164 protein-coding genes and 1 pseudogene (2 of these 165 cut by a window edge) are annotated in these 230,686 nt (G+C 35.5%); 82 read left to right on the forward strand and 83 right to left on the reverse strand.

Features of this window, described 5'->3' with window-relative positions; genetic code table 11:
* The 4 genes from AC1RRQ_RS11235 to AC1RRQ_RS11250 all read right to left on the reverse strand — a co-directional run.
* Positions 1-3,168: the 5' portion of a DUF6443 domain-containing protein gene (locus tag AC1RRQ_RS11235; RefSeq protein WP_493023115.1), read on the reverse strand. Its footprint begins 975 nt before the window's first position; the window shows 3,168 of its 4,143 coding nt (coding positions 1-3,168); the start codon lies at positions 3,166-3,168; the stop codon falls past the left edge of the window.
* A gap of 260 nt (positions 3,169-3,428) precedes the next feature.
* Positions 3,429-3,899: a hypothetical protein gene (locus tag AC1RRQ_RS11240; RefSeq protein WP_493023116.1), complete on the reverse strand. Its 471-nt coding sequence runs from the start codon at positions 3,897-3,899 to the stop codon at positions 3,429-3,431.
* An 8-nt stretch (positions 3,900-3,907) separates the two neighbouring features.
* Positions 3,908-7,006, reverse strand: coding sequence for an RHS repeat domain-containing protein (locus AC1RRQ_RS11245; RefSeq protein ID WP_493023117.1), 3,099 nt, complete (start codon positions 7,004-7,006; stop codon positions 3,908-3,910).
* A 368-nt stretch (positions 7,007-7,374) separates the two neighbouring features.
* A complete protein-coding gene (locus AC1RRQ_RS11250) occupies positions 7,375-8,316 on the reverse strand; it encodes an aldo/keto reductase (RefSeq protein ID WP_493023118.1) in 942 nt (313 codons plus the stop codon).
* A 421-nt stretch (positions 8,317-8,737) separates the two neighbouring features.
* Here AC1RRQ_RS11250 and AC1RRQ_RS11255 point away from each other — a divergent pair, with 421 nt between their 5' ends.
* Together AC1RRQ_RS11255 and AC1RRQ_RS11260 are read left to right on the forward strand one after the other, a co-directional pair.
* The gene (locus tag AC1RRQ_RS11255; protein ID WP_493023119.1) at positions 8,738-10,330 is read left to right on the forward strand and encodes an eCIS core domain-containing protein; all 1,593 of its coding nucleotides are present in this window, start codon (positions 8,738-8,740) and stop codon (positions 10,328-10,330) included.
* Between the two features lie 166 nt (positions 10,331-10,496).
* Positions 10,497-12,092 (forward strand): eCIS core domain-containing protein, encoded by a 1,596-nt coding sequence (locus AC1RRQ_RS11260; protein WP_493023120.1) that lies wholly within the window; start codon positions 10,497-10,499, stop codon positions 12,090-12,092.
* A 15-nt stretch (positions 12,093-12,107) separates the two neighbouring features.
* Here the strand turns inward: AC1RRQ_RS11260 and AC1RRQ_RS11265 are convergent, their stop codons facing one another.
* From AC1RRQ_RS11265 to AC1RRQ_RS11340, 16 genes are read right to left on the reverse strand one after another with little or no spacing between them, the layout of a single operon-like run.
* Positions 12,108-12,956 (reverse strand): bestrophin-like domain, encoded by an 849-nt coding sequence (locus tag AC1RRQ_RS11265; protein ID WP_493023121.1) that lies wholly within the window; start codon positions 12,954-12,956, stop codon positions 12,108-12,110.
* 28 nt (positions 12,957-12,984) lie between these two features.
* Entirely contained in the window at positions 12,985-14,340 is a 1,356-nt protein-coding gene (locus tag AC1RRQ_RS11270; protein ID WP_493023122.1) for an ATP-binding protein, read from the reverse strand.
* Positions 14,331-18,074: a contractile injection system tape measure protein gene (locus tag AC1RRQ_RS11275; RefSeq protein WP_493023123.1), complete on the reverse strand. Its 3,744-nt coding sequence runs from the start codon at positions 18,072-18,074 to the stop codon at positions 14,331-14,333. The genes AC1RRQ_RS11270 and AC1RRQ_RS11275 overlap by 10 nt, the downstream gene beginning before the upstream one ends.
* A gap of 28 nt (positions 18,075-18,102) precedes the next feature.
* Positions 18,103-21,075, reverse strand: a complete 2,973-nt coding sequence (locus AC1RRQ_RS11280) for a baseplate wedge protein (protein ID WP_493023124.1) — start codon at positions 21,073-21,075, stop codon at positions 18,103-18,105.
* A gap of 32 nt (positions 21,076-21,107) precedes the next feature.
* On the reverse strand, positions 21,108-21,953 hold the full coding sequence (locus AC1RRQ_RS11285; protein WP_493023125.1) for a hypothetical protein: 846 nt from the start codon (positions 21,951-21,953) through the stop codon (positions 21,108-21,110).
* Positions 21,954-21,958: 5 nt separating this feature from the next.
* Entirely contained in the window at positions 21,959-25,816 is a 3,858-nt protein-coding gene (locus AC1RRQ_RS11290; protein WP_493023126.1) for a baseplate J/gp47 family protein, read from the reverse strand.
* A gap of 8 nt (positions 25,817-25,824) precedes the next feature.
* Complete coding sequence (locus AC1RRQ_RS11295; RefSeq protein WP_493023127.1) at positions 25,825-26,232, reverse strand: GPW/gp25 family protein; 408 nt, start codon at positions 26,230-26,232, stop codon at positions 25,825-25,827.
* Positions 26,233-26,235: 3 nt separating this feature from the next.
* Positions 26,236-26,535, reverse strand: coding sequence for a PAAR domain-containing protein (locus AC1RRQ_RS11300; protein WP_493023128.1), 300 nt, complete (start codon positions 26,533-26,535; stop codon positions 26,236-26,238).
* A 16-nt stretch (positions 26,536-26,551) separates the two neighbouring features.
* Positions 26,552-28,348, reverse strand: coding sequence for a type VI secretion system tip protein VgrG (vgrG, locus tag AC1RRQ_RS11305; protein WP_493023129.1), 1,797 nt, complete (start codon positions 28,346-28,348; stop codon positions 26,552-26,554).
* Positions 28,349-28,354: 6 nt separating this feature from the next.
* On the reverse strand, positions 28,355-29,020 hold the full coding sequence (locus tag AC1RRQ_RS11310; RefSeq protein WP_493023130.1) for a CIS tube protein: 666 nt from the start codon (positions 29,018-29,020) through the stop codon (positions 28,355-28,357).
* Positions 29,020-29,184 carry a DUF5908 family protein gene (locus AC1RRQ_RS11315; protein WP_493023131.1) on the reverse strand — a complete coding sequence of 55 codons (165 nt, stop codon included), beginning with the start codon at positions 29,182-29,184 and terminating at the stop codon, positions 29,020-29,022. Before AC1RRQ_RS11315 ends, AC1RRQ_RS11310 begins: the two co-directional genes overlap by 1 nt.
* Before the next feature lie 22 nt (positions 29,185-29,206).
* Positions 29,207-29,662: a phage tail protein gene (locus AC1RRQ_RS11320; protein WP_493023132.1), complete on the reverse strand. Its 456-nt coding sequence runs from the start codon at positions 29,660-29,662 to the stop codon at positions 29,207-29,209.
* A 3-nt stretch (positions 29,663-29,665) separates the two neighbouring features.
* Positions 29,666-30,121, reverse strand: coding sequence for a phage tail protein (locus tag AC1RRQ_RS11325; protein WP_493023133.1), 456 nt, complete (start codon positions 30,119-30,121; stop codon positions 29,666-29,668).
* 33 nt (positions 30,122-30,154) lie between these two features.
* The gene (locus tag AC1RRQ_RS11330; RefSeq protein WP_493023134.1) at positions 30,155-32,095 is read right to left on the reverse strand and encodes a phage tail sheath family protein; all 1,941 of its coding nucleotides are present in this window, start codon (positions 32,093-32,095) and stop codon (positions 30,155-30,157) included.
* A gap of 17 nt (positions 32,096-32,112) precedes the next feature.
* Entirely contained in the window at positions 32,113-32,943 is an 831-nt protein-coding gene (locus AC1RRQ_RS11335) for a hypothetical protein (RefSeq protein WP_493023135.1), read from the reverse strand.
* An 8-nt stretch (positions 32,944-32,951) separates the two neighbouring features.
* The gene (locus AC1RRQ_RS11340) at positions 32,952-33,524 is read right to left on the reverse strand and encodes a Pvc16 family protein (RefSeq protein WP_493023136.1); all 573 of its coding nucleotides are present in this window, start codon (positions 33,522-33,524) and stop codon (positions 32,952-32,954) included.
* A 298-nt stretch (positions 33,525-33,822) separates the two neighbouring features.
* On the opposite strand from AC1RRQ_RS11340, the gene AC1RRQ_RS11345 reads away from it, so the two are divergent.
* From AC1RRQ_RS11345 to AC1RRQ_RS11355, 3 genes are all read left to right on the forward strand, one after another.
* Positions 33,823-35,814 (forward strand): glycoside hydrolase family 18 protein, encoded by a 1,992-nt coding sequence (locus tag AC1RRQ_RS11345; protein WP_493023137.1) that lies wholly within the window; start codon positions 33,823-33,825, stop codon positions 35,812-35,814.
* Positions 35,815-35,959: 145 nt separating this feature from the next.
* The gene (locus tag AC1RRQ_RS11350; RefSeq protein WP_493023138.1) at positions 35,960-40,159 is read left to right on the forward strand and encodes an eCIS core domain-containing protein; all 4,200 of its coding nucleotides are present in this window, start codon (positions 35,960-35,962) and stop codon (positions 40,157-40,159) included.
* A gap of 233 nt (positions 40,160-40,392) precedes the next feature.
* A complete protein-coding gene (locus AC1RRQ_RS11355) occupies positions 40,393-40,788 on the forward strand; it encodes a GNAT family N-acetyltransferase (RefSeq protein WP_493023139.1) in 396 nt (131 codons plus the stop codon).
* A gap of 4 nt (positions 40,789-40,792) precedes the next feature.
* On the opposite strand, the gene AC1RRQ_RS11360 is transcribed toward AC1RRQ_RS11355, so the two are convergent.
* Entirely contained in the window at positions 40,793-43,168 is a 2,376-nt protein-coding gene (locus AC1RRQ_RS11360; protein ID WP_493023140.1) for a TonB-dependent receptor, read from the reverse strand.
* A 197-nt stretch (positions 43,169-43,365) separates the two neighbouring features.
* Between AC1RRQ_RS11360 and AC1RRQ_RS11365 the strand changes: the two genes are divergently transcribed.
* Together AC1RRQ_RS11365 and AC1RRQ_RS11370 are read left to right on the forward strand one after the other, a co-directional pair.
* Entirely contained in the window at positions 43,366-44,940 is a 1,575-nt protein-coding gene (locus tag AC1RRQ_RS11365) for a histidine kinase (RefSeq protein ID WP_493023141.1), read from the forward strand.
* The gene (locus AC1RRQ_RS11370; RefSeq protein ID WP_493023142.1) at positions 44,937-45,632 is read left to right on the forward strand and encodes a LytR/AlgR family response regulator transcription factor; all 696 of its coding nucleotides are present in this window, start codon (positions 44,937-44,939) and stop codon (positions 45,630-45,632) included. The genes AC1RRQ_RS11365 and AC1RRQ_RS11370 overlap by 4 nt, the downstream gene beginning before the upstream one ends.
* A gap of 36 nt (positions 45,633-45,668) precedes the next feature.
* Here the strand turns inward: AC1RRQ_RS11370 and AC1RRQ_RS11375 are convergent, their stop codons facing one another.
* The 4 genes from AC1RRQ_RS11375 to ppk1 all read right to left on the reverse strand — a co-directional run bounded on the left by AC1RRQ_RS11375 (position 45,669) and on the right by ppk1 (position 53,502).
* Positions 45,669-47,063 (reverse strand): aldehyde dehydrogenase family protein, encoded by a 1,395-nt coding sequence (locus AC1RRQ_RS11375; protein ID WP_493023143.1) that lies wholly within the window; start codon positions 47,061-47,063, stop codon positions 45,669-45,671.
* A 109-nt stretch (positions 47,064-47,172) separates the two neighbouring features.
* On the reverse strand, positions 47,173-48,603 hold the full coding sequence (locus AC1RRQ_RS11380; RefSeq protein ID WP_493023144.1) for an AcvB/VirJ family lysyl-phosphatidylglycerol hydrolase: 1,431 nt from the start codon (positions 48,601-48,603) through the stop codon (positions 47,173-47,175).
* 61 nt (positions 48,604-48,664) lie between these two features.
* Positions 48,665-51,292 carry a bifunctional lysylphosphatidylglycerol flippase/synthetase MprF gene (gene mprF, locus AC1RRQ_RS11385; RefSeq protein ID WP_493023145.1) on the reverse strand — a complete coding sequence of 876 codons (2,628 nt, stop codon included), beginning with the start codon at positions 51,290-51,292 and terminating at the stop codon, positions 48,665-48,667.
* A gap of 191 nt (positions 51,293-51,483) precedes the next feature.
* A complete protein-coding gene (gene ppk1 / locus AC1RRQ_RS11390; protein WP_493023146.1) occupies positions 51,484-53,502 on the reverse strand; it encodes a polyphosphate kinase 1 in 2,019 nt (672 codons plus the stop codon).
* 488 nt (positions 53,503-53,990) lie between these two features.
* On the opposite strand from ppk1, the gene AC1RRQ_RS11395 reads away from it, so the two are divergent.
* Positions 53,991-55,292 carry a beta/gamma crystallin family protein gene (locus AC1RRQ_RS11395; RefSeq protein WP_493023147.1) on the forward strand — a complete coding sequence of 434 codons (1,302 nt, stop codon included), beginning with the start codon at positions 53,991-53,993 and terminating at the stop codon, positions 55,290-55,292.
* A gap of 81 nt (positions 55,293-55,373) precedes the next feature.
* On the opposite strand, the gene AC1RRQ_RS11400 is transcribed toward AC1RRQ_RS11395, so the two are convergent.
* From AC1RRQ_RS11400 to AC1RRQ_RS11410, 3 genes are all read right to left on the reverse strand, one after another.
* On the reverse strand, positions 55,374-55,787 hold the full coding sequence (locus tag AC1RRQ_RS11400) for a ribonuclease E inhibitor RraB (protein ID WP_493023148.1): 414 nt from the start codon (positions 55,785-55,787) through the stop codon (positions 55,374-55,376).
* A 230-nt stretch (positions 55,788-56,017) separates the two neighbouring features.
* Positions 56,018-57,373: a DUF3108 domain-containing protein gene (locus AC1RRQ_RS11405; RefSeq protein ID WP_493023149.1), complete on the reverse strand. Its 1,356-nt coding sequence runs from the start codon at positions 57,371-57,373 to the stop codon at positions 56,018-56,020.
* 208 nt (positions 57,374-57,581) lie between these two features.
* On the reverse strand, positions 57,582-58,412 hold the full coding sequence (locus AC1RRQ_RS11410) for a M57 family metalloprotease (RefSeq protein ID WP_493023150.1): 831 nt from the start codon (positions 58,410-58,412) through the stop codon (positions 57,582-57,584).
* Between the two features lie 479 nt (positions 58,413-58,891).
* Here AC1RRQ_RS11410 and AC1RRQ_RS11415 point away from each other — a divergent pair, with 479 nt between their 5' ends.
* The 13 genes from AC1RRQ_RS11415 (at position 58,892) to AC1RRQ_RS11475 (ending at position 73,544) form a co-directional block, all read left to right on the forward strand.
* Entirely contained in the window at positions 58,892-61,600 is a 2,709-nt protein-coding gene (locus AC1RRQ_RS11415; RefSeq protein ID WP_493023151.1) for a S8 family peptidase, read from the forward strand.
* A gap of 436 nt (positions 61,601-62,036) precedes the next feature.
* Positions 62,037-62,312: a hypothetical protein gene (locus AC1RRQ_RS11420; protein ID WP_493023152.1), complete on the forward strand. Its 276-nt coding sequence runs from the start codon at positions 62,037-62,039 to the stop codon at positions 62,310-62,312.
* Between the two features lie 12 nt (positions 62,313-62,324).
* Positions 62,325-62,795, forward strand: coding sequence for a hypothetical protein (locus AC1RRQ_RS11425; RefSeq protein WP_493023153.1), 471 nt, complete (start codon positions 62,325-62,327; stop codon positions 62,793-62,795).
* A gap of 87 nt (positions 62,796-62,882) precedes the next feature.
* Complete coding sequence (locus tag AC1RRQ_RS11430; RefSeq protein ID WP_493023154.1) at positions 62,883-63,464, forward strand: TetR family transcriptional regulator C-terminal domain-containing protein; 582 nt, start codon at positions 62,883-62,885, stop codon at positions 63,462-63,464.
* A gap of 54 nt (positions 63,465-63,518) precedes the next feature.
* Positions 63,519-64,010: an acyl-CoA thioesterase gene (locus tag AC1RRQ_RS11435; RefSeq protein ID WP_493023155.1), complete on the forward strand. Its 492-nt coding sequence runs from the start codon at positions 63,519-63,521 to the stop codon at positions 64,008-64,010.
* 344 nt (positions 64,011-64,354) lie between these two features.
* Positions 64,355-65,485: an NAD(P)/FAD-dependent oxidoreductase gene (locus AC1RRQ_RS11440; RefSeq protein ID WP_493023156.1), complete on the forward strand. Its 1,131-nt coding sequence runs from the start codon at positions 64,355-64,357 to the stop codon at positions 65,483-65,485.
* On the forward strand, positions 65,478-66,188 hold the full coding sequence (locus AC1RRQ_RS11445) for a methyltransferase domain-containing protein (protein ID WP_493023157.1): 711 nt from the start codon (positions 65,478-65,480) through the stop codon (positions 66,186-66,188). Before AC1RRQ_RS11440 ends, AC1RRQ_RS11445 begins: the two co-directional genes overlap by 8 nt.
* Positions 66,185-67,237, forward strand: a complete 1,053-nt coding sequence (locus AC1RRQ_RS11450) for a type III polyketide synthase (RefSeq protein WP_493023158.1) — start codon at positions 66,185-66,187, stop codon at positions 67,235-67,237. The genes AC1RRQ_RS11445 and AC1RRQ_RS11450 overlap by 4 nt, the downstream gene beginning before the upstream one ends.
* Positions 67,238-67,254: 17 nt before the next feature.
* Complete coding sequence (locus AC1RRQ_RS11455) at positions 67,255-67,692, forward strand: 3-hydroxyacyl-ACP dehydratase FabZ family protein (RefSeq protein WP_493023159.1); 438 nt, start codon at positions 67,255-67,257, stop codon at positions 67,690-67,692.
* Positions 67,689-68,963: a beta-ketoacyl-[acyl-carrier-protein] synthase family protein gene (locus tag AC1RRQ_RS11460; protein ID WP_493023160.1), complete on the forward strand. Its 1,275-nt coding sequence runs from the start codon at positions 67,689-67,691 to the stop codon at positions 68,961-68,963. The genes AC1RRQ_RS11455 and AC1RRQ_RS11460 overlap by 4 nt, the downstream gene beginning before the upstream one ends.
* 4 nt (positions 68,964-68,967) lie before the next feature.
* On the forward strand, positions 68,968-69,222 hold the full coding sequence (locus AC1RRQ_RS11465; RefSeq protein WP_483095664.1) for an acyl carrier protein: 255 nt from the start codon (positions 68,968-68,970) through the stop codon (positions 69,220-69,222).
* Positions 69,219-69,746, forward strand: coding sequence for a 4'-phosphopantetheinyl transferase family protein (locus AC1RRQ_RS11470; protein ID WP_493023161.1), 528 nt, complete (start codon positions 69,219-69,221; stop codon positions 69,744-69,746). Before AC1RRQ_RS11465 ends, AC1RRQ_RS11470 begins: the two co-directional genes overlap by 4 nt.
* Positions 69,747-69,956: 210 nt before the next feature.
* A complete protein-coding gene (locus tag AC1RRQ_RS11475) occupies positions 69,957-73,544 on the forward strand; it encodes a T9SS type A sorting domain-containing protein (protein ID WP_493023162.1) in 3,588 nt (1,195 codons plus the stop codon).
* An 87-nt stretch (positions 73,545-73,631) separates the two neighbouring features.
* Here AC1RRQ_RS11475 and AC1RRQ_RS11480 read toward each other — a convergent pair whose 3' ends face one another.
* Positions 73,632-74,507, reverse strand: coding sequence for a class I SAM-dependent methyltransferase (locus AC1RRQ_RS11480; protein ID WP_493023163.1), 876 nt, complete (start codon positions 74,505-74,507; stop codon positions 73,632-73,634).
* A 103-nt stretch (positions 74,508-74,610) separates the two neighbouring features.
* On the opposite strand from AC1RRQ_RS11480, the gene AC1RRQ_RS11485 reads away from it, so the two are divergent.
* Together AC1RRQ_RS11485 and AC1RRQ_RS11490 are read left to right on the forward strand one after the other, a co-directional pair.
* Positions 74,611-74,949 carry a winged helix-turn-helix transcriptional regulator gene (locus AC1RRQ_RS11485; protein ID WP_493023164.1) on the forward strand — a complete coding sequence of 113 codons (339 nt, stop codon included), beginning with the start codon at positions 74,611-74,613 and terminating at the stop codon, positions 74,947-74,949.
* Between the two features lie 84 nt (positions 74,950-75,033).
* Positions 75,034-76,641, forward strand: a complete 1,608-nt coding sequence (locus AC1RRQ_RS11490) for a class I SAM-dependent methyltransferase (RefSeq protein WP_493023165.1) — start codon at positions 75,034-75,036, stop codon at positions 76,639-76,641.
* A 119-nt stretch (positions 76,642-76,760) separates the two neighbouring features.
* On the opposite strand, the gene AC1RRQ_RS11495 is transcribed toward AC1RRQ_RS11490, so the two are convergent.
* The 3 genes from AC1RRQ_RS11495 to AC1RRQ_RS11505 all read right to left on the reverse strand — a co-directional run bounded on the left by AC1RRQ_RS11495 (position 76,761) and on the right by AC1RRQ_RS11505 (position 83,301).
* Positions 76,761-77,543: a polysaccharide lyase gene (locus tag AC1RRQ_RS11495; RefSeq protein ID WP_493023166.1), complete on the reverse strand. Its 783-nt coding sequence runs from the start codon at positions 77,541-77,543 to the stop codon at positions 76,761-76,763.
* A 366-nt stretch (positions 77,544-77,909) separates the two neighbouring features.
* Positions 77,910-79,910 carry a RagB/SusD family nutrient uptake outer membrane protein gene (locus tag AC1RRQ_RS11500; protein ID WP_493023167.1) on the reverse strand — a complete coding sequence of 667 codons (2,001 nt, stop codon included), beginning with the start codon at positions 79,908-79,910 and terminating at the stop codon, positions 77,910-77,912.
* 13 nt (positions 79,911-79,923) lie between these two features.
* Entirely contained in the window at positions 79,924-83,301 is a 3,378-nt protein-coding gene (locus AC1RRQ_RS11505) for a SusC/RagA family TonB-linked outer membrane protein (protein WP_493023168.1), read from the reverse strand.
* 363 nt (positions 83,302-83,664) lie between these two features.
* Between AC1RRQ_RS11505 and AC1RRQ_RS11510 the strand changes: the two genes are divergently transcribed.
* On the forward strand, positions 83,665-84,024 hold the full coding sequence (locus AC1RRQ_RS11510) for a hypothetical protein (protein ID WP_493023169.1): 360 nt from the start codon (positions 83,665-83,667) through the stop codon (positions 84,022-84,024).
* An 82-nt stretch (positions 84,025-84,106) separates the two neighbouring features.
* A complete protein-coding gene (locus AC1RRQ_RS11515) occupies positions 84,107-85,108 on the forward strand; it encodes a TQO small subunit DoxD (RefSeq protein WP_493023170.1) in 1,002 nt (333 codons plus the stop codon).
* A 93-nt stretch (positions 85,109-85,201) separates the two neighbouring features.
* On the opposite strand, the gene AC1RRQ_RS11520 is transcribed toward AC1RRQ_RS11515, so the two are convergent.
* The 4 genes from AC1RRQ_RS11520 to AC1RRQ_RS11535 form a co-directional block, all read right to left on the reverse strand.
* Complete coding sequence (locus tag AC1RRQ_RS11520) at positions 85,202-88,144, reverse strand: Ig-like domain-containing protein (protein WP_493023171.1); 2,943 nt, start codon at positions 88,142-88,144, stop codon at positions 85,202-85,204.
* A 570-nt stretch (positions 88,145-88,714) separates the two neighbouring features.
* Positions 88,715-89,206: a GNAT family N-acetyltransferase gene (locus AC1RRQ_RS11525; protein ID WP_493023172.1), complete on the reverse strand. Its 492-nt coding sequence runs from the start codon at positions 89,204-89,206 to the stop codon at positions 88,715-88,717.
* 138 nt (positions 89,207-89,344) lie between these two features.
* Positions 89,345-89,797: a hypothetical protein gene (locus AC1RRQ_RS11530; RefSeq protein ID WP_493023173.1), complete on the reverse strand. Its 453-nt coding sequence runs from the start codon at positions 89,795-89,797 to the stop codon at positions 89,345-89,347.
* 116 nt (positions 89,798-89,913) lie between these two features.
* Positions 89,914-90,549: a hypothetical protein gene (locus tag AC1RRQ_RS11535; RefSeq protein ID WP_493023174.1), complete on the reverse strand. Its 636-nt coding sequence runs from the start codon at positions 90,547-90,549 to the stop codon at positions 89,914-89,916.
* 435 nt (positions 90,550-90,984) lie between these two features.
* On the opposite strand from AC1RRQ_RS11535, the gene gnd reads away from it, so the two are divergent.
* The 12 genes from gnd (at position 90,985) to AC1RRQ_RS11595 (ending at position 107,850) form a co-directional block, all read left to right on the forward strand.
* Positions 90,985-92,394 carry an NADP-dependent phosphogluconate dehydrogenase gene (gene gnd, locus AC1RRQ_RS11540; RefSeq protein ID WP_493023175.1) on the forward strand — a complete coding sequence of 470 codons (1,410 nt, stop codon included), beginning with the start codon at positions 90,985-90,987 and terminating at the stop codon, positions 92,392-92,394.
* 27 nt (positions 92,395-92,421) lie between these two features.
* Positions 92,422-93,954 carry a glucose-6-phosphate dehydrogenase gene (gene zwf / locus AC1RRQ_RS11545; RefSeq protein WP_493023176.1) on the forward strand — a complete coding sequence of 511 codons (1,533 nt, stop codon included), beginning with the start codon at positions 92,422-92,424 and terminating at the stop codon, positions 93,952-93,954.
* Positions 93,935-94,651 (forward strand): 6-phosphogluconolactonase, encoded by a 717-nt coding sequence (gene pgl, locus AC1RRQ_RS11550; protein WP_493023177.1) that lies wholly within the window; start codon positions 93,935-93,937, stop codon positions 94,649-94,651. The genes zwf and pgl overlap by 20 nt, the downstream gene beginning before the upstream one ends.
* 111 nt (positions 94,652-94,762) lie before the next feature.
* Positions 94,763-95,446: a response regulator transcription factor gene (locus AC1RRQ_RS11555; RefSeq protein WP_493023178.1), complete on the forward strand. Its 684-nt coding sequence runs from the start codon at positions 94,763-94,765 to the stop codon at positions 95,444-95,446.
* Positions 95,443-96,810, forward strand: a complete 1,368-nt coding sequence (locus AC1RRQ_RS11560) for an ATP-binding protein (RefSeq protein ID WP_493023179.1) — start codon at positions 95,443-95,445, stop codon at positions 96,808-96,810. The genes AC1RRQ_RS11555 and AC1RRQ_RS11560 overlap by 4 nt, the downstream gene beginning before the upstream one ends.
* A 648-nt stretch (positions 96,811-97,458) precedes the next feature.
* A complete protein-coding gene (locus AC1RRQ_RS11565; protein ID WP_493023180.1) occupies positions 97,459-98,169 on the forward strand; it encodes an MgtC/SapB family protein in 711 nt (236 codons plus the stop codon).
* A gap of 2 nt (positions 98,170-98,171) precedes the next feature.
* Positions 98,172-98,732, forward strand: a complete 561-nt coding sequence (locus AC1RRQ_RS11570; protein WP_493023181.1) for a manganese efflux pump — start codon at positions 98,172-98,174, stop codon at positions 98,730-98,732.
* Positions 98,733-98,743: 11 nt separating this feature from the next.
* Positions 98,744-101,443, forward strand: coding sequence for a magnesium-translocating P-type ATPase (gene mgtA, locus AC1RRQ_RS11575; RefSeq protein WP_493023182.1), 2,700 nt, complete (start codon positions 98,744-98,746; stop codon positions 101,441-101,443).
* Between the two features lie 10 nt (positions 101,444-101,453).
* Positions 101,454-102,596 (forward strand): efflux RND transporter periplasmic adaptor subunit, encoded by a 1,143-nt coding sequence (locus tag AC1RRQ_RS11580; protein ID WP_493023183.1) that lies wholly within the window; start codon positions 101,454-101,456, stop codon positions 102,594-102,596.
* 160 nt (positions 102,597-102,756) lie between these two features.
* On the forward strand, positions 102,757-105,870 hold the full coding sequence (locus AC1RRQ_RS11585) for an efflux RND transporter permease subunit (RefSeq protein WP_493023184.1): 3,114 nt from the start codon (positions 102,757-102,759) through the stop codon (positions 105,868-105,870).
* Between the two features lie 10 nt (positions 105,871-105,880).
* Entirely contained in the window at positions 105,881-107,173 is a 1,293-nt protein-coding gene (locus tag AC1RRQ_RS11590) for a TolC family protein (protein WP_493023185.1), read from the forward strand.
* 11 nt (positions 107,174-107,184) lie between these two features.
* Entirely contained in the window at positions 107,185-107,850 is a 666-nt protein-coding gene (locus tag AC1RRQ_RS11595) for an outer membrane beta-barrel protein (protein ID WP_493023186.1), read from the forward strand.
* A gap of 223 nt (positions 107,851-108,073) precedes the next feature.
* Here the strand turns inward: AC1RRQ_RS11595 and AC1RRQ_RS11600 are convergent, their stop codons facing one another.
* Complete coding sequence (locus AC1RRQ_RS11600) at positions 108,074-108,640, reverse strand: porin family protein (RefSeq protein ID WP_493023187.1); 567 nt, start codon at positions 108,638-108,640, stop codon at positions 108,074-108,076.
* Between the two features lie 73 nt (positions 108,641-108,713).
* Complete coding sequence (locus AC1RRQ_RS11605) at positions 108,714-109,451, reverse strand: hypothetical protein (RefSeq protein ID WP_493023188.1); 738 nt, start codon at positions 109,449-109,451, stop codon at positions 108,714-108,716.
* Positions 109,452-109,698: 247 nt separating this feature from the next.
* Between AC1RRQ_RS11605 and AC1RRQ_RS11610 the strand changes: the two genes are divergently transcribed.
* The 7 genes from AC1RRQ_RS11610 (at position 109,699) to AC1RRQ_RS11640 (ending at position 118,432) form a co-directional block, all read left to right on the forward strand.
* The gene (locus AC1RRQ_RS11610) at positions 109,699-110,802 is read left to right on the forward strand and encodes a sensor histidine kinase (RefSeq protein WP_493023189.1); all 1,104 of its coding nucleotides are present in this window, start codon (positions 109,699-109,701) and stop codon (positions 110,800-110,802) included.
* Positions 110,799-111,566 (forward strand): LytR/AlgR family response regulator transcription factor, encoded by a 768-nt coding sequence (locus AC1RRQ_RS11615; protein ID WP_493023190.1) that lies wholly within the window; start codon positions 110,799-110,801, stop codon positions 111,564-111,566. Before AC1RRQ_RS11610 ends, AC1RRQ_RS11615 begins: the two co-directional genes overlap by 4 nt.
* A 361-nt stretch (positions 111,567-111,927) precedes the next feature.
* Positions 111,928-112,452, forward strand: coding sequence for an acetolactate synthase small subunit (ilvN, locus tag AC1RRQ_RS11620; protein WP_493023191.1), 525 nt, complete (start codon positions 111,928-111,930; stop codon positions 112,450-112,452).
* Positions 112,453-112,768: 316 nt separating this feature from the next.
* Positions 112,769-114,463 carry an aspartate-alanine antiporter gene (gene aspT, locus AC1RRQ_RS11625; protein ID WP_493023192.1) on the forward strand — a complete coding sequence of 565 codons (1,695 nt, stop codon included), beginning with the start codon at positions 112,769-112,771 and terminating at the stop codon, positions 114,461-114,463.
* A gap of 33 nt (positions 114,464-114,496) precedes the next feature.
* Complete coding sequence (aspD, locus tag AC1RRQ_RS11630) at positions 114,497-116,143, forward strand: aspartate 4-decarboxylase (protein ID WP_493023193.1); 1,647 nt, start codon at positions 114,497-114,499, stop codon at positions 116,141-116,143.
* Positions 116,144-116,171: 28 nt separating this feature from the next.
* Positions 116,172-117,221: a type II asparaginase gene (locus tag AC1RRQ_RS11635; RefSeq protein ID WP_493023194.1), complete on the forward strand. Its 1,050-nt coding sequence runs from the start codon at positions 116,172-116,174 to the stop codon at positions 117,219-117,221.
* A gap of 17 nt (positions 117,222-117,238) precedes the next feature.
* Positions 117,239-118,432 carry a porin gene (locus AC1RRQ_RS11640; RefSeq protein ID WP_493023195.1) on the forward strand — a complete coding sequence of 398 codons (1,194 nt, stop codon included), beginning with the start codon at positions 117,239-117,241 and terminating at the stop codon, positions 118,430-118,432.
* 38 nt (positions 118,433-118,470) lie between these two features.
* On the opposite strand, the gene AC1RRQ_RS11645 is transcribed toward AC1RRQ_RS11640, so the two are convergent.
* Together AC1RRQ_RS11645 and AC1RRQ_RS11650 are read right to left on the reverse strand one after the other, a co-directional pair.
* A complete protein-coding gene (locus tag AC1RRQ_RS11645) occupies positions 118,471-119,043 on the reverse strand; it encodes a DUF417 family protein (RefSeq protein WP_493023196.1) in 573 nt (190 codons plus the stop codon).
* A gap of 66 nt (positions 119,044-119,109) precedes the next feature.
* A complete protein-coding gene (locus tag AC1RRQ_RS11650; protein ID WP_493023197.1) occupies positions 119,110-119,955 on the reverse strand; it encodes a helix-turn-helix domain-containing protein in 846 nt (281 codons plus the stop codon).
* A 211-nt stretch (positions 119,956-120,166) separates the two neighbouring features.
* Between AC1RRQ_RS11650 and AC1RRQ_RS11655 the strand changes: the two genes are divergently transcribed.
* Entirely contained in the window at positions 120,167-121,624 is a 1,458-nt protein-coding gene (locus AC1RRQ_RS11655) for an FAD-dependent oxidoreductase (protein WP_493023198.1), read from the forward strand.
* Positions 121,625-121,747: 123 nt separating this feature from the next.
* Here AC1RRQ_RS11655 and AC1RRQ_RS11660 read toward each other — a convergent pair whose 3' ends face one another.
* The 3 genes from AC1RRQ_RS11660 to AC1RRQ_RS11670 all read right to left on the reverse strand — a co-directional run bounded on the left by AC1RRQ_RS11660 (position 121,748) and on the right by AC1RRQ_RS11670 (position 125,383).
* Positions 121,748-123,760 (reverse strand): M56 family metallopeptidase, encoded by a 2,013-nt coding sequence (locus tag AC1RRQ_RS11660; RefSeq protein ID WP_493023199.1) that lies wholly within the window; start codon positions 123,758-123,760, stop codon positions 121,748-121,750.
* Positions 123,757-124,119, reverse strand: coding sequence for a BlaI/MecI/CopY family transcriptional regulator (locus AC1RRQ_RS11665; RefSeq protein ID WP_071637605.1), 363 nt, complete (start codon positions 124,117-124,119; stop codon positions 123,757-123,759). The genes AC1RRQ_RS11660 and AC1RRQ_RS11665 overlap by 4 nt, the downstream gene beginning before the upstream one ends.
* Before the next feature lie 484 nt (positions 124,120-124,603).
* Positions 124,604-125,383 (reverse strand): polysaccharide deacetylase family protein, encoded by a 780-nt coding sequence (locus AC1RRQ_RS11670; protein ID WP_493023200.1) that lies wholly within the window; start codon positions 125,381-125,383, stop codon positions 124,604-124,606.
* A gap of 223 nt (positions 125,384-125,606) precedes the next feature.
* Between AC1RRQ_RS11670 and AC1RRQ_RS11675 the strand changes: the two genes are divergently transcribed.
* The 4 genes from AC1RRQ_RS11675 to AC1RRQ_RS11690 all read left to right on the forward strand — a co-directional run bounded on the left by AC1RRQ_RS11675 (position 125,607) and on the right by AC1RRQ_RS11690 (position 131,928).
* Positions 125,607-126,299, forward strand: coding sequence for a response regulator transcription factor (locus AC1RRQ_RS11675; protein ID WP_493023201.1), 693 nt, complete (start codon positions 125,607-125,609; stop codon positions 126,297-126,299).
* Positions 126,289-127,656 carry an ATP-binding protein gene (locus tag AC1RRQ_RS11680; protein WP_493023202.1) on the forward strand — a complete coding sequence of 456 codons (1,368 nt, stop codon included), beginning with the start codon at positions 126,289-126,291 and terminating at the stop codon, positions 127,654-127,656. Before AC1RRQ_RS11675 ends, AC1RRQ_RS11680 begins: the two co-directional genes overlap by 11 nt.
* 273 nt (positions 127,657-127,929) lie before the next feature.
* Positions 127,930-131,145: a TonB-dependent receptor gene (locus AC1RRQ_RS11685; RefSeq protein WP_493023203.1), complete on the forward strand. Its 3,216-nt coding sequence runs from the start codon at positions 127,930-127,932 to the stop codon at positions 131,143-131,145.
* 165 nt (positions 131,146-131,310) lie between these two features.
* Positions 131,311-131,928, forward strand: coding sequence for a DNA-3-methyladenine glycosylase (locus AC1RRQ_RS11690; RefSeq protein WP_493023204.1), 618 nt, complete (start codon positions 131,311-131,313; stop codon positions 131,926-131,928).
* Between the two features lie 146 nt (positions 131,929-132,074).
* Here the strand turns inward: AC1RRQ_RS11690 and AC1RRQ_RS11695 are convergent, their stop codons facing one another.
* Positions 132,075-132,473, reverse strand: a complete 399-nt coding sequence (locus AC1RRQ_RS11695) for a hypothetical protein (protein ID WP_493023205.1) — start codon at positions 132,471-132,473, stop codon at positions 132,075-132,077.
* Between the two features lie 528 nt (positions 132,474-133,001).
* On the opposite strand from AC1RRQ_RS11695, the gene AC1RRQ_RS11700 reads away from it, so the two are divergent.
* The 6 genes from AC1RRQ_RS11700 (at position 133,002) to AC1RRQ_RS11725 (ending at position 139,719) form a co-directional block, all read left to right on the forward strand.
* Positions 133,002-135,389 carry a TonB-dependent receptor gene (locus tag AC1RRQ_RS11700; protein WP_493023206.1) on the forward strand — a complete coding sequence of 796 codons (2,388 nt, stop codon included), beginning with the start codon at positions 133,002-133,004 and terminating at the stop codon, positions 135,387-135,389.
* Positions 135,390-135,513: 124 nt separating this feature from the next.
* Positions 135,514-136,128 carry an HmuY family protein gene (locus tag AC1RRQ_RS11705; RefSeq protein ID WP_493023207.1) on the forward strand — a complete coding sequence of 205 codons (615 nt, stop codon included), beginning with the start codon at positions 135,514-135,516 and terminating at the stop codon, positions 136,126-136,128.
* Positions 136,129-136,138: 10 nt separating this feature from the next.
* Positions 136,139-136,936, forward strand: coding sequence for an HmuY family protein (locus tag AC1RRQ_RS11710; RefSeq protein WP_493023208.1), 798 nt, complete (start codon positions 136,139-136,141; stop codon positions 136,934-136,936).
* 15 nt (positions 136,937-136,951) lie between these two features.
* Positions 136,952-137,698 (forward strand): SGBP N-terminal domain-containing protein, encoded by a 747-nt coding sequence (locus AC1RRQ_RS11715; protein ID WP_493023209.1) that lies wholly within the window; start codon positions 136,952-136,954, stop codon positions 137,696-137,698.
* A gap of 78 nt (positions 137,699-137,776) precedes the next feature.
* Complete coding sequence (locus AC1RRQ_RS11720; RefSeq protein ID WP_493023210.1) at positions 137,777-138,451, forward strand: hypothetical protein; 675 nt, start codon at positions 137,777-137,779, stop codon at positions 138,449-138,451.
* Positions 138,452-138,690: 239 nt separating this feature from the next.
* Positions 138,691-139,719: an SGBP N-terminal domain-containing protein gene (locus AC1RRQ_RS11725; protein ID WP_493023211.1), complete on the forward strand. Its 1,029-nt coding sequence runs from the start codon at positions 138,691-138,693 to the stop codon at positions 139,717-139,719.
* Between the two features lie 131 nt (positions 139,720-139,850).
* Here AC1RRQ_RS11725 and AC1RRQ_RS11730 read toward each other — a convergent pair whose 3' ends face one another.
* The 12 genes and pseudogenes from AC1RRQ_RS11730 to AC1RRQ_RS11785 all read right to left on the reverse strand — a co-directional run bounded on the left by AC1RRQ_RS11730 (position 139,851) and on the right by AC1RRQ_RS11785 (position 153,862).
* Positions 139,851-140,654 (reverse strand): DUF2490 domain-containing protein, encoded by an 804-nt coding sequence (locus AC1RRQ_RS11730; RefSeq protein WP_493023212.1) that lies wholly within the window; start codon positions 140,652-140,654, stop codon positions 139,851-139,853.
* Positions 140,655-140,801: 147 nt separating this feature from the next.
* Positions 140,802-141,266 (reverse strand): annotated as a pseudogene (locus AC1RRQ_RS11735) (IS1595 family transposase); the annotation flags it as partial.
* A gap of 122 nt (positions 141,267-141,388) precedes the next feature.
* Complete coding sequence (locus AC1RRQ_RS11740) at positions 141,389-141,766, reverse strand: hypothetical protein (protein ID WP_493023213.1); 378 nt, start codon at positions 141,764-141,766, stop codon at positions 141,389-141,391.
* Between the two features lie 187 nt (positions 141,767-141,953).
* Positions 141,954-142,769 (reverse strand): hypothetical protein, encoded by an 816-nt coding sequence (locus AC1RRQ_RS11745; RefSeq protein WP_493023214.1) that lies wholly within the window; start codon positions 142,767-142,769, stop codon positions 141,954-141,956.
* A gap of 97 nt (positions 142,770-142,866) precedes the next feature.
* The gene (locus AC1RRQ_RS11750) at positions 142,867-144,276 is read right to left on the reverse strand and encodes a TolC family protein (protein ID WP_493023215.1); all 1,410 of its coding nucleotides are present in this window, start codon (positions 144,274-144,276) and stop codon (positions 142,867-142,869) included.
* Between the two features lie 2 nt (positions 144,277-144,278).
* Positions 144,279-147,431, reverse strand: coding sequence for an efflux RND transporter permease subunit (locus tag AC1RRQ_RS11755; protein WP_493023216.1), 3,153 nt, complete (start codon positions 147,429-147,431; stop codon positions 144,279-144,281).
* Positions 147,432-147,461: 30 nt separating this feature from the next.
* Positions 147,462-148,601, reverse strand: coding sequence for an efflux RND transporter periplasmic adaptor subunit (locus AC1RRQ_RS11760; RefSeq protein ID WP_493023217.1), 1,140 nt, complete (start codon positions 148,599-148,601; stop codon positions 147,462-147,464).
* A 172-nt stretch (positions 148,602-148,773) separates the two neighbouring features.
* The gene (locus AC1RRQ_RS11765) at positions 148,774-149,526 is read right to left on the reverse strand and encodes a LytR/AlgR family response regulator transcription factor (RefSeq protein WP_493023218.1); all 753 of its coding nucleotides are present in this window, start codon (positions 149,524-149,526) and stop codon (positions 148,774-148,776) included.
* Between the two features lie 5 nt (positions 149,527-149,531).
* Entirely contained in the window at positions 149,532-150,617 is a 1,086-nt protein-coding gene (locus tag AC1RRQ_RS11770) for a sensor histidine kinase (protein WP_493023219.1), read from the reverse strand.
* Between the two features lie 254 nt (positions 150,618-150,871).
* Entirely contained in the window at positions 150,872-151,918 is a 1,047-nt protein-coding gene (locus AC1RRQ_RS11775) for a beta-ketoacyl-ACP synthase III (protein WP_493023220.1), read from the reverse strand.
* Positions 151,919-152,089: 171 nt separating this feature from the next.
* Positions 152,090-152,923, reverse strand: coding sequence for a universal stress protein (locus tag AC1RRQ_RS11780; protein ID WP_493023221.1), 834 nt, complete (start codon positions 152,921-152,923; stop codon positions 152,090-152,092).
* A 693-nt stretch (positions 152,924-153,616) separates the two neighbouring features.
* Positions 153,617-153,862: a hypothetical protein gene (locus AC1RRQ_RS11785; protein WP_071637585.1), complete on the reverse strand. Its 246-nt coding sequence runs from the start codon at positions 153,860-153,862 to the stop codon at positions 153,617-153,619.
* Between the two features lie 284 nt (positions 153,863-154,146).
* Here AC1RRQ_RS11785 and AC1RRQ_RS11790 point away from each other — a divergent pair, with 284 nt between their 5' ends.
* Positions 154,147-154,479, forward strand: coding sequence for a hypothetical protein (locus tag AC1RRQ_RS11790; RefSeq protein ID WP_493023222.1), 333 nt, complete (start codon positions 154,147-154,149; stop codon positions 154,477-154,479).
* 68 nt (positions 154,480-154,547) lie between these two features.
* Here AC1RRQ_RS11790 and AC1RRQ_RS11795 read toward each other — a convergent pair whose 3' ends face one another.
* The 3 genes from AC1RRQ_RS11795 to AC1RRQ_RS11805 form a co-directional block, all read right to left on the reverse strand.
* Entirely contained in the window at positions 154,548-155,240 is a 693-nt protein-coding gene (locus AC1RRQ_RS11795) for a CPBP family intramembrane glutamic endopeptidase (RefSeq protein WP_493023223.1), read from the reverse strand.
* Between the two features lie 74 nt (positions 155,241-155,314).
* Positions 155,315-155,905, reverse strand: a complete 591-nt coding sequence (locus AC1RRQ_RS11800; RefSeq protein WP_493023224.1) for a Crp/Fnr family transcriptional regulator — start codon at positions 155,903-155,905, stop codon at positions 155,315-155,317.
* Positions 155,906-156,019: 114 nt separating this feature from the next.
* Positions 156,020-157,303, reverse strand: a complete 1,284-nt coding sequence (locus AC1RRQ_RS11805) for a leucine-rich repeat domain-containing protein (RefSeq protein ID WP_493023225.1) — start codon at positions 157,301-157,303, stop codon at positions 156,020-156,022.
* A 265-nt stretch (positions 157,304-157,568) separates the two neighbouring features.
* Here AC1RRQ_RS11805 and AC1RRQ_RS11810 point away from each other — a divergent pair, with 265 nt between their 5' ends.
* The 4 genes from AC1RRQ_RS11810 (at position 157,569) to AC1RRQ_RS11825 (ending at position 163,875) form a co-directional block, all read left to right on the forward strand.
* Entirely contained in the window at positions 157,569-157,928 is a 360-nt protein-coding gene (locus AC1RRQ_RS11810) for a hypothetical protein (protein ID WP_493023226.1), read from the forward strand.
* 237 nt (positions 157,929-158,165) lie between these two features.
* Complete coding sequence (locus AC1RRQ_RS11815) at positions 158,166-159,272, forward strand: efflux RND transporter periplasmic adaptor subunit (protein WP_493023227.1); 1,107 nt, start codon at positions 158,166-158,168, stop codon at positions 159,270-159,272.
* 28 nt (positions 159,273-159,300) lie between these two features.
* Positions 159,301-162,417 carry an efflux RND transporter permease subunit gene (locus AC1RRQ_RS11820; protein WP_493023228.1) on the forward strand — a complete coding sequence of 1,039 codons (3,117 nt, stop codon included), beginning with the start codon at positions 159,301-159,303 and terminating at the stop codon, positions 162,415-162,417.
* Positions 162,418-162,420: 3 nt separating this feature from the next.
* On the forward strand, positions 162,421-163,875 hold the full coding sequence (locus tag AC1RRQ_RS11825; RefSeq protein ID WP_493023229.1) for a TolC family protein: 1,455 nt from the start codon (positions 162,421-162,423) through the stop codon (positions 163,873-163,875).
* Between the two features lie 274 nt (positions 163,876-164,149).
* Here AC1RRQ_RS11825 and AC1RRQ_RS11830 read toward each other — a convergent pair whose 3' ends face one another.
* The 3 genes from AC1RRQ_RS11830 to AC1RRQ_RS11840 form a co-directional block, all read right to left on the reverse strand.
* A complete protein-coding gene (locus tag AC1RRQ_RS11830) occupies positions 164,150-164,758 on the reverse strand; it encodes a 5'-methylthioadenosine/S-adenosylhomocysteine nucleosidase family protein (protein ID WP_493023230.1) in 609 nt (202 codons plus the stop codon).
* Between the two features lie 355 nt (positions 164,759-165,113).
* The gene (locus tag AC1RRQ_RS11835) at positions 165,114-173,375 is read right to left on the reverse strand and encodes a T9SS type A sorting domain-containing protein (protein WP_493023231.1); all 8,262 of its coding nucleotides are present in this window, start codon (positions 173,373-173,375) and stop codon (positions 165,114-165,116) included.
* Positions 173,376-173,409: 34 nt separating this feature from the next.
* Positions 173,410-180,381 carry a leucine-rich repeat domain-containing protein gene (locus tag AC1RRQ_RS11840; RefSeq protein ID WP_493023232.1) on the reverse strand — a complete coding sequence of 2,324 codons (6,972 nt, stop codon included), beginning with the start codon at positions 180,379-180,381 and terminating at the stop codon, positions 173,410-173,412.
* A 305-nt stretch (positions 180,382-180,686) separates the two neighbouring features.
* On the opposite strand from AC1RRQ_RS11840, the gene AC1RRQ_RS11845 reads away from it, so the two are divergent.
* Positions 180,687-181,244: an ATP-binding protein gene (locus AC1RRQ_RS11845; protein WP_493023233.1), complete on the forward strand. Its 558-nt coding sequence runs from the start codon at positions 180,687-180,689 to the stop codon at positions 181,242-181,244.
* A gap of 32 nt (positions 181,245-181,276) precedes the next feature.
* On the opposite strand, the gene AC1RRQ_RS11850 is transcribed toward AC1RRQ_RS11845, so the two are convergent.
* The 6 genes from AC1RRQ_RS11850 to AC1RRQ_RS11875 all read right to left on the reverse strand — a co-directional run bounded on the left by AC1RRQ_RS11850 (position 181,277) and on the right by AC1RRQ_RS11875 (position 190,704).
* On the reverse strand, positions 181,277-183,100 hold the full coding sequence (locus tag AC1RRQ_RS11850) for an alkaline phosphatase (RefSeq protein ID WP_493023234.1): 1,824 nt from the start codon (positions 183,098-183,100) through the stop codon (positions 181,277-181,279).
* 393 nt (positions 183,101-183,493) lie between these two features.
* On the reverse strand, positions 183,494-185,029 hold the full coding sequence (locus AC1RRQ_RS11855) for a RagB/SusD family nutrient uptake outer membrane protein (RefSeq protein WP_493023236.1): 1,536 nt from the start codon (positions 185,027-185,029) through the stop codon (positions 183,494-183,496).
* Positions 185,030-185,049: 20 nt separating this feature from the next.
* On the reverse strand, positions 185,050-188,433 hold the full coding sequence (locus AC1RRQ_RS11860) for a SusC/RagA family TonB-linked outer membrane protein (protein ID WP_493023237.1): 3,384 nt from the start codon (positions 188,431-188,433) through the stop codon (positions 185,050-185,052).
* 126 nt (positions 188,434-188,559) lie between these two features.
* A complete protein-coding gene (locus AC1RRQ_RS11865) occupies positions 188,560-189,477 on the reverse strand; it encodes a FecR family protein (RefSeq protein ID WP_493023238.1) in 918 nt (305 codons plus the stop codon).
* Between the two features lie 115 nt (positions 189,478-189,592).
* A complete protein-coding gene (locus AC1RRQ_RS11870; protein ID WP_493023239.1) occupies positions 189,593-190,150 on the reverse strand; it encodes an RNA polymerase sigma-70 factor in 558 nt (185 codons plus the stop codon).
* Positions 190,151-190,458: 308 nt separating this feature from the next.
* Complete coding sequence (locus AC1RRQ_RS11875; RefSeq protein WP_493023240.1) at positions 190,459-190,704, reverse strand: hypothetical protein; 246 nt, start codon at positions 190,702-190,704, stop codon at positions 190,459-190,461.
* Between the two features lie 433 nt (positions 190,705-191,137).
* Here AC1RRQ_RS11875 and AC1RRQ_RS11880 point away from each other — a divergent pair, with 433 nt between their 5' ends.
* The 8 genes from AC1RRQ_RS11880 (at position 191,138) to AC1RRQ_RS11915 (ending at position 199,537) form a co-directional block, all read left to right on the forward strand.
* The gene (locus AC1RRQ_RS11880) at positions 191,138-191,731 is read left to right on the forward strand and encodes a hypothetical protein (protein ID WP_493023241.1); all 594 of its coding nucleotides are present in this window, start codon (positions 191,138-191,140) and stop codon (positions 191,729-191,731) included.
* A gap of 409 nt (positions 191,732-192,140) precedes the next feature.
* Positions 192,141-192,485 (forward strand): hypothetical protein, encoded by a 345-nt coding sequence (locus AC1RRQ_RS11885; RefSeq protein ID WP_493023242.1) that lies wholly within the window; start codon positions 192,141-192,143, stop codon positions 192,483-192,485.
* A 460-nt stretch (positions 192,486-192,945) separates the two neighbouring features.
* The gene (locus tag AC1RRQ_RS11890) at positions 192,946-193,449 is read left to right on the forward strand and encodes a DUF4625 domain-containing protein (protein ID WP_493023243.1); all 504 of its coding nucleotides are present in this window, start codon (positions 192,946-192,948) and stop codon (positions 193,447-193,449) included.
* 8 nt (positions 193,450-193,457) lie between these two features.
* Positions 193,458-195,650 (forward strand): TonB-dependent receptor, encoded by a 2,193-nt coding sequence (locus tag AC1RRQ_RS11895; RefSeq protein WP_493023244.1) that lies wholly within the window; start codon positions 193,458-193,460, stop codon positions 195,648-195,650.
* Between the two features lie 35 nt (positions 195,651-195,685).
* Entirely contained in the window at positions 195,686-196,591 is a 906-nt protein-coding gene (locus AC1RRQ_RS11900) for a DUF4625 domain-containing protein (RefSeq protein ID WP_493023245.1), read from the forward strand.
* 42 nt (positions 196,592-196,633) lie between these two features.
* Entirely contained in the window at positions 196,634-197,848 is a 1,215-nt protein-coding gene (locus tag AC1RRQ_RS11905) for a hypothetical protein (RefSeq protein ID WP_493023246.1), read from the forward strand.
* Between the two features lie 143 nt (positions 197,849-197,991).
* A complete protein-coding gene (locus AC1RRQ_RS11910; protein WP_493023247.1) occupies positions 197,992-198,579 on the forward strand; it encodes a TetR/AcrR family transcriptional regulator in 588 nt (195 codons plus the stop codon).
* Positions 198,580-198,730: 151 nt separating this feature from the next.
* A complete protein-coding gene (locus AC1RRQ_RS11915; RefSeq protein WP_493023248.1) occupies positions 198,731-199,537 on the forward strand; it encodes an SDR family NAD(P)-dependent oxidoreductase in 807 nt (268 codons plus the stop codon).
* Positions 199,538-199,633: 96 nt separating this feature from the next.
* Here the strand turns inward: AC1RRQ_RS11915 and AC1RRQ_RS11920 are convergent, their stop codons facing one another.
* Positions 199,634-200,692, reverse strand: a complete 1,059-nt coding sequence (locus AC1RRQ_RS11920) for an NAD(P)-dependent alcohol dehydrogenase (protein WP_493023249.1) — start codon at positions 200,690-200,692, stop codon at positions 199,634-199,636.
* A 295-nt stretch (positions 200,693-200,987) separates the two neighbouring features.
* Between AC1RRQ_RS11920 and AC1RRQ_RS11925 the strand changes: the two genes are divergently transcribed.
* The 3 genes from AC1RRQ_RS11925 to AC1RRQ_RS11935 all read left to right on the forward strand — a co-directional run bounded on the left by AC1RRQ_RS11925 (position 200,988) and on the right by AC1RRQ_RS11935 (position 203,115).
* On the forward strand, positions 200,988-201,551 hold the full coding sequence (locus AC1RRQ_RS11925; RefSeq protein WP_493023250.1) for a Crp/Fnr family transcriptional regulator: 564 nt from the start codon (positions 200,988-200,990) through the stop codon (positions 201,549-201,551).
* Between the two features lie 354 nt (positions 201,552-201,905).
* Positions 201,906-202,232: a DMT family transporter gene (locus tag AC1RRQ_RS11930; protein WP_493023251.1), complete on the forward strand. Its 327-nt coding sequence runs from the start codon at positions 201,906-201,908 to the stop codon at positions 202,230-202,232.
* Between the two features lie 436 nt (positions 202,233-202,668).
* A complete protein-coding gene (locus AC1RRQ_RS11935) occupies positions 202,669-203,115 on the forward strand; it encodes a GNAT family N-acetyltransferase (RefSeq protein WP_493023252.1) in 447 nt (148 codons plus the stop codon).
* Between the two features lie 6 nt (positions 203,116-203,121).
* Here AC1RRQ_RS11935 and AC1RRQ_RS11940 read toward each other — a convergent pair whose 3' ends face one another.
* Positions 203,122-203,985, reverse strand: coding sequence for a LysR family transcriptional regulator (locus AC1RRQ_RS11940; RefSeq protein WP_493023253.1), 864 nt, complete (start codon positions 203,983-203,985; stop codon positions 203,122-203,124).
* 63 nt (positions 203,986-204,048) lie between these two features.
* Between AC1RRQ_RS11940 and AC1RRQ_RS11945 the strand changes: the two genes are divergently transcribed.
* Both AC1RRQ_RS11945 and AC1RRQ_RS11950 read left to right on the forward strand, forming a co-directional pair.
* Entirely contained in the window at positions 204,049-204,570 is a 522-nt protein-coding gene (locus AC1RRQ_RS11945) for a GNAT family N-acetyltransferase (protein WP_493023254.1), read from the forward strand.
* Positions 204,571-204,572: 2 nt separating this feature from the next.
* Positions 204,573-205,466, forward strand: coding sequence for a DMT family transporter (locus AC1RRQ_RS11950; RefSeq protein ID WP_493023255.1), 894 nt, complete (start codon positions 204,573-204,575; stop codon positions 205,464-205,466).
* A gap of 63 nt (positions 205,467-205,529) precedes the next feature.
* Here AC1RRQ_RS11950 and AC1RRQ_RS11955 read toward each other — a convergent pair whose 3' ends face one another.
* Positions 205,530-207,677, reverse strand: coding sequence for a catalase (locus AC1RRQ_RS11955; RefSeq protein WP_493023256.1), 2,148 nt, complete (start codon positions 207,675-207,677; stop codon positions 205,530-205,532).
* A gap of 273 nt (positions 207,678-207,950) precedes the next feature.
* On the opposite strand from AC1RRQ_RS11955, the gene AC1RRQ_RS11960 reads away from it, so the two are divergent.
* Complete coding sequence (locus AC1RRQ_RS11960) at positions 207,951-208,433, forward strand: hypothetical protein (protein ID WP_493023257.1); 483 nt, start codon at positions 207,951-207,953, stop codon at positions 208,431-208,433.
* On the forward strand, positions 208,420-210,999 hold the full coding sequence (gene ligD, locus AC1RRQ_RS11965) for a DNA ligase D (RefSeq protein ID WP_493023258.1): 2,580 nt from the start codon (positions 208,420-208,422) through the stop codon (positions 210,997-210,999). Before AC1RRQ_RS11960 ends, ligD begins: the two co-directional genes overlap by 14 nt.
* A gap of 5 nt (positions 211,000-211,004) precedes the next feature.
* Here ligD and ku read toward each other — a convergent pair whose 3' ends face one another.
* From ku to AC1RRQ_RS12000, 7 genes are all read right to left on the reverse strand, one after another.
* Positions 211,005-211,784, reverse strand: a complete 780-nt coding sequence (gene ku / locus AC1RRQ_RS11970; protein WP_493023259.1) for a non-homologous end joining protein Ku — start codon at positions 211,782-211,784, stop codon at positions 211,005-211,007.
* 115 nt (positions 211,785-211,899) lie between these two features.
* Positions 211,900-212,400: a hypothetical protein gene (locus AC1RRQ_RS11975; protein WP_493023260.1), complete on the reverse strand. Its 501-nt coding sequence runs from the start codon at positions 212,398-212,400 to the stop codon at positions 211,900-211,902.
* Positions 212,401-212,725: 325 nt separating this feature from the next.
* Entirely contained in the window at positions 212,726-213,571 is an 846-nt protein-coding gene (locus AC1RRQ_RS11980; RefSeq protein ID WP_493023261.1) for a helix-turn-helix domain-containing protein, read from the reverse strand.
* A 237-nt stretch (positions 213,572-213,808) separates the two neighbouring features.
* A complete protein-coding gene (locus AC1RRQ_RS11985; protein WP_493023262.1) occupies positions 213,809-215,038 on the reverse strand; it encodes a PQQ-dependent sugar dehydrogenase in 1,230 nt (409 codons plus the stop codon).
* Positions 215,039-215,194: 156 nt separating this feature from the next.
* Positions 215,195-217,399: a TonB-dependent receptor gene (locus AC1RRQ_RS11990; RefSeq protein WP_493023263.1), complete on the reverse strand. Its 2,205-nt coding sequence runs from the start codon at positions 217,397-217,399 to the stop codon at positions 215,195-215,197.
* A gap of 116 nt (positions 217,400-217,515) precedes the next feature.
* On the reverse strand, positions 217,516-217,902 hold the full coding sequence (locus AC1RRQ_RS11995) for a DoxX family protein (RefSeq protein ID WP_493023264.1): 387 nt from the start codon (positions 217,900-217,902) through the stop codon (positions 217,516-217,518).
* A gap of 145 nt (positions 217,903-218,047) precedes the next feature.
* On the reverse strand, positions 218,048-219,061 hold the full coding sequence (locus tag AC1RRQ_RS12000) for a zinc-binding alcohol dehydrogenase family protein (protein WP_493023265.1): 1,014 nt from the start codon (positions 219,059-219,061) through the stop codon (positions 218,048-218,050).
* Positions 219,062-219,349: 288 nt separating this feature from the next.
* Here AC1RRQ_RS12000 and AC1RRQ_RS12005 point away from each other — a divergent pair, with 288 nt between their 5' ends.
* The 4 genes from AC1RRQ_RS12005 to AC1RRQ_RS12020 all read left to right on the forward strand — a co-directional run bounded on the left by AC1RRQ_RS12005 (position 219,350) and on the right by AC1RRQ_RS12020 (position 221,840).
* A complete protein-coding gene (locus AC1RRQ_RS12005; protein WP_493023266.1) occupies positions 219,350-219,907 on the forward strand; it encodes a GNAT family N-acetyltransferase in 558 nt (185 codons plus the stop codon).
* 6 nt (positions 219,908-219,913) lie between these two features.
* Entirely contained in the window at positions 219,914-220,348 is a 435-nt protein-coding gene (locus AC1RRQ_RS12010; RefSeq protein ID WP_493023267.1) for a DoxX family membrane protein, read from the forward strand.
* 261 nt (positions 220,349-220,609) lie between these two features.
* Positions 220,610-221,446, forward strand: coding sequence for a sulfite exporter TauE/SafE family protein (locus tag AC1RRQ_RS12015; RefSeq protein WP_493023268.1), 837 nt, complete (start codon positions 220,610-220,612; stop codon positions 221,444-221,446).
* A complete protein-coding gene (locus tag AC1RRQ_RS12020) occupies positions 221,433-221,840 on the forward strand; it encodes a DUF1634 domain-containing protein (protein WP_493023269.1) in 408 nt (135 codons plus the stop codon). The genes AC1RRQ_RS12015 and AC1RRQ_RS12020 overlap by 14 nt, the downstream gene beginning before the upstream one ends.
* A 239-nt stretch (positions 221,841-222,079) precedes the next feature.
* Here AC1RRQ_RS12020 and AC1RRQ_RS12025 read toward each other — a convergent pair whose 3' ends face one another.
* The 3 genes from AC1RRQ_RS12025 to AC1RRQ_RS12035 all read right to left on the reverse strand — a co-directional run bounded on the left by AC1RRQ_RS12025 (position 222,080) and on the right by AC1RRQ_RS12035 (position 224,811).
* Positions 222,080-222,865, reverse strand: coding sequence for a PhzF family phenazine biosynthesis protein (locus tag AC1RRQ_RS12025; RefSeq protein WP_493023270.1), 786 nt, complete (start codon positions 222,863-222,865; stop codon positions 222,080-222,082).
* A gap of 80 nt (positions 222,866-222,945) precedes the next feature.
* Positions 222,946-224,361 (reverse strand): aminotransferase-like domain-containing protein, encoded by a 1,416-nt coding sequence (locus AC1RRQ_RS12030; RefSeq protein ID WP_493023271.1) that lies wholly within the window; start codon positions 224,359-224,361, stop codon positions 222,946-222,948.
* A 57-nt stretch (positions 224,362-224,418) separates the two neighbouring features.
* Entirely contained in the window at positions 224,419-224,811 is a 393-nt protein-coding gene (locus tag AC1RRQ_RS12035; protein WP_493023272.1) for a hypothetical protein, read from the reverse strand.
* A 159-nt stretch (positions 224,812-224,970) separates the two neighbouring features.
* On the opposite strand from AC1RRQ_RS12035, the gene AC1RRQ_RS12040 reads away from it, so the two are divergent.
* Positions 224,971-225,993, forward strand: a complete 1,023-nt coding sequence (locus AC1RRQ_RS12040) for an LLM class flavin-dependent oxidoreductase (protein WP_493023341.1) — start codon at positions 224,971-224,973, stop codon at positions 225,991-225,993.
* A gap of 257 nt (positions 225,994-226,250) precedes the next feature.
* Here the strand turns inward: AC1RRQ_RS12040 and AC1RRQ_RS12045 are convergent, their stop codons facing one another.
* On the reverse strand, positions 226,251-228,674 hold the full coding sequence (locus tag AC1RRQ_RS12045) for a TonB-dependent siderophore receptor (RefSeq protein WP_493023273.1): 2,424 nt from the start codon (positions 228,672-228,674) through the stop codon (positions 226,251-226,253).
* Positions 228,675-228,887: 213 nt separating this feature from the next.
* Between AC1RRQ_RS12045 and AC1RRQ_RS12050 the strand changes: the two genes are divergently transcribed.
* Positions 228,888-230,168, forward strand: a complete 1,281-nt coding sequence (locus AC1RRQ_RS12050; RefSeq protein WP_493023274.1) for an acetyl-CoA C-acetyltransferase — start codon at positions 228,888-228,890, stop codon at positions 230,166-230,168.
* 94 nt (positions 230,169-230,262) lie between these two features.
* Here the strand turns inward: AC1RRQ_RS12050 and AC1RRQ_RS12055 are convergent, their stop codons facing one another.
* Positions 230,263-230,686, reverse strand: the 3' portion of a protein-coding gene (locus AC1RRQ_RS12055; protein ID WP_493023275.1) for an FMN-dependent NADH-azoreductase. It continues 188 nt past the right edge of the window; only the last 424 of its 612 coding nucleotides appear in the window; its start codon lies beyond the right edge, outside the window; it ends in the stop codon at positions 230,263-230,265.

Genomic DNA, 230,686 nt, shown 5'->3' on the forward strand with positions numbered 1-230,686 from the left:
ATCTTTATATTGGTAAATATAATCAAAAGCACCCGAATTATAAGATACATAACCTTCTGGCTGCGAGAAAAACTTTAATTGGTTACCTTCATAAATAAAGCCTCCTGAATAATCTGTAATAATTCCTGCTCTTTTTTGTTGTTTAACCCCTTTAGCATCATATTCATAATTTATATTTTGCCCTCCAATTGTTATCTGTGTTGGTAAATTAAGATGATTATAACTTATAGCTGTAATTCCTTTATTGGTATCGGTTTTCATATTTCCGTTATCATCGTAGGTATAATCTATGGTAGTATCTGATCCGTTTCCTATAAAATCATCCTTAAATCCGTAAGTGTCATTTGCACTATCAGACACTATCAAGAGTTTGTTTCCTCCATCATAAGTATAAACAAGATTATCCATAGTACCAAAATCAGAAGAATTATTGATTGAAGGTACTCCCCCAACAATTTCACCTAATCTTAGAAGGCTGGTAATATTTCCATTTTTATCATAAGTCACTCCCTCATTAAATTTACTTAAATTATCAACGGCATTGGTTAATCTGTTTAAATTATCATAGGTATAGGTGTAACTTTTCAAACCAGCATCAGTATTTGCTGTTTTCCAAATAGTTTGACTTATATTTCCGTTGAATAATTTTTTACTGCTATCAGTAATATCATTGTAGTTAATCTGAAAGGCAAACAAATCATTTCCAATGGCATTAACATCATTAATATTTTTGAGCCATCCCCTAATATTATATTTAAAATCTACAGTCTGTAAACCCTGAGCTGTTTTTCCTCCTACTTTTTTACTAATTAACTGCCCTAATTCATCATAGGTATTTGCAACAATAATTTCAGGCGTAACTGCTCCATTAATCGCTTGTGTTTGTCTAGTTAATCTGCCTTCAGTATCATAAGTAAATGAATCCACTATTGTAGTTGTCAAACTATTTCTGGAATGTGTAGAAGTTGTTTCTAAAGTATTGCCAACAAAATCAAGTTGGTTTTTAATTGTGTTTACAGTGCCCTGAAAATCGTTTTTATTATAAGTATAAATGTTCCTGCCTTTATCATCATAATAGCTCCAGTTGGTTATCCAATCAGATTTTCCTAAAATACGTATTTTACTCCCTGTTGCGAGTCCTTTGGCATTTGTAATTGGTACAGGAACAGTAATTGGCAGAGGATCAAAATCATAATCATCATAATAGCTGATAGTAAGTAAGTTTATATTTGTATCATTGATATTTGGAAAGGCATTATTACTGTAATACACCGTTGTTCCGTTAATACTATTTGCTGTTTGTTTAGTTTCGTATACAGAAGTACTTGTGTCTGCAAGAAGCTGCATATCTGTACGTGTTATTTTTTGAGTATTTGTGTAATCGCCCGTATATACTGGTCTGCTAAAAACATCATATTTAGTAAACAACCATTTTTTATCTGTTCTTAAATTAGCATCCTGTGTAAGGATTTGTCTGTCGAGTTTATCATAGACAATATATTCCCATTCTTTCCCGGGTAATTTTTTCTCTACTAACCTATTTTTTTGGTCGTATTTGTATTGATAACATAAATCTTCCAAAACAGATCCGCTGTAATTAACAATTACTGCAGAGAATATACTTCCTGCTTTTGCATGAAATCCGTCTAACAAAGTAATAGAACCCGAAGCTTTGATATGCAATGAATTTCCTGGCTCAATTACCGCTCTTGACGTTGGATTTGTACTAATGGAAGTATTCGTATCTATAAATTCTACTGCTTTAGGAGGAATTACATAGGTTAAATTTCCGTAAAGATCATATACGTAATAAGTATCATGAGGAACTTGGGTAGAAATTACTGTTCCGCTTATATCTTTATAATCAGAATATACTCTTTTAAGTACAATGTGTCCATTTTTATCTTTAAATTCTTCGGTAGAATTATTTTTTCCGGAAACCCAATTTTCGTCGTAAGTAATTATTTTTTGAAGTTGACCTGCAGCATAAAATTCGTTATTAGGATTATTTATAAGAGCGATATCATATAGTCCTAACGTTGAGCTCCATGTAGCGGCGGCAGTAAAAAATCGTACTTCATTGTCAATGTTGGCCAAATAATCCATTTTAATTTCATGACCAGAATTTAACTGCCAATCCATTCCCGGTGCAGCTTGTTTTAAAACACGATTAAGCGGGGAAGATTCAAACAGCTTTTCAGAAAAGGGATTGATATTTGATGTATTCATACCTGGAAAATCACTTTCGTAATTTGTCGCATCATAGAATGTTTTTGTTTCACTTAATGCATTAGGTCTGTATAAACCGCAATTAGAAGCAGATGCATAAGACAAATATTCTCTAGCCGGACGTCCATAATTATCATACTCAAAATGTTTTATAATATCTTTACTTTGTCCATCTCCTCCGGCACGGACACCTATAATTTGTAAAGGTCTGCCTAAACCATCAGCGTAAGTAATGGTTTCTCTTTTTTGATTATTAGCTAATTGTGAAATACTAGCTGCACCCACTATTGGATTGATAGTATAAATGAAGTTTAAATCTGCTGATAAAAGACAGTTGTCATCGCTGTTGCTTACATATCCTACAGGCTGTTCACACGATACAACACTATTATTAGGATCTCCCAAACCATCTTCGTCTAAGTCTAAATACCATGTTGTCTGTGCTGAAAGAGTGACATTTACTGATCCCGAAATTGAACTCCAAACTCCTGCATCTGATCTGGCACGGATGTAATACACGCCACTGCCTTCATTAGCAATAAAAGTTGGTCCACTGCCCAAACTTGTAGTAGTACCATTAGGTTCTTTTCCCTGCCAATACCAAGTAATTCCGGCTGGAGGAGTTCCTGCCCTGGTTAATGTTGACTGTCCGCAAGATACATTAGTTATAGTTGGATTGTTGGGTTTTGGCAATTCTGTAGCAAATACTTCTAATTCTCCATAAAATAAATCCCAGCTGTTGTCTACCAAATATAAAATATTATCATACCCGGATTGATTCCATTCAATAGCGATATGGCGCGGGCTTATTAATTGTGACACTCCATCATAATGATCCCATGCATATATATCGCTGTTAATGCCTACGTCTATAATTGTAGGATTTCCGTAAAAGTCAAATAATATATTTCCGTAACTATCCTCCTCTACTTTTTTCATTTTACCCTTTTGAACTTGCCATGAAAAAAAATCAACATCTGTACTTCTCTGTCCGTTCATGGATATGAAATAGTCAAAGTCTGCGATCGAATAGACCTTTTGTTCTCCTACATATACATTTTTAGATCCTTGTATGGTAAGATTTTGAGCTTGAATATGACTGTTACAAAAGATTAATATTAAAATTACTGTCAGTTGTTTTAAACAGTATGCTGTGCCAAAGTTCTTTTTAATTAATTGTCTCATAATATTATTTACTATTAATTATTCGTTTTATTTAAGTACCATTTATGAAACAATCTTTTATCTTCTTTTGATTGATCTCCTCCTAAATTGAGTCTTAAACTAGTAGAACTAATTTTTTCGATGGTCTGGTTAAGCTCTCTTCCATTATCCATTTTTATGTATAATTTTTTTTGATCCTGTAATAGTTTCCAATTACCTCTTTTTTGCATACCCGGAGCTATTTCCAAGATCAACTGCCCATTTGAAAAAAAGCTTAATTTGCGCTGGCTGTATATCCTTTCTATTTTATCTCTTGTTTCATTATTAATTCTGCTATAATTGTTTTTCGAACTCGGAGCAATACTATCTGTACTTTTATTAAAGTCAAACTGCCAGGTTCCTACTAGCATCTCACTTGTTTTCTTTTGTTCTTTCTGAGCATTTGCAGATACTTGTATCATGAATAATATAAATACAGACAAAATACTTTTTACTATATTTTCCATACTAATTCTTAGTTTTTATAGTGATATACATTTTTGCTTAAAATCTTACCGTCTGCATCTTTAGTCTGCTTTAAACGATTAAATTCATCGTACTCATAAAAAGTGGTGTATCCTTTAGAGTCCGTTATACTGGTAATTCCAACTAACGGATCATAGGTATAGGTTGTTACCATCGCTTTAGAAAGAGCGCTGTTATTCCTAATATCATTTAATTTTAAGCGTAAAGTGTTTTCCGAAGCAGCAGAAACATCATTATTTGAAGCAGTTATAGCAGGATTTAATAAAGTAGTTAAAATTGCTGCAGCTTGAGTTTCTGTAAAATTCTCAATTTTTGCTATCGGATATTCATTCTGATACCCCCAGACATAATAAGTATGTGAATCATTCTTTTTTGAAATTTCTTGGGGTCTTCCATTTACAGAATAATTATAATATTGAAATTGATTATCAAATGAATTTGATGCCTTTGCTGTTTGAATAAATTCTGGAAGAAATATACCATCTGGTGTACCGTCTCTATTTAAGTCCCAATCTTTGTAAGAGGTAGCCTGTTTTGAATGGAAATTTCCATCTACCGTTACTTCTTTTTTAATTACCGGGCTGACTACATATCCGTTAACCATTTTTGCAGCGACGCTCTGGCTCAAAATTGTCGGATCGTTTATCGCACTTACAAAATCAAAAGGATATTTATAAGTAATAATTTGTTCCTTTTCTTCGCTGTTTTTTGTCTTTTCTTGTATTACTGAATTAATCTGATTTGTAATTGCAAGGGGATTATTGACATTATTTGTATAATAATAATTATTGACTGTCTCAAAAGGTTTTAATCCATTTACATCAAAAACTCTGCTTTCTTTTTTTATTAAATTATAGTCGTATAAATATTCTTTGTGAGCATTTGCGAAATAAACATGTGCCGATGCCGTTTTTTCGTCGCATATATTTTTAATTCTCTGGTAAATACATCTCAAATATTCAGACGAAGATTTTTCATAAAAATATTTATCTTCTTTAATCTTAACGTTATTTTGATTAAATGATGTAGAAGAAGTCAATTTTCCTCTTTCTAAAGAGAGGCTTGTTATGGGAAAATAGATACTTTCGTCAACTTCATTAGGATCGTTGTTAATATTATATTCTGCAATTGGCTGTTCATCCATATGCGTAAATCCATGTTCGTCCTGATCGTAATTAGTATATTTATTGATCGTGTAACCATTACCGTTTTCTACTTCTACAACTTCAGAATAGCCTATATGACTGCCATACGAATTGAATGCGTTTTCCAGAAGAGAATTAGAGCTAAAAATGTCATAACCAACTTTTGCTCCCTGTCCATCTGTTCCTACATATCCAAACCATTTATATTGCGAAAATCCGTTAAGAATTCCACTTGATGGAAGTACAGAAGGATCACCGCCAGTATACCCTTTTACATATAAATACCTCTTAGTATTAGGAGAAGGATTTATACCATCGTATGACCTAATTTCTTTTATTCTTAATCCGCCTGCAATTTTATTTTCTGAATAAGAAATTAAACCGTTGCGTTCCTTATTTACAACCTGCCTGTAATTATGTGATTCATAATCAAAAATAGTATAACCGCCAGTTGGGTAGGTTATTTTTTCTAATACCTCTGCTTTATAGCTTACTCCTGTCAGACTAGGTTCTCGAGATTGATAATAATTATCTATAGTTGCTGCTGGCGAACTAGTATTAAAAACAAATTTATTTGTACCAGAACCATTATAAAATCCCCAGTGATCTACCTGGTCAGAATTAAAATAAGGCATATTTGCCGGATTATAATCAAAACTATATTTCTGACTTTTTGTTTTTCCATTGCCAAGATCTTCAATTGACTTTAATTTCAATCTTGTTTCAGGTGAATTGGTATAATTAAACGCTATTTTTTTTATTAAGTTTCCATTTTTGTTAGACACAGTTATTGCATCTACCTGAACTCTGATATCTTCGCCACTGGCATATATATGAGGTACTTCAGACGTTATATTAGGCCAGTATTCAAAATCGTTATTATAATTTAGCTGTTTGCTTGAATTTTCAGAAATACCAAATTCAATGACAGCATTCTTAGAAGTGATCTTTTTTAAGTAAGCAGGAAACTGAAGAAATCCACTTACTGATTCGTCTTGAAAAGTTATCCATCTCGCAGAATAAGAGCAAGTCGCAACTGGAGGAACTCCCCAATTTCCAGCTCCTGGCGGCTTACCTCGAGTTGTTCTTTCGTAGTAATATTGATGGCCTATAGTAGTATTAATATAGGGCCAGTTTAGTTCTTGAGATCTATCATAATCAAATTCTATTACTTCTCCTGTTGTGGTAGTAATTTTAGACAATCTCCATGTATTTGGAATAACACCACCCTGATACTGTAATTGATAATCTACACTATATTCTGTCGCATATTTTCCACCAAAAGTATATTTTGTACCGTCGTCAGTAACTATAGTAAATTCATTAAAAAACATAGTCTGCTGGGCTCCACCATCATTCAATGCTCTAAAATAAAAAGGAGTTCTCAATTCCTGATAACTTCTGGCAAACCCCTTTCCTGTATTTTCAAAAATTATTTTAACATTCTGATCTGATTTTACTACCCATTGCCCCGTATGATTAAGATAAAAACTTCCTGAATAACCCAAAAAATTAAAATTAAACTCATCGGCGCTGACATCAATTTGATGTGTGGAACCTAAGCCTGTGTAGTATAAATCAAAGAGTGAATTATCATACCATGTTTTTCCGGCAAATGCCCCTTGATAGGTTTGCGGATTAAGCAAATTTATATTGTATCCATAACCGCTTAAATGTGAAATTAATGCACGCTCATCTTCTATACCTTTTACAGTTCTGGTAATAGCGCCTCCAGCAGAAAGCGTCCATCCTAATCCTGTCCACCCTGGTCTTTCATTTACTTTTAAAGAGCCTGCATGGTAGCTCATAGTAATTGGGATTTTCAATCCTCCGTCTTCTAATGTATAAAGCGGTATCTGAATGTTAGGCAATCCTGTAAAATTGTTTGTAGGTACACTTCCATACAGTCCTAAACTGGCCGCTTCCGGAGTGGGAATACTCAAGCTTTTGTCTTGGGTTTGGGACTGGACTGAAAATAGCCCCAAGAGAAATAAACACAATGATAAAGTAAAGTTTCTGTGCTTCATTTGATAATAATTGGTTTAAAGGTTAGTTATGTAATCGATTACAATTTATTTAAAAAAAATCTCCCCTTCAAGTTTTCAATATGAAGTACTATTTTGGTAGTTTTTTATTACAAATCTAAACTAAAATTAATGTGTAAAATACACTTATACACATTTTCACAAATAAGAAATGATATGTTAATTTTTATAAAAAACTGTTTGAAATAATCAAAATCATTAAAAAAACGCACAAAAAAAAGCCTGCTGATTAAAGAGGCTTTTTTTGAAAAAGATAAATGCATATTTTAACTCCATTCCGGAAACTGGGTTTTATTTAAGTCTAGTTTTTCAATCGCTTTCATATCAGCATCGTCAAGTTTGAAATCGAATATTTCAAGATTTTCTATAATATGTACCTTTTGAGATGATCTAGGAATAGCCACAATACCACGCTGTAAATGCCATCTAAGGCTTACTTGTGCAGTAGTTTTGCTGTGCTTTTTGGCAATCTGGGTTAATACTTCATTTGTAAAAAGACCGTTACGGCCTTCTGCAAAAGGCGCCCATGCCTCCATTTGGATGTTATGCTTTTTCAGCACATTATAATCATTCGTCTGCTGAAAATAAGCATGTGTTTCGATTTGATTTATAACGGGCTTTACCTGTGCATACGACAAAAGATCTGTTAATTGCGCGGGATCGAAATTGCTTATGCCAATAGCTTTGATTTTCCCGGCCTTGTATAGTTCTTCCATTGCTTTCCAAGATCCTTTTACATCGCCTCTCGGACGGTGTATCAGATATAAATCAAGATAGTCAAGTCCTAATTTTCTCAGCGTTTCTTCAAATCCTTTTTTAGCATTTTCATAACCAGCATCATCCACCCACAGTTTTGAAGTAACAAAAAGCTGTTTTCTGTCAATACCGCTTTGTTTTATGGCTCTGCCTACCGCTTCTTCGTTTCCGTATACTTTTGCAGTATCAATAAGACGATAGCCTGCCGATATTGCATCGGCCACAGAGCGCTGGCATACGTCGCCGCTGAGTCCGTAAGTTCCAAATCCAAGTATAGGCATTTTTAAACCGTTATTGAGCTTAACATCTGGAATGGCAGCGGCATTTTTATCTGTCAAAACATTTCCAAATAAATTAGGCATACCAAATATTCCCAAGTAAATTCCGGCAGCTGTAGTAGTTTGTAAAAAGCTGCGTCGGTTTATTTCATTTTTTTGGTTTTCAGAATTCATTTTTTTGTCTTTGGTCAATTAGTAAAAGTATATATCAAATTTAACAAACCAAAATACTGACATTAGTTCTTGATATTGACATTCTGGTCTGTTAAAAAAACCTATCAAAAACCAATCTTACCTATCTTTTAACAACACATAATAAAATCGCAGCCCAAATAAGTAATAACTTTTATTTTTCACTTACTATTCTCCAATCCAAAAAAGTATACAACAATCATGTATATATATAAATTCTCAATAACGAATCTGAAATAGACGGAGCAATTAAAATATATGGCTCCATTGACAAATAAAAAATACCTTACAATTGTTAAAATTAAGTGTAATGTATTATATTTGATATAGTTAACCCCTATTTCTACTACTTCTATAAGTATTGAAATTGGTTAAAGGAATATTAAAGTTAAAAAAGCAGACTATGAATTCTTATACCGACAAAATACAGCAAAATAAAAGACAAGCTGCGGCATATACCGTTACCCAAAAGAAGAATAACAGCGTTGCTCTATCCTATAGAGAAAAATCATCGGCAGCTGTTACTCAAATGCAATTGCAAGAAATTGCCAATAATAGTCTGCAGGTAAAGCAAGCCATGCAGCTGCAGAAAATGGCAAATGCTAATTTTTCGATGCCAATTCAGAAAAAGGGTGTTGAGGAAGAAGAACTGCAAATGAAAGCTATTCCCATTCAGAAAAAAAGTGTTGAAGAAGAAGAACTGCAGATGAAAGCTATTCCTATTCAGAAAAAAGGTATTGAAGAAGAAGAACTGCAAATGAAAGCCATTCCTATTCAGAAAAAAGGTGTTGAGGAAGAAGAACTGCAAATGAAAGCCATTCCTATTCAGAAAAAAGGTATTGAGGAAGAAGAACCTTTACAAGGCAAATTTGCTTTACCCATACAAAAAAAAGAAAATAACACGGGGTTGCCCGATAATCTAAAATCTGGTATTGAAAATCTTTCGGGTTATGCAATGGATGATGTAAAAGTGCATTACAACTCCGATAAACCATCGCAATTACAAGCTCATGCGTATGCTCAGGGAACGGATATTCATATAGCATCAGGACAAGAAAAGCATTTACCTCATGAAGCCTGGCATGTAGTCCAGCAAAAACAAGGACGTGTGCAGCCTACTTTACAAATGAAAGGCAATGTAAACATAAATGATGATGCAGGTCTGGAGAATGAAGCGGATGTGATGGGCGCAAAGGCTGTAACAGCTGGTGTTGACGTTACTCAAAGGAATGGGATAGAAAGATCGAATTTTTCTGAGGAAGGCCGCAAATATGCTAATCCGGTATCCAATGTGGCACAGCGTGGAGTAAACGAAGATATCATTGAGGCTAAAGGAGACATTAAAAACACAGACGGATACGCCAAAAGTGTATTGGCAGGAGTCACTGAATATGCTGAAAAAATTTATTACATTGACAGTCAAAAAACAAGTCATCCCGCTTTGCCTGCAGAAGTTATAGAAATGGCCGGAGGGCTTAAGGCTTGGGCAGCAAATTATTATAATAAAGCACAAGCTAATTTATATGAAGCGCAAAAAACCAATGATCATACAATCGTAGGACCAACTTTATCAAGATGGATTCTGGCAAGGTTAGGACAAGACACAGATAAAGAACCTGATATGCAATCACTCGAGGTTGGGCAGCACAGCGATGGGCAGGTTGCTTCAGATCGACGAGCAACCGAATTGAAAACTTGTACAACGACAGGTCAGCAAAATGTGGCAAAACTGGTACAAGAGGGATTGGCTCAGCTGCAAAAAAGAGAAGCAACAGGCAAGTATACAAGTCTTCTACTGACGGTACATAATGACCATCCTGCTAATAAATATCCATACACCGATACAGATGTCATAGATTTTAAAGATCAGGATGCTATAAATAATAAACTTATCGAGCGTATAGATGCTACTAAAAAAGGATCAGGTATAAAATTAAAGCTTGAGGTGAGGTTGGAACATAAGGGACAGCGTTACGCCACGGTCTTTTATAACTAAACCTAAATACGTTAAATTTTAAAGAAAGAGATATTTAATTTTGATCAATCTTCCATCTTAGATACCGTTACTGCTTATGAATATATTTACTCGTAAGAAGTATTTTTAATAAAATTAAACTGGAATTTCATATAGAACTCAATAATCAAACTTTTAAAAGCAAATTATGAATTCTTACGTTAATAAAGAACAGGAAAATAAAAATCAAAAGGCATTAAACGTTACTCAAAAGAAAAATAACGATAATGTTACTTCTGACTTTTCTAACCAACATCCCGCAGCTGCCCAAATGCAATTGCAAAATACCGCGAATAACAGCGAACAAGTAACACAAGCTTTGCAATTACAAGCTATGGCTAATACTAATTCTTCCCTGCCTATACAGAAAAAAGATATTGAAGAAGAAGAACCATTACAAGGCAAATTTGCTTTATCCATACAAAAAAAAGGAAATAATACTGGTTTGCCCGATAATCTAAAATCTGGTATTGAAAATCTTTCGGGTTATAATATGGATGATGTAAAAGTGCATTATAACTCCGATAAACCAGCTCAATTACAGGCTCATGCTTATGCGCAGGGAACTGATATTCATATCGCATCCGGACAAGAAAAACATTTACCTCATGAAGCCTGGCACGTAGTACAACAAAAACAAGGCCGTGTACAGCCAACCCTTCAAATGAAAGGCAATATTAATGTGAATGATGATGCTGGATTGGAAAATGAGGCAGATGTAATGGGCGCGAACGCGCTTTCGCTTGGGGTAGTACAAGGAAAATTAATGGAGTCTTCGTTAAATAATACCGCCGATTCACTTGTTGCATCCGCATCTGTTGCGGTTCTTCAGGGGCGTTGGCCAACTATGGGTGAAGCAGCAACAGGAGGGCTTGCTTTAGTTGGTAGTGGACTTGGATATCTAGCTGCTTCAGCTGCTACAGTTGCTGCAGCCCCCTACATTGCAGGTGGTGCATTGATTGGCGGCGCAATAGTTGGTGGTGGATTGATTGGTGGTGCACTTGGTTATGGATTGAGTCGAGGTGGATCATCAAATGATAACCAGACAGTTACAACTTCCACAAAAAAAACTGAGCCAGTAAAAACTAAGACAGAAAAAGCTAAGGGAGGAAGCGCTAAAAAGACCAAATCTGCAGTTACGAAAAAAGCTCCTCCAAAAAGCGAAATCCTGCAGGCAATAGCAACGGAAGCATCGAATGATATTGTACGGGAAAGGGCTGTTGATAATATCAATAAAAGGGCAACAATTTTTAAGAGAACAGCATCAAAGAGAGGGGTAACTCTAACGAGAGCTGATCTCGATCAGGTCGAAAACGCTTGGCATAAAGATAATTCCGATGCGGCACAATCTTCAATACCACAACATTTAGAGCTGTCGGAAGATGATGATGAGGGAGATTGGAGAGAGCAGCAAAGTCATCATCATAATAATAGCGGCCCGAAAGTGATATTCGATGTCAACACGGAATATGCACATTCAAAAAGGTTATTGAACTGGGTTAAGGCTCCAGACTCGGTAGGAACTATGGATCAACACGGAAAAGGCTCCTTTCTTGCGCATGAAAAAGAAAATCAAGCGAGAGCAGCTGCATTAAGTGGGCATATTAAGGAGGCAATTGAATATCTGACGGAGGCGAGAACAATACGCGCATCAGACTTTGGGGGGCAGTTTGCCCATAATAGTGGACATAGTAAGGCCGTTGATTTCATTGATAATCTCATCACTGATCTGCAAGCCGTTTAAAAGATTTCTTTATTATTACTTCTCCATCATCCCGGTTTGCTCCCACTCGATAATCTGGTTTATAGTTTTGCCAATGTCGATTCGCATTCTGCCATTAAAAGGATGATCTGAGAGTACGATGATGTAAAAAACCAGTGCGATAAAGGCGCCAATTAATCCGTTTATGATAATGTGCAGTGTTTTGTTTTCGATATTCATTAAATAAGCAAACAACATGATGATAAAACCGCCAAGCCAAAGCGGTACCCAGATATAAAAATCAATTTCGGAATCGACGGCCAGACTTCTTAAATTTCTGTACGTTCCCAAGTCATTAAGCTGTTTGAACATCGCTTCTATCCTTTCATTTCTATAAGTTACGGTGTCCCGCATCTGCTCCAGCGTTTTGTAAAAAGTATTAAATGATTTAACCGTTTTAGTATATCGATAATCTATGTATTCCGGAGATTCTTTTCCTTTGTTATTTAGCAATGAATCTTCTGTAATGACATTTTTTAAATAAAACATATAAGACTCTGTTAGTTTTTTCTTTTGCAAAAGTGCTTCCTGATTATTATCTGCGGGATAAAATTTAATATCTCGGTAAAGTCCTTTACACAAACTTGCTTCCATGTCTGCGTTTTGCTGGGCATCATCGTACTGGTCCCAAACCAGAAAAACGACAAATGCCAGTATTAACCCGTACAATCCGCCCGTCATTGCAAAACCATTTGCAATACCTTCGTTGTGCGATTTGCCAATTCCCAGTTTACTGTATTTCCGTACCAGATAAGTTCCCACTATTCCTGCTCCGGAAAATAACAGTATAAATAATGTGAGCATTAACAATGGATTCATTTTAAGCAATAAGTTTATTATGCCCATATTCTTATGGTTTAAATTTTATAATTATTTACTGGACTATTTTTCCTTCTTTACCAAATTCTCTCCTAATACTGCTTATAATATCTTTGTTTGTAACCTTGTTATCTCCTCGTTTTATAGCTGTAAGCGATACATATCTCAGTACGTTTATTATGGCGCCGCCTGCCAGTTCAAATTTTTGGGCAATTTCATCGAGATTGACATCGCTATCCAGAATAATATTTTCGGCGAAAGCTTTTTCCCATAGTTTCTTTCGCTGTAAAGCGCTTGGTATAGGAAAATGAATCATCGATTGAAAACGTCGGCTGAAGGCTTCATCCAGATTGGCTTTAAGGTTGGTTGCCAAAATAACAACTCCCGGAAAATCTTCGATACGCTGCAGTAAATACGATACTTCCTGATTCGCATATCGGTCATTTGAACTGCTGGTTTGGGTGCGTTTGCCAAAAAGTGCATCGGCTTCATCAAAAAACAAAATCCAGTTTTTATGCTCGGCCTGATCAAAAATATTGGAGAGGTTTTTCTCGGTTTCACCAATAAATTTAGACACCACCATAGATAAATCAATTCGGTAAACATCTAATTCCGTTGATTTTCCTAATAACGAAGCTGTCATGGTTTTTCCTGTTCCGGGCGGACCATAAAATAAAGATCTATAACCTGGTTTAATCTTTTTATGCAAACCCCATTCGTTTAGTAATTTTGGTCCGTAAATTATCCAGTCTTCAATTTCCTTAACTTCTGTCAGCGTGCTTTGTTCGATAACCAAATCTTCCCATACGGCCTGAGTTGTAATGAGTTTAGCCGGAAAATTGGCATTAAAATCTGGTTTATGCGAAGTTCCTTTTGTAAAGTAACTCAAATACTCCAAGGACAGCGTCAGCGCTCCGCTTAAAAAAGGTTCGTTTGCAGGACTGGGTTCAAGACTTAAAATATTAAACCTTTTAAATTTATGATGATCCGAGAATAACTCCGAAATTCTAAAACGTTTCTCAAGATTATTAGCTGCCAATACAAAAACTGCTGTTTCTCCTGTTGGTATAAAACCACCAAAATTCTGGCCTTTTAAACCGCCAAATTCTGTAAAACCTTTATCGTAAGCTGCATTTTTTATCAGGAAAACATCCAGCAATTTGGGCTGTATGTGCACTGCTAAGGCGAGCAATAAAATAATGCGTTCTGAAAAACTAATTTTATAATAGTTTAAAATTCCGGCGTATGGAGAATTATTTTTGGATAAATCAGGAGAAGGTATTTCTCTAATGCTGTTATAATCGCACTCCTCGTTCCAATATAATCTCATACTTACATTGATTATTTCTTCTAACCATTGCAATTCTGCAGTAAGTGTCTCTGCGTTTTGTTTTAAGATATCTAGCTCCATTCTACAAATATTGGTTCAGTCATCCATGAATTTTTAATAAAACTTAATCCCCAAGGAAGCGTTTGAAGCAATACATCAAAAGCTTTGTTTTCTACCACTAATGTCCAGCCTTCGCTCGATAAACATAAAGAACCGCTGCGCTGCAAAAAACTTTCCTGAAGTCCGGCAATCGAAGTATTCTTTAATTTTTCCCATTGCTGTGTTACTACATAAAGAAGTTCATTTGCCGTGTCCATTTCTAATTCGGTTAAAACAACGCCCAATGTTAAAGCTTCCTGATACTCTATACCGCATAAAATTTTATTAAGCAGTAAAGCATGTTCAGGAGTTGCCTGCTCATAATTAACCAGATATTGCAATAAATGCGGCGCTCTAAATTTGGCTTCATCATTAACAAATTCACCATTTTTTACTAAACCGGTACGATCAAACAAAGTACTCAAAAACGGATGTACTAAGACCAATCCGGCATTTTCTATGTATATCTTCTCCCCTTCTTTTAATTTTATGTTTTCATCTTGATAGATTATTTCTGATTCGGTTTTCTTTTCTTCGGTTATCGATGTATATTCTTCAAAATCAAGCTTCTTTAAAACCTCATCTTTAACATTGTACAGGATTTCATGTTTGTATTTATCCTGAGTAAGATAAGCTTGTGTATCTTTTTGCATAACTGTTATCCTATTTTCTAATGAAATATTGTTAAGCTGTTTTATCGCATCAGAAACTTTTATAAGCTGTTGGTAAAGGTGTTTTATATCCCAGTTTTTTTTATAATTTAAAAATGCTAAAAACCTATAAAAGAACATATTATTATTTTCTGCATTTTTTTGTGATGCCCAGTAAAAGCTAAATTCTCTAAAATACAATAACAGTTTTTCGCGTTCAAAAGAATCTTTAACGGCTAAATTCAGGATATAAATATGACTGGTGATGAGGTCCTGTAAGGTGTTATCTGCCAATGATTTTATCATCGCAGTAAATTCTGCGCCTTTGTAAATAGCGGCATAATGCGAAGTTGTATTCGCTAATTGCAGGACTTGTTTGTGCAATTGCTGCTTTGAAAGATCACTGCTCTGCTGTTTAATAAAATGGATAATTTCGTTTAGGTTTGTAAAGGCCTGATCTTGTTTCCAGATTTGTTTTATATAAACTAAAAAATCCTTCTCTTCGTATTCGCTAAGCAGATTTGCAATGTTTCGTCCCTGCTGATTACTTTGTTTTGAGAAGTTCGTATGCAGCGTCATTTTGGCTGCTGCCGATGCATTATCCTGACGCATAAGGTTATGCAGCAAATTCTGGTCTTTTTCGAAAATTACAATGACCAATCTCTCTATGATTTTTGCCATTACAGATTGATCGTCAATCTTTATATCATTTGGTAATTTGTTGTGAAGCAGATAGTATTTTAGAATATCATAAGCCTTGTCTATCAGGGTAGTCAATGACATTTTGAGCATATCGTTTGATTTCGTCAACAGCTTAAATTCATCGTATGAAAGTTGTTCGTTTCTTTCTAAATCACCGCCTGTAAGCAATGCATTTCTATCCAGAAACAAAACTGATTCATAAACTTCTAAAAGGTTTCTTTTCTGCTTAGCAGCGTCACTTATATGACTTTTTAGATGGGGTAATTTGTTTTCTTTAAATTGTATTGCGAAGAATTTCTCTAGTGTATGTTCTGATGTTCCTGTTTCGCTTTTCAGATAGTTTATTAAAATTGCATAAAAAAGCGGTACATCGAAGGAATTGAATTGTAATTGATGATACGTTTCCAATATTGACTTTAGCAAAAGACTACGTAAACGGTCTGTTGAAATACTCATTTCTGACATTTCTCCTAATCGCTGCAACTCGTTCCATATTTTTAAAACGCTTTCGTTCTCGGGAAGCACATTCAAAAGCTGTAATACCGATTTTGAGACGGCATTCAGAATTTCCTGCTTTTTAAAACCTAGTTGAACAGCTTGCTTCACAACCAATAAAGCAAGGGTTGGTTCTGCAATTACCAGTTCCTGAAATAATGCGGCTATAGTTGCTGCTTTTTGTTCTTTTGCCCACCAAGGTATAGTGCCTTGTGTGAACCAAAACAGAAATAGATCTTGTAATACAAGATTATCGGTATCTGTTTTATCTATTTGCTCTTTTGTACTTTTTTTTGTGTCTTTATGAACCGCTTCATGTTCTGATAGAAAGTTTTCTACATCAAGTTTGTTTATGGTGCTGTTTCGTATTTCGCCCAGAATTTCGGTAAAAATAAAAAACAGCGAAGACTGATCTTTTACAATTGCCTGAGCTTCTGCCATACCTTGCGCCATTAACAGCAACAACGTCTGGTAATCGATATTGTAATGCTGTGCCAGCTTTTTGATATTATTTTCTACAAACATTTTAGCACTAAACAAACTGCCATGCGAGGTAAAGAGAAAGGAAAAAATGAATTTTAGGATTGCTTTTTTTAATTCTTTCTCATTGGTTTTAATAACATTTTTTTTGTTCTGAATTTTTACCGTAGTTCTGTAATAGTTTATGATAAAATCAGAATTGGCAGGTTCCATAATGCGAATGATGTCTAACAAAGCTGTTTCTGGCGCAATAAGCATTAAGCGTTCTGTAAATTGCGTTATGTTTTGCTGTTTTCTAAATACATGAATAAATTCCTCCGGATGTTTTTTGATCATGGTATCTAACAGCAAACTGATTTTTTGAGGCGTATAATAACCATATTCTACAGGCAATGATCCAAAGAAGAAATAATAATGAAGGGCTTCAAAATGATTTTTTGTCACTTCTTTTTCTAAATAAACCTCAACATTTAAAGATTCGTTTGTTTCTAAACCTGTTTTGGTTTCTTCTCTAAGTTCTTTTATAAACAGCGTAAAATTTTTATCTGACGGAATTAAATCAGGATGGGTCTCAATAGCATCTGATAATAATTTTAATATACTCTCGTACGATACATTAAAATGAGATGCCATTTGAGTCAGCGTTCTTTTTACAAAAAGCCTGCGTTCAAAATGCCCGCCCATATCTACTAACAAATAGGTTAGAATAAAATACCATAAAGCTTGTCCAAATACTTTTTCCTGCGTTTTAATAATTTGTTTCTGCTTCTGGATCTTCACTACGTTATCGAAGTATCGGCTGATAAAATTGACTTGCAGCGGTATGATAAGTTTGATGACTTTTATAATTATTTCATCATTAAATTGCTGCGACAATCGCTTTCTTACCTGCTCCTCTACTCCGGTTTTTAAAAGCAAATCTTTTAGCTGTTCCGGGTTTTCGCTAAACAATTTTAAAAAAGTTTTATCGGGTTTTGTAAACACATCGCCACTCGCCCACCACGGCAGTGCGCCATTACTCAGGAAAAAATGCAGTAACTCGATACAGCTTACCAGAAAATCCTGAGTGTTTTCCGGTTTTTCATCTGTATTATTGATGCTGTGCAGTGTAGCATAATCAAATAAGGCTTTTTCTAATGCCTGCTCGTACAGCTCAGCAAATTCATCATCGGTAAACGGATAGGTCAATGTACCGATGTTTAATTCTAACTGGTCTATCTTAATAAAATGATGAGCATTTACGGTATTATCTAAAAGTGTGTTGGTAATGTCTCCTAATTTAGTTTTAAAAAGTCTGCTGAATTGTGCAAACACATCTTGTGTGGCAGATTTATCAAAAAATTCTACCTCAACAACCTGCTGTTGTATGATGTGTTTCTGGGTTTTCATTTAAAATTTCAGTCTTTTATTTTTGCTTTTATTTTTGTTTTTTGATGTCCGTTTCCCGAAGCCACTTTGTTAAGGCTTCACATGATTCTAATCTTGCTTCAGGGTCTGCATTGGTTTTAATTGCTTCCAGCCAGTCGAAATAAAGCGTTTCAAACTTTTGCATTCTCGAAATACCCAGCCATTTAAAATTTAAGGTTAAATAACCCGGTGCAATGGCTTTTATTAAATCCTCGGTAAACATTTTAAATTCCTTATCCTGAAAACGGGCTGGCCATGCCGGTAAAACAATAGTAGCTTTCAGGCTGTAAAAATTTTCATTAACAATCTCTCTGCCTGATAGTTTTGTATTAAGTTCAATACGAGGATATCTAAAGATTTTGTTTTCTTGCATTTTATGAATTTCGGCGATAATCTTTTTTAGATTCGGATCTAAATCTTGTTTTCTTTTGCTGAATACTGCTGTGTTTACAATACTAAAATGATGGTCGCTTGTAAATTTAACTTTGAAATCAAAATCGTTTCCAGGCGTTTTTTTTCCTAAGTTCAGTACTGCGGTTTTTAGTTTTGTCAAACGGTTTTCTCTTTCTTCAAAAGTGGTCCATTCGTCGTTTTTAAAAAGTATGCTGTCTTCACTTTCATAATAGCTGAACCCGAAATTATGCTGATCCAACTTAGGGCGCATTAATAAATGTTCTACCAAATGAAATCCTTCTGATTCTACACTTAGTTTCTTCAGAGATTCTATTACTTCATTCAGGGCATTAATGGCCTTACTTTTTATTTGATAACTGCCAATTACCTGCCATTTTTCTTCTGGGGTTATGATATCTTTTTGCGGCGGTTTGTATATAATGATGTATTTACCGTCTTTGGGAATTATTTTATAGTTCTCCCTCAGGATTCCAAATTCTAATACCGAGATTGTCTGCGAATTGAATATATAGGATTGATCTATAGTATCTGCCTCTAAGTTTTCGCCCAGTTCTATATTTTCTGCTGAATTGGTTATTACGGCAAGATTTTCATCATTAAATTCGATAATATCTATTTCCTGTTCTTCCTGAACTGCAGGCGCTGGTTTTACCGGTGTAATGGTATACTTTTTTTCTGTATTATTAAAAGTATCTGTCAGCCTTCGGCGCATCAGGCTTTCTTTTCTCGATTTAAACTTTGTCAGGCTTGGATATTCCAGGTGATTAATGTTGAGATATATTGATATTTTATACTCAAAACCAGACATCAGGTTTATTTGAGAGGAATAATCGTAGCCTTTTATTTTACCTTGGTCTATATGGAGTAAATGGTTTAAAACGTTTGCTTTCCATTGCAGCACAAATGTATCGCGCTCTAAACTGCTTCCTCCAATATAACTATTAAAATACTGCAGTATAGGATATATACTTAGCTTGCGATTAAAGCGTCCAAGCAAATGGTCTAATATTTTATTCTTTCTATCGGTATAGATTTCAGGAGTTTCTACAGCGCTTAGTAATGCTTTCATATAACCATTATCTTCGTCGCTTTGAAAATTTTCCCATTTCATTTCATTTACAAACGAAGCGCGATTATCGCCATTTTGATTGTATTCTTTTAATATATAGCGAATATCCGGAACGTTATAGAGATCTTGGGTATAATATGATTTTTGATTGCTTGTACTTAAATCTGTAGAATAGAGATTGCCAAGATTGGCTAACTGCGCCGAATAATTGGCAAGTATTTGTTCAAAGAAAAGCAAATAAGCTTTGAGTTGTTTTGCCGCTGCTTTGCGTTCTTTAGTTTCCGACTTAGATAATCCATTTTCTCTTAAGCCATAAACGGTAGGAAAATAGTTTTGTATCGAATAATAGGTTCCTACATCTTTGTAAGTACCTGCTTTTATGTTACGCTCTTGTTTCTTACCTGCAGAATCTTTTCGGACTTGCGTTTTTAATGGTTCTCTATGATCATACAATTCTAAAAAAAGCGCTTCGTTGATGGGAATACGGTAATCATCTGAATATAATTTTACATTTTTCAGAAAAGTATCTTTATCTAAAGAGGCAAAATGATCTTTCTTTAATTTAAACGGAAAACTATCTGTTTTTTCTACTTTATCAGCGTCATTGAGTGCTGTTTCTTCAGTATCAAAATGGTCTATATTCTCTATTGTTAAATTTTGAATATAGCTTACGCCATCTAATACCGTAATAGTATTCGTAACATCTATAGGATCTATTTCTGTTGCAATTGGTTTTAGCTCTCTTTCTAACAGTATTCCGTTGTTTAATAACGGGCCATCGTAAATTTGCTCTATGGTATAGCCCATATCCAGCAATTCGGATTTAGAATAAAATCGGATTTTGGGGTTTAACAGAGATTCTATCTTATTGTAAATTCTAAGCAGTATTTCCTCCGGAACTGAGGTGTATTTGATACTTATATTGGCATGAATTGCTATTTTCTGACATTTCAGGATAACAATATCTCCCATTATATCTTCGCAGATATTCCGTTTAGAAAGTGTTAGTTTTCTAATTTTTTCTTTAAACTCCTCCTCTGCTTCTTTATCTGTAACAAACTGATTAGTTATAGTTTCATTGGCTCTAACTACAATTCTATACAATCCTTTTATGTAATGATTGCTGTGTACAGACAGAATTGGATTGAACATGATGTTGTTTACTTCTTTGACTTTGTCTAAAATAATTTTTCTAAAGTCATTAACCGTTACAGGATTACAGGTCAGGATATGTTCTTTCTCAAAAAAAGAGTGCTGGTTTCTGTTTATGAGCCCTCTTGTATTGGTTAAAATATCTTCGGTACTTAATTTTGTTTTATAATGCAGATCAGTTAATGCAAAACACAACTGCTCTAACAGGGTAATTCCCGGATCATGAATATTATAGTCTGTCCATAGATGTCCTGTCAGCCTTTGGACTAAATCAATTGCCTGTTTTAAAATGACTTCAAAATCAGCTGCAGGATCTATGTTTTTATTTATAAACCGAGGTTCAATCATATTGTTAAGTATTCTATATTCTATCGTCGTAATTAAGTTCTCTTATTCTGGCTTTCCTTATCAACAAAACCATCTTGTTTCTTTGGATAATAGCAATTTAAGGGTACAAAAAGTTCATCGTCCCAAAGTTCACATATCGTATAGTAAATCATGGCTCCGGAACCAAAATTAGAGTTAGAACGCATTTGCAATTTGAAATTATGTGTAGTACCGTGCCAGCGTAAATTCAGTTTATTCCAAATCGACCAAAATGATCCGTAATACGCTCGGGTTTTTCTAATCTTAGATCGCGATTTTCCAAATGTGCTCAACGCTGTTGCATGCATCATAGAAAATTTTCCGGAATATTTTATTCCTGCGCGGGCTACGATTTCAAAAGCCTGGCAATTATCTAATTCCGGAGTTATATCGTGCCATTCTCCATTGGCCGGAATTTCTTTTTTTGTGTTGTAGGTTCCTGTTCTTCCTTTAGAAGCGGTGAAACCATTTACATCCAGTTTAAAATTGTTTTTACTTTTATTTCCTATTCCTAAACTTCCGTCGTTATGAAAGAAAAATGTTTTTTCTTCTTCTGTTGCTGCAGATTTGACAGTATCAGAACGGAATTTTAGACTTGGTTTGTCCAGTAAATCCTTTTCTACAAAGAAAAAAGGTTCTAAACGATCAATATTTTTGTAAAAAGTAATTAATCTGGATGATGTCCCTAAAGAGGTTATGCTATACCCGTTTTCCTCATCTTTAGATATTCCGTCATCATGTTGAATAATTACAGAATCTATCAGCGATTTAAAATGAGTTTCGTTAGGAATTCTTCCATTTCTAAAATATTCTATTAACTCCGCTCTTCCGTGTAATTTTTTTATCTCGTTGTCGGCCATGTCGTTTAAATGTTAGGATTAATAATAAAATTAAAAAGTTCATCGTCGTCGTCATACTCAGAATCTGAAGCATCGCTGCTTGGTATTCTTATGCCCGGATCTTCTTCTATTAAAAGTTCTTCGCCTACTATGTAATCTGCAATACCCAGCTGAACCGCCGTTTTATGAATGGGTTTATCGAGTACCTTTAGCACATGAAATTCTGAGGGCACAAATACCGAAGCTGGAGAAGAACATTCAATGTATTTGATATCTCCCAAGGCACTATCTGTCATTTTTGAAACCAGAATATCATCTGATGATTGTCTTTCTTTATAAAAATGAATCAGCGAAAATCCGGTAACATACTCAATATAAGGACGTGTTTTAATGAACAGTAATAAATCTGATTTGTAGATACGATCTCCTATTTTGAAATCATCATATTTATCATAAAGCCACGGTGCTATATAATTATTTATATCTTTGGTTAGTTTTCGCAGATAATTTCCGGAGTCTTCTTTGGCTTTATCTGTTAAAACAACTTCGCAGATTACTTTTACTCTTTCATAAATAGGGTTTCCAACTTCTATTGTTATAAATGGAGAAATGAGTTTGTCGAGAAATGATTTTACATCAAAAAGCGTTAATAAACTTACTCTGGGAACATCTTTAAAGGGATGATTGTTTCGGGATTCTTTAGGAATTAATACTAAATGTAAATTGGTTCCTTCTACAATTTCATAACCTTCTATTTCTGTATTAAAACTTTTTACCATCATAATTTCCGGGAAATTTTCTAATACAACTTGTTCAATATCTCTGTTTTGAACTGGTCTTTGTTTGTGTCTTAATCTTTCGCTTACTCTTGTATAGAACTTATCGGTACTTTCCGGCGCTTCTCCGTTAATAGAGCTGAACAACTGCCATAAAGCACTAACACCTTTTATTGTTTTTTCGAATCCTTTAATGGAATAAGGCGGAATAGAAAGTCCTTTTTTAGTATGATTTTCGGGTAAATATTTTCGTGTCGCTACAACGCCGTTACATGCAATTCCTAATAAATTGGGTTTCGTTGCAACGCCATTATAAGTTGTGGCTTTGATCCAAAACAAATCCGGATTCATTATTGTATTTCCTGATGGAATACTGGAAGGAGCAAAAAGCCTGATAATGCCTGAGCCCATAAAATCATTGGTAGTATCAAAAATAATGTCTTTGTCTGAAAAGGGAATCCAGGTATTGTTTTTAAGATAACTCCATATTAATTCTGTTTTTTCTAAGGTATAATGAAAACTGGAATCTTCGAACTTAAACAAAAGATTCAATTCTGATTTAGGTTCTACATCTTTTAAACCAATGCATAAGTTGTCGTAATCTAAAAACTCAGGCATAAATTTAGTCTGCTTTTTATACTTATTAGGATAGATGTAATCATACCCAAACGGATAATCATGAATAAGCTGTATTTTACAGTTTTCGCGATTTGCAGCTCCATCAAGAATTTCTGAATACTCAAGCGAATAATCTATCGCTATCGATTTTATAATGGGAATAATAGGCTGATTGGGCAAAGCTTGTTTTAATACTTTTTTTTTAGCCTGACTCATAACAGCTTCGGGAAAAATTTTAGTAAATACTTCTTGTCCAAATGTTTCTTCGGGAGAAGAAAGTTCTAACCTTAAAGTTCCGTCTACAGCAAATGGATTATTACTATCTGAAGGCACCAGCGATGGTTCATTAATAAAATCCAGTTTACTGAAATCTATTTTATCTATTACCGTAAAATCACTTAAAAAACCATTATTGTTAATGCTGAACAATTCTTTTCGCTGCTCATTCTTGGTATTTAAGTATAAGTTTTGTGTTTTTAAAGCTTTAAGATTAACGGCGAAAGAGTTGTTTCTAAAAGGCTCCGGATATTCTTTATAATAGGTTTCAAAACCTCCGTATTCTCTGGGTAAATTCAACCAGCTGATATTTATAGAGAAATCAGTTAAGTATCGATTAAAAACATTGGTATTCTTGATATCCAGAAACGAACCCAAGATAGGCTGCGGCCCAAATATCTGAAACGGACTTGTAGGACTTACTAAACCAATACTGTTTTGCAAGAGTAAAGAACGGAATCCTTTTGCTTCGCTTTTAATCGTAATACGTTCTATTATGATGTCCTGCAAAAAGCTGTACGCATAATGTTTGCTGAAATTATTCAGCCCTATACGGACTATTGGAAACTTAGAATCAAAATTAAGATTGTGAATTCCCTTATTGTAATTATCAATAGGTTCTTCTATAGCTTTCAATTTCAAAATAATTTCAATTGCTTCTTCTCCGCCTGGTGCTGGATCAAATTTTACAAAATATTTCTTTATGTTTTCCCAGCCTTTTGTTGAAGTGTAGGTTATAACAAATGCGCTTGATAAAAGTTCATAAATAATCGTTTCGATCGTTTTTGCCCCTTTTTCAGATTCATCTGTTTTATAACCATAATGATATTTATTTTCATTTATAGTATCTGTATACGAAGAAAAGTAATCCCGTACTGCTTCAAAACTTTTAGGTTCTAATTTGATTTTTATACTGATGGTTCTTTCTCCTTCCGGCAAATACAAAAGTGGCGATGCAATGAATATTCCTAAATTAGCATTATCCATTGTTCGCATATTGCCCAGTTTTCCCTGCTGATCTTCGCCAAGACAAGGCCATGAAATATAATTGTCTTTGTTTTTTTGATAATCAGCTACCGAAAAAACTTTTGGAGAAGCCTGATAAACCTGATTTTCAATTATATTGTCTATTTCAATATTCTTGGAAGCGACTTGTGCAAACTGACTGACAAAAATAGTTTTGGTCTCGGCTATTGTGGCAGCCGATAAAGTAATTGGATTATTTAACTCGTAAATTATAGGCTGTTCTTCATTCGGAATTTCTGCAATTAATAATTCCGATGGTGAAATTTCTAATCGCTTTATTCCTATTTCCGGTTCAATAATTATATTGAGCTGATCTCTATGTCCTTTTTTGGGTTTTAATTCTAAAACATCTTTATAATAATACTCCAGATGCCTGCGGTTAAAGTCATTAATTTTTACTTGTGCCGATTTATACAAATCCAAAAAACTTATTAATAAAGCGATCTGCGGTAAAAATTGAGCTTCTGCTATACTCTTTCTAGAAATATATGATTTTGATGCTCTTACCAAATCGTTAAATTTTGCAATAACAGATTCAAATAAGGCAGATAAATAACGAATAGATCCCGTTATTTTTTCTTTATTAGAACTCTCCAATAGTATTTCTAAACCAACGTCCTCTTTTTTTTTATGTCCTGATAACTTTGGAGACGGATCAGGATTTTTAAAGCTGATAAATACTAAAGAAGCTTCTTCGCAATAATTTTTTAATTTACCTGATTCATCATTTGTTGGCTCAATATTCATTAATACTTCTCCTATATCATTAGGCAGAGGCAAAGCATTTAATAAGTAATGCAGCTTTGATAATTGAGCAATTACATCAAATAAGTAATCAATTAATTTAGTCAATTTATCTAATCGTTCAGAAAGCAGATTACTATGGCTGTCGTGTTCAATTGCTTTTTTCAGGGTGCTGAACTGACCGCTGATATCTACCACATTTATTCTGCTGATTAATAATGCGGCGAGATAAGGATCGTTATACAGGAAATCTTCCCACGTTCCGTCTATCTCATTTGTTTGTGCATTATAATAATTAAACTGAGGTGCTATTTTATGAATATAACTGATCATTTCCGGAATATCCCTTGAATCAATTTTAAAATAATCAGGCATCAAAGTGTCAAGCATGCGCTGTGCCTGGCTAAGCCCTTGATTTGATGTCATGAATATTTCGGTGCTCATATTTAGTATTATAAATTAGTTCCCTCAAGCAGATAAAAGGGAAATACGATATTGTGTCTTGTGTTTGTTATAATGATTTTATAATTGACTTCTATATGCAGTACTCCGTCTAACTCGTTACGGGTGACTACTTTGGCATCAATAAAATCTACACGGGCTTCAAAATTTAAAATGGCCTTGCTAATGGTATTGTTTAAACCTGTAACAAAAGAGGCATCATGACGCTCGAACATAAATTTTCTGAGATTACAGCCATATTCAGGTCTCATTAATCTTTCGCCGGGATCTGTACTCAATAAAATGCGGAGACTTTCTGCAATATCTGTCTCATCTGATACCAATGTCACATTTTTGGTTTCTTTGCTAAACGAAGGGGGAAATTTCCATCCTGTTCCTAAAAATGATTTTAGTTCCATTCTTTACCCTCCTATCAAAACCGTGGGCATACCCAGTACAATTGAACCTCCGTGTGCTGTTGTATCGCCCATTCTGGCGGCAGGCATTCCACAGATAAGTACAGTAGAAGAACCTTTTACAATACTATCCGGCGGTCCTACACAAACGAGCATATCGCCTACTCGTGCAGCAGGCAGAGACCCTATTAAAACGGTTGGTGCACCGGCTACAATTGGGCCGCCTACATGTGGTATTGGCGGTAATCCAGGTGTTACCATTGGACAAGTGTGCATATCTGTTATTCGTGCGGCTGGGGCTCCCATATCTTTATATTTTAAATTAGTTTATCATTACTATTGCGCCTTTTACTGTCGTTTGTCCGCTGGCAGATATTTCTGCCGTAGCAGCTCCTTTAGCAACAAACCCTATACTGGCGTTATTGTTTATATTTAGACCCGTAGTTTTTACATCCATTTTAGCTTCAACCTCTACATTTTGTACTGCTGTTAAAGAAATTTTTCCTTTCGCATCCAGCACAATGTCCTTAAAGCTTTTAATAGAAATACCATTGGAGTCCATTGTAATCGAATTGGTATGCTGGTCTTTAATTTCTATAGATTTGGCATCATCACTAAAGGTGATATAGTTTCCTGCCGGTGTTTCTAATTTGAGTATCTTTTTCTCATCATCAAAAGTCATTTTAAGCTGACTTTTTGTGATAATTGTTTTGATGTAATTGTTATTATCTGCTGCTGTCGCTGCTGCTGCTTTGGAAGTACTGTATAATGATCCCAGAATAACTGGATAACGCGGGTCGTTTTCTAAAAATCCGATGATAACTTCATCTCCAACTTCTGGCAAAAAACCTGCTCCTGCAGTATTTGTAGCATGAAAATTGGCCATTCTCGCCCATATTCCGTCTTGATTTTCGGCATTGCTGGGTAATGTGATCAAAATGCGAAATTGAGAATCCGGATCGCCAAATATTTTTTTTACTGTCGCGGTTTGTAAACCATTAATGGGCGGCAGCTGACCTGAGGCATTAGGATAAGAGAAATTTTTATTCTCGTAAGCAAACTTCTCATCAAGTCCAAATTTTACTTTGGTAGTCCAGGTTCCGCTTTCTAAAACATGGTTGACCATCGTTACGTATGCATTTCCGTTAAAACGATCTCCTACTCCTGCTAATTCGATTATAGTATTGGGTTTTACTGTTCCATTGCCTATAAAACTTACCATTCCTCTTAAGGCGGCTAATCTTATTTTTAATAAACTGGCATTTCCCCAAACGGTTAAATCTTCATTTGTAAGCGGTGTATTTGAAGTCAGTTTTAACTCTTTTTGATTCAGTTTACCTGATAATGTTTTAGCACTCAAATTGCCTTGCTCGTTTAGAACAGGCTCAGCAGCACTCGATACTAATAGACTTTGCTGTTTAATATCCCAGCTGCTTACTTGTAAAGAGGTTGGCTGTTTTTCTGCAGATAATTCGGCATCAAATGAAAGTATAGATTCTCCGAAACCAATTCGTAATACGGCAGTTCCGTCTACTTTTGGTTTTCCAATTGTGATAGCATCACCATCTAATGAAATAACAAAACCATTAAAATCAGCACGTGCCAGTATAAAATCCCAATCTGTTGCCAGTTTTTGAAACATGGCTTCAGAAACTGGTGTAGTCGCATCAATTGTGGCACTTAAACCATAATTTCCGGCAATAACATTCATAATACCACTATCGGTTTTACTCGTAAATTGTGCTTCCATTTTATTGTAACACATGGTAACTGCTTTGTGCTTGCAAGTAATAATTAAGGCAAAAGGTTCTCCATCATTAATACGAATGGCTTGTTTTACAATTACACCTTTAAAAATGGACGTTTCGGCATCAGATCCATAACCTGCTGTAATTTCAATCGTATTTCCGGGAATCAAATCAGCACTGTCGCTGATAGGAAAATCAGTAGACTCTACTGTTCCATCAATAAGACAAATTTCGGCGTATGATATTCTGTTTAATTCATGCGTAATATTTACAGATTCTACAGGGTATGAATCTTTTATAGGGCTTCCATTTGCTTTAATCGTCAACCTTAAAGTAGGATCAGAAATATCTAATGGTGATTTTGCTGGCATTTACTATTATTTTTTTATTGGGGGAAAATACAATTGGTCTCCAGGTTTTATGGCATTTATACTAGTTAGGTTATTTATTTTGGCAACTTCCATATAATAAGAACTGTCTCCGTATATTCTAAAAGTCATTAAAGGCAGGGTATCTCCCGCTTTAACAGTCCGAATATGTGTTAAGTCCGGCGAACTCTTTTTAGCTTCTTTGGCTACGGTAACAAAATCAGATGTTCCGGATAACATAAGCTCAATTGAAGCCCGGAGCGCCGTTCCATCTTCTTTAAATAAATTATAGCTTACATTTAATGCTTTACAAACACAAATCATAGATAAACTTCCCCATACTATGGTGAGGTAATTAGGCCTGTGCTTTAAACCATTATAAGAATACGTAAGCTGCTTAATTTTTTTAATATAATCGTCTACGTCTAAAATCCCTTTTGGCAATGGCACAACTCCTGTACCATCGGCAATTAATTTCAAGGTCATATCGTTTCCTACCAATGCCTGAAAAATAAGGGTTCTATCGTTTTGCCCAATAACTTTTGATGCATTATACTGCGCCTTATATTTACGGGTATACGTGTTAGGATTAAACATGGCTTCTATAGGATCGCCTACAGAACTGGTGCATTCAGGATCAGAAAAAGCTTCAATTTTTAGTTTAAGTAATGCCATTATCGCTCTGATTTTTTTTCTAGTTTAGCCATAACTCTTTCTGTACACTCTTGTATAATTTGTCTTTTTAGATCTGATAAATTATGAGAATCTACAGCATCACCAGCTTTATTATCTTCAACGATATTAACTTTTATAACTAACTCACGAATTTCGATTGGCATGGCCTTAATTTTAAATAAATAATTAAAAAATTCTCGTAAAATAACTATACGATAACTCGAGTGTTTCTATAACGATAGCATTATCCTGAGCCTTTAAATCGGATACTTTTAAAGCAACGGGATAGGCACCGTTAAATGACCACGAAGCAATTGGAGCACTAGTCTCGTCTAATAAATTAACTATTACGGTTTTGGTAATAAAATTAAAAGACTCGATAGAATTTCTTGCCCACAAAACGAGTCCGGAATTTAATACCATTCCTCTTTTTAGAACTAAATTATCGTATTTAACAGGATTAGGTAAACGATGTTCGAATCGGTTTTCACCGCCTTCTTTTATGGTTTCTACTCCTAATTTTGCTCCAAGTCCGGTTACTTCCTGAAAACTTCCTTCGTAAACACCCGTAATTCCTACAACATTTACTTTAAAAGAAAATGCTGCAGGAAAAAATGGTGGTGTTTTTGCAACGTATGCCATTTATTACTTCACAATAGTTAGTTTTTCATGTGCTAGTTCTATTGATTCGACTGCTACTTCATTTCCGTCAGATTTCATATCCGTAACGGTAATCTTAACCGGAAAAGCATTGGCCAGAGTCCAGCTCATTGCCACTTCGTTTGTTTCGTCCAGTAAGCTTATGGTTATAGTCGATCTTTTATAGGTATTCATGGCAATAAGATTGTACTTATCCCATAATGCTTTATCTCCTAAAAACATCCCTTTTTTCAAAGTTACGTTTCCAAATTTTTGTATGCCGGGCATCTTTACTGTAGAGTATACTTTGCTGCTGCCTCCGCGATATTCTATCACCTGTGTCTCAGAAGATAAACCTGTTACCTCCTGAAAAATTAGTTCTGCATCGTCCCATTTTACCTGAAATGAAAATTTAACTAAAGGCCAGGTGGCCGCTGATTGTTTTGAACCATCGTCTGCCATAATAAATATATTTTAATTGATTATAGTTATAATTTAAGATTGCTGCATTTGCTGCTGGAATGTTATAATAATAAACTCCGCAGGACGTACAATTGCTACTTTTACAGTAATCAGCATTTTTCCGTCTAAAATATCTGTAGGTGTCATTGTAGAACCCAAACCTATCTGGACATCAAAAGCCTGCTCAGGAGCTGCTCCTGCCAAAGCGCCTTGTTTCCATAAATTGGTTAAGAAATTAGACATCATACTTTTTACCGTTACCCAGGTATTGGCATCGTTAGGTTCGAATACATAAGATCGTGTCGCTAATTTTAAAGACTGCTCGATCATGATTAAGGTTCTTCTAACGTTAATGTAGCGCCAATCCTGACTATTACCGTCTAAAGTTCTGGCTCCCCATACTAGAGTTCCAATACCTTGAAAAGAACGGATAACGTTAATGGATTTTCCTGCCACAACATCAACATTCAGACTTTCTTGCTGCTCACTTGAAATATTTATGGATGGTGCATTTACCATGCTTACAGATACATTTGCCGGAGATTTCCAAACACCTCGGCTGCTGTCTACAGCAGTATAAATACCAGCCATTGCAGCACTTGGAGGCAATTCATTTAATTTTGATCTGATTTCTTCGAGGATGTTGGTATAAGTTGGACTTGTAGCTTTTAATGATTGATGAAAGTTTAGTTTATCATTTTCTGAAGGGAAAAGTATTTTTTCTGAAAGATCATTAGTTGCTTTTGCTACTTTTTTCTCAGCAGCTTTCACTTTATCAGCATCGACTGCAGCGGCATTTTTAGCAGTTTCTAATTCTGCTTTTGCTGCTTCTAAAGCTTTTGCTGAAGTTGTTTTTGCTGTTTCCAAAGCTTCTTCGGCATCGGTTTTGGCTTTCTCCAATGCTTTTACAGCATCACTTGGGTCTGTATCTGCGATTAAATCTGCCACAGCTTTTTCGGCATCTTTAACTTTAGCATCATCAACCGGATCTGCATTTTGTGCCGCTGTTAAATCTGCTTTTGCTTTATCTATTGCTATTTTCTTGGTGTTGCCTTCTGCAAATTTGGCCTCTTGCAATGCTTTATCAGCCTTTTCGACATCTTTTATAGCTTTGAATACTGCAGGAGGAGCATCTTCTGCCGTCTCTTTTGCTGTTTTGAATATTTTAATAATGTTCAAAGCAGCTTCTTCTTTTTTAGGAAGGATAGTCGCGAGATCTATAGAATCATCTAAGTTTTCGAAAGTTATTTCACCTGGCTGTACTACTCCGGATTTCAGCCACGGATAATAAGCAGCTCCGTATTTTAAATCGTTCATTCCGATACCTTCACGGAAACTTGTAACAATAGGAGTTGTATCTTCAGAAGGTAATTGTTTTACCAAATCAAAAAGTCCAAAACGGCTTTGCATTGTGGCACAGTGACTTAAGATTTTAGTGTAAATGGAGTTGTAACATGCTTCTCCTAATACAATTGCATCCGGAACAACAACAAGCGTAGGTTCAAATTCTTTTTTTAGAATTTCAAAAGGATCTAATTTTGTTGTAGAGCCCAAAAAGTCATCGGCCTTAATCTCTAATGCTGCTTTATCCTTATAGGTATCAACAGTCAAGATATAACAAGGGCCTCCGCCATTGGCATAAAACAAGCGGATAGAATTAAACAAATACAGTGTATTGTCTTTGTTTATTTCGACTACTTTGTTTTTTCCGTCAAGCGAAAATGTTTCTTGTTTGATAGCCGGATTAGCATCAACAATTTTAAATTTTGCTTTAAATCCTCCTCCAAAGCGCTCTACATATTCTGCAAACGAGGTAACTCTGGTTGGAACATTTACTAATGATTTGCCATTCCATTCGGCTTTTTCAGTATAGCCGATAAAGACAGGAATAGCAGTTTCTACTGATACGGCAGAACTAGGAAAGGCGTTCTTTTCATCAATATAAACACCGGGGGTCATAGGGTTGTTTATCATAAATTATATGTGTTTGTTTAGTAAATAAAAATTTCTGAATAATACTTTTTATCGTTTTTATTCTCTATTATCGACGATATGTGCTTTGTGTCCGGAACCGGAAGCGCCTTAATTAAAACATTAAATGTGCTTTCGTCCTCTTTATAATGATCAACTAACTTAAAATACTGGTCAGGTCTTTGTTTATGACCAATCGGTGCTGCGGAAACAAAACTTATTCCCTCCCGATTATCCGGAAGTGTAATATTTCCGGGACCTTCAAATGCAACATCTTTTCCTATAATTGCTAATTGAGATAAATTTTTAAAATGATCACCCACAATTATATAACGCCAATAACTTTCTATCTCTCTAAAATGTACCACATATTGTGTCTGTAAATCATATCGCAATTGCAGCTCTATGATTCCAAACGGTTTTCTTAAAAACTTTTGCCCAAACGTATGCTCCTCAACAGTATCTTCTACTGATACAAATTCTTCATTATGTAAATTTTTAATACTAAATCTTTCCTTTTTGCCTCTAAAATTATTAAAATGATAAAAGTCTGAATCCCATTTTTTTGCCCCGCAATCTGTATAATTAAAAAAATACAGATCGTTTAATACGATATGAAACCGCAAAACAAAATCATCCAGAATATCAGTTCTTTTAATCGTTTCCTGATTATTGAATGAATTAAAAAACAGCTTAAAACCATTGCTAAATGATTTAAACAGAATCCCCGACCTTAAAAAAAAATGATGTGTCTCAGGATCTGGCTGTATGCTAAAACATTCTAATTTATTGCTTAAAAAATAGCGATGCTTAAATTCGACTTGTGTTAATATTTCGTATTCAGCAGTCACTATATTTCTTAATTAGTTTTACTTTGATTGTCAATTTTTGATACGCCCGGTCTAAATTCTCTCACTACAGATTCATCAAAATGCAGCAGACGGATTTTATACAAAACTGACGGCATATATTTTGCACCCAGCAGCGACCATAAATTACTTAAGCCATCCATACTCATATCTACAATCTCAATGCTTAACTTTTCCATTTTAGGATCCATGTTAGGTGTATTGCTTTTGGTAAATACATTTTTACCTTGAAAATAAGCCATTATAAACGATATAAAACGCAATGATTCTCCGTAATTATTACTGCTGAAATAGGCCGAAAACAAAACGTAAATATTAATTTGTAAGGGTGTATTTTGGTTTCCAAAAGAGTTTGTTGTTACTGCTTTTGAGGGTAATTTTTGTAATGTTTCTTTCTCTAAATTAACAAGTGTAATTACTATTTTATTTTCTCCCGGAATAGCAACTGTACCATCAGCATTAACTAACCCGGATAGTATCACTTTCTCTTCGGCGATGCTCAATTTCAGCTTAAAGAAGTCATTTAGTTCTTCAGACAGACATGTTAGAGCTTCGTAAATCATAGCAATTTCTTGTATTTTATAATATATTACTAATCAAATACATACAATTCAAACTTTAACAAACGTAATATTTCTTTTTCAAAAAAAAAATTTTTTACATGTAAAATAAATAATATTTTATTTACAAATAACATTGAAAATACATAATTTATTGACTTACAGATATTTAAATATTTTCATGTTAATTTATTATAAAAAAAATAACATAACTACAAATTTACAAACATATTAAAGTGTATTTTTGAGAAATTTTTAAACATTCAACAATAACAAATAATTAACCATTTTGCCCCCAATAATGCGTCTTATTTATATAATTATTATCGTGTTTTGCTCTTTTACCTGTACAATTTCTTTTGCGCAGGAAAAAAACAATGCTCCTGTAAGTAAGAAAAATGTAAGTATTGAGGTTCCCGCAGATACTGTTAAAATAAAAAAATCACTGCTTAAAAAAATTACCGATGCTTTTAAATTCAGAGCCAATTTTAGAAAGGGCGAAGAGCAGCGTATCATAGCCATTATTAACAGGCTGCAAAAACCAGAACAGCCCAGAGATACCACTGTAAATAATACCTATATTACCAACCATAATACGGTTCCTATAAGTACGATACAAAAACAAATTGACAGTTTGTTTCTGGATTTTACAACTTCTGTAGATTCTACTAAAATTTCAAATATCGACATCAATAATTTAGTAGATAAATTGCTGCCGATGGTTCAGAAAAAAATTGACCTCGAAAAAGAAGAAGAAAAAAGACAGGCCAAAATAAAGGAAATACGCGATCTGCTTCCCTATCCGTATGGAATTATGACGACTGTAAGTATAAATAACATACCGGTTAAAACCATAATCAGAAAAGTAGCCCGAAACAGCGAAGTATACGGATTTCATCCTCACTGGATGAACAAATATTATCTCAATTACAACTATAAAGCTTTAAATACTTTAATTTATTATGGCTATGAATTAAATGGAAAAACAGGCAGTTACAAAACACTCAACGGCTGGGATACGGCAGAAGTAATACCCAAAGCTAAAAGCGAAGGATGCAGAGTCCTTTTGTGCATCTTTGATAAAAGCCAAAAAAGCTTGGATGAGTTTCTTAAAAACAGAGATGCCCAATTACGTCTGATTGAGGAAACAAATTTTCTGCTAAAAGAAAAAAAAGCGGATGGAGTCAATATATTCTTTGAAAATTTTGGAGATCAAAACCGTAATAATTTTACTGAATTTATAAGTCTGCTTCATTACAAACTAAAAGAGGCAAATCGTTCCTATCAGCTCACGATTACACTTCCTGTAGTAGATCAATATCATAATTATGACATACAACAAATAGAACCGTTTGTGGATCGTTTTATTATAGATTTTTCCAGGAAAAACAATTACGGTCCTATAGCGCCTCTTAAAGGATCTGATTATAGTTTGGGTACTGGTCTTGACCGTTATCTCAATAGAAATATACCTCCTAAAAAAATTATCGCCTGCCTTACCTACGACGGGATACTCTGGCAGTATAAATCAAAAAGATCTGAATTTAAATTCTACAATACCATAGTCAAAAACTATTTAACGAAGTATACTCCGTCGTATGATAAAAACGATGGAGCATTAATAAACATTATAAAAAATAAAAAGGATACGATCAGCCAATTGTGGTTTGATGATATACAGACCATATCTGAAAAATATGATTTTATTTTAAATAAAGGCGTTGGAGGAATTGGTATATGGGGATTAGGCTCTGATGATGGAAGACCCGAAATGTGGAATGCCCTTATAGACAAAACGATGTACATTAAGGTTAAAACCACACTATTAAAACCGCCTGTCAAAGAAGGAAGGTTCGCTTCGTGGAAAAGAAGAATTTTACAAGAGATTCAATTATACAAGAAGCTTTTTAATCATCCTTGTGATTTTAATGAGGTAGACAAAAAAAATATGTTTTCTGATAATTTAATTATTATAGTTACAGAAATACTATTTGCCGCACTGGTTTTCATTGCCTTATATTGTTTAAAACAGAAAAAACAATTAGGCGATGACTGGACAAAAAGTAAGCTGTTTTACGGTATTTTAACTTTTTTGAGTGTTTTACTTACTATTTGTGTGGTATTATGTCTGTTTCTCAATCCCGGATTTGCCGGATTTGGATTGTCAACAACAGGAAAATGTGAAACCAGTTTTATAACTGTTTTAAAGATATTAGGCGGAGGATTTCTCATTGGTCTGCTTGCTATGAAATTTTTGATTTTTCCTCTCATAAAACCAAGGGAGGTTCCATAAAATTGCAGGTAGTAAAGCTTGAATTTGTCACTCCTAACCTATTTCAATTTTAATATGTTAGCTTTTTTGTGTTATAATTATTCTGTTACTTTTTCCTGTGTTCATTTTGGCTAAAAGTAATTGCAGTTTAAAATAAAAGTAAACAATGAATACTTACGCCGACAATAATAAAGAAAACAAGAAACAACAAACTCCTCCTATCCAGAAAAAAGATAATGGAGTTGCTGCTCTTCCTTTTGTAGATTCTCCGTCGGTTACAGCTCAAATGCAGTTACAAGAAATAGCAGACAACAGTCCGCAGGTAAAAAAAGCTGTTCAGCTGCAGGCAATTGCCAATACACATAATGCCGTTCCTGTACAGAAAAAAGCAAACGACACCGGCCTGCCCGATAACTTAAAATCCGGAATAGAAAATCTCTCGGGTTACAGCATGGACGATGTAAATGTACATTACAACTCCGATAAACCAGCAGAACTTCAGGCGCACGCCTATGCACAAGGCACTGATATTCATATTGCTTCGGGACAAGAAAAACATTTACCACATGAAGCCTGGCACGTAGTACAGCAAAAACAAGGAAGGGTAAAACCAACTTTGCAAATGAAAGGAGATATCCCCGTAAATGACGATGCAGGCTTGGAGAATGAAGCTGATATTATGGGAAATGAAGCTTTACAAGCTTATAATCATAATACTGTTTTTCAAGGGAAATTTCTTTTTCCGCAGGGTAATATCACATCAATCGCACAATTAGAAAAAACAGAATCAGCTGCTGCTATAACCACTAATCTGGCATGGGGATTAATGAAAGGCATATTACTAAAGGAAATCTCTGATGTTAGATGGCAAGTTATTATCACTCCTTTATTAAGAGCCGGAGATGCATTTATTGCAAGTACAGTTTCAGATTGGACTGGACTGTCGGCTCTGGTACCCGGAATAAATTATATGATTGTTGCTGTTAAAGCCGCTTTAGCAGTATGGGACATTGTACCAGATAATATAAAAACAGGTATCCTTTATCTTATTGGGGTACTTACCGCAAATACCCCATTAATAGGAAGCTCAACCCGCCTACAAGGATTAATAGTCAAAGGAGATGAAGGAGAAATTCGAGAAAAATTGCAAGGATGGGTAGACACAGCCAAATCTGCTGTAACTTACTTTACGCAGCCATTATCTTCTTTATACAGATATCTTATGGGATCCTCTGGAAAAGAGGTTGTTCCCGGTCCAAAAGCTCCAGAAGATACTATACCAACTAAAGAAGAAGCAGGAAAATTAATTAATCTTAATCTGCAGGTTATTACCTTGATGATGAATAATCTAAAACTGGGTTATGATTTTCAAACTGAAGCTCCCAAAGAAAAACAAGATCCAAAAGCTCCTGTTCGTGAAAAAGTTCCTGGATTAATTATTGAGTTTTTTGTGCAGCTGCATTTATTCAATCAAAATCTTCCTGATAGAAAAGGAAATGGAATGGATAAGTTGTTTTTTCCTTTTTCCGGCGAGTTTAGATATATAGCCGGTTCGCCAATTGTGATCAACTCTGAACCTAAATCCCTTTTAGGAAATACATTAGGAGTCGTTACTATTGATACTCTGGAAGTGACAAAAAGCGGCGTTAAAAAAGCAGAATTAGCTATTGAAGAATTAATTATTGGTAACGGAATTGTAACTCTTACAAACTCCAAAGGAAAAATTGACAACAAGCTGTTAACACTTCTAACAAATGCAGAATTAAACATTGCAGGTTACAACATAGGTGGTTCTATGGAATTACAACTAAATAACGGAAATTTCAATTCTCTCGCTCTAAAAAATGTTAATGAAAAAGGGAACTACAAACTTAAAGAATTCAGTATAAACAACTCATACAGCGGAACAACAGCGATAGAGATTACTAAACTCGATATATTAAAAGGTGCTTTATCTGCCGAAAAAATTGAAGCTGCGGGTGTAGTAGACAATAAGAAACTAAAAAGTTTTGACTTCACCGTGAAAAATTTCTTGTTAGATTTCTGGGGAAGCAGCGTAAATATTACAGGAGCACATCTATCGTATGTTGGAGCAAATCCTGCGGAAGAGATTGAAGAAAACATCTCCGGCGGAGCAAAGGAAATCGATGCCAATATTCATGGAGTTAATCTCAATTTAAAAGATCTCTCGCTTAATAAGAAAGATAATAAATACGAGTTCGCCAGCGGAAAAGTGAAGTTTAAAGACTTTGAAATACTAGTTGAAAAAGCATCTCTCCATAATGGAGGAATTCAAATTACAAAGGCGACTTTATCAATTCCTGAATATCAAATTGAAGCTTCTGTAGACAGTTTAAGCTGGAATAGTAACGGAATCGATTTTGAAGCTATTTCTTTATTGCTTCCTGGAAAAACTATTTCTCCTATTGACCAGGTTCAGTTGAGCAATATGAGTCTTGGATTTTCTAAAAAAGATGGATACAAAGTATCACTTACATCAGATATAAACGTAACACCAAATGGAGGTACCAGCCTGCTGGGTGCAGAAAAAGCGCAGCTTACACTGTCTAAAGAAGAAATTGCAGGAACTCTTGCTGAATTAAAAATCGACACTTCTATGTTTGAAGTATTGGTTAAAAACGCTGAATTCAATAAAAATAGAATTGGTGCAGAAGAAGCCGGAATTAGTTTTAAATCTAAAGAAGAAGGAAACGGCTATTCCAGTATGCTTCCTTCTTTTGATACGGGTCTGCTCGATTTTATCAAGCCAGATATCTCTCTTAAAGCAAAAGATGCTTATTTTAATAAAGGTAAAGGATTTTCGATTGGAGCTGTCAGCCCGGCAATAAATGCGTTTACAATTAATTTATTTGGTGTTGAAGCTACTGTTAATCCAGAAGAACAATCTATAATTATAAAATCATCCTTTACTTTTCCGGGAAGTAAACCTCCTGTATGGCCTTTTAGTATGAGTGTTCCGTTTCCTATTTTTATAGGCGTTGCAGGACATTTTGGTATAAAACTCGGCGGCGGCGTTACGCTTAATTTTGATGCAAAAGCGAAACGTGAAAAAGGAAAAAACAAACCTTACCAGTTTGAAGCTCATCCGGGAATTAAGGGCGATCTTTATCTTAAAATAAGTGCCGGAGTCGAATTAGGGGCCAGATTAGCAGTTGCCCTGCAAGCCAATCTTTATGCACAAGCCGGCTTAAATATTAGTACTACCGCTGATTTAACAGGATCATTATTATACATCGATTCAGAAATGAAGCAAAGTGATCCTCTTAAAATGTTATACGAATTAAAAAGCGCGATTACAGCAGAAGTTGGCGGAGAGTTAAGAGTAAAAGCATTCATGTTCTACGACAAACAACTTACAAGAGTTAAATTCAAAGACTGGACATTGGGCGAATGGACTAAAGCTGGTCAATTTGGTTCACTCCCTGATGGAAAAAGAAGTGAAGATACCAAAAAAGGAGCATTCAGTGATGCTATAACTGAACCAACCATGAATCACGAAGTTTTAGAAGGAGAAGAAGCTAAAAGATTACTGCTTTCTGCAAGAGAAAGAATAATAGGAAGTGGTCCTAAACGAAAAGAATTAATTACCAGTCTAACCCATGATGTTTCTGTACTGGCGTCTGACCTTCTTAAAAAACACCAAACCATAAAACGGGAGTTTGATAACAGTATGAATAAACTAATGGAAATTATTTTAAGAAAAGATGCTTTTTTCAGAAAGAATATTAATTCAGATAATGTAACAGCGCTGCTAAACACTTTTGACACCAAAAATAAACTAAAAGAAAAACAAGACGAAATTAGAAACAAAGGAGCTATCCTGGATAACTATGAAGCCGAATTAAATAAAATTCTAGGCCTTATGAATGATGTTGAATCTGGATTAGAAATTGTGGGACTGGAAGATGGTATAGGAACCAACAAAGAAAAAATTGATTCTCAAAAAGAACAAACTTCAACAATTGAAACAAAAATGGAATCATTAACTCCTCCTGAAATAGATGTTCAAAATTTAAATACAGAATTGAATCAGATGGGCGCAGAAGCTTTAAGTGTGAGTGTTTCATCGTCTATAATGACCAAAGCAAAATTCATAGAAATCTCTACAACTAAAGGTGTATTAGGCGGCGAAAATGAACGTAAAAGAGTAAAAGTTATCGACGACACACTTCAGGCTTATGACGCCGTTAGAGGAACAGACAAGAGTGCTCAAATTCCTATTTTAGAAAGTCTGTTAGAAAAACTAAGAACTTATATTGCTTTTAAATTTTCAAGCAGAACTCAGGCTGCTCTCCTGCTTCAATATCAGGTAGAACAGGCCTTAGACAAACTAAAAAGAAGTTAGTAAATTGTTACTTGTAAAAGATAAAATTCAAAATATCATCAGATTATAAAAATAACAATTTGAACTAATAATTCTATTTTTAGATTAAAAATTCTTAGTAATTTTAGCTACAGTTATTATACCTCCAAAAAATGCAATTTTCACCAGACGTATATACTATACGACAACTTCAAACAGACGAATGGCTTATTTATAAGCAAATGCGCCTGGAAGCACTACAAATAGAACCAGCAATGTTTAGAACCAGTATTCCGGAGGAAGCTGCTCTTACAGATACCGAATGGATAGAGCGTACAAAACATCCTAGAGCTGTTTTTGTGCTTTTAGAAAACGATATTCCTATTGGCATGACCAGTATTTTATTATTGACTGATGATGAAGCCTATTTAGGTCAATCTTATATTAAAAAAGAATACCGTGGAATTGGTCTCTCTTCGCTTTTATATCAAGCCAGAATGAAATGGGCAACTGACTTACAATTGAAAAAATTAAGCATCAGTCATCGAGAAAGCAATGTCGTATCAAAAGCTGCAAATCAAAAATTGGGATTTAAATACACTCATCGAGAAACAATGAACTGGCTTGATGGTACGCGCGAAGATGTCTTGTACTACACATTAGATTTATAAAAAATCAATTACGATTAGCACTAGCGGCCTGTCTGATTGCTTTAGGATCTGTTAAATTAAAACGATACACAAAACTAAGTCGGTAGCGGGCTGCGTTTGGCATGCTGTTTTCTCTAATATAATAATCCGTACCCGTTGTGGTGCTTTTGTTCTGGCGTAAGTCAAACGCATTGGAAACATCAAATACAATAGTAGCTTTGTCTTTTAATAACGTTTTGCTTAAACCAAAATCAAGCGATTGCAATGCATCGTTTTTTGTTTGTGCATTTTGCTGTGCGCCTCGAAAATTATAACGTCCCTGAAAACTGAATTTTGACGGCAGTTTTACCTGCGTGCTTAAACGTCCGGTAAAAGTTTGTCCGGAATAGTCAAGATTTTGGTCTTGATAATTTCCCTTTTGAGTAAAATGATAGAAATTCATTTCTAAATTGACCTGAAGCCATTTTAACGGATTGTATAAGGTAGAAAGTTCTATACCGCTGCGTATTTCATGCTGAATATTAATAGGCGTTGTAAAAAATATATCATTTTCACGATACGTAAAATCTTGAATATAACCACTCTCCCATTGATAATAAACGGAAGGATTGAGCGTAAACTTTTTCCATGTTTTAAGAAAAGCCAATTCAAACACATCAGAATAGGACGGATTCAAATCTGGATTCCCAATATATTGGGCATTCGAATCAGTCAGTTCGTTAAAAGGATATAAAGCATACAATGACGGACGATTAATACGCTTGCTGTAATTTAACTGCAAAGTCGAGGCTTCGAACTTATAACTCAAATTAACGGTAGGAAATAATCTATTGTACTTTTTATCATCGTTATAGGTATTTTTAATATCTGCAATCGAAACTTTGGTAAATTCTGTACGAAGTCCCAGCATATAATTAAATCTCTTAAACTTGTTGCTGTATTGCGCATAAGCACTTGAAATGGTTTCGGTATAATTGAGATCATTATCAATATCCTGATAAATTGACCAAATATTCCCTTCTTGCTGCTCAGCCAAAAACTGACTGGAAACTTTACGAATCTCGGTCTTAACGCCCACTTCAAATACCGAAACTGAATCGATTGGCATAATAAAATCACTCTGCAAAAGCAAATCTTTGCTGCTTCCTACTGAGTTGGTTCGAATGCCAGGATAAGCCAGTGTTTCCGGATCAATACGTTGTGTTAAAAGATTCCATTTTTTATCGCTGTTCCACCAATCGTACTGAACATCAATAGTCCATTTTTTTGATGGTTTCTTAAAAGTCTGAGTATAATTAAACTCAAATTGATTGTAATCTCTTTTTTCCAATGATTTTCCTTCTCTTGTTAAAAGACTGTCTCGTATATGGTTCGCATTGCTGTAATCATATAATAAACGGGTTTTATCATCATCTTTTGTGGCATTTTTCAAAAAAGCGGCGGTAATGGTGCGATGTTCATCAATATAATAATCAGCACCCAAATACATCAATTTGCCATCGTCGTGACGATCTTCATTTTGTACATGATTGAGGTAATTTGGAGTACCGTTATTCATAGTAGACTGATTAGAAGTATATAATCCCACATAATCAGAGGAACGGAGACCAAAATTGGAAAAAATATTGATTTTATCCGATTTAAAATTGATACTTGGATTAAGTCGGCTGTCATTTGGTGATCCGGCAACCAATCGAACCTGACCGCTGAAACCGTTTTTTTTGTTTTTCTTTAATACAATATTGATAATTCCTGCCGAACCCGAAGCATCATATCGAGACGAAGGATTGGTTATTACCTCTACACGTTCAATTTGATCGGCGGCAATTTGATCGAGAGAATTGCTTTGCGTTAAGCCAGACTGACGCCCGTTGATTAATATCAATACACTGCTGTTGCCGCGAAGACTTATTCCTCCCGTTGGGCTGACTGTTACAGATGGAACTCCGTTTAAAACATCGTGGGCAGAGCCATTCTGCGAAAGCACATCTTTTCCCACTTCAAAAACTTTTTTATCGAGTTTTAAACTTACACTGGATTTTTGTCCTGTAACTTCAACTGCGTTTAATTGTACAGCATCGGCTTGTAAAAGAATCGTTCCTAATGCTGTTTTTGGTTTTCCCGAAAGGATTTCCAATGTTTGGATGTAATTTTGATATCCGATATAGTTAAAAGAAACCGTCATTTTACCGTTTGGCAATTCTTCGAAATTAAAAATTCCCTTGTCGTCTGTTACGCCAACTGCAATTGTTTTTGAAGTATTATCTTGTATTGATATGGTCACATACGGAATTGCTTCTTTAGTTGCATTATCCTGAACTTTACCGGAAACAGCTGCTTTCTGCGCCAAGCTAAACATCGGAATAAATAAAATTAAAATACTGGTTATTAAGGTTTTCATATTTATTGGTTTTGATGATACAAGATTACTTCATTAAATAAATCGTCGTCCTTTAAAACATGCAAACGGCTCTACAAGCTTTCGAAATGCATTTGGGAATTCGATATTTATTTTATCTTTATCTTATGTATCGATCGCCCTTTTTTATCGTTTTAATCTTTTTATTGTTTTCGTCCTGTAAACAGTATACTGAGTATGTGAAATCTGATGTAACGTATTATGTTGATGATGATAAACCGCAGAATTTTCTGGGTCAGTCGGCAGATTCTATATTTAAAGTGGATATTGATGTCGAACTGCTTAACCGCGAAAATATTTACAGTCCGCTGGGCATACAAGTAACTGGTTTTGGTGCTTTTGATGTGTATTGGGACGGTGTTTTTGTGGGAAGAAACGGCAAAATGGCTAAATCCGGTCACGCCGAAGTACCAGGAACTGAATTAACGTATTACCAAATTCCCGAAAAATTAGCCAATATAGGCAAGCATACGGTAACTGTAACGGGAACTCAGGTTTATTTACGAGAATCGCAGCGAGGCATGAAAGTAAAACTGGAAAGCTTTTTAAGATTGCAGCGTGCACCACTGGTTGTCATGTCTTTTATGAATATTATGGCAGGAGCTTTTCTTATCGCCTCTATTTATTATTTTTTTCTCTATATAAACAGCACTCGAAAGAAAACAGCTGTTTTAGTTTTCGGAATAATCTGTCTGCTTTTCTTTTGCCTGCTTATAATAGAATACATCAAATTTTATATCGACATTCCGTATACCCACTTTTATACTCGGTTACAGATTGTTGGTTTGCTTACCTTTATAATTTCGATACTTGTTCCCTGGTATTTTATGCTGCAGTTTGACTTTAAAAGAAAACGCTTGTTTTTATTTCTTTTGTTTGCAAGTCTTCTCACGATTTATATGGTCTATTACGGTCATTATGATCAAACAGCAGTCTATTTTAGTTATGCCATGTGTGCTGTATCTTTAGTTATTGCAATCGATGCGGCATTCAGAAAAGTTAAAGGCGGTTTAATAGTCGTGATGGGTTTACTGGCAAGTGTAATTGTAAATCGATATATATTTTATGATTTTGGATTGTTTATCGCATTTACGATTATCGTTCTTTCTATGCTTTATCTGCATACTATTCGGGCGAAAGCTCTCGAAGAAGCTCATAACGCATCGTTATTGCTTTCATCGAGATTGCAGTTAGAACTGGTTAAGAAAAACATTCAGCCTCATTTTCTTCGTAATACACTGACTTCATTGATAGATTGGATAGAAGAATCACCGCAGCAGGGCGTTGTATTTATTCGTGCGCTGGCAGATGAATTTGATATTATGAATGCTATTGCCGAGGATACGCTGATTCCTATTCGGCAGGAAATCGAGTTGTGCCGAAAGCACTTAGAGGTAATGTCTTTTAGAAAAGAAATAAGTTATAATTGGGAAGAAAAAAATATTGATGCGAGTGAAGAAATTCCGCCTGCGGTTATTCATACTATTATAGAAAACGGAATCACGCACAGTCTGCCGCCCAAACAAGGCTCTATTACTTTCTCTTTAAGCTTTACCAGAGAAAAACTATACAAACAATATACCTTGTTAACGCTGGCAAAAAACCGAAACAGAAAGAAGGAAAACAGCGGCGGAACTGGTTTTAAATACATCAAAGCCAGATTAAATGAAAGTTACGGCAGTAATTGGCAGTTTGAATCTTTTCCTGTAGAAGAAGGATGGTGTACAACAATTAAAATTTTTGATAAAAAATGAAAATTCTAATTATTGAAGACGAAGCCCGAATTGCGAAACGAATCGAAAGAATGACCCGTGATTTTTTTGATAAAGAAGTTCAGATTCTGCTTAGCGATTCTGTTGAAAATGGGTTAAATACAATCGAAAAACAACAAATTGATTTACTGCTTTTAGACTTGAATTTGAATGGCGAAGACGGTTTTGAAGTTTTGCAGACAGTCGTTGCAAAATCTTTTCAAACCATTATTATTTCTGCTTATACCGATAAAGCTATCATGGCATTTAATTATGGTGTTTTGGATTTTGTTCCTAAACCTTTTGACGTAAACAGACTTACGCAAGCTTTTACCCGTTTTATAACACCTGAAAGAAAAAGCGAACAGGACATTCAGTTTTTAGCCGTAAAAAAAGCAAAAACGATTAAACTCATTCCGGTTAAAGATATTAGATACATAAAAGGCGCAGGAATTTATACGGAACTGCATTTATTCGACGGACGTATAGAACTACATGATAAGTCTATGGAATCGCTGGAAAAACTACTTCCCGGGGCATTCGAACGAATTCATAAATCTTATATTCTTTGCTGGCAGGAAGCAGATAAACTGATTGTAGAAACGGGCGGAAAATATAATATGCTGCTTAAAAATGGAGAACTATTGCCTGTTGGCCGTTCAAAATATAAAGAAATCAGGCATAAGATGATTTAATTTATGCCTGATCTAAAACAATTAGTTAGAATATTTTTATAAAAATTTACTTTTAAAAACCATTAGCTTTTCTCTTGTCATATCATTAATCGTATAAGAGATCCCTCCCATACCTAAACCCGAAGAATCTCTTCCGCCAAACGGCATCCAATCTACTCTAAAAGCAGTATTATCATTAATCATAACAGCTGTAGCGTTTAGTTTTTTTACAACATCTAAAGCAGTATCTATATTTTTTGTAAAGACTGCAGCCTGAAAATGTACTTCTAAAGCATTTGCTTTTTTTACAGCTTCATCTCTATCTGTAAAAGGATATATACAAACAACAGGACCAAAAATCTCGTTAGTTGAAACTTTAGATTTTTCTGAAGGATTAAATAAAATTGTGGGTTGGAAAGTAGTATCAGATATACGTTTTCCTCCATTTATTAATTGAGCTCCTTCTTTAACAGCTTCGTTAACCCATTCTTCAACACGATTTACTTCTTTGGGTGAAATAAGTGACCCGACATCTGTTGTTTTATCATACGGATTCCCGACAATTAATTTATCGGTTGTTTTGGAAAACTGTTCGACAAATTCATCGCAAATTTCCTTATTCACATAAATTTTCTGAACCGAAACACAAACCTGACCTGCATGATAAAAACCGCCTTTAACTAAATCAGGAATCATTTCGCTAAAATCGGCATCACTTTCTACAATAACCGGTGCTGCGCCTCCATGTTCTAATGCACATCTGGTTCCCGGAGATAATTTACTTTTTAACGACCACCCTACTTTTGCTGACCCTATAAAAGAGAAAAAATTAACTCTGGAATCTGTAACTAAAAATTCAGCTGTTTCGTTATCACATAAAACTATTTGCAGCCATCCTTCGGGTAAACCGGCTTCTTTTAAAATATCAGCAAGAGCAAGACCTGATAAAGGTGTATTGCTTGATGGTTTAAACAATACAGGACAGCCTGCTGCAACTGCGGTTGCAATTTGATGAACGGCTAAATTTAACGGGTGATTAAAAGCACTAACTGCGGCAACAACGCCTATAGGTTCTTTTGATGTAAAAGCAATTCTATTTAAAGAAGCTTCCGTAAGCGCCATCGGAATTTGCTCGCCTTTTATTTGTGCTATATATTCTGCAGCTAATTTAACTCCTTTTATCGCTCTAAGTACTTCTGCTTTCGAATCTTTATAGGGTTTTCCGCCTTCGCTTATCGCAATGTGTATCAGTTCTTCGATCTTGTCATTCATTAATAAAGCGGCCTTTTCTAATATTTCAATTCTTTTGTAAGCCGGAATCCAATTAGATTGGTCATTAAATAAGTTTTGAGCAATATTCAATCTATTTTCACTATCCTTTTTATTGATCAGCGGTAATTCTTTTACAAAACTTTGATCGTATGGGAACAGTATTTTTGTGGTATTTTCCATAATTATTTTCTTTTTAATAAGGCTGATTAAACATGCTGCTTATTAAGATTTGTTCCCTAAATTTAGTTTAAATTATCGATCATTACAATTTCTGTCGATACAATATCTATTATTTAACTTCTTTCAGAATGCTTTCAACTATTTTATTATAATCATTATTGTAATGATGTGAACCCGCTAATTGAATGGTTTTAATCCCTGATTGTAAAAAACGATTACGAACTTCTGCGTCTTCTTCACTGCCAAAAAAGCAAACCGGATTATACGATTTAATCTTCTTCATTTCTGAAATAACGTCATAATTATCCTTTGAACTTCCCAGGCTCAGCATATCGGCAATATGAATTTCAAAATCTGCTTTTACATCAGGAGACAAGGCATAAACTCCTTTTAATTTTTCTTTTACTGGTTCAGAAAAATTAGCTGCTGCAAAAGGAACAACCGAAGCTCCAAATGAATAACCAACTAGTATAAAAGTCTTTCTATTCCATTGCTGCAAATAATGTTCAACGGCTTTTGATATTGCCTCAGCGGTTTCTATGGGAGTTTTAGCATTCCAAAAATACTTCTGGGCATCTAATCCTATTACTGCAATTCCTTTTTCTGCCAGCCCTTCCCCAACAGACTGATCAAAACTTGTCCATCCGCCATCACCGGAAATTAAAAATGCTATGGGCTGCGTTTCATCTTTACTTCGCGTTGGAATTAAAGTTAGAGGCATTTCAAAAGCCAGAGGTGCAAGAGGCTGTTCTTTTAGTAAAGAATTTTGCTCTGATTTTTGTTTTGCATATTCCGGCGTGCTCAAAATTTCCTTATAAGCTTCAATAAATTGAGGCAGCCAGTTTTTAGTAACCGAAAATCCGTGTCCAACTTTAGCCAGCGTAATAAGCCTGCCTTGTTTTAGACCGTCCATATATTTTTTTGTATCGGCATAATTGCATACCTGATCTGTAGTTCCCTGCAGTACAATAAAAGGCGCTGTTAGTTTTTCTGTTTGTTCAAGATAAAAAGCTTTTCCCTCTTTTAAAACATGTGAAGTCAGTCCTGAACCGTCACACAGCGTCCTGTCAGTTTCTATATCAGGACAAAAACCCAAAGCGATTGCTCCGCTGAAAGTATTGGCAGGAGCTTGTGCCAGCATTCCGTAAACAAGAGTAGCACCAGAGGAATACCCCACTAACATTGGTTTTAAGTATTCATTCATTTTTACTTTTTTCTGCAAAATCATACTCAATTCTTCAAAATCTCCGGCTGGATAATAACATTTGACTTTTTCTTTCTTAATTGCCTTAAAATAATGCTGAATATCTATTCCAGCCACTAATGCACCCTGAGCAGCAATATTTTCAGCCATATCAACGACACCGCTGTTCCAGCCTCCATCGCCCGAAACAAACAAAACTACAGCAGTGGCAGGTGTTTTGGGTTTATAGATTGTGACTTTCCCAAAAGCACCTACTTTTATGGTATCGGATATTGAGGCAAATGCGTTGGAACTAAAAATAAAAACGGACAGAATGAGAATTATAATTTTATTCATTTTAATTACTTTTTAGCATTAAAAAATTAAACTACACTTTCTTGTTATACATTGCAGTACTTTATGGTTTTACTACTTTGTTTAAAACTATTGGAACCTGCAATAAATCGTAATCGTGAGAATATATTAGATATTTACTATACCATGCCGGCGAAAATTTTTCCTTAAAATCCCGCAGGCCTTTATAATGAGAAAAATACTTAATTCGCTCATAGGCAAATTTCATTGATTTTTCTGGAAATGTATCCGCTTCTTCTACCCCGCTCATTGCTGCTAACCCTAAATTAATGGAGGTATAACCTGCAGCTTTTAAATACATAAAAAGTTCCAACAAAAGAAAATCAATAATTCCGTTTGGGGCATCATTCGTTTTTCGGATTAAATCGTATGTTCCTTCTCCTTTTGCATAATCCGGAATAATATTTAAAAATGCCACAATCTTTTCTTCGGCGTTTTCTACCGTAATAATAGTCTGCTGTTTGAGTTCTTCCCAATCAAATTTTCCCTGCGAAAAAATAATTTCGTTACGGCCGGTACTCATAAGCCATTCATCACTAACTGATTTAATTTTCTGCAATAATCCATCCTTTATGGGTGCTGTATGAATAACAGCCGTAAATCCTTTTTCTTTTACTTTACTTATCGCATTACGAAGCGACTTTTTAGCACCGCCTTCCAGAGTAAATGCCGTTAAATCTACAACGGCTTCCTGCCCTATAAACAAGCTCTTTTTATGCAGTGAATGAAACACTGGCAGACTTTCTTCGGGAACACGATAATAAATACTTCTTAATCCATTTTCGTAACAATAAGTATCAAAGTCTGTTATACATTGTTTCCTATCGGCATCTGTTTCTGCAACTGGATTTTCGAGAACTACAGCAAAGTTATCGCTCACACGATAAGCAAGAAAAGATTGCTTATTTTCTGCTGTAAAAATGACTTTATCTCTATAGGTTTTAAAATAATCCAGAGCAGATTTTCCATATTGTTTTACCAAAGCAACAGCCAGCACAAAATCATCTTCTATTGTCTGTTTTTTGATCGTGTATGGTCTAATAAGCGCGAAAACTAAAAAACTTAAGGATAGAAATCCGCAGATATTTATTGAAAGTAAAAAGCGTTTAGCAAAATGATCCAGCGGCACTAAATCGGAACTTCCAATTAAAAAATAATTCTGAAGTCCGTATTTGATAGATTCAAACCAGTTAAAATCAACATTAAAATGTTTTTTATCTAAAAAATAAAATCCCAGAATGCTATATGCTAAAACGGCCGTGATGCTTATTAAAACCGTTTTAAAACCTATACTTTGTAAATGTGCATTGCTTTTGATGTAATATTCTTTTCGTGTAAAAATAAGGCTCGCTAAAACAATTATGGCAATTATGGCTTCTTCATAATCAATTGCTTTGGTTAAATGCCCAATAACCGAAATACCAGTTAAAAAAACAGCAGACCACCAGGCCGCACGCAATCCTTTGAGCAAAAATGCCGCATTTATAAGCATAAATAAACCTGCAGTTATCACAAAATAATTAGATGCTTTAATGGCCGAAATAGGAATGATATTTTCTAAAACATGCAGCCGTTCTGAAATAGCAGGTGTTAAAACGGAAACGATATTTATTAATCCTAAAACAAAAAGTAAAAAAGACGGTACAATGCGCATTAATAATTTATTGGCGCTAAACAAAAAAAGTGAGGCTCCTGCCAATAATGGAATCCAAAATTCAAAAAAACGATACAAAAAAGTAATCGCAATAGCATTGACGTTTTCAAAGCCAAATTGAATTAATATATAACTCATTGAAATTTCTATGGCGCCAAGTCCTCTGAGAAAAGGAGAAACAATCAAAAAGATGACCGAAATAATATACCCCATTATCGCAGCAGGCAATGAAGGCGGAAAACCCAATGCAATCATCGCTATATATAAGTGTGCAATTCCGGCAAATTCAATAAGAACTGAATAAAAAACAACCTCTAAAAACTTCTTTTTAATTATTTTGTTGCTTCTAAAATCGTCGATAAATATTTCTGCTGATGGGAAAAACTTTAGTATTAAACGGTATATCGCTCCTTTATTTAAAATCGAGATATAAATAAAAAACACCAGAATACTTAATCCTACTATTGCTGCAAAAGCATACCACTCGCCGGCTCCTATAGTTCCCTGAAAAACAGAATAAATCAAAGCAGGTATGGCCACAATAATTACAGAAAGAATCCCCACAAAACCATATATAAGTGAAGCAAAATGGATTTGAGTGGGTTTAACGCCGCTTTTTTCGATAGATTTAGTAAAAAAGGCTAAAGAGGAGATTCCTCCGGCCGGAAGAAATACGCTGACAAAGTTTCGCTTAAGAAATAAAATAACAGCCTGTTTAAATGAAATTTTGCTTTGAACTGCTTTAAAAGAAGCGAAATACATTAAACTCTGCAAAACAATATAAACACCGGCAAGCGCTATACCACATAAAACCCAGAAAAAAGCAGCATCGGTAATTACGTTTTTTACCTCTTTTAATTCTGAATGTTCGTGTTTAATAAACCAGATTCCAATTCCAAAAAAGAAAATGGTGAGTATAGATTGTCTGATAATTTTATCATTTTCCCGTAAAAAAGAAATTCCTTTTCTTTCTTTAAAAAAACTAACAAAACGGTTGGAAACGGCTGATACTTTCATATTTATACTGTAGAGAGAATAATTTGCTTATGAAAAACCAAAAATTGGACGTATATAAATGTACGATAATTTTTATTTTAATTACAAATCGCCTAAAAAATCATACTCAAAAAGTATGTATTAGTTCTTGGACTACAATTCATTATAACGCTGCAGCTTATTTCAAATCAGTTTTTCATCTGGTCTTTTCTTTATTCTTCATTATTCTCGGCAATCCAATGGTAAATTTCGGTTTGAGCACGCCTTGCCTCCTCAATATCCGAAATTTCGAATTCATTAGTTCCTTCACTGTTTATGATTCTTCTTTTTGTGTTGTCTTCTAATTGCAATTGAATGATTGTATTAATTGCTGCAATATGTTTTTCGTCGTATAACGGAAAAGCAACTTCTATTCTCCTGTTTAAATTTCGGCTTAACATATCTGCAGACGATAAATAGATTTTTTCTTTTCCATTATTTGCAAATTTGTAGATTCTGGAATGTTCTAAAAACATATCTACAATTCTGTAGATTTTTATATTCTCACTTGCATATTTAATTCCGGGTAACAAAGTACAAATACCGCGCACTATCAATGTTACATCTACGCCTGCCCTGCTGGCTTCAATAAGCTTGTCAATAATATCTTTTTCATCAACTCCATTTACCTTTAAAAATACTGCAGCTTCTTTACCAGTTTTTTTATTCTCAATTTCCTGATCTATTAATTCTATTAACCGCTCTTTCATATTAAAACCTGCTGCCAGAATATGTTTGGGTACATCTGCTTTTTTCTTGGTTTTTAAAAATGAAAAGACTTTTTTTAAGTCATCAGTATATTTTTTCTCCGAAGTAAAAAATCCAAAATCAGAATAGATATTTGCTGTGTTCTCATTAAAATTTCCGGTTGAGAGGTAATTATAGTACTTTTTATTTCCGTATTTATCTTTCATTGTTACCATTGCAACTTTAGCATGAACCTTTAAATTTGGCATACTCTGAATGATTTTAATACCTGCATTTTTCATTTCCCTAGACCAGAACAAATTGTTGTATTCGTCAAACCGTGCTTTAACCTCTACAAAAACAGTTACTTTTTTTCCGTTTTTTGCTGCACTTATCAAAGCATTTGCAATTAAGGATTGTGATGAAATGCGGTATAAAGTAATTTTTATTTCGGTTACATTTCGATTAATTGCAGCCTGATTAAAAAACTGAAGAACATAATAATACGATTGATACGGAAAGTGTAATAATTGATTTTGTTTGTCGATAATTTCAAAAACCGATTTTCTGCTTTCGAATGGAAGATGCTTGAGACCTGGATAATTTTCTCCTTGAAGATTAGGTTGCAGCGGATTTGGAAATTTAAATAAATCATACAAATTATGATGGCTTCCTCCTTTTATCATTTCATTATTATGCAGACGGAAAGCCTTTTTGCATATCGAAATGGTTTCGGCATCCATATTAGAATCATACAGAAATCTTGTCGCCGAACCTCGTTTTCGTTCTTCGATTTTGGCTTCAATTTTAGCTATTAAATCTCCCGAATTTTCATCTTCTATTAAATAATTTTCATCTCGGTTTAGTTTAATAGCATGGCAGGAAACCACTTTTCCGGCAGGAAATATAAAGGATAAGCAATTTTTTATTATGGTATCAATCGAAATAATATAATGTGTATCTCCTAGACTTTGTAATTGCTTGTATCGATCCAGTTTATCCGAAGGAATATTCAAATAAGCATAATTGTAATTCCCTGCGCTGTCTTTTAATTTTATCAGAAAGTACAAACTTCGGTTATGCAGAAAATACGTTTTAGGCTGATTTATCGAAATGTAAATTACCTGAATGTAGGACAGAATAATGCTTTTAAAATAATACTCGATCTCCTGCAAATGTTCATTTAAAAGCTCTTGATCTTCATAGTAAATAATATTATTAGATTCTAATTCGGGTACTATTGAATAATTCCAAATGGCTCCAAATCTGTTTTGTTGCAAATTGACTTCGTCTAAAATTTTAGTTAGAAGTTCTTTGTTCTTTTTTGAATTTTTAATGAGCAGTTTTCTGATTTTTACTCTAAAAAACTCATCTAAATTAGACGAATGTATGGCCAAGAATTTAATTCTTTCATATAATGAATTATTGAAGTCATCCGCTTCATCCAAGATACAATCGTTGAAAGAAAGCCATGAAATTTCTGAAGGTATAAGGTAATTTTGCACGTTTAATAAAATTCTATTAGTAAAGAATAAATAAATTACTGCTTTTTTAATGCACTTGTAAATTTGAGAATTAATAATTTAAAATATAAATGCAGACAAGCTGTTAACTATAATTTAATTGATTGATAACATATCTTAATTTTTATATTAATATCGCTTTAAGGCTTTTATATACGTTGGTTCAACTCCTATTTTACCAACTGTACCTCGATCAATTTTACTGCCATCAACAACAATAACACTCTTTTTCCTATTAACTTTTTGATAACGGTATTATAATATTGCTTAGATAGTACGATTTCTCTTTTAAGGTACTTATAAGCAGTAAGAATTATAATTCAAAAAAAGCCCATTTATCGACAAATTTTATAGAAAACAACCTTTCTCCCAATACTGATTACTTTTTATTTCTCAGTTGCTTATTGCAATTAAATCATTTATAAAAATCATTGAATTTAAATATGTTATAAACAATTAAAACCCAAATTATGAAAAAACAGAATCGAAAAAAGACGCTAGGTAAAGTTTTAATTATGCTGTTATCGGCAATTACATTCTCATGCCAGGACACGACATTAGAAGAATCAGAAACTACTGCGGTGGTAAAAGAAAAACTAAACACAAAAAAAATGAGTGTTGCTGCAACTTCTAATTTAGCCAGAAGATGGGCGCCTATTCATTACAGAGATGTAGACGCGACAGGAACTTATTCTGAAGGCGGGAAATCAGATTACATCACGGCAATTAATTACGACAATGACTGGGTTGGCGAAAACAACTGGAACAATCTTCCTGCTTATGCAAATTCTTTAGCCGCACATTGCTATTATTCAATAGTAGAATCGAATACACACTGGTTTATTACTTATGCTTTTTTCTCTCCACGAGATTGGACAGATAATCCTTTTTTGTATCAATTAGACCAGCATGAAAATGATCTCGAAGGTGTATTAATGATTGTAGAAAAAGACGGTTCTACGTATGGTTCTTTAAAAGGAGCTGTTACAGTAAGCCATTCCGACTTTTTCTCGTATGTACCATCTGGAAGTTCTTTTGTAACCGGATTAGAAAGCGTTGACGGAACTTTGCAAATGAGAGATTTTAACGGAGAACTGCATCCGGTTACGGCTCAGGATTCAAAAGGACACAGTCTTAAAGCGTGGCCGCAGCATGATATTGATGGTGATGGAATTATTTACTATCCGTCGCCAAACGGAACGGCACAAATTCCATCTGATAATTATGATACTTATGTAGAATATAAATTGGTTGATATTTTTGAAAACGGCGGCTTATGGGATCAGCGATTTAATACCGATTTGTTTTATAATGCTGGCGGAGGATTTAAAGGAAATGATTTTAAAACCGGAGGTGCCAATGCTCCTTGGGCGTGGAATGATGGAAATGATGCTGTTGTTCAAGGCGGCGAATTTGCAACAGATCCTGCAAAACTAGCTGATAATTATTTTGATGGTGTTGGCAATTTATCCCGTACTTATGTAGATAATAAATATAATCCTTCGGCTGGAGGTATTGTTACGGTATATCAAAATTGTAGTTATACAGGTTATGCAATTGCTTTGCCTACAGGAAATTATACTTTGGCTCAACTTAAATCTTATGGTATTGCAAACGATGATTTGTCCTCTGTTCGTTTAGAAAACGGTTACAAAATCACACTATACCAAAACGACAATTTTAGTGGAGAATCTGTTGTAATTACTGGCAATAACAGCTGTTTGGGTAATTTTAATGACAAAACCAGTTCTATTAAAATAACAGCTATATAATTTTACTTTTTATAGTGGATATAAAGCAAGAAACAACTTCGTTTTCTTGTTTTATATCCATTTATATTTTTAGATCTGCGTTTAGATATTCTTATTCAAGTCAGGAACAATCTGCCAGCTTTCAAAATTGCAGTCATGCTTATATCCTAATTCGCACATTTCAGAAACCCATTTACTAAGCGATTCATGCATCATTTTTATTTCCAGCGTTCTTCCTGAAATTGCAAATAAATTTTTGTTCTGTGAAGCAGGTCCATGATTAACGATGAAATTCATGCTTTGAATTTCTTCTTCTAATTTCTGTGCTTTTTCAAGAGTATCGGTGTAAAAAAAATAATCGATTTTGAATTCGTCTTCTTCTTCTACAGCGACATCTCGTAAACTTACAAGTGATTCTGTTGCTTGTTTTACATGCCTGATTTGATTGGCCGCAAAATCATTTTCAGAAACGTATCGTTTCTGTTTTTTAACATTTAAAAAACTTAGGATTTCCATTTTTGCTTTTACTAAAGGTTACTTTATCTAAAGCAAACATAGAAAAATATTATATCAGATTTTAGTTGGTAATCAAAACTTAACATTGAAAAACAGCTGTGTTGTATAGTTATTTTCTAAATAAATTAGATTATTTACTAATAAATTAGAATATATATCTACTAACAAAAAGAAGAAATTACCCTTTAAAATGCAGAATTAAATTTGTTTCAATTTTCTTAAGTTTTTAACTATTCCCTTAAGTTCACTTCTTTTTTTTCGCCATCCTTATCTATGGTTACGCGCTTCTCCACATTGGCCTTATCTACATAAGAGGCCCTGGCTGTACCATAATTTGTTGAAGAACCTGTATATCCCCAATAGTTATAATAATTGGTATAACCCGAAACATAGGAATAGTTATAAGAGTTTGAAAAATCAAAACTAGCCATAACTAAGTAGGTTCCCGGCATTAAATCTGCAAACTCAAAATGCCCCTGATCGTCATAAACTTTGGCCTTTTTAACCGAATAACCAAAATCAGCATTCAAAGGAACTTCAGGCATTTTTTTCTGTTTGCGAATTTTCTTATTGACTTCTAACCATTCTTCATAATAGGCTGAATCTGGAAAAAGTGTAATTTCTGTGCCCTTTGGTGCATATTGTTTCTTAGCTGTATTAACCAAACCACCTAATTTTTTACCCGAGTCTGATCGTGCATAGGCTGTACCAATAATGACACTATTACCTTTAGAAATTTGCTGTACGACTTGTTCTTTGTCAAATTTATTTTTTATTGGCTGATAGTCTAACTCCTCGTTAGTTGTAATCTCCCACATCCCTTTGCCCATAGACATTTCTCGCTGCCACAAACGATGATCCTTTTTATCAATGATATAATTATAGATGCCGCCGCTGCTTTCTTCAGAAACAGTAACAAGCCATGTTTCGTGTTTTCCTGTTTTTGGAGAATTATAGCTGAAACTTTTTACCTCTTTAATGGTGTAATATTCAATAAAAACATCAGATCCATCTGTATAATAAAACTGCGGAAAACGGGCTTTATATCCAACATCTAATGGCAGTGTCCCAATAAAATGATCTGTCCAGTTCCAGTCAATATAGGCTTCCTTTGGATTTAATTTCAGTTTTTTATCCTTTTTGGTTTTCTTCGAATAATAGTTCCCTGTAATAGTCTCACCAAAGTTGAGATTTATTTTTGCTTCTTTACCGTCGCTGGTATAACTAATAGGTTTTAGTGTTTGAGCGTCTGCCACAGTAGTACGCGCGCTGGTTCTCGAATTGTCTTTTGGAGTATAGGAATTCGTCAAACTTAATTGATTGTTTTCTGCAACAATATCATAAGTCAATGATCCCATCTTTGTCCAGCTAGTATCCTTGACATAATATACGGTGTAGAGGGATTTTTCGGGTTTGATATATTTAGTATTGATATCCTTACTGCCGGGTGCAACTGCCTTTTGACAAAATGCGGCAAAAGGAAACAGGCACATTACATAAAAAAGGTGTTTTACCAAGCCTGCTTTCGTGTTTTTAAAAAAAGTTAATTTATTAAATAAAGAACCATCTATATTGTTATCTCCCATTACATTTTTTTTGACTAAACGCAAATTTATCAACATCAAATACAAAAAACAATACCTGATTTCATGGTTATTTAGTTTAAAAATCATGTTTTTTGAAATTCAAAAACAGCCATATTAAATAAAAAGAAAGGCTGCTCCATAGAAATATGGAACAGCCTCTTATATTTTGTAAAGAGAACTCTAATTCAACTTTTTTAATTAAATAATTCTAGTATAAATAATTCAGGGCTGTAATATCATTAGCATTGAAAGCTCCTGTTTCGTTCGAACCGAAACATGCTCTCATGTATGACGTTGCATCATATCCTGAAGGTGTTCCCGGAATTTGGATTGCTCCAACTCCAGCCGTTCCTTCATTAGAATTCTGCCCGCAGCTTTGACGGCTGAACCAGTCTGTATGACGTAAACCAATACAGTGACCAATTTCGTGTGCTGCTACGTGTGCATTTACACCTGTTGAATAAGTATCTAATCCAGAGTACAATGTAACTGAATTAAAAGGATTTCCACCAGAAGGGAAACCTGCTACTCCGCCCGCAGAGCCAGTTTGTCTCCGGACAACAATGTGTGCTCCAGTAGTACTTGAACTAAATGTAAGCGTAAAATTAATAGACAATCCTAAATTGTTGTATCTATTAATTGCTGCTTGTAATCCAGCACGCATATTTGTAGTAAGCGCTGTTGTTCCAGTACCTGATAATCCAACCACTTTAATAGTTTTTGGAGCAGATACTAAATTAGTAGTACGGTATTGTTCTGTAGTAATACCTCCATGAAGATCCATTTTCTTTAATTGATCTGGGGTAATGATGATGTCTCCTTCTATCAGGAATGCATCTTCAGTTGTACCATCTAAATTGGTATTTTTAATTACCTGAACATCTTTATTATTTAGTGAAAGTGCACTAATTTTATTTAACACTTCTTGTGTTACTTTTAGAGATCCTTGATCTGATTGTACTGTTTCATCTTCTTTGTTACAAGAAAACAGTACTGCTGCCATAAAAGACAAAGCTAACATTGACTTAATTGTTTTCATAATAGGTTTTTTTTGGTTGTAAAAATAAGCTGATAAATTAGGGGTCTTTACAAAATATTAGTAATATTTATATCAAATTTATATATAATTTTATCTTAAAATACTTATAAAATATCAATTTAACAAAATTAACAGTTTTTGTTAAATATATAACATATCGTTTTTTCGTAATACTAATCTGATTATTACGTGAAGCCCAGTAAAATCAATAATTAAATACAAATCAACCTGTTAGATTAATAATTAGACACCAATTATTATTTTTTAATTGTATGCTCTAAAAAATGATTTTTCGATTTTCTATGCCGTTTAAAAAAGAAAAAGACCTTAAAAGAAGATATTCTTCTTACAGATTCTTAATATTCTGAAGGAATTAAAAACGTATAATTTTTTTTACAAATATTTTAATAACTTTGATTAACCTGCAGCAAATTTTACAATCCTTAACAATGTTATAATTGCCCTCACATCTATAGCAAATGAAGAAACAAATTACTTTTTTCCTCTTTCTGATAACAGCCATCAGTTTCTCCCAAAGTGCTGAAAAATGGCAGCACTACATCAAAAAAGAAAGCAAAACAGGATTTGAGAAATACTATCTTACCACTTTAGAAAATGCACATCAGAACCAATATAAAATTGTAAAAAAACTGGATCGTGATTTTTGTATAGTTGAATATCGAAGTTTAAAATCCAGCAAGACTCTAAAAAAGAATCTCCCGGTTAATAATTTATGGAAATTACCTTCCAATTTTTCAAATCATAAAGAGGACCAGCAATATATAATAGCAACTGACACGATCAATACCTTAATTAGTGATTTGAAAGTGCTGAATATTTCTGATTTTCAAATAGTCGATAATCATCTCGTAATCATAAAAAGTGATTCCAAAAAAATTATAGATGAGATTATAGATTTAAATAGTGTAATGGCTGTTTCTCAGGAATCGATGCGCCCTAAAAGTGAATCAAAAATAGTAGATCAAAATTTTAGTATCAATGCGGTAAACAAAGCCAATGCTGCTTTTCCGCTTTTAACAGGCGAAAACGAAATTGCATCCGTAAAAGATGATTTTTTTGATGTAAACGACATCGATTTACTAAACAAACACATTCTTTCATCAACACAATCTACCTTTGTATCAAGCCACGCAACCGCTATGGCTACTATCATTTCCGGCTTAGGAAATAGTTCTGTATTAGGAAAAGGAGTTGCCCAAAAGGCAAAATTACAATCGTCTGATTTTTTGAAAATTTATCCTGATGAAATAGAAACACTACAAGGAATAAGCGCTCAAAATCATTCTTATGGTACTGAGATTGAAAATTTTTACGGTTCACTCGCAAATGCTTATGATACGCAATTATTCTCAAATACCAATTTAACGCATTGCTTTTCGTCTGGAAATACAGGACTTCAGGGTTATAAATCTATTACGGGCAATTTCAAACAATCTAAAAACAGTATCGCATTTGGCTGTGTTGACCAAAACGAAGTCATTATGCCGTTTTCTTCAAAAGGCCCAGCCTATGACGGCCGAATAAAACCCGAATTAGTTGCCTTTAGCACGCAAGGAACCTCAAATTCTACCGCATTGGCCACAGGAATTATTACACTTTTAAAACAACATTATAAAGCTACAAACAACAAAGATTTAAGTAATGTACTTACCAAAGCCATTTTAATTAACAGTGCCAAAGATTTAGGCAACGCAGGTCCCGATTTTACTTATGGTTATGGCAATATTAATGCTTATAAAAGCTTAAAAACCATCAGCGAAAATAGATTCCTATCAGGTAATTTGGCGTCTTCTCAAACAAATTCACATAACATAACACTTCCTTCAAATGCAAAAAACTTAAAAATTACATTAGTATGGAACGATCTTGCTGCCGCAATCAACAGTAATATAAGTCTGGTAAACGATTTAGATCTGGAAGTTATTTCGGCTGACAACACCGCTTTTTTACCCTGGATTCTTAATCCTGAAACTCCTGATCAGCCAGCGGTAAGAGGAAAAGATAAAATTAATAACATAGAGCAAGTCACGATCGAAAATCCTGTATCCGGATCTTATACAATCAACGTTATGGGATCATACGTTTCGAATGCGTCTCAGGAATACAGCATTGCGTACGAATACGAACTCAAAAATCAATTTGAGTGGAATTACCCTGTTACGAATGATAATTTCCCTTATGATGGTAAAACGATTTCTCCGCTTAAATGGAGTTCTTCCTTTTCTGCCATTTCCGGACAATTATCTATTAGTTATGATAATGGGCAAACTTGGGAAATTATTGCAAATAATATAAATCTCGATAAGCAGCAATTTACTTATACCCCTGCAGAAAAAAAGTTTTCTAAAGCAAAACTAAAAATGACCATTGATAATATTGATTATATCTCAGATAGTTTTACAATTTCTTACGATTTAAATATCACTACCAGTTTAGTCTGCGATGGCACAACAGAAATTAATTGGGACAAACCTTCCGATGTTTCTTCTTTTAATATTTATCAGCTTACAGAAAATCAACTCGAATTTAAAGAACAAACAACAAACGCTAATTACGCCTATACCGACGGAAAAATTTATACCATTGCTCCTGTATTCAATAATAATGAAGGAATAAAAAGTGAATCCACTTTACAATACACAGAAAACTCCAATTGTTATTTTGAATTGGCTTTCGCCGAAGTTTATGAGGAAAACAAAATAAAGATTGATGCCAGTCTTTTCAGCTTGTACAATATCAAAAAGATTGACTTAGTAAAAATAAATAATGATACCGAAGATCTCATCAGTACCATAAATAATGTCGATTCAAAAACATTGTCTTTCCTGGATAATTCGCCAATAAAAGGCAGTAATAAATATAAAATAAATATAGTTTTAGAAAACAATAATGTAATAAGTTCCCACATTCTTGATGCCAGCTATATGGGCGATACTTTGTTCTTTTTATATCCGACAGTATTAACTAAAAACGAAGTATTGAATATTGAAGCCAAAAAAAATGCCGTTTTCTATCTATATAATATTAGCGGACAAAATATATTTACGTCTCCATTACTTTCTAATACTAACACCCTCAATCTAAAAAATACGGCCTCAGGAATTTATATCTATAAAATAAAGACCAGCCAGGGCGAAATACAAACAGGGAAAATTGCTGTTTTTTAAATTATTATTTCGATTTCCTCAGTCTAATAGCAAAAAAATGCTCTATTGTAGGTTTTATGCGTACAAAAGAAATTAAGCTGTTTAATGAAAAATGCTCCAGCGGAGCATAATATTTATAGCAATTATCTACCCCCTAATATCAAGCTCCAGCGGAGCGATATATATTGTTAAAAAATGTCGCTCCTATGGAGCTTTATGCGTAGGGATCTAAATTATGCTATAAATATACGGTTCCTCTGGAGCCTTACAATCAATAAAAAATTCGCTAATAGCTGGATTATTTAAAAATCACATCAAAATTTTTAATACACAAAAATGTAAATTCAATAAACAATTCCCATAATTATGTAAGAAATATTTTAATATAAATTGTACTTTTAGGTAAGCCTAATTTCAAATCAGGCTCATGTTAATCTACTAACTTAAAGCAATTTATATGACATTCCATAATTACCTAAACATAGAAGAAGATTCAACTTCATACGAAGAACAATTATTATTAAACTACGATGATTATTTAGAAGGCGGCTTTGCCATTATATCACCTAATCATTATAATCTGGAACTTGGAGAACTGGAAGAAGATCTTGACGATGATTTCGACTCTGAATACGATGAAAATGACTGGGAAGAAGAAGATAATGACGAAAACCTCGCAGGAGAATTTGGAGAAAATGAAGAACAACCCGGCACTTTTGAAATGCTGCACTAAAGCTTTATTGTAATGAAAAAATTTTCTATCCTTTTACTATCTGTTTTCTTTTTCTCCTGCCAGCAAAAAGAAAACAAAAATACTTCTGCAGCCACAACTGATTCAATTGCTGCCAAAACAGTTTCTGATAAAAATAAAGAAGAAAACAAACAAATTGGCGACACGATTGTCTTGAAATCTCAGGGTGAAAAAGGCGTTTTTACAGCCGAAGGTACTTTAGATTCAATTCATTCCAGAGCTTATCTTAAGTTTAACATTGAAGACCCGAAGGCATTAAAAGGAAAGATTACCACTCCTATTGGCGGAGGAAATATCCGCTTTAACCAAATTATTTTTCCCGATAAATCTTCAGACGGACCTTTTGGAATCGATTTAAATGTTCCAATTAAACAAAAAGGAAATTATATTCTAATAATCGGCCATTCTCAAATGGCTGATAATCCTTACTTCGGGAAATTCAAGGTAGAGCTTGGAAATAAATAAAGAATAATTCTCAAAATATTAATTTTTCTCAAATACCGATCGGTATTTGTATTATATTTGCTTGAATATTTTCATTTTAAGCGGATTATGAATACATCTGAATTTATACTAGACAAAGTAGCTCCTATTTTTAACAAACAAGGATACATTGGTACAAGCTTAACAGATATTACAAATGCAACCGGATTAACAAAAGGCGCTATTTACTGCAATTTTGCCAATAAAGAAGATTTAGCGCTGCAATCCTTCCAGTTAAATGTAAATTTAGCCATCGTACCGTTATTTAAACTCGTTGCTGCTACACAAGGAAGTATAAATAAGCTGCACGCTATCACAAACTACCAGCGCAGTTATTATGGTTTAGTTAAAGATCGTGGCGGCTGCCCAATGCTTCGCGCCGGAGTCGATACTAAATTCATCAATCCGTTATTGTTTAAAACGGCACAAAATCTATCTCATAAATTCATTACAGGTCTTACCAACATTATTACAGATGGTATAACCCATAATGAAATCCAGCAAAATACCGATCCCGATAAATATGCCAAACTAATTTTATCACTCATTGAGGGAAGCTCACTTTTAGCCTTTACCCACAATGATTCATCCTATATCTCAAATGCTATGGACTTTATAGACAGCACTATAATTAATCAAATCAAAGAATAAAAAATTTTTAACCCATCAGATACCGATCGGTATTTGATACAATACACTCAAAAAATGGAAAAAATATTAAAAACCAAAAGAAAAGTTCGATTTCAGGATTGTGATCCGTTCAATCATTTAAACAATTCAAAATACCTGGAGTATTTTATAAACGTCCGCGAAGATCAAATTGCAGAACATTACGATCTGGATATTTTTAAATACATGCGCAGCACAGGACTCAGCTGGGTTGTAGCATCCAATCAGATCAGTTATGTAAAACCGGCTTTTACAATGGAAACCGTATTGGTTGAGTCACAATTGATTCAGTATACAGATAATTTGCTGCTGGTTGAAATGAAAATGTGGAACGAAAACGAAACGGAATTAAAAGCAATTCTTTGGATTAAATTTATTCACTACGATATTCAGGCTAAAAAAACAGCCACGCATTCTGACGACTTAATGAAACTATTTCAATCCGTTGTTTTACCAGTAGATCAGCCTGTTTTTGAAAATAGATTCTTAGAAATTATTCAAGGTTTAAAAGCCAAAGTAAACATTTAATTCTTTTGTTTGATAATAACACGTCTGTTCCGTAGAGACGCACAGCAGTGCGTCTACGCCCGGCATATCCACAAAGCTGCACAAAACATGTCGATATACGTTGCGGAGACGCACTGCTGTGCGCCTCTACAATGTCAATCTGACTTGAATTTTGGAAATAATTATAATTTATAGATACAGATCGCACTCGCGCCTTACACAACGAATATCAAATAATCCCCGTTTCAAACCATTCGAAACTGGGATTTTTTTTCATTTTTTTAGAGTAATATTTTATTCAATTGAGATAAATTTTGTACCGATGCAATTACTTCTATTTGAGATTTAATACCTAAATTGGTAATATGAAAACAAATTGGGATGTACTCATTATTGGCGGGGGTTTAGCGGGTCTTACGGCCGCTATTCACCTATCTCAAAAGGACCTGAAAGTACTGCTGATAGAAAAATCAGACTATCCCCGACATAAAGTTTGCGGCGAATATATTTCGAATGAAATCCTGCCCTATCTTTCTTGGCTTGGCGTTGATATTTCGCAGCTAAATCCCACCTATATTTCTAAGTTTGAATTTTCTTCAAACGACGGAAAAAATGCACAGGCAGAACTACCTTTAGGCGGATTTGGCGTCAGCAGATATACATTAGATCATTTCCTATATCAAAAAGCATTGGCAGATAACGCTGTTATATTGAAAGATACGGTTACCAATATTGTTTTTGATCATGACATTTTCACGGTTACAACTTCAGAACAAACTTTAACTGCTAAAATAGTTTTGGGGGCTTTTGGTAAAAGATCAAATGTCGATCAGGTTTTAAATCGGAACTTCTTCCATAAAAAATCGGCTTGGCTGGCTGTAAAAGCGCATTATTCGGGTAATATCGACAATGATCTTGTCGCACTTCACAACTTTAACGGCGGTTATTGCGGTGTTTCTAAAGTTGAAAATGATATTATAAACATTTGTTATCTGGCCGATTACGCAACTTTCAAACAATATAAAAATATTGAAGAATATCAGCAAAATGTACTTTACAAAAACAAACATCTTAAATCTGTTTTTGAAAACAGTACGCTTTTGTTTGAAAAACCTTTAACCATAAGCCAAATCTCTTTTGATAAAAAACAAGCGGTAGAAAACCATATTTTAATGATTGGCGATACGGCCGGACTTATTCATCCGCTTTGCGGGAACGGAATGGCAATGGCAATTCACAGTGCAAAAATAGCATCGGAACTCATTTTAGATTTTTATGCTGATAAAAAAATATCACGAGAACTATTAGAAAAAAAATATCAAAAAGAATGGAATAAAAATTTCGAAAAAAGATTGTTTATGGGAAGAATTCTGGCCCGAATTTTAACCCATAAAACCATTACCAATATGCTGGTTTCCATAACAGCTTCATTTCCGGGACTGCTTCTCGCCATAATTAAACAAACGCACGGTAAACCTATTCCAGTCCATGATTAGTACGCAATATAGAACACAGGAAACCGAAATAATGGATGATTTTTCTCTTGAGGGAGAAGAATTAAGAGCTGCGCTGGATCAAATTGCCCGTATCAATCAATTATTGGGTGGCAATAACTTGACGCTCCACGGAATAAAAAGACTTTTAAAACAAACTGATATTTCAAAAACAATTACTATTGCAGATATTGGATGCGGCAACGGAGATATGCTTCGAATGCTGGCTGACTTTGGCAAAAAAAATAATCTCAATTTCAAACTTATCGGCGTCGACGCTAATGATTTTACTATAAATTATGCCCAAAATTTATCTGCCGAATACCCCAATATTGAATATAAGTGCATGGATATTTTTAGTGAAGATTTTAAAACCGTAAAGTACGATATTATTTTATGCACCCTTACCCTGCACCATTTTTCTAATGAAGAAATATTAAATATAATCACTACCTTTAATAAGAATGCCGAAACCGGAATCATCATTAACGACCTGCACCGCAGCAAAATAGCCTATCGGCTTTTTGAATTGATATGTGTTCTTTTTAATCTCAAAAAAATGTCGAAAGAAGATGGATTAGTCTCTATTTTGAGAGGATTTAAGAAAAACGAACTGGAGGAATTCTCTAAAAAACTAAATTTTAAAAACTATACCATAAGCTGGAAATGGGCTTTTCGTTACCAGTGGATAATCGCCAAAAAATGAGTGTAAAAATTATAACCGCTGCAAAACAGCTGCCGCAATATTCGCGCGAAACGGCAGACATAATCCCTATGCTGGAAGGCTGGCTGAGCGGACAAGACGAACGTTTTATTAAAAAAGTCAAAAAAATATTTGAAGGCGCCGCCGTAGACAAACGCTATTCTATAATGGATCCCGAAGAAGTTTTTACGACAACTTCCTTTGAAGAAAAAAATGATATTTATACCCGCGAGGTTATTCTTTTGGGCGAGCAAGTTTTGAAAAAAGCATTGGAAAAAGCCAATTGGGACCCGCAGTCACTGGATTATATTATTACGGTAAGCTGTACCGGAATTATGATTCCATCTTTGGATGCGTATCTTATTAATAAAATGAAATTGAGACAGGATATTGTGCGTCTTCCGGTAACCGAAATGGGTTGTGCTGCAGGAATTTCAGGTATTATTTATGCCAAAAATTTCCTTAAGGCTAATCCGGGAAAACGCGCTGCAGTAATTGCAGTAGAATCGCCAACAGCAACTTTTCAGCTTGATGATTTTTCGATGCCCAATATTGTAAGTGCCGCAATTTTTGGAGACGGAGCCTCTTGCTGTCTGCTATCATCGCATAAAGACGATCATGGCCCGGAAATACTAGACGAAGAAATGTATCATTTTTATGATGCCGAACACATGATGGGGTTTAAACTCACAAATTCTGGTTTGCAAATGGTACTGGATATTGAAGTTCCGGATACAATTGCGTCTCATTTTGGAGACATTATTCATCCGTTTCTTCAAAAAAACAATTTAGAAATTAAAGACATCGACCACATGATATTTCATCCCGGCGGCAAAAAGATCATCACTACTGTTGAAGCCCTTTTTGCAGGCTTAGGAAAAAATATCGACGATACTAAAGACGTTCTCAAACAATACGGCAATATGTCGAGCGCAACTGTTTTGTACGTTTTAGAGCAAATTATGGACAGAAAACCAAAAGCTGGAGAAAAAGGCTTGATGCTTAGTTTTGGCCCTGGATTTTCGGCACAAAGAGTTTTATTACAATGGTAATTATTAGATAAATAAAGATGAAATTAACCGATATTACAGCACTTCTGCCCTACAGCAAACCTTTTTTATTTGTAGATGAATTACTGCAGGTAGATGAAAACAGCGCTTCTGGAACGTATACTTTTAAGGAAGATCTGGATTTTTACAAAGGTCATTTCAAAGACAATCCTGTAACTCCGGGTGTTATCCTGACCGAAACCATGGCTCAGATTGGTTTGGTTTGTCTGGGTATTTATTTATTGGGAGATACTTTTAATAAAGATACCGTTGTCGCTTTTACATCGGCCGATATGCAGTTTTTAAAACCGGTTTATCCTAAGGAAAAAGTTACGGTAACTTCTCAAAAATTGTTTTTCAGATTTGGGAAATTAAAATGTGATGTTGTAATGAAAAACGAAGCCGGACAAGAAGTCTGCAAAGGCATTTTATCGGGCATGATTACAAATAAATTATGAGTAAGCGAGTTGTTATAACAGGTTTAGGCGTTGCGGCTCCAAACGGAGTTGGAATTTCTGATTTCAGCCATGCCATAAAAAACGGAATATCCGGAATTCGGCATGATGCTCAATTACAGGAATTGCAGTTTTCGTGTCAAATAGCGGGTCAGCCTCAAATATCTGAAGAACTTAAAGCACAATATTTTACTGAACTTGAACTTAGAGGTTTTAGCAGTACAGGTATTTTATACGGCGTTATTGCAGGAATCGAAGCCTGGAAAAATGCCGGACTGCCTATAGAAATTAACGAAAACCCGGATTGGGACAGCGGTACTATTTTCGGTTCCGGTACATCTGGCATTGATAAATTCCGCGAAAGCATTTATAGAATAGACGAATTGCAAGTTCGGAGATTGGGTAGCACCGTTGTAGCTCAAACCATGAACAGTGGCGTAAGCGCTTATTTGGGAGGCAAATTAGGCCTTGGAAATCAGGTTACCACAAATTCATCTGCCTGTGCCACGGGAACCGAAGCCATTTTAATGGCCTACGACCGAATACAATCCGGGCAGGCAAAACGTATACTGGCAGGAAGTACTGGCGATAGCGGGCCTTATATTTGGGGCGGATTCGATGCCTTGCGCGTCTGCAGTTCCAAATATAATGATAATCCTGAGCAGGGTTCTCGGCCAATGAGCGCCACAGCATCTGGGTTTGTACCTGGGAGCGGTGCTGGAGCTTTGGTTATCGAGGATTTAGAAAGTGCCTTAGAACGTAATGCTACAATTTATGCCGAAATATTAGGCGGAAGCGTAAACTCTGGCGGACAGCGCGGTAACGGAAGCATGACGGCACCAAACAGTACCGCTGTACAACGCTGTATTACAGATGCAATCAGAAATTCGGGTATTGAGGCTGATGCTATTGATGCCATAAATGGGCATTTAACTGCTACTACAAAAGACAGCCTGGAAATAGAAAACTGGACCAAAGCTTTAAACAGAAACGGAATCGATTTTCCGTACATCAATTCCTTAAAAAGCATGACCGGACATTGTTTAAGCGCTGCCGGAAGTGTAGAAAGTGTCGCCACGGTATTGCAGCTTCATGAAGGCTTTGTGTTTGGAAATTTAAATTGTGAAGATCTTCATCCGGAAATTACGGCTCTTATCGATTCTTCAAAAATACCTTTAAAAACAATTGACATTAATCCCACTATAATTGCCAAAGCCAGTTTTGGTTTTGGTGATGTAAATGCCTGCATAATCTTTAAAAAATTTCAAAAATAAACCTATGAACAAAGAAGAACTTATCGCAAAATTAAAATTGATCATAAAGCCTTACACAACTAATACAGAGGCGTATGAAAACCTGACAGAAGAAACAGATTTTATAAACGATCTGAGTATAAATTCGGCTAATCTGGTAGATATCGTACTGGATATCGAAGAAGCTTTTGATGTTGTAATTGATAATGCCGATATGGAACGAATGCTTGATGTTAAAACCGCCGTAGAAATCATAGAAACTAAATTAGCCCAAAAATGATTGGCAATGATGTGATCGATTTACTGCAATCCCGAAAGGAAAGCAATTGGCAGCGTAAAGGTTTAATAGAAAAGCTGTTTACCGCTGAAGAACAATTGCTTATTGCGACCACAGTAAATCCTGAACTTATGCTCTGGACACTTTGGAGCATGAAAGAAGCAGCTTATAAAGTCTACAATCGCAAAACCAAAATAAGAGCATATATTCCTAAAAAACTGGTTTGTTCTATAAAACCTGAAAACCTCAATCTTGAAAGCGGAAACTTTAACGGAAATGTCATTTGCTCCGGAAATATCTATTACACTAAAACGATTCTCTCTGCAGATTCTATTCATACAATAGCTGTCAGCAATTTAGACAATCTAAATGACGTAATAGAAATTGAAAAAACAGCTATTTTAAAAGACCAAAACGGTATTCCTTTTTTACTTTCTTCATCAAATAAAAAACAAGATATATCGATAAGTAATCACGGGCGTTTTGAAAAAGTGGTTACTATTAATTCTAAAAATAGAGGGAATTAACTATGTGATTTAAACATTTGAAATTAAATTCATCAGTAGATTTCAGGTACTCAACATGGAAAGATAAATTCTAGATCGAGCGGTATTGTTTACCAGTTCACCTAAAGAATAAATTATTTTAACAACTTCGTTTTAACAAGTATTATTTTTATATTTTTGACAGATAACTGTTAACATTTACCAAACCACAACCCCTTTATCATTTTATATATGAAAATAAAACTACTCCTGCTATTTTTTGTGTTTTCAATACCTTTTTATGGACAAACAGGATTTCAAGAAAAGATTGCTATAGGAGATCCTCATGCAACTTTGCGTCCGCAGTTAGTTCGAGTAGGTGATCTTGATGGTGATAAGGATTTAGACGTTATTACTTTTGGTTCAGAATTGAACTGGTATGAAAATGTTGATAGTTTAGGAAGCTTTGGCACAAAGAAAACCATTGCAGCAACAAACGGAGGTGCCGGAGCATTGTTTACTTTTGACTTTGATAAAGATGGAGATTTAGATGTACTGGTTTCAGTATCCAATAAATTAACTATTTATAAAAATAATGGCTCAGGAAGTTTTACAGCTGCACAAACTTTTACACTGGGTACAGCAAGCATAACTCCGGCTGTATTAAGTGATATAGATGGTGATGGTAATATAGATATTCTGTGTTATTATAGTAATAATGTGCCGCTTATAACGCAGCCAAAACTCGTATGGTTTAAAAATAATGGCAGTACATTTGGCCCGGAACAAGTTGTTACAAGTAATCGTGATGACTTACTAAATGGCTCATTACTGCATACTGATGATCTCGATGGCGATGGCAACCAGGATATTATCATTGGATATAGAGATTACAGCAAAATTGCCTGGCTTAAAAACACGGATGGAAAAGGTACTTTCAGCGCACCCAAAATTATAACTACTTCAGCTCGAGGCGTAAGCTCCATCAATACAGCTGATATTGATTATGACGGAGATAAAGATATCATCTATACTTCAACATACGACAATCAGGTTATAGGATATAAAAATCAGGATGGGTTAGGTAATTTTACTGATAAGACTATTATTCTGTCTAATGCACCCGAAACAAGTACTCTTTTAGTTACTGATATAAATAAGGACAATAAAGTTGATATTGTATATACCAGCAAAAATGAGATTGGATGGATGAACAATACAACTGGTTCTGGTGATTTTGGTGCTAAAAAAATCATTACCAATCAAGCTTATGGAGTAAAAGCTGTGGTAATGGGTGATATTGACGGCGATGGAAAAAATGATCTTATTTCTGCATCTTACGATGATGAGAAAATAGCCTGGTATAAAAATATAGATGAAAAAGGTACTTTTGGAAGACAAGAAATAGTGGCCAGAAGAATTCAAAACCCAACCAATGTGTTTCCGGGAGATTTTGATGGAGATCATGATATTGATTTGTTAGTAAGTTCTAAAGATGATGCTAAATTAGCATGGCTTGAAAATACTGACGGAAAAGGCTTCTATGGTAAACAGCACATTATTACCGAAAGTGTCGAGGTTGGTAATATTACTCCTTATTCTTATCCTGTAGATATAGACGGCGATGGTGACTTGGATATTGTTACTGTTAAACGCAACGTATTGTTTTGGTATGAAAATGATGGACTTGGTAATTTTAAAACGGAACATATAATTAACAATAAAACCACAGGAACTATAACTATAATTCGTTCTCAGGATATGGATGGCGACGGTGATATGGATGTCGTTTGCGGCGTATATGCTTCACACCGAATTTCGTGGTATAAAAATATTGATTCTAAAGGAACTTTTGGCTCTGAACTTATAATTACTGATACAGGAGGAAATAACGGTTCACTGACCTCTTTTGAAATTGCCGATATGGATGGTGACAAGGATATGGATATTATTGCCGCATCCTATACTGTTGATACCTATTATTATAAAAATACAGACGGATTAGGAAATTTTCAGGAAACACACATGTCGATTTTTGGACCTCTTTACTCTGTTTATCCTGCTGACATGGATGGTGATGGTGATAAAGACATTGTTGGAGTCAGTTTATCAGGCGGCTACCCTTTTGATGCAGTTGTTTGGTATGAAAACATTGATGGAAAGGGCAATTTTACAATTAAACATGACATTTCTACACTAACCATACAAGGAGTATCAATTCATGCCGCAGATATCGATAATGATGGTGATATGGATGTGTTTACAGCATCAGGCGATTCGAAGGCAGGACTTATTGCCATGTATGAAAACAAAGGGAAAGGTGTTTTTGCCCCAATGCAGATCATTCAACAGATCTCAAATTATTTTAAAGGCGTGTATGTCAATACTGCCGATGTTGACAATGATGGTGATATTGATGTTCTTGGTGTTTTGGGTTATGGCTCGACCATTGGTAAAGTTTCTGTATTTGAAAATCTGGGACCTTTGCATAATACCATACAAGGAAAAGTCCTGATTGATGCAGATTCAAACGGCTGCTCCAATGCGGATATAAAAGGAAGCAATCTTATGGTTATTTCAGATAATGGAAGCAATAGTTTTGCGACTTTTACAGATCAAAATGGTGCATTTACTGCTGCAACTACCGAAGGAAATTTTACGACCTCAATTACATCAAAACTGCCGGAATATTTTGCTGCAAATCCAAAATCGCATACTTTTAAATTTACAGGAATGAACAACTCCTATTCTGCCGATTTTTGCATTGCCCCTATTGGCCAGATAAACGATTTAAATGTTAGCTTGTATCCTGTAATAGAGGATCTTCGCCCTGGTTTCGGCACGCGTTATCGCATTGTTTACCGAAACATTGGTACTACAACATCAAACGGTGCTGTAAAGCTTGAATATGATAAAAGCAAGCTTAGCTTTTTGACTGCGACAGAAAATATTGCGTCACAAACCTCTGGTTCATTGACTTTTGATTTCAAAAACTTAAAACCTTTTGAAACTAAAACGATCGACTTAGAGTTCAAAGTTTTCGCACCGCCTGCAGTAAATATAAATGAGAAAGTTATTTCAACTGTAAGTATAATTCCTGATTCAGGAGATGATCACACTCAGGAAGATAATATCTTTATTATAGACCAGACTGTAATTGGTTCTTACGATCCAAATGACATTACGTGTATCGAAGGCAGTCAAGTTCCTATCGAAGAAGCTGATGAATTTCTTCATTACATCATCCGCTTTCAAAATACAGGTCCAGCAAGTGCTATAAACGTAAGGGTACAAAACGTTTTGGACAGCAAACTAGATTGGACTTCTATGGAATTAGAAAGTTTAAGCCATCCAGGAAAAGTGGAGATTAAAGACGGAAAGGAAATTAAATTTATCTTTGATAAAATCAACCTTCCGGACAGCACCAAAGACGAACCAAACTCACATGGTTTTATTGCTTATAAAATTAAGCCATTAAAAAATGTTGCCGCGGGAGATATTGTCAATAATAAGGCCGATATCTATTTTGATTTTAATCCAAAAATCATAACAAATACTGCTGCTACTAAATTTACAAATACATTGTCAGTTGCAGAAAACAATGCAAATCAATACAATATCTATCCAAGTCCAACAACTGGTCTTTTGAATGTACAAGCAAACGAGATGATCGAAAAAGTATCTTTAATTGATATTAATGGGCACGTTATTAAAGAGTTTCAATTTGATACGCCAGCATTATCTGCTCAATTAGATATAACGCATTTTGCGCAAGGTATCTACTTTTTAAAAATTAAATCTGATAAAGGGACTACCAACAGAAAAATTATTAAAAAATAACAATATTAGATTTTAGTCTAATTTTGCAAAAACAAAAAAAACTCTAAATTATTGATTTAGAGTTTTTTTGTTTAAAACTACTTTAAACTACAAAGCCTTCCTGCACACCACCACAATAAATTCAAAAGAAGATGCTTTAGCCTCATTTGTATATTCACTAATTTCAAATGTATTTTGAATACCATAAGCTTCAAATTCCTTTTGCACAGCATCTAAATCATAAAAGAAAACGGAAACCCCTTGTGCATTTTCAAAAGTATCTGGTGCAATCTCTTTTCCTTTACCGTAATTCGAAGCTTTTTTTGAAATTACCGAAAAAAATAGATAACCGCCGGGTTTTAACTGTTTATAACTATCATCTAGTAATTTAACCCTTTGTGATGCATTAAGCAGATAAAGAAGTCCATAACAAAAAACGGCATCATAAACAACAGAATTAAAAGGCATATCGGTTACAGATCCGTGAATAATTTCTACATCTCCCTTGTAATGATTTTTAGCAATGTCGATGGCTGTTTCTGATATTTCAATACCTGTAACATGCATTCCGTTATCTGTAAAAAGCTGTGCATTTCGTCCGTAGCCAAATCCCGGAACCAGAACATTTTTTATATTATTCTTTAAAAAAAGTTCATTGGCTATTATCGCAGAATGTGCTGGTTCAAATCCCCAGACTATCTGATTGGAACGGAAACAGCTTTCCCATTGTTCCTGCATTTCTTCTGAATCATTCTTATTATTTACACAAACCTTATCCGGAATAACTTTGCAGGAAATTCCAAATCTCTCCACCATTTTTATAATCTTTTCGTTATCAATATGCTCCCCTTCTATCCGCAATACACAATCACGATCGTTAAGATCAAAATTAATGGTGAAGTCTGCAAACTCTTTTCTAATTGCTTCCATTATTGTATCGGCAAGGTTTTGCTGTTTTATATTGGTTTTAAAAATTTCAATCATAACTTAATTTTTAGAAAAGTCAAAATTAGCTATATTTACTTTCCAAATGATAGTGCTTCCCTATTGGAAAGTGCTTTCCAAAAAGAAAGTGAATTAAAATAGTATGATACCACAAGAAAAAGATTGTTCGAAAGCGATGCTTTCTATCAAAGATGCATTAGAAGCGGTAAGCGGAAGCTGGAAACTGCTGATTCTCTATTCTCTATGTTCGGGGCCAAAACGTTTCACCGAATTAAAAAAAGAAGTAATTGGTATTACAGATAAAACGCTTGCCAAAGAGTTAAAAAACCTTCAAACGGATAAACTTATTAATCGTCAGGTTTATGACAGCATGCCGGTTCTAATCGAATATGAAATAACAGATCACGGAAGATCGCTCAATAAAGTTTTGTACGAGTTATGGAATTGGGGCCTTGCACATCGTAAAGAAGTTATTGGTTAAAAATTAAGTTTATATTTAAGAGACAAAACCCATAGATCTTCAATTAAAAAAATTCTTATCTTTAGTAAAATTCATTTTTTTACTATGACCGATAAATCTCAACTTAGAAGTTCCATTTTCAGGCATCTCGATGGTCTAGCTGTTGCGCCTGTTGCAATTGCCTTAAAGAAAAATGCCGTACTGGATTTTATTCTGAATAAAAAACAAGTTCAATTAACTGAACTTGCAACTGTTTCTAAAGCAAATGAAGGTTACCTGAATGTGGGTTTGAGAATTTTAGCATCTCAGGGATTTCTAAATTATGAAGTCGATAACCGTACGCAGGAAATTACAATCTCTGTAAATGAAAATACGCAAATTGCTTTTTCGATATTTTATCTTTATCAGGATGTTGTCGATTTATTGCAGTATTCCATTCAGTTTCATGCGAGATTATTTGATGATGCGCCTTTTAAAAAACTCAACGTTATTCTTGAAAAGTATAAAAAAAGATACGGAATTGAAGCTTCTAATGACGGCTTAACCAATACTATTCAGGAACAGATTTTAAAACATATTGAAGGCTATTTAATTGGACCTACAATAGTCCGTTTGGCAATGAACGGAATGTTTCACAAGTATTTTATGGAGACTTCTTTCAGACCGGAAGAGTTTCATAAATCGCCTGAAAACTTTAAAAAAATATTAGACTTTTTTGTACATCTTGGATGGTTTTTGGAAAAAAACGGTAATTATCAGTTTACCGAAATTGGATTGTTTTTTGCCAAGAGAGCCAGTGCTTACGGCGTTACGGTTTCTTACCTGCCGACATTTGCCAAGATTGAAGAATTGATTTTTGGTGATCCTGCTGTTTTAAGGATGGTAGCCGATGGCGAAAATGAAATTCACGTTGACCGCGAAATGAATGTTTGGGGAAGCGGCGGTGCTCATGATACTTATTTTAAAGTAGTCGATGAGATTATCGTTAAACTTTTTAATCTCCCAATTGAGGAACAGCCTAAAGGAATTTTAGATATGGGATGCGGTAACGGTGCTTTTCTGCAGCATATTTTTGAAGTAATCGACAGACAGACTTTACGAGGAAAAATGCTGGATGAATATCCGTTGTTTTTGGTTGGAGCAGATTATAATCAGGCGGCTTTAAAAGTTACAAGAGCTAATTTGATAAAAGCAGATATTTGGGCAAAAGTAATTTGGGGAGATATTGGCCGTCCGGATTTACTTTCGGACGATTTGAGAGAGAATTACAATATTGACCTGAAAGATTTACTTAATGTAAGGACTTTTTTAGATCATAACAGAATTTGGAAAGATCCGGAACATATCAACCAAAACAGAGTAAGTAAATCTACAGGAGCATTTGCTTACAGAGGAAAAAGAATCAGCAATAATCTGGTCGAAGATAATCTCTTGGAACATTTACAAAAATGGTCGCCTTATGTGCGTAAATTTGGTTTGCTTCTGATAGAATTACATACCATAAATCCGAAACTCGCAGCGAGTAATTTAGGTAAAACACCTGCAACTGCCTATGATGCCACTCATGGATTTTCGGATCAGTATATTGTTGAAATCGACGTTTTTAATGAGGTTGCTGCCGAAGCAGGATTATTTCCTGATAAATCCATTTTTAAAAGATTTCCGGATGCCGATATCGCAACGGTCAGCATCAATTTATTGAAAGGAAAATAATTTTTGAGGTACATTTTTAAAGTACAAACTAAAAATAATTAAAAGCCCACTTCCTGCGAAATGGGCTTTTTTTCTAGCATTATATCACTATCTAATTATTTTTAAAGTAAATTTAGGTATTAAAGAGCATCCCAAGATGCACTTGGATAATAAATAGAGCTTGTTACAGGAGCTGTCCAGTAATTTTGGCTTCCGCCGCGGAAAGTGTGAAGACTTACTGCATTTACATTACGTTTAGAATCGTTAGTTACCCAGCGAATAGATTGATTTAATATCTCAGTACCATTTACATAATACTTAACGTATCCGTCCGTATTTGATCCCGTATTTAACTTAACTGATATCTGGCAGTTGTATGTAACACCTTCTTGGATGTAGTATTTCTTTCCAAAATCATTACCAAATTGTCCTGGTTGATCTTTGTAATAAACATAAGGCTGTAAATAAGCACCGCTTCCTTTAGCCGTATTTGATCCGCTTGGGCAATACCACATAAATCTGGCACTTCCTCCGTTACCATCCCATCCTGGATCTCCTCCGGTATTTTGATCTCCAATTAAGATACCATAACCGCATTTACCGCCTCTGCTCCAATAAAATCCATTATTAAATTTTATTTGGAACCAAACCGTGTAAACTCCGGTTGACCAAACACCATACGACGTACATAATCCGCCTGGACATGATAACGTATTGGTTTGTAATGTAATTGTTCTGGCTCCAGCAGTACCTTTTGCCGTAGCTTTACTTTGTGAAGCTGCTGCAGCTTCATCTTTTTCAGCTGTTTGCTGCACTTCTTTGTTAACGCTTTGCGCTTCATTTGGATCTTGATCCTTTTCGCAGGAGCTAAATACTACTGCTGTAATAAATAATAAACTTGTTAATTTTAATAGGTTTTTCATTTTTTAAAACTTTTTAAGGTTAGTAAACAATTAATGGTTAGTAAATAATAGATAGTTATATCATTGGTACTGAAACAGAGAACTTTCTATAGTCCTCATAATCAATATCAATTGACATTACAAAGTTGATTAATAAGAATTTTCAGAGGGGGTAATTAAGTACGATTTTGGGTACACAAAAATCCAAGTAATGCGTTTTAGCCTTATTTTTTAGACTAAAAAAATGTTATCCATAAAAAAAGTGTAAAAAAATTATGTAGTATTTAAAACATCAAACAAAAAAGCGAGTCAAATAAATTAACTCGCTTTTTCTTTAGCATTCTATTATTTTATTTCTCAAACTTTAATTTAAGAAAGCAGATAGATTTAGATTTTACTTTCGTCTGCAACAGCATCTTCCCATTTATCCCAAACTTTAACAGCCGGATTATATCCATCATAACCATAGTTCTGACTTAATTGTCCTTTAATGTTAGGCTCAATAGCCAGTCTATATGGAATTGGCCAGTAATTATTACGCTTGTCCATCGTATAAAATTTTACACCTGGTTTAAGAGAAATACCTGCCGGATATTTGTTGTAAAGGGTATAATGTACAATACGCTGGTACCAGTAACTTCCGCCTGTCGCATCTGTTCCTGCTTGTTTATCCCAATTTTCTTTACTGTAAGTATGTCCCCATTCGTCTGGTTTTCCGCTCAAAGCCAAACAGTGTGAAATACGTTTTAACTCCACATTTCTCCATTCTTCAAGATAAAGCTCTCTACCTCTTTCTGCGCAAATATCACCAATAGTTACCGTAGTATACATTTGCGAAGCTTTTGCTCTTGCTCTTACTGCATTCACATCCTGAGCTGCTCCAGAAGCATTACCTTGATAAAAACGAGCTTCTGCACGTAATAAATAAGTTTCAGCTAAACGATATATGTACAAGTGAGCGCTTGCTCCTGCTGTAGCTCCCTGAAAATCATTTGCTGCAGGATTAGCTTCGGCCACAACATCATGCATAAAGATTTTATAATGTGGGAAATCATACCAGTCACGAATAGAATCTTGTGCTAAAAGCTTTCCAGATGCATCTTTCATTCTAAAACTTTGTCCAGCCCATGCCGCACTTCCTCCTGATCCCGGAGCATATTTAAGATCTTCCATATTTACCCAGTTTCCAACTGCGCTGTTGTGTCTTAAATCTACTTTATCTTCAATTTTATTTACAACCCACATAGGATGCTGTGAATAATAAGAACCACTGATTGTACCAATACCACGTCCTATTGCTCTTTGGTAATCGTATTTTGCATTGTAATTCACTTTATCATTCAATGGAAAACGCGGTGCCGCTGTTTTACCATCAGGAGTAATTAAATTGGCATCGTTCCAGTTAGGTCCAAAAACTCTCATAGAAGCAAATGATAAAAAGGATTGTGCTCCTCCATTTGGTGCTACCAGGATAGCTTCGGTATTTGCAGAAATCACTTTGTTTTCTGGTCTGTGTAAATCCCAGATTACATTTCGTGTAATTGGCCACGCAGTAGGATTTCCTCCCGGATCAAAAATACCTAAAGTATTCTGTACCAAAGAATACCCTGATTGATTAATCAAAATATTAGCTTGTGCTTCTGCTTCAGCAAATCTGCCGGATGCTAAGTAACATTTAATTAATAACTGACGACATGCTCCTTTGCTCACCATACCTACATATCCTATTTTTGCCTGCTCCGGCACATATTCTACAGCTTTCTCCATATCAGCCGTAATCATTTCGATAATAGCTTCTTTTTTAGTAGAATAGTAGCTTTGTTTTGGAGCAGTTAAGATTTTAGTAATCAACGGAATATCTCCAAATTGATAAACTAGGTTAAGATAACGGTAAGCTCTGTGAAAATAAGCCTGTCCGATGTATTTATTTTTAACTTCCTCAGATAACGTTTTTACATTCCCAATATACGTTAATACGGTATTCGCATTCTTAATACCTGTATAAGCTTCTGTCCAGTAAAAACCAAGGTAAACTGACTCACCAACGTCTCTTTGAAAAGGCCCGGTAGGAACAATAGTAGTGGCATAATCCGCAATATTACTTCCTGTATCTGTTTTTCCGTATTGTGCCATATCAGAGAAAATATACTCTGTACCAATAGGCACGCTTACCCCAGCAGCATTAAAATGTATATAATTGTTACGCAGCTGTTTATCACATAATGCTAAAGTCGCCTGTAATCCCGCTTCGGTAGAAAATGTAGATTCAGGTTGATAAATCGAAAGCGGATCTGCATCGAGAAAATCTTTCGAACAAGAACTAGACAACACTGCCAATGCCACAAAAGGCACCAGTATTGTCATTTTATTTTTTATATATGTTTTCATTGTTGGGTAATTATTATAGTTGGAAATTAAAACCTAAATTAAATTGTCTTGTAGCCAATCCTCCTGTTTCCGGATCTCCATAGTATTTCCATTCTTTAGAAGCAGACCATGTTGCTACGTTTTGAACCGAAGCATAAATTTTTATACTCTTAATATGTACACGGTCTAAAAGATCTCTAGGAAGCGTATAAGCCAGCGAAACATTGTCCAGACGAATAAAACTGCGATCATACAATTTTCCTGGTGCAACTGGAGTTCCAGCAGGTCCTTTAGCATCAAGACGTGCCCAATCGTTGGTTGGATTATCAAGTGTCCAATACGGATTTACATAAGGGTTGAAATTGAATTTATACAAACTTGAATCATTGAAAGTATTCATATAATTAGAGTCCAATGATTTGTGTCCCATATAAGAATACATACTGATACCTAAATCCCAATTTTTATAAATTTTGAAATCATTACGAAGTGACCACTGTACAGGAGGCGTTGAAGTACCTAAAAACTGTTTGTCTTTTTCGTTATAAACTGCTTTTTTATAAGGAACACCATCTGCATCTACAGCATCTACATCGTCTGCTGTATAGCTGTTTGCTACTTTTGGATCTCCAGGGCGCTGTCCGTATTTTTGAGCTTCTTTCCACTCGTCTTTCTGCCAGATTCCAGTTATTCTATAATCCCAAATTTGAGAAATTGGTCGGCCTATAAACCATCCGTTAGCCGAATCATCACCTTCTTTTTTTCCAATTACATTACCGCTGGCATCTTTAATATCTACCATGTTGCCGTATAAGGAAATAATTTTATTTTCGTTATACGATATTCCTAATGTAGTACGCCATTCAAAATTTGGTTTTCTAATATTAATGGTATTAATACTCACCTCAAAACCTTGATTTTGTACTTCTCCTAAATTAGTTGCAATTGATGAAAACCCCATAAAACCAGGCAGTGCCTGACTCATAATCATATCGTGGGTATTTTTTCTGTAAACATCGATATTAGCCGTAATACGATCTTGTAAAAAACCTAAGTCAAGACCAATGTTTGTTGAAGCTGTTTTTTCCCATACCAAATCTGGATTTGACATACGATCAAGCGATAAATACTTAATTTCAAGTGCTTTTCCTGAAGGATCTAAATACCCCATTGTTCCGGTATTTACTAAGTTTGCTAAAGAAATGTACGGATCATCAAGCGATCTGTTTCCGTTTTCTCCCCATGACAAACGCAATTTACCTGTAGACATTGGAGCCCAAGTGAACCAGCTTTCATTTTTAAAGTTCCATGCCACTCCAAAAGAAGGGAAAGTTGCATAAGGATTTGAAGCTCCAAATGCTGAGTATCCATCACGGCGAACAGTCGCTGTAAGCATATAACGATTATCAAATGAATAGAAAAGTCTTGCCATTAATCCATCTGCTGTTTCATGCGTGTCTTTTGATCTAAGCTCGCTATTTGCCATTGTTGCCGTATTCACAAGGTGAAACCCTAAATTATCTGTAGGCTGAATATTATAGGCATTCATTCCATCTGACCAGTAACGACGTTCTTCAGCTTCCTGAACAAAAGTTGCTATGATGTGGTGTTTTTCAGCAATTGTATAATCCCATGTTAATGTATTATTCAGGTTGTAATCAAAATTAATGGAGTTATTTCTATTTGCCCCAGTAGTAGCTGCAGGCCAGTTTGGATTTTTTGTTGATCTGAAATAACGATCGTGAAAAAATTGATAACGAGGCGCAATGTTAAACGAATAAGTAATACCCAAAGGCAGTGTTACTTTTGCATTAAAAATACTATTCAATATCGTATATCCAGTCTCTTTCTCCGTATATTGACGTTCGTAGTAATAATTATAATTCTGCCCTGAAACATTTTTCCCCATTGGCTGTCTTTCATAGTTGCCATCTGCATCTCTGAAGGTTCCAAATGGGCTGGTTCTCATCATGTTGTTAAACCCGGAACGTGTATCTAAAGAAGGCGTAATATCTCCGTCTGAACGATCCTGAAAATTAACGTTTGCTCCAACGTCAAGCCAGCTGGTAACTTTAGCATCAATTTTCATATTAGAACGCACTGATTTGTAATCGTTACCCACAATAGCTCCTTGTGCATTTAAATAACCAAAAGACATATAATAATTTACCTTATCGCTTGCTCCTGAAATACTCAAATTATAATCGTGATTAATCCCGGTTCTAAAAGAGCTGTTGCTCCAATCGTGTGTTTTATCTGCCAGGAAATTAGCCATAAGCGAAGGATCAAAATTCAATCCTAAACGTGCTCCCCATACTTCTTTCAAGCTTTTCCCGTTTGTTTGCGCAGGCGGCTGATAAGCCAACCATTGTGCTTCTGTAATACCCCATTTACCCAAATCATTAGGGTTTGCAAAATACCCCGGCCTGCCATTAGCAGTGGTTCCTGATATCCATGCTTCATATTGTCCGGTTGCTTTATTAACGCCATAAGTCTGAGCAGTTTCCCAATCTTCACGGTATTTTAAGTATCCTTCTGGAGAATACACGCTACGATAGGCGCTCTTATTACTAATCGTGGTATTGGTAGTAAAACTCACCATAGGTTTACCTGTTTTACCTTTTTTGGTAGAAATAATAATAACCCCAGCCGCTGCTTTTGCACCATACACAGATGCCGCCGATGCATCTTTTAAAATATCGATCTGGCCAATATCATCAGGGTTAATTTCCGAAAGTTCACCATAAAACTGCATTCCGTCTAAAATAATAAGCGGCGAACTGTGCACACCCTCTTTTCTAGGATCGTAAACAGAACCTTGACCACGAATCTGCATTCTTCCTCCTCCTTTTGCTGAAGGATCGTAACCTACATTTAATCCGGGAGTACCTCTCAAGATATCCTGAACCGTCTGCGGATTTTGGTTTGCCAATCTATCAGGCGATACCTGAACAATAGCTCCCGTTAAATCCTTTTTCTTCATTTTACCGTATCCTACAACTACTACTTCTTCTAATGAAGTGGTCGTTTTTTGCATTTTTACATTAACAGTAGTTTTTCCTTTTACGGCAATTTCAGAATTTACATAACCAAGAAAAGAGAATACTAATACCGAATTCTCATTTTCTACTTTTATAGTAAATTTTCCGTCAAAATCTGTCAGGACAGCATTTTTGCTTCCTTTTTCTAATATGGTTACCCCCGGGAGCGGTAACCCATTTTCATCATTAACCTGTCCGGTAATGTTTTTTTGCTGTTGTACTTTTTGAAAATCTGTTGTACGCTTAGAACTAACAGCATATCCATCAACTTGAGATAAAGAAAGTAAGACACAACACAGCATCATTTTCTTTTTCAAATTAAATCCAGATACGCAATTAGGACTTTTTTTAATCCTAATAAAATTTGTCATTTTTGGTTGGTAATTTGGTTAATTAATTAGTTAGTTTGAAGAAATCACAACCGACACAGGGTGAAATCGGTTTGTGATTTACCGTGCAAATTTGAATAATAATGGTTCTAAGGAGGAGTAATAAAATACGTTTTTGGGGATAAAATAATTTTGGATATATATTTTAAAGCCTTTTTGTCTTAAAAAAATGACAGAATCAAAAAAAATATTTAGAAAAAATACAGAATGTATAAATAATAAGTTTCTCAAGCTTACAATTCATTTTTATACAGAAAAACAGCTGTTTTGCAATTACCGCATTAACAACCTGTTTATAGTTTCCTATAAAATTTCTTGTTACATTTGAAATTAGAAGAAAAACGAATGCACTACCAGTTAAAAAATATACTCTACAGAACTATCATTATCTTGATATTATTCTTTGTGTGTCTTCCCTGCTCTGCCAAAAGAGAAATTAAACTGGTTTTGGATATTCCTGTAAACGAATTCAAAAACAACCAAAACAGCAATCTGTCTGTTACTTGTTTTATAACTAAACATAAAACAGTCAAAAAGGCTTTAGATTCTGTTAAGGATAAAGATTTAAAAAAGGATTTTTCATCTCATTTCTCTGATTTCCAAAAGGTCGTTGCTTCTTCTAAAATCCAAAGCACTTCTTTTTCTGAGAAAAAAGGGTTTCAAATTATTCCTATCTATTTATTACACGAACAATATCTGATTTGATTTTTTAATTGTAATGCTAGCATACTTCAATGATTCTGTTATTGAAGCTTTATCTATTTCTTATAATTAAATTCAAATTACAATGAACAATCAAACCTATTTATATAGCGGCATGTTCACCACGGCATTGCGCTGGGTGGCGGGCTGGACTTATTTTTCTGCTTTTTGGAGAAGACTTATCCTCGAAAACAAACTAAATCCGGATGAAGCAGGATATATTGGAGAAAAGTTCAACCATTTTCTGCCGCATGCATTGGGCATAAAACCCATTATAGAAAATCTGGTTTCTAATCCCGACAGTCTTTGGTGGGCAATGGTTTCTTTTACTATTATTGAAGGAATTGTGGGCCTTTTATTTATGCTCGGCCTTTTTACCCGACTCATGAGCATTGGTGTTTTTAGTCTTGCATTTGGTATTTTATTAGGTTCGGGATGGCTGGGAACAACTTGTCTTGACGAATGGCAGATAGGCGTTTTGGGTGTTGCGGCCGGATTTACCATTTTTATGTCTGGCGGCGGAAAATATTCGCTTGACGAATACTTCATCCAAAAAAATAAATCTTTTACCACTACAAAATGGTTCCGCTTTTTAGGTTCGGGGAATTTGCCGTTAAAAGATCAAACTAGCAGCAAAACAGTATTGATAGGTTCTATTTTTATTTTAGGGCTGACTTTATTCACCAATCAATATTTCCACGGAGGTGTTTATGGAAAATTACATAATCTTTCTGTACGGCCTCATGTTACCATCAGCGAGGCTTCTATTACAAATAACTCTTTAAACTTTACTGTTTTTAGAGATGAAGGTGCGGATGTTTACGGTTCTTTTCTTATTGGCATTGTATTAAAAGATGAACTCGGTAACGTTCTTTTTGAACAAAATCAAAAACAGCTTTCGAGTTTAACCAAAGAGCAAATTAAAAATTATTATACTGCGAAAGTGAAACCCGGTAAACACAGTTTAATTCTGCCATTGGGAGCAAAAGCAACATTAAATTTTCAAATTCCGAAACATGAAAAAGGAAAATATACATTGGAATTAACTGATATCAGCGGTGAAATCTGGACAACAATCATTCAATAAAAATCATTCTTAAACGAAATAATCCCTATGCATAAACACACAGGGATTATTTTTTATTCTGAATTTAGAATCCAGAGATTGTATTTTAGCTTTTTATTTCACAATTACTTTTTTAGAAACCTTAAAAGTATTAGAGCTGATTGTAACTACATAAATACCTTCAGCTAAATTATGATTGATTTTTGCAGATGAAGTAATTTTTTGAGCCAAAACCTTTCTTCCGTTTATATCCGTAACCGTTACAGTTGCAATATCGCCTGCATTTAATTCTGGCAGCACCACATTAAATTCATTATTGATTGCCGGATTTGGATAAATACTTACCAACGAATTTTCGGTCGCGACAACTTCGCTAAATTCTACTTTTTTTGATGTAGTACTTTGAAATTGCCATTGAGCGCTTTCCCAGTTGCTTTGAGCTCCTGCATATTGAGCAGATCCATTTAAGTTTTCGATATGAATCATACTTCCTGTCTGCCATCTGTTTTTAATTCTTACCCATGTAGCGTCAACATTTTCAGTAGACCATTGTGCGCTGTACCAGCCCGAAGAACCCACATTACATTGTACCGCTCCAGTTAAGTTTTCGATATTCATCATATCTCCTGTACCCACATTTTTTAATATAAAATAGGTTGCATCTACCACTACTTTTTCCCATTTGTAATTATTATTTGCTACAGTTGGGCCGTATCCTACATTGGCACCCGCATCATATAAATAATTACCAGTCCATTTGTTTTTAATCGTAAAATAAGTTCCTGTTGCTGTACTTACTGTAATTGCAGCTGTGCTTGTTTTATTTCCATCTGCAGTTGTTACGGTAATCGTGGCTGTTCCGTTAGCAACCGCTGTTACCAAACCTGAACTATTTACGGTCGCAACTCCAGTATTGTTTGAAGCATAACTAACCGCTTTATTCGTAGCATTTGACGGAAGAACCGTTGCAGTTAATTGCTGCGTTGCTCCTACAGCCAATGTTGCGGTTGTTGGACTAAGACTCACACTTGTTACTGCAACACTTGAAGAACTTACTGTTATAGCAGTCGTTGCCGTTTTAGCCCCATCCTGAGTGGTCACCGTAATTGTTGCAGATCCTGTGGCAACCCCAGTTACCAAACCTGAACCATTTACTGTTGCTACACCTGTATTGTTAGAACTGTAGCTTACTGTTTTGTTTGTGGCATTTGCCGGAGCAACTGTTGGTGTTAACTGCTGTGTAGTGCCAACTCCTAAAGTAACTGTTGCTGGTGCTAACGTAACTCCTGTTACCGCAACGGGCGTACTGGAACAGTTCGAAGCTGATGTCCATGAAAACGTTCCAATTGCATTCGTTTCTTCATTAACAGTTGCATTTCCGCCTCTATTAGAATAATTCATATTGCAATACGTACCATTTCCAGCTGGAGAGCCTGCTATAAGAACAAAAAAACCACGGCCCCAATTTCTGTTAAGTGCATTATTTCCAGGATATTCTTTACCTGTTCCGTTAATCGTTATGTCTTTGAAAGAAAGATTATAAATTCCGTCACCTGATCTTTTGCTTATCGAGATTGCATCATTTCTTGAATCTAAAATATCGATGCTGTAAAGCTGTACGTTTTTAACCTGAGATCCTGCATTAGTAGCACTAAAAATATCTATTGCCGGTACCGGATTGTTGTACGTATCATTAAAAGTACCGCAAGCTGTAATAGTTATATCATGTATTTCGTGCATTCCATCATTATTGAATGGCGCTCCCGGAAAATTATTGCTGACTCTGATACCTGCTTCCAGATTGTCTTTTATAATTAAATTGTAAGCTTTGTTATTTTTACCGCCATAAATCGCCAGTCCACAGGCACGCCAGCAGTTTTCTGAAGTATTGTATCGAAACGTATTATTGATACATTCTAATCCGTCTGCAGACCAAATCGCCTGATCGTCATCGCCATTATTTCTAAAATTACAATGCTCTACAATGGCATTTGCAGTTCCTTTACAAAGGTTAATTCCATCAGCATAATTGTTTCTAAAACGGCAGTGAGACAATGTAAAACCATCGGCAATTGCAGGACCTCCCGTATTGTATTGCGCAATCCAGGCACCGCATTCAAAATGTTCTGCCCAAATATTTTTTACCGTTGAACCAGACGTAAATACACCATTTATTGCTTTATATGAATTACTTCTTGAAGCCGAATTGGTCGTTAAATAAAGATCTGAAAACGAAATGTTACTTGCATTGGCACGTAATCCACCGTTTAAACTGCTTGTATTGGTAAAATTAATCTGGGTATACCACATTCCTGCACCAATTAATGATGTGTTAGCCGAACCAAAATACAATTCACGATTCACATTATAAACACCAGTTGGAACAAATATCTTTTTACCGCCGTTAGCATCAATAAAAGTTTGAAGATCACTGCCATTTCCAGTATAAGTCACAGCACCAGCTGGAGCTGTAACCGCTGTTGGAACCGGCTCCATCTCGGCAAAATCCAAATGAATATTTCCTGATTCTCTTACCAGTCTTAAAGTTCCTGAAGCTGGTATTTTACTAGGAAGTTTATAACGAACTTCATCAAAACGCATTCTAGGATTTTGATTCGTAATTCCGTTATTATTTGGATTTCCGTTGCTCCACAAATATTCCCATGACCAGGTAGAAGTCAAAGTAAGCGTGGTAATTTTTGTAGTTCCGTTATACACGCCAATGGTTCCGCTTTGTCCGTCGGGAACGCTGTAACGAATTACAAGTCCGTCAGCTGCTTCAGTAAGTGTCCATTGAACTGTTGCATTTGTCGCAGACATGTTAACGCACTGCTGATCTGTAGCTTCAGATTGAAGATCGGCTTGGTTATAAGATTTTGCAGTAGTGGTGCTTCCGTTAGACAACTGCCCTAAATTTGCTTCATATCTTTTATAAGGCGCATCATAATAGCCGCGCTGTGCATACAGATTTGAAGTTAAGAGCACAAAAAAGACCCCCATTATTACAGGCCAGCATTTGGCTTTTTTAAAAAAAGTAACATGTAATTGTTTTCTCATAATTTTCGGTTTTTAAGTTAGATATTCCTAGAAAAAGGACATATCGAAACTAAACCGAAAAAAGAGGTTTTAAAAAAGATGTAATAAAAATCAAGATTTATTCATCGTTAAAAAACAAATAATACATTAAAAACCAACAACTTATGATTTTTAACCAAATAAAAAATCAAGAATAAATATAGATAATAAACTTACATTTTAAGAGAAAACCAATATGGATTTAAAAAAATTAACATCATTTATAAAGACATTCTCTTTTTTTAAACTTTAAAATGAAAAATTATTTATTTAGAAGCTGAAAAATTATAAAATTAAGGATACAAAAAAATTTAATACATAGCGTGTAATTAATTTCAACACAATAACTATTATTGAATTTGTTGTTCAAACTCCAGCGGAGCATAATATTTATAGCAGTTATATACACCGTGATTTCAAGCTCCAGAGGAGCGAAACATGTTTGTTTAAAAATATGCCGCTCCGCTGGAGCTTTATGTGTGTGGAAATAAATTATTTCTATAAATATGATGCTCCGCTGGAGCCTTTTTTTCTAGTCGGAACTATTTTCTTTTATTCATTATCTATTCCGCTGATATCACGTCGCATTGTGGTAACTATTGGCTTAAATCCTGCTTTTTTATAAGCGTTTACTGCTGCTTCATTATCATGATACACTTCTAATCTGACCTCAGTTATTCCCTGAGATAAAACCCATTTATTAAGCTCATTGATCAATAAACCATTAAGTCCTTTTCCTCTAAATTCAGGATCGACATACATAAAACCAAGATATCCAAAAAGTTCGTGTTTTTGATACGGTTTAGCCTCCCGGATTTGAGCATACCCACAGCCCGCTAGCTGACCTTCGAATTCAATAACCAAAACTTCGGACTTGCTGTCAAGGATAAGTTTCGCAATATCATAATAAAATATTTCGCCTTCTTTTAATGTAGGATCAAAAGGTCTTTCTGCAATTACTAAAAACTGAAGAAATTCTGCAAGTCGTGGCAAATCAGCATTAACAGCTGGTCTAATTGTGATGTCTTTTCTATTTTCGTTCATATTTCAAATATATCGAAAATAAATGCTGCCAGAAAACCATTTTATGCTAAAACTTTTATCAATTATTATTTTAATAAAAACAAAAAACCTCCAAAATCAAATGACTCTGGAGGTTTCTGTATTTTATTGATATAAAAATTACATTTCGTTTAATTCGTTAAACTCGTGTAAAGATTTCAATGTGTTTTCGTAAAACAAGATAGCCGCGATAAGGTTTCCTTTATCAGAATAAGGCATCATTTTTCTTTGAAACTCTACTGTAGTATCTAAGAAAGTTGTAGTACCAACTGCTTGTGCATCTAATATTTTTTTGTGGTCACTATCGTCCGGAATACCTAAATCTGCCATTGTAACACCTGGTTTAGTAACCAAAGCAATATAAGGCAATGTTTTCACTAAAACTTTGATACGTTCAATGTACAATTCTAAAAGCTCTCCTTTTTGCATACCGCTCAATTCTTTTTGATCATGGTATTTACGGATAAGCGCTGTTGTACTGATAATACTTCTTGGAGCATTTTTTGCCTGCGCCGAAACAGCTGCAGTTGTCAAGAAGAAAAGGATACTTAATAGAATAATTTTACTCTTCATTTTCGTAGGATGTAATTGGTTCTTGGTTAGGACAAAAATATACAATTTAACTTAAATTACAACTTTATTTAATTTCTTTTTTTAGAAAACTTTAACACTTAGCCTTTCTGCGGTTTTTATGACTTGATTATTCTAAAACGTCCCGGATATTTTATCCAGATACTTTTCTTATTACCGTAATAATCCATAAATTCTTCACATACAAAAACTGCATGTGCGGTCGACCATGCCACTACACCGCAAAATTCGCTTCCGGATTGTCTTTTTAACTTTTGTATCTGCTTTCCTTTTATAAAACCTAAATATTTATAAATAGTAGGCGTATACACTGCCCCATCTTCTAAATCTTCTAAAGCCTGGTCAAAAGCGGCTTCCTTATCGATAATCTGCTTGTATTTTGCCATTACTGCGTAAGTCAGTATAGCGTATTCTGTAATTTTTTCGCTGTCGCAGTTGTCCTTAATATATACAAAGTCAGCAGAAACTTTGGCTTTGTCTATTTCAGATTGCTTTAAATTAAATGAAGCGTCGTTTTTAAGTGTTATTTTATACAAGCTGTCATTTATTGGTTCGGTTACAAAAAGATTATCTAATCCGTAAACATTTAAAGAAGCTTTAATAAAAGCAATCGACGAGCAATTGGTACGTTCACCCTGTTTAAAGCTTTCAAATATTTTATCTGAACTCAGTTGCGAGTACGAATTTGAATAAGCAAACATTAAAAATAAAAATAAGGAGGTAAACGATTTCATTGTCTTATATTTTTGGGGAACATACTAATTTTACAAATCTATAAAAATCAACTCATATTTTTTTTCACTTCTTAACTTTTATCAAAAATTGTAAAGGATCTTCGGTTTACTGTTAGATTTTTCTGAATTTAGTTAATTAATAGTGCTATTCGCGAACATTCAAATCGATAAATTTAAAAAGAACGTATAGAATGTACCGTTATTTTAAGTATATTTTTTACACATAAAAAAGTATCACAATAAAGCCTTAAAGTGAACTTATAATCTACTTCTATTTCATCATTTTTCTCTAACTTAGCACAGTAAATCTTAAAATATAAGATTAAAACAAACACTGTTTTTCTGCAAAGAACTGAATCAAAAAGCATTACCGTTTTTTCTCTTACATTTTTTCTGGAAAAACACTTTTATAATAATTTTAGTTAATTGAAAACTATGAACAAATTTGATTTTGGAATTGTTGGGCTCGGTGTAATGGGCCGCAACTTACTTTTAAATATTGCGAGCCATAACTTCGCGGCTGCAGGTTTAGATTTAGATACCGAAAAAGTCAACTCGCTGCAACAAGAAGCGGGTCCTGATCATACAATTGAAGCTACAACAGATGTAAAGCATTTTGTAGAGCTTATTCAACAGCCTAGAGCTATTATGCTGCTGGTTCCGGCAGGAAAACCTGTTGACAGCGCAATAGCAAGTTTACTTCCTCATTTAGATAAAGGTGACATTATAATTGATGGCGGTAACACTTATTTTACGGATACAGACAGAAGATTTCTGGAATTATCTGATAAAGGAATTCATTTCTTTGGAATGGGAATTTCAGGAGGAGAAAAAGGCGCAAGATTTGGTCCTGCAATGATGCCGGGCGGTGATCAAAAAGCTTACGAAAGACTTCGTCCTATTTTTGAAGCTATTGCAGCAAAAGTAGACGGCGAACCTTGTGTAGAATATTTAGGAAACGGATCTGCCGGAAACTATGTAAAAATGGTTCATAACGGAATCGAATACGGAATCATGCAATTGATTTCTGAGATTTACGACCTAATGAAAAGAGGTTATAATTTAGATGAAGATACAATTCAGAAAACTTTTGAAGAGTGGAATCAGACTGAAGACCTTAAATCATACCTAATCGAAATTACCGGAAATATCCTGAAACAAAATGATGAAGACGGAACGAGATTGATCAATAAAATCTCAGACTGGGCCAGATCTAAAGGAACAGGAAAATGGACTTCGCAAAATGCAATGGATTTACAAGTACCGGTTCCAACAATCGACGCTGCCGTTGTAATGCGCGATATGTCTAAAACAAAACCGGAAAGAATTGAAGCCGCTAAAAAACTGGTTTGGAACGCCGCCGAAACTAATGTAAATACAACCGAAGCAATTGCAGCATTAAAATCAGCCTTATACTTTTCTATTGTTGTGACTTACGCACAAGGATTAGCACAGCTTCATACGGCTTCTAAAGAATACAATTATGGATTAAATCTGGAAACTGTTGCCAAAATATGGCGCGGAGGCTGTATTATTCGTGCTACTATTTTAGAAGATTTCAGAAAAGCTTATGTTGCCAAATCTGATTTGCCAAACTTACTTTTAGACGCCGGAATCGCTTCAAAATTAAGTGAAAACCAGGCAGGAACAAGAGCCGTTATTCAATTTGCGGTTCAACAAGGATTACCTGCTGCAGGGCTAATGAATTCATTAGCTTATTTTGATGCCTACCGATCAGAAAACCTACCAACCAACCTAATTCAGGCACAACGTGATTATTTTGGAGCCCACACCTACGAGCGTATCGACAAAACAGGTGTTTTCCATACACAATGGTCTGAATAAACAACTATAAGCAACACAACACACACAATGAGTAAGTTCAAAAATATAAATCCAACAATTATTGTAATTTTTGGAGGAACCGGAGACTTGGCAAAAAGAAAACTCTTTCCGGCATTTCAAAACCTGTATCTCGACGGTCGTATGTCGGATAAATTTGAAATCATCGCACTGGGAAGAGCCGAAAAAACCAACGAAGATTTCCGCAGTTATGTATTAGAAAATTTAAACACCTTTTCAAGAAAGAAAGGACTTTCTGATCCCGAAACTCAAAAGTTTCTTTCTCACATCAGTTATCACAGTCTTGATATCGACAATGAAGAATCGTATCAAAGCCTAAATACTAAGATAAACAACATCGATCAGGCTTTTGGAGAACGTGCTAATCGTCTTTTTTACCTTTCGATTACACCTTCTTTCATTACTACGATTTCTAATAATATCAAGAAAATTGGTCTTGCGGCTAATCCAACGCAGGATCGTATTATTATCGAAAAACCTTTTGGTTACGATAAAACATCTGCAATTGAACTTAATGTAATGCTTTCGCAGACATTTAAAGAAGAACAGATTTACAGAATCGATCATTATTTAGGTAAAGAAACCGTTCAAAATATTCTTGCTTTCCGTTTTGGAAATTCGATGTTTGAACCATTATGGAGCCGTAACTTTATTGATTTTGTCCAAATTACAGTTGCAGAAGAAGTAGGCGTTGAAGAACGAGGCGGATTCTACGAAGGCGTTGGTGCATTAAAAGATATGATTCAGAACCATCTGCTTCAAATTTTATGTATGACTGCCATGGAGGCTCCGGCTTCATTAGAAGCAGATGACATCCGAAACCGTAAAGCCGATGTTTTAAAATCGATTCGACGTATTAAACCGGACGAAGTAGATCATTATATTGTAAGAGGCCAATACGACGCTGGAACTATAAAAGGAAAACCAGTTCCTGGATATCGTCAGGATAAAGGAATTGCTCCAGATTCGAATACCGAAACCTATGTAGCGATGAAAATTTATCTGGACAACTGGAGATGGCAGGGAATTCCGTTTTACCTGCGTACAGGAAAAAGAATGGAAGAAAAACAATCTTCTATAATCATACAATTTAAACCTGTTCCGCATTCCTCATTTTCTTATGGAAAAGAAGGTATGACACCAAACAGATTGATTATCAATATTCAGCCTGCAATGGACATTAAACTGCAGTTTATGACCAAAAAACCAGGTCTGTCACTTTCTTTAAGACCGGCAGAAATGATATTTGATTATTTTGCCTGCTCTACCATGTCGCCAGAAGCTTACGAAACCTTAATCGCCGATGCTTTGGCAGGAGATCCTACTCTATTTATGCGCTGGGATCAGGTAGAACAAGCCTGGGACGCTATTGATACCATTCAGCAGGTTTGGAAAACTACGGCACCAACAAATTTCCCTAATTACAAAGCAGGAAGCTGGGGACCTGAAGAAGCCGACGAATTATTGGCGCGCCAAGGACACGCCTGGATTCCAAATACACAAACAAAAGAAGAAATATTAGATGATACAGATTTACAATAATACCGAAGAAATTAATACTAAAGCAGCAGACCTTTTTGTAGAATCGGCACAAAAAGCAATTGCCGAAAAAGGAAAATTCACTGCTGTACTTACCGGAGGTTCTTCTCCAGCAGGTATTTACAAATTATTAGCTTCTGACGATTATAAAACAAAAATCGACTGGAGTAAAGTTTACATATTTTGGGGCGACGAACGCTGGGTGCCGCTTAATGATGATTTAAGTAATGCGAAAATGTCTTACAGTACTTTATTAAGCCACGTTCCTATTCCATCAGAAAACATTTTTGAAATGTATGCCGATGGGGTTACGCCAGAAGAGTATGCCGTTACCTACGAGCAGTCTATTAGAAAGGTTTTAGGCGACGAAGGAAAATTTGATCTTATCTTATTAGGAATGGGAGACGACGGTCACACGGCTTCTCTATTTCCGGGTCAGGAAGTATTAAGCGAACAAACCAAATGGGTTGACGCTTATTACCTTGCACCGCAAAGTATGCACCGCATAACGCTTACGGCTCCGCTGATTAACAAAGCCGAGAAGATTATCGTAGTTGCTTTTGGAGAGAAAAAAGCACCAGCTTTAAAAGAAGTAACAACCGGAGCGTACAATCCTGCACTTTACCCAATGCAGTTAATTAAACCTGTTTCTGGAGAATTACTATTTCTTGTAGACAAAAGTGCTGCAGGTACAAATTAAGAAATTGTTCTTGCAATCTAAATATCAAAGAGTTTATGTTTTTAGCATAAACTCTTTTTTTTGCCGTTATTTTTTCTGCTATTCTACATCCAAAACTATAACTTTGTATAGATGAAAATTTTAGTAGTAGAAGACGACTTTAGAGTAGCCGAGTTGATCCAAAGAGGACTCAACGAACATGGATTTTCGCCTACAGTAGCCTATGACGGTCTGTCGGGAAAAAAATTAGCCCTTAATAATCAGTACGATTTGGTTATTACAGATATTATTTTACCCAAACTCGACGGATTGGATTTATGTAAAGAATTACGCCAGATAAAACCGGATCTGCCTATAATTATGCTGACTGCCTTGGGCTCAACAGATGATAAAGTAGAAGGATTTGATGCCGGCGCCGATGATTATCTCACCAAGCCTTTTGAAATGAGAGAGCTTCTCGTTCGCATCCGGGCTTTACTAAAACGAAGCAATAATGGTACTGCCAACACCTCGGGATTTATTCTGAAATACGATGATCTCGAAATGAATCTGCAGACTAAAAGTGTCAAACGAAATGAGATTGAAATAAACCTTACACCCAAAGAATTCAAACTTTTAGAATATATGCTCCAAAATCAGGAACGTGTTTTATCCCGCACAGAAATTGCCGAAAAAGTATGGGATACACTTTTTGATACCGGAACCAATTTTATAGATGTTTATATTAATTATCTGAGAAAGAAAATTGATAAGGATTACGATAAAAAACTCATCCATACCCGTTCAGGAATGGGATTTATTTTGAAAGCAGAATGAAAATCAGAACCAGGCTGACTATATTATTTACCCTCGTTACTGCCACTATTTTATTGGTATTTGCTGCTATTATCATATACTCTGCAAAAGAAAACAGGGAAAAAGAGTTTTACGCCCTGCTGAAAAAAGAAGCTATTACCAAAGCAAATCTAATCTTAAATGCCGAAATAGACAGCAAAACGCTGCAAGACATCTACAGAAACAACAGAGCAACACTAAATGAAGTCGAAGTTGCCATTTATAATCCTTCTTTTAAACTTTTATATCATGATGCTGTTGATATAGATGTGGTAAAAGAAACCAAACCCATGATCGATGAAATCGCTAAAAAAGGCGAAATACAATTCTATCAAAAAGAATGGCAGGTTATAGGAACCACGTACATATTTCAAGGAAAAAAATACATTATTACCGCCGCTGCATACGATGGTTTTGGATATGTGAAAATTTATAACCTTATCGAAACTTGTATTGTTGTCTTCATCATCTCTATTTTGGTCCTTTTTATGGCGGGTCGTTTTTTCTCAAAGCAAGCCTTTGAACCCATTGTTAACATGACCGATAAAGCAAAAATGATTTCGGCTACAAATCTTGACTTAAGATTAGATGCTAACGAAAGTAAAGACGAAATCTCGGAGCTGGCCTCTACTTTTAATGAAATGCTGAACCGTTTGGAAAATTCTTTCGATTCGCAAAAACATTTTGTTTCTAACATTTCGCACGAATTACGAACGCCTCTTTCCGCCATTATTGCCGAATTAGAACTTTCAACTCATAAAGAACGTAATGTTGATGAATATAAACTAGTTATCCTAAACACTTTACAGGATGCAAAAAAACTGGCAAAACTCTCTAATAGTTTACTGGATTTGGCAAAAGCAAATTACGATCCGTCTGAAATTGCGTTTAAACAGGTTCGCATCGACGAAGTTTTACTAGATGCACGCCAGCAGGTTCAGAAATCAAATCCGAATTACAATATTGCCATTCATTTTGAAAATGATTTTGAAGATGATAATCAGATTTCGGTCAATGCAAACGAATATCTGCTAAAAGTCGCATTTGTAAATTTGTTTGAAAACGGTTGTAAATTTTCTGATGATAAACAGAGTTTGGTCTCCATTTCATTTGAAAAAAATAAAATCAAACTTAATTTTTCTGATAACGGAATCGGAATTTCAACAGAAGAATTAGAACATATTTTCACTCCATTTTATCGAGGCTCAAATAAAACCCACGCCGACGGAAATGGCATTGGACTTTCGTTAACAAAGAAAATTATTCAGCTTCATAAAGGAACAATTTCGGTTTCTTCAAAGAAAAATGAAGGAACAACTTTTACAGTACAGTTCAATTCGCTTTAATTTATAGGAATCGTTTTTAATTTATATGAATCGTTCCTACGGAACTTTATATAAACACGTATAATTATTTCAACGGATTGAAATCCGTTGCTACAATATTTTTCATTCCTACGGAATTTTATATTGATACGTTATTCTTTTTCAACGGATTGAAATCCGTTGCTACAATATTTTTCATTCCTACGGAATTTTTTAATGTTTCCTGAGACCGATTCAAAACAACTTTAAAAAAGAGCCAACGGCTCGGCTTATATTGTAGGGCCGGATTTTAATCCGGTTAAAAAATATTACGCAATAATTTTGAGAGCCGTAGGCTCGGACCATTTATTCTTCCTCTTTCTTCCCTCTATTTTCTTCCCTCTATTTTCTTTCTTCTATTCTCTTTCTTCTATTCTCTCACCTCCATTTACTATCATTTTTCAATCTGTTTTTTTGACACAAAAACGACTTGAATTTCTTTCTAATGAAATTCTAATTTTTTTCTAAAACATCTCTAATGGCCTTTTCTTTAAGGCTGGTCTAATTTTGCGCCGTGGTTATGAAACAGTACTCGCCGTTGTTTTTATATCATCAGAAATTAAAGCGAAAAAGACAATTACCCGGTTTTCAAAAATATTGAAACCCTATTAGAAGAAAAGGAGGCATACCATGATTACAACTTACGAATTTACAACCCGCATTGCACTTGCAGCAAGTTTAGGAGCAGCAATAGGAATCGAAAGACAATGGCGTCAGAAAAATGCCGGACTGCGTACCAACACCCTTGTTTCTCTTGGATCTACTGCTTTTATTCTGCTTTCTGTTTCATTGGGTAATGGAGCCGATCCAAGCAGAGTGGCCGCACAAATCGTTTCCGGAATTGGTTTTCTGGGAGCCGGAGTTATCATGAAAGACGGATTAAGCGTTCAGGGATTAAATACGGCAGCAACCATTTGGTGTTCAGCAGCAGTAGGATCTCTTACAGGAATTGGTTTGTACGGCGAAGCCATTATAGTAAGCGCCGCGGTTATGATTACACATGTACTGCTTCGCCCATTAGGCTTAACATTGAACCGATTACAATCTCTAAAATCCTTTAATATCCCAACAGATTATCTCTTTACCATAAAATGTAAAACAGAAGTCGAAAATCATCTCCGAGTAATGTTAATGCAGCATTTAGGCAACGAAGATTCACTGCTTTTAAAATCACTGACAAGCGATGACAATGATGATCCCTCAATAGCGATCATAACCGCAGAGATAAAGGCCATTACATCTCAGGACAGCCTAATGGAAAAAATGGCCAGCCGCTTAACGATTGAAGAAAAAGTTACAAAAGTGAGCTGGGAAATTATGGGAACTCAGACAGATCTTTAATCATGACATTATCCATTTCTATTGCAGTTCTTTTAATCACTTTAGGGATTACTGCAGATAATTTACTGCTGTCTAAAATGAGTGTGAATACGATTGCTTTTACCAAATCAAAAAAAGCAGTTCTGTTACAGCTTGTCTTGTTTACGATACAATTACAGGTTATAAAATACGGGTATTGGACTGCAGCATTAGTAACAAGCACCATAAAAAGTCAGGACAAATGGCTCGCGATAACCATGCTGTTTTCAATAGCCGTAAAGATGATTCAGGAATTTAAAGTAAAAGTAATACGAAACCATAAAACCTTTCCGGACTTAGACGACTTTTTAAACATTGCCCTTGCTTCATCAGTATATCTTTTTGTGCTGGGTTTTGCTTTAAGTCTCTTAAAGATTGAGCCTCTTACTATTTACAAAACCGTAATTCCATGTTTACTGTTTTTCCTTTTGATTGGCTGGTCTTTAAAATATTTCAATTCGGTTAAGGCCATTCAATTAATCAAAATTTCAGCCATAGTTATGATTTTCAGCGGAATCATAATTTTTTTAATCAATACTATTTAATAATTACAACAATGAGTGCAAAAGAGAAAATTAAGCACCCCTTCTATTCCTTGACAAACAACGGAATGAACGAAGGAACGACTACAAAATTGCGAAACGCTTCCCGAAGCGATTCTAATTTTGTCTATGCTATGCTCGAGAGTTCAGAAGCAGGAATTAGCATGCCAACTTCAAACGAACGTATTAAAAAATACGGCCCTAATGAAGTACAGCATGATAAAGCACCCTCATGGCTAAAGCAATTATTTAAAGCTTTTATTAATCCGTTTATTTTCATCCTGCTGGTTATAGCCATCATATCTTTTGTTGTAGATGTCTGGCTTGCTGCACCGGGAGAAGCCGATTATAAAACCATTATTATGGTGGCAGTTATGGTGCTTTTTAGTGCTTTACTACGCTTTTTTCAGGAGTTTAGAAGCAATCAGGCTGCAGATAAACTAAAAAGTATGGTAAAAACCACAGCAACAGTGCTTCGAAAATTTATGGGCAAAAGAGAAATTGCCATGACAGAACTGGTTCCGGGAGACATTGTTTTCTTATCTGCCGGTGATATGGTGCCTGCTGACTGCCGTATTATGCAAAGTAAAGATTTATTCATCAGCGAATCGATGCTGACAGGAGAAGCTTTGCCGGTAGAAAAAACATTTCTGCCCATTCGCGATGCCGATACTAAACAACCTGTAGAACTCAATAATCTTTGTTTTATGGGAACCAATGTTGTAAGCGGTACAGCAATGGCAATTGTGGTGGCAACCGGAAACCGAACTTATTTTGGAAGCATCAGTAAAACTATTCTGGGCAACAGACCAGAAACTGCTTTTGATATCGGGATAAACAAAGTTAGTTATCTCTTGATTCGTTTCATGCTGGTTATGGTTCCCGTAATTTTTCTGGTAAATGGTTTCCTAAAAGGAGACTGGATGCAGGCTTTATTATTTGCCATTGCCGTTGCAGTGGGATTAACTCCTGAAATGCTGCCTATGATTGTGACTGCCAATTTAGCCAAAGGCGCCATGAATATGAGCAAACATAAAGTGATTGTAAAACGATTAAATGCTATTCAAAATATAGGTGCGATGGATATTCTTTGTACAGATAAAACCGGCACGCTGACTCTGGACAAAATTGTACTCGAAAAACATTTAAATGTTCTGGGAACAGAAGACGACGAAGTTTTAAAATGGGCTTACCTGAATAGTTTTCATCAAACGGGATTAAAAAATATACTCGATAAAGCAGTTTTAGAGCATGTTGAACTTCATGATTATTTAAAAGTAGAAGAATACTTCATGAAAGTAGATGAAATTCCTTTTGATTTTCAACGTAGACGTATGTCAGTTATTTTGAAAATGAGAAACGGAAATCATCTTTTAATCTGCAAAGGAGCTGTCGAAGAAATTCTGGATTTGTGTTCTCACAGTTTCGATCCGGGCGAAGATAAAGAGCTTCACCTTGAAAACGACAAAGTAATCCCGATGGATAAAAAGATGCACAATACGGTTTTACAGACTTCTAAAAAGATGAACGAAGAAGGCTTAAGAGTTTTATTAGTTGCCATAAGAGAGTTTGACGGAAAACATCCTCTAACCTATTCTGTACAAGACGAAAACAATCTAACCTTAACTGGATTTATTGGTTTTCTTGATCCTGCAAAACCATCGGCAAAACCAAGTATTGCAGCGCTTCAAGGGTTAGGAATTGGAGTTAAAGTTCTTACCGGAGATAATGAAATCGTAACCAAAAAAATATGTAACGATGTTGGAATTCCGGTAAAAAACATTGTTCTGGGCACCGAATTAGAAACCATGACACAGCAGGAACTAACAGATCGCATTGAGGATGTTTCCATTTTTGCCAAATTGAGTCCACTTCAAAAAGTAAGAGTTGTAAAAGCATTACGCGAAAAAGGACACACCGTTGGGTTTATGGGCGATGGTATAAATGATGCCGCTGCGCTTAAGGAAGCCGATGTAGGTATCAGCGTAGACACTGCTGTAGATATCGCCAAAGAAAGTGCCGATATTATTTTATTAGAAAAAGATTTAATGGTACTGCGCAAAGGAGTTATTTACGGCCGAAGAACCTTTGGCAACATCATCAAATACATCAAAATGACCGCCAGCAGCAACTTTGGTAATATGTTCAGTATGCTTGGAGCAAGCGCTTTCCTGCCTTTTTTGCCAATGCTTCCGGTACAATTATTAACTCAAAATTTATTATACGATATATCGCAAACCGCTATTCCGTGGGATCGAATGGACGAAGACTTTTTGAAAAAACCTAAAAAATGGGATGCTTCAAGTATCCAGAGATTTATGTTTTTCATTGGCCCAATCAGCTCCATTTTTGACTTTGCAACATTTGCTCTGATGTTCTTTTACTTCAAAGCAAACAGCCCGGAACTCCAATCGTTTTTTCAAAGCGGCTGGTTTATAGAAGGATTGCTTTCTCAAACACTGATTATTCACATGATACGAACTAAAAAAATTCCATTTATACAAAGCTGGGCAGCAACACCTGTAGTGGCATTAACAACATTAATCATGCTGGTAGGTATCGCAATTCCGTTTTCGCCATTAGCACCTATGTTAAAAATGCAGCCGCTTCCGTTAAGCTATTTCCCATTTTTATTTGGCATACTAACGTGCTATTGCCTGCTTACACAATTTGTTAAAACATGGTTTATCAAAAAATTCAATCAGTGGTTATAAAATTAAACGTATGAAACTAAAAACTAAAAACAGTAAACAATTCGAATGCAAAAATCTCTTAGTAACACTAATTGCTGCGGCCGCATTAACTGCCTGTCACAATAAAACCGAAACGAAAGAAAACGAGTCTTTTTCTTTACAAGGCGATACCATTGTAGTTCCGGCAAAATCGATGATTGCTTCTAAATTAAAACTGGAAACCGTAAAAAATGAACCTTATGAATTTGAATTACAAACTGCCGGTACAGTGAAGGCAATTCCGAACTCGTATGCCGAGATTGCTCCGCCATTTTCCGGAAGAGTAACCAAAGTATATGTAAAACTGGGCATGAAAACCCAGGCCGGAACACCGCTTTTCGAAATGGTTTCACCTGATTTTACAGATGCACAAAAAAACTTCTTTCAGGCAAAATCCGGTTATCAAACTGCTAAACTTTCTTTAAAACGCCAGCAGGATTTAAAAGCTCACGGCGTAGGTTCTCAAAAGGATTTGGAAGAAGCAGAAACCAGTTTTGAAGTCAGCGAAAAAGAATACCAAAATGCCGCCGCCAGCTTAAAAATATTTGGGGTTAATATCAACAAATTAGTTTTTGGACAGCCATTAGTAGTTACTTCTCCCATTGCCGGAGAAGTAATTGCCAATGAATTGGTTATGGGACAATTTTTAAAAGAAGAAGATGCTCCCAAAGCCAAAATTGCCGATCTGAAAAAAGTATGGGTTGCGGGACAGATTAAGGAAAAAGACATTCGGTTTATTCATGAATTAGATAAAGCCGAAATTCAGGCTGGAGCTTATCCCGACAAGAAAATTACAGGAAAAATATTTCATGTTGATGAGATAATCGACGAAACGACCCGAAGCGTTCAGGTTTTAATTGAATGCGCCAATGCTGATCATCTGCTTAAACCCGGCATGTATGTATCTGTAAATTTTACCGATACACCCGTAAATACGCTGTTTGTTCCAGCAAAAGCGGTACTGCAATTCAACGACAAAAGTTTTGTATTTGTAAAATTAGCCGACGGAAAATATGCACGCCGTTATGTAGAAACCGGAGTATCACAAAACGGGAAAATAGCAATCCAGTCAGGACTCCAACCAAATGAAACTATTATAAGTGAAGGAGCCTTTTATCTCCTTGAAGCAAAATAATCTGGAAATTAACCCAATCCCGATACACATCGGGATCAAAGTTAAAATCATTAAAATCTTTTATCCCGATAGCTATCGGGAGTGGCCAAAAAAATCGTAAAGCAAGCAAGCACAAAACCTTAGAACCTTAGTATCTCAGAACCTCAGTACCTCAAAAAAAATGAAAAAAAATATATTCGAAACAACAATAGCAAAACGCTGGCTGATTCTGGCGTTATTTCTGCTCCTCTCCTTATTTGGCTATTATTCGTGGACACAGCTTTCGGTTGAAGCCTATCCCGATATTGGCGATGTCACTTCGCAGGTGGTAACACAGGTTCCCGGACTTGCCGCAGAAGAAGTCGAACAGCAAATTACGATTCCAATTGAGCGTGCCATTAACGGATTACCCGGAATGCATGTTATGCGAAGCAAAAGTACTTTTGGCTTATCTATGGTTACCATTGTTTTTGATGATGGTGTCGAAGATTACTTTGCCCGAGCCCGAATTCAGGAACGTTTAAACGATGTTGAATTACCTTATGGAGCAGCGCCTGGTTTAGATCCGCTTACCTCTCCTACGGGTGAAATTTATCGGTACATAATTGAAAGTAAAGGTTACGATCTGCGAAAACTAAGTGAATTACAGGAATATACAATTGTACCTCGTATAAAACAGGTTTCGGGTGTTGCCGATGTAACCAATTTTGGAGGAATCACAACACAATATCAAATTGAATTGGATCCGCGCAAAATAGAACAATACGGATTATCGCTGAGTGAAATAACCGAAACGATCGAAAAAAACAACGCCAATGTAGGCGGCAGCGTCATCAATCGCGGTGATCAGTCGTATGTAGTACGCGGCATTGGTCTGGTGAAAAATCTCGATGATATGGGCCGAATTGTAGTAAAATCTGTTAACGGAGTTCCGGTTTATCTAAATGATATTGGAAAACTTAAATACGGAAATCTGGAACGCAAAGGCGCATTAGGATATACAGATAAACGAGGCGTTGATTACTCGGATAATATTGAAGGAATTGTGCTTTTGCTAAAAAACCAAAATCCATCAGTAGTATTAAAAGGAGTTAACGAAGCCGTAGCCGATCTTAACAAAAATTACCTTCCGGAAGGCGTTAAAATTCATGCTTTTCTGGACAGAACCAATTTAGTAAACACTACTCTTACCACCGTTTCGCATACATTGCTGGAAGGAATGGCGCTGGTTATTATTGTATTAATTGTATTTCTAGGCAGTTGGAGAGGCGCGTTATTAGTCGCTATTACAATTCCTATTTCGCTTTTGATTGCTTTTATTCTAATGAAATTCACGAATATTCCGGCGAATCTGCTTTCGCTTGGCGCCATTGATTTCGGAATTATTGTCGACGGCGCGATCGTAATGATGGAAACTATTCTGAAAAAACGGGAAGATGACGAAACTAAAGAACTCACCGAAAACAGCGTTGCCAGCAGCGTAAAAAGTGTTGCGCGTCCCATTTTCTTTGCCACTCTTATCATCATCACAGCATACCTGCCATTGTTTGCTTTTGAAAGAGTAGAGAAAAAGTTATTTACGCCTATGGCATTTACTGTTGGTTATGCGCTTTTCGGTGCTTTATTGGTTGCTTTATTACTAATTCCGGGACTGGCTTATTTTATTTACCGAAAGCCTCAAAAAATGTATCATAACAAATGGCTGGATAAATTAACGAGCGCTTATCATAACCGAATTCAAAAAATAATGCAGGCACCTAAAAAGGTATTTGCGCCTTTAATAGCCGTATTAGCCCTTGCTTTAGTACTTACCATAACCGTTGGAAAGGATTTTTTACCGCCTTTAGACGAGGGTTCAATCTGGCTCCAGGTTTCGTTACCGCCGGGAATCACTTTAGAGAAATCTAAAGAAATGAGCGATAGCCTGCGTCACAGGACTTTAAAACACGAAGAAGTAACTTATATGATGGTGCAGGCAGGACGAAATGATGACGGAACCGATGCCTGGACGCCTTCTCACTATGAGTGCAGTGTGGGTTTGAAACCTTACAGCGAATGGAAATCAGGAAAAACGAAAGAAGACCTTATCAAAGAACTTGCGGCTGAATATGCGACTATGCCCGGTTATAATATTGGTTTTTCGCAGCCTATGATCGATGGTGTAATGGATAAAATTTCGGGAGCACACAGCGAATTGGTTGTAAAAGTATATGGCGAAGATTATAAAGAAACCCGACGAATTGCCGAAGACATCATCAAAACGCTGAAAGACGTTAAAGGTGCTGTTGATCTGGCTATCGATCAGGAACCGCCGTTACCGCAGATACAAGTAATTGCAGACCGTCAGAAAATTGCGCAGTATGGTTTAAATGTAGATGATGTATCTGAACTTATCGAAGTAGCTATGGGAGGAAAAGCCGTTTCGCAGATTTTTGTAGGCAACAAAGTCTATGATATTACAGCAAGATACAATGAAGAAAGCCGTAATAATCCGGAAAAAATAGGAAACTTAATGCTCACAAATTCAGAAGGCGTAAAAATTCCTTTATCACAAGTATGCGATATCAAACTCAATACGGGAGAAAGCACCATTGCCCGCGAAATGAACAAGCGTCATCTTACCGTTCGTTTAAACCTGCGAGGCAATGATTTGAGCTCTTTTCTAAAAGAAGCGCAAGCCAGAATCGAAAAAGAAGTAAAATACAATCATGACGAATTTAAAATAAAATGGGGAGGCCAATTTGAAAATCAGGAACGCGCCTACGGTCATTTGGCTATTATCGTTCCGTTAGCACTTGCCATTATGTTTGTACTGCTGTACGGTGCGTTTGGAAAATTCCGTCAGGCTGGATTGTTAATGAGTATCGTTCCTCTGGCATTATTTGGCGGAATGCTGGCTTTAAATGTTCGCGGTATGACTTTAAATGTTTCCTCGGCAGTAGGTTTTATAGCCTTATTTGGAGTCGCCATACAAAATGGAGTTATTATGATTTCACATATTAATCAGCTTCGCAAAAACGGAATGACGCTTATCGAATCGGTAACCAATGGTGCAAAACAGCGTTTCCGTCCTGTTTTAATGACAGCCACAGTGGCGGTATTAGGATTATTGCCTGCTTCCCTCGCAACAGGTATAGGCAGCGATGTACAAAGACCTTTGGCAACGGTTATTGTTTACGGACTTTTATTTTCTACTATCCTGACCCTTTTTGCTTTGCCTTCACTTTATTATCTCATCGAGAAAAAATTTGATTGGGCAGAAACCGCAAAACAACACGAAACTGATTCTCAATAAAACGATATTTATGATTAAAAATATAAAACAAAAATGGGTTATACTTTTGATATTGCTGGTTTTTTCGGCAGTATCAAATGCCCAGATTGATACGACATTCGTTTCGGTAAAAATGAACTATCCTGATTTTCTTTCTTTGGTCAGTAAAAATAATCTGGGATATGCAGCCGAAAAGTTTAATGTAGATATGGCACAGGCTAATACTGAAGCTTCAAAAGTTTTTCCGGATCCGGAACTGGCTGTAGGTGCAAGTGATAATGGCCAGCGCAGAATGCAGATGGGTTATGGTTTTTCTACCGAATTAAGCTGGACGCTTGAATTGGGAGGTAAACGAAAAGCCCGAATAAATGTAGCCAAAAGTACCACGGAACTAACCAAAACTTTGTTAGAAGATTATTTTAGAAACTTAAGAGCCGAAGCCACTTTAAATTATTTAACCGGATTAAAACAGAAACAGATTTTTAAAGTGCAGTTCAACTCGTATACAATCCTTAAAAACATTGCTGCTACAGACAGCATCCGTTTTAAACTTGGAAGTATTACGGAGATTGATGCCCGTCAAAGTAAACTGGAAGCCAATTCAATGCTAAATGACGTCTACCAAAGTGAAGCCGATTGGAAAACCGCTTTATTAGAATTGGGTACAATGCTGGGAAATCAAAAAGCAGATACGTTGTATTTACCTTCTGGTGATTTGACAAAATTTGAACGCCTATTTAATTTGAATGAACTTATCGTTACGGCTCAAAACAATAGAACCGACTTGCTTGCGGCTCTTAAAAACAAAAATGTCGCACAAGAAGTTTTAAAATTAACCAAAGCCAATAGAGTTTTGGATTTGGGATTGAGTTTTGGTGTAGAAAATGCTTCTGTTGTTACTAATGTCGTGGCTCCTACTCCATCTTCTAATGCCGTTTCTGCCGGGATTACGATTCCGCTTAAATTTTCAAATCAAAACAAAGGAGAATTAAAAGCTGCTGAATTTAGTGTACAACAAGCTGACGTTTTGTACAAACAAACGGATTTACAAATTCAAACTGAAGTTCGGAAAGCATGGTTTGCTTATCTCACCGCACAAAAACAAGTTAAACAGTTTGATACGGGTTTATTGGCTGATGCAAAAAAACTGCTGGACGGAAAAGTTTATAGTTACAAACGAGGTGAAACCACTTTGCTTGAGGTATTAAATGCACAGCGAACTTACAACGAAACACAGCTTAGTTATCACGAAACCCTGTACAATTATGCCGCGGCTTTAGTAGAACTGGAAAAAACAGCAGGTATCTGGGATATTAATTTTTAAAATCTGTAACAATGAAAAAAATCTATATAATCTTATTCCTGCTCTGTTCTCTCTTAAAAGTTAATGCACAGGAAACTGGACTTACTTTTGGAATTAGCGCTGGTATAAACGGATCCTCACTAAATGGGCAGAATGTAGACAGTTTATCAACAGGCGGAGCGCCAAAAAGCTTAACAGGACAAACCATTGGAATTACCCTTGACAATAAAATATCAAAATACTTTGGATTAAAACACGAGGTGTTTTACAGCCGAAAATTGATGTCGCTTCAATTAAATGATACGCTAAACGGCGATTATAAAAGTAAATTTAAACGCCAGTATATGGAATTATTTCCTGTCAGTCCTGCTTTTTATTACAAAGGAATACAGCTTTTTGCAGGTCCGTATATTGGAATTTTACTAAATGCTTCCTTACAACGCAAAGATGCCGACGGAAATTTATATATCGATACATCACTCTACGGAAACGGTACAACGCCAAGTAAATACAGCCAAAAAATGGATGCCGGATTTACCGCTGGTTTAAATTATGAATTCTCAAACGGTATTCGTTTAGGAGGCAGATACATTAAAGGATATGTTCCGCTTATTGAAAATGCCAATACCAAACCACAATGGAAAATTTACAACGAAAGTTTCTTTGTCACGATTGGCTATACTTTTAAAAATCCGTAAATAAATACCCTTTTTTTGCTCCAAAAAAAAAAACTCTAAATATATAATTTAGAGTTTTTTGGTTTCTGCTATATTAATTCAGTTTATAATTATTCGTTCGTTCAGTACTGCTCTCGCTTTTAAAATTAAAGCAATCACGGCACTTACTAGTATAAACAAAGAGATAAACAAGATTGCTAATACAACCAGCAGCCCTTTTATTATTTTCCAGGAATTCATTGTTTTAGAACAAACGAACAGACAATCCTGCCTGAATTTGCTGGCTGTTTGCTTTTTCGCCAAAGTTGCTCACATCAGAAAATCCCCAGATGTATCTTCCATAAATCGTAATGGGTCTTATATTGATTTCGGCTCCGGCAACAAAAGCGAAATCAGATTTTTTGAAAAGTTTTTTGCTGTTATTTAAAACACTTTGATTACCGCTGGCCAGAAAACTAAACTGCGGACCCGCCACAAAACTAATTAATCCTTCACTGTTTAAACGCAGTAACACTGGCACACTGACATAATTAAGGCTTTTTCCTCTTTTGAAAGCATTATCTAAAATGTCTTTATAATTATCTGTGATTTTAGTATTGGTCTGATTGAAAAGCACTTCTCCCTGAATACCTAGAAAATCAGTAAAATTATAATACGCAAAACCACCAAGCTGATAACCCAATTCGAAATCGCTGTCGAAGTTTTTGCCATCTAGTTTATTTAAGTTTACTCCTCCTTTAGCTCCAAGATGTACCTGACTGTAACTAAATAAAGATAGGAATAAGGCTGCGGCGGTAATATTTTTTTTCATTTTTAATCTTTTAATTTGTCTCGTAATCATGTTTTTTAAAGAAACGGCAGATTTAAAAACCGTCGTTTACTATTTATTTTTTCTGGTAATTTGAATATTCTGTAATGGTTTGAATGTTGGTTGCCTGTCCTATAAATTTAGCTTCCATCGTAAGGTTTTCGCTTACCGGAACAAATTGTTTTGCTTCGTCATTCCATTTGTATTTCAAGACAATATCAAATTTATCGGCAGTAAGAATATTTACTTTTACCGGCTTTTCGTTAAGCGTTTGTATCTGGTCCAGTTTTTTCGTTTTAAGGTTGATCGTCATATAAAATCTACAGTCTTTTACAAAAGCATTTTCTTTTGTAAGATTGCTTGGATCGACTTTATAACTAATTACCAGCTGATCTGGTGTTTCTTTTTCAATTTTATAAGTTGTATCATCTGTAGGCGTTGTTCCTGCTGCTTTACTTTGATTTTTTCTAAAAGAATTTACGGCAGATTTCGATGGTGATTTTCCATCAATAGAAACAACACTCCATTGTTCTACACCTGAAAGTGAAGGATCAAATTTTGCAATTGTTTCAGTTTCCTTAGCGCTTGTTATAACGGTTTGTTTATAATCGAAGGCAAGATTATCAGGTCGTTTCGTTTTTTCGGGATTCAGAATACTGGAGTCAATTCCGTATTTAAAAAAGACATCCAATACTTTTGATTTTTGTGCCGATGCCGAAGAAGCAAACATTACCAAGAAAAAAAGAATTACTGCATTACTTTTATAATTTTTCAATCCCGAATTCGACTTTGTCATTACCATTTTTTTTTCCATTTTTATCATATTAATTGTTATAATTATGGCGCAAAAATAGTATTGGTCTATCGCTTTCAGGAGAATTTATTAAGTGAAACGGCGAATCTCTCAGGTGAATCGTCAATTTGGGATATTGAATTGAAATGAAGTCGTTTCTTTTGCGAAACCCTTTATAAACAGTACCTTTACAGCCGATTAAATCAACAAAAAGTGCTTCGGTTTTATTTTAAAATCCTTTTATTTGCACTCTTAAAAAAGGAATCTTGTGAATTACACCGACGAAATAACTGAACCACCAAAAAAGAGCCACCAAAAAAGTCTGCTCCTTATTACGTTTTTATTTTTAGGCTCTTACTCTACGCTGTTTATCATATTTCCGTTTTCGTACTGGAGGGAATATTTTAACTTACCGCCGCATTTGATGCTGCTGGATATTTTCACTAATATTCTTTTCTGCGTCGTTATTTTGGTTGTCAGTCTTTTTATTGACAGGGTTTTAAACAAGAAAATATCCTGGATGGTTCATCCTGTAAAACGTTTGATCATTCAAATTATATTTCAAACTTTTGGAGCCTTGTTTGTCATTATTTCTTTAAGCATCATTTACTACATTTATGGAGATTATCTAACTATTATTCAGCCGGTTAACATAGGAGTTCGGGAAGCAGTATATACCATTATTTCGATCATATTATGGGCATTGATGGTAAGTGCCCTTAATACAGGTGATTTTCTGCTGAAAAATTGGAAAAACGCGACTTTAAAAGCAGCCGAATACAAAGTAAAAGCAGCCGAAAATAAACAAATAGCCGCCGAAATAGAACTGCAGGCACTCAAATTACAACTCGATCCGCATTTTGTTTTTAATAACCTCAGTGTGCTTTCGGAGTTAATACTCCAAGATCAGCAATTGGGATATGATTACACTGAAAATTTCGCCAAAGTCTACCGCTATTTATTGGTTAATTCTAAAAAGAAACTGGTTCCGTTACAAGAAGAACTTCACTTTCTAGATGCGTATCTTTTTCTTATTCAGAACCGTATGGGAGATGGATGCAGTTTTCATATCGACATTGACAAATCAAAACTGAGTATGCAGATTCCGCCCATTACATTACAGCTTTTTATTGAAAATGCCCTGAAACATAATCGCACGGAAGAAGAAAATCCATTGGTGGTTAAGATTTATTCTAATGAAAATGACGAATTAGTGGTATCGAATACTATTTTGCCGCTCATTAAAAAAGCCTATTCTACCGGAATTGGATTGAAAAATATTGTAAATCGTTATGCTTTATTAAGCGATCGAAAAGTTTCTATAGAAGAAAATACGGAGACTTTTACCATAAAAGTACCACTCATCAAATGAATACTATAAAAAAAATATTAATCCTTGAGGATGAAAAACTAAATTCTGAAAGAATTAAACGTTTGATAATCAAAATAAAACCCGATGCAGAAATTGTGGGTGTTTTGTCGAGCGTTAAAAATACTGTTGCCTGGCTTTCTGAAAACCAATCTCCGGACCTTATTCTTATGGATGTGCAGCTGGCAGACGGGCTCAGCTTTGAAATTTTCAATCTCACCACTCTTACCTGCCCTATTATATTTACAACGGCTTATGACGAATATGCTATTAAGGCTTTTAAATACAATAGTGTTGATTATCTTCTTAAACCAATTGAAAAAAACGAACTGGAAGCAGCTATTATCAAATTAGAAAATTCTTTACAACAGCCTGTTAGTCCCAATTCACAGATTCAGGAACTGCTTGCCTACATGCAGCCAAAGGAATATAGAAACCGTTTTTTGATACCGTACAGAGACGGTTACAGAAAAATTGATGTAGAAGATATTGCGTGCTTTTACTCCAACCTCAATATTAATTATGCCTATTTATTTAATGGTGAAGAAGTTGTAGTACCTCATACGCTTGAAGCACTTGAACAAGAATTGAATCCAAAAAGTTTTTTCAGGGCAAACAGACAGTATATCATTCATATAAATGCTATTGAAAAAGTTAATAATTATTTTAATGGCAAACTGAAACTCAAAATAAAACACAGCAAAGACGAAGCTGTAATTGTAAGCCGTACAAAAGCTTCACTGCTGAAATTGTGGTTGGATTATTAAAAAAACTTTTTGTAGTCTTATAAAAATCAATACATTTGTCGCTCATTCAGAACAGAAAATGAAAAACTTAATTAACATCTCAATTATCAGCATTATTATCATTCGATAATGATCAGGGATGTTATATAAATAAGTACACAGATACAATTTAAAAACCTCCCTATTTGGGAGGTTTTTTTATTTTAAAATAGTATGAAAAATTCAGTACAAACTATTATTAGCGCAATTATCATTATTCGTATACCATGACGAGGCAGGATTCTATTGCATAATAAAAACCTTTCTCAGTCAAAACGAGAAAGGTTTTTTTATTTCTACAAAACACCAATTACAAATCATTCCAATACAATTCAACTTTAAAATGAAACAAGAATATACTTTAACGGCTTACACAGAAGATCAAATGGGATTACTGAATAAAATAACAGTTATCCTTTCCCGACGAAAAATCAATTTAGAAAGCCTTAATATCTCTACCTGCGAAATCGACAAAATGTACCGATGCACTCTTGTTATAAACGATACTTTTGAAGTTGTTAGAAACGCAGCTCTTCAAATCGAGAAAATTATCGAAGTTTTTAAATGTTACTACAGTACAAACGACGAAATTGTATGGAAACAAATGGGATTATTTAAAGTTAGGACTTCGAGCTTCATCAACGACGAAAACATGAATCATTTGCTTAAAAAATACAACACCAGATTTATCACAATCGAAAAAGAGTTCACGGTATTTGAAGCAACGGGACAAGAAGAAGAACTTAATAATCTGGTTTTGGAGTTAAAGCAATTTGAATTAATCGAATTTATAAAAAGCGCCAGAATTGCTCTAACGCTTAATAGTGAATCTTTTGACTTTTTATCTGATTCTCCGTCATCGCAATAGTTATCGGGAGTTTTGACAATGATAAAAACAAATCTGTTTAATCAGCGTCATCTGCGTGCCATCACGCAAAGCCAGCATCATATCTTTAGTGAGATTGCTTCGTTCCTCGCAATGACAAAAATGAGAATATGTGTTGCAAGTTATAATTTGAAACGTCCTGTTTCATATTACATCTAATTTATTGAGTTGCAAGTTATAATATGGAACAATGTAAGCGCTTCCTCCTTACGATTACTCCTTTTATATGCCATATTTTTGAATGACGCAATATAATTGACGTCAAGTATTGATATCTACCTACTTAAAAAAAGCAACTATGGATTGGATTATTACTACCTTAAAAGACTATCCCGAACTAGCCGTTTTTCTTACCTTATCCTTAGGCTACTTTATTGGAAAATTTAAAATTGGAAGCTTTTCGTTAGGAACCGTAACCAGCGTTTTATTGGTGGGAGTTTTAGTTGGACAATTAGATATTGTAATTTCTCCAAATGTAAAATCGGTCTTTTTTCTCATGTTTCTATTCGCTGTTGGATACAGTGTTGGGCCCCAGTTTTTTGGAGGTTTAAAGAAAGACGGACTTCCGCAGATGTTTTATGCTGCAATAGTATGTGTACTTTGTTTAATATGTCCATACCTGATAGGCAAAATTATGGGGTACGATATGGGCTTAACCGCTGGTATGCTTGCAGGTTCTCAAACTATTTCGGCAGTTATCGGCGTAGCTTCGGATACCATAAATCAATTAGGAATTCCAGCTGATCAAAAAGCAGCACTGATTAACAAAATTCCGGTTGCGTATGCTGTTACTTATATATTCGGAACAGCGGGATCGGCTTGGTTATTGGCTTCTTTAGGCCCTAAATTATTAGGCGGAAATCTGATCGAAAAAGCCAAAGAACTTGAAATTCAGCTAGGCGGAGATGCGATTGGCGATGATCCAAGTATTGCATCTGCTTACGACAGGGTTATTTATAATGCGTATCAGATTTCGGCACTTTCCTATGCCTGCAATAAAACCGTAGCAGAAATTGAAGCAGAGCTTGAAAGTAAAGGCAGACGTTTGTTTATACAACGCATCCGAAAAAGAAATGAAATTATAGACGCTTCTCCAAACACCGTAATTAAAGAGAATGACATTATCGCGCTGGGCGGAAGACGAGAGTTTATGATGAACTACGTGGCTGTAAATGAAAAAGAGGTTTTAGATATAGAACTTCTTAATTTTCCGGTAGAAGTACTAAGCATACTAGTTGTAAAAAAAGAAGTAATAAACAAAACCCTTGCCGATTTAAGACATATAAAATTCATGCACGGTGTTGTGGTTCGGTCTTTAAAAAGAGCCGGAATTCAAATGCCAATACTGCCAAATACTCTTTTAAACAAAGGAGATATGATTGAACTTATTGGTATTAAAAAAGATGTGGACCAAGCGGCTGAACATATTGGCTATCCTGACCGACCTACCAATTCTACCGATATGGCATTTGTTGGTTTAGGAATCGTACTTGGAGGTCTCTTTGGCGCCTTAAGCATTAAAGTGGGCGGAGTTCCTATAAGTCTGAGTACAAGCGGCGGAGCCTTAATCTCTGGTTTGTTTTTTGGTTGGTTAAGAGGCCAGCACCCTACTTTTGGCCGTATTCCGGAACCTGCTTTGTGGGTAATGAATAATGTAGGTTTAAACATTTTTATAGCCGTAGTGGGTATTACAGCGGGGCCTAGCTTTATTGTTGGGTTTCAGGAAGCCGGCTGGGGATTGTTTATCGCAGGAGCTGCTGCTACCGCAATTCCGTTAATTCTGGCACTTCTTATCGGACGATATATTTTCAAATTTCATCCTATTATAACCTTAGGCTGTGCTGCCGGGGCAAGAACTACTACTGCTGCCTTAGGAGCACTTCAGGACGCTGTAAAAAGCAAAACTCCTGCCTTGGGTTATACTGTAACCTATGCAGTAGGAAACACGCTTCTTATTATCTGGGGAGTCGTCATCATATTAATCATGAGTTAAACGCATTTTTTAAAATCTATAAATAGTTAAGTTATGGCAATCGATATTTCTAAAATAAAAACATCACGAGAGGTCGAAAAAACACTTCAGACTCTTAGTCCATTTGAAATTAAAAATGAATTGATTCATCTGGCAGACGAAAGCGCACTTAAATCAACCGCAATTACCCTAAATGCCGGAAGAGGAAATCCAAACTGGATCGCAACCGTTCCCAGAGAAGCTTTTTTTCTTTTCGGACAATTTGCTTTAGAAGAATGCCGTAATGTTTTTGAAGAACAAGGCATAATGGCCGGAATTGTACAAAATAAAAGCGGTGTTGCCACTCGTTTTGAAGCATTTTTATCCAAACATAAAGACGCGCCCGGTGCTGCTCTTTTAGAAAAAACATATCATTACGGAGTAGATAAACATGATTTTGATGGTGATGCCTGGATTCGCGAATGGGTCGAAGCCGTAATTGGATTTAATTACCCTGTTCCGGACCGTATGTTAAGCCAAATAGAAATTGTGGTTCACGACTATTTAGTACAGGAAATGTGCGGCGCAGGAAATGATAAAGGCAAATACGATATTTTTGCTGTTGAGGGGGGAACCGCCGCCATGTGCTATATTTTTGATTCGTTCATGCAAAATCACCTTACAGAACGAGGAGATAAAATAGCGCTCCTTACTCCTACTTTTACGCCCTATATCGAAATTCCTCATTTAGATCGCTATAATTTTGATGTCGTTTATGTTGAGGCCAGCGGTGTTGGCGAAAATGGATTTCATACCTGGCAGTATCCAAATTCTGAATTAGACAAACTCAAAGACCCGTCTGTTAAGGTTGCTTTTGTGGTAAATCCGAGTAATCCGCCATCATCAGCAATGAGTACAGAAACCTTAAATTATATAGCTGATATTGTAAAAAATCACAATCCAGAATTAATGATTATTACAGATGATGTTTATGGTACTTTCATCAACAATTTCAGGTCTTTAATGGCCATTATTCCTCATAATACCATTACTGTTTATTCGTTCTCCAAATATTTTGGATGCACGGGCTGGAGACTGGGAACGATTGCCATTCATCAGGATAATATTTTCGATAAAAAAATAGCCAATTTAAGTCCGGCTCATAAAAAAGAACTGCACGAACGTTATTCGACTTTGACTTTAGAACCTGAAAAAATCAAATTCATAGACCGACTTGTAGCCGACAGCCGTCAAGTAGCTTTAAATCATACGGCCGGATTATCGCTTCCTCAGCAATTTCAGATGATGTTGTTCTCTGCATTTTGTCTATTAGATACTCAGGATGTTTACAAAACGCTTACGCAGTCTATTATCCGCAAACGTCTCAGCTTATTGTGGGAAGGATTAGAAGTGCCTATTCTCGAAGATCCAATGCGTGCCGGATATTATTCTGAAATTGATATTATGGTCGCCGCAAAACACTTTTACGGTGAAGATTTTGCCAAGTGGATGAAAACTAATTTTGAACCCGTTGATGTTTTATTCCGCCTGGCCGAAAAAACAGCCATTGTGCTTTTAAACGGAGGCGGTTTTGCCGGACCAGAATGGAGTATCAGGGTTTCACTTGCTAATCTTCCAACTGACAGTTATCTGATTCTTGGAAAAAACATCCGTAAAATTTTAATGGAATATGTAACCAGCTGGGAGAACTCAACAAAATAATAAAAGTTTAAATTAAAATATTTGATCTATGAAAAATTTATTTACATTATTATTATCGGTTTTATTAGTGACAGGTATTTATGCTCAGAAATTACCTCGAATCAAGATACTTGCAACTGGAGGAACAATTGCAGGACAAGGAGCTTCAGCAGATCGCTCTGCTTATACTGCAGGACAATTACCGATAAAAGATTTAATCGCAGCGGTTCCGGGAATTGATAAAATTGCAGAAATTTCCGGAGAACAAATCTCCAATGTAGGAAGTCAGGACATGACAGTAGACATTTGGATTAAACTGAATAAAAGAATCAACGAAATTTATAAAAATGATGAAGCCGATGGTATCGTAATCACTCATGGAACTGATACACAAGAAGAAACGGCTTATTTTTTATCACTGACAGTAAGATACGACAAACCCGTAATCATTACCGGTTCTATGCGCCCTGCAACAGCCATTAGTGCCGATGGACCTAAAAATTTGTACGATGCTGTAACTTTAGCCGCTTCAAAACAAGCAGCACACAGCGGGGTTTTATTGGTGTTTAATGAATACATTTTAACGGGAAGAAATGCTGTAAAAACCAGTACAACACACTTAAATGCTTTTACGGCTCCAAACAGCGGTCCAATCGGGCAAGTGTATGACGGAAAAGTTATTCTTTATGAAAGTCCGATAAGAAAAACGAACAAAAGCACCCCTTTTGATATTACAGGTTTAACCACTTTACCAGATGTAGCTGTGGTAGAATTGTATGCTGATGCGCCTGCAACAGCAATTAACGCTTATGTGGCTTCTGGAGTAAAGGGAATTGTAACTGGTGGTTTGGGTAACGGAAATCTAAACAAAGTAAACTCCGATGCTGTGGCAAGTGCGGTTAAAAAAGGAATTTCTGTAGCAAGAGCCTCCAGAGTACCGTCTGGAAGAGTTACTTTATTTGACGAAACAGATGATAAAAAACTAGGCACTATTGTAGCCGATGATTTGATTCCGCAAAAGGCAAGAATTTTATTAATGCTGGGGCTTACCCAAACAAGCGACAGCAAAAAAATACAGGAATATTTCTTTGAGTATTAAACAAACTTAATTGTATTATGCGTGTCTTAACTTCAATATTTTTGGGTGTTTTTTTGGTTACAAGCGTTTATTCACAACAGGATAAACAAACAGATACCATATTAAACCATCAGGTACCTTTAATAAAAACAAGCAAAGTTGATCTACTCAATAACGTTGATTTAATTTTCAATACTCAAATAGGTTTTAACAGCAATTTTGATGACGGAAACTATACCGGCAGTAAATTTGAAGTAAACCAGTTTAGATTGGAAGTAAAAGGGAAAGTGTATAAGGACAAAGTTTTTTTTAGGTTTAGAGACCGATATACTAAAGAAACGGAACCACAATCTACAGATAACATCAGCAGTTCTACAGACTTGGCTTTTATTGGCTATAATATATCCAACAGGACTAGTATTGCAATTGGAAAAATGACAGCAAACTGGGGCGGATATGAGTTTGATATGAACCCAATTGACATTTATCAATACAATGATATTGTCGATAATTCGGATAACTTTTTGACGGGGGTTCAGGTAAACTGGAAACTAAATGCCAATCATACCTTTTCGGGACAGATTTTAAATTCAAGAACAAAAACTTTTTCTGAACTATATCAAAATGTACCAGATGTTGAAGAAGCAAAATTTCCTGCAGCGTACGTGGGAAACTGGAACGGAAGTTTTTTAGACGGAAAATTTAAAACCATATACAGTTTTAGTGTTTTTCAGGAAGCCACAAAAAATGGAAAACCAGTAAATATGTACTATACGGCATTAGGAAATCAGTTTCGAACTAAAAAATGGCTCTTTCAATATGATTTCAAATGGAGCAGTGAAGATTTGGACCGAACAGGAGTTGTGAGTTCTTTGCTTCCAGAAACGGTTTTAGATCACGCGGCAGAAAATGTATATTATATCGAACATTGGCTTAGAACAGTATATTCTCTTAATGAGCAATGGAAAATTTCAGCTATCGGAATGGTAAGTACGGCTTCCTGGAAAGATATTCCGGATCCAAATATCAGTTCAAACCGAATTCGTACAGCTTGGGGCGTTATTCCAACCGTAGAATTTTACCCTATCAAAAACTTTAACTTAAAGTTTTTTGCCACTTATGTAGCCCGATTCTACAATTACAGCGATTATGCTAAAACAGATTTAGGACAATCAAATACCACTACAGGAAGAATCATGATTGGTGTAATTTCTCCGTTAGTAGTTTTGTAATTCCTTCAAAACTACTAACGAGAATATTTGCAACTGTTTTATAGCTTTTTATATTCTAAAATTTTCTTAGCTGAATCTGAAGCTATCAATAAACCTCCGGTCATCATAATGATATCTTTTATCACCAGTCGGCCTGCACCGGACAGGTACGGAAAACCATGTTGCGGCGTTGGCATATCGCTTCCTAAATTAGGCACCCAGACTTCTGGTGTTGTAATTAAAAAGGAAAGTGTAACCAATGCCATACCAGCCGTAAGTAACCCGCCGATTAAGCCAATACGGTTGTTGAAAATACCAAATAGGTTAAAAAAACCGATAATTACGATTACACTTCCTAAAGCATACGAAAAGCTATAAGTTCCGTTTTGGGTATTCCAGTTGATATTCTTTTCAATTACTTCTCCTTCTTTATTTTTGTAATCCTTGTATTCTTTGGGATTATTGTAAAAGAAACTCATTAATGGACTATTGGCTACAAAAGGAACAATTCCGTCTGCTTCATATTGAAATGCTTTAAGTCCGCCAATCCAAACCATTACGATAAAAATGGCGATTCGCATAAAATTGAAAAATTGACCTTGTAAATCTGCTAGAATTTTTAGTGTTTTCATCTGTTTAATTATTTACAGACAAAATTAGCGAGACACTAATTTTATAACAATGGACAAATGTGGAGTTTATCTGGACAAATCTGCCGCGATAGATATTCCAACATTTTCGCGAAAAGCGGTAGGCGAAATTCCGACATGTTTTTTAAAGTAACGGCTGAAATAATTCTCATCATCAAAATTTAATTCTGAGGCAATTTCTTTCATGCTTTTATAACTAAGATGAATGAGTTTTTTAGATTCCAGTATCACTCTTTCGTGAATTAATTCTGAAGGAGTTTTAAAAAAATGCTGTTTGCAGATCTTCGAAAAATTGTTTGGAGAAATTCCCATTTGCGAAGCATAAAAAGAAGGCTGTCTTTCGGTATGAAAATGATTCTCGAGTAATGTTTTAAATTTCATTAACGGATGATGAGTATTCTTTTCATTGTAAACAACAACCTGTTGTGATTTGATTTTACTGCACAATGCCAAAATCAATTGCAGATAGGTTTTTACAACAGCATCGGCATAACTGGAAGTATCTTCAACCTCAACAATCAATTTTTCGAGTATATAATTTATTTCAGAATATTCTTCGGGGGTCAAATTGATAAAGGTTTGCTCGTAGATATTATTAAATAAAAGTCCATTACAGGCTACTTCTTTTTTGTGGTATTCGATACAATAAAAATCGCCGTGAAATTGCAGTTTTCTAACCTTTAAAGGTTTTTCTGTTTTGAATTGAATAATTTGATATGGCGTTGAAAATAAAGCAATTTTGCCATCAAAGGAATATTCGGCTAAATCGACGCTTACTTTTCCGTTTCCTTCCAAAAGAAAGATATTGTAAAAAGGAGAACCGCCGTACTGATTGATCTCATTCGTATCACATTCCTCAACAGAACAGCTCTGCTTCTTTTGTTCTTCTTTCATTATCAAATTAATTAAAACCCTGCCTATATAAAAAAGCAGTACTTCAAATATACTGAAAAGTAGTGCTTTTCAAGCCTTAACTATCAAAGGTTCAAATTCAATTCTCAGAGTGTTTTGTACCAACCGTCTTTTGTTCTAAATTTGCACACTTGTAAAAGCTTACAAAATCTCAATTATAAAGTGTCCGGCATAAAGTTAAATTAAAGAGGAAGTGAAAAAAGAAGCGAATGAACAAACCAGCTGGACTATTTGTAAAGATTGTCAGGGACGTGGTAAAAAAAGCCGTGGACTTACAAATAAAGCAAGACGAGATTATCAGGCAGCACTAGATCAATTTGAAAAAACAAATGGACAAGGCCAAGCTCCTATTCGTCCGAAAGCGCACCTGCATACTTGTTTAAAATGTAACGGATCAGGATTGATGCCTTCTGCCAGTCCTCCTATTCCCGATAAAGAAAACTATCCGCATGTTGCTATTATTGGCGCCGGTATCGGCGGAACAGCTCTCGCTGTGGCTTGTTTACACCGAGGCATTCCTTTTACATTATATGAACGTGATACTAATTTCGCCGCGCGATCTCAGGGTTACGGACTTACTCTGCAGCAAGCCAGTAAAGCCATCGAAGGATTGGGAATTTTCTCGCTGGAAGATAAAGTCATTTCCACAAGACATTTGGTTCATACTACAGATGGAAAAGTAATTGGCGAATGGGGAATTAGAAAATGGCTGCAATCTGAAGCAAAAACATCGGCAAGGCGGACTAATATGCACATTGCCCGACAATCTTTGCGTTTAGCTCTTCTAAAACAACTTGGCGGAGACGATGCTGTACAATGGGGACACCAGCTAATTGATTTTGCACCAAATGATACAAACAGCGTTGACCTCAATTTTCAGGTAAACGGAAAAATTAAAAATCATAAAGCAGATCTTGTAGTGGGTGCCGATGGTATTCGCAGTTCTGTGCGAAGATTTATTATTGATGAAGATGTTACACCATTGCGCTATTTAGATTGTATTGTAATTCTCGGAATTTGTCCTTTAAGTTCCCTTGAAAATCTTGATAGTTCTTTATTAGATTCAGCTACTGTATTTCAAACCGCCAATGGCAACGAACGTATTTATGTTATGCCTTATACCGCAGATTCTGTTATGTGGCAGTTGAGTTTCCCGATGTCCGAAGAGGAAGCAAAAACATTAAGTGCCAAAGGTCCAAAAGCGCTTAAAGAAGAAGCCTGTAGAAGAACCCAATGGCACGATCCTATTCCGCAGATTTTAGAAGCGACTCAGGAAGCTCAGATTTCAGGATATCCTGTTTACGACAGGGAATTTCTAAAAGCCGAATGGTTAGAAAAAGCAGGACCAATAACATTAATTGGAGACGCTGCTCACCCCATGAGTCCGTTTAAAGGTCAAGGCGCCAATCAGGCATTATTGGATGCACTTACATTGGCGCGCGGAATTTTAAAAGGATGCCGACCTTCATCTGAATGGAGAAAAAACGGAATCAGAAAAAGTGTCTTAACCGAATTTGAAGCCGAGATGATAGAACGAAGCGCTGTAAAAGTAAAAGGCTCAGCAGATGCTGCACAATTTTTACATTCTGAAATTGTACTCTACGAAGGCGATGAACCACGAGGAAGATGTTTAAAGAAAAAAGAAAAATAACAAACCTCAAATTGGTTTAAAAAATATTGAATTAAAAAAACCCATTCCTTTTCAGGTTTGGGCTTTTTTAATCTTACAACTACGTTATTTTGTTAAGGTTAATCGAATGATTAAACCATGATTTTAATTGTTTGCCAATGCTTTTAAGGCAATATATTTATCCAGACTTTTAAAATTATGCCCTTTTGCTCGCATCGATTTAATATATGATGGCGTAGTTCCGGTTGCTTTTGCGCCTACAATTTCATCCAGATCAAGGTTGTCAAATCCTAAGCTTTTATATTCCTTTACTACATCAGGCGTAATGTTTTGCGATTTAAAAGCAATCAGGTTATCTGCCTGAATGTTTTTATAACCGGCGTTTTGAAAACTCTTTACATATTCCGGCGTTACATTAAGTGATTTAAATGCAATAAGATCACTATTCGAAAGGTTATATCCTAATCCTTTAAAAGAATCAACAAACGCCTTATCAATATTTAAGGATTTAAAAGCAATAATATCGTCGTCGCTATCTTCTTCTTTGCTGTTTTCGTTATTTTCTGCATTGTTTTTGTTTTTAATCGAAGTACGGAAATCGCTAATGTATTTCGCATCAATTCCCTGAGATTTCAATGCAATAATATTCCCCGGGCTAACATCTTTATAACCTGCATTTCGTATTTCTTCAATAAACGCTTTATTGATATCTAATGATTTAAAAGGAACAAGATTGTCCAAATCAATATCCGGAATGGCTTTTTTAATCGAAGTAATATAAGCTTCATTTACATCTAAAGCAGCAAGCGGAATAACCTGATCTTTGTCTAAATCATTAAAACCATTTTTCTTTAGCATTTGTACATACGAAACTTTGATATTAATCATAAAGAAAACCATAAGATCATTGTCTTTAGTAACATCCAAACCTTCTTTGCTCATTGCTGTGCTGTAGTCTTTGTTTCCAATAAACTTATAAGTTCCCATTCCTCTGTCTCCTTCAAATTTTCCGGTAAACTGTATTGCTCCGGCTTCGCGGGTTAAAGTAAATTCTCCTTGTTTGTCTCTTGGAAGACTGCTTATTTCGCTCAATTGAAAAGTAAACGAAGAATTATCATGTTCATCGCTTTTAAAATTAATTTCTACAGCATTGCCTTTGATTACAGCAAACCAGTTTCCGTCGGTTTTAATTCCGTTTTCAACGGATTTGTCTTGTTTAGATTTCCCAATAACATTTAGGGTTTGACTTTGCGCTGCCGGTTGATTAAAAAGGCAGACAAAAAGCACCATTAGCGGCACAAGGAAAAAGTATTTCCAAGTGGTGTGCACATTTGATTTTTTTGAGTTCATCATGATGATTCGTTTTTTTAATAATGATTGATTATAATTAGTTGTAAGACTCAAAGGAAATTGCGGTGCAGCTACTTTAAGCAGACTGAACTGATAGCTTTCTTTTTCAACCGTATCCTGCTGCAACATTTGATCATCGGTTAAAAATTCAAGATTAGTTTCCAGCGCTTTTCGCCACTGCCAGGCAAAAGGATTAAACCATTGAAATACCAGAACAATTTCTGCCAGCAGTAAGTCAATAGTATGTTTCTGCTCAATATGAATTTTTTCATGAAGCAGAATTTGATTGTAGGTTTCCCATTCATATTTCTCAGGATTGATAAAAATGTTATTGCCAAAAGAACACGGCGCTTTATCGCCTGTTATTTCAACAATACGAAACTTTCCATCCTGAATTGCTGATCCGGAATACGATCTAAACAGCAATATAAAGGCCTGCATTAAAAAATTAAGACCAAATACTACAACTCCAAACCAGTACAAATAAATTACGGCCTGTACTAAAACTTCAACATCGATTACTTGTTTCGTTTCTTGTACAACTGCAGGCTGAATTGATTTCTCTTTTACTACCTGAGATGCATTGTCTGTCGGGATTTTGGTAATTTCAACAGGTTCTGCTGCAATATTTTTTCTAAATGATAATTGCTGCGGAACCGGAACTAAAGGCAGCGTAAAGGCCAATACCATACAAAACAGCAAAACATATCGGTTTAAATAGAAAAAAGTTTCTTTTTGCAAAAGCAGTTTATAAAATATAAAACATGCTGAAAGAATAAGCGCTGTGTATAGAATATAAGGTATCATATCTTTTCTTTTTTGATGATGCTCACGATTTCGTCCAATTCCTTTTCTGAAAGCTTTTGTTCTTTTGCAAAAAAGGCTAACATCCTAGGATAAGAATTATCAAAATATTGACTTACAATATCCTTTAAGGCAAATTGCTGATACTCTTCCCTGCTGATAATGGGGAAAAAGCAATGCATGTTTCCGGCAGTTTCATAATTTAAAAAACCTTTCTCTGCGAGTATCTTTACTATTGTGGCCACACTATTGTAATGCGGTTTCGGATCTGGCAGCAACGGAATTATGTCTCTTATAAAAGCTTTTTCTAAATCCCAAAACACCTGCATGATCTGTTCTTCTCGTTTGGCTAATTTTATCATAGTTGAAATATTTTGGTGCAAGATACTACTAATTAATTAGTAGACAAACTAATTCGTTAGTTTTTTAACTAATGAGTTAGTAAACAAACCCAAAAATAGCACATAAAAACCTATATATCAACAAAATAACCAAAATTTAATTGATCCTTCGCAGCTATCTGCAACAAATAAATATTTCGCTCCGCTGGAGCTTTAAATCTTTTTTGCTATTTTTTGCTATAGATATTTTGCTCCTCCGGAGCATTTTTAGCAGTAATCCGATGGTAATGGAAAAAGTAAATTTTAAGAAAAAAGAGAGTCAAAAGAAATGATTTTCTTTTTTACAGCCTTGCAGTTTTAGATAAATGCTCCAAAGGAGCAAAATATCTATAGCATAATTCCCTCCCGCAACAAAAAAAAGCCCCAGCGGGGCGATATATTTATAGCCCACAGTGGTGAGGCATATTTACGATGAATAATTTCTCTCTAATAAAACATATAAGATTTATTTCTGCGGAAGCAGATCATCTAAATCTGATAAAGTATAAAATTTAAGATCGTTATCTTTCATGTATTTGCAGATAAACTCTAAAGTTTCGATTTTGGTTTGGTAATTTTCCGTTACATTCTTCACGGGTTTATGGCCGCATAAAAGCAATATTTTATTGTTCTTTTTAGCATAATCCAGCAATTCTAATACATAAGGAATACTAAAATGAATATGACTGTTATCGATATCAAACGCAAATACAATTTTTGAGTTATTAAAATAACTGTCTTGTTTTTCCGGAACTTCGCCGCCAAAAGCCCTTCCTCTAATAATTTTAAATTTAGCAGACAAAGCTTTATCCAGTTCTTCTGATCTTTCGCCATAAGGATAAGCAAACGAAGTAACCTTAAAAGATTTCTTTTTCATGGAAACAATCATAGGATCAATTTCCTGTTTCATGTAGGCGTCAATTCCGTATTGCTTTACAAATTTAACCGCATTATAATGATGGTAACCGTGGCCGGCAATCTCATGCCCTTCTTTCTGCATTCTAAGAAGCGTTTTTATTTCAGGCTCACCAATAGAATCTATTCGGCATACATTAAAAGTAGCTTTCCATCCGTATTTTTTCAAGGCAGCATCGGCTTCAGCCCATTCATCAACATAAGCATCATCAAAAGATAAAATGACACCGGCTTTATAAGGCTTAGGTTCCGGTTTTTGTTTTTTGGTATCGCAGGAAAAAAAAGTTAAGAACATTAAAAATAGTAGTGCTTTTACAGAAAATTGCTTCATAAATGGGTCGTATTAAAAATAAAATTTAGAACCTGCTCTTATCGAATATTATAACTCAAATATAAAAACTTTTTGAGATCTTTTACTTACGCTTAAACAAGGAATTAAAACAAATATTCTTTATGTTTTTTTTCGGCGAATACTGCAACTTTTAATTACTTTTATCACATTAAAATTTTCATTTAATCCAACATGAAATTCCATTCAGCAATACTATTCGACAATGAATAAAGTATTATTAGTAGAAGACGACCCAAGAGTTGCCTCTTTTATTTTAAGAGGTCTTGAAGAAAACCTTTATCAGGTAAAAGCGGTTTCGAAAGGATACGAAGCCGTTACTGAGGTTATGGAAAATGAATTCGATATTATCATTCTCGATATTATGCTTCCTGACATTACGGGTTTTGAAGTCTGCGAAATTTTAAGAAACAGAAAAATAATTGTTCCCATTTTAATTCTCAGCGCCTTAGACACGCCGCATGAAAAAGTAAAAGGACTGCAGTCTGGTGCCGATGATTATTTAGCCAAACCTTTTTTATTTGAAGAACTTCTGGCAAGAATAAACGCCCAATTGCGTCGTGCCGAATTTAGTTCGGGAATTCTGGATTTTCAATCTTATGCCGGAATCGAAATTAATATGAAAGAACAAAGCGCCACAAGAGACGGAAAAGAACTCAATCTTTCGTCAAGAGAACTTAAGCTTTTGATTTTCTTTATGAAAAACCGCGAAAAAGCGCTATCCAGAATCGCAATTGCCGAAGCCGTATGGAATTTGGAACTCGATATGAACTCGAATACGGTTGATGTATATATAAACTATCTGCGAAATAAAATCGATAAGAATTTTTCTGAACCGCTTATTCATACCGTAAAAGGAACCGGATATATGCTTAAGAAAAAAGCACATGAATCTTAAAAACAAACTTTCTGTTAATTCTACACTGCTCTTTGCCTTTACCGTTGGACTCGTATTGGCAGGGTCTTTTTTGGTTTTTAAAAGCCACAGACAGGATCTTTATTATGAAAGACTGGAAGACAGCGCCTTAATAACCGCTTTTTTTTATTTTGAAAAAGACGAGATTACTAAAATTGACAGTTCCCGTTATCAAAGAATAGAAGTTCAATATAAAAAAATTACCAATCAGACGATCAGGATATACAATGCCAAAACCAAAGAATTGTATTTGAAAGACGATATTAATATTACTTTAACCGACAAGGAATTAAAAGCAATTTCTAAAAACAGAATATTGCATTTTACAAAAGAAAACAGGCAGTTTACCGGTTTGTATTATAAAGACAATCAAGGGGATTTTATTATTGTTGTATCTGGAATTGATGATGTAGGCGAGCAGCAGTTAGACGTTTTGGGTTTAATGTTTATTGGATTTTATCTGCTGGCAATTCCGCTGAATTTTCTTTTAGGCCGATTTTTGGCAAGACAAACTTTCAGGCCTTTTGAGGATGTTATTGCAAAAGTAAATACGATTACAACCGAAAACCTGCATTCGCGACTCGAAATGCCTACAGCAAGTGGAAAAGATGAAATAAAAGAGCTGATAAACACTTTTAATTACTTATTAGAACGTCTTGAAAACGGTGTTACGATTCAAAAGAACTTCCTTAAAAATGCATCGCACGAATTAAAAACGCCGCTTACTATTATTATTGGTGATATTGATGTGTCGCTCCAACAGCCCAGAACAAACGAACAATACGAAAAAGTTTTAAAATCGCTTAGAAAAGATACGTTTCATCTTAAATCTATATTAGACGGGCTTTTGATTTTATCTGGTTTACAGATTTCTGAACCGGAACAAATGGAATTGGTAAGAATAGATGAAATCTTATGGAATGTACTGGAGAAAAAAGCGATTGAATATCCGGAATCTAAAGTTTCTGTAGATCTTAATGCTATTGCAGATCAGGAAGACCTGCTTTCTGTTTCCGCCAATAAACACATGCTTTTTACGGCGCTTTACAATATTCTGGATAATGCGATTAAATTTTCATTTCCTGAAAAGGTTATGGTTACCGCCATTTCTGAACAAGGCCGACTTTTACTCAAAATAACCGATCATGGCCCGGGAATTTCAAAAAACGATCAGGAATCTATTTTTGAACTCTTTTTTAGAAGCGATCGCACGCGTCATATTCAGGGACAAGGTTTAGGCTTGTTTATAACGATGCAAATTCTAAAGCTTCATAATATTGAAGTAAAAGTCGATTCTGAACTCGAAAAAGGCACTACGTTTTCTTTATTATTCCCTTAATTTTTCTTTCACGCCAATTTCGATTTTTCGCATCGGTAACATTCACTTAACACTCTAATCTTTTTCTAATCTACTTTAAATATAAGTCTAATGTATTTATTTTTAGCATTTTACATAAATCATTGATTTTAAAGAGCTAAAATGTTTTTACAATCATAACACGTTCATGATTTTAAGTTAACAATAAATAGTTATATCATTTTAAGTTAACAAAAGCGTTAAATCTGATCAAAACAAACTGAGTTTCTTTGTCAAATAAAAACTAAAAATAAAATGACACAACTAAAACTCTTTTTTTCGGCTTTAATGCTCCTCACCGTAGGAAACATTTTTGCCCAGATTACAACCTCATCCTTATCTGCCAAAGTTAATGATGGTACAAGCCCTCTTACAGACGCCGAGGTTACTTTAACTCACATCCCTACCAATTCGGTTTACAGAGCTGTAACCGACAAACAAGGAAGGTTTAGCTTCGAAAATTTAAATGCAGGCGGACCTTACGAATTAGAAATCAAAAGTAAAGACACTAAAGATTACACTAATTCACAAATACATCTGGCACTTGGCGATAATGATTTGCCAACAATCGTAGTAAATAAAGCCGATAATACTGTTTTAGAAGAAGTAGTAATTACAAGCTCTAAACCATCTTCTAAAAATAACGGAACTAATATTAACGAAAAACAAGTTAACGGTCTTCCGTTAATTAATAGAGGAATTCAAGACGTTACTAAGCTTGTGCCTCAAAGTTCTAACAACTCTTTTGCAGGAACTAACTTTAGATACAACAACGTAACAATCGACGGTTCTATAAATAATGATGCAATTGGTTTCAGCCCGTCTTTGGGAGGTCAGTCCGGAACATCTGGAATGCCGGGAAGCAGTACACGATCAAACTCTATCAGTTTAGATGCCATACAAGATATTCAGGTTTATATTGCTCCTTATGATATTAAATTAGGAAACTTTTTAGGAGGAAGCGTAAATGCTGTTACACGAAGCGGAACAAATACAGTAAGCGGATCTATTTACAGCTACGGAAGAAATGCGGCACTGACTGGTCCAAACAATGCAGGAGACGGTTCTAAAATGCCAAAATCTTTTGGTGATTATCAAATTGGTTTTAGATTAGGACTTCCTATAGTAAAAGACAAATTGTTCTTCTTTACTAACATGGAATATGCAGAAAGAACAGACCCTATTTTCTACAATGCAGGACAAAAGGATGCTAACGGAAAATTAACTTCATTAGTAGATAATGCAACAGCAGATCAAATTTCGAACTTTGTAAAAACTAACTACGGTTTCGATCCTGGAACTTATGGTTCTTATAACAACTTTGCAAAAAGTCAAAAATTCTTCAATAAATTAGATTGGAAAATAAACGATAAACACTCGCTTTCGTTAAGAAATAATACGGTAGTTTCTCAGGCAACAAACTTAGAGCGCGATGCGGCAAACTTCCGATTCTCAAACATGGATTTTGTTCAGAAAAACCAATCTATCAGTACGGTTTTAGAATTAAAAAGCCACTTTAACAGCCAATGGTCTAACTCGTTTATTGCAAGTTATTCGGCAATTAAAGATTACCGTGATCCAAAATCAAACAACGTAATGTTTCCTCAGGTAGAAATTGGATACAACGGAGGAACTATCTTTTTAGGAAATGATCGTGAGGCTACTGTTTTCAATATGAAACAAAATACGGCTGAGATTACAGACAACCTTACTTATAAAACAGGAAATCATACTTTCTTATTTGGTACACATAACGAATTCTACGATATTAATTACGGATTTGTAAATGCTTTAAACGGAAGAGTTTCTTATAAATCATTAACTGATTTCTTCGGTAAACTTCCTACTCGTGTTCGTGGTACTTACCCATTTGACGGTTCTTCAAGAGATGAAATCTTTGACAATCCTTATGCAAAATTCAAAGTAAACCTTTACAGTGCTTATGTTCAGGACGAAATTAGAATTGGAAACAAATTAAAAGTGACTCCGGGAGTTAGAATTGATTATACAGATTTACCAAATAAACCAAAATTAAGTCCGCAGGTTCAAAATTCTCCAGCAGATCCTAATTATGGCACAACTTATACGTACACGCCTTTAAACCAAATCAATAACAACTTTTTCAGCACTGCTTTAGTTTCTCCAAGAATTGGATTTACTTATAACGTAGACGAAGACAAAACATTAGTTTTAAGAGGAGGTTCTGGAGTATTTACAGGTAGAATTCCGTTTGCATGGTTAGGATATGCTTACTATAATGATGGTGTAGGTTACGGAAGTTACGATAAAAACAACCTTACTCCTGCTCAGGTTGCAGCAGCGGGTGATCCTTTGGCAAACAATGGACTAAACGGATATCACGATGCAACTCCAAAAGTACAGGCAGATTTAGTTGACAATAAATTTAAAATGCCGGCTGTTTTAAGAAACTCATTGGCAATTGATAAAATCATCGACGGATATAAATTCACAACCGAAGCTATTTATACCAAAGTAATTCGTGATCTTGAATTTCAACAAGTAAACAAAACTGATAACCCAACGTATTTCTCTTACGATACCAAGCACGAAATGCCAATTTATGCATCGAATATCAATTCTGCTTTTTCAAATGCTTATTTGCTTTCAAATACAAGCAAAGGATACAGATACAGCATTACAGAAATGATCTCAAAAACTTACGATTTTGGATTTAATTTCATGGTAGCGTATACATACGGAGATTCAAGAGACGTAACAAACGGAATTCGCAATTCAATGGAAAGTAACTTCCAGATGAATCAATCTTTAACACCAAACAACCCGCAATTGGCAACTTCTAATTTTAATATCAAACACAGAATCGTTTCTAATGTAGGATATGCTGTAAAATTAGCTGATAATAATATGTTTTCTGCCAATGTATATTTTAATGCACAATCAGGAAATCCGTTCTCTTGGGGATTTGTAAACTCAACGATTGCAGGAACAGGACAAGCAGCAGGTTTGGCTTATATCTTTAAAGATGCAGCAGAAGCAGCTAAATATATTGGAGTAAATGCAGCAGGAGTTCCATCTGCAACAGCAGCGCAACAGGTTGCAGATTACGAAGCTTTCATTAACGGAAATGATTATTTAAAAAGCAGAAGAGGAACATTCACTCAAAGAAACGGTGACACTACACCATGGAACATTCAGGCAGATTTAAAATTAATGGACGAAATTAAAGTAGATAAAGTAGGTTCATTCCAAATTTCATTCAGCGTGGCAAACATCGGGAACCTTATCAATAAAGATTGGGGAAGAAGTTATTTTGTTCCAAATACATACAATTCAACAGCGAGTCTTGGTTTAACAAAATCAGGAAACTTAGGAGGAGTTGCAACCGGCGATCCTACTTACACGTTCCAAAAACCAAGCTCTACACCTTATACTGTAGATCAATTAGCTTCAAGATTCCAAGGACAATTTGGAGTAAGGTATTCGTTCTAAAGACTGTGTTTTATTTTTTTTGATCTCCCCTGGTTTCCTGCCTTAGAAATCAGGGGATTTCTGCATTTAAGAAGTATCGTAACAGATGAAAAGCGCTATTTTTGTACTTTAGTAACCGTAGTTTTTTTTCTTCTTAAATAAAAAAATCAAACGCCGCCATTCTTTATGAAGCAGTCCAATAAATTACCGTTTTCCTACTATCTAAATCAAGATGTTCTTTTTCTGGCTAAAGACCTTTTAGGAAAAGTACTTTATACTCAAATCGACGGAAAAATAACAAGCGGTATCATTGTAGAAACCGAAGCTTATTTTGGCATACAGGACAAAGCTTCGCACGCTTATGGAGGCCGACGAACAGACAGAACCGAAACGTTGTACAGCAAAGGCGGTATTTCGTATGTTTATTTGTGCTACGGTATTCATCATTTGTTTAATATCGTAAGTTCTGTCGAAGGCGAGCCGCATGCCGTTTTAATAAGAGCCATTGAACCCTTGACAGGAAAAGACATTATGGAAACCCGACGCAATATGCCCGCTGCTAAAGCTGCCATTTCATCAGGTCCCGGATCTGCAGCAAAGGCATTAGGAATAGACCGATCCTTTAATAAAAAAGATTTAAACGGAGACGAAATCTGGATTGAAGACCACGGAATTAAATATCCTAAAGAACAAATTATCGCATCAACTCGTATAGGCGTCGCCTACGCCCAAGAAGATGCGCTTTTACCCTGGCGTTTTTTCATTAAAGAAAATAAGTACGTAAGCAAACCAAACAAAGTTTAATTATTAATTATTAATGGTTAATGGTTAATTAGTCATAATCAGTCATCAACAACCATCAACAACCATCAACAACCATCAACCAACCATCAACCAACCATCAACAACCAACCATCAACAATCAACAATCAACAATCAACAATTAACAATCACTTCTTGTTTCTCGTCTTATCCGCTTCTTTTTGTTTTGCCGATGAGTTGCTGTAAGTAGATCCATCATTGGCACTTTCGCCGGGACCGCTTCCAGAACCTGTATTTCCGGAAACCGTTCCATCGGCATTTTTATCTGCCGAAGTTGAACTGTTTTTATCAGCATTATTTGGAGTTGTAGTACTTGTACTCGTACTGCTTTCAGATCCCGTATGAGGAGATGTCGCACTATTCGCTCCTGCAGCATTTATATTGGTACTATCTACTGGTTTCTTTGTAGAATCAGTAATAACTTCAGTAGTTTCGACTTCATCACTATAGCCGTCTTTGTTGTTTTTGCATGAAAATAAAAGTCCACTAAGTAAAAGTACTATGGCAATTATTGATAGAGTTTTCATAATATGATTTTTTCGCTTATATAATTTTCAAATTTAGAACGATAATCAGCGAAACTTTTACAGAATTGCTTCTATATTTTATAAAATAGCCTAGAATTATAAGCTTATTTTTTATTCTTTCGAATAAAAAATTTCGGCAAAAAACAATCATAATTCGATTCATTTTCAATACAGACAATTGATTTTTTCTAAGAATTTTAGTCTGAAATTAGATGAAAAACACCTTCTTTCTCTCCTTCAAAAGTCCAATTCCAACACTTTATTGGGTGTATTTTATGTTAAAATTATCTTAAATTTTAACATCAGCCAAAAACACAAAATCTTTAGTAAATAACTGACAATAAAGACATAAAACATTAAAACTTCATGAATTAAATGAAGTAAATAATCTCTTACTTTTATGTGTTTTGCCTACTCTGTTAAAAAAGTACTTTTACAATAGTATTAATCACTATTTTTACCAAGTCTAAATAAGAATAGTTTTTAATTATTTTTCTTATCCATTGAAAGACATGCATAAAAATACCAATGAAAAATAAAAACATTCCAAATTTCATACAAAAAATAGTTCTTATCTGCTTTGTTATTCTGCCTCATACCATAACGCAGGGACAAAACAATAGTGCAATAAATGGTTCAATTCATCATTCGGGTAATGTGGTTTCGCAAGCCTTGATCGAGTTACAGCCTTCGGGTAAAACTACTGTATCAGATTTGAATGGTTTTTTCTCATTTTCAGGATTATCCAGCGGCAGTTATACTCTCAAAATCTCAAATATGGGTTTTAAAGATTACATACAACAGATTTCCTTAAACGGACAAGCCCCAAAACGACTTCATATAAATCTCGAAGCGGGTATTGATTTGGATGAAGTAAATGTAACGGGTAAAAGTGTCAAAAATAATCCCGAAACTCTTGTTAACGCACAATACAGCGCCATGCCCGTAACCATTATAGACCGCAAAACGATAGAATTAATGGGAAGCCGAAGACTGGATGAAATCCTGAAAGAACAAACCGGAATTGCGGTGGTCAACAACATTAGCGGCGGTGCAAGGTCTGTAGGCGTGCAGATGCAGGGTTTTGGCAGTGAATACATCATGGTATTAATAGACGGTCAGCCTATGGTGGGCAGAAACAATGGCAACTTCGATCTTTCAAGAATAAGCGTATCTAATATTGAACGCGTTGAGATTATAAAAGGTGCCTCTTCCAGTCTTTATGGCAGCGAAGCCCTTGGCGGTACAATTAATATTATTACCAGACACGGCGTAGTCGATCCGCAGATGCTGGCTTCTGTGAGTTACGGATCACTAAATATTGTCGATGCTACTCTTGAAGGCGAAACTCCTTACTTAAAAAACAAAGGAACAGCCAATTTCGCTGCCAATTATTACAGAACAGACGGTTACAATACCAATTCAAAATTTATACAAGGTACCACTTCTCCACCCTATGATAATTACAGTCTTCAAGGGCGAACACGCTATCAGGTAAACGAAAAAAGTTACCTGACAGTAAGCGGACGTTACGGACTTCGTCGTTCGTTTATGCAGAAGGATTTTGGTCTGGGTCATATATCAGGCGACAATCAGGACGAGCAGGATTTAAATCTTTCCATTTCTTTTGATCATCGTTTTAATCCTAATTTGAGAAGTATTACAAGATATTATCTCACCAATTATACGGCAGATATGAGCGTTGCATGGCAGCAGACGAATAATGCGGTAAGTCAGGATGTTTTTAGACAAACGCTGCATCGCGTTGAACAGCAATTCTCATACAGCAATAATAATTCTTATCAGCTTGTCGGAGGTATTGGCGGGAGCATCGAAAACATGAACGACGATGCACTTACTAATGTCAATTCGCTGGAAACTTTTTTCTCTTACGTACAAGGCGAATGGACGCCTTTTCAAAAACTAAAAGCCGTTGGCGGACTACGTTACGATTATACCAATAATTTTGGCGGAAGACTCAATCCAAGTTTTGGTTTACAATATTTTATCACCCCAAAAATAACATTCAAAGCAGGTATTGGCTCAGGCTTTAAAGCTCCTGATTTTAAAACCAATTATCTGGTGTTTTACAATTCCAGCAGTAACTATCTGGTTATTGGAAATGCTGTTCTCGCCCCTACTTTACAGCAATTACAGCAAGATGGGCAAATAAGCGAAATACGCCAGTATGTATTAAATCAGGCAGCTGGAAATCTTCAGGCCGAAAAAAGTACATCCTACAATGCAGGCGTGATTGTAGAACCTTCAAAAATGTTTAAAGTGGAAGGAAATGTGTTTTATCATAAAATAACCAATCAAATAAACAGCATACAAGTTGCCACAGGCACCAATAACCGAATTATTTATACCTATCAAAACCTGCCCGAAGCGGTAAACAAAGGATTTGAATTGGGTTTAAAAGTAAGTCCGTTAAAGAACATGGAATTAAGTGTTGGATATCAGTACTTAATTGCACAGGATCTTAGCGTAAAAGATAGTATTAGAGCCGGAAAATGGCCTTACAATCAAAATATTCATGATCCCGCAACCGGAAACTCTTATAAACCCAGACCAAAAGATTATTGGGGAATTGAAAACCGCTCGCGCCACATGGCCAATGCAGCTCTTTTTTATCGCAATGAACCCTGGAAAATTAATGCCAGTTTAAGGGTCAACTTTAGAGGAAAATATCCGTTTGGAGACCGCAACGGAAACCAGTTTATAGATAAGTACGACATTTTTGTAAAAGACTATTGGCTTACAAATGCCAGTCTCGAAAAACGTCTGCTGAAAGATCATTTAAGTATCAGATTTACCGCTGATAATATTTTCAATTACACCGATCCCCTTATGCCCGGACAGCCCGGAAGAATTCTTCTTGGCGGTTTAAGCTATCGTTTCTTCAAAAACAAATAAAAAAACAATAAACATTAAAAATTCTATCATCACAACAATTAAAAAACACCACGTACTGGTACTGCTTTTTAGCTCGATATTTTTTATCGGATGCAGCAGTAATGAAGAAGATTCAACTGCTTCTTTGGCAGATGGAAAAAGCATTGTAATTACAGATCTTGCCGGAGATACCGGAGCTTCTATGGGCGGTAATACAAGTGGAAAAGAACAAAGAGGTTTCCATACGTTTCTTTTTCGTTTCAGCGATCAAAAACAAATATGGCTTCATACAAAAGCCGATTCTTTAAAGTACATGAAAACAACAGACTGGGATCTTGCATTTACAGGACCTTACAACAGCGAAGTTTTTGTAAATAATGCCAAATACCAATACAATCCCGGTTTTGAAGGACCTGCTGCAAATACGGCTGTCATTGTAATCAAGGATGCTTATAAAAATGTCAATCAGGCACCGTCTGATACTGATTTTGATAAAAGTGAAGTCACCAAAATTGGCTGGGCTTCTTCTGAAAGTTCTGCCGGATGGTTCTACTACAGTTTGAGCAGCCACATTATGCAGTCTATTCCGGATCGTACGTATGCGATTAGACTTCCAAACAAGAAATACGCAAAATTACAGCTTATAAATGCCTACAAAGGAAATCCTCCTGCTGTAACAGATCTAAACTGGCCTGCACCCTATTTTACTTTTAAATATTATGTGCAAAATGACGGCAGTAAAAATTTAAACACAAACTAATTATAATCCTATGAAAAAAATTAAATGCCTTATAAAAGAAATACCACTGACAATATTGAGTGTTCTTTTTATTGCTGTAATGATAACAGCTTGTTCTTCTGATGATAAAGCTGAAGATGGAAAAAACACAGAACCAGAAGTTGTAACACCAGATAATGGATTATTTTACAAAGTAATTCATGTGAAAAATTATCAGGGAAGTACTTCTGATGCCAATCCTACTACTCCGGCTGCAACTCTGTATTACAGTCTTGAAGAAAACAAAGCGGTCGACGGATCGTATAAAAAAACCAAAAAATGGGACTTGGCTTTTGGCGGACTTTACGCAAGCTTTTTATCTGGAAATAATGGCAGTAATACCCAAAACAATGGTTCGCTTGCAGGCGGTGTGGGCGGTATTACTATTGTTGCCAAACCTTTTAATGAGGTTGTCGATATTCCTGCTGACAGCGAGTTTAAAACGGGCGCAGACCTTATTGGTACCGATGATGCGGGATCTTTTGGCAACGGAACGGGCTGGTATTTATATGATTTTGGAGGTGAAGTGGTAACCGATGGAAAGAATCCGCAGAAAGCGCACGTGGCTTATGCACTTGGTGAATCTCTTAAAATTGCAAACGGATCTACCATTCCGGCAAGAACGGTTATTCTAAAAACTGCCAATGGAAATTACGCCAAAATTAAAATGATTTCTGTTTACAAAGATGTCTACACTTCGTCAGAATGGTTTAAAGACACACCGCACATGTACTACACTTTCGATTATGTAATGGTACCAAAAGGAAGTACCAAATTTGAAATAAAATAACCAACCTCAATACGAATGAATACTAAAATCATCAAATTAAAAACCTCTTTATTTTTTACTGCTTTTGCATTCATCAGTCTCTTAACTTCATGCGATAATGAAGAAGAAAGATGGACAGATGTAAAAGGAGATACCGTTACAGAAATCGTTACTAATCTGGATGCTAAAAGAATCATCTCATTTAAAGTAACAAATCCGGGAGAAAGCCAGACCATATACAGCGCTGTAAACAATCTGGAAAAAACGATCACCATTTACCTTCCATCGTACTATGAATATCAATATCTTGAAACAGCTATAACATTACCCGAAAAAACAACAATTTCTCCTGCCGCTACTGAGCTGCTTCCGGTATTCAGCAAAACACCTGTAACGTATACCACTAAAGCGGCTGATGGCACGACTTCGGTTTATACGGTAAAAATAGTAATTCAACAGCCTAAACTTATTTTGAATGAATTGTCTACTGCCGCATCTACTTATACAGTAGCAACTACGAGTCCTTTAATTTTAAAAGGAGAAAATTTTGTACCGTCTTATGAAGTAACCAAAGTATTTATTGTAGACGCTCAGGGAAATAAAAAATGGCAGATGAAACAATGGAACGAAGGTCTGGATATTCAAAGCTTTACCATTACGTATGGATTTATAGAAAGCCTTAGTACAAACGTAACACTGGAACCTAATACAGATTATTGGGTTTTAATGGAAAGTTACAATCTATCGGTTACCATGAAATATCCTATTAGAATTACAAAGTAAACACACAAAATAAAAATGCCTGTCTTTTCTGCTGGGAGTAATGAAAAAAGCCAAATTAATCTATTAATATAAATCATTATGAAAAAAATAATCTTATCTCTAATAGCATTGGCTGCTATTTCAATTACATCATGTAGTTCTGACGACCAAACTGCTGACTCACAATCATTAGCTAAAGAGCAACAAGTTTCTAACAAAACTAAAAAAAATGCTCTTGCTCTATGTTCATCAACTTCAGCATCTGTAATAGTAAACAGATGGCAGGCGCCATCATCTGTTGATGCTAACTGGACACCGGTTGCGGCTGCAATTGGAGGAGTTAATGTACAATGGGAAGGTATTTACGGAGGATCTATTCGTCCTGCCGGAAATACTGACCACTGGTATGTAGGTACAATTGATTTAAATCAAACTTGTGCAGATTATGATCTTTGGAGCGGAAGCATTACTGTAAAAAATGCTTCAGGAAATGTTGGAACTGCGCCAGCATCTGATCCTTATAATGTAGTAGGATATAACGGAAGTATTTCTGGTTCAAGCTATGGAATTGGATACTACTCTTACAATATCACAACACACGTTATGACTCCAACAAGAGCAATCGTAATTTGGAAAGTAACAGGTACTGGTCTTAACTCACAAACAGCTACAGACCCAACTACAGCAACAGAAGCTTATTTAGTAAAAGTAACTGGTATTGCTCCGGGAGCTTCAAGCAGTACAATCAGCTATACTTGGACACAAGTAAAATAAGTAATAACAATGCATAAAAAAACATGGGATCACGACATAATTAAAAGTATCTGCAGTAAAGCTTGACCGGCGATCTCTGCGTAATGCTGCTATCATATCATTCCCCCATGGCTATCAAACGGCTTTTTAAATTACCGTAAGCATTGAAAATACAGGCATTTAAAATATACGCCAGCTTATCAATTATTGGCAAAAATAACAAATTAAAATCATTTAAAAATTAGATAACCAATACAATCATGAATAAAAAAAACAAAACCAATCTCTTTGCAATTGGAATACTTTTTTTATCAGTATTATTTTTTTCGTGTGATACTGACTATGTTGATAAAGTAAACAACATTCCGGGCGATGTTGTAAAAGTTCCCGGATACACTCAAATTGAATCATTTACTGTAAAAGATACCGAAAACAATGCGGTAAGCGCTGCTATTACAGAAGAAAATATCATTATTACATGGAGCGTAAATACACCGCTTCCTCCAACTATTAAACCCGTAATTGTTTTAGGTACAGAAGCTGTTATTTCTCCGGCATCAGGTGTTGAAATTCCTTTTAAAGACGGCGCAGTATATACGGTGACTTCAAAAGCCGGAACAACAAAAAAATATACGCTGAAAATAGATTTCAGGCAAAAAGAACCTAGAGCGTGGACGGTAGCTTCGGGAGAAACTTTTAGAAAAGGCACTATGCAAAAATTGATTAACATTGGTACTTCCGGAAATACAGTTACAATAAATAATTTATGGCTGAGTGCCGAAAACACAAGAGTATATCTTGTTTCTGCCGAGGATCAAAAAACAGAATATACGGCAGAAATTGCTTATTTGGGAAGCGGTGTAACCGGAACTCCTTTTATTGATTATGGGATTTATTACTTTTTAGCCGAAAATACTCCGGTAGGAATGTATGATTTACGCATAAAAAATGGAGCTTACATCCTACAGAACCAAAGTGTAGAAAACAGATTCAAAGTCAATGTTATTGAACCAGATGCATTTAAAGCCGAATTAGTGGGTTCGCCGGTTCAAAAACAAGGCGGTGAAACTTTTGAAGTTAGAGGCGGTATGCTAAATACTGTAACGGCTGTTCAAATGTACAGCAGTACGGCTGCAACTGTAATTTTTCCTTTAGAAGTCGTAAGTTCAACTGCCTATAGAATTGTATTAAAAGTACCTGCCGGAACACCAGCCGGAACTTACAACAGAGTACGATTTATTAGAGGAGCTGCTAATACACTTACAGCTTATACGGTAACGGTTAAATAATATTTAGCGGTTAAAAAAAATTGTTATTAAAAAGCTCTTAGCTGTTTTTTAGTTAAGGGCACCGCAAATCCTGTTCGGCCTAAGCTGAACAGGATTTACTTTATAAAGCCAACCCATTATAATTTTTAGATTTAGTCAGCACCTCCGTCAACGCTGTCAAAAGTTTCTCTTTCTTTTGGTTTAATGCTGTATTTTAAAGACATCACAGGCCCGTAATAAACATCAAATTGGGTTCCGTTTGTGCGAAGCTGTAATTGGCCTATTATTCCGGCCAGAAAATGAATATTTGGCGTTATACCCGCACTGTAATATACGGAGAGTCTAAAAATGTCAAAATGCTCATCGGCATAATCTTTAGAGGCAAATTTCAGCATCAGCTCTGTGTAATATCCTAAATTGGGAGCAAGAAACAATGGCTTTTCTTTTGTTTGACGCAGATAATGATTTACCCCAAATCTTGCTCTAATTCTTGGAATTGTTTGATGAGTTCCTGTTCTGTCATCAAAAAATTTAGTTTCAAAACGGACTTGCTCAAAAATAGAGCCTCTGGGCATATCCTGAGAAAATGTTCCCATTAAAATAAGTCTGTTTTCTAAAGTTTCATAATTTCCCGCCTCCTCTACCGCATATTTTTGATTGTGAGCATATCCAAGCCATAACTTGATATTTTTAAATCCTGAATATATAAGCCACGGTCTTAGTACAACTCTTTGCGTATACTCAAACGGATTACCATTAGTATAGGCTCCTTGTGTTACTAATTGTACATCTGCCTGACCGCTTAAATGCCATTTCTCATATATAGGAAAAGCAACATCTATTTCTTCAATAGATGCCGGTATAAAACCTATTGAATAGGGAGCATCTTGTGCTTTTAAGATTTGCAAAGCAAACACACAAAATAATATAATACAACCTTTTTTAATCGTATTCATAAATTTCGTTTTACACATTTAAAAAGAAAAGACTAAATAGAAGTGTAACAAAGATATAAGCTCGGCATATTATCTTTTGGAAATTACAGGTTGCAGATTATAAGATGCAACAAAGTTTTTGAAACATTTTATATTTTATAGTCAGTTTTCGCTGTGATCTGTAGTTTTCTTTTTCAAATACGTAAGCTTATCAATCTCTTTCAAAAACTCCGAATCAAATTCTGAATAAGCTCTTAAGGTGTATTTTTCGTCCCGTTTCTGCATCACCAAACGGATTTTCTGCACCATTAACCAAATAGGTTCATAGCGCTTGTGGCCTAAAAGATATTGCAATTGTAAAATGGAAAATTTCCTTTTGGAAAGTGTCATTAATTCAATGCAGGTCATCCAGTATTTTAAGGGTAAATTGGAGTTTTCCATGACAGTTCCGGATCGAAGACCGATTCTGCTGCCGCATTTCTTACATTGAAATTTTAAATCAATTCTTCGAAATGAATGTTGGTTGTGCGAGCATTTTCTGCAAATTAAACCATTTTGCAGACGCTTGTCTTTTAATTCTTCGATGCAGGTTTCTTCGTCGTGGTATTTTTCGAAGTACGCTCTTAATTCCATTTATTAAGATTCTCTTTTACGGATTAAATATAAAATAATCTACGCAGACAAAAAACCTTCTGAAAATAAAAAAGAGGAAATTCAAAATAGAAAATCCTCTTTTAAAATTATAAAAAATGCAATTACAGTTTGTGGGCTATTTCTTTCTTGTATTTATTAAGAATAGATTTTGTCATACCAAGATTGGCTTTGTTAGAATCTACGGCCAGATAAATAAAATATTCTCCATTGTCAGAAACATCAATGATATGAATCTGTGAAGAAAGGGTAATCATGATATTATCAATTACCTGATCCTGTAATTTTAAGGCCCTGATCGCGTTCATTTTTGCTTTAACTACTTCCAGATTGTATGCAGAGGCTAATTCCGGATCGAATTCACTCAAAACAGATTGCGAATAATAAGACATTCCGCTTTGAATTTCGGCTACAGAAACGGCTATAAAACCTGGTATATTCTTTTTGAGATCTTCTCCAAATTGTTTTAAAAAATCAGACATAATTATGGGTTTATTTAGGTTGGGAAAATCCTAAGTTTCTTTAGGATTTTGTACAAATTTATAGATCTTATATTATTTAATTATCCGCTATTCGTACCTAAATTTATTTTTTTTCTATCTATTTTATTTCCTTTAAAAGCAATAAAAAAGAGACCAAAGCTACTCAGAAAATAAAATTAAAATGGTATTACACTGGCTGACAAGTTTCTTCTTTCCATTGCTGTTCTTCAGCTGCTATTATTTCTAATTTTGCTACAATAGAAACCAAGCTTTTTTCTAAAGAAATTCTTCCTTCTCGCCATTCTTTCATAAACGAACCTGTTTTAATCTGCAGAATAAAATGACCTGTAAAAACATATTCAGCATTTTCCTGATCTAATTTTGGCGGAATCCTTTTTAAAGCTTCCCTTAAATGAATGGCAATTTTAATATGTTCTGTTTTAAAGATAATTCCCCTGCCTTCACCTGATCTTTCAAACTCATGTCCTCTATATTCTAAAAGTTTCATCAAAGCATCCAGAAATAGTAAAGCTCTGTTGAGATTTTTCTCGGCTACATTTAGATAAAGAACTTTCTGTAAATCGTTCTTTTTCTTTTTGTCTGATTTTTTATTCTCCCAAAATATCTGAGTCTCTTTAATAATCGCATTAGGTTTTACCAAAGTATCTGTAACTTTTAACGGTGCTTTTGAATCAGATTCTATGGTTTTAATTAATTCATTTAAAGGCGTTGCTTTAGCTGTTTTACGAAGCTGCGATTCATACGCTTTTCGCATAATGATAATGTAATTATTTCCGGTATAGCCTTCGGCAAGTTTTGGAGCGCTTTCTCGTTTGTAATTCAGTTTTACCCAATGTTTACTTCCCGGAAGCGGAATTCCCATTTTTGCGCAGGCATTTTTTATTCCCATACTGGAAATTTCGTAATGCTTCGCTATTTGAACGATTGGAAACTTCCAAACCAAATTATAAAGTTCCAGTCGTGTAAATATTATTCTGTCCATAATTCAGTTAGACAATTAAACCATCAAAAAGTTTTAACAAAGTAAAATCCATCACCTTTATAAAAAATAAAGATGATGGATATATAAAAGCTGTATACTACTCTACACCGCCGCCTAAAGCGCGATATAAATTTATTGACGCATTTAGCTTTTCTAATTTTATGGCCACTACATCCAGTTCATTTTGCAAAGCGCTGTTTTGAGCTGCAATAATTTCCAGATAATTAGCCATTCCGCTTTTATATAAAAGCGAAGCATCGGCGGTTGCTTTTTCTAAAGAAACTGCTTTTTCTTCGGCCAGTTTTATACGTTCATCGGCATATTTTAGCTGCGACATGGCATCAGAAACTTCACCAACAGCGGTGATAAAAGATTGCTTAAACTGTACAACGGCTTTTTCCTGTTCTAAAACAGCTACTTCATAAGCCGTTCTTAGCGCTTTTTTCTGAAAAATAGGCTGAGCCAGGTTCGCCGCTATATTTTTTGTAACCGATCCCGGAAAATTAAACCAGTTGTCAAACTCAAAAGAATTGATTCCTATTGACGGATTTAAACTCAGCGTTGGGTACATCGTAGCTTTTGCTAATCCTGTTTTGGCTGTAGCTGACATTACGGCATATTCGCTGGCTTTTACATCTGGTCTTCGGCTTAAAAGCGAAGCTGGAATTCCGGCAGGCATTTCAAAAGCAAATTCGTCTACATTCAGATTTCCGGAACGTGTTATGGTATTTGGATATTCGCCGCATAAAATCTGTAATGCATTTTCCTGAACCGCTATATTAGCTTTGGCTAAAGGAACCAGCAATTCGGCTGTTTTTTTCTGCGCTTCAGTTTGGTTTACTGCCAAAGAACTAATAGAACCTGAGTTGTACTGCAGCTTCATCATCTGCAAGGTATTATCGCTCAATTCAATGTTTTTCTGAGCAATTTTAAGCTGTTCGTCTAAACCTAAAAGATTATAATAAGACTGTGCCACCTGCACAATAATTCGGGTTTTTAAAGCTGACAGGTTTTCTTTTTGAGCAAAATAAGCGGCTTTAGCATCTCTTTTCTGCATAGCTGCTTTTCCCCAAATATCTACTTCCCATGACATACGAAGATTAGCACTGTAATCGTCCATATAATCCTTGCTGGTAAACTGAGCGCTCAAAGATCCGTTTAAGGAATTCTTAGACAAATACGAACGGCTTCCAGCTGCATCAAAATCAAGTGTTGGCAGTAAGGATAATTTAGCTTGTTTATAGCTTAAATCCAGCTGTTCCATGCTTTTAACCGCAATAAGCACCTCGTTGTTTTTAACGAGGGCTTTTTCGATTAAATCAACCAAAAGCGGGTCTTTGTAATATTTTTTCCAGGAATGTAAAACGGTATCTCCTGTTACGGTTAATTCTTCCCGATATTTTTCGGGAGCATTTAATTCGGCGCGGGAATATTTTTTTCCCACTACGCATGATGTTAAGATCATACCCGAAAACACCGTCATTCCTATTTTATATAGTATTTTCATTATTATTCTTTTATGGTTTGAACTACATTCTTCTTACCAGATACTTTTTCCTGCAGATATTGGAATACGATGAAAAGCAATGGAATTACAAAAACTCCCAAAACAACACCGCTTAACATTCCAATCGAAGCGCTCACACTAATAGATCTGTTTCCTACTGCGGTTCCTCCCGAAGCAAACATCAACGGAATCATCCCTACAATAAAAGCCAGCGATGTCATGATAATAGGTCGTAACCTTGATTTTGCTCCTTCAAGCGCCGCATTGGTAATAGATAAACCGGCTTTTCGTCTCTGCAGCGCAAACTCTACAATCAAAATTGCGTTTTTGGCCAAAAGCCCCACCAGCATGATTAAACCTACCTGAACGTAAATATTGTTGTCTAATCCTACCGCTTTAACTCCTGCAAATGCTCCTAAAATTCCAGTTGGAATAGAAAGTAATACTGCCAATGGCAATAAATAACTCTCGTATTGTGCTGCCAATAAGAAGAATACAAAAAGCAGACATAATCCGAATATAGCAATGGTTTGGTTTCCTCCTGCTTTTTCTTCCAAACTTAAACCTGTCCATTCGTAACTGTAATCAGATGGAAGTTTATCTAAAACTTTTTCCAAATTATCCATAATCTGACCGTTACTATATCCTGGCAACGCCATTGCTGTAATATTTACCGAGTTATAAAGGTTGTAACGATTTACAGATTCGGGTCCATACACTTTATGGAATTTTACTATCGATTTTACCGGAACCATCTGCATATCAGCATTTCTTACGAAAATTTCATTAAACGCATCCTGATCCATTCTAAAAATTCCGTCAGCTTTTACATTCACTCTGTAAAACTTACCAAATCTGGTAAAGTCAGACGACTGATCTCCTGCAAAATAGGTTTGGATATTTCCTAAAAGTTCGCGCATATTAATGCCCATTTGTCTGGCTTTTTCCTCATCAACTTCTAATTCAAGCTGCGGATAATCGGCTCTAAAAGTCGTATAAGCATATTGAACTCCCGGCTGCTGCATAATCTGCCCAATTACTTTATCAGACATTGCTTTTAAAGTTTCCGGATTTCTCGCCATTCTGTCCTGCAAAACGATTTCGGCACCACTTGTTACTCCAAATCCTTCAACCGGAGGCATTCTGAATACCATGATCGAACCTTCTTTAATTGTCGACAATTTAGCGGTAACGCTGTTCAAAATTTCGTCGATATCTTTAACTTCACCTCTATCTTTTTTAGGTTTTAATTTAATAAATCCTAATCCGTAAGCGGTACTGGAACTGTTGCTCAAAATATTAAATCCGGTAATACTGGTATTAACATCAATAGCTTTTTCTGATTCTAATATTTTTTCCATTCTCTGCACTACTTCAGTCGTACGATCAAGCGCTGTTCCAGGAGGCATTGATAAACTGTACACCATGAATCCGTCATCTTCCAACGGTACAAAACTTTTTGGAGTCGACATCATCATCCACATTGCAATCGCCGTAATTCCCGTTACTAATCCTGCCGCAAGCCATTTTCTTTCAATAAGAAAACGAACTGCTTTAATATATCGTCCGGTTAAGTTGTTGAACCCCGTATTAAATCCAACGAAAAAACGTTCTTTAAAAGTGGTTTTATGTTCGTTTTCTCCATGTTCTCCATTATGAACATTCTTTAAAAGAAGCGCACACAATGCCGGAGTTAACGTAAGTGCATTTACTGCCGAAATAATAATAGCAATAGCCAGTGTATAAGCAAACTGCTTATAGAAAATACCCGATGATCCCGTCATGAAACCAATTGGAATAAACACAGCCGACATTACCAAAGTGATCGAAATAACGGCTCCTGTAATCTCTGCCATCGCACCATGAGTAGCTTCTTTAGCGGTTAAACTGCTGTCTTCTTCCATTTTACTGTGCACGGCCTCGACGACGACAATCGCATCATCGACCACAATACCAATGGCTAATACCAAGGCAAAAAGCGTTAGAATATTAATGGTAAAACCAAACACAAGCAGAAAGAAAAACGTACCAACAATGGCTACCGGAACTGCAATGGCCGGAATAATCGTTGAGCGAATGTCCTGCAGGAATATAAATACTACGATGAAAACCAGAATAAAAGCTTCGATCAAAGTAGATTTTACCTGTCCGGTTGCTTCGTCAAGTCTTTCTTTGGTACTCATTACATTGACGTATTTAATTCCCGGAGGAAAAGATTTAGATAATCTTTCTACCTCTTTGTTTACGCCAATTTCAATATCGTTTGCATTAGAACCCGAAGTCTGTAAAATAGCCATTGTTACGGCATTTAAAGAGTTCGATTTATTGTCTCCGCTGTATGAAATAGAACCAAACTCTACTCTGGCAACATCTTTAAGTCTTAAAAGACTGCCGCCGTTGTTTTTAACTACAATATTTTCATACTGCTCGGGTTTGTTTTTCTTTCCTTTGTACCGAATTACATATTCTAAAGCGGCTTTAGATTCTTCTCCCAGTTTTCCCGGAGCCGACTCTAAACTTTGATCTGCAATGGCTTGTGTAACATCTGAAGGCACTAAACCTGCATTGGCCATTTTTCTAGGATCAAGCCATACACGCATTGAGTAATCTTTCTGCCCAAAAATCTGAACCTGTCCCACTCCCGGTACACGTTTTATTTGAGGAACAAGGTTGATGTTAGCATAATTCTGCAAAAACAACTCGTCGTATTTCTTATTATCATCTGTATAAAGATTGAAAATAACAATCATACTGTTTTGCTGCTTCGAGGTCGTAAGTCCCATTCTTACAACTTCCTGAGGCAGTTTTGGAGTTGCCTGCTGTACTCTGTTTTGTACGTTTACAGCAGCCTGATCAGGGTCGATTCCCTGCTTAAAAATCACGCTGATCGAAAACGTTCCGTCGTTACTTGCAGTCGATTTAATGTACTGCATATTTTCGACACCATTAATTTGTTCTTCAAGCGGTGTTACTACCGAACGAATTACGGTTTCACTGTTACCTCCCGGATACGAACCACTTACCATTACAGTTGGAGGCGAAATATCAGGAAATCTTGTAACCGATAATCTTGTAAGACCAATGATACCCAGTATCACCAAAACAATGGAGATAACCGTGGCCAATACCGGCCTGTCTATTATTTTCTTTAACATGGAAAATGTTATTTATATTAAAATCAAAAATTATTTACTGCTTATCGTTTTCGCAGTTGATTTAGGAACTACTTCTCCGCCGTCGTACAAAACGTCGATTGAGTTTAAAGCCACTTTATCTCCGGAGTTTAAACCTGATTTTACGAAGTAATTTGTTCCTGAGTTTCCAGCGATTTCGATAGGAACCATGGCTACTTTATTTCCCGGTTTTAAAACAAAAACGAAAAATTTATCCTGGATATCCTTAACACTCGCCATTGGAACCGTAATTACAGACGATAAATTGTTGTTTAAAACCACTCTTGCAGAACCTCCTGAACGAAGCAGTTTTTTAGGGTTTGGAAAAATAGCTTTCAGCGAAATAGTTCCTGTAGTACGATCGATGTTACCGCTCGCTACTTCCAGTTTTCCTTTTTGGTCGTATTCGCTGTCATCGGCCATAATTAAACTTACGGTTTGGTCCGATTTGGCTTCTTTAGAAAAAGCAAGATAATCGGCTTCTGTCAATGAGAAATAAACAAACACGGTATTAATGTCTGAAAGAACCGTTAACGGCACAGCATCTGCAGGTGTAACCAAATTACCAATACGATTTGGAATTCGGCTGATATAACCGCTTACAGGCGCTTTAATCAAAGAGAAATCTGCATTTAACTGCGAAGATCCTAAAGCTGCTTTTGCCTGTGCAACTTGAGCAACAGCTGCATCATAAGTTGCCTGAGCCGTTTTTAACTGCATGTCTGAGAAAACTTTACCATCAACAAGCGGTTTGATTTTTTCGACTTCTAATTTAGCATTGGCTAAGTTTGCCAAAGCCGTTTTATAAGCAGCACGACTGCTGTTTACCTGCTCTGCATAAACATCTCCTTTAATTTTAAAAAGAGATTGTCCTTTGTTTACATAATCTCCTTCTTTAACATAAATTGCCTCAAGATAACCCGAAACCTGAGCTTTAATGTCAACGTTAACGGTACCTTCAACAGTTCCTGGGTATTTTTTTTCTACTTCACCGGTAATTGATTTTGTTTCGAGAAAATCAACTTCAGGTTTTGGCGGTGCAAAAGCTCCTGCATCAGAACCACTTTTACCGCAGGATGAAAAACCGATTATAATCAATAAAACTGCTGCTTTACTGAGTGTCTTATAATTTTGAAAAATTTGTTTTGCCATTTTAATTTCACTTTAATGAATTCGTCTAATTTGACGGCAAAATAACATCTCAAAACACCTTTAAAATAGGATAAATTTACCCAAACGGAATTTTTCGATACTGAAACGAAGACGTAAGTCAACCCAAATAATCGTGCATAAAAAAAGCCTTACACTATAGGATTACAAGTCATCATCTATCCATCCACTGCTTAAAATGCGGTGCTTTTTCGCGGCTTATAATTACCTCACGTTCGGGATCTGCTTTCAGCTGAATTTTAAGTTTGGCATTGAAATAATTAGCAATCGCTTTTATGCTTTCGGCACGAATGAAAAACTGTCTGTTGGCACGAAAGAAAATATCGGGATCGAGTTCTTGTTCCAGTTCTTCCATGGTCTGCGGAATTGGAATTACAATCCCTGATTTTAAAACTAAATTTGAGGTTTTAAATTCGGAGTAAATAAAATCGATATCAGTAACATTTACGCTTTTATAGCCGTCACGATAGGTAACGAGAAAACGAAGACGAAAACTCGGTTTATTAATAAAGCCTTTTAAGATTCCGGCAAGATCGCCGTAAGTATCCGATTTGGATAAGCTTTTAAACTTCTGCAAAGCAAATTCTAATTCGCTTTTATCGATAGGTTTCATCAAATAATCTATGCTGTTAACCTTAAACGCTCTAACGGCATATTCATCGTAGGCTGTAGTAAAAATAACCGGGCTTGTAATTTTTATTTCTTCGAAAATAGAAAAACTAATTCCATCGGCCAGACGAATATCCATGGTTATTAAATCCGGTTTTTCGTTTGTCCGAAGCCACTTTACTGCGCCTTCGACAGTATCGATAATGTCCAGAATCTCGCAATTGGGTTCTAATTCTTCCAGCAGCCTTTTAAGTCGGCTGGCATTAATACTCTCATCTTCAATAATCAAAATTCTCATACTCTCTATATTAATGGTAAACGCACTGTAAAACTTTCTAACGACTGTGAAAAAACAGGTTTTTTGTTGAATAAAATTTTATAACGGAACTCTATATTTTTACGTCCTACGCCTGTAGACACTAAAGCTTTACCCGAAGTAGGCTGTAAATTGTTTTTTACAATTATATTTTTTCCTTCAGAATAAATCGAAATAATAAGCGGACTCGATATTGTTGCCATATTGTGTTTTACAGCATTTTCGACCAATAACTGCAGCGATAAAGGCGGTAAATGAAGGTCAAGACAATTGCTGTCGATTTCTAATTGTAAATCGATTTTTTCACCTAATCGTTTCTTTAGCAGATAAAAATAGGCGTTCAAGAACTCGATTTCTTCTCTTACAGTTATAGTATCTTTATCTAAGTTAGAAATCATATAACGGTAAACACGGGTAATATTCTCCAAAAATGCTGCTGCTGCCTCCTGGTCTTCGTGAATAAGCTCTGTTAACGTGCTGAAATTATTAAAAATAAAGTGCGGATCTAACTGCAGTTTTAAGGATTCTAACTGCGAACGTGTTACGGCTTCCTGAAGTTCTGAAGCTTTTATTTTAAGTTCGGCTGCTTCATTTGAGGTTACACGCCAGCGGTTTAGCAAAAATATTCCGGTGTGTACTGAACTGATAAAAAGTGATAAAATAGCGGCCATAATATTAGACTGCCAGATAATAAGGAGTTCGTTTTCTTCTAAACAGGCATCAGGATATAGATAATTCCATAAATGCGAAAAAACAAAGTTTAAAAGAATGTTACCTGCAATAAGGCAGATAAATTGTGCAATGGCCCTAAAAATAGGATTCTGTTCCCAGGGTATTAAACGATTTAAACTTCGGCCAACAAAAAGACTTAGTTCTGTCAATACACCGCAATATACCAGGATAATAAAGATATCGAATGTCCAATCCAGCGATATTAACGAATCTTCCTGGTACGGATTAAGTAAATAATAGGAAGACAAATAAACCAAGAAAACGACCGGAATGACTATAATTCTATAGTATTTGTAGAAAAAATTCTTCCCGGTGATTTTATTTTGAATATTTGAACCCATTTATTTTATAACAATTGGTGAATTATATTAATTATTTTTTAAACACATAAGAAACATAGTGTTACACAAAATAACCACAATCATTGTCATTTCGACCGAAGGGTGACTCGAGCGATAGCGGACAGACGAAGTAAATCTTCGCTCGAAATGACAAAAATGTGTAGACCTGTTTTAATCAACAAACATAGCCTATGTGTTTAATCTTTCTAACTTGTTACGACTATCACATTAACATAACAAAGATAGAATAAGATTTAAGATAACTGTGGCACTAACACTTTTCTTTTATTAGCTGTTTTTGTAGACTTTTGTGATTTTCTTTCTCTCATAACGCCCCATTTTAAACAGGTTGCGCCCCATGAGAATCCTGCTCCAAAGGTGGTAATAAGCAGGTTTTGTCCTTCTTCAAAATCAGCGGCATAATCCCATAAACATAACGGAATTGTGGCTGATGTGGTGTTCCCGTATCGGTCAATATTGACTTTTACTTTTTCATTGCCAATATTCAGGTTTTCGCTTACGGCGTTAATAATTCTCAGGTTGGCCTGATGCGGAATAACCCAGTCAATTTCATCGGCATCGAGATCATTGCTTATCAAAACATCTCTCGATACGCTTGACATCGCAGCAACTGCTTTTTTAAATACAAACGATCCGTCCTGCTTGATGAAATGTTTTTTGTGAACAATGCTCTGCATGCTTGCCGGAAATTTAGAACCTCCAGCTGGAACAACTAAAGAGGCAGTACCGCTTCCGTCTGTTCTCAGAATACTTTTCATTAATCCGTATTCTGTTTCTGTTCTTTCTAAAAGCACCGCTCCTGCTCCATCTCCAAAAAGAATACAAGTGTTGCGGTCTTCATAATCTACAATCGAGCTCATTTTGTCAGCGCCCACTACAATAATCTTTTTATAACGTCCGCTTTCGATCATAGTGGCGCCCATTTCAAGCGCATACAAAAAACCGCTGCAAGCGCCGTTCATATCAAAACCAAAAGCATTTGTTAACCCGCTTAGTTCGCAGATTTTACTGGCCGTTGGTGCTAAAATATGGTCTGGTGTGGCCGTTGCCAATATCAGCGCTTCAATTTCTGAAGGTTCTACTTCATAATTGCTCATTAAATTTTCTATTGCCCCAAAGGCAAGATCCGAGGTGCCTTTGCCTACTGCAATTCGTCTTTCTTTTATTCCCGTTCTTTTTTCAATCCATTCTTCTGTAGTTTCAACAGTTTCCGAAATTGTTTTATTATTCAGGATTGAAGTGGGTACAAAACCTCCTACAGCTGTAATTACTGCCTTCATTGTTTTTGTTTTTTTGTTATTTTATTTTTGTTTTTACACAATAGAAAATTAGCATTTTTCGCCGTATTGGCAGGTTCGCTTTTCAATAATTAACAAAGAATTAATATAAAAAAGCATAAATTTCCAAAAAATCTTACTACTTAATCTTAAAGTTTTCTAAATGCCGTCTGCTTAATTCTTCGGAATAGACAATAAAGGAATATCTAATCCTGCTGCCATAATTCTGGTTTTACTTTTATGTACAAGTGAATCCCAAAAACCATATTTTTGAGGCACCATTACTAAAATATCGGCATTAAAATTTTTGATTTCTTTTCTAATTTCATCGATTACCGCATTCGATCTCACGTTTTTATAAATGTATTTTACGTCTTCAAATTCTTTTTCAATCGAAGAATTCAATAAGATTTTACCTTGCTCCTCTTTTATTTCGTCCAGCTTTTTATCAACGCTGAAAAATTCAATTTCAGAGCCTAGGTTTCCTATCACACGTCTAATCCAGGTAAATCTTTTTATAGAAGATAAACTCAGCGTATCACAGGCATAAAGGATTTTTTTAGCATTTAAAAAACGGGCATTTTCCGGAACGGCCAAAACGGGAATATTTAAATTCTTGATAACCGTTGTAGTCGAATTTCCCATAATATCCTGTTCCAATGAACGTTCTGCCATTCCCATTACAACCAGATTGGCATTTGTATCATTGATGATTAAAGAAAGTTCGTCTTCCAGAAAAGAATAACTGCAAATAGAACTTGTCTCGATTTTAAACAAATCTGCAATTTCTAAAGCCAGGGTTTCAAGTCTTAAGGCTGCTTTTTCGATTTGTTTCTGCATTCCCTCGGCAGTAATACGAGAATTAGCGCTGTGAACTCCTAAAGAAAATGAATTAAACAAAACAAGTCTGGCGCCTGTTGCTTTTGCCAAACCAGCGGCATAAGTAACGGCATTGTTTGCTATTGTCGAAAAATTGGTGGCGGCGATTATAGTTAGTGGAGAAGTCATAAAATTGATTTTTAAACATTTTACCTGCAAAAATCCTTAATAAACGCTTTCTATTAATTTTAAACTTACCGAATAATCATTTTTCAAGACTCAACCGTAAAATTTAGTACCTGAAAAAAGCCAAAATATTCAAAAAAGAATTAAGAATTCGTGGTTTTTATTTTTTCTGAAATATCCTTTTCTGAAAAACTAAATCGTTTTATGTGCTTCAGAATCTACTCATGAAATAGTAAACTTTAGGTCATTCTACACTCCAAAAGCAGTCAATTACACAATAAACAGGTTCAAATAAAAACATTTGCTGCACATCTGCTAAAACGGGTATTTTTACTCATTTCGGTTTCCTGTTTTTTACTTATTATACTTGTTCTTGTTTTGGGTTTGAATTGTTACGGATGTAAAAAGTAAAAGAAAATTTATAGTCATTGTCATTTCGACTGAAAGGAGAAATCGCACAAGGAACTCCGCAAAGAAAATCAGCTAATCTTTGTCGATATGCAGGTGCGATTTCTCCTTTCAGTCGAAATGACAAAAATGTGTATATCTGAATACAGAAAAAACTTTTTAAATATTAAAAAGGAACCGAAAAGGAAAACTATAAACGCAAGAAACTGCGATAAAAATGACATCTAATAAAATAGAATATCATTTTTACCGCAGTAATTTCCTTTTTTTACGCAGATAAGTAAAGTATTATTTAACCAATACGCTTATTGTATTACTTAGATTTTCTCTATTTATAAAATCCTGGATGAACTCTTTAACCTCTCGGCCGGCTTCGGTCTCAAATGAATTAATATGAAATTCATCATCCTGATCGCTGATGTGTATAATTTCAGTATAACCTTTAGATATTAAACTGCCTTTTAATTTAATTATATTCAACTGCTGCTGCCCGTCAAGCTCTTTGCGAACCTGTAATTTTATAGCTCTTTCCATATTCAAATATTTTTAAATAATTAACCGTCATTCAATTATAAATTTATAATAATTACCAATTCAAAAAAATATTTTAACACACCCTACAACCTATTATTTATCAACACCTTATGAACATTTTTTGTAAATTGCACAAAATTAGGATACGAGTAGAACGCTCGCTGTTAAAAATGTTCTTATAATTAAATAAACATTCCCAAAAATGCTATAAGGTGGTTAATCAAGTATGTTATTATTTTTGATTTGAAACTTATTTACGATAAATCAATTAAAACAGATTTCTTATGATAGCAGATACTAATAGATATTATGATCCGGACGATTATAATTTCATAAACGATAATCAAAGTTATGTCGAACAATATGAGCAGGAACATACCGGCGACGAAAATTTTGAAGAAGAACAATTATTAACTCAAGATCAAAATTATCTGGATAATGAGTTCTCAAACGCACTTGAAAGAGATGAGGAAGATGAGGAAGATGATCTCGAAGATGACTGGGATGAGGACGACGATTTAGACGAAGACGATCTGGACGATGATTTAATAGAAGATTACGACGAAAATGACAGGGAAATTGAAAGTTTCTCTGATGACGGATATAAAATTGATTAACATAAAGTCAATAAATATAAAAGCCAATGAGTAGTTTCATTGGCTTTTTTATACTAAATACTGTTATTTTAATTTTGTAAAGCAAACTTAGCTTTCAGTTTTCGGTCGTAAACAATTACAAATCCTATCCAAACTGCTAAAAGTGCCAGAATTACCGTTAATTCTTGTTCATGAACTCCTTTTACAAAGAAATTATTTAGCGAATGGACACCTGCAACAGCCAGAAGCGAACTGGTTTTAGAATATATCTTGCCAATTCCCCAGGTTCCAAAGAAAATAGTGCCCAGGAAAATCATGTTAGAAGCCGTCATATCAATATTTAAATGCCACAGAAACCAAAGCAGCGCAATAATTACTGTTGCATAAAATGTAGGAAGTCCTTTTAACTGTTCCTGTAAAAAACCTCTCCATCCAATTTCTTCCAAAAGTCCGTATACTAAAACCGTAAACGTAAACAAAATTGGAAACTTGCCATATATAAAGTAGTATAATGTGGTAATACAAAGTGCCGGAAGTACCCAAAAAACAACAAAAGGCAAAACATAATTACTGTATATTCCTTTTAAAGACATTGGATTTTGAAGCGAGAATATCTTTATCGCGACAAATGCACCTAAAGCCGGACCAACTCCGCGAAGTAAAATTCCAATATATTCGTGACCAACATTCGCCAATAAATCTGTTTTAGCTGCTATAAATCTGCATGCAATGGCAATGATATAAAAAACTGCAATTGCCCCGTAATTAATTTTAAGTTTCATAAGTTATCTATTTGATTAGGTTGAGACAAACTTAGGAATAGGAAATAAGAATAAAATTGACTTTGGGTAAGAAATCATTTTTCGGTAATTCTTTTCCGAATCCGGCTCAAACTTTCGGCCGTCAATCCAAGATAAGATGCAATTACTTTTAAAGGTGTCCGCTGAAATATCTCGGGTCTGGATTCAATTAATTTTAAATAACGATCCTGCGGTGTCAGAGTTAAAAGATCAATTTGCTGCTGTTGTTTTTGAATGTACAACATTTCCGAAACTGCTTTCCCAACTCGTAAACCTGCTTCAGAGCGTCCGTAGAGTTCTTTAAGATCCAAATGATGAATCGACCATAACGTAATATCTTCTAAAGCTTCTACTTTTATAACAGAAGGTTTTTGATTAAGAAAAGACAGATAATCGCTTATAAAAGACCTTTCATAAAGCAGATTAATGCAGATATCCCTGCTTCCGTCCCAAACAAATAATCCCGCCGAACCTTTAATAATAATATTGAGGTACTTTTCTATATGGTCGTATTCCTTTATAATTTCAGCCTTTTTGAAGGTTCTTATTTCAATTTTTTCCGAAAAAGCATCCCAGATATTGGTATCTGAAGCATAATAAGAATCAAAAATCTTTTTTACATCTTCCGGCGAAGGATTTTGGGGCATAATCTTGAAAATATCTGTTTTTACGGAAAGCAAATTACAAAAAATCATAAAATAAAAAACTGCAGAGGCTTTATAACCGCTGCAGTTTTTTTTTATGTAGAAATTTTAAATGCTTTATTTACTGCAATTATTACCTGTTATATCCTGAATAGTTGGATTATATAAATTATTTTCTACTCTAAAATCAGTATTTAGACCTTTTTCAAGCAGCACTTTTAAACCGCAAAAACTCGTAAGTGATTTATTCCCTTCCACTTTTATATAGCCGCCAACTGAAGCCACATTTTGAAGTGCATCAATAGTAACCAAATTAGCACTGTTACCAATATACAGATTTCCTCCAATACTTTTAATGTTGTTAAGACCTTTTAAGGTTTCGAAATTGCAATTGTGAATGTTAAGAGCAGCTGTTACAGCGGTAATATTATCTAATCCCGTTAAGTCTTTTAGTTTTGAATTATTTTGAATATTAAGCGAATAGGCACTAGTCATAGCATTTAAACCTGTAAAATCCTTAAGTTCAGTTCCGATAATTTGTATAACTAATCCGTTTGATTTAAGATTTTTTAAGCCGCTGATACTTATTAAAGCGCCGTCAGAATTATTTGTTATACTGAACTCCTTACCTATAGAAGTCAAATTGATGAATCCATCAAGATTTACTAAAGATTTGTTTAATCTAAAAAGAGTACTTCCTCCAATAGATTTTAGCGCTTTTAATGCATCAATATTCGTTATTACATCATTATGCCACAAATAGAAACTATCACCAATAGAAGCCAGTTTCTCCAGTCCGTTTAGATTTTTAAGTTTCTGGCTATATGTTATTTCTAAATTTTTACCTATTTTTTCTAAATTACCTAATCCTTTTAATGTTTCGATATTATTGCCATAAATTATCAATGCATCCGAAAGTTCGCGAATACCTTCTAATCCTTCTAAAGATACAAGTGCAGGATTATCGCCAATTTCTATACGCCCTTTTATTTGGGTTAGATTTTTTAAGCCTTTTATGTTTTCCAGCTTAGCATTATTCTTAATGACTAAATAACCATCAGTTAATTCCTTGATATTAAACAGGGCATCAAGATTAGTCAATAACGTATTATTCCCTACATAAAGATATTGAGCAGAACTCAGCATTTTTAAGCCCGAAATATCCGTAATATTTGAACTTGATGTTGTATTATCAAATCCAATCAATAAACCTCCGTTAATTTTTGTGTATCGTTTTTCAACGAATGCGTCTACTTCTGCCTGAGATGTAAGTCTAACATATCCATCAAAGACTTTTTCTGGAATTGGCTGTTCGACAGATTCTAACTTTTTTGTTTCTGACTCGTCCTTGGAGCAGCTAAAAATTGTAACTGAAACTAGTAATAGCAGGATTTTTTTCATTTTGGTTTGTTTAAATTGTTTTTGGTATTAAATGTTTGGAATTCTTTTTCAAATATATCTATTTTTTCTTACAATAGGTATTCTTAATGTGTTGTGATGATAAAAATTAAGTTGATTTTGGACTACGCTGCAAAAAAATTTGATGCTTAATTTTTTTTCAGATTTTAAAAAAAAATTAAGACCTGCTTACTTTTCAAAGTAGTATATTTGGCACACGAAATATAAGCCTCTATTCATAAAAAAATTATAATCCTCGAATTTCTCGATGAAAAATACCAAGTTCACTTGTATACTTTTATTATTTCTGCTTTTCTTTGTTAGAAGCACGGAGTCGTATCAATATCACTTCGAACCGGAGACAATTGAAAGTCAATGTGCTTATATTCCTGAAGAAATTCCGCAGTTCTCCTCTACTGATTTACACAACAAGGAAATCCAAATTCATTATGTTGTAAAAAAGAAACTTAAGTATCGCGCGACTACTTTAGACAGCAGTACTTTAAGACCTCCTTATTACAGCAATCTGATTAAATTCAGAAATTACAAAAGAAGCTTAATTTATGGTATCGCTTCTATATACCAGATTCAGCGTCATACTTACCTTCACTTATACCAATTGTTCTAGTTTCTAGAATAACGTTTGTATTTTTATAAAATGCAGTTTTTCAGCTGCAGTATCTTTTTGTGTACCTAACCATATACAAAGAGTATATCTCTGCTTATAAAAATATTTACCGGCTCGAAATTATCTAATAAGATAGTATTCGCAGCATTCCTGTTTTTTTTCTAAACCCAATTACAAACTCCCTATAGCTTCTATAAGGGAGAGAATCTATTTATTTATATAATACCAAATTTAATCATGAACATTAAAAACAATTCCTTTTTTATCGTCATTCTATCGTTGTTTGTTTTAGTCTCGTGCGGAGATAAAGCCAACAAAAACTCCGACAAAATAAAAACAGTTCCCGTTTATAAGGTAACTTTAAAAGATACCATCGTTTCTAATCGTTTTGTGGCCGATGTGCACGCCAAAAACAATGTCGAAATTCACGTTCGTATTCCCGGATTACTCGACAAAGTATATGTAAGCGAAGGCCAAAAAGTAAAAAAAGGCCAGCTTTTATTTCAAATAAGCGATGTAGAACTTCAAATACAACTTTTAAAAGCTCAGGCTGTCTACAAAAGCAGTATGGCCGATTTAAGAATCGCAACCGTAGAGCTGGAACAAGCTCAGACTCTTTTCAATAAAAAGGTAATTGCCGATAAAGAATTAGAATTATCCAAAGCAAAACATGATGCGGCTTCTGCCAAAGTAGCTCACGCTTCCGCGGAAAGAAAAGCGATCAACCAGCAGATTAGTTTTACCACAATCCGTGCGCCTTTTGACGGTACGGTGGACCGAATTCCGTTTAAAGAAGGAAGTCTGGTCGAAAACGGGTCGCTGCTTACAACAGTTTCACAATTAGACGATGTTTACGCCTATTTCTCTATTCCTGAGAATACCTATTTCCAAATGATGGAAGACAAAACCCTTCATACACAAGGTGATATCAAATTGGTATTGCCAAACGGAATGGTTTACGACCAAAAAGGAGAATTAAGAACTGCCGACGGAGAAATCGACAGACAAACAGGTTCTATTCAATACAAAGCAAAATTTCATAATCCGCAGGGATTTATCAAACACGGAACTTCAGGAAAACTAATTATTTCAGAACCTAAAACAGATGCGATTATAATTCCGCAAAAAGCCGTTTTTTCTATTCAGGATAAACAATTCGTGTTTCTGGTGGGCAAAGAAGGCATTGTAAAAATGACCAACATAACCATTGGAAGTACGCTTGACGATGTATACATTTTAAACAAAGGGCTAAAAAACAACGATTTAATTGTTCAGGAAGGCATTCAGTCTTTGCGTGACGGCGATAAAATCAATGTAAAAGAAACCCAAAACGTAAACCTGTAATTAGTATACATATTTAAAAGATTTCACAATGATAGAAATGTTTATCAAAAGAAAAATATTATCATTAATCATCTCGGTTATGATAGTACTTTTAGGATTACTGGCTTTGTTTCAGCTTCCTATTACCCAGTTTCCGGATATTGTACCGCCTTCTGTAACAGTTACGGCAAAATATACGGGAGCCAATGCCGAGGTTTCTGCCAATGCCGTTGCGCTTCCGTTAGAACGTGCCATAAACGGTGTTCCCGGAATGACCTATATGTCGACCGTAACTTCTAACGATGGTTTAACGCTTATTCAGGTTTTCTTTGAAGTAGGAACCGATCCCGATTTAGCGGCCGTAAATGTTCAGAACCGTGTAACGACAATACTCGACGAACTTCCCGAAGAAGTAATTCGGGCCGGAGTTACCACCGAAAAAGAGGTAAACAGTATGCTGATGTACCTGAATATTACGAGTACCGATAAAACTCAGGACGAACAGTTTATCTTCAACTTTACAGATATTAATATTCTTCAGGAATTAAAACGTATTGATGGTGTAGGACGTGCTGAAATTATGGGCCAGAAAGAATATTCGATGCGTGTCTGGCTGGATCCGCAAAAGATGCTTTCGTATAATATTTCGGCAAATGAAGTGATCAGTTCCCTTCAAAAACAAAATATTTCTGCCGCTCCCGGAAAAGTGGGCGAAGGATCCGGGCAGCTTGACAATCAGCTGCAATATGTTATTAAATACGGCGGAAAATTCTTTGAACCGAAACAATATGAAGAAATTCCGCTGCGAGCCAATTCAGATGGAACCATTTTACGATTAAAAGATATTTCGAACATTGAATTTGGTTCGATGAGCTACGGAATGGTTTCTAAAACCGACGGAAAACCTTCGGCTTCTATTATGCTAAAACAACGTCCGGGTTCTAATGCATCTGAAGTTATTGCCAGCGTAAAAGAAAAAATGGCAGAATTAAAAGGAACTTCTTTTCCTCCGGGAATGGAATTTAATATTGCTTATGACGTTTCTCGTTTCCTTGATGCTTCGATCGACGAGGTTTTAAAAACCCTTATTGAAGCCTTTATTCTGGTTGCCTTTGTGGTTTTTCTCTTCCTTCAAGACTGGCGTTCGACTTTAATTCCGGTATTGGCCGTTCCTGTTGCCTTAATTGGTTCGTTTACTTTTATGTCGATGATGGGATTCTCGATCAACTTGTTAACGCTTTTTGCTTTGGTTCTTTCTATCGGAATTGTAGTGGATAACGCCATTGTCGTCGTCGAAGCTGTTCACGTAAAAATTTCCGAAGAACACATGGATCCTCTGCCCGCCACGATCAGCGCTATGAAAGAAATTACCGGAGCCGTTATTGCGATTACCATTGTTATGGCCGCTGTGTTTATTCCTGTAGCTTTTCTGAGTGGTCCGGTTGGAGTTTTCTATAGACAGTTCTCGCTAACGATGGCAATTAGTATTGTCATTTCCGGAATCAACGCGCTTACGCTTACTCCGGCTTTATGTGCCATTATGCTGAAAGCACACGATCCTAATAAACAAAAAACATCTTTGCTTGACAGGTTCTTCCACAGCTTCAATAAATGGTTTGACAGCATTACTTCTAAATATATCAGAGTATTGGTAAAATTTGCCGATCGTACTTCGATTACAGTTGGGTTATTGGTTTTATTCTGTCTGTTTACTTGGGGAACAAGCAAGTTTCTTCCTTCCGGATTTATTCCGTCTGAAGATCAGGGAATGGTTTATGTAAACGTAACCACACCACAAGGAGCAACCGTAGAACGTACCGAAAAAGCATTAGACGAAGTAACACGTCTTGCCAAAGAAATCAATGGTGTTGATAACGTAACAACGCTTGCCGGATACAGTATTGTAACCGAAATCGCCGGAGCTTCGTACGGAATGGGAATGATTAACCTGAAAGACTGGAAAGAACGTGATATTTCGGTAAACGAATTTATTGCCAAACTAACCGAAAAAACAAGAGGGATTACAGATGCACAGATCGAAATTTTCGCGCCGCCAACGGTTCCCGGATTTGGTAATACCAGCGGTTTTGAGCTTCGTTTGCTCGACAAATCAGGCGGAACCATTAATAATACCGATGAAGTAACTAAAAACTTTATTAAAGAACTTAACGCTTCGCCAGAAATACAAAACTCTTTTACCAGTTTTGATGCTACTTTCCCGCAGTATTTAGTTCACATCGATTATGATCTTGCGGCCAAAAAAGGAATTTCTGTAGACAATGCCATGGCGACTTTACAAACCATGTTAGGGTCGTTTTATGCAACCAACTTTATTCGTTTCTCTCAAATGTATAAAGTAATGGTTCAGGCAAGTCCACAGTTTAGAAAAAATCCGGAAAGTATTCTGGATATGTATTTGAAAAATGATGCTGGCGAAATGGTTCCGTTTTCGACTTTTATAAAACTGGAACGCGTTTACGGACCAGAAGTTTTAACGCGATACAATATGTATATGTCGGCGATGATTAACGGAGAACCTGCCGAAGGTTACAGCTCCGGAGATGCCATTGCAGCAGTAGAAAAAATTGCAGCAGAAAAACTCCCAAGCCGTTTTGAACTCGAATGGTCCGGAATGACGCGCGAAGAAATTCTGTCCGGAAACCAAACCATTTACATTTTTGCCTTATGTATTTTGTTTGTCTATTTACTGCTTGCCGCACAGTACGAAAGTTTACTGCTTCCGTTTCCGGTATTATTGAGTCTTCCTGTGGGGGTTTTTGGTTCTTACCTTGCCCTTTTAATGGTTGGTTTAGACAACAATATTTATGCTCAGGTGGCACTCGTCATGCTGATTGGTCTGCTCGCCAAAAATGCCATCCTGATTGTGGAGTTTGCCATGGCACAAAACAAATTAGGACGAGACATTACCGAGGCTGCAATTGAAGGCGCAAGACTTCGTTTCAGGCCTATTCTTATGACCTCTTTTGCTTTTATTTCAGGATTAATTCCGTTGTGTATTGCAACCGGAGCCGGAGCGGTAGGGAACCGTTCTATTGGTACCGCTGCTGCCGGAGGAATGCTTATAGGAACTGTTTTCGGACTTGTCATAATTCCGGGACTTTACATCCTGTTTGCCAAATTAGAAAAAGCAATGAATAAAAATTAAAACATGAAACAACAAATCAATCGATATATAATCTGTGGCGGCGTTTTGCTTCTTACCGCCTGCTCTGCTCCTAAAATCAATGATAATCTGGCAGCAAAACAACTGCCTGAAAATTTTGACTTAAAAAGAAAAAAAGCGACTGACGGTCTGCAGAATTTTATTCCGTTAAAAACAGAAACGTATTTTAAAGACGCCAAACTCGAAAATCTTTTAAAGAAAGCTATTGCTCAAAATCCTGATTATTTAATTATGCAGGAAAGAATTTTAATTGCCAATTCTCATTTAAAAGCGGCAAAACTGGCTTTGCTGCCGTCTTTAGATCTTGTTGCAGATGCTTCCGGAACGCATTACGGAAAATATACTATGGATGGTGTAGGGAATTTTGATACCAATTTTTCTCAAAATATTAATGAGAAACAAAGGATAAACGAAAATGTTTCTCCTAACCTCTTTTTAGGCGGTAAAGTTTCCTGGGAAGCCGATATCTGGGGAAAGCTGAGCAATCGTAAAAAAGCAGCACGCGAACGATTCTTTGCTTCGCAGGAGGGAATGCGATTACTGCAAACCCGATTGTTAAGTGATGTTGCCGACTTGTATTACAAACTCATTGCTTTAGATAAACAAGCTGAGATTTACAAAAACAACCTGAAAACACAGCAAAAGGCGCTTGATATTGTAGCAGCACAACGATCTGTTGGGAAAGCTACAGAATTAGCGGTACAGCAGTTTAATGCGCAGAATAATAATATTTTGGCTGAAGCCGAACAATTAAACTTAAGCATCGATCAAACCGAAAAGGCCTTATTGAATCTTTTAGGTGAATATGGCGGCAAAATCGAAAGAAGTGCTGATTTCCTTTCGGGTCATCTGGAAGTTTTAAATCAAAAAATTAGTGTTGATTCGATTATTCATAAAAGACCCGATGTCTCCGAAGCCTATCACGAACTGCGTGCCTCAAATGCCGATGCAAAAGCAGCGCGCGCCGCCTTTTTCCCGACTTTAAATTTGGGTGGATATGCAGGTTTTAATTCGTTTTCTTTTTCTACTTTTTTTGATAACGGATCGTTTGCCTGGCAATTGCTTGGTGGTTTAACGGCTCCGGTTTTTAATAAAGGACAAATTAAACAGGAATTTTTTGTATCGAATAAAAGACAGGAAATTTCATTGCTGCAATATCAAAATACGATTACAACAGCCTATAATGAATTGAGTGCTTTATTGCACAGAACAGAATCTTTTGTAGATGTTTTAAAATATAAATCGAAGGAAATTGAGCATCTCGAAATCGCCGTAAACGTTTCAAATGATTTGTATTTGAGCGGTTATGCCAATTATTTGGAAATTATTAATGCCCAGAAAAATAAACTGCAGGCCGAACTAGACTTTGTTGACATTCAATTAAAAAATGCAGAGTCGCAGGTATTATTGTACAAAGCTTTAGGAGGAGGAATTAATTAATCTTAAAGAATTGGTCGTAAATTTTTGAATTAGTACTTAAAAACTGCAGTTATAAGAGGCTGTCTGAAATCTATTCAGGCAGCCTTTTTTTTATTTCAAAGTCTCAGTTGTAAAGTTTTATTCTGCCACTCCCGATAGCTATCGGGATAAAAGATTAAAATGATTTTAAAAAATACGCAGATAAAACGCTCGCAGATTTGGCAGATTATTCTTTGTCAATCTTTATCAAAAAATCTGCTAAATCTGCGAGAGAAAAAATATTATTCAGTATCCTCTAAGAATTAGCTGAAGATTCGTTAATATTCAATTTTAAAATACTGCCATAAGCAACCGCAGCTTTATGAACCTGAACACTCCAGTCTTCGGCTGCATTGTCATCGGCACCATCTGATATGTATTTCAAACACAAAAACGGAATGTTCTCTTTCATGGCAATCATAGCCAACGCGTAAGATTCCATATCGACCACGTCATAAATCGTTTCAGAATGCTGCATTTCGAAACTATCTCCCGTACCGCAAATGCCTAACGGCAGACCGTCCATTTCCAGACCATATTCTAAAACTGGCGGTAAACCAGACAAAGGCGTTTCGTACAGAGCAAAACCAAGTCCTCTCACGTCCATATCTCTTTGAACAAATTTTGTACAGCAAACTACATCTCCTTTCTTAAAATGAGTACTCCCCGCCGAACCCAAATTTACAATTACCGAAGGTCTTTTTAGTTGTATCGCTTTTGTCAATTCGTAAGCAGCATTGACTTTGCCAATTCCGGTGATAAGCGCAGTATGGTCTTTAAAAACTTCGGCTGCTTCAGAAGCTAAGGCAAATGTAAAAAGTACGTCTTTGAAAGGATATGAATGGTTTTCGTTTATTTCTATCATAAAATGTTAGTCTGTTTTTTGAAATGCAAATATCGGGTATTTTAATAAATTAAATTATTTGATGTAATTCGTTTTTTATGCTCCGCTGGAGCAATTTTGTTTATCAGTCTTGTTTAAAAAAAAGAGGCTGTCCGAAAGTAAGGACAGCCTCTTTTATTACACATCATTTATCGTAGAGACGCACAGCAGTGCGTCTACACAGCGTATTTCTCATAATGGATTCACGAGATGCAGACGCACTGCTGTGCGTCTCTACGATATACTTTGTCTTAAAAAATATTCTCAAACGGAATGTTTTTTTTGATATAATTTCAAAAAAAAAGAGATGTCTAAAGTGACATCTCTTTTATAAATTTTATTTAATTAAAAACTTGGCTTTGTAACTCTTAGTTGCATTATGCAGTATTAAGAAATAAACTCCCGAAGCTCTTAAATGTGTTTTTATTTCTTTTTTATAATCATTTGTGATTTCCAGTTTCGGCTGTTTGTAAACCGCTTTACCGTTGACATCAAAAATAATCAAATCGAAAGTTCCTTCATCGCCTGACAGATTCAAAGTAAAGTTTCCGTCATTTGGAACCGGAGAAATAAAGAATCCGTTTTGAGTTAAAGTCGGATTTTCAACAGATAATGTTGCTTCAACTTTTACTTCTAACGACGTTGTTTTACTGCATGAACCCTGAGTCAGATATTGCAGAGAAAGTGTCTGCGTACCTTTTTCTGTCCATTTGATTGTTACAGTGTTATTGCTTTGAGCCGTAATTTCTCCTCCGGTAACATTCCACGTATAAGTCTGCATAGATTGCGTCGCGGTATACGTTACGGTTGTATTATCTCTTGTAATCAAGATATCACCTGTAATTGCTGCATTGTTATTTAATCCAACCTCAACATTTGCAGAGACAATTCCTTTTCCTTGTAACCCGCTTGATTTTTTGCTCAGTTTGGTTAAGTCAATTCCGAATGAATGATCTCCGGCGAATTTTTCGATATTTCCAATTTCAAATTCTTTATCCGAAACTTTGGTTAAGGTTATATTTTCATTAGAAACTGATATTCCGCCCGACTTCACGATAATGTTGTCTTTAGTCAATCCCGAAGCTATAATTTCATCGGCAAACTGAACTTTTAAAACCTCAGGTTCTGAACAATCATTGGCACTTAATGGCGTAACTGTACAGCTAAGATCTGCAATGTCAATGTAAACCTCAACTTTGCTTGCATCGCTCGCATTTCCGAATTCATCGTAAACAATGGCTTCAAAAGTATTTTTACCAATATATCCTTTTATCGGAATTAAAACTTCTTTTGCCGTTTCTTCATTTTGTCTGCTCACGAAAGTTCTTCCGGTTGGCGTTACAGCATATAATTCTACTACTTGTTTGTTACCGCTTGTTGTTAAAGCAATCGACAAATCGTTACCAGAAGTAATATTATCTACCGCCGATGTTCCTCTGTCTGGCGTTATACGCAGATTGGCTGGTGCAGTAGGTTTTCCAAACTTCACTTCCCACATGGTATTTGAATTTCCTGTTCCAAAGTTACCCGAAAGGTCTTTAAGACTCGTTTGATCTACTACAATTTTATAACCGCCTTCTGCTTTTGTATATTCTCCTAAACCAGAAATCAGATAATGTAAATCGTCTTGTTTGGTTACCGTTAGATTGGCATTTAAGTTTACGCTTCCTTTATAAAGTGTAATCCAGTTTTTCTCAAAACTATTTACCGGTTTATTTAAAGTTACCAAAAGATCTGTAACGTTTTGACTGTGTACAGCTCCCTGATATTTTGGAGTAAACGCATCGATTTCCGGAATCACAATATCTACTTTCCATTTTTGTGTCTGCACAATTAATCCAAAAGTATTGTCTTCTGCTTTAATCGATGGTAAATCTACTGCAAGCTCATATTGGCCGTTTTCTTTATTGTATTCGTTTAATCCTACAATGGTATATTTCAGATTATCTTCGGTTACAATAGAAATGTTTTCAAGTGCTTTTCCGTTCAGCGTTAGTTTTTCTTTGGTAAACTGAACTGGTTTCACCGGTTTATTAAAACGTATTTCAACACTGTTTACAGCCTGTGCTTCGATTTGATCAGTTTTAAACTGAACTATTCCCAATTCGCCGATTATCTGAATCCATGAAACGCTTTTTCCTTCAACGCCTTCATTGTCTTCTAAATCTTTGATTCCGGCACATTGAACTGTTAACTCATAATAACCCGAAGCCAATGACAATGTTTTGATATTTAAAACATACGTAGAATCGTTTACTTTACCGATAAAACTATCGTTAAACGGAATTTTAGTTCCCTGATGAATTAAAGTAATATTCTGCGATGTAAATGTACTTGGCTTAATTGCTTTATTGAAGTTAACCTGAACCGATTCTACTGGTTTTGTAGTGGTTGACGGTAGACTTTCAAAAGAAGCTACTTTTGGCACATTTGCATTGATTATACTGTAATACAAAGTATATCTTTCTAACCCTGAAATCTTATCAAGGAAATGCAGATTGTTTTCATATTTAGGCTCTAATCCGTCTTTTAACGTTACGTGTGTCTGCCAGAAATTTTGAATTGGCAGTTCCAGATTATCACTAATTCTAACTACTCTTTCCAGTTTATATTTATCAGATCCAGGATCAGCCATGTTTCCGTAATTCCATCCTGTTTTAGATGAATTCATGGTTAAAGTTGTTGTAAGCTGACTTGGAGAAATAGCATTTGAAACTGTTCCTGTACTTACTTTATACACTTCGTCGCTTCCTCCATTTGAATAATAAATGGCATCCGGAGTATCATTAGCATCTGCAATATCATTTACAAGGAAATCGTTTATGTTATCCTGTCCTGCCTGATAGGCTTTTACACTTTTTATTAATTCGTGAACATAAGATGCTTTTATCAGACTTAGATTTTTGTTTCCGTAACTGCTTAAATGTTTTATTTTAAGATCATACTCTACAAAATGACCTAATAATGTACTGGTAAACCACCATTGTCCAAGAGCTGTTTTCTGCGGTTCAATATTTCCGAAATCAACATTTAATAAACCTAATTGTTTTGGCTCATTATTGAAGTTGCTTCCCACAATTTCAAAATCGATTAACAATCCTTTTTTATTCTCGATAATTTCTGGCTGAACAGATTCTACCTGAACATTTTTAGCAAGACCGTAACCTTCATTTTTAATTAATAAAGCCATTTCTGCCGGAACAATCGGCTCGATTTTATCTGTCAGCGGATCATCTCCTAAAATGTCTCTCTGCATAAAATAATGCAGTACTAAATCCGGACTTGGATTTACTTCAAGAGTTACCGGGTACAATTGTACCGTTACTCTATCGCCTGTATTAGGATCTAAATACGATAAAGTTCCTCCAAATGCATAAGATTTTGGCACTGTTGGCGCTGCATCTTTTGTTGGAATAAAAATTACTGTTCCTGACTGACTGCTGGTTGGCGCTACAAGTCCGGTTCCGCTTAAGAAAGCGTCTTTGTTGATCTGGAATAAATGTGTCATATCGTTTCCAGCTTCATCTTTAATCAACAAGTCAAGATTAACATCTTTAATCGTGTTCGCATCGCTTCCGTTGTTTAAAGTCAAAGTACCTTCAAAAGCTTCTCTCGTCATGGTGATTTTTTGAGAGAACTTAACGGTAACAGTAGCACATACAGAGCTTGCCTGCGATTTCTCAGCAATATATTTGTCAAGTTCTTCTAAAGAGGCTTCAATCATTTTTGTTGAATCAGCATATCCTTTTGATTTTGCATATTTTTCAACTAATCCAACAATTGCTGCATATTCATTTAACTTCGTTTTATTCACGATATTTGGATATGCTCCATTTGGTGCAAATACTCCTGCATTCCACGCATCAACTGTATTGTTCCATCTTGCGGCAAATGCTCCAACTTCTTCTGCAGTAATTCCTTTTCCGGAAACTAAAGCGGTTAAAATTGTAATATCGTTTTGAGATAATTTAGACTGTTTTTCTACAATTGGTACAACATAATTTGAAAATGCATCATATCCTTCTGCATCCGGATTAATAGTGCCGAACAATTCTGTTAGTGAATTTTGATACGCATTCAGGGATTTTTCATATTCCTTCATGTTGTTGTACATTTCATCCAGAACAGAATTTTCTCCTGCTTTCCTGCCCGTTCCTGATCCTTGTCCGTAGCAGGCTTCATATCCTTCGGTTATGGCTTTATAACATTTCATAACCGATTTTATGGTCTTGTAACATTTGTAAACCGCAACCGGAATTGCAATTCCTGCAGTTTCTACAGCTGCTCCAATCGCTGTTACACAAGTAACAACACTTTTAATAGTCATACCGCATGTCCAGATTCCTTTTACCACTTTTAAGAAACATGGATCGCAGAAATTAGGAAGTCCTGTAACAATGTTTCCAATAGCATTTCCAATAGGAATTAATCCTCCAAAACCACCTCCGTTAAAATTAGGAATTCCACCTACAACCGGCGTACTTGGTGTAGAACAGGTTAATACATAATACGGTTTAAAGGCTGCTAAATCCTGTGCCGTTTCGCAAATATAAGTTCCTCTTGTAATTAAGTTATAACTGCAATTTTGACCACCGGAAGCGCTTTTTCCGCTTGAAGCCGGTTTCGTTATCAATATCGGAACGATAATGGTCGATTTGGCATTTAATACATCTATTTTATCAATCATCAGTTTGAACTTGTAATCACCCTGACTGTCTACATTAAAAGTAACATTTGATAAGGCGATTAAACCGTGATTGGTAACGGTGGCATAACTCATTCTGCTTTCTCCTGTTTTTAAATCTAAAACCGGATTATCAATATCAATAACAATTACTGGTTTTGGTACGTTAGTTTCGAACTTCACTACCAAATCAGACTGGTATTCGTCTGTTATTTCCGTTGGTTTTACAACCCATTCGTAACTTACTGCCTGATACGAAATAAATACTCTCTGACTTGTTACTTTACCCGGATCTACTAATAAATTATTTTGATACGATGCGTGTTTATCTGCCGTTACGGTTACGGTATAATAACCTTCTGGAATTTGAGGCGTACTGAATAAACCGTTTTCATCCGTTAATCCTTCTGCTAAAATAACGCCCGAAAACGGATGGCGAACCACCACTTTTGCATTCTTTAAATGCGGTGCTCTTTCGGTATTAAAAGTATATTCGTCAACAACATCAATCAATAAAGAACCAGTTGCTTCTGAAACAGTTTCTATTTTGAAAGGAATGCTTATTCCTCCTCCGTTTGATGGATTTAAAGCTAAGTTTCCGGAAAGCGGTACATTTAACTGCTGTTTGTCTGTAGGCACTAATTCCAGAATAACTTTTGCTGATTCATTTGGTGCAATTTTGTCAATAACAACAGCACTTTTTAGTTTCATCCATTCCAGATTCGGAACATCAACTTTTACTTTTTCTGCATCTATTGCTCCGGTATTTGAAACTGTGATTTCATAAAAACGAGAACTTCCTTTAATCATCGTAGTATTGATGCTTACCGGATTTGCCGTTAATTTTGGCGTTTGCGCTTTAGCATGGTAATACGCTAAAACTGGAAGTTTGGCACCTTCATTTGATGTTATATTGAAATTGATTTCGTAGTATTTTTGTTCTGCCGATGGCGTTTCTGCCAATATCGTATAGTTCAAAACAGCTTCCTGTCCTGCAGCCAATGTCAATGCATTGGTTTGAATTGTAAACCCTGCATCAGCCGGTAATTCAATTTTGATATTAGTTAAAGGAGTCTGACTGTTGTTCTTTAATAAAAACTCGCCTTTGTACGGCACTTTGGTTACAACATCCCATTTTAAATAATCCGAAGGTTTGTTTGTCCATTCAAAACCAACAATATCAAATGCTGCCTGAACTGCATTTTTTGTTCCCGGATATCCGGCACTTACTGTGTAATGTCCGCTTTCTGCCTGCAGCGGTTCAAAGTCGTAAGCATAGTTTCCTGATACATTTGTTTTTACTTTAAACGAACGTGCAAAGCTGCCTGTAGAAATAATGATTTCTACTTCTTTATTTGCTGCAGGTGTATTGTTTGCCATTTTAGCCGATCCTGTAATCGTAACCAATTCACCTGATTTGTAGATTGGTTTAGAAACTGAACTTGTGGCGCTGTAGCTCGAGAATAGTTTTATAGCTGAGTACGCTTCATTATTCGTATACGATAATTCATTTATTTTTTGATCTGAATTTACGGCGGCAACCAAATAATATTCTCCTGCTTGTTGCGGCAGTTTAATCGATTTTATAATATCCAGTTTTTTGCCCGATTCGATATCCGAATCAATTTGTGAAGTAAATACAAGAATAGCGTTTTTAGTTAATTTATCTTTCGATAAAAAATATTCTATTTTTGAACCTTTTACTAACGTCGCAAATCCTTGATTGGTTATTGAGGTTGTTACTTCAATCGTATCTTCTCCATTGGCTTCGGCAAGTGTTTTTACCGAGTTAACAACAGCATCTGGTTTATTTTGATCTGTCACTAAAATCCATGTAAATCCAGAACTAAAACTAGTGGCTTCTGCCTGAATACGAGCGGTTTGATCGCCAGATTTCGATGGATCGATAATCGTATTAATTTCTACCTCAACACTTTCCTGCCCCACCGGAATAGAAACTTGTGCCGGAATAGAAACAATTGTAGGCGAATCTGAAGACAGTTTCACTAAAACCGCTGTAGAAGTATCAACCGTATTTCTTGAAATGGTAATTTTTGCTGCTTTCTGAACTCCGGCTTTCACTGTAGCCGGATTGGCTTTTACAGTTAAAGCAGGTCCGTTACTGTCCAGAATCGTAATGTTTTTACTGGCACTGCTTCCGTCTCCTGCAGGAATCGTGCAATTGCAAGAAGATACATAAACATCGGCTGTTACGTTGACCACTTTTGTTCCATCTACGATTCCGTTATTTATCGCTCCAATATTAAATCTCTTCGAATTTACATTGGCAGGAAAATCAATTACATCAGGAAGAATCAAAGCATTAGCAATACTTGCCTTTAAGCGTACTGCTGTATTGATTTCTGATTTAGATGTTCGTTTTAATGTGGCATAAGTGGCGTAAACTCCGTCTCCTTTTGAAATGGTTGGCGGTGCAATCTCCAATTCAAAAGCGGGAACATTAGAACTTTTTAAAATGATTTCCGTATTTCCTGCCTGAAAACCTTCGGCTCTAAGAGTCAGCTTTCCGGTTACAGTCTGTTCAGGAACTTTGTTGTTTTTTACTGTTACGGTAAAAGAAGTTGTTTTACTTCCTGCCGGAAGCGTCACTTCTGCCGGAACGGTCCAGCGTGAACTCTGATCTGCTGTAATCGTAAATTTTGTGTCTTTGGTTTTAGCATAACCCGTTTCCAGCGTAACTGTAATAGTTTCACCATCTGTTGCTGCAATTTTAGACGGAGTTAAAGTAATTACTGAATATTCGTTATCGATAATTTCAACAGCATCTGAAACTGCAGGATAATCATTTCCTGATACCGATAATGTTACCGTTCTGTTTCCGTCATTAGCCGTATTATCGATTGGTTTAATATAAAAAACAACCGACGACTGGTCTTTTAGTATTTTTACTGATGCATCAAACTGAAGCTGTGAAAGTAAGGAAGCCGTTAAATCAAATGTTTTATCATTGCTTCTGTCACCGCTTTGGGTTAAAGTGGCTCTGATCACTTCGTTTGAATTTTCGTCTATGCTCTTCTTATCTAAAGTTAAGTACAAACGTTTTTCTAAAAGAATGGAAGTTGCTGCCGTAACTTTGTTATTGTTTTTTAAAGATTCCGGTTCTTTTACAGCGGTATTGGCTATAATGTTTATTTTAACTTTTACATTTCCTTCAATTCCTAAAACTTTAGGGAGATTAAATACAGAGCTTCGGTTTACTGACTGCTGTTTGTCTAAATCTTCATTATAAGAAACGGTACCCAAATTGTATTCCAATCCGGTTTGATCAGAAACAATGCTTATTTGTTCAATCCATCCGCCCGAAGCAATTCGGCCTCCAATATTATCCACTTTCCAGGAAAGGTTGATTTTTCCTTCGGGAGTAATTTTAGATTCGGCTGCGGCGATTCCAGAAATGGTTAAATCTGGATATTGTGCTGTGGCAATTGTCAGTTTTCCGTTTACGTGGTTCGAACCAATATCTACTGCATTTTTTGAACTTAAAACCACTCCGGATAAATCTAAATTGTGCGTTTGTCCCGAAGTATAATTTAACGGAATTTCGATTGGAATTTCTAATAAATTACCGCTGTTTCCTTTAAAAGAAGTACTGGTAAGCGACAAAATAATGAAATGGTAATTTCGCGGATTATTCTTTTCGATATTAACGTAAATAGCATGATCGCCCTTTCGGCTTTCTACAATTTTACTTTCTTTCTCGCTTACAATTAATCCCTGCGGAACAGTCAGCGTAAACTCTGCTCCCACTACTTCATCGGCATTAGCTAGATCAATTAAAATAGACGATTTTTCGCCCGGTCCGGCTGCTGCATTTAATACTTTTAAACTATTTTGTGCCTGTATAAAGGTTCCTAAGAATAGGAAGATAAAGGCCAAAAATGGTTTTATATTCATTGGTTTTGATTTGTTAGACATCATTATGGTGAGTTTATTGTATTAACATTTTTCCTTTAAAAATTCCCGGTTTCGCTCCATTTTGAACTTCGATCGTGTAGAAATAGATTCCCGAAGCAAGATTTTTGCGCTGGAATGTAAATTCATGATTTCCTGCTGCTGCATCAAGATCAGCTTGTACATGAACCGTTCTTCCTTGTATATCAAAAACCTTTAATGTCGCTTTTCCTGCATTTTCAGCTAAATGGTATTGAATAACCGTTTTGTCTGTAAATGGATTTGGATAATTGGAAATTGAAACGGCGTCATTTGCTTCTATATCACCAACTCCCAAAGTTTTTGCAATTTTATAGCTCAATGCGTTTGCTTCTCCGTTTGAAATCATAGCAGAACCAATGGTTGTTTGAGAAGAAACTTTTGCAATGGCTTGTTTACCCGAAAGTGATTTATCCATAGAAAAACCGGCAATACTAATTTCTCCGTCACGTTCTGCGACTGAAACAGTGTAACCAAGACTGGAAAGAAGCTCTTTTGTTTCGGCTTTATTACCGCCTTTTAAACGAATATCAAATGCTGCTGTCGAAGCGGCCTGATTGTCGATATAAAGCGTATTATCTTCAATACTCAAAATAACATCTTCATTTCCTGCTAAAGCCATACGTTTTGAACTTGATGGAATTTCAAGTGATCCTGCCTGAATTTTATTAATCAATAAAATAATATCCAGTACATTCAGGTTTTTATCCTTATTAATATCGGCTGCACCATAATTAAAGAATTTTGGTTTCTGGCTTAAAGTGTAATTTAAAGTCGACTGAATATCCAGAATATTAACGATTCCGTCTAAATTAGAATCGCCTTCTCTATACGTAATTGTGTACGTCAATACACTGTTTCTGGCAGTTCCTGCAATTTGTCTTAATTCTAAAGTCTGGTTGTTTAGAACATTCCATTCGCTTAAAATATTCATAAGTTTAATGCCTTCTTCCGTAACCGAAACAGTCTGGAAATAGTCTTTTAAGGTCATATTATACGACTGAGTGGCATTGAAAACCGAAGTCGTATGATCGTAATGATTGATCTTTTGGTCTTTTAAAACTGCATTTAAGTTTAAAGGCAATTCTCCCAAATTAATTTTCTGACGATCGATTTTAAAACTCACCGCTGGTAAAAATGCAGCGTCGATTCCTGTCAATTCATTTTCAGAAAGATCGATTGTTTTTACTTTAGTTACTTGCGATAAACTCTGAGGAATTGCTCCTTTCAGTTTGTTTTTAGCTAAATTCAGATTCTGTAACTCACTGAATTTTCCAATTTCGGCACTAATATTTCCAGTTAAGTTATTATCAGGAAGATTGATCGATACTACGTGTCCGTCGTTTGTTGTAACTCCTTTCCATTTCTTTTCGTGAAGATTGTTTGATGAAGTATCCCAAACATCTTTCCATCCTGAACCTCCTGCACTTTGGAAAAAGGCAACTAATGCGTCATATTCCGAAGCTATTAAAGGCGTTTCAGAACCGTCTGCAATTCCTTTAAACTGCAAATAAGTTCCCTGCGAAGTTCCGTTTTTCTGCCAAATCGCAATTTTAGCACCAGCCGGAATACTCGCAACAGAAATATTAGGGAATGTAATGGTATTGTCTACCGCCGTTGCTTCAGAAATTTTAAAGTTATTTGCCTGTAGTTCAAATTGATATTTACCTGCATAATCCTGCGTTGTTTCGTTATATGTGGTAATAGCCGGAAGATCGACTACTATTTCGTCGCCTTTTAAATAAAGATATTGATCTTTTGCAATAACTTGTCCTCTTAAGTTGATGTACACTTTAGCCAAATCATACGTAAACGGCTTTTCTAAAGCATCAAAACCATTGTTTGAAAGGTCGATTTGTTCGATATTTTCGAAGTCATTTAAATGCCCAGGAATTGTTCCTTTGAACTGGTTTCCTGCAACAGAAATTTTCTTCAATCCTGAAATCGCGGACAAAACAGGTAATGTTCCTTGAAATTTATTCGATTGTAAATTAAGTGTTTTAAGATTTGTCAATCTTCCTAAATCTGACGGAATCGATCCTTCAACGGCATTCGACTGCAAGTTTAAAGTCTCTAAATAAGCCAGATCCGATAACTCAGCAGGAAGTGTTCCTGATAAATTATTAGCCGCTAAACTCAACGAAACTACGTGTCCGTCTCTTGTTCCTACTCCGTACCAGCTTACTTCATGAAGTTTGTTTTGCGAAATATCCCATTTCTGAGTCCATTGCGCTCCGTTTGTACTTGCGTAGAATTTCTTTAGAATTTCAAATTCAGCGTCAGCTAATGGTTTTCCAAAAATGACCTGAGTATAATTAATTCTTGTTCCCTGAGCCGATCCGTCGTTTTGTTCAATTCTAATCTGATCCGTTAATTTGATTCCGAATAAAGCGATGTCTTTAAAAATTAATTTTCCTTCGCTGTTTGAATAGTTCGACGCTTTATTTACACCATTAATAAAAAGGGTAAAATGGTTTTTATTGTTGATAACACCGCCGTTTGCATTAAATAAAAACGTTGATAACGTTGGCAGGTTTATAACCAGTTCGTTTGCTCCAACCTCGATTGTTGGAATCGTAATGGTTTGATTGGTAAAATCGACTGTTTTTAAAAGCGGTAAATGCACCAAAGCTTCATCTGCATCTTCTATAGTATTATTAGCTAAATACAACGTTTTTAAAGCCTGCAGTTTATTCCATGAAGAGGGTACAATGCCTTTTAACTTCGTATATCTTAAGTCTAAAGATTCTAAAGATTCAAGTCCTGAGAAAATTGCTAAATCTGTAGTACTTAAGTTTTTTGTATAGCTTCCTCCGTATAAAGAAAGGTTTTTTAAATATTTTAAATTGGCAAAAGAGGCCGGGATTGTTCCCGTAACATTCGAATTATTATTAAGGTTTAATCCTGTAATATGTCCGTTTTGAATGCTTACTCCATACCACGCGCCTTCATGCAGATTGTTTTCTGTAGTAACCCATTTGTTAGACCAGTTTGTACCGTTCATTGCATTATGAAAATCAACTAAAGCCTGATATTCTGCATCCGGAATTTTTGGCTGATCCACTTTTACATTGGTAAAATAAACTCTGGAATCGTAAGCAGTGGCAGAACCGCCTTCGTAATCCTGATACAAATACAACTCATCGCCTGTTTTTAAGGTCGAAAGATAATCAGCCGGAATGGTTATGGTTCCGTCTCCGGCAACTCTTAAATTGTTTCCTACCTGATTTCCTTTTAAGAATAATCTAAAAGGTCTTTGTGCCGAAAAATCATTCGAAGCTCTGTTGTACAATACTATATTTGGCAGATTGCTTACTTTTACATCGTTTCCTTCATATAAAAAATTAGGAATACTTAAGGTTTGCGAAGTCAATTCTAAATTTACCTGACTTGGTAATAATGCCTGAATAGTCGAAAGTTTATTGCTTGTAATACTTAAAATCTGTAAAGCAGTATTTTTTTCCAGATCTTTAATAAGCACTTCAATCTGATTATAAGAAAGATTTAAAGTGGCTAATTTGGCCAGATTTCCTGTTGAAACGGGAATTGTTTTTATTTGATTATAAGATAAATTCGCCGTCACTAAACTTTCCATACCGCCAAAATCTTCAGGCAAAGCAGTAAGCGCATTGTTATTTAAATATAATGTATTTACTTTTTTCAGCTTATTCCATGATGCTGGAAGATCGCCTTTAATTTTAGTATATCTTAAATCTAAATATTCGAGATTTTCAAGTTCAGATAAAACACTCAAATCAGTTGTGCTTAAATCTTTTGTATAACTGCCGCCATAAAGAGAAAGTGTTTTAAGATATTTTAAATCTTTTATCGAAGCCGGAATTGCTCCTGTAACACTGCTGTTGTTATTTAAATTAAGACCTGTAATATGTCCGTTTTCGATACTCACGCCGTACCACGCACCTTCATGTAAATTGTTTGTGGCAACTTCCCATTTATTGTTCCATTTTGTACCGTTCATTACCGTATAGAAATCAACCAATGCCTGATACTCTGAATCTGGGATTTTTGGCTGATCTACTTTTATATTTACAAAATTAACGGTCGAATAATACGAAACACTTCCTGTTGAGGAGTCGTATTGCTGATACAAATAAAAACTATCTCCGGTTTTTATAGAAGCCAGATAAGAAGCCGGAATGGTAACGCTTCCATCAGCTGCTGCCGTAATATTACTTCCAACCTGATTTCCTCCTACATAAACTCCGAATGGTCTGCGGGCCGAAAAGTCGTTTTTGGTTCTGTTGTAATGAACAATATTAGGCAGGGTTTCGATTTTTACATCGGCACCTGTATAAACTAATCCTTCCACATTTATACTTTGATAATGCAGCGCTAAGTTAACCTGACTGTTAAGCAGTCCTGCAATATCTGAAACGCTGTTATTTGAAAGGGTTAGAGTTCTTAAAGAAGCTATATTTTCAAGCTCTTTTATCAACACGCCGACTTTATTTTCAGATAGATTAAGTGTTACTAATTTGGTCAAATTACCTATCGATGCCGGAATGGCTTTTATCTGGTTATTTGGAATTTCAAGCGTTACCAGATTTTCCATTAAACCAATATCTGTTGGTAAAGCCGTCAATGCGTTGTAACCTAAATAAGCTGTTTTTAGTTGTTTAAGTTTACTCCACGATGCAGGAATATCACCTTTAATTTTACTGTATCTAAAATCTATAGATTCTAAAGCCGTTAATTCACCAATAACATTTAAATCTGTTGTGCTTAAATCTTTGCTGTAACTTCCGGCATAAAAAGATAGATTTTTAAGATAAGTTAAGTTGGAAATCGAAGCCGGAATTGCTCCCGAAACACTCGAAATATTATTAAAGTTAAGACCTGTAATATGTCCGTTTTCAATACTTACTCCGTACCATGCACCTTCGTGCAGGTTATTTTCGGCGATGTTCCATTTATTGTTCCAGCGTACTCCTCCCATTGCATTGTAAATATCAACCAAAGCCTGATATTCTAAATCCGGAATTTTTGGCTGATCTACTTTTACATTTACAAAATTGACTCTTGAATAATAGGAAACACTTCCTGTTGATGAATCGTACTGCTGATACAAATTGAACGAATCTCCGGTTTTGATAGAAGCTAAATAAGATGCAGGAATGGTCACGCTTCCGTCTGCAGCAGCGGTTACGTTACTTCCTATTTGATTTCCTCCTACATACACTCCAAATTCTCTTCTGGCCGAAAAGTCATTTTTTGTTCTGTTATAATAAACCGTGTTTGGCAGGTTTTCGACTTTTAAATCAGCTCCTGTATATACAATTCCTTCAACATTCGTGTTTTGATAATGAAGCTGTAAATTAACCGAACTGCTTAATAATGCCGCTATATTTGATATGTTGTTGCTTGCCAGATTTAAGGTCTTTAAAGTGGTTATATTTTCCAATTCTTTGACCATAACCTCGATTTGATTATCGGACAAATTCAGCGTAACAAGATTTGCCAAGTTGCCTATAGAGGCCGGAATCGATTTTATTTGGTTATAAGGAGCTTCTAAAGTAACAAGGCTTTCCATTTCTCCTAATTCTTCGGGTAATCCTTTAAGTGAATTGCTATAGAAATAGATTGTTTTTAGTTTTTTTAATTTACTCCATGAAGATGGAACTGCACTTTCGATTCGGCAATATCTCATGTCGAGCGTTTCCAGAGACTGTAATTCTGATAAAACATTTAAGTCTGTCGTACTAAGGTTTTTAGAATAACTTCCTGCATAAAGCGAAAGATTTCGAAGGTATTTTAAATTCCCAAATGAAGCCGGAATCGAACCCGAAACATTGCTCGTATTATTTAAATTTAATCCGGTGATGTGTCCGTTTTCGATACTTAAACCTGTCCAGGCACCTTCGCTTAAATTATTTTCGTTAATGTCCCATTTGTTGTTCCAGTTACTGCCGCCCATCGCATTATAAAAATCGACTAAGGCCTGATATTCAATAGTAGAAACTCCCGGCTGATTTACTTTTACGTTTGTAAAATAAACTCGGCTGTAATACGAAACACTTCCTGTTCCAGAATCATACTGTTGATATAAGTATACTTCATCACCATTTTTTAAAGAAGATAAATAAGATGCTGGAATGGTCAAACTGCCGTCTGCAGTCATTGTTGCATTTCCAATTTCACTGCCGCGAACGTAAACCGCAAATTGTCTTTTGGCAGAAAAATCATTTTTGGTTCTGTTATAAGTAACAATATTTGGCAGATTGTCTATTTTTAAATCGGTTCCTTTATAGGTTAGATTTTCAATACTAACTGTTTGGTAATGCAGGCTTAGACTTACATTACTTGGTAATAATCCTGCAATCGTATTGATTTTGTTGCTGGTTAAGTTTAAAGTCCTTAGAGCCGTTAAATTCTCTAATTCTTTTATTAAAACCGATATCTGGTTATCTGAAAGTTCGGCGGTTACTAAACTTTCCATCTGCCCAAATTCCGGAGCTAATCCGGTTAAGGCATTATTGCTTAAATATAGGGTTTTAAGTTTTTTTAATTTTCCCCATGATGACGGAACAATTCCTTTTAACTTACAGTATCTTAAATCTAAGGATTCTAAAGCTTCTAATTCTGAAAAAACACTTAAATCGGTTGTGCTTAAGTCTTTTGCATAACTGCCTCCGTAAATTGCAAGGGTTTTTAAAAATTTCAAATTTCCAAAAGAAGCCGGAATTGCGCCAGAAATATTACTGGTGTTGTTAAGATTGATCGCTGTAACGTGTCCGTTTTCGACCGTTACGCCATACCACGGCACTTCATGTAAATTATTCTCTTTTGTATTCCATTTATTGGTCCAGTTTGCTTCACCAGTTGCTTTATAAAAATCAACCAATGCCTGATATTCTGAATCCGGAATAGGAATATTAAAATTGTTTTTTGCCGCAAATAAAGAAAGACTGCTAAATAAGATCAGCAATCCAATAAGTAGTTTTTTCCTCATAGATTAATGTTTAAAATCCAGTATTTTAAGAAGATACCTTTTGTTAAAAAATCGGACTAAAAGTAGGAAAAACTTTTCTTTTGTTATGTTAAATAATAAACATTAAACCCAAATTACTTATTATCAAATAGTTAAAAACACAAATTACCTGATTACAGGTAATTTATAATCAAAATAAATAATGATTTTTCAGATGTCATTTAAAGCCATTATTAATTGATGTTTTTTATAGTTTAATTACAGAAAATACAGCCTCGAACGCTTAAAAAGATTTTGTAATATTGACCCGATAAATAGTATAAAAAATGAAAATCCATATTTTTGGCGCATCCGGAAGCGGCGTAACAACAACTGGTAACGCATTAGCAGAAAAACTGAATTTAAAATATTTTGACAGTGATGCGTATTTCTGGCAAACCACTGATATTCCTTTTACTGTAAAAAGAAATCTTGAAGAAAGAAATTCTAAAATAAAAATGGATCTCGAAAATTCAGAAAGCTGGATTCTGGGCGGTTCTGTTTTTCAATGGGGAGAAAATGTTTTTCCTGATTATGACCTGGTTGTGTATTTATGGATTCCGCCGGCAATTAGAATGGAACGGCTGAAAAAGAGAGAATTTGAAAGATATGGAAATGTCATTTATACAAATCCAGACCGAATAAAACAGTTTGAAGATTTTATAGAATGGGCCGCCGATTATGATAACCATACCGGAATTGCCAACAGAAATTTTCAGGCTCACAAAAATTGGTTAGCCTCAATCGATTTTCCTGTTTTAGATATTTCGGGCGATCTCACTTTACAGCAAAGAATTGATCTTATATTGGAAAAAATTGAAACAATAAACAAAAAGCCCCTGTAATAACAGGGGCTTTTATTGAAAGAGATAGAGAATTACTTTTTAAAAAGCGCTTCTAAAATCTTAGTATAAATTTCGTTGTTTTGGTAAACGCCCATAAAGTTTTGAGCGCCTGCGCCATAAGCAAAAACCGGAACCGGAACTGCTGTATGATCGTTTGTGCTGAAACTTCCGTGAACGTATCCTTTTTCGATACTTCCGTCGATTAACGATAAACCGCCCGTTTCGTGATCTGCCGTTACAATTAAAAGAGTTTCCGGATTATTGTCTACAAATTCCATTGCCTGCCCTACTAATTTGTCAAAATCAAGCATTTCGCGTACCACATATTCTACATTATTTCGGTGTCCGCCGTAATCAATCTGAGCGCCTTCGGCCATGATAAAAAACGGATTTTTTGTTTTTGCAAAAGTACTGGTCGCTTTTGCCAATGATTTGGTTAAGAAATCGCCTCTTCCGTCTTTCATAGAAACTACGGCGGCATCTTCTAAAACGACAAATCTGTTGTTTTTAATGGTATCCAGAGAACTGAATTTATCTGAGAAAGTATATCCTTTTTCAATCAATGCTTTAGACAAGTCTTTTCCGTCTTTTCTCAATATAAATTCTTTCTGTCCTCCCCCAATTAAAATATCCGACGGATTCGATAAGAAATCATTGGCAATAGGCTCGCTGTAACTTCTTTCCGGCTGATGTGCATAAAAAGCGGCCGGAGTGGCATCTGTAATATTTCCGGCAGAAATAATAGCCGTTTTATAATTTTTCTTTGCTAATTGCTGTGTAATTAATTCCAAAGATTTTCCGTTTTCGTCAACGCTTATAAACCTGTTATTGGTTTTATGACCTGTTGCCATTGCCGTTGCTCCCGCAGCAGAATCGGTAATATAACTGTCTGATGCTTTGGTTATAGAAAGTCCCTGAGTTGGAATATTAAAAAGGCTTAACTGCCCTTTATTGGCCGTGTAACCCGAATAAATCTGGGTTAATCCCATTCCGTCGCCAATTAACAGAATAACATTTTTAGGTTTCTTTTTGGCGAAAGCCGAAGCATTTTTAGGAATGTAAGCCTGATGAAATTCGGTATTTTGGAAAAATGTTGATTTGATGTTATTGATAAAATGCGTCAATTCTGAAACCGTATCTGTTCCAATATAATCTACTTTTAAATTCATCAATGTCATCCAGGTATTTACATTATCCTGTGTTCCCCAAAATCTTATTTTTTTATTCTGATTGTGGACTTTTTTAATTGTTGACTGAATTTTTTCTAAATCGGTTTGTGTTAAAACACCTTTTCCGTTCCAAACGGTTAGTTCATGCAAATCTTCACTGATCATTTCTACACGTGCCAATTGGTCTGCTGTGTAGTTTTCGTTCAGCCTTCCGTCAAAATAAATAAATTCAGGATAAGATGTCCATTGCGCCGGATTTGGTCTGTTTCCGGAAATCACAATTTTAATGTTTTTATTGGCAATAATATCCGGATAGGTTTTTAACTGCTGGGCAATTACTTTTAAAGTCGAATCGGCATCCGACTTAATATCAATCATTAAAATTAAAGGTTTATTACTTGGATACGCTTTTGCTCCCAGATTCTTTAGTTTTGAAGAAAGCGGTTCCAGATATAAACTTTTAAGGGTATTGTGCTGCGCAATTTCTTTTGAAGTATGCGCTACAAATAATTCGTTGTTAACTAAAAAAACATCGGCTTCGATAACACCCGTTTCGTTAGAATACGCTCCGTAAAAAGGAAGCGAACTGGCATAATCGTTATACGAATGAATGTTTGATGAACTGTATTCCTGAGCTTGTACAATCAGGAAAAACGAAAGGCAAAAAAGGGTGAATATTTTTTTCATTGAAATGATTTTTTATTAAAGCTGTTTATTTTTTGCCACAGATTAAGAGAATTGAAATGATTTTTGAATTATTTTATGTACAGGTTTCTGCCACGAATTATTTTTTGATTTTTGCGAATAAAATTTGTGGAAATTCGTGCAATTCGCGGCTGAAAAAATTCTTTTTAATCCCTTAATCTGTGGCTAAAAAAATAATAATAACCAGCCCTTTAAAAAAGACTGGTTTTATGGTATATGCTGATTTTTATTTTTCTTTTTTACAATCTGCAGACTCCACAACAAGCCTGCAGCGTAAAAAAAACTAAACAAACAAACTAATTAAATTGTTAATGGTTAGTTGTTAATTGATAATTGATAATTGATAATTAACAATTGTCAATTATTAATTAATTTTTACCATCCTTTATTTTGAAACAAAGCTCCTTTGCTTACTGCGATTTCATCTGGTGGTATTGGCCAAACATGGTGAATAGCAGGATTGAAATTACGAGCCGGATAAATTACACTTCCGTTATAGTGGTGCAATGGTTTAGCATAAGCATCCTTAGCATCTCCCCAACGTACTAAATCGAAATGACGGTCTGTCCACTCGCCTGCTAACTCGCAGCGTCTTTCTCTTTTTAAATCGACCATTGTTGCTCCTGCAATATCTCCAAGACCTGCACGACGGCGAATCATATTGATTTCGGTATCTGCGTTTTGTCCTTTCATTAATTTTGCTTCAGCCAGCATTAAAATGACATCGGCATAACGTAAAAGAGGTACGTTTAAAGCTGTTGAAGGTTTGTCACCGTTGGCATTTACATAACGAATATCAACCGCTCCTGAACCTGTTTTTGGATAACTAAACGGCTCCATGTATTTTTTAAACTGATATCCTGTTCTGTTACTTGAACTTACCACATTTTTACCTTCGTTAAAAGTAACTACTTCACCAAAATACGTGAATTTATCTCCTTTTTGAAGTATGGTAGCGCTTCTTCTTTTATCTGTTGGATCATAAGTATCAAACAATTCTTTCGTAGGGTAAAAATTTCCCCAGCCGTTGTAAACTCCCCAGCCTTTATCTTCTAAACAAACTCCCGGAAAAATAGAACCCATCGAAGTGTTTTCGGCACTTGACGTTACAGACCAAATGTATTCTGTAGACCAGTTGTTTTTAATTTTAAATACGTCTTCAAAATTATCAAGCAGTTTGTGTTTACCGCTTGCCACAATCATATTGGCATATTTTATAGCATTATCATAGTCTTTTGCATACAAATACGTACGAACTAAATATCCCCACGCCGCTGTTTTATGGGCACGTCCGTAATTATCCGGCGTAAGCTCGTTGAAATACGGCAGTAAATCAGCCGCTTTAATTAAATCGGCAGCGATGTAAGCGTAGTTTTCTGCTACGTTTTTAGCACGAGGCACATAAACGTTTGTTGGGTTTGCTCTGTCCTGAATTGGAATTCCCGCACGATCATCTCCATAATGGTAAGCCAATTCTAAATGCATTACGGCATGGTTGAAATATGCTTCTCCTAACATTCCGTTTTTTGTTTTTTCGTCTAATGGAATATTCGGAATATTACGGATTACGTCGTTGCAGCGTTTCATGATTTCGTAGTGAATTCTCCAGATATCTTTCGTATCAGATTCGGCTCCGTCTACAATAAAATTTTTGATACGTTCTGCATTTTGTCTTGGTTTTGTTCCGATGTCGTCGCTGGCGTTGTTTAACCAAAAGAAACCGCGGCCGTACATATTATCATCAGAATACAAAGCGTAAATCGAATTTACTCCTGCTTTTGCATCGGCCGGAGTCTTCCAGAAATTACCGCTTGACGGTGCACCCTGAGGCACGACATCAAGTTCGCTTTCGCAAGCTGAAGTGCTTACCAAAAGCACAAAACTCAATAATAAAAGACTTAAATTTTTCATTTTGTTAGTTTTATATTTTTTTAAAAAGTAGCGTTGACACCTGTCATATAAATGCGGGAAAGCGGATATTTACCTACGTCCATTCCGAAGTTTTTAAGCCCCACTTCAGGATCCATTCCAGAATAATTGGTAATCGTAAACAAGTTTTGTCCTGAGATAAAGAATCTCAATTTTGCTTTTCCGTTCAGCCAGCTTTCTTTAACCGTATAACCAATAGAAACGTTTTTTAATCTTAAGAAAGAAGCATCTTCAATATAAAAATCAGAGATTCGTCCGAAGTTATTGTTGTTGTCTGTTGAGGAAAGTACCGGAATATTAGTATCTGTATTCGTTGGCGACCAAGCATTTTTAGAATCAGCCAATAAGTTATATCCTGGGAAAGAAGCATTTAAACCCGTGTGTTTAACCGCGTTGAAAACACTATTTCCTGCTGCACCGCTTAAAAAGATATTCATATCGAAACCTTTGTATCTAAAATTGGTGTTTAAACTGAATGTTGTTTTCGGGAACGGACTTCCTAATACTACTCTGTCGCTGTTGTTGATAACGCCATCTCCGTTTTCATCTTTAAATTTAATATCTCCTGCAACTGCATTTGGCTGATACGCCACGCCATTAGCATTTACATACGCTTTTGCTTCGGCCGTGCTTTGAAATAATCCGTCTGTTGCATATCCGTAGAAAGCGCCAACCGGACTTCCAACCTGATAAATATTAGCCAAAGGCAAACTACGAACTCTGCTTAAGTTTAAAGGCTCTAATGAAGTCAAATCGTCTTTAATAGAAACAATTTTGTTGCTCAAAAATGCCGCATTTGCTGTAATATCATATTTGAATTCGCCGCGTGTTTTTTGGTAGGTTAAACTTATCTCAATACCTTTATTTTCAACATCTCCAGAGTTTACAATTCTTCCTAGAGGCGTTCCTGAAACTCCTGGCAACTGGTCACGAACTAACATGTCTTTATTTTTTTTCACGTAAGCATCTACAGATCCTGTCAAACTATTGTTGAACATCGTGAAATCAAGACCTAAGTTAGTCTGCTCAGAGCTTTCCCATTTTAAATTTGGGTTAGATAATTCGCTTTCTGCATAACCGTAATTAATAGTTGGCGTTGCTCCTATTAAAGCCTGAGTCTGCGTTAAAGGCACACTAAACTGATACGGTCCAAGGTTTCCTAAATTTCCTATTTGTCCCCAGCTTGCACGAAGTTTTAAATTGCTTACAATTGGGTTAATCCCCTGCATAAATCCTTCTTCAGAAATTAACCATCCTGCCGAAACTGACGGATATACTTTCCAACGGTTATTTGATAATAGTTTTGAAGTTCCGTCACGGCGTATAATTCCTGAGAATAAATATTTTTGATTGAAATCGTAGTTTAATCTTCCCACATATGATGAGATAATTTCATCTGACAGACCTGCTCCTGTCTGCTGGATTAATTTTGCATTTAATAAATAACGCTGTGATGGATCTTCGTTATCAAAACCAGTTCCTTCAATGGTATAAAAATCTCTTTTTGTTTCCTGATACGTATATCCGGCTAAAGCTTTAAAATTATGTTTCCCTAATGATTTCTCATACGAAATAGTCTGCTCGCTCAATAAATCCGTAATCGTCATGGACTTTTTTGTCAATCTGTTGAAATCGAATATTTTTCCCGGTTCTGTAATTTTAACCGCAAAATCTGTTGCGTTATCTTGTATTCTGGTATAACCCCAGTTTGTTTTTACTTTTAATCCCTGAACGATTTCCCACTCTGCATACGGATTAACTAATACCGTCGAAACAGGATTTCTGTTGTCTAATCTTTTTAAATACGCCACCGGATTGATTACGTCTCCGTAAGAACCAATGTATTTTTCCGGAACTCCTCCAAATTGTCCAGAACCGTCTTCTCTATAAATTGTAGCATTTGGCGGATAAAAAACAGCTGCTAAAATGGCTCCTGTATAAGCACTTGCTGTATTTGCAGTCTGCCCATCCGTTAAGGAATACGATAAATTTTCTCCAATGGTAAAATTATCTGCCAGTTTAAATGATGAGTTCGCTCTTACTGTATAACGATTCCCGAAAGTATTTAATAATATCCCTTCGTTTCTTCTGTAACTTCCTGAAAGAAAGAAATTTGATTTTTCTGTTTTTCCATTTACCGAAAGCGATAAATCCTGAATTTCTCCTGTACGGAAAATTTCATCCATCCAGTTTGTTTTTGTTGTTCTTGCTGTTGGTTCAAAAGCAGGATCAAAAGCAGGAATTCTAGGTAATCCGGCATTATCTCTGGCCGTATTCATGGCATCAGCATATTCGGCTGCGTTTAAAACATGAAGCTTTTTTGCTACATTTTGAAAACCTCCCTGATAATTTACATTTACATTAATACGATCTGAAACTCCTTTTTTAGAAGTAATTAAAATAACTCCTCCAGAAGCTCTTGCTCCATAAATTGCCGCAGAAGCCGCATCTTTCAAGACACTGATCGAAGCAATATCATTTGGGTTTAAAGTGTTTAATGAACCGCTGTAAATGATTCCGTCTAAAACAATTAACGGAGTTTCGGCATTTAAGGATCCAATACCACGAATATTAATAGTTGGCGAAGCCGTTGGGTCACCACCGTCGTTAATAACCGTAACACCGGCTACAGTTCCCTGCAATAATTCTCCGGCATTGTTGTACGTTCTGCTTGAAACTTCTTTCATAGAAACTGAACCTACAGATCCTAAAACTTCATTTTTCTTCACACTTCCGTATCCCATTACCACAACTTCCTGAAGCTGTTTTACATCGGCTGCTAATTTTACGGTAATTGTAGAAGTCTGACTTACTTTTACTTCCTGCGTAACATATCCTACGTAAGAGAAAATAAGCTGTGCCTCGGCAGCATTTACTTCCAGTTTAAATGTTCCGTCAAAGTCTGTTGCGGTAGCTGCGGTTGAAAATTTGTCTTTAATTCCAACTCCTGGTAATGGCATATTATCGTCTCCGCCATAAACAGTACCTGAAATGGTAATTTTATTTTGATCTGATGCCGCAACTTTCTGCGTTTTTTTAATCACGATATTATTGCTTACAATTTCATATCGAAGCGAAAAATTACCGCATATTTTATCTAATGCCTGCTCAAGGCTAACATTAGTAAGCTTTAAACTTATTTTCTGGTTGGTATTAACTTGGTTTGATTCGTACATAAAGTGTACGTTGGCTTGATTTTCAATTTTTTGAAAAACATTCTTTAAACTTTCATTTTCTACTTTTAACGTTACTTTTTTATCAAAATCAACATTTTCGGCTTGTATTAATCCGGTAAAAAACAAAGCAATAAATAAGATTACTTTTGTCCTAAAAGCTTTTTTAATGCTCTGACATTTTGCGACGTACCGCATTTGTTTTTCATTCATAGTTTTGGGTTTTAGAATTTTAGATTTTTGACTTTAGATTGTAGATTTTAGACTTTAGACTTTAGATTTTAGATTAACTCATAATTCATAACTTATAATTTATAACCCTTAACATCTCTGTAAAAACTATTCAATTTTATAAACTCCTGCATCCAGTTTATAGCTGGCATTGATGATATTGCATACCAATGCCACGACCTGATCTGCAGACAGGTCTTTGAAATAGCCGTTAATTTTGAGTGTATTTAAATTTTTATTTTTGATTTCGATTGCTACATTATAGTTTCGGTTAATTGTGGCAACAACTTCTGTTAATGGGGTATCTTCAAAAACAATGATATTCTTCCGCCACAGCGAAATAGAATTCATCGGAATATCTTTAAAAGCCTGAAGTTTGTTGTTTTTTGATTTAAAAACGACTTTCTGCCCCGGAGTTACGTATACATTTTCCTCGGTTACAGTCGATTTTACGTTTACCCTTCCGGTTAAAACCGAAACTTCTTGTGTTGTTTGATCCGGATAAGCCTGAACATTAAAACTGGTCCCGAGAACTTTGGTATCCATTTTATCGGTGTGAATTATAAAAGGATGTTTTTTGTCTTTGGCTACATCAAAAAAAGCTTCTCCGGTTAAATAAACTTCGCGTGTATCGCCTTTAAAGTCTTTTGGATATTTTAATAGACTTCCGGCATTTAACCAGATCTGTGTTCCATCGCTTAAGGTTATTTTCGAGCGTTCGCCCAGTTTTGTTGCATATTGTCTGTTCTCTACAGCCGATGCCGATTGGTAAAAAAACAAGGATAAACCAATTAGGAAAACCAGAGAGGCTGCAACCGCCCAGTTTTTATATGGCAGTGAAATAACTTGATTTGTTTTCTTTATTTGTCTTAATTCTTTTTTGAGTTTAGAACGATCTGACTGAACCGTTTCGATATCCGAAACCTCATCAGTACGATCGTACCATTTATTCCACATTTCTTGTCCTTTTGGAGAATACTTCCCCTCTAAAAAATGTTGTATTTCTTGTTTTAATTTATCAGGCATTATAATTTCTTTATGTCTTTAATAGTATGTCTTGGAAATAGAAATTTCGGGTAGGCGTGTTAGGTTACGCTTTTGTTAAGAAAAAAGCGGTCATTTAACTTTAGGGATTTCTTTGTCAATTAAATTCTCCTAAATAAGTCCGCATAAATTTCAGCGCGTAGGTAATGTGATACTTCACCGTTTCGATGGACACATTTAATTCGTCGGCAATTTCTTTATTGGAATAATGTTTAATGCGGCTGAGAATGAAAACCTCTTTCGCTTTTTTAGGAAGTAAGTCGGTGGCTTTTTCAACCGCGTCCTGAAGTTCTTCATAATAAATAGAATCTTCAGTTGTATTTGCTGCGCTGTAAACCACTGTATTTCGGTCTAAAACTTCTTGTATGTATTGGTCTGTAACCGAGTGTGATTTGATGTAATCCAGCGTTTTATAGCGTACCGAAGTGTATATATAAGCCATAAAGCTTTTTTGTATCTGAATGGTTTTGCGTCGTTCCCAAATGGTGGTGAAAACTTCCTGAACTATTTCTTCAGATATTGGTATTGATTTCATTCGCGCATAAACAAACCGAACAAGCAAATCCCGATACCGAAAATACAACTCATCAAAAGCCTTATCCCGGCCTTGTTTTAACAATTCAACAAGTTCCTCATCTGTATAACCTTTATACATAACAGTTCATTTTTGAATTATCTATTAGAAAAAAGGCATTGGCCGAAAAACAGGTTTGGAGTGTTTTCTTACGGCGCGTTCTAAATTTTAAAAATGACATATACTACAGTAGTTTGTTTTATAATATGTCTCCAAAATTAGAACTGAGGGTAGGTCGATAAGGTTACGTTTACATTAATAAAACGAATAGATTTAAAACATTATATTAACATTTAAGGCGTAGTGTTACCAATAAGATTTATATCATAAAAAAAGCGCTCCCTTATAAGAAGCGCTTTTACAACTAATATTTAAAACTGTTCTGTTTGTTATGAACCTCCGTTTCTAACAATATAAAAAAGGATTTCTTCTTCTAGTTCCTTAGACAGGTTTTCACACTCTAATTGCTGACGAAAATTTTTTTCAAATTTTTTCTTATAAATTTCAGCATTCACAATGCTGTTACAATAGTCATCGCAGATCGTTTTAAACCGATCATCGATTAAATACATCTTTCTCATCGATTCGAAATATTCTGCAAATTTAACATTGTATAGTTCGTCAGGTAGGGACATAGTTGTAAAGTTTAAATACTTATTAATCTACTGCAATTTGAGTTTTTCAATTACTACTCTTATTCTGAATGAGCATAATTACTAGTGAAATTATTTTTAATTAAATTCTTCAAAATTTTCCGTTTTCCAGTTTCTGTTAAAAGCAGCGGTTTCTGGTCCGTAAAATTATTTAGATGATTAACTATCAAAACATTACCAAAGTTATTACCACCAATCCCTTTTAAATTATTATTAGACCTCCAAAAAGGTTTCATATTATAATTTGAAACAAAGTTTATGTTTATCTCATTTTCAAAATGATCGTTTCCTAAGTTATTTGTATCACAAAAAAATTGACTGCAAAGGCAATAAATGCCCCAATAACCTGTTTTTATAATCAAGAACTAATGTGTTCAAATAATACCGCATTTATATTATCTGTAAAAAATAAAATATGAAAAAAATATTGTTTTTAATTATACTTGGCGCTTCCCTTCAGGTACATTCTCAAGAAGAAGTGAAAGGAAAATACCAGCCTATCCCGTCTAAAAATTCAGAAACTAAAGAAGTAATACCACCGGCGGCAACTTCGCCAAACGCAGAACCTCCGGCAATCCCAAAAGACCCGATTGTTTTACAAATTAATCCTGATGATCTTTTTAAGAATAACATTTTATACAAAAAAGAAGCAAACGTTGAAGGGATCTTTTACAGACGAAATGAGTATTTGGGAGGTTTTGTAACAAAATCGACTTATTCTAAGGTTCGTTATCGTGATGCAGCTTTTGTAGACGGCGATAAGATTAGAGTACTTTTAAATGATAAAGTAATCGAACCCGAAGTTTTACTTGATGGAGAATTTAAAGGTTTTAAAATAAATTTGGTGAAAGGAATTAATAAAATTGATTTTGAAGCCTTGAATGAAGGTTCAGCTTCGCCAAATACAGCCGAATTTCAGGTTTTTGATGATAAAGGAGAAGTTATAGAATCAAGTCAATGGAATGTTGGTACGGGTTATAAAGCCGTTATCATACTGTACAAAGAATAAAGCTAAGTTTTCCATAGTGATTTTACAGTGTTCTTGTAAAATCCAGAGAAGCTGTCCCAAAAAGGCAGCTTTTTTGTTGGATGGAATATTTATAATAAATTATTTATCCGTTAAAACCCCAGCAAGGTGAAATATTTATAGAAATAAAATAAGACAATTAAAAATAAGCTCCGTAGGAGCGGCATATATAAATAACTAAAATATGTCGCTCCTACGGAGCTTTATGTTTTAGACCTTTATTCTGCTATAAATATTTCGCTTCTCTGAAGCTTACAAAAAGCTGTTCTTTTCAGCCTATTTTTCATTTTTATTCTTTAAATAAGTTTTTTTACTGAAACATTGTTGCATTTACAAATAAGAATTTTATATTTGCAACTCTGTCGCATTAACCAAACGGCAATTCATCTGAATGAAAAAGAAATTAAAGTTTATTAATCTTCTTCTCCCGCTTATAGTATTGTTCGCAATATTGTTTCCGGTACTCCATTCGTATGAACATATTCACAGCCACAGTTTCGACCATAAAACGACGCAGCTCCATCATACAGCTAAAACCGAATTTAAAATTCAAAAACATTCTGAAGAATGTGCTATTTGCCATTTTAAATTCAGTCCTGTTACCTCTTTTACTTTTGAACCTTTTGAATTTTATAAAAGCAGCTTTGTAACTTCGTTTACTGCTTTCTATTCTAAAAGTTATTCCAATTACTTTAAAGGTGCTCTATTTGCGCTTCGCGCTCCTCCCAGAATTTAAATAGAAATCGTCATTCCTAAACAGAATGTTATGCTTTTGCTTTTTTATTGAGTTTTTAATTCAGGACATTATCTTGTATACTGTTGGGTATAATTTTAACACATAGTTCTCTGTTTGTTTAAATAAGTGAAACGCCTTTTTAAAACCTTTAGAACTATGTTTCTATGTGTTTAAAAAATCAACGATTTAAGATTTTATACTATCATTGAGATCTGGCAAAATCCATAACTTTTCTAAACTTATTCCAGTAAAACTACTATAATTCAATTTGGATTTTAGTCTTTGTTTTACTGCTGCAATGACGTTTTCTTACCTCAAAAACACGCTTTCGTAACCTAAATCAATTGGGTTATGTATTTGAATTTTACTTAGTGCATTTGTTTCTGAGCAGGAACCGCTATGCCCTATTCTGAAATTCGATCAAAAGCTGTTCTCGCACAGTAATCCCAAAATAATTTATATGAAAAAAGTCCAAATCAAATGGAACAGAATCAAAACTGCAAAAACAATTGTCGTTTTGGTTCTCAGCTCTCTGGTATTTACAGCCTGCAGCAGTGATAATGATGCAGTTGATACTGAATATCCGGTAATCGATATTTCGGCTTCCAATGCATTCCCGATTCAGTGCAGTCAGATAACACGTGGACAGAAAATTACATTCCGAGCTCAATTTAGCGACAATGCCACTTTAGGATCGTATAGCCTGGATATTCATCACAACTTCGACCATCATACGCACAGCACCGAAGTATCTGACTGCGAAACAGCTCCTATAAAAAAACCTGTTAATCCTTATCTGTACATCAATTCAGTTACCATTCCTGCGGGTTTAAAAAGCTACGAAGCCGTTCAGGAAATCACGATTCCGCAGGATATTGATCCGGGCGATTATCATTTCATGATCCGTTTGACAGATAAAGAAGGCTGGCAGACTATAAAAGGGTTAAGTATTAAGATTTTATAAACTGTTTAATGATTGAAAATAAATCAAATAGCGTATTGATTTTCCTGTTGTTCTGCCTTGCTTTTGTTTCAAAAGTGCATTCTCAGAATACCAATTCGGAAGCAAAGGAACTGGAAGAAGTGGTCATAAAAGATCAATCTGAAAAACGCCTTAAAAAAGAAGAATCGCTCAATATTGAAACTGTAAACAGCAGTTTTATTCAGCGGAATCTCGGCGGAAGCCTGATGCAGTCCTTACAGCGAATTCCTGGTGTTAAGACAATTTCTATTGGTTCAGGAGGTTCTAAACCCTTGATTCGCGGACTGAGTTTTAATCAGGTTATTGTGGTCGAAAACGGCATCAAGCACGAAGGTCAGCAATGGGGAGCAGATCATGGTCTCGAAATCGATCAATATGCTGTAAACAGAGTCGAAATTATAAAAGGCCCGTCGTCGTTTATTTATGGTTCTGATGCTATTGGCGGTGCGGTTAATATTAAACCTGTGCCTTTTCCTAAAAAAAATACTTTGGGTGGTGCTGTCGATTTTACGGCCAAAAGTAACAACGAACAAATTGGAGGTTCGCTGAATTTATTCGGCAGAAATAAAAACTGGTTTTTCGATACCCGAATTACCTCACAGGATTATGGCGATTACCGCGTTCCGGCCGATATGGTACAGGTTTACAATTACAATGTGCCGTTGTATAAAAATCATTTGCGCAACACGGCAGGACGAGAACTCGATTTGCATTTAAGCACCGGATTTGTGGGAGAAAAGTTCCAATCGGCTTTTTATTTCAGTAGCATTTACACCAAAAGCGGCTTTTTTGCGAATGCGCACGGACTCGAACCTCGAAACGTTGACCTTGAACTTCACGATAAATCAAGCCGTGATATTTTGATGCCTTTTCAGGAAGTTACGCATACTAAAATAAGTAATACTACTTCGTTTGCACTAGGAAATCACGAACTGCAGACTCAATTGGGTTTTCAGAGGAATTTCCGCCAGGAATACAGCCATTATGTAAACCATGGTTTTATGCCGCCCATCTATCCCGATAATATGTATACGCCTCATGATTTGGAAAGACAATATGATAAAGAAGTTTTCTCGGCTGCTGTAAAAGATGAATTTTCAGCAGGAAAACATCAATTTACGATTGGCGTAAACGGCGAACAACAGCAAAACGAAATCAACGGCTGGAGCTTTTTAATTCCTGCTTTTAAGCAATTGAATGCCGGATTATTTGCTTATGATAAAATACAGCTGAACGATTTATGGATGCTTCACGGCGCTCTTAGAATGGATTATGGCCGAATAGAAATGGAACAATACACCGATTGGTTTGAAAGTGAGGTTACACAAAACGGGCAGACCACAAAGGAATATTTGAAACGTTCTGAAGATTTAACCAAAACGTTTAAAAGCTTTACCTGGTCTGCTGGAGTAAATTACAATCCCGGAAAAGTTTCGTTTAAAGCCAATGCCGGAACGAGTTTTAGAATGCCAATTGCAAAAGAATTAGCCTCAAACGGTGTCAATTATCATTACTTCCGATTTGAAAAAGGAAATCCCAATTTGAATGCCGAGCGTTCGTATCAATTAGATCTGGGAATCGATTGGCAGGAGAATAAATGGTCTGTGCAGCTGAGTCCGTTTTTTAATTATTTCCCCAATTTCATTTATCTGAATCCAACCGCACAGCATGATATCTATTATGGCGCAGGAAATCAGGTTTTTGAATATCAGCAAAGCGAAGTTATGCGTTACGGCGGCGAATTGCAGTTACGTTATCAATTCCTGAAAAATTTAAGCGGAGAGATTCTGGCAGAATACCTTTATTCAGAACAATTATCGGGCAGTAAAAAAGGATATACACTTCCTTTCTCTCCTCCTGCTTCTGTTTTGTTTGGTCTTACTTACAGCCCGGAAATCAAGAATTTAAGAGATACTTATTTCTCGCTCGATTATCGTTTTACAGCTCAGCAAAATCGGATTGTACCACCGGAAAAGAAAACGGAAAGCAGTCAGGTTTTTAATCTCGCATTGGGAACAAAATTGCAAGCCGGAAAACAGGATTTTGCAGTGTCACTTCAGGTTCAGAATGTATTCAATACACGCTATCTCAATCATACCAGTTTTTACAGGCTTATTGAACTTCCGGAGGCAGGCCGAAACATCATCTTGTCTGTGAAAGTTCCCTTTTTAATACATCAATAAAAAAATTACAAACAAATTTTAATAACCCAAAACTCATGAAAAAAGTAAAATCGATTTTTCTATTCTTAATGATGGCTTCGGCCTTTACTGCCTGCAATAACGACGACGACGATAACGAAGTCTTAAAACCTACTGCCAAAAATATTGAAATTGGAACGGCAAATAACAAACAGTCTTTAATAGGCCGTGATTTTCATTTTAATGCCGATGTCACGGCCGGAGATAAAATCGCAAGTGTACAACTCAAAATACTTCCTAAAGCCGGTGAAAAGTATACCAAAGACTGGAAACTGGAATTTACATGGCCTGAATATGCCGGCGTAAAAAATACCAATGTGCACAAACATTTTACTATTCCTGCAGATGCTCCCGAAGGAAAATTTGATTTTCTATTTATCGTAAAAGACGAAAATGGATCTACGCTTGAAATTAAAGAGGTCCTTACTATTACAGATCCGGCAAATATGCCAGTCGATCCGGTTATTGGCAGGGATATGCTTTCGCGAAATGAAGATTTGATTTATTATATGGAAACCTGGGTAGAACCGCAATTGGTTTTCAAAAAAAATGATAAACTGACTGCTCATGCACAAATCAGCCAGATTATGGGCAACGGGATATTATATTCTGTTTTAATTAAAAAAAGCCTGAATTATCATCCTGAAAGTATTGACAATCTTGATCTTAAAAAAGTAATCATTATTTCAAAAGTAGAACATAAAGATCTTGGACCTGCTTCAAAAATTACAACTCTTCAAAAAATAAATGATGTATACGGCGGAGAAAGCATTGTTATTGGTGCCGATAAAGACAACCAAGCCAATGCCATAACAGCTGAAAAAGCTTGGGAATCCGGCCAGTATAATTGGGTGGTATTGTACAAAAACACCTCTTACAATATGAGCGTCTATAAATCGATGCCGATAACCATCAATTTATAATTTCTGAAAAAATCATAATAATTAATTCCTAAAACCTTTACAATGAAAAAAACTTATTTTAAACTGATTTTCTTATTTGCTTTATCGCTTTTTGTGGTTTCCTGCAGCAACGACGACGATAATAATGTTGAAACTCCAGACGAAGCATTAACGGAATTTAAATATTTGAGAATCTTACTTTCTGATGAAAAAACAACGCAGCTTACACTGGTAAATCCGGTAGATGCTACTTCGGCATTCTTTAATGCGAAATTTGCCAAATCATCACTTTATACAACTGAATCAGGCCGATATGCCGGAATTGTACACAGAGCAGATAATACGGTGGAAACTTTTGACAGCGGATTTGAAGGCCACGGCGATCATGTTGATGTTGACGGATTACCAAAATTTGGCGCTTTAATTGGGCAGTCTCCCCTTCCAACCCATTTTAAAAGTAAAATTGGAGAAATCCTGACTTTTAATGACGGCGACGGGACTTTATCTGTTGCAAAAGAAAATCAGGTTAATACTGCCGGAGCCAAATTTAAAATAATCAACGCCGGACTTTTAGCACATCATGGCGCTATGGCTGCTTTTGCAAACGGAACGTATGCTATTACAGTAAAAGACAATTCGGTAGCAGGAACACTTCCTGAAAAAGTAAAAATTATCGACAACACAGGTAAAACTTTGTTTGAACCCGTTCTTGCTACAAAAGGAATTCACGGAAATGCATCTGACGGAACCTATTCTGTATTTGGTTCTGCAAGCGGTGTTTTGGTTGTAGAAAGTAACGGAAAACAAAAACTGATTGCTTTTCCAGAAGATTTTGGAACGGCTTGGTTTGGAACCATTCTGGAAACAGATTATAACGGAAAATTTGTGGGGTACACTGCTGCAAAAGGCGCTTATTTAATTGATGTGGTAAATGGAACTATTAAACCCATCATCCAAAACACAAAAATTATGCAGTGCAAAGTAAGCTTCGATCATAAAAAACTGGGTGTTCTATTGCATTCAGGTGAGTTTAAATTGTATAACTTAAACAGTCTGCAAGTTGAAAAAGAAGCTAAGATTATTGGCGAAACTGCAGCTGATGCAGCATTGAAACCACAAATACAATTAACAGCCAATTTTGCGTATATCACTTCTCCATCAACAGGAGAATTACTGCAATATAGCTTTGAAAAAACGGCAATTGTAAACAAAATTAAAGTTTCGAGTACGCCGTATATGATTACAATTCTGGGGTTTGAGAATAGCAAAAGTCATTAAATACAGAGACTTAAGCTATTGGAAAAGCGTGCCTTAGTGCACGCTTTTTTTGTTTGCAGAATACCTTAAGAATAAAAAAAACTTAAAAATATTTGTTTTTATGACCAATCGGTCATATATTTGCAGTGTAAAATTTAGCTATCATGGCAAAAGGGGAAGAAACCAGACAATTTATTATAGAAAAAGCCGCTCCTATTTTTAATACAAAAGGAATTGCAGCTACTTCTATGAGCGATATTATGGAAGCAACCAAATTGTCTAAAGGCAGTATGTATGTTCATTTTGAAAATAAAGAAGTACTGGCCTGCGCTGCTGTTGATCATAACGTAAAAATATTAAACACGAAACTTCAGGCTGCTTTAAGCAAAAGTAAAACGGCCAAAGAAGCTTTATTTGCCTATATCAGTTTCTTTAGTGATCCTACTAACCCGCCTGTTACCGGAGGTTGTCCTTTATTGAATTTTGGCACAGAAGCAGATGATACGAACCCTGTTGTAAAAGAAAAGGTAAACAACTGCATCAAACAAGGCCAGCAGTTATTATCAGGCGTGATAGAAAGAGGAATTGCAAATAAAGAATTTAAAGCTGATTTCAATGCATCTGACTTTGCTACGGCTATGTTTGCCATGCTCGAAGGCGGTCATTTAATGTCAAGAGTATCAGGAAGCAATGAAAAAATGGAAGTTGTGGTTAAAGTCCTTAAAAATTTAATAGAACAAAACAGCATCTAATTTTTTTTATCAAAAAAATGACCGATCAGTCACTTTTTTAAATAACAATAAACAAAAATAAAATTTCAACACAAACCATAAACAACAAACCATAAACAACAAACCATAAACCCTAAACAATAAACATTAATTAACAACAAATAGAAACACAATGTCAAAAACAATTTTAATTACAGGAGCATCAAAAGGTTTTGGAAAAGCCTGGGCAGAAGAATTTTTAGCAAAAGGATATAAAGTTGCGGCTACAGCCCGTAACGTAGACACTTTAAATGACTTAAAAGAAAAATACGGCGAGTCGGTTTTAGCATTAAAGCTGGATGTAGACAATCGCGACGAATCACTTTCGGTGGTTCAAAAAGTACAACAGCACTTCGGGTCTATCGATATTTTAATCAACAATGCAGGTTATGCTTTAACCGGAGCAATTGAAGAAGCCAATCAGGACGAAGCAAGAGCGCAGTTTGAAACGAATTTCTTTGGTACTTTATGGCTTACACAAGCAGTTTTACCAATTATGAGAAATCAAAAAAGCGGACACATTATTCAGGTTTCTTCTATTTTAGGATTGGCAACTTTACCCACTATGGGACTTTATAATGCTTCAAAATTTGCTGTAGAAGGTTTAAGCGAAACTTTGGCAACAGAAGTAAAACAATTTGGAATCCATGTTACTTTAGTAGAACCAAACGGTTATGCATCAAACATTTGGCATAACGGAATTAGCAGCGAAAGCAATCCTGTTTATGATGGTCTTAAAAAAGCATTTTCAGAATCAGAAACTGATTTCGGAATTGTAGAAGCAACTTCTCCTGCAATCATTAAATTGGTTGAAAGCGAAAACCCTCCATTGCGTTTGCTGCTAGGAAGAGTGGCTTTGCCTTTCGTAAAACAAAACTACGAACAAAGATTAGCAACTTGGGAAAAATGGAATGATGTTTCTGTAGAAGCTCACGGATAATTAAATCATAAATACCTCACCCTTACGGGATACTACTAAATAAAAAAGGCTTTCTGAAAATTATTCAGAAAGCCTTTTTTGCCTTTTAAAATCTATTTACGATTTAAGAGAATCCATATCAATCACAAAACGATATCTGACATCGCTTTTCAGCATTCTTTCGTATGCTTCGTTGATTTCCTGCATTTTAATGATTTCAATTTCTGAAACGATATTATGCTCTCCGCAGAAATCAAGCATTTCTTGTGTTTCGGCAATACCGCCAATTACAGAACCTGCAACAGATTTTCTTCCCATAATCATTGGCACTGTATTTAAAATTGGCTCTAAACCGCCTAAATATCCCACTAATACCAAAGTTCCGCTGATATTTAAAGTAGCGACATAAGGATTAACATCGTGCACATAAGGAACCGTATCAATAATAAGATCGTATTTACCGCTTACCGCTTTCATTTGTTGATTATCTGTAGAAATAACCACAGAATCTGCTCCTAACTCGATAGCGTCTTTTATCTTATCCGGAGTTCTTGAAAACAACGTTACCTCTGCTCCTAACCCTTTTGCCAGTTTAATAGCCATGTGTCCAAGTCCGCCTAAACCTACTACGGCTACTTTGCTTCCTTTTCCAACATTCCAGTGTCTTAATGGCGACCAGGTTGTAATTCCTGCACAAAGTAAAGGCGCAACTGCAGCTAAATTTAAGTTTGAAGGCACTTTTAAAACAAAATGCTCGTCTACAACCACTTTTTCAGAATACCCGCCAAAAGTATGTCCGCCAATATGTTTGTCCTTACCATTGTAAGTTCCTGTAAATCCGTTTAGACAATATTGTTCTAAATCTTTTTTACAGCTTTCGCAAGTATGACAAGAATCAACCAGACAGCCTACTCCCGCAAGATCGCCGACTTTAAGTTTGGTAACTTCGTTCCCCACTTTAGTTACTCTTCCCACAATTTCGTGCCCCGGAACTGCCGGATACAAACTTCCTCCCCAGTCGTTTCTGGCTGTATGTAAATCAGAATGACATACACCGCAGTATAGAATTTCGATCTCGACATCTTTTGCCAAAACTTCTCTGCGTGCAATTGTCATTTCTTCCAGCAATGCGTCTGCTGCTTTAGTACCAAATGCTTTTGTGTTACTTGTATTCATATTTTCTTAGATTATTAAGTTGTAAAATTAAAACAGCTTCTTGCCTTAAAATAACAGAAAAGAAACATTTACTTATGAAATTCAAACAATTTTAAAAATATAATCAACGGGGAACAAACGACAGAAGTTAAAACTAAAAGTAAAAAATAGTAAAAAATAGTAAAAAATAAAGGGTAATAAAGTACTTGCAATTGAGTCATTTATTCAATTTTATCTTTTGTCTTCTATCAAATTTAATAACTTTATCCTAAATAATCAGAACTTATTGTTTTTAAAAACAAATCAATTCCCAAAAATGGACATTTCTACTATTCTGGACCGCATATTTCAATTGCCTGAGCAGTCAAAAAAAGATTTATTACTGACAATCAGTTCGATAACATATCCAAAAGGGCATATTATACTAAAAGCGGGTAAGGTCGAATCGAGCATTTACTTTATTAAAAAAGGAATTGTAAGGGCTTATATCGACGAGGATAAAAACGATACTACTTTTTGGTTTGGCAAAGAAGGAGAAACCATTATCTCAATGAAAAGTTATGTCGAAAACCAAAATGGCTACGAAAACATTGAACTTTTAGAAGATTGTGAACTCTACGAATTAAAAACCGCCGATTTACAGCGATTGTTCAATTCTGATATTCATATTGCCAATTGGGGAAGAAAATTTGCAGAAAAAGAACTCATTAAAACCGAAGAACGCCTGATTACCAAACTCTTTAAAAATGCTTCTGAACGTTATTTGGATCTGATAACCAATCATCCGGAATTAATCAAAAGAATACAATTGGGACACATCGCCTCTTATCTTGGTATTACACAAGTGAGTTTAAGCAGAATAAGGGCGGAATTGAAATAATTATCCCAATCGTTTAATAATAATATTTTTAAAATATGAGGCTGCATAATTTCTTTGCGCATAAGACGCACTGCTGTACGTCTCTACGATATACTTTGTGTTGATAATATATTATACCCCAATTTGCTCTGTAAAGACGCAGTGCTGTGCGTCTCTACAATATACTTTGTGTTGATAATAATTATACCCGATTTGCTCTGTAGAGACGCACTGCAGTGCGTCTACGCAACGAATATCAAATAAAATAATTTCTATTAATAATCTGCACTGGATTAAAATAAATTACTTTTTTATCATTTGTTAAATTTTTTTTGAATCCAGAGAAAGAACTTTGCCACATAAAATTTTAATTATATGAACTGGATTATTTTAATTATTGCCGGACTTTTTGAAGTGGCCTTTGCAACCTGTCTCGGAAAAGCAAAAGAAACAACAGGCATGGAAATGTATTATTGGTATATTGGCTTTTTTGCTTCTTTGGTAATAAGCATGTTATTGCTGATAAAAGCCACAGAAACACTTCCAATGGGAACCGCATACGCTGTCTGGACCGGAATTGGCGCCGTTGGAACTGTACTTATGGGAATTCTTATATTTAAAGAACCTGTTGCTTTTTGGCGATTATTCTTTCTAACTACTCTTGTTGCTTCTATTGTGGGACTAAAAGCCGTTTCACATTAATTAAACTAAATATAAAATATTGCTCCAGAGGAGCATAATACTTATAGCTATTATAGGCACCGTGATTTCAAGCTCCAGAGGAGCGAAACATATCATTATTAAAAAAATATGTCGCTCCTCTGGAGCTTTTTAGGGGATATGGAAATAAATTATGCTATAAATATTATGCTCCTCCGGAGCTTTAACAGCAAGTCTTCAATTAAAAATCTATTAACTAATGATATTGGAACTTCGGGGATTAATGTTAAAAATTAAATACCCAATGAGTTCAAATAATGAAAGCGAAATACTTACTCCTTTTAGGAAAGTATTTCGCTTTTTATTTTACAATAACTTTATAATTAATGCGTTTTATGCATCACATGATAAAAAATAAGCATTTTATCTCATTACTTACTGTTTTATATTTGCAATAAAAAGCAGAACCAATTAAAATATGACTTTAAGCTATACTATTAAATCATTTGATGAATTAACCAATACAGAATTGTATGCCATGCTTCGTTTAAGAAGTGAAATTTTTGTGGTAGAACAAAATTGTCCTTATCTCGATTTGGATAATAAAGACCAAAAGAGTTTTCATCTTTTGTATTATGTAAATAACGAATTTGCAGGAAGCACGCGTTTAGTTCCGGCTGGTTTATCTTTTAAAGAAAATTCTATAGGCCGGGTTGTAATCTCTAATTCTTACCGCGGATTAGGATTAGGAAAAAAACTTATGGAAGCCTCCATTGAAGGCTGTTACGAAAAATTCGGAAAGGGCCCTATTCGTATTGGCGCACAATATCATTTATCCAAATTTTATCAATCTCTTGGATTTGTTGAGCAGGGAGAAGTGTATGAGGAAGACGAAATTCCGCATATCGAAATGGTATTGGAATAATACGTTTTAAGGAACAATGATCTTTAAAACATTGGCCAAAACCGGGTTGTGATCTTCGGTTCTCCAATTGAGATAAAGATCTGTTTTTAGCGGCAGCTTAATAAATCGGATGCCTGAAATTTCATGAAAAACATACGAATCGGGTAATATGGCAATGCCGAGTCCTTTTCGGACCAACGCAATAATAGCCGATCCAAATTCAGAATGAAGATAAACTTCGGGCGCACTTTCAAAAGAATTGAATAATCCTTGTACCAAATCGCTGTAACTGCTTCCTTCATCGGTAGTTGGCAGTATAAATTTTTGATTGGCCAATGATTCTTTTGTAAGGTCTTCCAGTTTTTGATAAGGATGATTTTCAGGAACTACGATCGATAAATTATCAGTATAGATTTTTTCTGATTTTATATCGCGGGCATAGTTAATATCTCTGGTAATCGCCAGATCAATTTTATAATTAAGAAGAAACTCCTGCTGGTTTTCATACAAAACCTGAACGAGTTTTATCTTTAATTTGGGAAATGCATCAGAAATACGGGATAAAATATCCGGCATAATGGAGGCAGAAATAGAATCAGGATGAGAAATGGTAATTGTACCGCTTTCGCCAAGATGAATCTGACGGGCAGATTGATGAATGTACTCTAGTTTACTTAGTTCTACTTCCCATTTTTCCTGAAGAAACTTACCGGCATCAGTCAATTTGACATTGCGTTTATTACGTTCAAACAACTTGACGCCCAGCTGGTTTTCAAGAGACTGAATCTGACGGCTGAGCGCCGATTGTGTAATATTCATTTTTCCGGCTGTATTCCAGAAATGAAGTTCGCGGGCAAGAGCCAAAAAATATTTAATCTGCTGTAAATCCATTGATGCAATTTACGCATTTGTAGAAATAAAAAACAGCTTTTAATGCATTAATAATCTAAAATAATGAATACGCTAAAAATAAATAAAGCCGGAATAAGCGATGCTGAAAGGCTTCAAACCATAGGAAGAATCACTTTTTCGGAAACCTTTGCCACTGGGAATTCAGACGAAAATATGATCAAATATCTGGATGAAAGTTTTGCCATCGAAAAACTATCTGCAGAACTCCAGAATAAGGATTCTTATTTTTATTTGGCCGAAGTAGACGGACAAGTGATTGGCTACTTAAAATTAAATACCGGCGAAGCTCAAACCGAAATAAAGGAAAGCAATGCGCTCGAAATAGAACGAATTTATGTTGCAAAAGAATTTCATGGTAAAAAAGTAGCGCAGGAACTTTATAATAAAGCATTACAAAAAGCCGAAGAAATAAAAGCCGATTATATCTGGCTTGGTGTCTGGGAGAAAAATTTTAGGGCAGTAAGTTTTTATACCAAAAATGGTTTTGTGCAGTTTGATACCCATATTTTCAGATTGGGCGACGACGAACAAACCGATTTAATGATGAAAAAAGTTTTAAACTAGAAATGGAAAAAAAACAAATTTTACTGGTTTTACTTATCATTGGAACTGCATTTTGGGGAATATCCTATTCGGTTACCAAACTGGCTATTGGCAATTATTCTCCCTCTACTTTTTTGTTTTACCGCTTTTTGATGGCTGTTGTAGTTCTAACCATAATTTTCTGGAAATACGTTAAAAAAACCAATCTCGAATCTATTAAAACCGGAGCTGTTTTGGCTGTCCCAATGTTTTTAGGTATTTACCTTCAAACCATTGGCTTAAAATATACAGATGCTTCTCAATGCTCTTTTATAGCCGGATTGTGCGTTATCATTATTCCGTTAATAAAACTCACAGTTTATAAAACCAATATTCCTTTAAAAATCTGGATTGCGGCTCTAACTGCCCTATCCGGATTGTTTATTATAGCTATACAAGACCAATTGACCATCAATTTGGGCGATTTATACACCATTGCCGGCGCTTTTGCTTTTGCCGTTTATTTAATTTCCGTTGAAAAACATGCGGCTGTAAAAAACCTTTTAACCTCTATCGTTCCCCTGTTTGCGATTTGCGCTCTGCTGACTTTCTTTCTGGCACTTACAGATCAAAATGCCGACTGGTTTCCTCAAAAGGATACGTTTTGGATGGGCGTTATTTACTGCGCTTTATTTTCTACCGCTTACATGTATACAATTTCGAATATATCACAACGCTATTTGTCTGCCGAAAGAGTGGCGGTTATTTATTTATTCGAACCTATTTTTGGTGCTATAGCGGCTTTCTTTATTCTTGGCGAAAACCTTTCTATGCGTTTGCTTTTGGGCGGTAGTCTTATTTTTGCCGCCACCATTATTTCCGAAGTAAATTTTAAGAAAAGAAAACAAAAATTAAGCATTAAAAGAGATACAATTTAAAACATAAAAAAAGCTCAATTACTTATAATTGAGCTTTTTTATTTTCATTTTGATATTGAATATTTATTCAAGCATTTTTTCTCTTTCCCAAAAACGATGTCTTCCCAAAGCTTTTATAAACGAAGTACTTAACGCTTTATCGCCAATAGTCTGGCTTAGTAAAACTCCGGCATCTTTCTCTTTTATATCCCCTTTGTTTTTAAGTATCTGAGTTCCTTCGGCTTCAGCTGCAATAAATTTACAGTGATTGTAGGTATCGTTTATAAATTCTTTTACTTCTTTAATTTTCGAAAGTCTCTCAATTCCTTTTCCGCCGGGAATAAATAAACCATCAAAAAGTACCGAAGCTGCAATTTTATACGTTTGGTCAACTGGAATTTCTGTTCCATCTTCACCTACAATTGTTCCTAAATGCGGCGCAATAATTACAGCTTTGGCTCCAGCATTCTGAAGTGCCGTTTTCATTGTTTTAACAGAATTAGCATTAACGCCTTCTGCACATAAAAAAGCAATTTGTCTCGTAGCAATGGTATTAGAAATGGTTGGATTTTTCAGCATACTCAAAGCATCAGAATTTTTGATGTTTTGTTTTACTTTCGTGGGTTCATGATTTCCTTTATCATCTGCTCCAACTCCATGATTTATTGGCTTTTCAACATTGTTTGGAACTGATATTCCTAAACTTTTGGCCACCGTTGCGGCCAGATCGGCATTAATAAAATGCAGTAAACCAAGCATTCTTTCGCGAATAGCAACAGTTTCGACTTTTCCTAATTCAAAAGATAATGCGCCTGCAATATGATCTTGTTCTATCGAAGTCTGGCTGTTGTAAAAAAGCGCAGCCTGACTAAAATGATCCGAAAAACTTTCGCTTCTTTCTCTTATTTTATGTGCATCAATTCGTTCGTTAAAACTCGCAAATCCGCCTTCATCAATTTTTGCCTGAAAAGGACAGCCTCCGCCAAGCGAATTAGGGTGATAACTTACTTTTCCAACAGCAATTTCCTGACGCATGTGTCCATCACGCTGGTTATTGTGCATAGGCGCAACGGTTCTGTTAATTGGAATTTCGTGAAAATTCGGACTTCCTAATCTCGACAACTGCGTATCGGTATACGAAAATAATCGGCCTTGCAATAAAGGATCATTTGTAAAATCAATTCCAGGAACAACATGCCCCGGATGAAAAGCGACCTGTTCTGTTTCTGCAAAAAAGTTATCGGGATTTTTGTTGAGCACCATTTTCCCAATTATCGTTACCGGAACTAATTCTTCGGGAACTAATTTTGTTGGATCCAATAAATCAAAATCATATTTATGTTCATCGCTTTCTGGAATAATCTGAACGCCCAATTCCCATTCCGGAAAATTACCGGATTCTATGGCTTCCCATAAATCCTGCTTGTGAAAATCGGAGTTTTTACCTGATATTTTCTGTGCTTCATCCCAGGCAACGGCGTGCGTTCCTAATTTTGGTTTCCAGTGAAATTTTACAAAATGCGATTCGTTTTGTTCGTTTACAAATCTAAAAGTATGAACGCCAAAACCTTCCATCATTCGCAAACTTCTCGGGATTGCCCTGTCGCTCATCACCCACATAATCATGTGCATAGATTCCGGCATCAGCGAAATAAAATCCCAAAAAGTATCGTGTGCCGATGCTGCCTGAGGAATCTCATTATGTGGTTCTGGTTTTACGGCATGAATTAAATCAGGAAATTTCATGGCATCCTGAATAAAAAATACCGGCATATTATTACCTACCAAATCAAAAATACCTTCCTGAGTATAAAATTTTACCGCAAAACCACGAACATCACGTGCTAAATCTGTAGAGCCTCTTGAACCGGCAACAGTAGAAAAACGGGTAAAAACCGGAGTTTTAATACTGGTATTATTTAAAAATCCTGCTTTGGTATAATTTTCCATGGTTTTGTAAAGCTCAAAATATCCATGTGCCGCAGAACCCCTGGCATGAACAATTCTTTCCGGAATTCGTTCGTGATCAAAATGGGTTATTTTTTCTCTCAAAATAAAATCTTCTAAAAGAGAAGGTCCTCTTTCTCCTGATTTTAAGGAATTATTATTGTCATTAATTTTAACTCCCTGATTAGTGGTTAAAAACTGATTATCTGCATGAGATTTATTAAGTTCTAAATCTCTTTGTTTTTCATCAGAATTATCAGGGTTTGACTTTTTTGAATTTTTCATTTTTTCTTTGTTTTAACGTTTATTATTTCTTTTGATGTAATAAAGTTCTATTTCAATACAGGAGGTATTGTAAGAAATAGTAACCAAAGGTAGCTGAGTCATTACGCAGAACATTATACAATTAGCCTTGATAGTTATATGATTTAAACAATTCGAAATAAACAAGTTACATACTGATAATTATATAATTACAAATTTTAATAGTATAAGCATATAAGTTTTTTCTGAAATAACTTTGATAAACGATTCCATTTAATTTCAAAAAAGCTGGTTATGCTTATATACATTATTTTACAATTACTGTTGGTTTCTGTGGGCGCAACCTCAGTCATGACCTGGTTTAGCTACGCTATGTCTAAAAACTTTCGGGAATTGTATAAAGAGCCTGTATTACTGGCTTTTACTTTAGAAAAAATGAATTTGAATCGCTCTGAACAAACAAAAAAAACCTGGGGCTGGCTGCTGCATTATGCAATCGGTTTTTTGTTTGTTCTTGGATATCATATTATTTGGGTAAAGGACATAATAGCAATCTCGCCGTTAGGTGCTCTCCTACTAGGAGTAATTAGCGGTGTGGTTGGTATTATCAGCTGGGTATTGATTTTTAAAATAACCCGTCATCAACCCCCAATTGATTTTAAAGGTTATTATATTCAGCTGTTCTTTGCCCATATTATTTTTGCGATTATCGCAACGGTGCTCTACTCTATTACATTAACTCTTTTAATCGTAACAAAAACCTATGTCACTGTCTAAATACAACGAAAAGAGAGATTTTAAGCAAACGCGCGAACCAAAAGGCAAAGTCGGAAAATCGGCCAGTGAATTGATTTTTGTGGTCCAAAAACACGCTGCATCGCATTTGCATTACGATTTTAGGTTAGAAATGAACGGCGTACTCAAAAGCTGGGCTGTTCCCAAAGGACCTTCAATGGATCCCGAAGTAAAACGCCTCGCGATGATGGTCGAGGATCATCCGTACAGTTATAAAGATTTTGAAGGAACAATTCCGCCCGGAAATTACGGAGCAGGCAATGTCATTGTTTGGGATAACGGAACGTATACTTCTGATGAAAAAACAGTTTCTGATGAAAAACAACTTTCAGCCGATCTTAAAAAAGGACGTTTGAGTTTTATCTTAAAAGGAAAAAAACTCAAAGGCGAATTTTCATTGGTAAAACTTCACGGCAAACAGGAAAATGCCTGGCTGTTAATTAAAAAACAGGATAAATACGCTTCGGATACGGATATATTAGAAAAAGATAAATCGGTTATTTCGAAAAGAAGTTTGGAAGAACTGGAGAAAAAGTCTGAAAAAATTCCAAAACCACAAGAAAAAGAAACTGATAAAAAATCGGTAAAAAAAAAGGCTGAACCTAAAAACGTAAAAGCCGAATTTATCAAACCGATGCTCGCCAATACGACCGAAAAACCGTTTGATGATGAAGATTGGATTTTTGAAAATAAATACGACGGTTACCGCACTATTGCTGTGGTTAATGCTGATAAAGTGGGATTATTCAGCCGGAATAAAATTTCTTTTGACATTAATTTTAAACCTATTGCCGACGAATTAAAAAAGATAGATCATATTGTAGTACTTGATGGTGAAGTGGTGGTAGAAAACGAATCAGGACGTGCCGATTTTCAGATGCTTCAAAATTATCTTAAAACCGGAATTGGAAATTTAAAATATTACGTCTTTGATTTACTCCATTTAGATGGAAATCCGGTTACCGAATTATCGCTTCTCGACCGAAAAGAACTCCTTAAAATTTTATTTAATAAATATGATTTTTCGAATATTTTCTATTCTGAGCATACAATTGGAGACGGAATTGAGCAATTTGAAAAAGCACGTAAAAACAACAGCGAAGGGATTATTGCTAAAAAAGCCGACAGCTCTTATACCGTTGCCGGAAGAAGTAATAACTGGCTGAAAATTAAATTATCTAATGAAGAAGAAGCCATCATTATTGGGATTACAGCACCTAAAAACTCCCGAAAATATTTTGGTGCCCTGCTTCTGGGACAATATAAGGACAAAAAACTGCACTATATTGGCAAATGCGGTACTGGTTTTACAGAAGCAGTTTTAAAGGAATTGTATACCAAACTAAAACCTCTTTTTGTTGATGAATCACCGCTTAGCGAAAAAGTTCCTTTACGGGATACAATTCAATGGGTTAAACCAAAAGTAGTTTGTCAGGTGAAATATTCAGAATGGACGGAAGACAACAATTTAAGGCATCCGGTTTATTTGGGATTGAGAATTGATAAAAAAGCGAATGAAGTTGTTTTTAATGGAAATAGCAATGAAAATACTAAAAAGAATACCAAAACTACAAATCACAATCAGGAGAAAATGGAAGATTTAAAAGAACACAAAACCGAAAATGATTACGATTTAAAATTGGGCAAAACAACACTGCATTTAACCAATCAGGATAAAATATATTTCCCGAAAGACGGAATCACAAAAGGCGATATTGTGCAGTATTACAATGAAGCTGCAACGCTTATACTGCCGTATTTAAAAGACCGTCCGGAATCGATGAATCGTTTTCCTAACGGAATTGATTCGCCCAGTTTTTACCAAAAAGATATTGATGTCGACAAAACTCCAAAATGGCTGAAAACCAAAAAAATCTTTTCAGAATCAAACGATGCCGATGTTAATTATCTTATTTGTAATGATAAAGAAACCTTGCTTTATATGGCAAATTTGGGCTGTATTGAAATAAATCCGTGGAACTCGACTATTAAAAACATTTCAAATCCGGATTGGCTGGTCATCGATTTAGATCCTGCAAAAGAAGACGATTTTAAAACGGTCGTTGAAACCGCATTAGTGGTCAAAGAAGTTATGGATGAACTGGAAACCGAATGTTTGTGCAAAACTTCCGGGGCTTCCGGACTTCATATTTACATACCCCTTGGCGCACAATACGATTATGATTCGATTAAAATTTTAGCCGAATTAATTGCCAAAGAAGTACAAACCAGACTGCCTAAAACCACTTCGATTGAAAGAAGTATCAAGAAAAGAGAAAATAAATTATATATCGATTTTCTTCAAAACCGCAGAGGACAAACTTTGGCTGCGCCCTACTCTGTCCGCCCAAAACCAGGCGCGACCGTTTCGACTCCGTTAGAATGGAATGAAGTAAACGAGAAACTGCATCCGTCGCAGTTTACGATTAAAAATGTATTGCAGCGTTTTGAGAAAAAAGGAGATTTATGGAAACCCGTTTTATCAAAAGGAGCTAATATCAAAAAGATTATCAAGAAATTAGAGGAAAAACAAAGTGGTGATGAATAAGGAAATTAAGAGGATTTTTTCGTTTTAGTTTCCAGACTTGCTTTCAACATAGACATTAAGTCATCACTTTGTTTGTTATGCACTACTTTTAGTTTTGTGGCTTTTTGCACTTTTCCTTTGGCTTTCTTTTTAATAATATCCAAAAGCTTTGCTGTATATTCGTCTTTAAAACCCGTAATATCAAACTTTTCCGTAAGCTGATCGATTAACTTTTCGGCCATATCCATTTCTTTTGTTGCTTTTTTAGAAACCGGAGGCAGTTTTAATTCGTCTGTATTTCGTATTTCCTGTTCAAATCTTATTCGGTTTAAAACAATCACATTTTTGTATGGTTTTAAAATGGCGAGACTTTCTTTATTTCGCAAAACAAAACGGGTTACACCTACTTTTCCCGAAGCTTCGAGTGCATCACGAAGCAATCCGTAGGCATTCATCGCGCCTTTGTCGGGCTCGAGATAATAAGGTTGTTCGTAATAAATACTTTGAATTTCTTTTTCAAAAACAAAACTTTCAATATCAATTGTTTTGGTTTTAATGGCATCGGCCGCTTCAAAATCGGTGTCGTCTAAAATCACGTATTTATCATCGATTTTATAGCCTTTTACAATGTTTGCAAAATCAACTTCTTTTCCCGTGTTTTCATTGACCCGTTTAAACTTAATATTAGCATTGTCCTTTTTGTCCAGCATATCCATATCGAGACTGCTTTCCTGAACCGCCGAAAACATTTTAATTGGAATATTAATTAATCCAAAACTCACTGAACCTGTCCATATTGATCTCATAATTTTCTCTTTTAAATTCCAATTAAAAGTAAATCACAATGCTCTATAATACTTTATAACATCATACGAATGTTTTACAAAATACCGACTAAAAATCAGCGATCTAAACCCAATATCATCGTAATTTCTTCCTGAAACAAACTTGTTTTTCTAAGACATTTGAAGTTTCTTCCAACTCAAATTCTTCGTAGTTTAAAGCCTTCAGTGTTTTAATTAGAAGTTCGTCTGCTGCAAAAGCTTTTGCCCAAATTAAATCGTGTTTTCGCTGTAAGGCAATTTCTTCGCCTCGTTTAAAAAGTACCGCTAAATCTTCTTCATTAAAATAAATAATATCCTTTAGGCAAATGGCTTTTTCTGCTCCAATATTTTCGTTGGATAACCTTGAAGAATCGAGTTTTAAGAATGACTGCGGATTCTCGCCTTCGTGAACCATCAGGATTTCAATAGAAAAATCATTCTGAATTCTAAAGAGTTCTTTTTGCGAAAATTTTTCTGCCGCGCATTGTTCGGCTGTTTCTTTTTGGCCAAATAAACGTTCATAAAATTGAAGTGCCTGGCTTTCCATCCAAACCACATTATCGTTAATTATAACTACAAATCGTGCTGTTTTACTCATATCTTTTTTAGTATTGATGAAATGCAAATTTGCACGGATTACAGCTTTAAGAAAAGAGCAATATGACGGTTGTTTTGTTCAAAAAGACTTTTTTTTAAGGTTCTAAGGGGCTGAGGGGCTGAGTTTTTTTTAAAAGATGCTGAGATACTGAGGAGCTGAGGGACTGAGTTTTTTTTAAAGGCACTAAGGGGCTGAGAGACTAAGGGACTGAGTTTTTTTCTTATAGAATTAAAACTGAGATCGAGACTGAAAACTGAGACTGAAAACTGAGACTGAAAACTGAGACTGAAAACTGAGACTGAAAACTGAGACTGAAAACTAAAAACTACTTCCGATATTCCAAAGGCGAAATCCCCGTATGATTTTTAAAAAACCTCCCAAAAGCCGACTGACTCTGAAAGTTCAATTCATCGCTGATTTGGTTAATCGTTAAGCTTTTATTCTGCAATAAAACTTTGGCTTCGAGGATAACGACTTCGTTAATCCAGTCGCTTGCAGTTTTACCGCTGTTCTTTTTAATTACTTCGGATAAGTATTTTCGGGTTACGTTTAAGGAATCGGCATAATACTCCACCGATCGTTGTTTTAGGAAATCTTTAAAAAGAAGTTTTTTAAATTTTTCGAATATTGGATTCTGAGTTCCTTCAGCAGAAACGACTTCCTGAACCGAGTCAAGCTCATAAATCAAAATATATAGATAGCTTATCAGCGCATTCGATTGATGCTTAGAATTACCTTCTAAGAGCTCTTTTATCAAATCGAAAATACGCTCAAATTTGATTTTTAAATCTCCTTGAAGTTCCAGGACATTATTGTTTTCGAAAAATTCGTATTGCGACAAGAAGAAAATATTCGTTTGGGTTTCGAGAAAAAACTGCGGTTTAAAAAATATAATATCAATTAAAATATCATCGCTGTTTTTGGTAAAACTTCTCGTCACTGTTGGGCCTAACGCAATAACGGCCGGTGCGTGGATTATTCTCTTGTCTAACTGCGTCTGCATGATAATAGAACCTTCCCTTAAAAACTCAATCGCATAACTTTCTGCACGATAGGGTTCGCTTATATACGGATGTTCTGTAGTTTGAATGTAGAAATAATCCTTTTTATCAGCACTTGAAAAAAGGCTTTTATGCTCCGTTAAGGAATAGGTTAGGATTTTATTTTTCAAAACTTTCTTTCGTAATAATGCACTTCAAAGATAACGAATCAAAAAGAAACAAAAATGGCGCAAAAGCGCCATTCTTAATTTATATAATATCAATAATTGATAATTGTTAATTGTTAATTGATAATTGTTAATTGATAATTGTTAATTGTTAATTGTTAATTGATAATTGTTAATTGATAATTGTTAATTGATAATTGTTAATTGATAATTGATAATTGTTAATTGTTAATTATCAACTTATTTCTTGTCTATTTTATAAAGTCTTCCCTGATCTGTTACGGCATATAATGCGCCGTCTCCACCTTGCGTAATATCTCTAAAACGCTGTCCTTCGCCTGCCAAAAGTCTTTCTTCCCCAATTACTTTATTATCTTTAATCACCAATCTTGCGATATGCGCAGCGCTCAAAGAACCTATAAAAAGATTGTTTTCCCATTCCGGTACGCGGTTTCCGGTGTAGAACGTCATACCGCTTGGAGAAATAACCGGATCCCAATAATAAACTGGCTGTTCCATTCCTTCTTTCTGCTGAATAGCGTCACCAATTGGCTGTCCGCTGTATTCAATTCCGTAAGTAATCGTCGGCCATCCGTAGTTTGAACCTGCTTTAAGACGGTTTAATTCATCGCCACCTCTTGGTCCGTGTTCGCTTTGCCAAATTTCTTTCGTAACCGGATGCATTGCCAATCCCTGTGGATTTCTATGTCCGTATGTAAACAATTCCGGTAAAGCTCCTGCTCCGCTAAAAGTTGGATTTCCGGAAGCCGGCTGTCCGTCTTTTGTAATTCTTAGTACTTTACCCAAACTTGCTGTGAGCGATTGAGCCAAAGGTCTGGTTTGTAAAACAGAACGTTCTCCGGTACTTACCACCAGGTTTCCTGATTGATCAAAAAGAATACGTCCTCCATAATGCAAATCACTAGGATTTGCCGGGCTTGAACGATAAATAACTGTTGCGCCTTCTATCGTTTTTTCGTTAGCTGCCAGTTTTCCTTTTGCAACAGCAGAAATATTTCCGCCTGTTACCGCTTCAGAAAACACCCAATAAATCATTCTGTTCGTTGCAAAATCAGGATCAAGACATAAACCTAACAAACCTCCCTGACCTGCAGGATTTACAGCTGGTAATCCTGTAATAGGTTCGCTCACGACTCCGGCCGTTGTAACAATACGTAGAGTTCCCGTTGTTTTTTGAGTTACTAAAAGTCGTCCGTCTGGAAGTGCTTTAACGCCCCATGGACTGGTCAGCGCGCTGGTAATAATATCCGCTTTAAATTCTGTATTAGTTTTCAAGCCGCTAATTCTGGTTTGTCCGCTAAATGCAGGTTTATATTGTGTATTGGCTGGATTCGTTTCTACAGGATCTGTTACTGTTCCGCCTCCGTTTCCGGGAGTGTCATCATTGTTAGAACAGCTAAAGGCAAATAATGCACCTGAAAGAATGAAAATGTACTTTAAATTTTTCATAGTAGTTATTTATTAAATTAATTTGGGTTATAGCTCCAAATATCGAAAATAAAAAACGAGAAATTTTATATAATTTAAGGTATAACTTACAGAATTTCATGATGCAAAAAGTCCAATTCATAAGAATTGGACTTTTTTACTTTTTAAAATAGAATTTTACCAGCTGTATTTCAATATCAATCTTGCATTAAACGGTGTTCCGGCAGTAAAATGAATTTCTTCAACAGGAGCCGTTTCATTGGCTAATCTTGATTCTGTTAAGAATTGTGTTTCTTTCCACTTGGTATTAAAAATGTTGTCAATGTTTACTCCTATTGACACTTTTTTAATTTGATAGTTTACAGAGAAATCAGTAATGCAATAACCTTTGGCCACAACCGAATTGTCTTCATTTGCCGGGCGATCGCCCAAGAATCTTGTTCTTAAACTTCCTGAGAAACCTTTTAAGTTTTTCACCGAGAATCCGTTTACTAAAGTATTAACCGGAGCAAGTGGTAAGTAATCTTCTCCTTTTGGCTCGTCTATTGATCTTGCGTGTGTATAAGTATAGTCTGTGTTCCAGAATAACCAATTGGTTAATTGATATCTAAAACCAAAATCAAATCCTTTTCTTGCGGTTTTACCGCTTGGTTCCACAACAGCTTCGTCTCCTACATATACAAATTCCTGTGCCAGATACAAATACCAAATAGCTGAGTTTATAATCATTCTTGGAAAAGGTTTCCAATTAATTCCTAAATCTGCGCCATAGGTTTCAGGCAGGATTTTTTGTCCTTGCTGTGCTACTACTACGCGCGTATCGTTGCTGTGAAATCCTTTTCCTAATTTTAAGAAATATTGAAGGCTTTCATTTTGTGTATAAGAGAAATTCAGTTTTGGGCTTACAATCGCTTTTGTCTGTGTTTGATTGGTATAAGTTGAAGCCAGTTGATCTTCATATCCAAACTTGAAATAATCCAGACGTACTCCAGAATTGATAAGCCATTTTCCTGATGTAAAATCAAAGCTGGTATACGTAAACAGATTGGTTTGATTTACAGTTCCTAAACTCAAATAATCCAGAACCGTTTTTCTGTTTAAAGTATGCGATAATTCAACATCTTTATTGTTATCGTTTCTTAATCCGGCACCTAATTTAAAAAGCCATTTATCATTAAATTTCTGATTGTATTCTGACTGAAAACCTACAATTGTTCTGTTTTCTTTTTGTCTAATCTGATCGCCCTTTACAGGATCATTTAAGAAAAAAGTAAAATTAGAAAACAATTCAAAATCGTATTTGCTTAAATAAGCACTGTTTTTAATATGTGTATTTTCGTTAACCACGGCGTCATACTGCAAGTTAAAATTAGTTCTTGATGTATTTCCTCCTTCATTTGGATCAATGGCGCCAAAATGAGAAATCGTTCCGTCGTTTACAGCACGATCCGGAATTTGTCCGCTGGCATCCCATTGGCTTTTAAAATGCGAAACCGAAAGTGCCAGTTTATCTCCATTGGCCATTTTAGCCGAATATTTTCCAAACAAATTAATACGGTTAAAGTTCTGAGGCGCATCAAAATAACCATTGGTCATCATGTATTCTCCGGCAAAATAAGCCGATTGGTTTTCTTTGTTCAGTAAATTAAATAAAGCCACCGTCCTAAAGGTATCAAATTGTCCGCCTTCAAAAGAAATGGTGTTTTTATCTAAGGCTTTTTTAGTATTAAAACCAACATATCCAGCCGTTGTAAAATCGCCTTTATCAACAAAATACGAACCTTTATCAAAATCTATATTATCGACTGTTTCCGGAATTACAAAATGAAGATCAGCATAACCTTGTCCGTGTGCGTGTGAAACCATATTTACCGGCATTCCGTCAACCGAAACATTAATATCGGTTCCGTGATCGCAGTCAAAACCCCTTAAAAAAATCTGTTCAGCTTTTCCACCTCCGGCATGCTGACCAATAAAAAGCCCAGGAACTTTGCGCAATAAATCCTGTGAATTGGATATTGGCTGAATTTCCAAGTCAATTTTAGAAATTGTGTTTAAGTATTTTAAATTGTTGGTGATTCGAACTTCTTCGAGCATAAAAGGCTTTTCTTCTAACTGAATAGAAAGAAAATCATTGGATGAAAGTAGTATAGTTTGCGTTATAAAACCCTGCTTAGAAATTTGAAGGCTGTCGTTAACTTTAGTTTCCTCTAAAGTAAATTTTCCGTTTATATCCGTGTGGGCGTGGGTTTGAGAAACCAAATCACGAATTAAAACATCAGAAATGGGTTTTCCGTTTTCATCGTTTACAATTCCGGAAACCGATTGTGATTGTGCCGAAAAAGACAACACAAAAACTAAAAGAACATATAAAAATCGCATGCTGTAAAAAGATATGGGTAATAAATTAGCGCAAAAGTAACACAAAAAAATAAGAAAAGACCTATATTTTTTAATTTAGAACTTTTCTTATTTAGTATATTGTTTTTTAGAGCAAATTAATCCCACTTATTCGTCTTAGAAACAGCATATTTTCCTGCTCCTGTAAAGAATAACGCAGCTGCGCCAAAAAGGTAAAGCATTAGTAATTCGTTAGCATAACCTCCGTGTTCGCTGATTGAAAAAATATCCCCCGAATGCGCTACAGCAATAGCAACGATACAAGTTATGGCAAGAAAAACCGAAGCAATTCTGGTACGAAATCCTAATAAAATAGCAATTGGCGCTAAAAATTCGCCAATGTAAACCGCGTATCCAAAGGCGCCCATATTTTCTACAAGAAAAGAAATACCGTGCAGTACTTTTGAAATACCGTGAAACAGCATTAAACCTCCAGTACTGATACGTAATAGTAATAATCCAAGGTCTGTGTTTTTTGAAATCATAACAATTTTGTTTTGGGTTTTAAAAAATTAAATACAAATTTGGCTTGTAAGGCAGCTAAAATACAAAAATTGTTATAATAAAAAACTTACTATTTAAAGTTGTTCTAAATAGTAGGTTTACAAGTCTCAGACCTATCGATTTCTTTTAAAACTTAATTGCGATTTTTCCAATCGTTTTTCCAGATTCTAAAAGCTGATGTGCCTTTTTTAGATTTTCGGCCGAAAGTCCGTTATAGGTTTCTTTTAAAGTTGTTTTTAAAACGCCGTCATCTATTAAATCAGCAATTTTGTTTAAAATATTGTGCTGTTCAATCATGTCATCGGTTTGAAACATCGAGCGCGTATACATCAATTCCCAAGAAAAAGAAACACTTTTGCTTTTCAATTTATTTAATGCAACGGGATCACTGCTTCCGGTAATAGAAGCGATATGTCCTTGTGGTTTAATTAGTTCAACCATGGTATCCCAATACGAATTGGTATCTACAAAATCTAAAATAAAATCAACGTTTTCAAAACCGGCTGCTCTAACCGAAGCAACTAAATCTTTGTGATCGACAACGAAATCTGCTCCTTGATTTTTACACCATTCAATGGTTTCGGGGCGCGAAGCTGTTGCGATAACCGTTAATCCTGCGATTTTTTTAGCAAGCTGAATCGCGATCGAACCTACTCCGCCGGCACCTCCAATAATCAGAATTGATTTCCCTTTGTCTTTTTCAGGATTGATTCTGATTCTGTCAAACAGAATTTCCCAGGCGGTTAATCCTGTTAATGGTATTACGGCTGCTTCTTCAATTGTAAGCGATTTTGGTTTTCTGCCCACAATTCGTTCGTCGATAATTTGGTATTCGGCATTGCTTCCCGGTTTGGTAATATCGCCTGCATAATATACCGGATCTCCTACTTCAAATAAGGTTACTTTTTCTCCAACTGCCTGCACAATTCCTACCGCATCCCAGCCAATGATTTTTGGCGTTTCTAAAACCGTATCTTTTGCAGCGCTCTGGCGGATTTTAAAATCAACCGGGTTTACTGATATGGCATCGATTTTTACTAATAAATCATGCGCTCCTGGAGTTGGTTTTACTGTTTCAAATTCAATAAAACTATCTTTTTCTTCTATAGGTAATGATGATTTGAATCCTATTGCTTTCATCTTTTTTGGTTTTTAATTTAAATTATACTAACAAAGATACGAGCCCTTTACATCTTAAAACTGGTATATTTTTATCCTATATCGGTAGAAATTCAGCAAATCCAGATTAATAATAAATCTGTGTCATCTGTGTGATCTGCGTGCCATTAAGTCTAGTTTTATAATCTTTTATTAGTGAGATTGCTTCGTTCCTCGCAATGACAAACTTTGGTACAAAACTTTGGCAAAGCTTAAACCCTTAATATCCTTAGAAAACTTTAAATTTGCTTAAATACAAAATATCCCAGAATGAACATTAGAAAAGCCAAATTATCCGATGCTGAACATATTGCTCCCATTTTATTATTGGCAATGGAAGATATACTCTATAAATTTGTTGGAAAAGAAGATTATAAAAGTGCTCATGACTTTCTTTTTTACTTTGTTGGACAGGAAAATAATCAATATTCTTATCAAAATTGTTATGTAGCAGAATCTGAAAATGAGATTATTGGTGCGGTAAATATCTACAATGGTGCCGATTTACATAAACTTCGTACTCCAATTATTGAATATATCCGAACGAATTATAATCCTGATTTCGATCCGGAAGATGAAACCGAGGCTGGCGAATATTACATTGATTCATTAGGAATAAATCCAAAACATCAGGGAAAAGGAATTGGTTCTAAAATTCTGCAATTTTTGATTGAAAAATACGTTCATGAAAATAAGGAGGTTTTAGGTTTACTTGTAGAAGAAGATAATCCGCAGGCTAAAAAGTTATACTTAAGACTTGGTTTTAAACCCGTTGGACATAAAGTTTTAGTGAAAAAGAATTTAGAACATCTTCAAATAAAAAATTAATTACGAATGAGAAACATATCAATTGCGCAGGCAGGTTTAGTTTTAAGAATAGTTTTAGGAATTACAATGCTTTCGGCAGTAGCAGACCGATTCGGACTTTGGGGTGATCCGGGTTCTAATGGGGTTGCATGGGGAAACTGGGAAAACTTTGTTGTTTATACGCAGACTCTTAATCCTTTTGCTTCTAAATCTACAGCAGAAATATTAGGCGCAGTCGCCACTTTCTTTGAAATTTTATTATCGCTTTTATTAATCTTCGGATTCAAAACCAGAATCGCTGCTTTGGGAACTACTGCTTTAATGCTTGTTTTTTCGATCGCAATGGCCATATCGGTTTCAGTAAAAGCTCCTTTTGATTATTCGGTTTTAACGAGCGCTGCAGCGGCTTTTCTGCTTTCTACAATTGGAAAAACTGTTTTTGCTGCTGATAATAGGATATAGGTTTTTAGTCTCAGTATTCAGTCGCGGTTTTCAGTTTACAGGAACTTTGTCAAAGTTTAAAACTTTGACAAAGTTTTTTGCGTTTTTTAACTACCGCAAACCAGCACTGAGACTGGAAACTGAGACTGGAAACTGAAAACCGCGACTGTAAACTAAATACTAACACTGACTACTAAAAAATTTTTAAGCTATATTTAAGGTCATAATTTTATTTCAAACAGATATCTATTCGTAAATTAGCATCTATTAAAATATATCTTAATGACAGTACTTACTTTTACCCTGATTATGCTTCTTGGTGCTTTTTTAGCCGGTTTTATTGGCTCATTGTCAGGCTTGGGCGGCGGTATAATTATCATTCCTCTTTTAACTATTATTCTTGGTGTTGACATTCATTACGCAATTGGAGCGGCTTTAGTTTCGGTTATTGCGACTTCTTCAGGATCGGCGGCAGCGTATGTAAAAGAAGGGATTACGAATATGCGGCTCGGAATTTTTCTGGAAATTGCCACTACAATAGGAGCCGTTTGCGGTGCTTTGCTTTCAACCATTGCTCCAACTTCATTCATTGCCGTTTTATTTGGACTTACTTTAATCTTTTCGGCTATAAATTCGCTTCGAAAGAAAGAAGAACATATCGTTTTAGAATCGAGTCCGCTGGCTAAAAAACTAAAATTGCAGGGAACTTACCCAACACATGACGGAGAAGTGGTGAGTTACGGTACCAAAAATGTAATCGGCGGTTTCAGCATGATGGGTGTTGCCGGAATGATGTCAGGATTATTAGGAATTGGTTCCGGAGCTTTTAAAGTAATTGCGATGGATAATATTATGCGAATTCCGTTTAAAGTTTCGACTACCACGAGCAACTTTATGATGGGTGTTACGGCAATGGCAAGTTCTGTAATTTATATTCAGAAAGGATATATCGAGCCTGGAATTTGTATGCCGGTTGTAATTGGTGTACTATTTGGCGCTATGGCCGGAGCTAAAATTTTGGTTCGAACCAACCCTAAAAAATTGAGAATCTTTTTTGCTTGTCTGATTTTTGTATTGGCAATTAATATGATTTATAATGGACTTAATGGAAAAATCTAAAGTTATGCAGCACGAAAAATTTGGAGAAAAAGATTTTCAGACTATTATTGGAAACTTATTGCGTTACGGAGTTTGGATTTCGTTATCGGTTGCCTTTATTGGCGGCATCGTATACTTAATTCATCACGGAAACGAAATTGAAGATTACTCGGTTTTTAAAGAAAACGACCGAAATATATTTGAAGTTATTTCGACTGTTTACAATGGCGCTATTCAGGGAAATGGGGCTTATTTAATATTTGTTGGTATTATTTTGCTGTTCTTAACGCCTGTATTCAGGGTTTTGCTTTCTTTGTTTTCATTTATTCTGGAGAAAGATTATCTGTACGTTGTTATTACGCTGATTGTAATACTGATTATTATAACGAGTATTTCTTTTGGGTTTTCGCATTAAAGAAATCAAACCCCTGAATGTGATTTAAACACATAGTCCCGATAACTATCGGGATAGATTTATTACTTTCAAAAAAGGCGTTTCACTTTTTTAAACAAACATAGAAAGCGTTATGGGTTATTTCAAAATAAAAAAGACCAGATTCATTTAGATTCTGGTCTTTTTCATTTTGAATATTATGGAGTTAAGTCGCTGAAACGACTCTTTCTTTATTCGATTTTTTCATCTCAAAAAAATCCTTAAACATAAATTTCTCCTTTTAAGTATAAAACTGCTTTTCCGGATAATTTTACTCTGTCATTTACCAAAGTACATTGCAAGTTTCCTGTTCTTTCAGAAAGCTGAAAAGCAGAAAGTGTATTTTTATTTAATTGACTGGCCCAAAATGGCGTAAGTGTAGTATGTGCTGATCCGCAGACAGGATCTTCGTTTACACCAACTGCCGGCGCAAAAAATCGGGATACAAAGTCGTGGTTATTTCCTTTCGCCGTTACAATAATTCCTCTTGCTTCTATTTGGCTAATCAGTCCGAAATTTGGTTTTAGATTCTGAATATCCTCCTGTTTTTCAAAAACCAGCATATAATCGGTTTTGCCTTTATAGACTGCAATTGGTGTTTTATCTGTTAACGATAAAAAGTCGTCTGAAAGATTTACTTCCTGATATTCATCCGCAGGAAAATCCATTACAAATAAACCGTTCTCAACCGCAACAAACAAATCACCGCTTCGTGGCGAATAAAATTCGATTACTTCTTTATTAAAACCTTCCTGGGTAAACAAAACAAAAGCAGTCGCCAAAGTCGCGTGTCCGCATAAATCTACTTCGGCAGCTGGCGTAAACCATCTTATCTCAAACTTATTCCCTTTTGGAACATAAAATGCGGTTTCGGATAAATTATTTTCGGAAGCAATTTTCTGCAGAAGTTCATCCGGAAGCCATTCTGTAAGCGGACAAACCGCAGCGGGATTTCCTTTAAAAACCTCATCTGCAAAAGCATCAATCTGATATATTGTAAGTTTCATAATAGGTGTTTTTTTAGCAAATTTAAAGCAGAAAAACACATAATTACAGATACAATAATTGACTTTTTATAGGGTACAGATTACATGGCGTTTTTTACCAATAAGCCTAAACGTTTTAAATCGGATTCGGTTTTTGGTGTCCATTCTAAAGCAAAATTAAGCCTCATACAGTTATTATACTGATTATGATGTGTAAAAATCCTTCCGGGAGCAAAACCAATTTTCTGTTTTATAGCGGTATCGTACAAAACTGCGGTATCAATATTTTTATCTAATTCCAGCCAAAGAAAAGTACCTCCCTGAGGTTGGGAAATCTTCGTGTTTTCGGGAAAAAAATCTTCGACCGTTCGCTGAAAATGAAGTGCATTGGTATATAACGTACTTCTAAAATTTCGCAAATGATGATCGTATCTGCCGTGTTCTAAAAAATCGGCAATAACTTCCTGATATATAGAGGGCGAACAAATGGTTTGAACTTGTTTCTGTCTGATTATTTGATCTTTGAATTTTCCTCCTGCAACCCATCCTACTCTGTAACCCGGTGCCAAAGTTTTGGATACAGAACCACACCACATTACAATTCCGGCTTCATCAAAATACTTGCACGGTTTTGGGCGCACTGTTCCAAAAAAGAGATTGCCGTACAAATCATCTTCGATTAAAGGAATATCATGATAGGTCAGCATTTTTACCAATTCTTTCTTGCTTTCGTCGGGCATTAAACTCCCTAGCGGATTGCTGAAATTGCTCATAAAACAGCAGACATCTATTTTATGAATTACTTTTTTTAACGCATCTAAATCTACGCCCGTTGTAGGATGTGTAGGCAGTTCGATAATATTTAAACCCAATGTCTGCGCAATTTGAATAATGCCAAAATAAACCGGACTTTCGATCGCAATGGTATCGCCTCTTTTGGTCACGGCCATTAAACAGTTATAAATGGCATTCATGGCACCGGAAGTAATCACGAAATCATCTTCGTTTAGTTTTCCTTCTAAAACAATAGACCATTTGGCAATATTTCGTCTTAAATTGGCATTTCCCTGAACGGATTCATAACTCGTGCCGCTTTCTTCAAAATTACGAACTGCTTTTATAATGCCTTTATTGAGTTTAGCAATTGGCAGCAGACTTTTATCCGGAACGCCCAATGAAAATCTGGTAATGCTTTTATCATCGAGGCTTTTATACACTTTTGTAATTAAATCTTCCGGAGCAACCTGATTTTCTGATACTTTCAGTTTGTTCATAGAAGGCAGAGACAGCTTTCTGTTTGAAGTTTTGCTGATATAAAAACCCGATTTCGGACGGGATTCTATTAAAGATTTGCTTTCCAGTTCTAAAAAGGCCTGTTTTACTGTATTCAAACTTACATTGTGCAGTTTCTGCAATGCCCGAATTGAAGGAAGTTTATCTCCAATTTTTAAAGTTTCGGAGAATATTTGTTCCTCAATAATATGTGCAATTTTTTGATATAGGATTTCTTTTGCCATTTTATCTTTATCTGTATCTAGTAAATTTACAAAAATTCAATCTGTAACCTGCAAAAATTAGTTACAAACCTCCAGCCAATTAGACAGTTTTTCGGCGGCATTCTGAATTTTTACTGATCGGGTTTCTGAATCTGCGAATAAAGAATGACAGGTATTTTCGGCATGCAGTTTTAAATCCTGTTCGGCTTCAACACTAAAAAAATCCTTTTCCCAATAGGAATTGATTTCAGGTTTTCCGGTTTTATTTACCGTAACAAAAGCATAACCTACGACTTTATTTTCAGAAGAAGCGATGCTTAAAGGTAGTCCAAAATCACTCTTAAATTTTGATAATTGACGATCAGAATTAAGGGTTTCATTTACCTTGTTTTGATAAATATTGACCACAGACTTTAAAGAAGATAAATGGACTGATTCGAATTGAATGTTTGCGGTTTTAGTGGTATCCATTGTATAGTTATTTAATTTCTTAACAAATTTACCACTCCAACACTATCAGATACAGATACAAAAATCTTTAAAATTTAGGGTACAGTTTTATTATTTAAAGGATTCTTAAAGGTCATTTCTATAAGAGAAAAAATAAATTTTAATACCTTTACTATTATGATAGAAATAGGTATAGATAGTTTTGCTTCGGCAATGTATGGTGACAATAACACGCTGAGCAGTGTTGATGCCATGGAACAATTACTGCAGAGAATTGAATTTGCAGATCAGGTTGGTTTGGATGTTTTTGGAATTGGAGAACATCATAAAAAAGAATTTCTGGATTCGGCAACTGCTGTCATCTTAAGTGCGGCCGCTGCAAGAACCAAAAACATACGTTTAGCCAGTGCGGTAACGGTTTTAAGCGCCGCCGATCCTGTGCGCGTATATCAAAGTTTTGCTACGCTGGATTTAATCTCAAAAGGAAGAGCCGAAATTGTAGTGGGCCGAGGTTCTGCTATAGAAGCTTATCCGCTTTTTGGATACGACTTAAATGATTATGATGCACTTTTTAAAGAAAAACTGGAGTTGTTGCTGCAGGTTAGAGACAATGAATTTATAAACTGGTACGGAAAATTTCGTCCGGCATTAAATAATCTTCCGGTTTATCCGAGAGCTTTACAGGAAAAACTGCCTATTTGGCTTGGCGTTGGCGGTACACCTGAATCTTTTGTTAGAGCCGGAAGTTTGGGATTACCTTTAATGGTAGCCATAATTGGCGGACAAACACATCGCTTTAAACCTTTAATCGATTTGTATCGCGAAGCCGGAAAAGCGGCTGGTTTTCAACCGCATGAATTAAAAGTGGGTTTACATTCGCCGGGATATGTTTCAAATTCTACCGAAAAAGCAATTGAAGAATATTATCCAGGTTATGCTGAACTTTGGACCAAATTAGGCCGAGAACGCGGATGGCCTCCGGTAACAAAAGATAAATTTGACGGACTTATTGATGATCTAGGAGTTTTAATTGTGGGAAGTCCTGAGAGAGCAGCCGAGAAAATTTTACGCCATAGCGAAGCACTTGGCGGTGTGGAAAGATTTACATTTCAGATGGATAATGCCGGATTGACGCATTCGCAATTAATGAACGCCATCGAACTTATAGGAACAAAACTAATTCCTTTGATTCGAAAAGGATAAACGTTTTTTTTGTCCACAGATAATTTATTGGCCACAGATGGCACTGATGGAACAGATTTTTATTTTTCTGCATGAATAAAATAAAACTGCGTAAATCCGTTTGACCCGTTAAATCCGTGGGCAAACCTTGTGTGGTTTTAGGCCACAGATGACACAGATTAAACGGATTTTTATTTTTTTTACCTTTGTCCATCTGAACCTTTGTCCCTTTGAACCATAAAAAAAGAAAGCATCCACTATGGATGCTTTCTTTTTTATTAGAATAATTTGTACGTTACACCAACTCTAAAGTTAATTGGCTGTTCTGTCTGCCAGTAGTAAGCATTCAGCCATTCGTAGTAAGAACCGCTGTAAAGGTATTTATCTAAAATATTAAATACATTTCCGGTAACTTTAAATTTACCTGTTTCATAAGATAAACCGCCGTCAAGTCTGAAATAGTTTGGAAGTTTTTCTAAACCTGCACTCCAGGTATCGGTTTGACGTCCTGCAAGGAAAGATCCTCCCAAAGAAACACCAAAACCTTTTAGTTTACCGCCCTGAACGGTATAATTTAACCATGCATTTGCAGTATGCTTAGAATAACCTGGAACGATAGAACCTTCCTTAATACTCGGAACATTAGAATCCAAAACAATAGACTCTGTAAAGGCATAGTTGGCAATAAGATTAAGACCGTCAAATAGTTTTCCTCTTACATCAAATTCAAAACCTTCGGCTCTCTTTTTTCCTAAAATGACTTTATACATTTCATTTGGTTTATTAGTTGGATCTGAAGTAAGTTCATTTTCTTTTAGAATTCTGTATGCTGCAAGAGTAGTACTCCAAGAACCATCGAACCAATCTCTCTTAATACCAAACTCCATATTGTTACCTGTAAGCGGTTTGATTGGATCGCCATTTTGTGTAATTCCCGATTGTGGAATAAAAGCCTGATCGTATAATCCGTAAACGGCTGTGTTTGGATCTATAGAATAACTAACCCCTACACGCGGTGTTATATGGCTGTCTTCCTGAGTATCTCCACCGTTTGATTGGCTGATCCAGGTATATCTTGCGGCAAGAGTTAATCTTAATTTATTTTCGAAAAAACCAAGTTCATCTTGTATATAACCTGCTGCATATTCAGAACCCATACGTCCGCCGGCTCTTTTACTAAGTGGTGTTTCATGGTCAAAATTTGGATAACCGTTAGATGGCGTGCCATAATTTGGATTGTAAACATTGAATGGATCATCCAATGTATCCAGTTTATGAGATTGTCCCCAATCGGCTATATAATCTTTACTTCCTAAATCTACTCCACCCAATACTTTATGAGAAATAGGTCCTGTATTGAATTTTCCGTTAACAAAAATCTGTCCTAAATACATATTACTTTCTGCATCCCAGATACCCACACTTCTAATGATATCTCCGTTACCAATAAACTTATCAAGGACTTTATCGCCATCAGTATCTACACCGGCTGGTCCAACTAAATTTGGCCAAGAGCTGTAACCTTGCTGCATGTATTTGAAATAAGAAGTCTGAGCAGTCAGTTTCCAGTTGTCATCAAATTTATGCTCAAACTGCAAATAGCCGCTGTGATCCTGAATATTAGTATCAGGCAATCCAGGCTGCGTCATTGTAAATCCAACAGGTAAAGTCGCATATCCCTCAGATGCAGGACCAAATACGTAATAAGAACCTACTTCTGTCATGTTTGCATATTGAAAATTATATTCAAATGTCAATTTCGTTTTGTCATCAACCTGATACGAAATTACCGGAGCAATTACATAACGATTATTGTGTTCAAAAGCACGGTGAGAGCCTTTATTTTGAGCTGCTCCGTTAAATCGGTACAATAATTTTCCTTTTTTATCTAATTTTCCGTCAAGATCAAGACTCACTCTGTAAAAATCATAGCTGCCGCCAATTGCAGTAACTTCCCCTTTAGTAATTCCGGTTGGTTTTTTCGTTACCACATTATAAAGTCCGCTTGGATCTCCGCTTGAAAGCATAAATCCTGCTGGTCCTTTTACAAATTCGATATGATCTACAAAACTCATATCTTCTGTTAATGGTCCCCAAAAAGATGATACTACATTAAATCCGTTACGGAAAGCCTGAATCTGTGAACCGCGCATGGTAATATTTGTATACAAATCGCCCCAGTGTTCTAAACGCACAGCACCACTCACGTTACGAATAACACCGTCGCTCATACTTGTAATCTGCTGGTCTTTTAAAGTCTGTCCGCTTACAATTTGAATATTCTGAGGAATTTCAAGTACCGGAGTTTGAAGGCGTAATGATAATGAAGGCTTGTCTTGTTTGTATTTATTTTTTGTAATAACAACTTCATCAAGATCTTCCTGACTTTCAGAAAGTGAAAAGTTTTTTGTTGTAGTTTGTTTTGAAGTAACCACGATTTTGTCTTCAATTGAATGAACACCAACTGAACGAACAATAATTGTATAAGAACCTGCTCTAACAGATTTCATTTCATATTGACCTGCATCGTTTGTAACGGCACTATATTTTGTTCCTTTTAGAACAACCGAAATGCCTTCTGCAGGCACATTACCACTTAAAGAAACTTTTCCGCTTACTTTTCCTAATTCCTGGCTCATGGCATTTAATGAACCCAAAAGAAGCATGAAAAAGCAGGCTTTCTTAATGATATTTATACTCATTTTAGTAAGATTTTAAATTTTATTTGGCAAATGTAATTCCTAATAACTTGTTATCCAAATTATTTTAAATGATTCTAAATAAAAATAATATTCGCGCTTTTTATAACGAAAACTGTTGTTTTTTACGCTTTATAATACACATAATAAAAATTATTAGCCTAAGTCTGCTTATCTTTAAACTGTAAAATTGAACTACTCCAAAGAAAATTAACTATGAATACAACTAAAACAGTTAGAAAAGTAGCTATTGTAGGTTATAATAGAATTCCTTTTGCAAGAGCAAATACAGCCTATGCCGCAGTTGGCAATCAGGAAATGATGACCGCAGCCCTGAACGGACTTGTTGATAAATACAATTTGAAAGGCCAATTACTGGGCGAAGTAGCCGGAGGTGCAGTAATTAAACATACTTACGACAATAATTTGATTAGAGAGTGTGTAATGAAAACCGCTCTTGATCCTGCAACACCTGCCTGCGATTTACAACAGGCCTGCGATACCGGAATTGAAAGTGCTATTTATATTGCCAACAAAATTGCGCTGGGTCAAATTGAATCCGGAATTGCCGGCGGCGTAGATTCTATAAGTGATATTCCGATGGCGGTGAGCGAAAAGCTTAGAAGAATTTTACTTGAAGCACGTCAGGCAAAATCGCTAGGTGGCAAAATCAAAGCCTTTTTAAAAATTCGTCCAGGTGATCTTTCTCCTTTGGTTCCGAGAAATGAAGAACAGCAAACCGGACTTTCGATGGGCGGACATACGGAGATTACGGCCAAACATTATAAAATTTCGAGAGAAGATCAGGATAAATTTGCCTTAAAAAGTCATTTGAATATGGCAAAAGCTTACGATGAAGGCTTTTTTAATGATATGATTACGCCTTTTAACGGACTCGAAAAAGACAACAATCTGAGAAAAGACAGTACGATCGAAAAGCTGGCAAAACTAAATCCTGCTTTTGATAAAGTAAACGGAACCTTAACAGCGGGAAATTCCACTCCGCTTACAGATGGCGCTTCCTGTATACTTTTAGCCAGCGAAGAATGGGCACAAGAACGCGGACTTCCAATTTTGGCTTATATTACTTTTGCCGAAGTTGCCGCTATAGAATATGTCAAAAACCAGCAGAATCTTTTACTAGCTCCTTTATTTGCTGCAAGCCGAATGCTCGAAAAAGCCAATCTAAACTTACAGGATTTCGATTATTATGAGATTCACGAAGCTTTTGCCGCACAGGTTTTAGCCACTTTAAAAATTTGGGAAAGTCCAGAATTAAGCGCCGAAATAGGTTTAAAGAAAACTCTGGGTGCAATAGACCGTGAAAAACTGAATGTAAAAGGAAGCAGTCTTGCAGCCGCACATCCTTTTGCTGCAACCGGAGGAAGAATAATTGGCGTTATGGCAAAACTGCTTAACGAAAAAGGTTCCGGCAGAGGATTTATTTCGATTTGTGCTGCAGGAGGTCAAGGAGTTACGATGATAATTGAAAAATAACGATACGTTTTAATTAAAAACCCGACAGGTCACAAAAAACCTATCGGGTTTACTACATACGAAAATGTTCAACCGTCGTAATTATAGTTTAAGTTTAAAAAGCAAATTCTTCTACAGAAGATAAAGCTTTTGGAAGCGCATTTTCAGCAAAATCAGGAATTGCGGTTCCTTCTACACGAAAAGTCGTAACATCGGTCATTCCTAAAAAGCCTAATACCGTTCTAAGATAAGATTCTGAAAAATCGTAGCTTTTGTACGGCCCTTCAGAGAATACTGCTCCCGATGCTATAGAAAGATATACCTTTTTGTCCGTCACTAATCCTTTTGGTCCGTCTGCTCCATAGCTGAACGTTTTACCTGCTCTGGCAACCTGATCGATCCATCCTTTTAAAACAGCCGGAATACCAAAATTATACAAAGGCACACCAATCACAATTATATCCGATTCCAGTAACGTATTTATAGCTTCATCAGAATATTTAAGCGCAGCTGTCTGTTCCGGTGTATGAGCTTCTGCA

This window comes from Flavobacterium sp. GW821-FHT12A05 (genome assembly GCF_058807735.1).

What these genes read in the sequence shown, in the direction of transcription:
- AC1RRQ_RS11640 (WP_493023195.1), top strand. Translation starts at nt 117,239, where the DNA reads ATGCGTGTCTTAACTTCAATATTTTTGGGTGTTTTTTTGGTTACAAGC.
- AC1RRQ_RS11415 (WP_493023151.1), top strand. Translation starts at nt 58,892, where the DNA reads ATGAAGAAACAAATTACTTTTTTCCTCTTTCTGATAACAGCCATCAGT.
- AC1RRQ_RS12045 (WP_493023273.1), bottom strand. Translation starts at nt 228,674, where the DNA reads ATGAGTATAAATATCATTAAGAAAGCCTGCTTTTTCATGCTTCTTTTG.
- AC1RRQ_RS11530 (WP_493023173.1), bottom strand. Translation starts at nt 89,797, where the DNA reads ATGAAGAGTAAAATTATTCTATTAAGTATCCTTTTCTTCTTGACAACT.
- AC1RRQ_RS12000 (WP_493023265.1), bottom strand. Translation starts at nt 219,061, where the DNA reads ATGAAAGCAATAGGATTCAAATCATCATTACCTATAGAAGAAAAAGAT.
- AC1RRQ_RS11960 (WP_493023257.1), top strand. Translation starts at nt 207,951, where the DNA reads ATGCTTATATACATTATTTTACAATTACTGTTGGTTTCTGTGGGCGCA.
- AC1RRQ_RS11280 (WP_493023124.1), bottom strand. Translation starts at nt 21,075, where the DNA reads ATGATTGAACCTCGGTTTATAAATAAAAACATAGATCCTGCAGCTGAT.
- AC1RRQ_RS11860 (WP_493023237.1), bottom strand. Translation starts at nt 188,433, where the DNA reads ATGAATGAAAAACAAATGCGGTACGTCGCAAAATGTCAGAGCATTAAA.
- AC1RRQ_RS11830 (WP_493023230.1), bottom strand. Translation starts at nt 164,758, where the DNA reads ATGATAGAAATAAACGAAAACCATTCATATCCTTTCAAAGACGTACTT.
- AC1RRQ_RS11570 (WP_493023181.1), top strand. Translation starts at nt 98,172, where the DNA reads ATGACATTATCCATTTCTATTGCAGTTCTTTTAATCACTTTAGGGATT.
- AC1RRQ_RS11870 (WP_493023239.1), bottom strand. Translation starts at nt 190,150, where the DNA reads ATGTATAAAGGTTATACAGATGAGGAACTTGTTGAATTGTTAAAACAA.
- AC1RRQ_RS11895 (WP_493023244.1), top strand. Translation starts at nt 193,458, where the DNA reads ATGATTGAAAATAAATCAAATAGCGTATTGATTTTCCTGTTGTTCTGC.
- AC1RRQ_RS11535 (WP_493023174.1), bottom strand. Translation starts at nt 90,549, where the DNA reads ATGAAATCGTTTACCTCCTTATTTTTATTTTTAATGTTTGCTTATTCA.
- AC1RRQ_RS11955 (WP_493023256.1), bottom strand. Translation starts at nt 207,677, where the DNA reads ATGAAAAATTCAAAAAAGTCAAACCCTGATAATTCTGATGAAAAACAA.
- aspD (WP_493023193.1), top strand. Translation starts at nt 114,497, where the DNA reads ATGGCAATCGATATTTCTAAAATAAAAACATCACGAGAGGTCGAAAAA.
- AC1RRQ_RS11910 (WP_493023247.1), top strand. Translation starts at nt 197,992, where the DNA reads ATGGCAAAAGGGGAAGAAACCAGACAATTTATTATAGAAAAAGCCGCT.
- mprF (WP_493023145.1), bottom strand. Translation starts at nt 51,292, where the DNA reads ATGAAAGTATCAGCCGTTTCCAACCGTTTTGTTAGTTTTTTTAAAGAA.
- AC1RRQ_RS11840 (WP_493023232.1), bottom strand. Translation starts at nt 180,381, where the DNA reads ATGAGGAAAAAACTACTTATTGGATTGCTGATCTTATTTAGCAGTCTT.
- AC1RRQ_RS11260 (WP_493023120.1), top strand. Translation starts at nt 10,497, where the DNA reads ATGAATTCTTACGTTAATAAAGAACAGGAAAATAAAAATCAAAAGGCA.
- AC1RRQ_RS11890 (WP_493023243.1), top strand. Translation starts at nt 192,946, where the DNA reads ATGAAAAAAGTCCAAATCAAATGGAACAGAATCAAAACTGCAAAAACA.
- AC1RRQ_RS11405 (WP_493023149.1), bottom strand. Translation starts at nt 57,373, where the DNA reads ATGGGAGATAACAATATAGATGGTTCTTTATTTAATAAATTAACTTTT.
- AC1RRQ_RS11790 (WP_493023222.1), top strand. Translation starts at nt 154,147, where the DNA reads ATGATAGCAGATACTAATAGATATTATGATCCGGACGATTATAATTTC.
- AC1RRQ_RS11845 (WP_493023233.1), top strand. Translation starts at nt 180,687, where the DNA reads ATGAAAATCCATATTTTTGGCGCATCCGGAAGCGGCGTAACAACAACT.
- AC1RRQ_RS11295 (WP_493023127.1), bottom strand. Translation starts at nt 26,232, where the DNA reads ATGGAACTAAAATCATTTTTAGGAACAGGATGGAAATTTCCCCCTTCG.
- AC1RRQ_RS12005 (WP_493023266.1), top strand. Translation starts at nt 219,350, where the DNA reads ATGAACATTAGAAAAGCCAAATTATCCGATGCTGAACATATTGCTCCC.
- AC1RRQ_RS11675 (WP_493023201.1), top strand. Translation starts at nt 125,607, where the DNA reads ATGAATAAAGTATTATTAGTAGAAGACGACCCAAGAGTTGCCTCTTTT.
- AC1RRQ_RS11250 (WP_493023118.1), bottom strand. Translation starts at nt 8,316, where the DNA reads ATGAATTCTGAAAACCAAAAAAATGAAATAAACCGACGCAGCTTTTTA.
- AC1RRQ_RS11240 (WP_493023116.1), bottom strand. Translation starts at nt 3,899, where the DNA reads ATGGAAAATATAGTAAAAAGTATTTTGTCTGTATTTATATTATTCATG.
- AC1RRQ_RS11490 (WP_493023165.1), top strand. Translation starts at nt 75,034, where the DNA reads ATGACCGATAAATCTCAACTTAGAAGTTCCATTTTCAGGCATCTCGAT.
- AC1RRQ_RS11555 (WP_493023178.1), top strand. Translation starts at nt 94,763, where the DNA reads ATGAAAATTTTAGTAGTAGAAGACGACTTTAGAGTAGCCGAGTTGATC.
- AC1RRQ_RS11665 (WP_071637605.1), bottom strand. Translation starts at nt 124,119, where the DNA reads ATGATAAAATTAGCCAAACGAGAAGAACAGATCATGCAGGTGTTTTGG.
- AC1RRQ_RS11740 (WP_493023213.1), bottom strand. Translation starts at nt 141,766, where the DNA reads ATGTCTGATTTTTTAAAACAATTTGGAGAAGATCTCAAAAAGAATATA.
- ilvN (WP_493023191.1), top strand. Translation starts at nt 111,928, where the DNA reads ATGAAACAAGAATATACTTTAACGGCTTACACAGAAGATCAAATGGGA.
- AC1RRQ_RS11255 (WP_493023119.1), top strand. Translation starts at nt 8,738, where the DNA reads ATGAATTCTTATACCGACAAAATACAGCAAAATAAAAGACAAGCTGCG.
- AC1RRQ_RS11875 (WP_493023240.1), bottom strand. Translation starts at nt 190,704, where the DNA reads ATGTCCCTACCTGACGAACTATACAATGTTAAATTTGCAGAATATTTC.
- AC1RRQ_RS11800 (WP_493023224.1), bottom strand. Translation starts at nt 155,905, where the DNA reads ATGCCCCAAAATCCTTCGCCGGAAGATGTAAAAAAGATTTTTGATTCT.
- AC1RRQ_RS11645 (WP_493023196.1), bottom strand. Translation starts at nt 119,043, where the DNA reads ATGAAAACACTAAAAATTCTAGCAGATTTACAAGGTCAATTTTTCAAT.
- AC1RRQ_RS11810 (WP_493023226.1), top strand. Translation starts at nt 157,569, where the DNA reads ATGAAAAATACCAAGTTCACTTGTATACTTTTATTATTTCTGCTTTTC.
- AC1RRQ_RS11715 (WP_493023209.1), top strand. Translation starts at nt 136,952, where the DNA reads ATGAATACTAAAATCATCAAATTAAAAACCTCTTTATTTTTTACTGCT.
- AC1RRQ_RS11270 (WP_493023122.1), bottom strand. Translation starts at nt 14,340, where the DNA reads ATGGAGCTAGATATCTTAAAACAAAACGCAGAGACACTTACTGCAGAA.
- AC1RRQ_RS11435 (WP_493023155.1), top strand. Translation starts at nt 63,519, where the DNA reads ATGGAAAAAATATTAAAAACCAAAAGAAAAGTTCGATTTCAGGATTGT.
- AC1RRQ_RS11360 (WP_493023140.1), bottom strand. Translation starts at nt 43,168, where the DNA reads ATGAAAACCTTAATAACCAGTATTTTAATTTTATTTATTCCGATGTTT.
- AC1RRQ_RS11775 (WP_493023220.1), bottom strand. Translation starts at nt 151,918, where the DNA reads ATGAAGGCAGTAATTACAGCTGTAGGAGGTTTTGTACCCACTTCAATC.
- AC1RRQ_RS11605 (WP_493023188.1), bottom strand. Translation starts at nt 109,451, where the DNA reads ATGGAAAAAAAAATGGTAATGACAAAGTCGAATTCGGGATTGAAAAAT.
- AC1RRQ_RS11865 (WP_493023238.1), bottom strand. Translation starts at nt 189,477, where the DNA reads ATGCCTGATAAATTAAAACAAGAAATACAACATTTTTTAGAGGGGAAG.
- AC1RRQ_RS11520 (WP_493023171.1), bottom strand. Translation starts at nt 88,144, where the DNA reads ATGAGAAAACAATTACATGTTACTTTTTTTAAAAAAGCCAAATGCTGG.
- AC1RRQ_RS11950 (WP_493023255.1), top strand. Translation starts at nt 204,573, where the DNA reads ATGGAAAAAAAACAAATTTTACTGGTTTTACTTATCATTGGAACTGCA.
- AC1RRQ_RS11265 (WP_493023121.1), bottom strand. Translation starts at nt 12,956, where the DNA reads ATGGGCATAATAAACTTATTGCTTAAAATGAATCCATTGTTAATGCTC.
- AC1RRQ_RS11930 (WP_493023251.1), top strand. Translation starts at nt 201,906, where the DNA reads ATGAACTGGATTATTTTAATTATTGCCGGACTTTTTGAAGTGGCCTTT.
- AC1RRQ_RS11450 (WP_493023158.1), top strand. Translation starts at nt 66,185, where the DNA reads ATGAGTGTAAAAATTATAACCGCTGCAAAACAGCTGCCGCAATATTCG.
- AC1RRQ_RS12030 (WP_493023271.1), bottom strand. Translation starts at nt 224,361, where the DNA reads ATGGCAAAAGAAATCCTATATCAAAAAATTGCACATATTATTGAGGAA.
- AC1RRQ_RS11400 (WP_493023148.1), bottom strand. Translation starts at nt 55,787, where the DNA reads ATGGAAATCCTAAGTTTTTTAAATGTTAAAAAACAGAAACGATACGTT.
- AC1RRQ_RS11425 (WP_493023153.1), top strand. Translation starts at nt 62,325, where the DNA reads ATGAAAAAATTTTCTATCCTTTTACTATCTGTTTTCTTTTTCTCCTGC.
- mgtA (WP_493023182.1), top strand. Translation starts at nt 98,744, where the DNA reads ATGAGTGCAAAAGAGAAAATTAAGCACCCCTTCTATTCCTTGACAAAC.
- AC1RRQ_RS11720 (WP_493023210.1), top strand. Translation starts at nt 137,777, where the DNA reads ATGAAAAAAATAATCTTATCTCTAATAGCATTGGCTGCTATTTCAATT.
- AC1RRQ_RS11465 (WP_483095664.1), top strand. Translation starts at nt 68,968, where the DNA reads ATGAACAAAGAAGAACTTATCGCAAAATTAAAATTGATCATAAAGCCT.
- AC1RRQ_RS11395 (WP_493023147.1), top strand. Translation starts at nt 53,991, where the DNA reads ATGAAAAAACAGAATCGAAAAAAGACGCTAGGTAAAGTTTTAATTATG.
- AC1RRQ_RS11275 (WP_493023123.1), bottom strand. Translation starts at nt 18,074, where the DNA reads ATGAAAACCCAGAAACACATCATACAACAGCAGGTTGTTGAGGTAGAA.
- AC1RRQ_RS11905 (WP_493023246.1), top strand. Translation starts at nt 196,634, where the DNA reads ATGAAAAAAACTTATTTTAAACTGATTTTCTTATTTGCTTTATCGCTT.
- AC1RRQ_RS11580 (WP_493023183.1), top strand. Translation starts at nt 101,454, where the DNA reads ATGAAACTAAAAACTAAAAACAGTAAACAATTCGAATGCAAAAATCTC.
- AC1RRQ_RS11475 (WP_493023162.1), top strand. Translation starts at nt 69,957, where the DNA reads ATGAAAATAAAACTACTCCTGCTATTTTTTGTGTTTTCAATACCTTTT.
- AC1RRQ_RS11480 (WP_493023163.1), bottom strand. Translation starts at nt 74,507, where the DNA reads ATGATTGAAATTTTTAAAACCAATATAAAACAGCAAAACCTTGCCGAT.
- AC1RRQ_RS11750 (WP_493023215.1), bottom strand. Translation starts at nt 144,276, where the DNA reads ATGAAAATACTATATAAAATAGGAATGACGGTGTTTTCGGGTATGATC.
- AC1RRQ_RS11730 (WP_493023212.1), bottom strand. Translation starts at nt 140,654, where the DNA reads ATGAATACGATTAAAAAAGGTTGTATTATATTATTTTGTGTGTTTGCT.
- AC1RRQ_RS11690 (WP_493023204.1), top strand. Translation starts at nt 131,311, where the DNA reads ATGAAGCAGTCCAATAAATTACCGTTTTCCTACTATCTAAATCAAGAT.
- AC1RRQ_RS11320 (WP_493023132.1), bottom strand. Translation starts at nt 29,662, where the DNA reads ATGGCATACGTTGCAAAAACACCACCATTTTTTCCTGCAGCATTTTCT.
- AC1RRQ_RS11685 (WP_493023203.1), top strand. Translation starts at nt 127,930, where the DNA reads ATGACACAACTAAAACTCTTTTTTTCGGCTTTAATGCTCCTCACCGTA.
- AC1RRQ_RS11835 (WP_493023231.1), bottom strand. Translation starts at nt 173,375, where the DNA reads ATGAATATAAAACCATTTTTGGCCTTTATCTTCCTATTCTTAGGAACC.
- AC1RRQ_RS11820 (WP_493023228.1), top strand. Translation starts at nt 159,301, where the DNA reads ATGATAGAAATGTTTATCAAAAGAAAAATATTATCATTAATCATCTCG.
- AC1RRQ_RS11855 (WP_493023236.1), bottom strand. Translation starts at nt 185,029, where the DNA reads ATGAAAAATTTAAGTCTTTTATTATTGAGTTTTGTGCTTTTGGTAAGC.
- AC1RRQ_RS11440 (WP_493023156.1), top strand. Translation starts at nt 64,355, where the DNA reads ATGAAAACAAATTGGGATGTACTCATTATTGGCGGGGGTTTAGCGGGT.
- AC1RRQ_RS11500 (WP_493023167.1), bottom strand. Translation starts at nt 79,910, where the DNA reads ATGAAAACATATATAAAAAATAAAATGACAATACTGGTGCCTTTTGTG.
- AC1RRQ_RS11375 (WP_493023143.1), bottom strand. Translation starts at nt 47,063, where the DNA reads ATGGAAAATACCACAAAAATACTGTTCCCATACGATCAAAGTTTTGTA.
- AC1RRQ_RS11760 (WP_493023217.1), bottom strand. Translation starts at nt 148,601, where the DNA reads ATGGCAAAACAAATTTTTCAAAATTATAAGACACTCAGTAAAGCAGCA.
- AC1RRQ_RS11670 (WP_493023200.1), bottom strand. Translation starts at nt 125,383, where the DNA reads ATGAAGCAATTTTCTGTAAAAGCACTACTATTTTTAATGTTCTTAACT.
- AC1RRQ_RS11915 (WP_493023248.1), top strand. Translation starts at nt 198,731, where the DNA reads ATGTCAAAAACAATTTTAATTACAGGAGCATCAAAAGGTTTTGGAAAA.
- AC1RRQ_RS11945 (WP_493023254.1), top strand. Translation starts at nt 204,049, where the DNA reads ATGAATACGCTAAAAATAAATAAAGCCGGAATAAGCGATGCTGAAAGG.
- AC1RRQ_RS11695 (WP_493023205.1), bottom strand. Translation starts at nt 132,473, where the DNA reads ATGAAAACTCTATCAATAATTGCCATAGTACTTTTACTTAGTGGACTT.
- AC1RRQ_RS11595 (WP_493023186.1), top strand. Translation starts at nt 107,185, where the DNA reads ATGAAAAAAATCTATATAATCTTATTCCTGCTCTGTTCTCTCTTAAAA.
- AC1RRQ_RS11755 (WP_493023216.1), bottom strand. Translation starts at nt 147,431, where the DNA reads ATGTTAAAGAAAATAATAGACAGGCCGGTATTGGCCACGGTTATCTCC.
- AC1RRQ_RS11420 (WP_493023152.1), top strand. Translation starts at nt 62,037, where the DNA reads ATGACATTCCATAATTACCTAAACATAGAAGAAGATTCAACTTCATAC.
- AC1RRQ_RS11470 (WP_493023161.1), top strand. Translation starts at nt 69,219, where the DNA reads ATGATTGGCAATGATGTGATCGATTTACTGCAATCCCGAAAGGAAAGC.
- AC1RRQ_RS11770 (WP_493023219.1), bottom strand. Translation starts at nt 150,617, where the DNA reads ATGGGTTCAAATATTCAAAATAAAATCACCGGGAAGAATTTTTTCTAC.
- AC1RRQ_RS11765 (WP_493023218.1), bottom strand. Translation starts at nt 149,526, where the DNA reads ATGAGAATTTTGATTATTGAAGATGAGAGTATTAATGCCAGCCGACTT.
- AC1RRQ_RS11725 (WP_493023211.1), top strand. Translation starts at nt 138,691, where the DNA reads ATGAATAAAAAAAACAAAACCAATCTCTTTGCAATTGGAATACTTTTT.
- AC1RRQ_RS11660 (WP_493023199.1), bottom strand. Translation starts at nt 123,760, where the DNA reads ATGATACCTTATATTCTATACACAGCGCTTATTCTTTCAGCATGTTTT.
- AC1RRQ_RS11350 (WP_493023138.1), top strand. Translation starts at nt 35,960, where the DNA reads ATGAATACTTACGCCGACAATAATAAAGAAAACAAGAAACAACAAACT.
- AC1RRQ_RS11325 (WP_493023133.1), bottom strand. Translation starts at nt 30,121, where the DNA reads ATGGCAGACGATGGTTCAAAACAATCAGCGGCCACCTGGCCTTTAGTT.
- AC1RRQ_RS11850 (WP_493023234.1), bottom strand. Translation starts at nt 183,100, where the DNA reads ATGAAAAAAATATTCACCCTTTTTTGCCTTTCGTTTTTCCTGATTGTA.
- AC1RRQ_RS11410 (WP_493023150.1), bottom strand. Translation starts at nt 58,412, where the DNA reads ATGAAAACAATTAAGTCAATGTTAGCTTTGTCTTTTATGGCAGCAGTA.
- AC1RRQ_RS11310 (WP_493023130.1), bottom strand. Translation starts at nt 29,020, where the DNA reads ATGGCATTACTTAAACTAAAAATTGAAGCTTTTTCTGATCCTGAATGC.
- AC1RRQ_RS11515 (WP_493023170.1), top strand. Translation starts at nt 84,107, where the DNA reads ATGAACAATCAAACCTATTTATATAGCGGCATGTTCACCACGGCATTG.
- AC1RRQ_RS11990 (WP_493023263.1), bottom strand. Translation starts at nt 217,399, where the DNA reads ATGCGATTTTTATATGTTCTTTTAGTTTTTGTGTTGTCTTTTTCGGCA.
- AC1RRQ_RS11825 (WP_493023229.1), top strand. Translation starts at nt 162,421, where the DNA reads ATGAAACAACAAATCAATCGATATATAATCTGTGGCGGCGTTTTGCTT.
- AC1RRQ_RS11370 (WP_493023142.1), top strand. Translation starts at nt 44,937, where the DNA reads ATGAAAATTCTAATTATTGAAGACGAAGCCCGAATTGCGAAACGAATC.
- zwf (WP_493023176.1), top strand. Translation starts at nt 92,422, where the DNA reads ATGAGTAAGTTCAAAAATATAAATCCAACAATTATTGTAATTTTTGGA.
- AC1RRQ_RS11920 (WP_493023249.1), bottom strand. Translation starts at nt 200,692, where the DNA reads ATGAATACAAGTAACACAAAAGCATTTGGTACTAAAGCAGCAGACGCA.
- AC1RRQ_RS11495 (WP_493023166.1), bottom strand. Translation starts at nt 77,543, where the DNA reads ATGAAAAACCTATTAAAATTAACAAGTTTATTATTTATTACAGCAGTA.
- AC1RRQ_RS12010 (WP_493023267.1), top strand. Translation starts at nt 219,914, where the DNA reads ATGAGAAACATATCAATTGCGCAGGCAGGTTTAGTTTTAAGAATAGTT.
- AC1RRQ_RS11300 (WP_493023128.1), bottom strand. Translation starts at nt 26,535, where the DNA reads ATGGGAGCCCCAGCCGCACGAATAACAGATATGCACACTTGTCCAATG.
- AC1RRQ_RS11355 (WP_493023139.1), top strand. Translation starts at nt 40,393, where the DNA reads ATGTTTAGAACCAGTATTCCGGAGGAAGCTGCTCTTACAGATACCGAA.
- AC1RRQ_RS11780 (WP_493023221.1), bottom strand. Translation starts at nt 152,923, where the DNA reads ATGACTTCTCCACTAACTATAATCGCCGCCACCAATTTTTCGACAATA.
- AC1RRQ_RS11710 (WP_493023208.1), top strand. Translation starts at nt 136,139, where the DNA reads ATGAAAAAAATTAAATGCCTTATAAAAGAAATACCACTGACAATATTG.
- AC1RRQ_RS11590 (WP_493023185.1), top strand. Translation starts at nt 105,881, where the DNA reads ATGATTAAAAATATAAAACAAAAATGGGTTATACTTTTGATATTGCTG.
- ligD (WP_493023258.1), top strand. Translation starts at nt 208,420, where the DNA reads ATGTCACTGTCTAAATACAACGAAAAGAGAGATTTTAAGCAAACGCGC.
- AC1RRQ_RS11315 (WP_493023131.1), bottom strand. Translation starts at nt 29,184, where the DNA reads ATGCCAATCGAAATTCGTGAGTTAGTTATAAAAGTTAATATCGTTGAA.
- AC1RRQ_RS11975 (WP_493023260.1), bottom strand. Translation starts at nt 212,400, where the DNA reads ATGAGTAAAACAGCACGATTTGTAGTTATAATTAACGATAATGTGGTT.
- AC1RRQ_RS11445 (WP_493023157.1), top strand. Translation starts at nt 65,478, where the DNA reads ATGATTAGTACGCAATATAGAACACAGGAAACCGAAATAATGGATGAT.
- AC1RRQ_RS11285 (WP_493023125.1), bottom strand. Translation starts at nt 21,953, where the DNA reads ATGGCCGACAACGAGATAAAAAAATTACACGGAAGAGCGGAGTTAATA.
- AC1RRQ_RS11700 (WP_493023206.1), top strand. Translation starts at nt 133,002, where the DNA reads ATGAAAAATAAAAACATTCCAAATTTCATACAAAAAATAGTTCTTATC.
- AC1RRQ_RS11885 (WP_493023242.1), top strand. Translation starts at nt 192,141, where the DNA reads ATGAAAAAGAAATTAAAGTTTATTAATCTTCTTCTCCCGCTTATAGTA.
- AC1RRQ_RS11615 (WP_493023190.1), top strand. Translation starts at nt 110,799, where the DNA reads ATGAATACTATAAAAAAAATATTAATCCTTGAGGATGAAAAACTAAAT.
- aspT (WP_493023192.1), top strand. Translation starts at nt 112,769, where the DNA reads ATGGATTGGATTATTACTACCTTAAAAGACTATCCCGAACTAGCCGTT.
- AC1RRQ_RS12020 (WP_493023269.1), top strand. Translation starts at nt 221,433, where the DNA reads ATGGAAAAATCTAAAGTTATGCAGCACGAAAAATTTGGAGAAAAAGAT.
- AC1RRQ_RS11635 (WP_493023194.1), top strand. Translation starts at nt 116,172, where the DNA reads ATGAAAAATTTATTTACATTATTATTATCGGTTTTATTAGTGACAGGT.
- AC1RRQ_RS11815 (WP_493023227.1), top strand. Translation starts at nt 158,166, where the DNA reads ATGAACATTAAAAACAATTCCTTTTTTATCGTCATTCTATCGTTGTTT.
- AC1RRQ_RS11940 (WP_493023253.1), bottom strand. Translation starts at nt 203,985, where the DNA reads ATGGATTTACAGCAGATTAAATATTTTTTGGCTCTTGCCCGCGAACTT.
- AC1RRQ_RS11485 (WP_493023164.1), top strand. Translation starts at nt 74,611, where the DNA reads ATGATACCACAAGAAAAAGATTGTTCGAAAGCGATGCTTTCTATCAAA.
- AC1RRQ_RS12015 (WP_493023268.1), top strand. Translation starts at nt 220,610, where the DNA reads ATGACAGTACTTACTTTTACCCTGATTATGCTTCTTGGTGCTTTTTTA.
- AC1RRQ_RS11680 (WP_493023202.1), top strand. Translation starts at nt 126,289, where the DNA reads ATGAATCTTAAAAACAAACTTTCTGTTAATTCTACACTGCTCTTTGCC.
- AC1RRQ_RS12050 (WP_493023274.1), top strand. Translation starts at nt 228,888, where the DNA reads ATGAATACAACTAAAACAGTTAGAAAAGTAGCTATTGTAGGTTATAAT.
- AC1RRQ_RS11880 (WP_493023241.1), top strand. Translation starts at nt 191,138, where the DNA reads ATGAAAAAAATATTGTTTTTAATTATACTTGGCGCTTCCCTTCAGGTA.
- AC1RRQ_RS11345 (WP_493023137.1), top strand. Translation starts at nt 33,823, where the DNA reads ATGCGTCTTATTTATATAATTATTATCGTGTTTTGCTCTTTTACCTGT.
- AC1RRQ_RS11795 (WP_493023223.1), bottom strand. Translation starts at nt 155,240, where the DNA reads ATGAAACTTAAAATTAATTACGGGGCAATTGCAGTTTTTTATATCATT.
- AC1RRQ_RS11745 (WP_493023214.1), bottom strand. Translation starts at nt 142,769, where the DNA reads ATGGACAGAATAATATTTACACGACTGGAACTTTATAATTTGGTTTGG.
- AC1RRQ_RS11935 (WP_493023252.1), top strand. Translation starts at nt 202,669, where the DNA reads ATGACTTTAAGCTATACTATTAAATCATTTGATGAATTAACCAATACA.
- AC1RRQ_RS11525 (WP_493023172.1), bottom strand. Translation starts at nt 89,206, where the DNA reads ATGAACGAAAATAGAAAAGACATCACAATTAGACCAGCTGTTAATGCT.
- AC1RRQ_RS12035 (WP_493023272.1), bottom strand. Translation starts at nt 224,811, where the DNA reads ATGGATACCACTAAAACCGCAAACATTCAATTCGAATCAGTCCATTTA.
- AC1RRQ_RS11510 (WP_493023169.1), top strand. Translation starts at nt 83,665, where the DNA reads ATGCACTACCAGTTAAAAAATATACTCTACAGAACTATCATTATCTTG.
- AC1RRQ_RS11985 (WP_493023262.1), bottom strand. Translation starts at nt 215,038, where the DNA reads ATGAAAAATTTAAAGTACATTTTCATTCTTTCAGGTGCATTATTTGCC.
- AC1RRQ_RS11380 (WP_493023144.1), bottom strand. Translation starts at nt 48,603, where the DNA reads ATGAATAAAATTATAATTCTCATTCTGTCCGTTTTTATTTTTAGTTCC.
- AC1RRQ_RS11650 (WP_493023197.1), bottom strand. Translation starts at nt 119,955, where the DNA reads ATGAAAGAAGAACAAAAGAAGCAGAGCTGTTCTGTTGAGGAATGTGAT.
- AC1RRQ_RS11995 (WP_493023264.1), bottom strand. Translation starts at nt 217,902, where the DNA reads ATGATTTCAAAAAACACAGACCTTGGATTATTACTATTACGTATCAGT.
- AC1RRQ_RS11460 (WP_493023160.1), top strand. Translation starts at nt 67,689, where the DNA reads ATGAGTAAGCGAGTTGTTATAACAGGTTTAGGCGTTGCGGCTCCAAAC.
- gnd (WP_493023175.1), top strand. Translation starts at nt 90,985, where the DNA reads ATGAACAAATTTGATTTTGGAATTGTTGGGCTCGGTGTAATGGGCCGC.
- AC1RRQ_RS11505 (WP_493023168.1), bottom strand. Translation starts at nt 83,301, where the DNA reads ATGACAAATTTTATTAGGATTAAAAAAAGTCCTAATTGCGTATCTGGA.
- AC1RRQ_RS11430 (WP_493023154.1), top strand. Translation starts at nt 62,883, where the DNA reads ATGAATACATCTGAATTTATACTAGACAAAGTAGCTCCTATTTTTAAC.
- AC1RRQ_RS11600 (WP_493023187.1), bottom strand. Translation starts at nt 108,640, where the DNA reads ATGAAAAAAAATATTACCGCCGCAGCCTTATTCCTATCTTTATTTAGT.
- ku (WP_493023259.1), bottom strand. Translation starts at nt 211,784, where the DNA reads ATGAGATCAATATGGACAGGTTCAGTGAGTTTTGGATTAATTAATATT.
- AC1RRQ_RS12025 (WP_493023270.1), bottom strand. Translation starts at nt 222,865, where the DNA reads ATGAAACTTACAATATATCAGATTGATGCTTTTGCAGATGAGGTTTTT.
- AC1RRQ_RS11585 (WP_493023184.1), top strand. Translation starts at nt 102,757, where the DNA reads ATGAAAAAAAATATATTCGAAACAACAATAGCAAAACGCTGGCTGATT.
- AC1RRQ_RS11330 (WP_493023134.1), bottom strand. Translation starts at nt 32,095, where the DNA reads ATGATAAACAACCCTATGACCCCCGGTGTTTATATTGATGAAAAGAAC.
- AC1RRQ_RS11340 (WP_493023136.1), bottom strand. Translation starts at nt 33,524, where the DNA reads ATGATTTACGAAGCTCTAACATGTCTGTCTGAAGAACTAAATGACTTC.
- AC1RRQ_RS11925 (WP_493023250.1), top strand. Translation starts at nt 200,988, where the DNA reads ATGGACATTTCTACTATTCTGGACCGCATATTTCAATTGCCTGAGCAG.
- AC1RRQ_RS11290 (WP_493023126.1), bottom strand. Translation starts at nt 25,816, where the DNA reads ATGAGCACCGAAATATTCATGACATCAAATCAAGGGCTTAGCCAGGCA.
- AC1RRQ_RS11560 (WP_493023179.1), top strand. Translation starts at nt 95,443, where the DNA reads ATGAAAATCAGAACCAGGCTGACTATATTATTTACCCTCGTTACTGCC.
- AC1RRQ_RS11900 (WP_493023245.1), top strand. Translation starts at nt 195,686, where the DNA reads ATGAAAAAAGTAAAATCGATTTTTCTATTCTTAATGATGGCTTCGGCC.
- pgl (WP_493023177.1), top strand. Translation starts at nt 93,935, where the DNA reads ATGATACAGATTTACAATAATACCGAAGAAATTAATACTAAAGCAGCA.
- vgrG (WP_493023129.1), bottom strand. Translation starts at nt 28,348, where the DNA reads ATGCCAGCAAAATCACCATTAGATATTTCTGATCCTACTTTAAGGTTG.
- AC1RRQ_RS11785 (WP_071637585.1), bottom strand. Translation starts at nt 153,862, where the DNA reads ATGGAAAGAGCTATAAAATTACAGGTTCGCAAAGAGCTTGACGGGCAG.
- AC1RRQ_RS11805 (WP_493023225.1), bottom strand. Translation starts at nt 157,303, where the DNA reads ATGAAAAAAATCCTGCTATTACTAGTTTCAGTTACAATTTTTAGCTGC.
- AC1RRQ_RS11565 (WP_493023180.1), top strand. Translation starts at nt 97,459, where the DNA reads ATGATTACAACTTACGAATTTACAACCCGCATTGCACTTGCAGCAAGT.
- AC1RRQ_RS11455 (WP_493023159.1), top strand. Translation starts at nt 67,255, where the DNA reads ATGAAATTAACCGATATTACAGCACTTCTGCCCTACAGCAAACCTTTT.